Annotated in this window: 203 protein-coding genes, 2 tRNA genes, 3 pseudogenes and 1 riboswitch (2 of these 209 only partly in view); of the genes and pseudogenes, 119 read left to right on the forward strand and 89 right to left on the reverse strand. The window is 70.7% G+C overall.

What is annotated here, in order from left to right; translation table 11 throughout:
- The 3 genes in view from OG912_RS26965 to OG912_RS26975 are tightly spaced (at most 22 nt apart) and all read left to right on the forward strand, a layout consistent with a single transcriptional unit that may run on beyond the window.
- Positions 1–624, forward strand: partial view of a PDR/VanB family oxidoreductase gene (locus OG912_RS26965; protein WP_327711615.1) — the 3' portion only. The gene continues 339 nt to the left of window position 1, outside the view; the window shows 624 of its 963 coding nt (coding positions 340–963); its start codon lies beyond the left edge, outside the window; its stop codon occupies positions 622–624.
- Between the two features lie 22 nt (positions 625–646).
- Positions 647–877 (forward strand): recombinase-like helix-turn-helix domain-containing protein, encoded by a 231-nt coding sequence (locus OG912_RS26970; protein WP_327711616.1) that lies wholly within the window; start codon positions 647–649, stop codon positions 875–877.
- 7 nt (positions 878–884) lie between these two features.
- Complete coding sequence (locus OG912_RS26975; protein WP_327711617.1) at positions 885–1,955, forward strand: aromatic ring-hydroxylating dioxygenase subunit alpha; 1,071 nt, start codon at positions 885–887, stop codon at positions 1,953–1,955.
- Positions 1,956–2,400: 445 nt separating this feature from the next.
- Here OG912_RS26975 and OG912_RS26980 read toward each other — a convergent pair whose 3' ends face one another.
- Complete coding sequence (locus OG912_RS26980; protein ID WP_326735632.1) at positions 2,401–2,892, reverse strand: MarR family winged helix-turn-helix transcriptional regulator; 492 nt, start codon at positions 2,890–2,892, stop codon at positions 2,401–2,403.
- A 221-nt stretch (positions 2,893–3,113) separates the two neighbouring features.
- Here OG912_RS26980 and pepN point away from each other — a divergent pair, with 221 nt between their 5' ends.
- The 4 genes from pepN (at position 3,114) to OG912_RS27000 (ending at position 10,145) form a co-directional block, all read left to right on the forward strand.
- Positions 3,114–5,645: an aminopeptidase N gene (gene pepN, locus OG912_RS26985; RefSeq protein WP_327711618.1), complete on the forward strand. Its 2,532-nt coding sequence runs from the start codon at positions 3,114–3,116 to the stop codon at positions 5,643–5,645.
- 286 nt (positions 5,646–5,931) lie between these two features.
- Positions 5,932–7,335 (forward strand): pyridoxal phosphate-dependent decarboxylase family protein, encoded by a 1,404-nt coding sequence (locus OG912_RS26990; RefSeq protein ID WP_327711619.1) that lies wholly within the window; start codon positions 5,932–5,934, stop codon positions 7,333–7,335.
- Positions 7,332–8,750 (forward strand): lysine N(6)-hydroxylase/L-ornithine N(5)-oxygenase family protein, encoded by a 1,419-nt coding sequence (locus OG912_RS26995; RefSeq protein ID WP_327711620.1) that lies wholly within the window; start codon positions 7,332–7,334, stop codon positions 8,748–8,750. Before OG912_RS26990 ends, OG912_RS26995 begins: the two co-directional genes overlap by 4 nt.
- A gap of 297 nt (positions 8,751–9,047) precedes the next feature.
- Complete coding sequence (locus OG912_RS27000) at positions 9,048–10,145, forward strand: peptidoglycan-binding domain-containing protein (RefSeq protein ID WP_327711621.1); 1,098 nt, start codon at positions 9,048–9,050, stop codon at positions 10,143–10,145.
- Between the two features lie 87 nt (positions 10,146–10,232).
- Here the strand turns inward: OG912_RS27000 and OG912_RS27005 are convergent, their stop codons facing one another.
- On the reverse strand, positions 10,233–12,044 hold the full coding sequence (locus OG912_RS27005) for a bifunctional metallophosphatase/5'-nucleotidase (RefSeq protein ID WP_327713554.1): 1,812 nt from the start codon (positions 12,042–12,044) through the stop codon (positions 10,233–10,235).
- A 206-nt stretch (positions 12,045–12,250) separates the two neighbouring features.
- On the opposite strand from OG912_RS27005, the gene OG912_RS27010 reads away from it, so the two are divergent.
- Positions 12,251–12,949 carry an SIMPL domain-containing protein gene (locus tag OG912_RS27010; protein WP_327711622.1) on the forward strand — a complete coding sequence of 233 codons (699 nt, stop codon included), beginning with the start codon at positions 12,251–12,253 and terminating at the stop codon, positions 12,947–12,949.
- Positions 12,950–13,097: 148 nt separating this feature from the next.
- Positions 13,098–14,531, forward strand: coding sequence for a pyruvate kinase (pyk, locus tag OG912_RS27015; RefSeq protein ID WP_326735625.1), 1,434 nt, complete (start codon positions 13,098–13,100; stop codon positions 14,529–14,531).
- A 10-nt stretch (positions 14,532–14,541) separates the two neighbouring features.
- Here the strand turns inward: pyk and OG912_RS27020 are convergent, their stop codons facing one another.
- Positions 14,542–15,327 carry a helix-turn-helix domain-containing protein gene (locus OG912_RS27020; protein ID WP_327711623.1) on the reverse strand — a complete coding sequence of 262 codons (786 nt, stop codon included), beginning with the start codon at positions 15,325–15,327 and terminating at the stop codon, positions 14,542–14,544.
- 82 nt (positions 15,328–15,409) lie between these two features.
- Positions 15,410–15,496 (reverse strand) — tRNA-Leu (locus tag OG912_RS27025).
- Between the two features lie 94 nt (positions 15,497–15,590).
- Between OG912_RS27025 and OG912_RS27030 the strand changes: the two genes are divergently transcribed.
- Positions 15,591–16,241 (forward strand): ANTAR domain-containing response regulator, encoded by a 651-nt coding sequence (locus OG912_RS27030; RefSeq protein ID WP_326735623.1) that lies wholly within the window; start codon positions 15,591–15,593, stop codon positions 16,239–16,241.
- Between the two features lie 73 nt (positions 16,242–16,314).
- On the opposite strand, the gene OG912_RS27035 is transcribed toward OG912_RS27030, so the two are convergent.
- The 7 genes from OG912_RS27035 to OG912_RS27065 form a co-directional block, all read right to left on the reverse strand.
- Complete coding sequence (locus OG912_RS27035) at positions 16,315–17,031, reverse strand: ABC transporter ATP-binding protein (protein ID WP_326735622.1); 717 nt, start codon at positions 17,029–17,031, stop codon at positions 16,315–16,317.
- On the reverse strand, positions 17,028–17,930 hold the full coding sequence (locus tag OG912_RS27040; protein WP_327713555.1) for an ABC transporter ATP-binding protein: 903 nt from the start codon (positions 17,928–17,930) through the stop codon (positions 17,028–17,030). The genes OG912_RS27035 and OG912_RS27040 overlap by 4 nt, the downstream gene beginning before the upstream one ends.
- A 5-nt stretch (positions 17,931–17,935) precedes the next feature.
- Positions 17,936–19,723 (reverse strand): branched-chain amino acid ABC transporter permease, encoded by a 1,788-nt coding sequence (locus tag OG912_RS27045; protein ID WP_327711624.1) that lies wholly within the window; start codon positions 19,721–19,723, stop codon positions 17,936–17,938.
- Positions 19,724–19,728: 5 nt separating this feature from the next.
- A complete protein-coding gene (locus OG912_RS27050; protein ID WP_327711625.1) occupies positions 19,729–20,658 on the reverse strand; it encodes a branched-chain amino acid ABC transporter permease in 930 nt (309 codons plus the stop codon).
- 100 nt (positions 20,659–20,758) lie between these two features.
- Entirely contained in the window at positions 20,759–21,970 is a 1,212-nt protein-coding gene (locus OG912_RS27055; protein ID WP_327713556.1) for a branched-chain amino acid ABC transporter substrate-binding protein, read from the reverse strand.
- 645 nt (positions 21,971–22,615) lie between these two features.
- Positions 22,616–23,086, reverse strand: a complete 471-nt coding sequence (locus OG912_RS27060; RefSeq protein WP_327711626.1) for a PaaI family thioesterase — start codon at positions 23,084–23,086, stop codon at positions 22,616–22,618.
- Positions 23,087–23,199: 113 nt separating this feature from the next.
- On the reverse strand, positions 23,200–25,473 hold the full coding sequence (locus tag OG912_RS27065; protein ID WP_327711627.1) for an FdhF/YdeP family oxidoreductase: 2,274 nt from the start codon (positions 25,471–25,473) through the stop codon (positions 23,200–23,202).
- 166 nt (positions 25,474–25,639) lie between these two features.
- Between OG912_RS27065 and polA the strand changes: the two genes are divergently transcribed.
- The gene (gene polA, locus OG912_RS27070) at positions 25,640–28,351 is read left to right on the forward strand and encodes a DNA polymerase I (RefSeq protein WP_327711628.1); all 2,712 of its coding nucleotides are present in this window, start codon (positions 25,640–25,642) and stop codon (positions 28,349–28,351) included.
- Positions 28,352–28,380: 29 nt separating this feature from the next.
- On the opposite strand, the gene OG912_RS27075 is transcribed toward polA, so the two are convergent.
- Positions 28,381–29,250, reverse strand: coding sequence for a DUF4184 family protein (locus tag OG912_RS27075; RefSeq protein WP_327711629.1), 870 nt, complete (start codon positions 29,248–29,250; stop codon positions 28,381–28,383).
- A gap of 208 nt (positions 29,251–29,458) precedes the next feature.
- Between OG912_RS27075 and OG912_RS27080 the strand changes: the two genes are divergently transcribed.
- The 3 genes from OG912_RS27080 to OG912_RS27090 all read left to right on the forward strand — a co-directional run bounded on the left by OG912_RS27080 (position 29,459) and on the right by OG912_RS27090 (position 32,468).
- Positions 29,459–31,141: a lytic transglycosylase domain-containing protein gene (locus OG912_RS27080; RefSeq protein ID WP_327711630.1), complete on the forward strand. Its 1,683-nt coding sequence runs from the start codon at positions 29,459–29,461 to the stop codon at positions 31,139–31,141.
- 151 nt (positions 31,142–31,292) lie between these two features.
- Entirely contained in the window at positions 31,293–31,430 is a 138-nt protein-coding gene (locus tag OG912_RS27085) for an SPW_0924 family protein (protein ID WP_326735613.1), read from the forward strand.
- Positions 31,431–31,466: 36 nt separating this feature from the next.
- A complete protein-coding gene (locus tag OG912_RS27090; RefSeq protein WP_327711631.1) occupies positions 31,467–32,468 on the forward strand; it encodes a DUF3068 domain-containing protein in 1,002 nt (333 codons plus the stop codon).
- Here the strand turns inward: OG912_RS27090 and hrpB are convergent.
- Together hrpB and OG912_RS27100 are read right to left on the reverse strand one after the other, a co-directional pair.
- Complete coding sequence (gene hrpB / locus OG912_RS27095) at positions 32,455–34,956, reverse strand: ATP-dependent helicase HrpB (protein WP_326735611.1); 2,502 nt, start codon at positions 34,954–34,956, stop codon at positions 32,455–32,457. The genes OG912_RS27090 and hrpB overlap by 14 nt on opposite strands.
- Positions 34,957–35,043: 87 nt before the next feature.
- Positions 35,044–35,856: a class I SAM-dependent methyltransferase gene (locus OG912_RS27100; protein WP_327711632.1), complete on the reverse strand. Its 813-nt coding sequence runs from the start codon at positions 35,854–35,856 to the stop codon at positions 35,044–35,046.
- A gap of 398 nt (positions 35,857–36,254) precedes the next feature.
- Between OG912_RS27100 and rpsA the strand changes: the two genes are divergently transcribed.
- Positions 36,255–37,772: a 30S ribosomal protein S1 gene (gene rpsA, locus OG912_RS27105; RefSeq protein ID WP_326735609.1), complete on the forward strand. Its 1,518-nt coding sequence runs from the start codon at positions 36,255–36,257 to the stop codon at positions 37,770–37,772.
- Between the two features lie 98 nt (positions 37,773–37,870).
- Here the strand turns inward: rpsA and OG912_RS27110 are convergent, their stop codons facing one another.
- Entirely contained in the window at positions 37,871–38,833 is a 963-nt protein-coding gene (locus OG912_RS27110) for a right-handed parallel beta-helix repeat-containing protein (protein ID WP_327711633.1), read from the reverse strand.
- 336 nt (positions 38,834–39,169) lie between these two features.
- On the opposite strand from OG912_RS27110, the gene OG912_RS27115 reads away from it, so the two are divergent.
- The 4 genes from OG912_RS27115 (at position 39,170) to OG912_RS27130 (ending at position 42,816) form a co-directional block, all read left to right on the forward strand.
- A complete protein-coding gene (locus OG912_RS27115; RefSeq protein WP_326740559.1) occupies positions 39,170–40,693 on the forward strand; it encodes a flavin monoamine oxidase family protein in 1,524 nt (507 codons plus the stop codon).
- 82 nt (positions 40,694–40,775) lie between these two features.
- Entirely contained in the window at positions 40,776–41,714 is a 939-nt protein-coding gene (locus OG912_RS27120) for a PAC2 family protein (protein ID WP_326735607.1), read from the forward strand.
- A 63-nt stretch (positions 41,715–41,777) separates the two neighbouring features.
- A complete protein-coding gene (gene coaE, locus OG912_RS27125; RefSeq protein ID WP_327711634.1) occupies positions 41,778–42,380 on the forward strand; it encodes a dephospho-CoA kinase in 603 nt (200 codons plus the stop codon).
- Between the two features lie 67 nt (positions 42,381–42,447).
- Entirely contained in the window at positions 42,448–42,816 is a 369-nt protein-coding gene (locus OG912_RS27130) for a tetratricopeptide repeat protein (RefSeq protein ID WP_326735605.1), read from the forward strand.
- 75 nt (positions 42,817–42,891) lie between these two features.
- Here the strand turns inward: OG912_RS27130 and OG912_RS27135 are convergent, their stop codons facing one another.
- Entirely contained in the window at positions 42,892–43,194 is a 303-nt protein-coding gene (locus OG912_RS27135) for a DUF6343 family protein (protein WP_327711635.1), read from the reverse strand.
- Positions 43,195–43,249: 55 nt separating this feature from the next.
- On the opposite strand from OG912_RS27135, the gene OG912_RS27140 reads away from it, so the two are divergent.
- Positions 43,250–44,368 carry an ADP-ribosylglycohydrolase family protein gene (locus tag OG912_RS27140; RefSeq protein WP_327711636.1) on the forward strand — a complete coding sequence of 373 codons (1,119 nt, stop codon included), beginning with the start codon at positions 43,250–43,252 and terminating at the stop codon, positions 44,366–44,368.
- Between the two features lie 13 nt (positions 44,369–44,381).
- On the opposite strand, the gene OG912_RS27145 is transcribed toward OG912_RS27140, so the two are convergent.
- From OG912_RS27145 to OG912_RS27155, 3 genes are read right to left on the reverse strand one after another with little or no spacing between them, the layout of a single operon-like run.
- Entirely contained in the window at positions 44,382–45,458 is a 1,077-nt protein-coding gene (locus OG912_RS27145; RefSeq protein WP_327711637.1) for a tyrosine-protein phosphatase, read from the reverse strand.
- A 46-nt stretch (positions 45,459–45,504) separates the two neighbouring features.
- A complete protein-coding gene (locus tag OG912_RS27150) occupies positions 45,505–47,496 on the reverse strand; it encodes a hypothetical protein (RefSeq protein ID WP_327711638.1) in 1,992 nt (663 codons plus the stop codon).
- Between the two features lie 2 nt (positions 47,497–47,498).
- The gene (locus OG912_RS27155) at positions 47,499–48,326 is read right to left on the reverse strand and encodes an SGNH/GDSL hydrolase family protein (protein WP_442806605.1); all 828 of its coding nucleotides are present in this window, start codon (positions 48,324–48,326) and stop codon (positions 47,499–47,501) included.
- A gap of 227 nt (positions 48,327–48,553) precedes the next feature.
- On the opposite strand from OG912_RS27155, the gene OG912_RS27160 reads away from it, so the two are divergent.
- The 3 genes from OG912_RS27160 to OG912_RS27170 all read left to right on the forward strand — a co-directional run bounded on the left by OG912_RS27160 (position 48,554) and on the right by OG912_RS27170 (position 51,091).
- Positions 48,554–49,795, forward strand: a complete 1,242-nt coding sequence (locus OG912_RS27160) for a PucR family transcriptional regulator (RefSeq protein ID WP_327713557.1) — start codon at positions 48,554–48,556, stop codon at positions 49,793–49,795.
- A 40-nt stretch (positions 49,796–49,835) separates the two neighbouring features.
- Positions 49,836–50,531: a class I SAM-dependent methyltransferase gene (locus tag OG912_RS27165; protein WP_327711640.1), complete on the forward strand. Its 696-nt coding sequence runs from the start codon at positions 49,836–49,838 to the stop codon at positions 50,529–50,531.
- Positions 50,532–50,641: 110 nt separating this feature from the next.
- Positions 50,642–51,091, forward strand: a complete 450-nt coding sequence (locus OG912_RS27170) for a DoxX family protein (protein WP_327711641.1) — start codon at positions 50,642–50,644, stop codon at positions 51,089–51,091.
- A 99-nt stretch (positions 51,092–51,190) separates the two neighbouring features.
- Here OG912_RS27170 and OG912_RS27175 read toward each other — a convergent pair whose 3' ends face one another.
- Positions 51,191–51,538, reverse strand: coding sequence for a hypothetical protein (locus tag OG912_RS27175; RefSeq protein ID WP_327711642.1), 348 nt, complete (start codon positions 51,536–51,538; stop codon positions 51,191–51,193).
- Positions 51,539–51,792: 254 nt separating this feature from the next.
- Between OG912_RS27175 and OG912_RS27180 the strand changes: the two genes are divergently transcribed.
- The 3 genes from OG912_RS27180 (at position 51,793) to OG912_RS27190 (ending at position 57,393) form a co-directional block, all read left to right on the forward strand.
- Positions 51,793–52,872 carry a slipin family protein gene (locus OG912_RS27180; RefSeq protein WP_327711643.1) on the forward strand — a complete coding sequence of 360 codons (1,080 nt, stop codon included), beginning with the start codon at positions 51,793–51,795 and terminating at the stop codon, positions 52,870–52,872.
- Between the two features lie 259 nt (positions 52,873–53,131).
- Positions 53,132–56,095: a DEAD/DEAH box helicase gene (locus OG912_RS27185; RefSeq protein WP_327711644.1), complete on the forward strand. Its 2,964-nt coding sequence runs from the start codon at positions 53,132–53,134 to the stop codon at positions 56,093–56,095.
- Positions 56,092–57,393, forward strand: a complete 1,302-nt coding sequence (locus tag OG912_RS27190; protein WP_327711645.1) for an SWIM zinc finger family protein — start codon at positions 56,092–56,094, stop codon at positions 57,391–57,393. Before OG912_RS27185 ends, OG912_RS27190 begins: the two co-directional genes overlap by 4 nt.
- Before the next feature lie 13 nt (positions 57,394–57,406).
- On the opposite strand, the gene OG912_RS27195 is transcribed toward OG912_RS27190, so the two are convergent.
- A complete protein-coding gene (locus OG912_RS27195; RefSeq protein ID WP_327711646.1) occupies positions 57,407–57,715 on the reverse strand; it encodes a hypothetical protein in 309 nt (102 codons plus the stop codon).
- Positions 57,716–57,851: 136 nt separating this feature from the next.
- On the opposite strand from OG912_RS27195, the gene OG912_RS27200 reads away from it, so the two are divergent.
- Both OG912_RS27200 and OG912_RS27205 read left to right on the forward strand, forming a co-directional pair.
- On the forward strand, positions 57,852–58,583 hold the full coding sequence (locus OG912_RS27200) for a DUF7873 family protein (protein ID WP_326735591.1): 732 nt from the start codon (positions 57,852–57,854) through the stop codon (positions 58,581–58,583).
- A gap of 38 nt (positions 58,584–58,621) precedes the next feature.
- Positions 58,622–58,708, forward strand: a tRNA-OTHER gene (locus tag OG912_RS27205).
- A 316-nt stretch (positions 58,709–59,024) separates the two neighbouring features.
- Here OG912_RS27205 and OG912_RS27210 read toward each other — a convergent pair.
- Complete coding sequence (locus OG912_RS27210; RefSeq protein ID WP_443061106.1) at positions 59,025–59,645, reverse strand: peptidase; 621 nt, start codon at positions 59,643–59,645, stop codon at positions 59,025–59,027.
- Positions 59,646–59,672: 27 nt separating this feature from the next.
- Positions 59,673–60,884 carry a pyridoxal phosphate-dependent aminotransferase gene (locus OG912_RS27215; RefSeq protein ID WP_327711648.1) on the reverse strand — a complete coding sequence of 404 codons (1,212 nt, stop codon included), beginning with the start codon at positions 60,882–60,884 and terminating at the stop codon, positions 59,673–59,675.
- A gap of 88 nt (positions 60,885–60,972) precedes the next feature.
- Here OG912_RS27215 and OG912_RS27220 point away from each other — a divergent pair, with 88 nt between their 5' ends.
- Together OG912_RS27220 and OG912_RS27225 are read left to right on the forward strand one after the other, a co-directional pair.
- The gene (locus tag OG912_RS27220) at positions 60,973–61,650 is read left to right on the forward strand and encodes a winged helix-turn-helix transcriptional regulator (RefSeq protein WP_327711649.1); all 678 of its coding nucleotides are present in this window, start codon (positions 60,973–60,975) and stop codon (positions 61,648–61,650) included.
- Positions 61,651–61,739: 89 nt separating this feature from the next.
- The gene (locus OG912_RS27225; protein WP_327711650.1) at positions 61,740–62,237 is read left to right on the forward strand and encodes a cupin domain-containing protein; all 498 of its coding nucleotides are present in this window, start codon (positions 61,740–61,742) and stop codon (positions 62,235–62,237) included.
- A 57-nt stretch (positions 62,238–62,294) separates the two neighbouring features.
- Here the strand turns inward: OG912_RS27225 and OG912_RS27230 are convergent, their stop codons facing one another.
- Positions 62,295–62,660, reverse strand: coding sequence for a nuclear transport factor 2 family protein (locus tag OG912_RS27230; RefSeq protein ID WP_327711651.1), 366 nt, complete (start codon positions 62,658–62,660; stop codon positions 62,295–62,297).
- A gap of 67 nt (positions 62,661–62,727) precedes the next feature.
- On the opposite strand from OG912_RS27230, the gene OG912_RS27235 reads away from it, so the two are divergent.
- The gene (locus OG912_RS27235) at positions 62,728–63,375 is read left to right on the forward strand and encodes a uridine kinase (protein WP_327711652.1); all 648 of its coding nucleotides are present in this window, start codon (positions 62,728–62,730) and stop codon (positions 63,373–63,375) included.
- A gap of 15 nt (positions 63,376–63,390) precedes the next feature.
- Here the strand turns inward: OG912_RS27235 and OG912_RS27240 are convergent, their stop codons facing one another.
- Positions 63,391–64,299 carry a carbohydrate kinase family protein gene (locus OG912_RS27240; protein WP_327711653.1) on the reverse strand — a complete coding sequence of 303 codons (909 nt, stop codon included), beginning with the start codon at positions 64,297–64,299 and terminating at the stop codon, positions 63,391–63,393.
- Complete coding sequence (locus OG912_RS27245) at positions 64,296–65,237, reverse strand: pseudouridine-5'-phosphate glycosidase (RefSeq protein ID WP_327711654.1); 942 nt, start codon at positions 65,235–65,237, stop codon at positions 64,296–64,298. Before OG912_RS27245 ends, OG912_RS27240 begins: the two co-directional genes overlap by 4 nt.
- Before the next feature lie 177 nt (positions 65,238–65,414).
- Between OG912_RS27245 and OG912_RS27250 the strand changes: the two genes are divergently transcribed.
- The gene (locus OG912_RS27250; protein ID WP_327711655.1) at positions 65,415–65,777 is read left to right on the forward strand and encodes a cupin domain-containing protein; all 363 of its coding nucleotides are present in this window, start codon (positions 65,415–65,417) and stop codon (positions 65,775–65,777) included.
- Between the two features lie 34 nt (positions 65,778–65,811).
- Here the strand turns inward: OG912_RS27250 and OG912_RS27255 are convergent, their stop codons facing one another.
- From OG912_RS27255 to OG912_RS27265, 3 genes are all read right to left on the reverse strand, one after another.
- A complete protein-coding gene (locus OG912_RS27255) occupies positions 65,812–67,110 on the reverse strand; it encodes an MFS transporter (protein WP_327711656.1) in 1,299 nt (432 codons plus the stop codon).
- 116 nt (positions 67,111–67,226) lie between these two features.
- On the reverse strand, positions 67,227–67,769 hold the full coding sequence (locus OG912_RS27260) for a methylated-DNA--[protein]-cysteine S-methyltransferase (protein ID WP_326735580.1): 543 nt from the start codon (positions 67,767–67,769) through the stop codon (positions 67,227–67,229).
- A gap of 74 nt (positions 67,770–67,843) precedes the next feature.
- The gene (locus OG912_RS27265) at positions 67,844–68,797 is read right to left on the reverse strand and encodes a glycerophosphodiester phosphodiesterase (protein ID WP_327711657.1); all 954 of its coding nucleotides are present in this window, start codon (positions 68,795–68,797) and stop codon (positions 67,844–67,846) included.
- A gap of 175 nt (positions 68,798–68,972) precedes the next feature.
- Between OG912_RS27265 and OG912_RS27270 the strand changes: the two genes are divergently transcribed.
- The 7 genes and pseudogenes from OG912_RS27270 (at position 68,973) to OG912_RS27300 (ending at position 77,897) form a co-directional block, all read left to right on the forward strand.
- Positions 68,973–69,845, forward strand: a complete 873-nt coding sequence (locus OG912_RS27270; RefSeq protein WP_327711658.1) for an MHYT domain-containing protein — start codon at positions 68,973–68,975, stop codon at positions 69,843–69,845.
- A 62-nt stretch (positions 69,846–69,907) separates the two neighbouring features.
- Positions 69,908–72,031: an excinuclease ABC subunit UvrB gene (gene uvrB / locus OG912_RS27275; RefSeq protein WP_327711659.1), complete on the forward strand. Its 2,124-nt coding sequence runs from the start codon at positions 69,908–69,910 to the stop codon at positions 72,029–72,031.
- Between the two features lie 215 nt (positions 72,032–72,246).
- A pseudogene (locus OG912_RS27280) lies at positions 72,247–72,894 on the forward strand (serine/threonine-protein kinase); the annotation flags it as partial.
- A gap of 315 nt (positions 72,895–73,209) precedes the next feature.
- Entirely contained in the window at positions 73,210–73,773 is a 564-nt protein-coding gene (locus OG912_RS27285) for a TerD family protein (protein ID WP_327713558.1), read from the forward strand.
- Positions 73,774–73,948: 175 nt separating this feature from the next.
- Positions 73,949–74,527, forward strand: a complete 579-nt coding sequence (locus OG912_RS27290) for a TerD family protein (protein ID WP_326735576.1) — start codon at positions 73,949–73,951, stop codon at positions 74,525–74,527.
- A gap of 129 nt (positions 74,528–74,656) precedes the next feature.
- Positions 74,657–76,609 (forward strand): TerD family protein, encoded by a 1,953-nt coding sequence (locus OG912_RS27295; RefSeq protein ID WP_327711660.1) that lies wholly within the window; start codon positions 74,657–74,659, stop codon positions 76,607–76,609.
- 274 nt (positions 76,610–76,883) lie between these two features.
- Positions 76,884–77,897 (forward strand): TerC family protein, encoded by a 1,014-nt coding sequence (locus OG912_RS27300; RefSeq protein WP_327711661.1) that lies wholly within the window; start codon positions 76,884–76,886, stop codon positions 77,895–77,897.
- Positions 77,898–77,966: 69 nt separating this feature from the next.
- Here OG912_RS27300 and OG912_RS27305 read toward each other — a convergent pair whose 3' ends face one another.
- Together OG912_RS27305 and OG912_RS27310 are read right to left on the reverse strand one after the other, a co-directional pair.
- Positions 77,967–78,623: an MBL fold metallo-hydrolase gene (locus tag OG912_RS27305; protein ID WP_327711662.1), complete on the reverse strand. Its 657-nt coding sequence runs from the start codon at positions 78,621–78,623 to the stop codon at positions 77,967–77,969.
- Between the two features lie 10 nt (positions 78,624–78,633).
- Positions 78,634–79,323 (reverse strand): maleylpyruvate isomerase family mycothiol-dependent enzyme, encoded by a 690-nt coding sequence (locus tag OG912_RS27310; protein WP_327711663.1) that lies wholly within the window; start codon positions 79,321–79,323, stop codon positions 78,634–78,636.
- Positions 79,324–79,498: 175 nt separating this feature from the next.
- On the opposite strand from OG912_RS27310, the gene uvrA reads away from it, so the two are divergent.
- Together uvrA and OG912_RS27320 are read left to right on the forward strand one after the other, a co-directional pair.
- Positions 79,499–82,564: an excinuclease ABC subunit UvrA gene (uvrA, locus tag OG912_RS27315; protein WP_327711664.1), complete on the forward strand. Its 3,066-nt coding sequence runs from the start codon at positions 79,499–79,501 to the stop codon at positions 82,562–82,564.
- 243 nt (positions 82,565–82,807) lie between these two features.
- Entirely contained in the window at positions 82,808–83,236 is a 429-nt protein-coding gene (locus OG912_RS27320) for a Rieske (2Fe-2S) protein (protein ID WP_327711665.1), read from the forward strand.
- Between the two features lie 74 nt (positions 83,237–83,310).
- Here OG912_RS27320 and OG912_RS27325 read toward each other — a convergent pair whose 3' ends face one another.
- A complete protein-coding gene (locus OG912_RS27325; RefSeq protein WP_327711666.1) occupies positions 83,311–84,237 on the reverse strand; it encodes a hypothetical protein in 927 nt (308 codons plus the stop codon).
- 226 nt (positions 84,238–84,463) lie between these two features.
- Here OG912_RS27325 and OG912_RS27330 point away from each other — a divergent pair, with 226 nt between their 5' ends.
- The 14 genes from OG912_RS27330 (at position 84,464) to OG912_RS27395 (ending at position 99,257) form a co-directional block, all read left to right on the forward strand.
- On the forward strand, positions 84,464–85,081 hold the full coding sequence (locus tag OG912_RS27330) for a papain-like cysteine protease family protein (RefSeq protein WP_327711667.1): 618 nt from the start codon (positions 84,464–84,466) through the stop codon (positions 85,079–85,081).
- Positions 85,082–85,085: 4 nt separating this feature from the next.
- Positions 85,086–85,985, forward strand: a complete 900-nt coding sequence (locus tag OG912_RS27335; protein ID WP_327711668.1) for a hypothetical protein — start codon at positions 85,086–85,088, stop codon at positions 85,983–85,985.
- 125 nt (positions 85,986–86,110) lie between these two features.
- A complete protein-coding gene (gene uvrC, locus OG912_RS27340; RefSeq protein WP_327711669.1) occupies positions 86,111–88,273 on the forward strand; it encodes an excinuclease ABC subunit UvrC in 2,163 nt (720 codons plus the stop codon).
- Positions 88,270–89,235 carry an RNase adapter RapZ gene (gene rapZ, locus OG912_RS27345; RefSeq protein ID WP_327711670.1) on the forward strand — a complete coding sequence of 322 codons (966 nt, stop codon included), beginning with the start codon at positions 88,270–88,272 and terminating at the stop codon, positions 89,233–89,235. The genes uvrC and rapZ overlap by 4 nt, the downstream gene beginning before the upstream one ends.
- Complete coding sequence (locus OG912_RS27350) at positions 89,232–90,266, forward strand: gluconeogenesis factor YvcK family protein (protein WP_326735565.1); 1,035 nt, start codon at positions 89,232–89,234, stop codon at positions 90,264–90,266. The genes rapZ and OG912_RS27350 overlap by 4 nt, the downstream gene beginning before the upstream one ends.
- The gene (whiA, locus tag OG912_RS27355) at positions 90,257–91,246 is read left to right on the forward strand and encodes a DNA-binding protein WhiA (RefSeq protein WP_024494235.1); all 990 of its coding nucleotides are present in this window, start codon (positions 90,257–90,259) and stop codon (positions 91,244–91,246) included. The genes OG912_RS27350 and whiA overlap by 10 nt, the downstream gene beginning before the upstream one ends.
- Positions 91,247–91,505: 259 nt before the next feature.
- Positions 91,506–92,516: a type I glyceraldehyde-3-phosphate dehydrogenase gene (gene gap / locus OG912_RS27360; protein ID WP_326735564.1), complete on the forward strand. Its 1,011-nt coding sequence runs from the start codon at positions 91,506–91,508 to the stop codon at positions 92,514–92,516.
- Between the two features lie 108 nt (positions 92,517–92,624).
- Positions 92,625–93,836 (forward strand): phosphoglycerate kinase, encoded by a 1,212-nt coding sequence (locus OG912_RS27365; protein WP_327711671.1) that lies wholly within the window; start codon positions 92,625–92,627, stop codon positions 93,834–93,836.
- Positions 93,837–93,842: 6 nt separating this feature from the next.
- Positions 93,843–94,619, forward strand: coding sequence for a triose-phosphate isomerase (gene tpiA, locus OG912_RS27370; RefSeq protein ID WP_327711672.1), 777 nt, complete (start codon positions 93,843–93,845; stop codon positions 94,617–94,619).
- 109 nt (positions 94,620–94,728) lie between these two features.
- Positions 94,729–94,965 (forward strand): preprotein translocase subunit SecG, encoded by a 237-nt coding sequence (secG, locus tag OG912_RS27375; protein WP_143618920.1) that lies wholly within the window; start codon positions 94,729–94,731, stop codon positions 94,963–94,965.
- A gap of 108 nt (positions 94,966–95,073) precedes the next feature.
- Positions 95,074–95,409, forward strand: coding sequence for an RNA polymerase-binding protein RbpA (locus tag OG912_RS27380; RefSeq protein WP_078622699.1), 336 nt, complete (start codon positions 95,074–95,076; stop codon positions 95,407–95,409).
- Between the two features lie 173 nt (positions 95,410–95,582).
- Positions 95,583–97,235, forward strand: a complete 1,653-nt coding sequence (pgi, locus tag OG912_RS27385) for a glucose-6-phosphate isomerase (protein WP_327713559.1) — start codon at positions 95,583–95,585, stop codon at positions 97,233–97,235.
- Between the two features lie 4 nt (positions 97,236–97,239).
- Positions 97,240–97,743 (forward strand): PH domain-containing protein, encoded by a 504-nt coding sequence (locus tag OG912_RS27390; protein WP_327711673.1) that lies wholly within the window; start codon positions 97,240–97,242, stop codon positions 97,741–97,743.
- Positions 97,740–99,257, forward strand: a complete 1,518-nt coding sequence (locus tag OG912_RS27395) for a PH domain-containing protein (RefSeq protein ID WP_327711674.1) — start codon at positions 97,740–97,742, stop codon at positions 99,255–99,257. Before OG912_RS27390 ends, OG912_RS27395 begins: the two co-directional genes overlap by 4 nt.
- A 7-nt stretch (positions 99,258–99,264) precedes the next feature.
- Here OG912_RS27395 and OG912_RS27400 read toward each other — a convergent pair whose 3' ends face one another.
- The 6 genes from OG912_RS27400 to tkt form a co-directional block, all read right to left on the reverse strand.
- On the reverse strand, positions 99,265–99,621 hold the full coding sequence (locus OG912_RS27400) for a VOC family protein (protein WP_327711675.1): 357 nt from the start codon (positions 99,619–99,621) through the stop codon (positions 99,265–99,267).
- A gap of 79 nt (positions 99,622–99,700) precedes the next feature.
- Positions 99,701–100,486 (reverse strand): 6-phosphogluconolactonase, encoded by a 786-nt coding sequence (gene pgl / locus OG912_RS27405; RefSeq protein ID WP_326735557.1) that lies wholly within the window; start codon positions 100,484–100,486, stop codon positions 99,701–99,703.
- A complete protein-coding gene (gene opcA, locus OG912_RS27410) occupies positions 100,483–101,499 on the reverse strand; it encodes a glucose-6-phosphate dehydrogenase assembly protein OpcA (protein WP_327711676.1) in 1,017 nt (338 codons plus the stop codon). The genes pgl and opcA overlap by 4 nt, the downstream gene beginning before the upstream one ends.
- A complete protein-coding gene (gene zwf, locus OG912_RS27415) occupies positions 101,496–103,028 on the reverse strand; it encodes a glucose-6-phosphate dehydrogenase (RefSeq protein ID WP_327711677.1) in 1,533 nt (510 codons plus the stop codon). The genes opcA and zwf overlap by 4 nt, the downstream gene beginning before the upstream one ends.
- A gap of 5 nt (positions 103,029–103,033) precedes the next feature.
- Positions 103,034–104,152, reverse strand: a complete 1,119-nt coding sequence (gene tal / locus OG912_RS27420) for a transaldolase (RefSeq protein ID WP_327711678.1) — start codon at positions 104,150–104,152, stop codon at positions 103,034–103,036.
- 34 nt (positions 104,153–104,186) lie between these two features.
- The gene (tkt, locus tag OG912_RS27425; protein ID WP_327711679.1) at positions 104,187–106,274 is read right to left on the reverse strand and encodes a transketolase; all 2,088 of its coding nucleotides are present in this window, start codon (positions 106,272–106,274) and stop codon (positions 104,187–104,189) included.
- Between the two features lie 468 nt (positions 106,275–106,742).
- On the opposite strand from tkt, the gene OG912_RS27430 reads away from it, so the two are divergent.
- The 7 genes from OG912_RS27430 (at position 106,743) to OG912_RS27460 (ending at position 112,880) form a co-directional block, all read left to right on the forward strand.
- Positions 106,743–107,696, forward strand: a complete 954-nt coding sequence (locus OG912_RS27430) for a heme o synthase (RefSeq protein WP_326735552.1) — start codon at positions 106,743–106,745, stop codon at positions 107,694–107,696.
- A gap of 98 nt (positions 107,697–107,794) precedes the next feature.
- Complete coding sequence (locus OG912_RS27435) at positions 107,795–108,151, forward strand: hypothetical protein (protein ID WP_326663537.1); 357 nt, start codon at positions 107,795–107,797, stop codon at positions 108,149–108,151.
- Positions 108,152–108,389: 238 nt separating this feature from the next.
- Entirely contained in the window at positions 108,390–109,148 is a 759-nt protein-coding gene (locus tag OG912_RS27440; protein WP_327711681.1) for an SDR family NAD(P)-dependent oxidoreductase, read from the forward strand.
- Between the two features lie 62 nt (positions 109,149–109,210).
- A complete protein-coding gene (locus OG912_RS27445; RefSeq protein WP_327711682.1) occupies positions 109,211–109,954 on the forward strand; it encodes a FadR/GntR family transcriptional regulator in 744 nt (247 codons plus the stop codon).
- Positions 109,951–111,096, forward strand: a complete 1,146-nt coding sequence (gene dgoD / locus OG912_RS27450) for a galactonate dehydratase (protein ID WP_327711683.1) — start codon at positions 109,951–109,953, stop codon at positions 111,094–111,096. The genes OG912_RS27445 and dgoD overlap by 4 nt, the downstream gene beginning before the upstream one ends.
- A 94-nt stretch (positions 111,097–111,190) precedes the next feature.
- Positions 111,191–111,832 carry a bifunctional 4-hydroxy-2-oxoglutarate aldolase/2-dehydro-3-deoxy-phosphogluconate aldolase gene (locus OG912_RS27455; protein WP_327711684.1) on the forward strand — a complete coding sequence of 214 codons (642 nt, stop codon included), beginning with the start codon at positions 111,191–111,193 and terminating at the stop codon, positions 111,830–111,832.
- Positions 111,833–111,872: 40 nt separating this feature from the next.
- Positions 111,873–112,880 (forward strand): sugar kinase, encoded by a 1,008-nt coding sequence (locus OG912_RS27460; RefSeq protein ID WP_327711685.1) that lies wholly within the window; start codon positions 111,873–111,875, stop codon positions 112,878–112,880.
- 51 nt (positions 112,881–112,931) lie between these two features.
- Here the strand turns inward: OG912_RS27460 and OG912_RS27465 are convergent, their stop codons facing one another.
- The 3 genes from OG912_RS27465 to OG912_RS27475 all read right to left on the reverse strand — a co-directional run bounded on the left by OG912_RS27465 (position 112,932) and on the right by OG912_RS27475 (position 115,721).
- Positions 112,932–113,945, reverse strand: coding sequence for a COX15/CtaA family protein (locus OG912_RS27465; RefSeq protein WP_327711686.1), 1,014 nt, complete (start codon positions 113,943–113,945; stop codon positions 112,932–112,934).
- Between the two features lie 64 nt (positions 113,946–114,009).
- A complete protein-coding gene (locus OG912_RS27470) occupies positions 114,010–114,777 on the reverse strand; it encodes an ABC transporter permease (protein WP_326735545.1) in 768 nt (255 codons plus the stop codon).
- Positions 114,774–115,721, reverse strand: a complete 948-nt coding sequence (locus tag OG912_RS27475; RefSeq protein ID WP_327711687.1) for an ABC transporter ATP-binding protein — start codon at positions 115,719–115,721, stop codon at positions 114,774–114,776. Before OG912_RS27475 ends, OG912_RS27470 begins: the two co-directional genes overlap by 4 nt.
- A 136-nt stretch (positions 115,722–115,857) precedes the next feature.
- On the opposite strand from OG912_RS27475, the gene OG912_RS27480 reads away from it, so the two are divergent.
- The 8 genes from OG912_RS27480 to OG912_RS27515 all read left to right on the forward strand — a co-directional run bounded on the left by OG912_RS27480 (position 115,858) and on the right by OG912_RS27515 (position 122,432).
- Positions 115,858–116,604 carry a helix-turn-helix transcriptional regulator gene (locus tag OG912_RS27480; RefSeq protein WP_327711688.1) on the forward strand — a complete coding sequence of 249 codons (747 nt, stop codon included), beginning with the start codon at positions 115,858–115,860 and terminating at the stop codon, positions 116,602–116,604.
- On the forward strand, positions 116,601–118,022 hold the full coding sequence (gene sufB / locus OG912_RS27485; protein ID WP_136328638.1) for a Fe-S cluster assembly protein SufB: 1,422 nt from the start codon (positions 116,601–116,603) through the stop codon (positions 118,020–118,022). Before OG912_RS27480 ends, sufB begins: the two co-directional genes overlap by 4 nt.
- A 62-nt stretch (positions 118,023–118,084) precedes the next feature.
- On the forward strand, positions 118,085–119,266 hold the full coding sequence (sufD, locus tag OG912_RS27490; protein ID WP_326735541.1) for a Fe-S cluster assembly protein SufD: 1,182 nt from the start codon (positions 118,085–118,087) through the stop codon (positions 119,264–119,266).
- Entirely contained in the window at positions 119,266–119,583 is a 318-nt protein-coding gene (locus tag OG912_RS27495; RefSeq protein WP_326663576.1) for a bifunctional 3-phenylpropionate/cinnamic acid dioxygenase ferredoxin subunit, read from the forward strand. The genes sufD and OG912_RS27495 overlap by 1 nt, the downstream gene beginning before the upstream one ends.
- Positions 119,584–119,590: 7 nt before the next feature.
- On the forward strand, positions 119,591–120,355 hold the full coding sequence (gene sufC / locus OG912_RS27500) for a Fe-S cluster assembly ATPase SufC (RefSeq protein WP_326663577.1): 765 nt from the start codon (positions 119,591–119,593) through the stop codon (positions 120,353–120,355).
- Positions 120,352–121,620 (forward strand): cysteine desulfurase, encoded by a 1,269-nt coding sequence (locus OG912_RS27505; protein ID WP_326735539.1) that lies wholly within the window; start codon positions 120,352–120,354, stop codon positions 121,618–121,620. The genes sufC and OG912_RS27505 overlap by 4 nt, the downstream gene beginning before the upstream one ends.
- Before the next feature lie 21 nt (positions 121,621–121,641).
- A complete protein-coding gene (gene sufU / locus OG912_RS27510; RefSeq protein WP_024492621.1) occupies positions 121,642–122,097 on the forward strand; it encodes a Fe-S cluster assembly sulfur transfer protein SufU in 456 nt (151 codons plus the stop codon).
- Positions 122,094–122,432, forward strand: coding sequence for a metal-sulfur cluster assembly factor (locus tag OG912_RS27515; RefSeq protein ID WP_093539690.1), 339 nt, complete (start codon positions 122,094–122,096; stop codon positions 122,430–122,432). The genes sufU and OG912_RS27515 overlap by 4 nt, the downstream gene beginning before the upstream one ends.
- Positions 122,433–122,512: 80 nt before the next feature.
- On the opposite strand, the gene OG912_RS27520 is transcribed toward OG912_RS27515, so the two are convergent.
- From OG912_RS27520 to OG912_RS27530, 3 genes are all read right to left on the reverse strand, one after another.
- Complete coding sequence (locus tag OG912_RS27520) at positions 122,513–122,956, reverse strand: hypothetical protein (RefSeq protein WP_327711689.1); 444 nt, start codon at positions 122,954–122,956, stop codon at positions 122,513–122,515.
- 73 nt (positions 122,957–123,029) lie between these two features.
- Positions 123,030–124,829, reverse strand: coding sequence for an alpha/beta hydrolase (locus OG912_RS27525; RefSeq protein WP_327711690.1), 1,800 nt, complete (start codon positions 124,827–124,829; stop codon positions 123,030–123,032).
- A 9-nt stretch (positions 124,830–124,838) separates the two neighbouring features.
- Entirely contained in the window at positions 124,839–125,240 is a 402-nt protein-coding gene (locus OG912_RS27530) for a hypothetical protein (RefSeq protein WP_327711691.1), read from the reverse strand.
- A 401-nt stretch (positions 125,241–125,641) separates the two neighbouring features.
- Between OG912_RS27530 and OG912_RS27535 the strand changes: the two genes are divergently transcribed.
- The 4 genes and pseudogenes from OG912_RS27535 to OG912_RS27545 all read left to right on the forward strand — a co-directional run bounded on the left by OG912_RS27535 (position 125,642) and on the right by OG912_RS27545 (position 127,874).
- Positions 125,642–127,036 (forward strand): hypothetical protein, encoded by a 1,395-nt coding sequence (locus tag OG912_RS27535; protein WP_327711692.1) that lies wholly within the window; start codon positions 125,642–125,644, stop codon positions 127,034–127,036.
- A gap of 240 nt (positions 127,037–127,276) precedes the next feature.
- Positions 127,277–127,408, forward strand: a complete 132-nt coding sequence (locus OG912_RS27540; RefSeq protein ID WP_326735533.1) for a hypothetical protein — start codon at positions 127,277–127,279, stop codon at positions 127,406–127,408.
- Positions 127,409–127,503: 95 nt separating this feature from the next.
- Positions 127,504–127,692 (forward strand): annotated as a pseudogene (locus tag OG912_RS40110) (DUF6333 family protein); the annotation flags it as partial.
- A 20-nt stretch (positions 127,693–127,712) separates the two neighbouring features.
- A complete protein-coding gene (locus OG912_RS27545; protein ID WP_327711693.1) occupies positions 127,713–127,874 on the forward strand; it encodes a DUF6333 family protein in 162 nt (53 codons plus the stop codon).
- Positions 127,875–128,150: 276 nt separating this feature from the next.
- On the opposite strand, the gene OG912_RS27550 is transcribed toward OG912_RS27545, so the two are convergent.
- Positions 128,151–130,373, reverse strand: a complete 2,223-nt coding sequence (locus OG912_RS27550) for a serine/threonine-protein kinase (protein WP_327711694.1) — start codon at positions 130,371–130,373, stop codon at positions 128,151–128,153.
- A 190-nt stretch (positions 130,374–130,563) separates the two neighbouring features.
- Positions 130,564–131,718 carry a hypothetical protein gene (locus tag OG912_RS27555; protein WP_443061027.1) on the reverse strand — a complete coding sequence of 385 codons (1,155 nt, stop codon included), beginning with the start codon at positions 131,716–131,718 and terminating at the stop codon, positions 130,564–130,566.
- 81 nt (positions 131,719–131,799) lie between these two features.
- On the opposite strand from OG912_RS27555, the gene OG912_RS27560 reads away from it, so the two are divergent.
- The 5 genes from OG912_RS27560 to dapD all read left to right on the forward strand — a co-directional run bounded on the left by OG912_RS27560 (position 131,800) and on the right by dapD (position 135,332).
- Positions 131,800–132,120: a DMT family transporter gene (locus OG912_RS27560; protein WP_327711695.1), complete on the forward strand. Its 321-nt coding sequence runs from the start codon at positions 131,800–131,802 to the stop codon at positions 132,118–132,120.
- On the forward strand, positions 132,120–132,656 hold the full coding sequence (locus OG912_RS27565; protein ID WP_327711696.1) for a TetR/AcrR family transcriptional regulator: 537 nt from the start codon (positions 132,120–132,122) through the stop codon (positions 132,654–132,656). Before OG912_RS27560 ends, OG912_RS27565 begins: the two co-directional genes overlap by 1 nt.
- A 98-nt stretch (positions 132,657–132,754) precedes the next feature.
- A complete protein-coding gene (locus OG912_RS27570; protein ID WP_327711697.1) occupies positions 132,755–133,354 on the forward strand; it encodes an RNA polymerase sigma factor in 600 nt (199 codons plus the stop codon).
- Positions 133,341–134,213 (forward strand): CU044_5270 family protein, encoded by an 873-nt coding sequence (locus OG912_RS27575; protein ID WP_327711698.1) that lies wholly within the window; start codon positions 133,341–133,343, stop codon positions 134,211–134,213. The genes OG912_RS27570 and OG912_RS27575 overlap by 14 nt, the downstream gene beginning before the upstream one ends.
- A gap of 129 nt (positions 134,214–134,342) precedes the next feature.
- Entirely contained in the window at positions 134,343–135,332 is a 990-nt protein-coding gene (gene dapD, locus OG912_RS27580; RefSeq protein ID WP_326735528.1) for a 2,3,4,5-tetrahydropyridine-2,6-dicarboxylate N-succinyltransferase, read from the forward strand.
- Here the strand turns inward: dapD and dapA are convergent.
- The 4 genes from dapA to OG912_RS27600 all read right to left on the reverse strand — a co-directional run bounded on the left by dapA (position 135,329) and on the right by OG912_RS27600 (position 138,785).
- A complete protein-coding gene (gene dapA, locus OG912_RS27585; protein WP_327711699.1) occupies positions 135,329–136,225 on the reverse strand; it encodes a 4-hydroxy-tetrahydrodipicolinate synthase in 897 nt (298 codons plus the stop codon). The two genes, dapD and dapA, sit on opposite strands and share 4 nt — an antisense overlap.
- Positions 136,226–136,350: 125 nt before the next feature.
- Complete coding sequence (locus OG912_RS27590; protein ID WP_443061107.1) at positions 136,351–136,791, reverse strand: GNAT family N-acetyltransferase; 441 nt, start codon at positions 136,789–136,791, stop codon at positions 136,351–136,353.
- Positions 136,792–136,823: 32 nt separating this feature from the next.
- On the reverse strand, positions 136,824–137,606 hold the full coding sequence (locus OG912_RS27595; RefSeq protein ID WP_327711701.1) for a phosphodiesterase: 783 nt from the start codon (positions 137,604–137,606) through the stop codon (positions 136,824–136,826).
- A 57-nt stretch (positions 137,607–137,663) separates the two neighbouring features.
- Positions 137,664–138,785 carry a lipid II:glycine glycyltransferase FemX gene (locus OG912_RS27600; RefSeq protein ID WP_326735524.1) on the reverse strand — a complete coding sequence of 374 codons (1,122 nt, stop codon included), beginning with the start codon at positions 138,783–138,785 and terminating at the stop codon, positions 137,664–137,666.
- A 135-nt stretch (positions 138,786–138,920) separates the two neighbouring features.
- Here OG912_RS27600 and OG912_RS27605 point away from each other — a divergent pair, with 135 nt between their 5' ends.
- The 4 genes from OG912_RS27605 to OG912_RS27620 all read left to right on the forward strand — a co-directional run bounded on the left by OG912_RS27605 (position 138,921) and on the right by OG912_RS27620 (position 143,475).
- Positions 138,921–139,625, forward strand: a complete 705-nt coding sequence (locus OG912_RS27605; RefSeq protein ID WP_327711702.1) for an antibiotic biosynthesis monooxygenase — start codon at positions 138,921–138,923, stop codon at positions 139,623–139,625.
- A 209-nt stretch (positions 139,626–139,834) separates the two neighbouring features.
- Positions 139,835–141,307, forward strand: a complete 1,473-nt coding sequence (locus tag OG912_RS27610; RefSeq protein ID WP_327711703.1) for a hypothetical protein — start codon at positions 139,835–139,837, stop codon at positions 141,305–141,307.
- A 156-nt stretch (positions 141,308–141,463) separates the two neighbouring features.
- Positions 141,464–142,954 carry an alkaline phosphatase PhoX gene (locus OG912_RS27615; protein WP_327713561.1) on the forward strand — a complete coding sequence of 497 codons (1,491 nt, stop codon included), beginning with the start codon at positions 141,464–141,466 and terminating at the stop codon, positions 142,952–142,954.
- A 290-nt stretch (positions 142,955–143,244) separates the two neighbouring features.
- Positions 143,245–143,475: a hypothetical protein gene (locus OG912_RS27620; RefSeq protein WP_037711258.1), complete on the forward strand. Its 231-nt coding sequence runs from the start codon at positions 143,245–143,247 to the stop codon at positions 143,473–143,475.
- Between the two features lie 106 nt (positions 143,476–143,581).
- Here the strand turns inward: OG912_RS27620 and OG912_RS27625 are convergent, their stop codons facing one another.
- Both OG912_RS27625 and OG912_RS27630 read right to left on the reverse strand, forming a co-directional pair.
- On the reverse strand, positions 143,582–144,802 hold the full coding sequence (locus OG912_RS27625; RefSeq protein WP_327711704.1) for a TerD family protein: 1,221 nt from the start codon (positions 144,800–144,802) through the stop codon (positions 143,582–143,584).
- A gap of 96 nt (positions 144,803–144,898) precedes the next feature.
- Positions 144,899–145,708, reverse strand: coding sequence for an NAD-dependent epimerase/dehydratase family protein (locus tag OG912_RS27630; RefSeq protein WP_326735519.1), 810 nt, complete (start codon positions 145,706–145,708; stop codon positions 144,899–144,901).
- A gap of 676 nt (positions 145,709–146,384) precedes the next feature.
- Here OG912_RS27630 and OG912_RS27635 point away from each other — a divergent pair.
- Positions 146,385–147,344, forward strand: a complete 960-nt coding sequence (locus tag OG912_RS27635; protein WP_327711706.1) for a 5-dehydro-4-deoxyglucarate dehydratase — start codon at positions 146,385–146,387, stop codon at positions 147,342–147,344.
- Positions 147,341–148,519, forward strand: coding sequence for a hypothetical protein (locus tag OG912_RS27640; protein ID WP_327711707.1), 1,179 nt, complete (start codon positions 147,341–147,343; stop codon positions 148,517–148,519). The genes OG912_RS27635 and OG912_RS27640 overlap by 4 nt, the downstream gene beginning before the upstream one ends.
- On the opposite strand, the gene OG912_RS27645 is transcribed toward OG912_RS27640, so the two are convergent.
- Complete coding sequence (locus OG912_RS27645) at positions 148,502–149,719, reverse strand: MFS transporter (RefSeq protein WP_327713562.1); 1,218 nt, start codon at positions 149,717–149,719, stop codon at positions 148,502–148,504. The genes OG912_RS27640 and OG912_RS27645 overlap by 18 nt on opposite strands.
- Positions 149,720–149,985: 266 nt before the next feature.
- On the opposite strand from OG912_RS27645, the gene OG912_RS27650 reads away from it, so the two are divergent.
- The 12 genes from OG912_RS27650 (at position 149,986) to OG912_RS27705 (ending at position 163,925) form a co-directional block, all read left to right on the forward strand.
- Entirely contained in the window at positions 149,986–150,642 is a 657-nt protein-coding gene (locus OG912_RS27650; RefSeq protein ID WP_327711708.1) for a GntR family transcriptional regulator, read from the forward strand.
- A gap of 32 nt (positions 150,643–150,674) precedes the next feature.
- Positions 150,675–151,577, forward strand: a complete 903-nt coding sequence (locus tag OG912_RS27655) for a dihydrodipicolinate synthase family protein (protein WP_326740554.1) — start codon at positions 150,675–150,677, stop codon at positions 151,575–151,577.
- On the forward strand, positions 151,574–153,301 hold the full coding sequence (gene araD / locus OG912_RS27660) for an L-arabinonate dehydratase (protein WP_327711709.1): 1,728 nt from the start codon (positions 151,574–151,576) through the stop codon (positions 153,299–153,301). The genes OG912_RS27655 and araD overlap by 4 nt, the downstream gene beginning before the upstream one ends.
- Before the next feature lie 137 nt (positions 153,302–153,438).
- Positions 153,439–154,368 (forward strand): carbohydrate ABC transporter permease, encoded by a 930-nt coding sequence (locus tag OG912_RS27665; protein WP_326735514.1) that lies wholly within the window; start codon positions 153,439–153,441, stop codon positions 154,366–154,368.
- Entirely contained in the window at positions 154,365–155,285 is a 921-nt protein-coding gene (locus OG912_RS27670; protein WP_443061028.1) for a carbohydrate ABC transporter permease, read from the forward strand. Before OG912_RS27665 ends, OG912_RS27670 begins: the two co-directional genes overlap by 4 nt.
- 5 nt (positions 155,286–155,290) lie before the next feature.
- Positions 155,291–156,472, forward strand: coding sequence for a Gfo/Idh/MocA family protein (locus OG912_RS27675; RefSeq protein WP_327711710.1), 1,182 nt, complete (start codon positions 155,291–155,293; stop codon positions 156,470–156,472).
- Positions 156,469–157,296 carry a PmoA family protein gene (locus OG912_RS27680; protein WP_327711712.1) on the forward strand — a complete coding sequence of 276 codons (828 nt, stop codon included), beginning with the start codon at positions 156,469–156,471 and terminating at the stop codon, positions 157,294–157,296. Before OG912_RS27675 ends, OG912_RS27680 begins: the two co-directional genes overlap by 4 nt.
- Positions 157,293–158,852: a glycoside hydrolase family 43 protein gene (locus OG912_RS27685; protein WP_327711713.1), complete on the forward strand. Its 1,560-nt coding sequence runs from the start codon at positions 157,293–157,295 to the stop codon at positions 158,850–158,852. The genes OG912_RS27680 and OG912_RS27685 overlap by 4 nt, the downstream gene beginning before the upstream one ends.
- Positions 158,853–158,957: 105 nt before the next feature.
- Complete coding sequence (locus OG912_RS27690) at positions 158,958–160,292, forward strand: ABC transporter substrate-binding protein (protein ID WP_326735510.1); 1,335 nt, start codon at positions 158,958–158,960, stop codon at positions 160,290–160,292.
- Between the two features lie 178 nt (positions 160,293–160,470).
- A complete protein-coding gene (locus OG912_RS27695) occupies positions 160,471–161,298 on the forward strand; it encodes a rhamnogalacturonan acetylesterase (protein WP_327711714.1) in 828 nt (275 codons plus the stop codon).
- A 65-nt stretch (positions 161,299–161,363) separates the two neighbouring features.
- Positions 161,364–162,707 (forward strand): pectate lyase family protein, encoded by a 1,344-nt coding sequence (locus OG912_RS27700; RefSeq protein ID WP_327711715.1) that lies wholly within the window; start codon positions 161,364–161,366, stop codon positions 162,705–162,707.
- Positions 162,708–162,812: 105 nt separating this feature from the next.
- Entirely contained in the window at positions 162,813–163,925 is a 1,113-nt protein-coding gene (locus OG912_RS27705; RefSeq protein WP_327711716.1) for a pectinesterase family protein, read from the forward strand.
- A gap of 71 nt (positions 163,926–163,996) precedes the next feature.
- On the opposite strand, the gene OG912_RS27710 is transcribed toward OG912_RS27705, so the two are convergent.
- The 7 genes from OG912_RS27710 to OG912_RS27740 form a co-directional block, all read right to left on the reverse strand.
- Complete coding sequence (locus OG912_RS27710) at positions 163,997–164,845, reverse strand: pectate lyase (RefSeq protein WP_326740552.1); 849 nt, start codon at positions 164,843–164,845, stop codon at positions 163,997–163,999.
- A 121-nt stretch (positions 164,846–164,966) separates the two neighbouring features.
- Complete coding sequence (locus OG912_RS27715) at positions 164,967–165,689, reverse strand: hypothetical protein (RefSeq protein WP_327711718.1); 723 nt, start codon at positions 165,687–165,689, stop codon at positions 164,967–164,969.
- Positions 165,686–166,261, reverse strand: coding sequence for a SigE family RNA polymerase sigma factor (locus OG912_RS27720; protein ID WP_327711719.1), 576 nt, complete (start codon positions 166,259–166,261; stop codon positions 165,686–165,688). The genes OG912_RS27715 and OG912_RS27720 overlap by 4 nt, the downstream gene beginning before the upstream one ends.
- Positions 166,262–166,497: 236 nt before the next feature.
- A complete protein-coding gene (locus OG912_RS27725) occupies positions 166,498–167,949 on the reverse strand; it encodes a peptidoglycan D,D-transpeptidase FtsI family protein (RefSeq protein WP_327711721.1) in 1,452 nt (483 codons plus the stop codon).
- Positions 167,950–168,056: 107 nt separating this feature from the next.
- The gene (locus tag OG912_RS27730; RefSeq protein ID WP_327713563.1) at positions 168,057–169,322 is read right to left on the reverse strand and encodes a phosphatase PAP2 family protein; all 1,266 of its coding nucleotides are present in this window, start codon (positions 169,320–169,322) and stop codon (positions 168,057–168,059) included.
- Positions 169,323–169,725: 403 nt separating this feature from the next.
- The gene (locus tag OG912_RS27735; RefSeq protein ID WP_327711723.1) at positions 169,726–170,199 is read right to left on the reverse strand and encodes a GNAT family N-acetyltransferase; all 474 of its coding nucleotides are present in this window, start codon (positions 170,197–170,199) and stop codon (positions 169,726–169,728) included.
- 2 nt (positions 170,200–170,201) lie between these two features.
- On the reverse strand, positions 170,202–170,972 hold the full coding sequence (locus OG912_RS27740) for an IclR family transcriptional regulator (RefSeq protein ID WP_219569419.1): 771 nt from the start codon (positions 170,970–170,972) through the stop codon (positions 170,202–170,204).
- Positions 170,973–171,127: 155 nt separating this feature from the next.
- Between OG912_RS27740 and OG912_RS27745 the strand changes: the two genes are divergently transcribed.
- Together OG912_RS27745 and OG912_RS27750 are read left to right on the forward strand one after the other, a co-directional pair.
- Complete coding sequence (locus OG912_RS27745) at positions 171,128–172,648, forward strand: aldehyde dehydrogenase (NADP(+)) (protein ID WP_327711725.1); 1,521 nt, start codon at positions 171,128–171,130, stop codon at positions 172,646–172,648.
- Positions 172,645–173,256: a DUF1349 domain-containing protein gene (locus OG912_RS27750; RefSeq protein WP_327711726.1), complete on the forward strand. Its 612-nt coding sequence runs from the start codon at positions 172,645–172,647 to the stop codon at positions 173,254–173,256. The genes OG912_RS27745 and OG912_RS27750 overlap by 4 nt, the downstream gene beginning before the upstream one ends.
- 310 nt (positions 173,257–173,566) lie before the next feature.
- Here OG912_RS27750 and OG912_RS27755 read toward each other — a convergent pair whose 3' ends face one another.
- The gene (locus OG912_RS27755; protein WP_327711727.1) at positions 173,567–174,475 is read right to left on the reverse strand and encodes an aldo/keto reductase; all 909 of its coding nucleotides are present in this window, start codon (positions 174,473–174,475) and stop codon (positions 173,567–173,569) included.
- A gap of 313 nt (positions 174,476–174,788) precedes the next feature.
- Between OG912_RS27755 and OG912_RS27760 the strand changes: the two genes are divergently transcribed.
- Both OG912_RS27760 and OG912_RS27765 read left to right on the forward strand, forming a co-directional pair.
- Positions 174,789–175,250 carry an SDR family NAD(P)-dependent oxidoreductase gene (locus OG912_RS27760; protein WP_327713564.1) on the forward strand — a complete coding sequence of 154 codons (462 nt, stop codon included), beginning with the start codon at positions 174,789–174,791 and terminating at the stop codon, positions 175,248–175,250.
- Positions 175,138–175,575: an NUDIX hydrolase gene (locus tag OG912_RS27765; protein ID WP_327711728.1), complete on the forward strand. Its 438-nt coding sequence runs from the start codon at positions 175,138–175,140 to the stop codon at positions 175,573–175,575. Before OG912_RS27760 ends, OG912_RS27765 begins: the two co-directional genes overlap by 113 nt.
- 126 nt (positions 175,576–175,701) lie before the next feature.
- Here the strand turns inward: OG912_RS27765 and OG912_RS27770 are convergent, their stop codons facing one another.
- Complete coding sequence (locus OG912_RS27770) at positions 175,702–176,712, reverse strand: zinc-dependent alcohol dehydrogenase family protein (protein WP_443061108.1); 1,011 nt, start codon at positions 176,710–176,712, stop codon at positions 175,702–175,704.
- Between the two features lie 111 nt (positions 176,713–176,823).
- Between OG912_RS27770 and OG912_RS27775 the strand changes: the two genes are divergently transcribed.
- The 6 genes from OG912_RS27775 (at position 176,824) to OG912_RS27800 (ending at position 184,223) form a co-directional block, all read left to right on the forward strand.
- Positions 176,824–177,762, forward strand: coding sequence for an AraC family transcriptional regulator (locus tag OG912_RS27775; RefSeq protein WP_327711730.1), 939 nt, complete (start codon positions 176,824–176,826; stop codon positions 177,760–177,762).
- Positions 177,763–177,832: 70 nt separating this feature from the next.
- Entirely contained in the window at positions 177,833–178,717 is an 885-nt protein-coding gene (locus OG912_RS27780) for a CPBP family intramembrane glutamic endopeptidase (RefSeq protein WP_327711731.1), read from the forward strand.
- 170 nt (positions 178,718–178,887) lie between these two features.
- Positions 178,888–181,431, forward strand: coding sequence for a Tox-REase-5 domain-containing protein (locus OG912_RS27785; RefSeq protein WP_327711732.1), 2,544 nt, complete (start codon positions 178,888–178,890; stop codon positions 181,429–181,431).
- 68 nt (positions 181,432–181,499) lie between these two features.
- Positions 181,500–182,219, forward strand: a complete 720-nt coding sequence (locus OG912_RS27790; protein ID WP_327711733.1) for a hypothetical protein — start codon at positions 181,500–181,502, stop codon at positions 182,217–182,219.
- Positions 182,220–182,351: 132 nt separating this feature from the next.
- Positions 182,352–183,071, forward strand: a complete 720-nt coding sequence (locus OG912_RS27795; protein ID WP_327713565.1) for a DsbA family oxidoreductase — start codon at positions 182,352–182,354, stop codon at positions 183,069–183,071.
- 90 nt (positions 183,072–183,161) lie between these two features.
- Positions 183,162–184,223, forward strand: coding sequence for an aminotransferase class V-fold PLP-dependent enzyme (locus OG912_RS27800; RefSeq protein ID WP_327711734.1), 1,062 nt, complete (start codon positions 183,162–183,164; stop codon positions 184,221–184,223).
- 5 nt (positions 184,224–184,228) lie between these two features.
- Here OG912_RS27800 and OG912_RS27805 read toward each other — a convergent pair whose 3' ends face one another.
- Positions 184,229–184,714 carry a MarR family winged helix-turn-helix transcriptional regulator gene (locus tag OG912_RS27805; RefSeq protein WP_327711735.1) on the reverse strand — a complete coding sequence of 162 codons (486 nt, stop codon included), beginning with the start codon at positions 184,712–184,714 and terminating at the stop codon, positions 184,229–184,231.
- A gap of 167 nt (positions 184,715–184,881) precedes the next feature.
- Between OG912_RS27805 and OG912_RS27810 the strand changes: the two genes are divergently transcribed.
- Complete coding sequence (locus OG912_RS27810) at positions 184,882–185,952, forward strand: alkene reductase (RefSeq protein WP_327711737.1); 1,071 nt, start codon at positions 184,882–184,884, stop codon at positions 185,950–185,952.
- A gap of 46 nt (positions 185,953–185,998) precedes the next feature.
- On the opposite strand, the gene OG912_RS27815 is transcribed toward OG912_RS27810, so the two are convergent.
- From OG912_RS27815 to OG912_RS27830, 4 genes are read right to left on the reverse strand one after another with little or no spacing between them, the layout of a single operon-like run.
- A complete protein-coding gene (locus OG912_RS27815) occupies positions 185,999–187,033 on the reverse strand; it encodes a LacI family DNA-binding transcriptional regulator (RefSeq protein WP_326735489.1) in 1,035 nt (344 codons plus the stop codon).
- 41 nt (positions 187,034–187,074) lie between these two features.
- Positions 187,075–187,941, reverse strand: coding sequence for a carbohydrate ABC transporter permease (locus OG912_RS27820; protein ID WP_327711738.1), 867 nt, complete (start codon positions 187,939–187,941; stop codon positions 187,075–187,077).
- On the reverse strand, positions 187,938–188,864 hold the full coding sequence (locus OG912_RS27825) for a carbohydrate ABC transporter permease (RefSeq protein ID WP_326735487.1): 927 nt from the start codon (positions 188,862–188,864) through the stop codon (positions 187,938–187,940). Before OG912_RS27825 ends, OG912_RS27820 begins: the two co-directional genes overlap by 4 nt.
- Positions 188,861–190,183: an extracellular solute-binding protein gene (locus OG912_RS27830; protein ID WP_327711740.1), complete on the reverse strand. Its 1,323-nt coding sequence runs from the start codon at positions 190,181–190,183 to the stop codon at positions 188,861–188,863. The genes OG912_RS27825 and OG912_RS27830 overlap by 4 nt, the downstream gene beginning before the upstream one ends.
- 180 nt (positions 190,184–190,363) lie before the next feature.
- Here OG912_RS27830 and OG912_RS27835 point away from each other — a divergent pair, with 180 nt between their 5' ends.
- Together OG912_RS27835 and OG912_RS27840 are read left to right on the forward strand one after the other, a co-directional pair.
- On the forward strand, positions 190,364–192,409 hold the full coding sequence (locus OG912_RS27835; RefSeq protein WP_327711741.1) for a beta-galactosidase: 2,046 nt from the start codon (positions 190,364–190,366) through the stop codon (positions 192,407–192,409).
- Positions 192,410–192,468: 59 nt separating this feature from the next.
- Positions 192,469–194,028, forward strand: coding sequence for a glycoside hydrolase family 53 protein (locus tag OG912_RS27840; RefSeq protein WP_327711742.1), 1,560 nt, complete (start codon positions 192,469–192,471; stop codon positions 194,026–194,028).
- A 5-nt stretch (positions 194,029–194,033) separates the two neighbouring features.
- Here the strand turns inward: OG912_RS27840 and OG912_RS27845 are convergent, their stop codons facing one another.
- The 6 genes from OG912_RS27845 to OG912_RS27870 all read right to left on the reverse strand — a co-directional run bounded on the left by OG912_RS27845 (position 194,034) and on the right by OG912_RS27870 (position 199,858).
- The gene (locus OG912_RS27845; protein WP_326735483.1) at positions 194,034–195,059 is read right to left on the reverse strand and encodes a VOC family protein; all 1,026 of its coding nucleotides are present in this window, start codon (positions 195,057–195,059) and stop codon (positions 194,034–194,036) included.
- A 104-nt stretch (positions 195,060–195,163) separates the two neighbouring features.
- Positions 195,164–196,057, reverse strand: coding sequence for an ectoine hydroxylase (gene thpD, locus OG912_RS27850; RefSeq protein WP_326735482.1), 894 nt, complete (start codon positions 196,055–196,057; stop codon positions 195,164–195,166).
- A gap of 6 nt (positions 196,058–196,063) precedes the next feature.
- A complete protein-coding gene (locus OG912_RS27855) occupies positions 196,064–196,462 on the reverse strand; it encodes an ectoine synthase (protein ID WP_148015956.1) in 399 nt (132 codons plus the stop codon).
- A 91-nt stretch (positions 196,463–196,553) separates the two neighbouring features.
- On the reverse strand, positions 196,554–197,816 hold the full coding sequence (ectB, locus tag OG912_RS27860; RefSeq protein ID WP_327711743.1) for a diaminobutyrate--2-oxoglutarate transaminase: 1,263 nt from the start codon (positions 197,814–197,816) through the stop codon (positions 196,554–196,556).
- Positions 197,817–197,901: 85 nt separating this feature from the next.
- Positions 197,902–198,366 (reverse strand): diaminobutyrate acetyltransferase, encoded by a 465-nt coding sequence (ectA, locus tag OG912_RS27865; protein WP_443061109.1) that lies wholly within the window; start codon positions 198,364–198,366, stop codon positions 197,902–197,904.
- A gap of 385 nt (positions 198,367–198,751) precedes the next feature.
- On the reverse strand, positions 198,752–199,858 hold the full coding sequence (locus OG912_RS27870; protein WP_327711745.1) for a pyridoxal-phosphate-dependent aminotransferase family protein: 1,107 nt from the start codon (positions 199,856–199,858) through the stop codon (positions 198,752–198,754).
- Positions 199,859–200,028: 170 nt separating this feature from the next.
- Between OG912_RS27870 and OG912_RS27875 the strand changes: the two genes are divergently transcribed.
- Positions 200,029–201,129 (forward strand): amidohydrolase family protein, encoded by a 1,101-nt coding sequence (locus tag OG912_RS27875; protein WP_327711746.1) that lies wholly within the window; start codon positions 200,029–200,031, stop codon positions 201,127–201,129.
- Between the two features lie 332 nt (positions 201,130–201,461).
- Positions 201,462–202,547, forward strand: a complete 1,086-nt coding sequence (locus OG912_RS27880) for an SCO1860 family LAETG-anchored protein (RefSeq protein ID WP_327711747.1) — start codon at positions 201,462–201,464, stop codon at positions 202,545–202,547.
- Between the two features lie 133 nt (positions 202,548–202,680).
- On the opposite strand, the pseudogene cobC reads toward OG912_RS27880, so the two are convergent.
- The 5 genes and pseudogenes from cobC to cobM form a co-directional block, all read right to left on the reverse strand.
- Positions 202,681–203,790, reverse strand: a pseudogene (gene cobC, locus OG912_RS27885) (Rv2231c family pyridoxal phosphate-dependent protein CobC); the annotation flags it as partial.
- Entirely contained in the window at positions 203,759–204,670 is a 912-nt protein-coding gene (locus tag OG912_RS27890; RefSeq protein WP_327711749.1) for a sirohydrochlorin chelatase, read from the reverse strand. The pseudogene cobC and the gene OG912_RS27890, both read right to left, overlap by 32 nt.
- 50 nt (positions 204,671–204,720) lie before the next feature.
- Positions 204,721–206,439 carry a precorrin-3B C(17)-methyltransferase gene (cobJ, locus tag OG912_RS27895; protein WP_327711750.1) on the reverse strand — a complete coding sequence of 573 codons (1,719 nt, stop codon included), beginning with the start codon at positions 206,437–206,439 and terminating at the stop codon, positions 204,721–204,723.
- Positions 206,436–207,692: a precorrin-6y C5,15-methyltransferase (decarboxylating) subunit CbiE gene (gene cbiE, locus OG912_RS27900; protein ID WP_327711751.1), complete on the reverse strand. Its 1,257-nt coding sequence runs from the start codon at positions 207,690–207,692 to the stop codon at positions 206,436–206,438. The genes cobJ and cbiE overlap by 4 nt, the downstream gene beginning before the upstream one ends.
- Complete coding sequence (gene cobM, locus OG912_RS27905; protein ID WP_326735473.1) at positions 207,689–208,537, reverse strand: precorrin-4 C(11)-methyltransferase; 849 nt, start codon at positions 208,535–208,537, stop codon at positions 207,689–207,691. Before cobM ends, cbiE begins: the two co-directional genes overlap by 4 nt.
- Positions 208,538–208,637: 100 nt before the next feature.
- Between cobM and OG912_RS27910 the strand changes: the two genes are divergently transcribed.
- Positions 208,638–209,360 carry a ZIP family metal transporter gene (locus OG912_RS27910; protein ID WP_327711752.1) on the forward strand — a complete coding sequence of 241 codons (723 nt, stop codon included), beginning with the start codon at positions 208,638–208,640 and terminating at the stop codon, positions 209,358–209,360.
- A gap of 5 nt (positions 209,361–209,365) precedes the next feature.
- On the opposite strand, the gene cobI is transcribed toward OG912_RS27910, so the two are convergent.
- The 9 genes from cobI to OG912_RS27955 form a co-directional block, all read right to left on the reverse strand.
- Positions 209,366–210,094: a precorrin-2 C(20)-methyltransferase gene (cobI, locus tag OG912_RS27915; RefSeq protein WP_327711753.1), complete on the reverse strand. Its 729-nt coding sequence runs from the start codon at positions 210,092–210,094 to the stop codon at positions 209,366–209,368.
- The gene (locus OG912_RS27920; protein ID WP_327711754.1) at positions 210,091–211,551 is read right to left on the reverse strand and encodes a cobyrinate a,c-diamide synthase; all 1,461 of its coding nucleotides are present in this window, start codon (positions 211,549–211,551) and stop codon (positions 210,091–210,093) included. Before OG912_RS27920 ends, cobI begins: the two co-directional genes overlap by 4 nt.
- On the reverse strand, positions 211,545–212,144 hold the full coding sequence (cobO, locus tag OG912_RS27925; RefSeq protein WP_327711755.1) for a cob(I)yrinic acid a,c-diamide adenosyltransferase: 600 nt from the start codon (positions 212,142–212,144) through the stop codon (positions 211,545–211,547). Before cobO ends, OG912_RS27920 begins: the two co-directional genes overlap by 7 nt.
- Positions 212,144–214,162 (reverse strand): putative cobaltochelatase, encoded by a 2,019-nt coding sequence (locus OG912_RS27930; RefSeq protein WP_327711756.1) that lies wholly within the window; start codon positions 214,160–214,162, stop codon positions 212,144–212,146. The genes cobO and OG912_RS27930 overlap by 1 nt, the downstream gene beginning before the upstream one ends.
- A gap of 168 nt (positions 214,163–214,330) precedes the next feature.
- Complete coding sequence (gene cobN, locus OG912_RS27935; RefSeq protein WP_327713566.1) at positions 214,331–217,981, reverse strand: cobaltochelatase subunit CobN; 3,651 nt, start codon at positions 217,979–217,981, stop codon at positions 214,331–214,333.
- 20 nt (positions 217,982–218,001) lie between these two features.
- Positions 218,002–219,543 (reverse strand): cobyric acid synthase, encoded by a 1,542-nt coding sequence (locus tag OG912_RS27940; protein ID WP_327711757.1) that lies wholly within the window; start codon positions 219,541–219,543, stop codon positions 218,002–218,004.
- The gene (locus OG912_RS27945; protein WP_327711758.1) at positions 219,540–220,583 is read right to left on the reverse strand and encodes a cobalamin biosynthesis protein; all 1,044 of its coding nucleotides are present in this window, start codon (positions 220,581–220,583) and stop codon (positions 219,540–219,542) included. Before OG912_RS27945 ends, OG912_RS27940 begins: the two co-directional genes overlap by 4 nt.
- Before the next feature lie 134 nt (positions 220,584–220,717).
- A riboswitch (cobalamin riboswitch) is annotated at positions 220,718–220,850 on the reverse strand.
- Between the two features lie 152 nt (positions 220,851–221,002).
- On the reverse strand, positions 221,003–221,236 hold the full coding sequence (locus OG912_RS27950; protein ID WP_327711759.1) for a hypothetical protein: 234 nt from the start codon (positions 221,234–221,236) through the stop codon (positions 221,003–221,005).
- 44 nt (positions 221,237–221,280) lie between these two features.
- The gene (locus OG912_RS27955) at positions 221,281–222,567 is read right to left on the reverse strand and encodes an inorganic phosphate transporter (RefSeq protein ID WP_327711760.1); all 1,287 of its coding nucleotides are present in this window, start codon (positions 222,565–222,567) and stop codon (positions 221,281–221,283) included.
- Between the two features lie 236 nt (positions 222,568–222,803).
- Here OG912_RS27955 and OG912_RS27960 point away from each other — a divergent pair, with 236 nt between their 5' ends.
- From OG912_RS27960 to OG912_RS27970, 3 genes are all read left to right on the forward strand, one after another.
- Positions 222,804–223,466, forward strand: a complete 663-nt coding sequence (locus tag OG912_RS27960; RefSeq protein WP_327711761.1) for a class II aldolase/adducin family protein — start codon at positions 222,804–222,806, stop codon at positions 223,464–223,466.
- A gap of 140 nt (positions 223,467–223,606) precedes the next feature.
- Positions 223,607–224,734 (forward strand): alpha/beta hydrolase, encoded by a 1,128-nt coding sequence (locus OG912_RS27965; protein WP_327711762.1) that lies wholly within the window; start codon positions 223,607–223,609, stop codon positions 224,732–224,734.
- Between the two features lie 185 nt (positions 224,735–224,919).
- The gene (locus OG912_RS27970; RefSeq protein WP_327713567.1) at positions 224,920–226,230 is read left to right on the forward strand and encodes a hypothetical protein; all 1,311 of its coding nucleotides are present in this window, start codon (positions 224,920–224,922) and stop codon (positions 226,228–226,230) included.
- A 120-nt stretch (positions 226,231–226,350) separates the two neighbouring features.
- On the opposite strand, the gene OG912_RS27975 is transcribed toward OG912_RS27970, so the two are convergent.
- Complete coding sequence (locus OG912_RS27975) at positions 226,351–226,761, reverse strand: VOC family protein (protein ID WP_327711763.1); 411 nt, start codon at positions 226,759–226,761, stop codon at positions 226,351–226,353.
- A gap of 123 nt (positions 226,762–226,884) precedes the next feature.
- Positions 226,885–227,775 (reverse strand): KPN_02809 family neutral zinc metallopeptidase, encoded by an 891-nt coding sequence (ypfJ, locus tag OG912_RS27980; protein ID WP_327711764.1) that lies wholly within the window; start codon positions 227,773–227,775, stop codon positions 226,885–226,887.
- Between the two features lie 280 nt (positions 227,776–228,055).
- On the opposite strand from ypfJ, the gene OG912_RS27985 reads away from it, so the two are divergent.
- The 3 genes from OG912_RS27985 to OG912_RS27995 all read left to right on the forward strand — a co-directional run.
- Positions 228,056–229,654 (forward strand): ABC-F family ATP-binding cassette domain-containing protein, encoded by a 1,599-nt coding sequence (locus OG912_RS27985; RefSeq protein WP_326735459.1) that lies wholly within the window; start codon positions 228,056–228,058, stop codon positions 229,652–229,654.
- 401 nt (positions 229,655–230,055) lie between these two features.
- Positions 230,056–230,277, forward strand: a complete 222-nt coding sequence (locus tag OG912_RS27990; protein ID WP_007263382.1) for a helix-turn-helix domain-containing protein — start codon at positions 230,056–230,058, stop codon at positions 230,275–230,277.
- A gap of 159 nt (positions 230,278–230,436) precedes the next feature.
- On the forward strand, positions 230,437–230,686 hold the start of the coding sequence (locus OG912_RS27995) for an enoyl-CoA hydratase/isomerase family protein (RefSeq protein WP_327711765.1). It continues 542 nt past the right edge of the window; 250 of the gene's 792 nt are visible here — the first part of the coding sequence; its start codon is at positions 230,437–230,439; its stop codon lies beyond the right edge, outside the window.

Below are 230,686 nucleotides of genomic sequence, written 5' to 3' on the forward strand. Positions count from 1 at the left end.
GGCTACCTCTTCATCGCCGGCGGCATCGGCATCACCCCGATCCTCGCCATGGCCCGCGAAGCAGCCCGCACCGGAACCCCATGGCGGCTCGTCCACGGCGGCCGCACCCGCACCTCCATGGCCTTCGCCGCCGAACTCACCGCACTCGCCGCACTCCCCGGCGGATCAGTCGAATTCGTCCCCCAGGACGAACACGGCCACATCGGCCTCGACACCCTCCTCGGCGACCTCGCCCCCGGCACCCAGGTCTACTGCTGCGGCCCCGAACCCCTCCTCGCAGCCGTCGAGGAACGCCACCCCGACGCCCGCACCGAACGCTTCGCCGCACCCACCGCCGCACCCCGCGACGGCGAAGACAGCAGCTTCGACATCGTCTGCTCACGCACCGGACGCACCGTCGAAGTCGGACCCGCCACCACCGCACTCGACGCACTGGAGAACGCCGGCATCCCCGTCACCTCCTCCTGCCGCGACGGCATCTGCGGCACCTGCGAGACCAAGGTCCTCGAAGGCACCCCCGACCACCGCGACTTCCTCCTCACCGACACCGAACGCGAAACCGGCGCCTCGATGATGCTCTGCGTCTCCCGCGCCCGCACCCCCCGCCTCGTACTCGACCTCTGACACGCCCCCGAAGGGAGCCGACATGGCCGGCCCGACCACCCCGCAGTACCTCAACCCGAACCAGGCACGCACCGCCGAGCCCACCCCGTACGAGAAGAAGCTCGCCGCAGTGATCGAGGAGGTCTTCGGCAGCGGAGCCCACGACCTGCCCGGCCTCGTCGCCGGACTCAACGCCCGCGACCTGCCCGCCCCCGACGGCAGCCCGTGGACCGAGGACACCTTCCGCAACGAGATGCGACGCCTGGGAGCGTGAGACAACCATGACCACCGACACCACCACCCCCGTGCAGCCCGGCACCCCCACCCGCCCCTCCGAAGTCGCCCGCCCCGGCAACCGCACCGCCGAGCGGCTCTACGCCACCGGCATCCGCAACCAGTGGTACGCCGTCTGCCCCTCCGACTTCGTCCCCGCCGGCGGCATGAAACGCCTCACCCTCCTCGGCGAGGAATGGCTCCTCTTCCGCCGCGCCGACGGCACCCTCCACATGCTGGAGGACCGCTGCCCCCACCGCGGCGCCCGCCTCTCCCTCGGCAAACACCTCGGCGACCGCATCGCCTGCTGGTATCACGGCGTCCAGGTCGACGGCACCGGCACCGTCGCCGCCGTACCCGGCCTCCCCGGCTGCAACCTCGAAGGCAAACAACTCGTCGCCGCACCCCACGTCATCGAGACCGCCGGCGGCATCCTCGCCTACTTCGGCGACAACGAGCACCCCGAACCCACACCACTCGTCCTCCCCGAACACCTCACCGACCCCGGCACCTCGGCGTTCCTCTGCTACGCCGAGTGGAACGTCAACTGGCGCTACGCGGTGGAGAACCTCCTCGACCCCATGCACGGCTCGTTCCTCCACCGCGACTCGCACAGCATGGCCGAGGGACAGACCACCGCACGCTTCCGCATCCGCGAGACCGAACGCGGCTTCTTCTTCGAGAAGACCGACCAGAGCGGCATCAACTTCGACTGGGTCGAACTCTGCCGCACCGGCGTCGACTGGGTCGACCTCACCATCCCCTACCCCCCGACCGCCGGCCCCGGCGGACCCTTCGGCATCGTCGGCATGGCCACCCCCATCGACGAGAACCGCTGCGCCGTCTTCTTCTGGCGCTACCGCAAGGTCACGGACTGGCAGCGCGACACCTGGCGCTTCCTCTACAAGACGCTCCTGGAGGACCGCCACTGGGACGTCCTCGAACAGGACCGCATCATGCTGGAGGACCTGCGCACCGACGCCGACCAGGCGGAGAACCTCTACCAGCACGACCTCGGAGTGGTCCGCGTCCGCCGCATGTACCGCACGGAAGCAGAAGCGCAGGCGTCAACAGACTGACCGCAGCCCACCCGAGAAGTCCCTCAATCGCCCGGACACCGGCAGATCGGGCCGGAGGACGCCGGCAAACGCCAGGCCGGAGGACGCCGGCAAACGCCAGGCCGGAGGACGCCGGCAAACGCCAGGCCGGAGGACGCCGGCAAACGTCAGGCCGGAGGACGCCGGTACATCAGGCCGGAGACACCGGCCCATCAAACCGGAGAACACCGGCCCATCAAGCCGGACACCGGCAAATCAAGCCCGTCCGGCGATTGAGGACAAGCGGCGCCCCGGAGGCCGCCACCGCAGACTCAAGCCCGCCACCGGCACATCCAGCCCGTCCGGCGTTTGAGGACACCTGCGCGCCAGGGCTACGGGGCCCAAAATCAAGCCCGTCCGGCGATTGAGGACACACCCCGCACCGGGGTACCGGTGCCCCGCGGAGCAGCCCCCACCGAGCGAACCGCTACTCGCCCGACTCCGCCGCCAACACAGACCGCTCCAGCTTCTCCAGCAACCCGGCCAACTGCGCGCACTCCGCCGGCGACAACCCCGCCAGCATCCGCCGCTCGTTGTCCAGATGCTCCGAGAACAACGCGTCGATCACCGACAGACCCTCGTCCGTCAGCCGCGAATGCACCACCCGACGGTCCTGCGGATCCCGCTCCCGCCGGATCAGTCCGTCCTTCTCCAGGCGGTCGATCCGCAGCGTCACCCCCGCCGAACTGATCAGCCCCGAATCGGCCAGCTCACCAGCCGTACGCCGGAACGGCGCCCCCGCCCGGCGCAGCGCCGTCAGCACATCGAAACCGGCCATCGACAGCCCCTTGCGCTCCACCGGCCGCGAGATCGCCGCGCTGTACCGCAGGAACGCCCGGTGCAGCCGGCCGAACACCTCCAGCGGAGCCGTATCCAGCTCAGGCCGCTCCCGCCGCCAGTCCGCCACGATCGACGCCACCGCGTCCTGCCGCGGCGCGGACCCCGCGGACCCCGCAGCATCCCCGGAGCCTCCGGCAACGCCGGAACTCGCGGAAGCCTGGTTCTTCGCCATCCCGGGCACCCCTCCGTGCAGGTACAACGTCGTCAAGAATCTTAGCCCTCAAAGGACCGGGCCGGACCCTGTCAGCCCAGCGAGAACCCGCCTGCACACCGCCGACCGCATACGGCAGCATGGCTCCCATGTCCGTACTGATGCGCGATGAAGCGCAGGCCCGAGCCCAGTTCCTCGACGTACAGCGGTACACGGTCGAACTCGATCTGACCGCGGGGGAGGAGACCTTCGACTCCCGAACCGTCATCCAGTTCACCGCACTCGCCGACGGTGACACCTTCGTCGAAGTCAAGCCCGCCACCTTGCGCTCCATCAGCCTCGACGGGCACCCCCTGGACCCCGCGGACCTCACCGAGAACCGCTTCCCCCTCACCGGCCTCACCACCGGCCCCCACGAACTGCGCGTCGACGCCGCCATGCGCTACTCCCGCACCGGCGAAGGCATGCACCGCTTCACCGACCCCACCGACAACGAGACCTACGTCTACACCCAGCTCTTCATGGAAGACGTCCAGCGCGTCTTCGCCGCGTTCGACCAGCCCGACCTCAAGTCCGTCTTCGCCCTCACCGTCACCGCCCCCGAAGGCTGGACCGTCCTCGGCAACGGCACCTCCCAGCCCACCGGGGACGGCCACTGGACCCTCGCCACCACACCCCCCATCTCCACCTACCTCGTCGCCGTCGCCGCAGGCCCCTGGCACTCCGTGACCACCGAACACGCCGGACTGCCCTTCGGCATCCACTGCCGCCGCTCGCTGGCCCCCCACCTCGACGCCGACGCCGACGAGATCCTCGACATCACCCGCGCCTGCTTCGACCGGTTCCACGAGAAGTTCGACGAGCCCTACCCCTTCGACTCCTACGACCAGGCCTTCGTCCCCGAATTCAACGCGGGCGCCATGGAGAACCCCGGCCTCGTCACCTTCCGCGACGAATTCATCTACCGCTCCGCCGTCACCGACACCGAACGCCAGACCCGCGGCATGGTCATCGCCCACGAAATGGCCCACATGTGGTTCGGCGACCTCGTCACCCTCGCCTGGTGGGACGACATCTGGCTCAACGAGTCCTTCGCCGAGTACATGGGCTACCAGACCCTCGCCGAAGCCACCCGCTTCACCGACACCTGGGTCGACTTCGGCGTCGCCCGCAAGGGATGGGGATACGACGCCGACCAGCGCCCCTCCACCCACCCCGTCGCCCCCGACCCCGCCGCAGTCCCCGACACCGCGTCCGCAATGCTCAACTTCGACGGCATCTCCTACGCCAAGGGCGCATCCGCCCTCCGCCAACTCGTCGCCTGGCTCGGCGAGAAGGACTTCCTGGCCGGCATCAACACCCACTTCGCCCGCCACAAGTTCGGCAACGCCACCCTCGCCGACTTCATCGACAACCTCGCCTCCGCCACCGACCGCGACGTCCACGCCTGGGCCGACCAGTGGCTGCGCACCACCGGAGTCGACACCCTCACCCCCCACCTCGCCGAGGCCGACACCACCTGGTCCCTCACCGTCGACCACGCGGGCACCCGCCCCCACCGCATCACCGTCGGCACCTACGACCACGCCATCGACACCCAGTCGGGCCCCGACCGCCTCGTCCTGCGCGACCGCTTCGACATCAGCGTCCCCCACGGCGACAGCACACACGGCGACACCACCCAGGACGGCCCCACCACCCGCCCCGGCCGCCGCCCCGCCCTCGTCGTCCTCAACGACAACGACCTCACCTACGCCAAGATCCGCCTCGACCCCGATTCCTGGAACACCGTCCTCGGCGGCCTCTCCGGCATCCCCGACGCCCTCACCCGCGCCGTCGTCTGGAACGCCGCCCGCGACATGGTCCGAGACGGCGAACTCGCCCCCACCACCTACCTCGAAGCGGCCCGCGCCCACCTCCCGCACGAAACCGACCTGGCACTCCTCCAAGGCGTACTCGCCTTCGCCGACACCCAGATCGCCGCACGCTACGTCACCCCCCAGGACCGGCCCGCCGCCCTCGCCACCCTCACCGCCCTCAACCGCGACCTCATCCGCCGCACCGAGGACGGCACCCACCCCGGCCTCCGCCTCACCGCCGTACGCCACCTCATCGACGCCGCCACCCAGCCCGACACCATCCAGGGCTGGCTCACCGACGGCACCGTCCCCGGCGGCCCCGAACTCGACCCCGAACTGCGCTGGCGCATCCTCACCCGCCTCGCCGTCCTCGGCGCCACCGACGAAACGGCCATCGCCACCGAACTCGAAGCCGACCCCAGCGCCACCGGCCAGGAAGGCGCCGCCCGCTGCCGCGCCGCCCTGCCCACCCCCGAGGCCAAGGCCGCCGCCTGGCAGGCCATGTTCACCGACGACAGCCTCTCCAACTACCTGTTCACCGCCACCGCCCAAGGCTTCTGGCAGCCCGAACAGACCGACCTCCTCACCCCGTACGTCACCCGCTACTACCCCGACGCCACCGCACTCGCCGTCCGCCGCGGCCCCGCCATCGCCGAAGCCGCCGGACGCTACGCCTTCCCCGCGTACGCCATCGACGCCGACAGCCTCCACCGCGGCGAACAAGCCCTCACCGACCAGGCCCTCATCCCCGCCCTCCGCCGCAAACTCACCGACCAGATCGACGACCTGCGCCGCGCCCTCACGGTCCGCAACGCCCACTGACCCAGGCACCGCACCCAGCCGCCGCACCACCGCGAAACCGCACCACCGCGAGACCGCACCACCGCACCACCCGTGCCCGGCCCGCCCTCACCCCGAGGACAGGCCGGGCACACCCATATCCGGACACCCGCCGCGCGCACCTCTACCACCCGAACCCCTCACCAACGCCCCCAAGCGCCCACCCATCCCCCTTTCGAGTTCAGATCACCAGGCTCCCCGGCAGCGCCCACCGAAACCCGGACAAGCTGGAATGTCCACCCGTGCGCACCCGAAGGGCCACCCACCCATGCCCACCCCACCCCTCGCCGGATCCACCACCGGCCCCACCGCCCTGCGCCCCCTCATCGACACCGTCCTCACCGCACTCCAAGAAGGCGCCCGCCGCCGCGACGGCCCCCTCCCCGCCGGCGGACCCGACACCGTCACCACCCACATGCGCACCGCACTCGACCCCGTCATCCCCGAACACGGAACCGGCCCCCACCACGCCCTCGCCATCCTCATCGGCGCCCTCACCGAAGGCGCCGCCGACCCCGCCGACCCCCTCTGCGCAGCCCACCTCCACACCCCACCCCTCGCCCTCGCCGCCGCAGCCGACCTCGCCGCCTCAGCCCTCAACCCCTCCATGGACTCCTGGGACCAAGCCCCCGCCGCCTCCACCCTCGAAGCCGACACCACCGCAGCCCTCGCCGCCGAGATCTACCCCCACCACACCCACCCCGACGCCCTCATCACCACCGGCGGCACCGAAGCCAACCAACTCGCCCTCCTCCTCGCCCGAGAACGCCATGGCCCCACCCTCCAGACCATCACCGGCACCAACGCCCACCACAGCATCACCCGCGCCGCCTGGCTCCTCGGCCTCCCCGCACCCCTCACCGTCCCCGCCCCCCACGGCACCATCGACCCCACCGCACTCAACGAAACCCTCACCCGGCAACAAGGCCGCCCCCTCCTCGTCACCGCCACCGCAGGCACCACCGACACCGGCCAGATCGACCCCCTCACCGACATCGCCGACCTCTGCCACACCCACGGCGCCGAACTCCACATCGACGCCGCCTACGGCGGACCCCTCCTCCTCAGCCCCACCCACCGCCACAAAATCAACGGCCTCGACCGCGCCCACAGCGTCACCCTCGACCTCCACAAACTCGGCTGGCAACCCGCATCAGCCGGCATCCTCGCCGTCCCCGACCACCACCACCTCCACGCCCTCCACCACCACGCCCCCTACCTCAACGCCGACGACGACACCCAAGCCGGAATCCCCGACCTCCTCGGCCGCTCCCTGCGCACCACCCGCCGCCCCGACGCACTCAAAATCGCCGTCACCCTCCAAGCACTCGGCCGCACCGGACTCGCCGACCTCATCGACCGCACCTGCGCCGCCGCCCACCACCTCGCCGACCTCATCACCAAAACCCCCACCCTCGACCTCTACGACCAACCCACCATCACCACCGTCCTCTTCCGCCCCACAGGCGCCGACGACCACACCGTCGCCACCATCCGCCGCACCCTCCTCACCCGCGGCCACGCCGTACTCGGCCGCACCCGCACCCACGGCCACCTCTGGCTCAAAGCCACCCTCCTCAACCCCCACACCACCCCCGACGACCTGCACAAACTCATCAACCTCGTCACCCACCTCACCACCGAACTCACAGAAGGCAGCACCAACCGATGACAGCCCGGCCCGACCGGCCCACCCCCGAAACCGATCAGCCCCACGACCTCATCGGCATCGGCATCGGCCCCTTCAACCTCTCCCTCGCCGCCCTCACCCACGGCCTCCCCACCCCCCTCACCACCGCCTTCTACGAACAACGCCCCGCCTTCCACTGGCACCCCGGCCTCCTCATCGACGGCGCCAGCCTCCAAGTCCCCTTCCTCGCCGACCTCGTCACCCTCGCCGACCCCACCAGCCCCTGGACCCTCCTCAACTACCTACGCACACGCGACCGGCTCTTCCCCTTCTACTTCGCCGAGCGCTTCCACATCCAACGCGCCGAATACGACGCCTACTGCCGCTGGGTCAGCCAACAACTCCCCAACCTCCACTTCAGCCACCAAGTCGACGCCATCCGATGGAACCCCCAACACACCCACTTCGAAGTCGACTTCACCCAACTCGGCCCCGACGGCGAAGCCGAAGCCCTCGGCCGCGCCCACACCCGCCACATCGCCCTCGGCATCGGCACCGAACCCCACATCCCCGAACCCCTCAAACCCCTCACCGACGCCGGAACCGTCCCCGTCATCCACTCGGCCGACTACCTCCACCACCGCCAACAACTCCTCGACGCCGAACACATCACCGTCATCGGCTCAGGCCAATCCGGCGCCGAAATCTTCCTCGACCTCCTCCGCGCCCGCCCCGCAGGCCACGAAAAACTCCACTGGCTCGCCCGCACCCCCGCCTTCGCCCCCATGGAGTACTCCAAACTCGGCCTCGAACACTTCACCCCCGACTACACCCGCTACTTCCACGCACTCCCCGAACCCGTACGCGACCAACTCGTCCCCCACCAATGGCAACTCCACAAAGGCATCGACCACGACACCATCACCGCCATCCACGACGAGCTCTACCGCCGCACCCTCCACGGCGGCTGGCCCGACGCCACCCTCACCCCCGGCGTCCACGTACGCACCGCAGGCCGCGTCGCCACCACCCGCATCGAACTCCACCTCGAACACACCCAACAAGGCACCCGCTCCCGCCTCACCACCGACGCCGTCGTCCTCGCCACCGGCTACCGCGAACGCCCCCTCGACCACATCCTCGGCAACCTCGGCACCCACCTGCGCCGCGACACCTCCGGCCGCCCCCGCATCGACGCCCAATACCGCCTCGACCTCGACCCCGCCATCACCGGCAACATCTACGTACAGAACGCCGAACGCCACACCCACGGAGTCGGCGCCCCCGACCTCGGCCTCGCCGCCTGGCGCAGCGCCACCATCCTCAACAACCTCACCGGCACCACCCCCTACCCCCTCCCACAACGCACCGCCTTCACCACCTTCGGCCTCACCCCCCACCACCCGGACATCCCCGCACAACCCCCCACCCTCGTCCCCCTCGCCCGAGGCAACTGACCGGACGCACACAAAGAGGCGGCCGCCCACCTCCCACGAAGGGAAGTCAGCGGCCGCCTCACGCACATCCCGGCCAAGAACGACCGACTGTGACGAGATCCGCAGCCCACCCCCGACATTGTCGAGGTCACGTCACCAACTCATGCGGTTTTCACACAACGCTGGGCCGAAGCAGCCGAACCCGCCATCGTGGTGACCCGTCAGAAGTCACAGCCCGCACGCCAGGAACCGCAGCACCCACCACCCTGGGCGGCCCACACGGCCCGCGACCCACACCACGAAAAAATCGGGGGAACCATGTCACTTCGCAACCGGCTCACACGCCGCACGCAGATCGCTCTCGTCGGCATCGCCGCCACAGGCGTCGCGGCCGCAATCGCCGTCATACCCGCAATCGCCGACAGCGACCCCGCACAGCCGGCAACAGCCGCCGCTCAGAACGACACCGACTACGGGCCCGAACCCGAAGCCGACAGCAAGCTCGTCACCCAGGCCAACGCCATGACCACCATGGCCACGGCCACACTCTCACCCGACACCATGATCAACCGGGCCCGCACCTGGCTCACAGCCAACAATGGACGCGCGGTCCCCTACAGCATGGAACGCACCTGGAAGGACGGCTACCGTCAGGACTGCTCAGGCTACGTCTCCATGGCACTCGGCCTCGGAAAGCCCGGCCTGAACACCGTCGGCCTGGCGGACTCACGCAACGGTGTCACCAAGCGGCTCAGCAGCGTGAGCCAGCTCAAAAAGGGCGACCTGCTCATCGACTACAGCACCACCGACGGCGACTTCCGCCACGTGGTGATATTCGAGAAATGGGCCAACACCTCCCACAGCTCCTACTGGGCCTACGAACAGCGCGGCACGTACGGCACCACCCACCGACAGCTCAAGTACGGCATCGGCAGCGACCACTACGACCCCTTCCGCCCGGTCAAGCTCAGCGGCGGCGGCAGCGGCGGCGGACAACTCCCCGCCCCCAGCGCCTCCTGGCCCACCCTCAAGAGCGGCTCCAAGGGCGCCGACGTGAAGTCCGCCCAGCAACTCCTGACCGCGCGGGGCTACACCATCGCGGCCGACAGCAGCTACGGCCCGAAGACACGCGCCGCAGTAATCCGATTCCAGAAGTCCCGATCCCTCGCCGCCGACGGCGTCATCGGCCCGAACACCTGGTCCAAACTGATCACCACCGTGAAGTACGGCCAGTCCGGCCAGGCAGTGAAAGCAGCACAGACACAACTGAAGGTCTACGGCTACACCATCGCCGTCGACGGCAAGTTCGGCGCCAAGACCAAAGCGGCAGCCACGGCCTTCCAGAAGAACCACCATCTGGCAGTCGACGGCGTCATCGGCCCGAACACCTGGCGCGCCCTACTCGGCACCCGCTGACACCAGCGGCCCCCGCAACCGCCCGACGGCTCCTTCCCGCCGCACCCGCAGCAGGAAGGAGCCGTCGCCACACACGACGAAAGGAACCTAGAACACCGGCGAACCATCCCGCGTCAGACGCCAGTCCACCGAAGCGAACTCCGCACCATCCACCGACCCCTTCGCCTGAACCCACGAAATAATCGTGTTCCGGATCTCCTCCGAATTCGCCCACAACTGCTTCGCAGCCGGCACATGCGGGAAGTTACCCCCACCGCTCGCCCGGTAGTTGTTCACCGCCAGCACGAACTGCGCCGCAGGATCAATCGCCTTCCCCTCGAACGACAGATTCACAATCCGCGAACCATTCGGCTTCGCGATATCGATCTCATACGTCAGACCCGACACCGCGTCATAGTTGTAATCCGGAGTATTGCCCGCGTTCGTCAGCTTCGCCGTATCCACCGGAACACCCGCCGCCGTCTGCACGTAATACCGCGCCGAAAACTCCAGATAATCCCGGATCTGCGCACCCGTCACCAGCCGCGCCTCAAGCGTGTTCTCGAACGGATACAACCCCGCCGCATCCTTGATCGTCACATTCCCCGCAGGAATCTGCGCCGTACGCGAGAAACACGACGCCTGCGACAACACCGGCAACGCCGCATACTCGCCACCCGCCAGCGCCGCCTTCACCGTCTCCGCCTGCACGACATTGATCAGATCGATGATCGGCTCGTCCTTCCACGCCGCCTCAGCCGTCGTCATCGCCGCAGTCGACGTACCGATCACCTGGTTGACGTACGCCACCACCTTCTTGTGCTCGTCCGCCAGCATCCGCGTGATCTTCGGGTCCTCAGCCACCGTGTTCGAGTTCAACACCTGCGAACCGGCCTTCTCGACCACCCAGCGACCCTTCTCCCACACCAGATCGAAGTCGAACAACGTCAGCCGCTGACCCCACTTCAACGGCTCGGACAGCACAACCTTCTTCCCGGTCTCCTTGTTCTCCACGAAGTACTCGGGAATCTCCAGATGCGCATGACCCACCAGAATCGCATCGATCCCCGGCACCTGCTCCGCCACCAGACCCGCGGCATTCTCCACATACGGAATCTGATCACCGTACGACGACGTCCCACTGCTCCCCGAATGCGCCGACACGATCACCACATCCGCACCCATCGAGCGAAGCCGCGGCACATACTTCGCCGCCTGCTCCTCAAGACCCGGGAACACCATCTTCCCGCCCACGTTCGCCTTGTCCCAGATGGCGATCCCCGGGTTGGTCAGACCCAGAATCGCGACCTTCACATCCCGGCCGTGCGGCGTACGCAACTTCTTGATCACATACGGAGCGAACGCCGGCCGCAACGTCTTCGCGTCCAACGCGTTCGCACCCAGCAGCGGAAAATCACACTGCTCCTCGAACTTCCGCAGCACCGGAATGCCGTAGTTGAACTCGTGGTTCCCGAGCGCCGCAGCGTCATAACCGATCGCGTTCATCGCCTGCGCCATCGGATGCACCGGACCGTGCTTCGCCGTGATCGGATCGATCTTCGCGTAGTAGTACGACAACTGCGTGCCCTGGATCGTGTCACCCGCATCGATCATCAGGGTGTTGTGACGGCCCTTCTCCCGACGCACCTGGTCCACCAGCGTCGAGATCTTCGCCAGACCGACGTCGTTGTGATCCTTGTCGTCGAACTCCTTGTCCGTGAAGTAGTCCCAGTTGAACGCGTTCCCGTGCAGATCCGTCGTACCCATCACGGTGAACGAGTACCGCTTCGGCGGACGCCCATGACCGTGCCCGGACCCGTGACCCTGCGCCTCGGCAGGCACCGCCCCGGCACCCACCATGGCCACACCGGCACCGGCCGCGGCCGATGTCCCCAGGAACGTCCTTCGGTTCAGCGGCATCTCGTCTCCCACATCTCAGTTCTCTCCGTGCACAGTTCCGTCCGCACACAACGCGCGTAGACCCCACGCACGCGTACACAACGCGCGTAGATAATCACCCACGAACCACACCCGGCAACACCCCCAACAGGTTTCTATTCGATGACCACCCGCCGACGCCCCCCACGACCGCCGCCACTGTCACACCCGAGTGCCACCCTGAACCCATGACCGACACCACCCAGCCCTACGGCACCCCCGACCAACCCCGCCTCGCCGTCCGCGGCGAAGCACGCCTCCGCACCGACCCCGAAATCGCCCGCATCGGCATCACCGTCAGCGCCCGCGGCAAAGACCGCCGCACCGCACTCGAAGACCTCACCCGACGCAACACCACCGTCCTCGACCTCGCCCGCAGCTACGGACCCGCCGTCGAAAAACTCGAAACCGGCGCCCTCTCCATCACCCCCGAACTCCACCAACGCGGACGCGACGAGAAAATCCGCGCCTACCACGGCCGCGTCCACATCACCGCCACCCTCAACGACTTCACCGCACTCGGCGAATTCACCACCCGCGTCGCCGACCTCGACATGACCCGCATCGACGGACCCCGATGGGCCCTGCGCCCCGACTCACCCGCCCACGGCCAAGCCCGCCGCCAAGCCGTCCACGAAGCCGTCCAACGCGCCCGCGAATACGCCGACGCCGTCGGCGCCCAACTCGCCGCACTCGTCGAACTCGCCGACCTCGGAGCCGAGAACACCACCCCGGCCCCCTTCGCCCGCGGCGCCTACGGCGGCCCCCCACCCCCGACAGGAGGCGCCGCCCCCGGCGCAGCCCCCGCACTCGACCTCGAACCACAACAACAAACCGTCTACGCCCAGGTGAACGCCCGCTTCATCATGACCCCACCAAAACTCTGAAAACCCGAACACCGAAACCCCGAACCGAATGCTCATCCGAGCACCCCGCCGCACAATTCAACACTTGTCAAAAACCCTTCACCCAAAGGACGTTGACCAGTCATACGCAGCCAATTAACTACCCGTAAGTAAGGTTTAGGCTCACACCATGCGCCGAGCCAAAATCGTATGCACCCTAGGACCCGCAACCGACACATACGACCAGATCAAAGCCCTGGTCGACGCCGGAATGGACATCGCCCGCCTCAACCTCAGCCACGGCACCTACGCCGAACACGAAGACCGCTACCACCGAGTACGCAAAGCATCCGACGAAGCCGGACGCAGCGTCGGCATCCTCGCCGACCTTCAAGGCCCGAAGATCCGCCTCGGCCGCTTCCGCGAAGGCCCCGTACTCCTTGAACGCGGCGACGACTTCACCATCACCGTCGAACCCATGGAAGGCGACCGCCACACCTGCGGCACCACCTACACCGGCCTCAACGCCGACGTCACCGCCGGCGAACGCATCCTCATCGACGACGGCCGCGTCACCCTCGAAGTCACCGAAGTCGACGGCCCCCGCGTCCACACCACCGTCATCGAAGGCGGCATGGTCTCCGACCACAAAGGCCTCAACCTCCCAGGCGTCGCCGTCTCCGTCCCCGCACTCTCCGAAAAAGACATCGAAGACCTCCGCTGGGCCCTGCGCACCGGCGCCGACATCATCGCCCTGTCCTTCGTCCGCAGCGGACGCGACATCGAAGACGTCCACCGCATCATGGACGAAGAAGGCCGACGCCTCCCCGTCATCGCCAAGGTCGAAAAACCCCAGGCCGTCGAGAACATCGACGACATCGTCGCCGCCTTCGACGGCATCATGGTCGCCCGCGGCGACCTCGGCGTCGAAATGCCCCTGGAACAGGTCCCGATCGTCCAGAAGCGCGCCATCAAACTCGCCAAGCGCAACGCCAAGCCGGTCATCGTCGCCACCCAGATGCTCGACTCGATGATCGACAACTCCCGACCCACCCGCGCCGAAGCCTCCGACGTCGCCAACGCCGTCATCGACGGCACCGACGCCGTGATGCTCTCCGGCGAGACCAGCGTCGGCAAGTACCCCATCGAGACGGTCCGCACGATGTCCCGCATCGTCGAAGCGGCAGAGGAAGACATCCTCGCCAAGGGCCTCCCGCCCCTCACCGACCGCAACAAGCCCCGCACCCAGGGCGGCGCGGTCGCCCGCGCGGCAGCGGAGATGGGCGACTTCCTCGGCGCGAAGTTCCTGGTCGCCTTCACCCAGAGCGGCGACACGGTCAAGCGCCTCTCCCGCTACCGCTCACCCATCCCGCTCCTGGCCTTCACCCCTGACCCGGCCACCCGCTCCCAGCTGAACCTCACGTGGGGCGTGGAGACGTTCCTGGGTCCGCACGTGGACTCGACGGACGCGATGGTGGCGCAGGTGGACGAGGAACTGCTGAAGATCGGCCGCTGCCAGAAGGGCGACGTGGTCGTCATCACGGCAGGCTCCCCGCCGGGCGTCGCAGGCTCGACGAACCTGGTGCGCGTGCACCACATCGGCGAGGACGACAGCCCGAAGTAGGGCGGCTCGCTCAGTATTTCGGCCCGACGTGTGCATCCATGAGGGCTACGGATGCCCGTCGGGCGACGGAGATGTTGTACTCCTTGCCCGCGCGGGTGCAGTGCGTCCACTCGATGCCGAGCTTGTCGAGAGTGTCGGTGTAGAGCTGCCGGATGTCGTCCGAGACGTTGGTGAACCAGTACCGCGGATACTCGTACCGCTTCCGCACGCCGCCGACCATTCTGGTGGTCCAGTTCATGTTCCGGCATCCGTCGGAGTGGATGAGGCCGCGGATGAAGTCCCAGGGGTGGGCGTCGACGATCTCCTGCTGCCAGGGGGCGAGGGCGATGCGGCGTTCGTGTTTTCTGCCGGGGCCGTGCTGGGGGAAGAGGCACCACAGATGCTTCGAGTACATCTTCACCTCGTGGCACCCCTTGCGGCGCACCCGGCACACGGAGTTCTCGGGGAAGACGGTGCGCATCGCGCTCTCGCACTGGTCCATGAGGCCGGGCCATGAATCGGCGCAGGTGACGGACAGGCTGGGAGTCTTCATGGCTCTGTTCTGGATGATGTGTCCATCGCCGAGGTAGAGGCCGAGAAGGTACGCGTAGGCGGCTTGGTCCAGCTCGCCGTCACATCGAGGGCAGAGGGAGAGATGGCGGCCGGGACATTCGCCGCGCTTGGCGCGGTCCATGTGCTTCCAATAGCTGATCGTGCCTGCCGGTACGTTCAGCTTCCGTGCCACGTCCGCGTTCCGTGCCCCACCCCGGAGGAGGGTGAGAGCTTTCTGTCGCATTTCCGTTCCGTGGAAGTTCACGCAACCACGATGCGTGATTGGACTCGACTGCATGCAACGAAAAGCGGATGTTCACGAGAACGTGAACATCCGCTTACCGGAATGGTGCCGGGTATGGGATTCGAACCCACATGTCCTTTCGGACAGAGGTGTTTGAGACCTCCGCGTCAGCCAATTGCGCCAACCCGGCTTGGTAACCGGTCAGAAGTGTACCTGGTAACTGAAGCGCACAGCAGGTAGGTAGGCTGCTTCGCAGCAGTACCTGCCCTGAACCAAGGAGCCCCGTGACCACCCCCGAGTCGCCCCAGCCCGCCGCCGACGACGACAAGTCGCACGTCCCGCCGCTGACGACCCGCGTCGTCATCGCCGAGGACGAGGCGCTCATCCGCCTCGACCTCAAAGAGATGCTCGAAGAAGAGGGGTACTCGGTCGTCGGTGAGGCCGGAGACGGGCAGCAGGCGGTCGAGCTGGCCCGGGAGCACAAGCCGGACCTGGTCATCCTCGATGTGAAGATGCCGGTCCTCGACGGGATCTCCGCCGCCGAGAAGATCGCGGAGGAGTCCATCGCGCCGGTCCTGATGCTCACCGCGTTCTCGCAGCGCGACCTCGTGGAGCGGGCCCGGGATGCCGGGGCGATGGCGTACCTCGTGAAGCCGTTCAGCAAGAGCGACGTGGTGCCGGCCATCGAGATGGCGGTGTCGCGGTTCGCGGAGCTGAAAGCGCTGGAGGGCGAGGTCGCGGACCTGTCGCAGCGGCTGGAGACGCGGAAGCTCGTGGACCGTGCGAAGAGCATTCTGCAGACGGATTACGGGCTCTCCGAGCCGGCCGCGTTCCGGTGGATCCAGAAGACCTCGATGGACCGGCGGCTGTCGATGCAGCAGCTGGCGGAGGCGTTGATCGAGGACGCCGAGGAGAAGAAGCGCGCGGCGGAGTAGCCGTACTCGTACTCGTACGACGAGAAGGCCCGCGCCCCGGACATCCGGGGCGCGGGCCTTCGTCGTATGTGGGTCAGTCCTCGCCGAGGTACGCCTTGCGGACGGACTCGTCGTGGAGGAGGTCCGCTCCGGTGCCGGAGAGGACGATCTTGCCGATCTCCATGACGTGGCCCTGGTCCGCGAGGGAGAGGGCGGCCTGGGCGTTCTGCTCGACGAGCAGGATCGTGGTGCCCGAGGCCTTGAGTTCGACGATGGTCTCCATGATCTTCTGCATCATGATCGGGGAGAGGCCCATGGAGGGTTCGTCGAGCATGAGCAGTTTGGGCTGGGACATGAGGGCGCGTCCCATGGCGAGCATCTGCTGTTCGCCGCCCGAGAGGGTTCCGGCGGCCTGCTTCCGGCGTTCCCCGAGGATGGGGAAGAGGTCGTAGGCGCGCTGGATGTCCTTTTCGATGCCTGCCTTGTCGTTGCGGAGGTAGGCGCCGAGGAGGAGGTTCTCGGTGATCGTCAGCCGGGGGAAGATGTGGCGGCCCTCGGGGGAGTGGGCGAGGCCCAGGGCGACGATCTTGTGTGCGGGGATGTTGGTGAGTGGCTTGCCCTCGAAGAGGATGCGTCCGCCGATGGGCTTGAGCAGTCCGGAGAGGGTGCGCAGGGTGGTGGTTTTGCCGGCGCCGTTGGTGCCGATGAGGGTGACCACCTGGCCGGCGTCGACGGAGAAGGAGATGCCTTTGACGGCTTCGATCTTGCCGTAGGCGACGCGGAGGTCCTCGACCTCTAGCAGTGCGGTCATCGGGTGTCCTCCTCCTCGGTGGTGGTGTCCTTGGTGCCGGCGGGTGCTGAGGCTTCTGCTTCGGCGACTGCTTCGGCCGCTTCGACTTCGGCGACTTCTTCGGCGCCGGGGGCGCCTTCGAAGGGGGTGCCGAGGTAGGCGGCGATGACGCGTTCGTCGCTCTGGACGACTTCGGCGGTGCCTTCGACGAGTTTTTCGCCCTGTACGAGGCAGGCGACGCGGTCGCTGAGGTTGAAGATGAAGCGCATGTCGTGCTCGATGACGAGGACGGCGATGCCCTGGTCCCGGATGGCGAAGATGAGTTCTTCGGTGACGCGGGTTTCCTGGGGGTTCATGCCGGCGGTGGGCTCGTCCAGGAGGAGGAGGCCGGGGTCGCTGGCGAGGGCGCGGGCGATTTCCAGCTTGCGCTGGTCTCCGTAGGGGAGGTTGCGCGCGAGGTGGTCGGCCTTGTTCTGGAGGCCGATGAACTCCAGGAGTTCCATGGCGCGTTCGCGGCTGCTGTTCTCGGCTTTGGTGTAGCCGGGGAGGCGCAGGAGTGCGGACCAGAGGCCTTCTTTGGTTCTGGTGTGGCGTCCGACGAGGACGTTTTCCAGGACGGTCATGTTGGCGAAGAGCCTGATGTTCTGGAAGGTGCGGGCGATGCCTGCTTTGGTGACGAGGTGGGGCTTGGGCGGCAGGACGGTGCCCTTGTAGCTGACCTTGCCCTCGGTGGGGACGTAGAGGCCGGTGAGGCAGTTGAAGAAGGTGGTTTTGCCGGCGCCGTTGGGGCCGATGAGTCCGACGATTTCGCCTGCGTTGACGGTGAGGTCGACGTTGCGTACGGCGGTGAGTCCGCCGAAGCGCATGGTGACGCCGCTGGCGTCCAGGACGGTGGTCGCGGTTTTCGTGGTGGTGGTCATGGTGGTCACGCCCCCGCCTTGGCGATGCCGGCGTCGTTGTCTTCGGACTGCCGTGGTTCGGGTACGCCGATGGGTTCGTCGTTCTCGTGGAATTCGAGTTGTTTCCGGCGGTCGGCGACCAGGCCTTCGGGGCGGAAGCGCATCAGGAGGATGAGTGCGATGCCGAAGAGGAAGAGCTGGTAGTCCTGCATGAACTGCAGTTTGGCCGGGATGAGGTAGAGCAGTGCGGCGCCGACGAAGGGTCCGCTGAGGGTTCCCATGCCGCCGAGGATGACGGCGGCGAGGAGGAAGGCGGAGTTCGGGGGTACGGAGCCGGCGAACTGGTACTGCTCGGGTGTCACGGTGTAGTTGACGTGTGACTGTACGGTGCCGGCGAGGCCGGCGAGGGTGGCGCCGAGGGCGAAGGCGAGGAGCTTGAGCCGGAAGGCGTTGATGCCCATGGCGGTGGCTGCGGTTTCGTCTTCGCGGATGGCGACCCAGGCGCGGCCGATGCGGGAGTCTCCGGAGCGGCGGAAGACGAGGACGACGACGGCGGTGACGACGAGCATCAGCAGGTAGTAGTTGGCGGGCCTGCTGAGGGTGAAGGGGCCGATGTCGTGGCTGAGTCCGAAGTCGATCCCGAAGAGGTTGAGGTCGGGGATGCTCGGGATGCCTTGGGAGCCGTTGGTGAGGTCGGGTCCGCTGTTGCCGTTGAGGTTGTTGACGGTGACGCGGAAGATCTCTCCGAAGCCGAGGGTGACGATGGCGAGGTAGTCGCCTCGTAGCCGCAGGGTGGGGGCGCCGATGAGGACGCCGAAGATCAGTGAGACGGCGGCTCCGGTGAGGACGGCGGCCCAGAAGGGGAATTGGACGCCGATGGCGGAGAGGGGTGCGCCGGAGACGAGGGCGGCTGTGTAGGCGCCGACGCCGAGGAAGGCGACGTAGCCGAGGTCGAGGAGGCCGGCGAGGCCGACGACGACGTTGAGGCCGAGTGCGACGGTGGCGAAGATGAGGATGTTCGCGCCGATGAGGGCGTATTCCGCGGTGTCCTGGGTGAAGGGGAAGCAGAAGGCTGCGGCCAGGGCTGCGGTGAGGGTGACGTTGCGGTGCTTCGTGGTCAGCGCGGTGATGCGGGCGATGAGGCCGGCCCGGGTGAGTGCGGTGAAGGCGAAGGCCGCGGTGATGAGGAAGCCGATGAACTGTTCGGAGTCCTCGGTGGGGATGTCGACGCAGAAGGTGAAGATGTAGAGCGCGGCGCCGAAGGCTGCGGTGATGATGAGGATTTCGGCCCAGGCGGGGAGTGTTCTGGCGCGGCCGGGGGTGGGTGCGGCGAGGCTGTTGCGGAAGCGTTGCCAGGTGTTGGGCCGGGGCGCGTCGGTGGGGAGTGGTTCGTCGCTGGGGAGTCCGAGTGCGGCGAGGAGGGCGATGAGTGCGCCGATGCCGCTGACCCAGGCTCCGGGTTCGAGGTTGACCACGCCGCCGAGTTCGTACGTGATGGCGCCGATGGTGTAGCCGGTGACGCCGAGGGTGCCGAGGGCGAGGAGGCGTACGGGGCTGTTGGTGCCGCCGGGGGTGAGCCAGCGGAGGCCGGGGATGCCGTATCCGCAGAGGGTGAAGAGGAGGGTGAGGACGGCGCTGGTGAGGGTGAGGATCTGGAGGCCGCCGGGGTAGCCGGTGACGGTGAGGTCGCCGGGGAATTCGGAGGTCCAGGTCCAGGGGAGGAAGGTGCCGACGAGTGCGATGGCTGCGCCGGCGGCCGTGGTGATGCGGGCGGCCGGTGCGGGCAGCGGGATGAGTGCTTTCTGGGTGGTCATCCGTATCACGCCCGATCCGCGACGCGTTCGCCGAGCAGGCCTTGGGGCCGGAGCAGGAGGACGACGATGAGGAGGACGAAGGCCCATACGTCCTTCCAGGCGCCGCCGCCGAAGAGGTCCATGCCGGGGACGTCGCTCATGTAGCCGGTGGCGAGGGATTCGGCGACGCCGAGTACGACTCCGCCGAGCATGGCGCCGTAGATGTTGCCGATGCCGCCGAGTACGGCTGCGGTGAAGGCTTTGAGGCCCATGATGAAGCCCATTTTGAAGCCGATCTGGCCGTTCTTGAGCCCGTAGGCGACGGCGGCGACGGCTGCGAACGCGGCACCGATGGCGAAGGCCATGACGATGATGCGGTCGGTGTTGATGCCCATGAGCTTGGCGGTGTCGGGGTCCTGCGAGGTTGCCTGCATGCCGCGGCCGGAGCGGGTCTTGGAGACGAAGAGGCCGAGGGCGATCATGCAGATGGGTGCGGCGATGAGGACGAAGAGGTCACCGCGTTGGATGTGGGCGCCGAAGACGTCGAATGCTTCGCCCTTGAACTGGGGGAAGGGGCGGTCCTTCGTGGCGTCGGGGTACCACTTCCAGATGGCCTGCTGGAGTGCGAGGGAGAGTCCGATCGCGGTGATCAGCGGGGCGAGTCTGGGGGCGTTGCGCAGGGGGCGGTAGGCGAAGCGTTCGGCTGCGACGCTGATGGCGACGGAGCATATGACGCCGCCGATGATCATGATGGGGACGATTGCGAGGAGGTTGGAGCCGGCCGGCATCCAGAGGTACACGGTGAGAGCTCCGAAGCCTCCGATCATGAAGATCTCGCCGTGGGCGAAGTTGATGAGCTGGATGATTCCGTAGACCATCGTGTATCCGATCGCGATGAGTCCGTACATCGCGCCGAGGATGAGTCCATTGGCCAGCTGTTGCGGCAGTTCGTGCACCGCAGGGCCTCCGTGGAGTGGTTCGGATATGGCACCGCGCGGGAGTGCTCGTAGCGCTCCCGCGCGGTCTGGTGTCAGTCAGTGGATGACCGGGAGCGTGTTACGGCTTGTAGGCCTCGCTGAGCTTGGAGGCCCACTTGCCGCCTTCGACCTGGTAGGCGGTCATCGTGGTGTTGGTGGTGTCGCCGAATTCGTCGAAGGCGACGGGGCCGGTGACGCCCTGGAAGCTGACCTTGCTCATGGCCGTGAGGACCTTGGCGCGGGCGTCGTCGGGGAGCTTGCCGTCGTTGGCTGCGACGACGGCCTTGACGGCCTCGACGATCGACCAGGTGGCGTCGTAGGTGCTGCCGCCGTAGGCCTCGTAGGCGTCCTTGTATCCGGCCGTCTTGTAGTCCGCGATGAACTTCTTGGCGGAGTCGAGCTCTTCGACGGGCTTGCCGACGGAGGTGGCGATGTCGCCCTGGGCCTTCTTGTTGAGCTTGATGAAGTCGGCGCTGTAGAGGGCGTCGCCGCCCATGAGGGGGATCTTGACGCTGTCCTTGAGCTGCTGGCTCAGGGGTGCGCCGGCGGGGTATTCGCCGCCGTAGTAGACGGCTTTGGCGCCGGACTTCTTGACCTTGGTGACGACGGCGTTGAAGTCGCGGTCGTCGGGGTTGACGTGGTCGGAGCCGACGATCTTGCCGCCGAGGGTGGTGAAGGTGGCCTTGAAGGAGGCCGCGAGACCGGCGCCGTAGGGCTTCTGGTCGTCGATGAGGTAGATCTGCTTGATCTTCGCGTTGTTGTAGAGGTACTTCGCCGCGAAGGCGCCCTGGATCTGGTCCGTGGTGGCGGTGCGGAAGTAGGTCTTGAAGGGGCGCTTCTTGTCGCCGGTCTTCCAGTTCTCGCCCTGGGTCAGCTCGGTGCCGGTGTTGGCGGGGGAGATCTGGGTGAGGCCGGCGTCGCTGAGCGGCTTCTGCATCGACTGGGAGACGCCGGAGTTCAGGGGTCCGACAACGCCGAGGACGCTCTTGTTGTCGATGAACTTGGTGGCGTTCTGCTGGCCGACGGAGGGCTGGGCCTGGTCGTCGAGGGACTGGATCTCGAACGTGACGCCCGGGACCGTCTTCTCCTTGTTCGCCGTTTTGACGGCGAGGTCGGCGGCGTTCTTGATGCCGAGGCCGAGGGCGGAGAGGTCACCGGTGAGCGGGGCGTCGATGCCGATGACGACGGTCTGGGTGTCGCCGTTGCCACTGTCCTTCTTGTCGTCGTCGCGCGACCCGCAGGCGGTGAGTGTCAGTGCTCCTGTGGTGAGCACTGCGGTGAGGATGAGCAAAGAACGGTGTCGCACGAAAAGTCCTTTCCCTGGCGCGGCCTCCTCTGCTTGAGGTGCCGTGTTGTTCGCCGGGCCGTACTGGTTGGTACAGGGCCGTGCTGCAGACGCGCCCGGCGGCGCGGTGACTGGCGGTGACTCTATGGGCAGGGGCGGGGGTCGGGGATGGGGGTGGAGCAGGATGTGACTGTCTTGTTATGCCCTTGAGCAAGGCTTGAGGTGGCTGTGTGGACATGTACGGTTTTTTACCGGACGGTGAAGTGACCGCATGGTGAGAACGCGCAGCTCTGTTAAGGGGCTTGGGGTGATCTTGGTGCTGTCGCGTGGTGGGGGTGTGTGGAGGCGGGGGAGGGCGCGCCTGGGTGCCCGGTGCCTGCGGGGCCGGGTTCTTTGTGTGGGGTGGGGTGGGTGCACATTGCGCGTTTGTTACGCAGTGTTACATCCGGGGTGGTGTGGTCGACGCGGCGTGGTGGGCGTGCAGGCTGGGTGTGGCTGATGAGTGGGCCATGGAACGGGGTTGGTGGTCAAGGGGGTTGGCCGCCGGTGTTGTGCAAGTTCGGTGTGTGGGGCGGTGGTTGTGTCCGAATATGGGAATGCCCGGCCGGGTTGGGGTGCCGGCCGGGCGGGGTGGTGCGGGGTGGTGCGTGGTCAGGCGGTTTCGTTCTTGGGGAGGTCGCGGAGCAGGCAGGTGAGGCGGGCGGTGCAGACGCGCTTGTCCTGTTCGTCGGTGATGACGATCTCGTACGTGGCGGTGGTGCGGCCGCGGTGTACGGGGGTGGCGACGCCGGTGACGTGGCCGCTTCGTACCCCTCGGTGATGGGTGCAGTTCAGGTCGACTCCGACGGCGATCTTGCTTGCGCCGCCGTGGAGCATGGTGCCGACGGAGCCGAGGGTTTCGGCGAGGACGGCGGAGGCGCCGCCGTGCAGGAGTCCGTAGGGCTGGGTGTTGCCTTCGACGGGCATGGTGCCGACGACGCGGTCCGCGGAGGCTTCGGTGATCGTGACGCCCATGCGTTCGCCGAGGTGGCCTGCGGAGAAGAGGGCGGGCAGGTCGACGCCGAGGGCGGCGTACTCGTCGATGATCTCCTGGGGGAACGTGGGTGTGGTGTGCTCGCCCATGGGTCCGGCTCCGATCGTCTGCGGTGGTTCGCTGCTGTGTGCACGTTCTTGTGTGCGTGCACTGTTCTTATCAGACGGCTGAGCGGGCGCTTAGTGCCGCCTGCCCGGGGGTGTCAGCGCAGGTTCTCGAAGCGCACCACGACGGATTTGCTGGCGGGGGTGTTGCTGGTGTCGGCGGTGGAGCCGAGGGGGACCAGGACGTTGGTCTCGGGGTAGTAGGCGGCGGCGCAGCCGCGGGCGGTGGGGTAGTGGACGACGCGGAAGCCGGGGGCGCGTCGTTCGACTCCGTCCTTCCATTCGCTGACGAGGTCGGTGTAGGTGCCGTCGGCGAGGCCGAGGGCGGTGGCGTCGTCGGGGTTGACGAGGACGATGCGGCGGCCGCCCTTGATGCCGCGGTAGCGGTCGTCGAGGCCGTAGATGGTGGTGTTGTACTGGTCGTGGGAGCGCAGGGTCTGCAACAGGAGGCGGCCTTCGGGGAGTTCGGGGTATTCGATGGGGGCGGCGGTGAAGTTGGCCTTGCCGGTGGTGGTGGGGAAGCGGCGGGAGTCGCGGGGGCCGTGGGGGAGGGTGAATCCGGCGGGGTGGGCGATGCGTTGGTTGAAGTTCTCGAAGCCGGGGACGACGCGGGAGATGCGGTCGCGGATGGTGGCGTAGTCCTTCTCGAACTCTTCCCAGGGGGTGGTGGATTCGGGTCCGAGTACGGCGCGGGCGAGGCGGGCGACGATGGCGGGTTCGGAGAGCAGGTGGGGGCTTGCGGGGGTGAGGTTGCCGCGGGAGGCGTGGACCATGCTCATGGAGTCCTCGACGGTGACGAACTGTTTGCCGCCGGCCTGGGTGTCCTTGTCGGTGCGGCCGAGGGTGGGCAGGATCAGGGCGCGGGTGCCGGTGACGGTGTGGGAGCGGTTGAGTTTGGTGGAGACGTGGACGGTGAGGCGTGCGGTGCGCATCGCGGCCTCGGTGACGTCGGTGTCGGGGGAGGCGGCGACGAAGTTGCCGCCCATGGCGAAGAAGACTTTGGCGTCGCCGTCGCGCAGGGCCTGGATGGAGCGGACGACGTCGTAGCCGTGGTGGCGCGGTGAGGTGATGGAGAATTCCTTGTCGAGGGCGTCGAGGAATGCTGTCGACGGCCTTTCGAAGATGCCCATGGTGCGGTCGCCCTGGACGTTGGAGTGGCCGCGGACGGGGCAGACTCCGGCGCCGGTGCGGCCGATGTTTCCGCGCAGCAGGAGGAAGTTGACGACTTCGCGGATGGTCGGCACGGAGTGTTTGTGCTGGGTGAGGCCCATGGCCCAGCAGACGATGGTGCGCTTGGACGCGAGGACCAGGGTGAGGGCTTCCTCGATGGCGGAGCGCTCCAGGCCGGTGGCGGTGAGGGTCTGTTCCCAGTCGGCTTCGGCGGCTGCGGCGGCGAACTCTTCGTAGCCGTGGGTGTGTTCGGTGACGAAGGTTTCGTCGACGGCGCCTTCGGTCTCCAGGATCATCTTGTTGAGGAGCCGGAAGAGCGCCTGGTCGCCGCCGATGCGGATCTGGAGGAACAGGTCGTTGAGAGCGGCGCCCTTGACCATGCCGAGGGGGGTCTGCGGGTTCTTGAAGCGTTCGAGTCCGGCCTCGGGCAGCGGGTTCACCGAGATGATCTTCGCGCCGGCGGACTTGGCCTTCTCCAGGGCGGAGAGCATCCGGGGGTGGTTGGTGCCGGGGTTCTGTCCGGCGACGATGATCAGGTCGGCGTGGTGGAGGTCCTCCAGGGAGACGGAGCCCTTGCCGACGCCGATGGTCTCGGTGAGTGCCGAGCCGGAGGACTCGTGGCACATGTTGGAGCAGTCGGGCAGGTTGTTGGTGCCGAATTCGCGGGCGAACAGCTGGAGGAGGAACGCGGCCTCGTTGCTGGTGCGGCCGGAGGTGTAGAAGAGCGCTTCGTCGGGGGAGGCGAGGGCGCCGAGCTCCTCGGCCATGACGGCGAAGGCGCGTTCCCAGGTCACGGCCTCGTACCGGTCCGCGCCCGCGGGCAGATACATAGGTTGCGTGATGCGTCCTTGCTGGCCGAGCCAGTAGCCGCTGCGGGTGGCGAGGTCGGCGAGGGGGTGGGCGGCGAAGAAGTCCGGGGTGACGCGGCGCAGGGTGGCTTCCTCGGCTACGGCTTTGGCGCCGTTCTCGCAGAATTCGGCGGTGTGCCGCTTGTCGCCTTCGGGCCAGGCGCAGCCGGGGCAGTCGAAGCCGTCCTTCTGGTTGACCTTGAGGAGGGTCTGTGCGGTGCGGCGGATGCCCATCTGCTGCTGGGCGATGCGCAGGCTGTGGGCGACGGCGGGCAGCCCGGCGGCGGCGTGCTGGGCGGGTTCGACCTGGGGTGCGTCCTGGACCGGGTCTCCTGCGGGCGGCTTGCTGGCCATCGTGCTCCCCTTCGAGCCTGCTGCGGGCCTGGTGCGGTCCGCTGTGCGTGTTTCCTTCTTCTCGATCCTGGCACGCGGTGCGGGCGGGCTGCCCGGTGAGCGGTCGCGGGGCGGCAGGGGGCGGTCGACGGTCCGGATTGTCAGTGGTACGTGGCAGGATCGGGGTGTGGCTGAGACGGCATCGAAGAAGACGGCAGACAACCGACCGCGCCTGCTCCTGATGGACGGGCACTCCCTGGCGTACCGGGCGTTCTTTGCGCTGCCGGCGGAGAATTTCACGACGGGGGCGGGGCAGCCGACGAACGCGGTGTACGGCTTCGCGTCGATGCTCGCGAACACGTTGCGTGACGAGGCGCCGACGCATTTCGCGGTGGCGTTCGATGTGTCGCGCAAGACGTGGCGCTCGGAGGAGTTTCCCGAGTACAAGGCGAACCGTTCGAAGACGCCGGACGAGTTCAAGGGTCAGGTCGAGCTGATCGGTGAGCTGCTGGACGCGATGCACGCGGACCGTTTCGCGGTCGACGGGTTCGAGGCGGACGATGTCATCGCGACGTTGGCCACGCAGGCGGAGGCGGCCGGGTTCGAGGTGCTGATCGTCACCGGTGACCGTGACTCCTTCCAGCTGATCACGGACAACGTGACGGTGCTGTACCCGACCAAGGGTGTGTCGGAGCTGACGCGGTTCACGCCGGAGAAGGTCGAGGAGAAGTACGGGCTCACCCCGCAGCAGTATCCGGACTTCGCGGCGCTGCGCGGTGACCCGTCGGACAATCTTCCGGGTATTCCCGGGGTGGGTGAGAAGACGGCGGCGAAGTGGATCAATCAGTTCGGTTCGTTCGACGAGCTGGTTGCGCGGGCCGATGAGGTCAAGGGGAAGGCGGGGCAGAATTTCCGCGATCACCTGGACGCGGTGCGGCTGAACCGGCGGCTGACCGAGATGGTCCGCGATGTGGAGCTGCCGAAGGTCCCGTCCGATCTGGAGCGTGCTCCGTACGACCGTACGGCGGTCACCGGGGTGCTCGATGTGCTGGAGATCCGTAACCCGAGCCTGCGTGAGCGGCTGCTCGCGGTGGATCCGGGCAAGGCCGAGGACGAGGCGCCTGCGCCCGCTGCCGGCGTCGAGCTGGACGGTTCGGTGCTGGGTGCGGGTGAGCTCGCTCCGTGGCTGGCCGAGCACGGCGCGCAGCCGCTCGGTGTCGCCACGGTGGACACGTGGGCGCTGGGCAGTGGGACGGTCACCGAGATCGCGCTGGCCGCGGCCGGCGGGGCGGCGGCCTGGTTCGATCCGGCGTTGCTCGATGCGGCGGACGAGCAGGCGTTCGCGGCGTGGATCGCGGACGCGGACCGGCCGAAGGTCATGCACAACGCGAAGAGCGTGATGCGGGTCTTCCCGGAGCACGGCTGGCGGACCGAGGGCGTCTCGATGGACACCGCGCTCGCCGCTTACCTGGTCAAGCCGGGCCGTCGCTCGTTCGCGCTGGACGCGCTGGCCGTGGAGTACCTGGGCCGTGAGCTCGCTCCGGTGGCGTCGTCGGACGGGCAGCTGGCGTTCGGTGCGGACGACCAGGCCGAGGCCGATGCCCTGATGACGCAGGCCCGTGCGGTCCTCGACCTCGGTGATGCGTTCACGGCGCGGCTGAAGGAGGTCGGTGCGGCCGAGCTGCTGCATGACATGGAGCTGCCGACGTCGATTCTGCTGGCCCGTCTGGAGCGGCACGGTATCGCGGCGGACCGGGCCCATCTGGAGGGTATGGAGCAGCAGTTCGCGGGTGCTGTGCAGCAGGCGGTGAAGGAGGCGCACGCGGCGGTGGGCCGTGAGTTCAATCTCGGTTCGCCCAAGCAGCTCCAGGAGGTCCTCTTCGGTGAGCTGGGCCTGCCGAAGACGAAGAAGACGAAGACCGGATTCACGACGGACGCGGATGCGCTGGCGTGGCTGGCCGGGCAGACCGAGCACGAGCTGCCGGTCATCATGCTGCGCCACCGGGAGCAGGCGAAGCTGCGGGTGACGGTCGAGGGCCTGGTCAAGACGATCGCGGCGGACGGCCGTATCCACACCACGTTCAATCAGACGGTGGCGGCGACGGGCCGGTTGTCCTCCACCGATCCGAATCTGCAGAACATTCCCGTCCGCACCGACGAGGGCCGGGCGATCCGGCGGGGCTTCGTCGTCGGCGAGGGTTTCGAGACGCTGATGACGGCGGACTACAGCCAGATCGAGCTGCGGGTGATGGCTCATCTCTCCGAGGACGCGGGTCTGATCGAGGCGTTCACGTCCGGGGAGGACCTGCACACCACGGTTGCCTCTCAGGTGTTCGGCGTCGAGAAGTCGGCGGTCGACCCGGAGATGCGGCGCAAGATCAAGGCCATGAGTTACGGGCTGGCGTACGGGCTGTCCGCGTTCGGTCTGTCCCAGCAGCTGAACATCGAGGCGGGCGAGGCCCGGGGCCTGATGGATACGTACTTCGAGCGGTTCGGCGGAGTCCGTGACTATCTGCACCGGGTGGTGGAGGAGGCCAGGGCCACCGGTTACACGGAGACGGTCTTCGGCCGCCGCCGCTATCTGCCGGACCTCAACAGCGACAACCGCCAGCGCCGTGAGACGGCCGAGCGGATGGCGCTCAACGCACCGATCCAGGGCACGGCCGCGGACATCGTGAAGGTCGCCATGCTTCATGTCGACCGGGCGCTGACCGAGGCGAAGCTGAAGTCGCGGATGCTGCTTCAGGTGCATGACGAAATCGTGCTGGAGATCGCGACGGGCGAGCGGGAGCAGGTGGAGAAGATCCTGCGGCACGAGATGGCGACGGCGGTGCAGTTGCGGGCGCCGCTGGATGTTTCGGTCGGGGTCGGCGGGGACTGGGAGTCCGCCGCGCACTGACGCAGGTTTCTGCCCGGGGTGTGGTGCCCTCAGTCGCCGGTCCGGCTCGTGTCCCGGGCCGGGCCGGTGACGGGGAGCGCCGGTGTGCCGGTGCCGCGGCTCCGGAGCCGTGTCCACGCCCCGTACAGCACGAGTCCGACCGCCAGCCCGGCGCCCGCGCCGAAGCAGGCGGTCGGAATGATGTCGAGCGGTGTGTCGATGTGTCCGAAGTACGCGTACCAGCGCGCGCAGCGGTGCACGATTCCGAGCAGGACGCACAGTGCGATGGCTGCGGCGGTCCACCACCGTGCGCGCCGGTCCAGGACGGGTACGGACGCCGGTACGGGCGGGGTCGGGGTGCGGCGCAGTCCTGACACGGTGAACCAGGCGAGCACGGTGAGCGCCAGGGCCGAACTGCCGTACTGCACCAGCTGGAACACCGGGTATCCGGCCATGTTCCGCCCGAGCACGGGCACCAGCCGCACCCCCCACCGGTCGTGGTGGGTGAAGGCGTCCCAGACGACATGCGTGCCGGCCCCGATGGCGGCCGACACCACGAACCACGTACCGTCCCGCAGGCCCCGGGGTCCTTGTTCCGGTGGGCGCCGGGCGCCGCGGACCCATGTGTGCACGCGGCCCTGCCAGGGGGTGGGCAGCAGTGCCACGAGGGGTTCGCGCAGCAGCAGCCACAGTGCCACGGTCGCCGCGGTGATCAGGACGTCCACCGTGAACACCCCCCACCATGCGTGGGTGACCTGCCCGAATTCCATGGCGCCGGGGATCGCGGTGTCCGCGTAGTACGTGATGTCGGGGGCGAACGAGCCGGCGACGAGAGCCGAGGCGAGGAGCGGTCCGCGCCCTGTCCCGTTGTGGCGGATGCCGGGGAGGACGGCTGCGGCGTGGCTGAGCGTGAACGGCATGGGGGAAGTATGGGTGAGCCGCCGGCGCGGACTCCTCGCGTACTTCGCTCAGACTCTTCGGGGAGTGGACAAGCTGCTGAACGGAAGGTGAGAAACCGGTAAGAAGCGGTCCTGCCGCTGTGTTCGGGCGGCACAAGTTGCCGTAGGGTCGCCTGAGTCCAGGCGCAGGGGAGCGCGGACAGCCGTCGAGGGGGAGGGCCCACACGTTATGGCAGCGCAATTCGGTCGCCGACTGCGCAGAGGGGCGACCACGACTGCCGTGGCCGCCGCCGCTGTGGCAGCACTCACCGCTTCGCAGGGCCCCGGTTCGCCCCTGGTGGCGTCCGAGGGCGACCAGTCGAACCAGCCGACCGCCGGGTCGACACCCTCGGGTGACGGTGCCGCGTCGGGCAACTCGCCCTACTTCACGGACCTGCCGCCGCTGAACACGCCCAACAAGCCGGGTACCTCCGTCAATCTGCCCGTGACAGGCAGTGCGGAATCGGGCATTCCGGCCTCGGTCCTGGCGGCGTACAAGAAGGCCCAGCAGACCATCGCGGGTTCGGACGCCGCCTGCCGGCTGCCGTGGCAGCTCCTCGCCGCGATCGGCAAGGTCGAGTCGGGCCAGGCCCGCGGCGGCCGCGTCGACGCGCAGGGCACCACGTTCTCGCCGATCCTCGGCCCGGCCCTCAACGGCCAGGGCTTCGCCCTGATCAAGGACACCGACAACGGTGCCTACGACGGGGACTCGACGCACGACCGGGCCGTCGGCCCGATGCAGTTCATCCCGTCCACCTGGGCGACCTGGGGCACGGACGGCAACGCCGACGGCCGCAAGGACCCCAACAACATCTACGACGCGGCGCTCTCCGCAGGGCTCTATCTCTGCGCCGGCTCCCGGGATCTGGCGCTCGCCGCCGACCTGGACCGGGCGGTCCTGAGCTACAACCACTCGGACGAGTATCTGCGTACCGTCCGTACCTGGTTCGCGTACTACAACCGCGGCACCCATGAGGTGCCGGACGGCACGGGCATCCTGCCGGTCGACACCAGCACGGGAACGCACCGGGACATCGGCCCCGGCACCCCGCACACCACCCCGTCGCCCTCGCCGACCCCCACACCCACCCCGACACCCGCGCCGAAGCCTCCGGCGAAGCCGAGCCCCACGCCGACTGATCCGAGCTCACCGGCGACGCCCACCCCGACGCCCACCCCGTCCCCGGTCCTGGCCGCCGTGCAGAACGCGGGTACCGGCGAACTGACTGCCACGGCGGGCGACGCCTTCGCCGAGCGGATCAAGGTGCGGGCGAAGAGCAACCTCGGCACTCCGCTCGCCAAGGTCTCCGTGACCTTCACCGTCGTCGGTGACACGGACGCCGCTTTCGCCGGCGCGAAGAGCACCGTCACCCTTGTGACCGGGGCCGACGGCACGGTCACCGCTCCGGTGCTGACGGCGGGCGAGAAGACCGGCGAGTTCACCGTGCGCGCGACGGCCACCGGCAGCTCGCTGCCCGCCGTCAGCTACACGGCGACCGTCACCGCCCGGCAGGCCGACGCCATCGCCAGGACGGGCACCGAGGAGCTGACCGCCGTGGCGGGTCAGACGTTCGCGGACGTCACCGCCGAGGCCACGTACAAGGGCGCGGCCGCCGACCGGGTCTCCGTCACCGCCACCATGATCACCGATGGCGACGACCCGGTCGGGAACGACAAGGGCCCGTACTTCACGAACGACGACGGCGACCCGGTCCGCACCCTCGTGTTCACCACGGACGCCGACGGCAAGCTCACTCTGCCGAAGATCTACGCCGACGGCGCCGCGGGCACGTACAAGCTGCGCCTGACCACCGAGGGCGGCGCCACCGTCGTCATCGAGCTCACGGTCGAGGCCCCTCCCGCCGCCTCCTGACCCGCACACACCCGGGCCCACCGGGCCCCGAACAGCCCCTTCGCCGGCTCCCGGCCAAGGGGCTGTTCTACGTGTTCTCATCTCGCGCCCCGGTTGCTACGGTGCCCCAGCCCTGACGACCCATCAGTTCCGAGCTCCCGGGAGGCCGCGCATGCGTGCCCTAGTCGCCGCCGCCATCGGCCTGGCTGTCGCCCTCGCCCTCGTACTCACCATCAGTGCCATCGGCGCGCCACCCGGCGAGACCTCGCCCAAGCCCCTGCTGACCACCGTCCCGGGTCCGAAGAACTAGACGTCCGCACCACCGACTGCAGAGGGAGGACACCCCATGCGCCGCCGAGCCAGCCTCGTACTCCTGGCCTTCGCCGTCTTCTTTGCCGCGCTGTCACCGCTGCTGCGCTGGTACGCCTTCCCGCGGCTCGCGAAGATCCCGCCGAGCCAGTACCAGGAGACGGTGCTGGAGGCGAAGCCCGCGACCCTGCTCGACTACGGCACCCTGAAGGCCGAGACGGTCGACAAGGTCACCATCGTGCAGACCCTCAAGGGCAATGTGGAGGAGTCCGAGAAGATCGAGCGCAGCGCCGGCCGCGATGTCGTCGTCTGGGACGCGCTCTCCTACATCCAGGGTCCCGACGGCAAGATGGTCTCCAAGATCCCCGAGCGCTACATCTTCGACGCGCACAGCCAGGACCCGGTCCACGCCACGGGCGAATCGGTCGACGGCGACCCGGTGAGCCGCGAGGGCATCGAGTTCAAATGGCCCTTCCTCACCGAGAAGCGCGACTACCAGTACTTCGACGCCCAGTCCCGCACCAGCTCGCCCATCCACTTCGGGGGCACACGCAAGTTCCGCGGCATGGACGTCTACTACTTCGAGCAGACCGTCCCGTGGACCAAGGTCCCCATGCCGAAGACGATGCCCATCAAGGGGATCACGGCCGAGCAGATCGCCAAGACCGGTGTGACCCGCTGGTACACCACCAAGCGGATGTTCTGGATCGATCCCGTCACCGGGGCACCGGTCAACGGCGAGGAGGTCCACAAGGAGGAGCTGCGGAACGCGAAGGCGATGGGCATGTCCCAGGACACCGTCACGGTGTTCGCCGGGCATGTGAAGATGCGCGAGGACTACATCGTCTCGATCGTCGACCAGGTCAAGTCCCAGCGGGTCCTGATCCTGCTGCTGACCTCGTACCTGCCCTGGGGCTTCCTCGTCCTGGGCGCCGGCCTGCTGGCCCTGTCGCTGTGGCTGGAGGCGCGCTCGCGGCGGCCGGGCGAGGCGGAGCCGGTCAGGCAGCAGGAACCGGAACCCGCGCCTACTCCCGCCTGAGCCGCGCCTTGGTGAAGCGGGTCGCCTCCACCGTCGTCGGGTCCTCGGGCCACGGGTGCCTCGGATAGCGGCCGCGCAGCTCCGCCCGCACCGCCCTGTAGCCCTCCCGCCAGAACGACGCCAGATCCGCCGTCACCGCTGCCGGGCGCCCCGCGGGGGAGAGCAGGTGCACCAGGACCGGGACGCCGGCCACCCGCGGGGTCTCCTGGAGGCCGAACAGTTCCTGGAGCTTCACCGCGAGCACGGGCTGGGGCCCGCCGTACTCCACCCTGATCCGCGAACCGCTCGGCACCTCGATCCGCTCCGGAGCCAGCTCGTCCAGCCGGGCAGCCTCCCCGGTCGCCCAGGGCAGCAGCCTGCGCAGCGCCTGCCCCGCGTCGATCCCGCCCAGGTCCGAACGGCGCCTGGCCCGCGACAGCTCGGGCTCCAGCCACTGCTCGGTACGGTCCAGGAGCGCCTCGTCCGATACGTCGGGCCACGGCGCGCCCAGCTCGCGGTGCAGAAAGGCCAGCCGCTCCCGCAGCTGCCCCGTGTCGCGGTTCCAGCGCAGCAGCCCGAGGCCCTCCCGCCGCAGCCCCTCCACCAGGGCCTCACGCACCAGCGCGGGATCCGGCTGCTTCAGCGGGCGCGCCGCCAGCTCGACGGCGCCGAGGCGCTCCACCCGGCGGGCCACCACATCGCGGCCGTCCCAGCGGACCTCCTCGCCCGCGAACCGCAGATGGCCGGCCGCCAGTCGCGCCGTGTCCTCGTCGATGACGGCGGCGAGCCGGACCTGCGCCGATGCCGCGTGGGCCGGACGGTCCGCGACCGCGACCGCCAGCCATGGCGCGCTGCGCAGCCGTGAGCCGTCCCGCAGCTCCGCGCCCGTGCCGGAAGCCATCAGGAACGTGCCCTCGCCCCGGGCCCGCGCCACCCGCTCGGGAAACGCCAGGGCGGCGACCAGGCCGACGGCTCCATCGTCCGGACCCGACCCGCCGTGACCGGCGTTCTTCAGGGAGGAGGACAGCCGCCGCACCTCCTGGCGCCAGCGGGCCGCGTAGCCGTCCTTGCCCAGCCGTGCGGTACGCAACGCGGCGGCCAGGTCGTCGCCGTAGTCCCGCGGCGGTTCCTCGCTCAGCAGCGCGACCACCTCCGCGGCCCGGCGCCCGCCGACCTCGGCCGCGCCGTCCAGCAGCGCCCTGGCCAGCCGGGGATGCAGCCCCAGCCGTGACATCCTCACGCCCCGGTCGGTCACCCGCCCGTCGGCCTCCACCGCGCCGACCGCCGTCAGCACCTCGCGGGCCGCGGCCATCGCACCGGCCGGCGGCGGATCCAGCAGCGCGAGTCCCGCCGCGTCCGGATCGCCCCAGCAGGCCGCCTGGAGGGCGAACGCCGCCAGGTCGGCCACCTTGATCTCGGGGGAGGGGAACCGGGCGAGCCGCCCGTCCTCGGCCTGTTCCCAGCATCGGTAGACCGTTCCCGGAGCCTCGCGCCCGGCCCGGCCCGCCCGCTGGCGGCCCGCCGCCTGCGAGGCCCGTACCGTCGTCAGCGCGCTCAGCCCCCGTGCATGGTCGGTGCGCGGCTCCCGGGCCAGCCCCGAGTCGACGACGGTCCGCACCCCCGGAACGGTCAGCGAGGACTCCGCCACCGAGGTCGCCAGTACCACCCGCCGGCCCTCGGACGAACCGGCCAGCACCGCGTCCTGCACCGCCGCCGGGGCCCGCCCGTGCACCTGGAGCACCTCCGCGGCCACCCCGGACAGCTGCCCGGCCACCCGGCCGATCTCGCCGACGCCGGGAAGGAAGCACAGCACGTCGCCGTCCCGCTCGGCCAGCGCCCGCCGCACCACGGAGGCGACATGGCTCAGCAGCGCCGGATCGACCCGCATGCCGTGCGGCGGCCGCACCGGGCGGACGGGCGGGGCCCACACCACCTCCACCGGGTGCGAGACGCCCTGCGCCTCGATGACCGGGGCGTCGCCGAGCAGCCGGGCCCAGCCCTGCGCGTCCGTGGTCGCCGACGCGGCGACCAGGCGCAGGTCGGGGCGGATCGCCTCGCGTACGTCGAGGAGGAAGGCGGCCACGGTGTCCGCGTCCAGATGGCGCTCGTGGCACTCGTCGATGATCACCGCATCGATGCCGGCGAGCTCCTGGTCGCGCTGGAGCCGCTGGAGCAGCACCCCGGTGGTGACGACCTCCACCACGGTGTCCGGCCCCATCACCCGCTCCCCGCGCACGGTGAACCCGACCCGTTCGCCGGTCCGCTCGCCGAGCAGCCACGCCATGCGCCGGGCGGCCGCCCGCGCGGCGATCCGCCGCGGTTCGGCGACCACGACCCGGCGCACCGGGCCGTCCCCGGTCAGGCCGGCCAGGACGAGCGGGACGAGGGTCGTCTTGCCGGTGCCGGGCGGCGCGCACAGCACCGCGACCCCGCGGTCGTCGAGCGCCTGCCGCAGCGCGGGCACGGCGGTGCGGACGGGCAACTGGTCCAGTGCGTCGGTGCGGATCACGCCCCCAGTCTCGTACGGCGGGGCGCCGCCTCCCGCACCGGCGGGTGTCTCAGTCCCGTACGCGGGCCAGGACCGCTGCCCCGGTCCTCAGTCCCGTACGCAGACGAAGATCGCGGTCCCCGGGATCAGATTGCCCCGCAGCGGCGACCAGCCGCCCCACTCCTGGTTGTTCCACGCCGGCCACTCCGGCTCGACCAGGTCGGCCAGGCGGAAGCCGCCCGCCACCACGTCACGCACGCGGTCGCCGAGTGTGCGGTGGTGCTCCACATACACCGCCTCGCCCTGCTCGTCCTGCTCGACGTAAGGGGTGCGGTCGAAGTACGAGGCGGCGACGGACAGGCCCTCGGGCCCCGGTTCGTCCGGGAACGCCCAGCGGACCGGGTGCGTGACGGAGAAGACCCAGCGGCCGCCGGGGCGCAGCACCCGGTGGACCTCGCGGAACACCTGGACCGGGTCGGCGACGAACGGCACCGCGCCGTAGGCGGAGCAGGCCAGGTCGAAGGAGCCGTCCCGGAAGGGCAGCACCCCGGCGTCCGCCTCGACCAGGGGGATGCCCTCGCCGATCCGCAGCGCGTGCTGGAGCTGGCGGTGGGAGAGGTCCAGGGCGACCGGCCGGGCGCCCTGGGCGGCCAGCCAGCGCGAACACTGTGCGGCACCGGCGCCGATCTCCAGGACGTCCAGGCCCTTCAGCGACTCCGTGGGGCCGAGAAGGCCGGCGTCGGCCTCGTCGAGCCCCTCCGGGCCCCAGACGAACCGGTCGTCGCCGAGGAAGCCGCCGTGGTCGCTCTGGTACTCGTCCGCGTTCCGGTCCCACCAGCCGCGGCTGGCCCGGCTGCTCTCGGCCTCGCCGGCGGTGCGGCGTGTCGCTTCGGGTTCGGCCGCGTAGATCTCTTGGCTCATCGTGTCCGTCGTTGTAGTTTGCCTTCACCCCGTCGTACGCGGTACGTACCAGGGGGGATCTGTGAGTACGGAACCCCGTGTGTCCGGAACATCTCCGGGGCCGATGTGGCCTCGGTGAACCTGAGTTGTGCCGGGTATGGGTCGTTCCGCCCTTGGTGTGCGCCTTCGCGCATTGACCGTGCCCTGCTGCCCCCGTATGCTACAAGTTGCGCTGCGAGCCTGCGCGCCTCAGACCTAGCAGGCCGCGCTCGCATCTGTATGTATGTCCCCTCGGTTCACGAGGCGCCTCCCGGTTCGGGATCGGCGCTTCCCAGGCTGTCCGGCTTCTGCAGAGGCGATACGGGCTCACGGCGTAGCAGTAACTTCGACTCACTGTCCGTACCGGAGCCCTTTCCCACATGACGAGCAGCACCGAGACCACCGCCACCACTCCGCAGGTTGCGGTCAACGACATCGGCGACGCGGACGCGTTCCTCGCGGCGATCGACGAGACGATCAAGTACTTCAACGACGGCGACATCGTTGACGGTGTCATCGTCAAGGTTGACCGCGACGAGGTTCTCCTCGACATCGGTTACAAGACCGAAGGTGTCATCCCGAGCCGCGAGCTCTCGATCAAGCACGACGTCGACCCGAACGAGGTCGTCAAGGTCGGCGACGAGATCGAGGCCCTGGTTCTCCAGAAGGAGGACAAGGAAGGCCGCCTGATCCTCTCGAAGAAGCGCGCTCAGTACGAGCGTGCCTGGGGCACCATCGAGAAGATCAAGGAAGAAGACGGCATCGTCACCGGTACCGTCATCGAGGTCGTCAAGGGTGGTCTCATCCTCGACATCGGCCTCCGTGGCTTCCTCCCGGCGTCGCTCGTCGAGATGCGTCGCGTCCGCGACCTTCAGCCCTACGTGGGCAAGGAGCTCGAGGCCAAGATCATCGAGCTGGACAAGAACCGCAACAACGTGGTCCTGTCCCGCCGTGCCTGGCTCGAGCAGACCCAGTCCGAGGTCCGCCAGACGTTCCTCACGACCCTCCAGAAGGGTCAGGTCCGCTCCGGCGTCGTCTCCTCGATCGTCAACTTCGGTGCCTTCGTGGACCTGGGTGGCGTCGACGGTCTCGTGCACGTCTCCGAGCTGTCCTGGAAGCACATCGACCACCCCTCCGAGGTTGTCGAGGTCGGCCAGGAAGTCACCGTCGAGGTTCTCGACGTGGACATGGACCGCGAGCGCGTGTCCCTGTCGCTCAAGGCGACGCAGGAAGACCCGTGGCAGCAGTTCGCCCGTACGCACCAGATCGGGCAGGTTGTTCCCGGTAAGGTCACCAAGCTCGTTCCGTTCGGTGCGTTCGTGCGCGTCGACGAGGGCATCGAGGGCCTGGTCCACATCTCCGAGCTGGCCGAGCGCCACGTGGAGATCCCGGAGCAGGTCGTCCAGGTCAACGACGAGATCTTCGTCAAGGTCATCGACATCGACCTCGAGCGTCGTCGCATCAGCCTCTCGCTGAAGCAGGCCAACGAGTCCTTCGGTGGCGACCCGGCCTCGGTCGAGTTCGACCCGACGCTGTACGGCATGGCCGCGTCGTACGACGACCAGGGCAACTACATCTACCCCGAGGGCTTCGACCCCGAGACCAACGACTGGCTCGAGGGCTTCGAGGCTCAGCGCGAGGTCTGGGAGACCCAGTACGCCGAGGCGCAGACGCGCTTCGAGCAGCACCAGGCCCAGGTCATCAAGTCCCGCGAGGCCGACGAGGCCGCTGCTGCCGAGGGCGCTGCTGCCCCGGCCGGCAGCGCTCCGGCTGCCTCGGGCGGCAGCGGTGGCGGCGGCGGTTCGTACTCCTCGGAGTCCGCGGACAACTCCGGCGCCCTGGCGTCGGACGAGGCCCTGGCTGCCCTGCGCGAGAAGCTGGCGGGCGGCCAGAGCTGACGCTCTGACCCTCCGGCCGGTCATCGGCTGCAGTAGTGGATGAAAGTGAGGCCCGCTCCCTTCGGGGAGCGGGCCTCACTCGTTTCCGCGGCGGGCCGTTACGGGGTGACGGTGATGTTGGTCAGGCCGTTGCCGCCGGTCACCGTGTTGCTTGCATGGACGGTGGTGGGGCAGCTCGCACCGAAGTTGGTGACGTTCACCGCGATCCGCTTGTCGCCCGTCGAGCCGGACAGGTCCGAGGCGTTGTCCTTGAAGACGGTCCCGCAGCCCCAGCCGCTCTGCTGGGTGTGGGTCTCGTAGCCGTTGTTGGTCGTACGGGAGCCGTGGTTGCCCTCGACCAGGACGTCGTTGCCCTTCACGTCGACCCAGGAGTCGTCGTAGTTGGCGCCGGTCAGCCCGCTGCCGTCGAAGGTGTTCCCGACGATGCGCGCACCGGTGGTGCCCTCCTTGATGTCGACGTTCTCGCCGCCGACGTCCGGCCCGATCGTGTTGTCCAGGATCTGTACCCGGTCGCTCCGGTCGGAGAGATCGCCCGCCGTGCCGACGTAGACGCCCTCGCCCATGCCGCGGCCGTCGTGCCCGGTGTCGTAGATCCGGGAGTTCCGGATGACGCCGTCGCTGCTGGACTTACGGAAGTGGACGCCCTCCATGTCGAGGTCGTGCACGGTCACCGAGTCGATCACGACTCCGTCGGCGCCGTCGGCCATGATGCCCTTCTGGCCGCCCGTGACGGTGATGCCCTTCACCGTCCAGTACGAGGCGCCGTTGAGATGCAGCCCGTAGCCGCCGCCGGCCGTGAGGACCGCCCCCGCCGAGCCCGTCAGGGTGATGCGCGCGGAAGCCGTGCCGGGGACGAGGGCCTTGAAGTTGCCGGTGTACGTGCCGTCCGCGAGGTGGATCGTGTCGCCGGGGGCGGCCGCCGTGAGCGCGGACTTGAGCTGGGCGGCAGTGCTCACCTCGATGACCGTCGCGGCGCCGGCCGTGGTGGCGGAGGCGAAGGTGAGGGCGCCGGTGGTGACGGCGGTGGCCAGCAGGGCGGGGAACAGCGTGCGGGTGCGCATGGGGGTGCCTTCCCGTGAAGGGTTCAGGACGTTCTCGTACATGAATGTGGGGCGAGTGTCTGAACTTGCTGCCCAGTGACGGTAGGGACGCGATGCGGCCATGTCAAGGTCTGGACCATTGTTCGCCGGTGCCGTGAACGGCGTGAACACAGGGAAACGTGCGGGATACACGAGTAACTGACGGCCCGTAACACACCCTTGCCAGGATCCCGGCAACATCAAGATCCGAAGGGGAGCCGGGACATGACTCACGCTTCGCACCACTCGCCCGCGACACCGGGCGCGAGCCGCCGCACCTTTCTCCGCAACGTCGGGCTCTCCGGCGGGGCGGGCGCGATGTTCGCCACCATGGGAGCACTCGGCCTCGCCCCCACCGCCCAGGCCGCAAACCGCGAACCGGCCTTCCGTGCGCCCAGCAGCGGAGACTTCAACCTGAAGGGCAGGGCGGCAGCCAAGGTCGTCGTCGTGGGCGGCGGCATCGCCGGCCTCGCCACCGCCTACGAACTCGGCAAGGCGGGCTACGACTGTACGGTCCTGGAGGCCCGCAGCCGTACGGGCGGCCGCAACTTCACCGTACGCGGCGGGGATTCCACCACGGACATCCACGGCGTCAAGCAGACGGCACGGTTCTCCGACGGGCAGTACATGAACGCCGGACCTGGCCGGATTCCGCAGTGGATGGTCACCCTCGACTACTGCCGCGAACTCGGCGTTCCCATCGAGATGTTCACCAACGTGAACGCCAACGCCTATATCTACAACGAGAAATCGGGCATGAAGGCCCCGGTGCGCTACCGCACCGCCAAGGCCGATGTGTACGGCTACGTGGCCGAGCTCCTCTCCAAGGCCACCGACAAGGGCGCACTCGACCGGCAGATCACCGCCGACGACCAGGAGCGGCTGCTCGACTTCCTCAAGGACTTCGGCGACATCGGCGACACCCTCGACTACACCGGCAGCCCCCGGCGCGGATACCGCGTCGACCCGGCGGCCGCCGGGACCCCCGGCGAGGAGCTCGGGGCCGTCCCCTCCGCATCTGAGGTCTTCGCCAGCGGCGTCGGGCGCTACTTCGCCTTCGAGTTCGAGTACGACCAGGCGATGCTGATGTTCCAGCCGGTCGGCGGCATGGACCGGATACCCGCCGCGCTCACCCGGGCGATAGGCGAACGCAGGATCCGCACCGGCGCGGCCGTCACCGAGATCACCGACACCGCCCACGGCGTCACCGTCACCTACACCCGGGCCGGGCGCACCCACAGCATCGAGGCGGACTACTGCGTCGCAGCCCTGCCGCCCAATATCCTCGCCAAGACCGCCCACAACCTCGGCCCGGCCGTCCAGACCGCCCTGGAGGCCTGCAAGCCGTCCTCGGCCGGAAAGATCGGGCTGGAGTACCGCAGCCGCTGGTGGGAGAGCGACCACCAGATCTACGGCGGCATCACGGAGACGGACATGGACCTGTCCCACATCTGGTACCCGTCCTACGGCCACCAGGGCCGGCGCGGCACCATCATCGGGTACTACAACACCGGCTCCAACGCCGACGCGTACGCCGCACTCACCCCACGCGATCGGGAAGCGCGGGCCCTCGCGCAGGGCGTGAAGATCCATGGAGAGAAGTACCGTTCGGAACTCGCCACTTCGTTCTCCCACCACTGGCGTCAGACCCCGTACCTGGAAGCCTCCTGGCACTCCCTGTCCGGCGGCCCCGACGCCCCGGTCTTCGCGCCCCTCAACCGGGCCGCGGGGCGGGTCTACTTCGCCGGCGACTACCTGAGCTACGCCGACGCCTGGCAGCACGGAGCGTTCACCTCCGCCCGGAAGGCGGTCACGGCACTGCATACCCGGGTACTTGGGTAAACAGCATGTGAAGGGGCGCGGGCGGGAATGCCCGTGCCCCCCGGGACGTTCTTCTTCAGGAACACAAGGAGGAGCGGTAACCGTGCTTGATCCGCAGAGTTTGTACGAATGGGAGCCGAAGGGCCTGGCTGTCGTCGACATGGCGCTCGCCCAGGAGTCGGCCGGCCTGGTCATGCTCTACCACTTCGAGGGTTACATCGACGCGGGAGAGACCGGTGAGCAGATCGTCGACGGGCTGCTCGAATCGCTGCCGCACCAGGTCGTGGCCCGTTTCGACCACGACCGCCTCGTCGACTACCGCGCACGGCGCCCGCTGCTGACGTTCAAGCGTGACCGCTGGTCGGCGTACGAGACCCCGACACTGGACGTCCGGGTGGTCCAGGACGCCACCGGTGCGCCCTTCCTGCTGCTGTCCGGGCCCGAGCCCGACGTGGAGTGGGAGCGGTTCGCCGCCGCCGTCGAGCAGATCGTCGAGCGGCTCGGTGTCCGCCTCGCCGTCACCTTCCACGGCATCCCGATGGGTGTTCCGCACACCCGCCCGGTCGGCGTCACCCCGCACGGCAACCGCACCGACCTCATGCCGGGGCACCGCAGCCCGTTCGACGAGGCGCAGGTGCCCGGCTCCGCCGCAGCCCTCGTCGAGTACCGGCTGATGGAGGCCGGACACGACGTCCTCGGTGTCGCCGCCCATGTGCCGCACTACGTCGCCCGCTCCGCCTACCCCGACGCCGCACTCACCGCGCTGGAGTCGATCACTGCGGCGACCGGGCTGGTCCTGCCGACCGTCGCCCACTCGCTGCGCACCGAGGCGCATCGCACCCAGACGGAGATCGACCGCCAGATCGACCAGGGCGACGAGGAACTCGTCTCGCTGGTCGAGGGCCTTGAGCACCAGTACGACGCGATCGCCGGCTCCGAGACCCGCGGCAATCTGGTCGCCGAACCCGTTGACCTGCCGTCCGCGGACGAGATCGGCCTGGAATTCGAGAAGTTCCTGGCCGAGCGCGAGGGCGACGGCTGACCGGGCCGCTTTCGGCAGGGCCGGGCGGTGCCCCGCGGCAGGCGTGCCACTAGGCTGCCGCCCATGCTGAAAGTGGGCCTGACCGGTGGTATCGGCGCCGGCAAGAGCGAAGTGTCCCGGATGCTCGCCGGCTACGGAGCCGTCCTCATCGATGCCGACCGGATCGCCCGCGAGGTCGTCGAGCCCGGCACCGCCGGGCTCGCCGCCGTCGTCGAGGCGTTCGGCACCGGCATCCTCACCTCGGAGGGGACGCTGGACCGGCCGAAGCTCGGCTCCATCGTCTTCGCCGACAGCGAGCGCCTCGCCGCCCTCAACGCGATCGTCCACCCGCTGGTCGGCGCCCGTTCCGCCGAGCTGGAGCGCGCCGCAGGCCCCGATTCCGTCGTCGTCCACGATGTCCCCCTCCTCACGGAGAACGGCCTCGCCCCCCTCTACGACCTGGTCGTCGTGGTCGACGCGGCGCCGGAGACCCAGCTCGACCGGCTCGTCAAGCTGCGCGGGATGACGGAGCAGGAGGCGCGCGCCAGGATGGCCGCGCAGGCCACCCGGGAACAGCGGCGTGCGGTGGCCGACCTGATCATCGACAACGACGGACCGATCGAAGCCCTGGAACCGCAGGTCCGAGCGGTCTGGGCGGAGCTGACCCGGCGGGCCGCGGCCGGCTGATCCCGGGCCGGAACACCGGCTGCCGGGCAGGCGTTCACCTGACGGTGGACGAAGGAAGGATGCGACTGTGCCCGAGAGGAACCCCGAAACACACGTCATCGACTTCCGCGCGGCCGAGCAGCTGCTGGCCGCACGAGACCCCCGGGGTGCGGTGCAGCTCCTCGACTCGGTGATCGCCTCCCACCCGGAGAACACCGCCGCCCGGCTGCTGCGCGCCAGGGCCTTCTTCGCGGCGGCCCAACTGCGCCCTGCCGAGCTGGAGTTCGAGCTCGTGCTGGAGCGGGAGCCGGACAACGCGTTCGCGCACTTCGCGCTCGCCCGCACCTTCGAGCGCTCCGGCTCTCCGGAGCGGGCCACGCGCCACTTCCGGCTGGCGGCTGCGCTCGACCCGAACCCGGAGTACCTGAAGGCGGCCCGCTTCGACCCGGAGAGCTGAGCGGCTCCCGCGCTCAGTACCCGTACCGGCCTTGTCCCACGCGCTCAGTGCCCGTACCGTCCTCGTCCCCCGCGCTCAGTGCCCGTACCGTCCTCGTCCCCCGCGATCCGGTGCGTACGGCGGGACGGCGCGGCCCGGCTGGTAGTGCGGTCCCTGGTGCAGATGGTGGACGATCACGGTCAGATCGACCAGGACCAGCACGAGGAGCACCCCGCAGGCCGCCGCCCACCCCGGCCGGCCGGTCAGCGTGAAGGCCGTCAGGCCGAAGACGGCCCAGGCCAGGCCCCATAGACTCAGCCAGAGCCGCATCCGCAGCGGACTGCGGGCAGTCGTGGGTTCATTCCCGGTACGCATGGCGATCGCCTCTCCTACCAGCATGGACCCGCGACGGTGCGCGTGCGGCGATCCGACGGGAAAGAGTGGGGGCGGGGCCGTGAACGGCACAGCATGGAGGGACGTCGCAGTCCGCAGGGCCAGGGTCCGCGGGTGTCTGCTGGGCGGGGCGATCGGGGACGCCCTGGGCAACCCGGTGGAGTTCCTGTCCCTCGCCGGCATCCGCCGGGCGCACGGGGAGCAGGGCGTCCAGGGGCTCACCGCCGACGAGGACGGGGTCGTCGGACGCGTCACCGACGACACCCAGATGACGCTCTTCACGGCCGAGGGCCTGATCAGGGCGCACTCCCGGGCCATGTCCAGGGGGATCGGCGGCGCCGGGACGGCGGTCGTCAGGCACGCCTACCTGCGCTGGCTGGACACCCAGAACCATCCCGCGCCGCCGGCCCGAGGAGGGGACGACCTCGTCCGGACCGGATGGCTCAGGCAGCAGCCCTGGCTGTACGCACGCCGGGCCCCCGGAAACGCCTGCCTGACCGGTCTCGCGGCTCGGCACACCCCCGACCCGCGGGGCCCGGTCGGTGAGCCGGGCCCCGTCAACACCGATTCCAAGGGCTGCGGCACGGTCATGCGCTCCGCACCCTTCGGGCTGACCGGCGAGGACGCGGCCGAGAGCTTCGCGCTCGCCGCCCGGTGCGCGAAGATCACCCACGGCCATCCCACCGGCGCCTTTGCCGCAGGGGCGTTCGCGGCGATCGTCGCCCATCTGCTGGAGGGCGACTCCCTGCCGGGGTCCGTCCTGCGGGCCATGGACCTTCTCGCCCGCCACCCCGGGCACGAGGAGACGACCGCCGCCCTGCGCGGCGCCGTCGAGCTGGCCGCGCAGGGCGCGCCGAGCGCCGAGAAGGTGGAGTCGCTCGGCGCGGGCTGGGTGGCAGAGGAGGCCCTGGCCATCGCCGTGTACTGCGCCCTGGTCCTGCCGGAGGCCGGCCAGGTCGGCGAGTCGCTGCTCCTCTCGGTCAACCACTCGGGAGACAGCGACTCCACCGGCGCGGTCTGCGGCAATCTGCTCGGCGCCCGCCACGGCGACGCACACCTCCCGCCCGAGTGGCTGGTACTGACCGAGGGGCGGGCCGTGATCGCCGAGGTGGCCGACGATCTGTCCCTGGAGTTCGAGCACGCGGTCGAGTGGCCTGAGGGCCGCTACCCGGGGTGCTGACCGGGCGGGCGGGTCAGCCGGTCAGCAGCTTGGCCCGCAGCGTCTCCACGGTTGCCGCGTCGAGCTTCAGCCCCTCTCGTACGTACGTGTCGAAGTCGCCGTAGATGTGGTCCACCTCGGCGAACGCCGCGCGCAGCCAGCTCAGTTCGACGGCCTTCGGATCGCCGGTGTACTGGTTGCTGGCGAGGAAGTCCGCCTCGACGGTGGCCCGCGGGACGCCGAGCAGGGTGAGCAGGACGGCGGTACCCCAGCCGGTGCGGTCCTTGCCGGCGCTGCAGTGGAAGACCGTGGCGCCCGAGGTGTTCGTGGCGACCGCGGTGACCAGGTCACGGAACGCGTAGTCGGCGCCGACGAAGTTGACCATGAACGGGTAGCCGATGGACTGGCCGAGGTCGGACGAGCCGGAGAAGAGTCCGGCCGCGATGGCCTCGGCCAGCGTCATCAGGGCCGAGTCGTGGAAACGGATGCCGTGGCTGAGCGAGACGACGTCGGCGACCTTGTACGCGACGCCCGCGGGCAGCCGGTCCGGGTCGTCGTTGCGCTCCTGGACGTTGCGCAGGTCCACGTCCAGGGTGAGGCGCTGGGAGACCAGGCGTTGCTGCTCGGCGTCGGTGAGACTGCTCAGCTTGTTGGAGCGGTAGACCAGGCCGGAGCGGACCCAGCGCCCGTCCGTGGTGCGGTAGCCGCCGATGTCGCGGAAATTGCGGGCGGAGGCCAGTCCGAGGGAGCGGTCGGCGACGACGAGGGGGGTGCCGCCGTCCGGGACCAGCCGGAAGTACCAGCGGCCGGCCTCCGGGAGCGTCCCGGCGGGGACGGTCAGTGAGCCGGTGCCCGGGGCCGTGCCGAGCGCGATCCCGGTGGTGGCGTCGGGCGAGGTGACGGCGGTGACGGTCACCGATGCGGCAGGTGAGGCCCAGGAGAGGGTGTGGCTGCCGTCGGCCGCGCGCACGGCCCCGGCGGAGGTGAACGGGACCGCGGCCTGCGCGGTGGCCGTGGCGGCGGGGGGTGCGGCGAGTGCGGACGGGGCCAGTGCCGTACCGGCGAGGAGGGCGGCCGCGACGGCGGCTCCGGCTATGCGGTGCGTACGCATGATGCTCCTTGTCTGTTCCCCGTCTGTTCCCAGCGGGGAGGGGGCGTCAGGAGGTGGGGGTTGTCGTGCACGGAGTGGTGCCGCAGACATTGATGACACGGCCGGTGGTCAGGAAGGTGGCCTTCTGCTGACGTGCGGCGGGCGAGTTGCGGGGATCCTCGTGCGGGTCGTGGCCGTACTCGGGCCCGGCGGGCGGGGTGTTGGTGAGCGGAGGTGTGGGGGTGCCGCTGTCCCAGACGGTCATGGCGGAGCCCCGGTAGGGCAGTTGACCGGAGCCGATGCGGCCGATGCCCCAGTACGGGACGGTGTCCGGGCTCCGTCCGGTGGCGAGGGCGGGAGACAGCAGGCGGGCACCGATCGTGCGCGCCTCCACATCGGCCGCCGCGTTCGCGACCTGGTGGTCCCCGTAGGCGATGTGGAGCAGCACCTGGTGGTGGTCGGTGAGGTGGTTCGCGTACGCGTTCGTCTCGCCCCGGTCCCACACCATCTGGAGCAGCTGGAGGACGAGCTGCTGGCGCAGTTTGTCCGGGTAGGCCACGTCCAGGACCTGCTGGAACGGTGCGAAGTCGGCGCTGCGGTTGAGGAGCAGCCCGTAGTTCATGGCGGTGACGCCCAGGACCCCGCGCCGGATGTCGGGCGAGGCGGCGACCAGGGCGCCGCCGAGGATGCCGCCCTGGCTGTTTCCGTCGTACGCCAGGCCGTGCCGGGTGTCGACGAGGGGGCGGCCGTCGGCGGTGCGGAACGCGGCGTCGCTGCCCAGGCCCTGGGAGTGGATCAGGGCGCGGCCGAGGAACAGGGCGTTCAGCATGCCCTGCTCGCTGCGTTCGGGGACGGCCGGGAAGAGGTTCGGGTCGGCGAGTGCAGCCAGGACGACGGGGATGTCCTCCTTGGCCATGCCGGCCCAGTCCGTCGCGCAGAACGTGAAGTTGTGCTCGGCGGCCATGTCCTTGACGTTGCCCGCGCCGACCTCGGAGCGGGAGCCCAGCAGCCCGTGTCCGTAGAGGGAGGGGTGGGAGGGGGTGCGGAACGCGGAGCGGGGGATCTCGCAGCGGAACGTGGCGAGCTGGGTGTTGAGGGGGAGCCGGCGCGGTACGCCGTCGCGGTCGCGGTTCAGGACGGAGCCGGGCGGGCCGCCCGGCAGGCTGAGATAGCTGGGTACGGTGATCCGGCCGGTGACCTCGCGAGCGATCCGGTCGTCCTGGCCGGCGGTGAAGTCGGTGACGCCGGTGACGGCGAAGTGGGGCGAGCGGTTGCCGAGGCGGCGCAGCGCGTCGTCGCGGATGGTGAAGAGGTCGCCGGTCAGGCTGCGGGTCGAGGCGACGGTGAAGTCCCATGCCAGATTGAGCCCTTGAGTGCTGACCCCGGCCCTGCGCAGGGCCTTGAGGGCGGGGCGGAGCCGGTCCTGGCGGGCGCGCAGCGGGTCGTGGGCGGGGAGCCGCTTGCCGGCGACGGCGGCGAACGCGGCGCCCGCCGGGATGGTACGGCCCGCGGTGTTCCTGAGGTGGCGCAGGGCCACGGCGTAGTGGTGGCCGTCGTGGAAGTTGCGGGCGGGGTGGATGAGCAGCGCTTGGCGTGCGGGATCGGAGGCGTTGGCGTCGAGTTCGGCCCAGTACGGCCACCGTTCACCGGTGGTGGTGTCCAGGAGTACGACCGGGGCGTCCCGGTCGAGGGAGCGGCCGATGTCGGTGAGCGGGGCCGCCCCGGTCGCCGCCAGGTCCAGGCCCGGCACCTGGGCGATCAGGGCGGAGCCGGGGGAGAAGCCGTCGGCCCGGTTCCAGGCGGCCGGGTCGATGGGCAGACCGGTCACGGGGCGGGGCAGCACGGCGGAGCCGAGGTCCACCCGGCGGCCCGTGTCGGTGTCCGGGTCCGGCCGGGTGTACCAGTCGTTGGGGAACGGCAGCAGGCACTCGGCGGATGCCAGCGGATCGCAGCCCCGCTCCGTCGGGTGGTCCGCCGGAGCGGCGTGGGCGGGCGGGGCGAGGAGAGCGGCCGCTCCGAGCGCCGCCGCGAGCAGTCCGTTGAGGAGCCGCTGCCGCACGGTCAGCTCCCCTGGAGGTGGGCGCCGATGATGCGGGCGTAGGCCGCCTCACCCTGCTGGTTGGGGTGCAGCGGGGCGGCCGCCGCCGTCGGTACGTACCCTTCGAGCCACCTGTTCGACGGCGCCTGGCAGGAGTCGTGGCCCTTGCTGGGGGCGGCGACGTCGACGTACTCGGCGCCGTGGGCGGCGCTCTGTTCGGCGATCACCGTGTTCATCCGGTCGACGCTGCCCTGGAGGAAGTCGGCGTCCACCGGGAGTACGGGCTGGATCGGCCAGCAGCCGCCCGGCTTGATGTAGAGGCCGTAACCCGTGACGATCACGCGGGCCTGCGGCGAACGCTGGTGGATTCCGTCCAGGACGGCTGCCAGCCGGGGTGCGAACTCCGCGATGCGCTGTGCCACCTGGTCCACCCCGCCCTCGGTCAGCTTGTCCTTGCACGGGGTGGCGGTCGGGTCGAGCGTCATGCAGTCCTGCGCGATGCCGACCAGACCGGCGTCGTTCCCGCCGATCGTCAGGGTCACCAGGTCGGTGTCCGCGCGCAGGGCGTCGAACTGGGGCGGCGCCGAGCCCATCGGGATGTCGAGCAGGGAGAGCGACTGCTTCTCCGTCATGTGCTTGGACTTGGCCCCGCTGCAGGTGACGTCGCGCAGTGAGGCGCCGATGCTCGCGGCCAGCTCGTGTGCGTAGTTGTGCGTGGAACGGCCGCAGGCCACCGGGCCCGTGATGTCCGGGATGAGGGGGCCGGACGCCATCGAGTCACCGAGTGCGACGTACGACGTGGTGTCGTCGCCCGCTGCCGAGGCGCCGGAGGCGCCCGTTCCGACGGCCATCGCGGCCAGGGCGAGCGTGGCCACGGCCGTTCTGACGGTACGACAGAGTGTGCTGCTGGTCGATGAGTTCACGGCAACCTCCGGTGTGGGGAGAGGTGGGGGCATGGCGGGTGTCGCCGGTCATCATGCAGACTCGAACGCCGTCGTTTAACTGGTGGGTAACGCAGACTTCCGCGGGGGCTTTTGTGACGCATGACAAAGAGCGTGTCCCGGTGACGGGCGGACGCATGGACCGGAGTGCCGATGCGCAGCGGCCGCTGCGCATCGGCGGCCGCCCGGTGGCGGCCCAGTTGCGGGCCCGTGCCCCCGCTCTGACCTCCCGCGTCGTCGCCCGGCTGCTCAGAGATCTGCCGGTCTACGCGGAACTGCCGCACGAGGAGATCGCGGGCGACATCGCGGACATCGTGCAGCACAATCTGCGGCTCTTCGCCGATGTCGTCGAACACCGCAGACCCGCCACCGACACCGAACTGGCCCAGCAGCGTGACTCGGCGGCCCAGCGGGCCGAGGAGGGCGTGCCGCTGGACGCCATCCTCACCGCGTACCAGGTGGGCATCGGGATGTGCTGGGAGGAGACCGCGCAGGACGCCGGACCCGGAGACCTGCCGACCGTACTGGAGATCATGAACCGCATCATGGTGCTCCAGCAGCAGCTGACCTCCGCGGTGAGCGGGGCCTATCTGGAGGCCCGGCAGATCCTGGACAGCCAGGAACACGGCGGCCGGCACGCCCTGATGGCGGCCCTGCTGACGGGTGAGGACCTGGAGCGTTTCGCCCGGCGCACCGGACTGCGCCCGGCCGCCCGGTATCTGACGATGACGCTCGCACTCGGCCCGCACGACGACGAGGTGGCTCAGGTGCCGGGCCCCGGTACGGGAGTGGCGGCCCGCCGCAAGATCCGCCGGATCCGCACGGCCCTGGACCGGTTCGCCGGTACGCCCGCGCTGACCGCTCTCGACGAGACCGGCGGCACGGTCCTGTTGCCCGTCGCCGAGACGCCGCCGTGGAGCGGGCCGGGCGGTCTGTGCGACCTGGTCGCCGAAGCCACCCGGGCCGCGGGGGTCCCGGTCGTCGCGGCGGCGGAGACGACGGAACCGGGGGCGGTGCCGGCCGCCGTGGCCCGTAACGCCGAGATCGTCGCCCTTGTCGCCCGCACCGGACGGCCCGCCGGTCTGTACCGGCTGGCCGACGTCCTGCTGGAGTACCAGCTGAGCAGACCGAGCGAGGCCCTGAACGGGCTGGCGCGGCTGCTCCTTCCCCTGGAGGCGAAACCGGAGCTGCTGCACACGCTGGAGACGTACCTCGCGCACGGTCTGGACCGCAGGGCAGCGGCGGCCGCGCTGCACGTACACCCGAACACCGTCGACTACCGCATCCGCCGCATCGGCCGGCTGACCGGCCTTTCCCCGGCCCGTCCCACCGACCTCCAGCACCTCAGCGCGGCGCTGGTCGCGCGCCGTTCGGTGTGAGGGCGGGAACGGCGGACGCCGACCGTTCGTTCGGCGGGACATGAGCGAACGAGTAGTACGGGAAGGCTATTCGGGGACGGGGCCCGGTGCGATCACACCGGACGGCTGCGCGGTCGAGCTGTACACGCGACTGGCCGTCAGCGATGAACCGGACGTGATCGCCGCTGCCGTTCCTGCCGGGTCGAGCATTCTGGAACTGGGCAGCGGGGCAGGCCGGGTGACGCACCCCCTGGTCGGCCGCGGCTTCGACGTCACGGCGGTGGACGAGTCGGCGCAGATGCTGGAGCAGGTGCGTGGCGCGCGCACCGTGTGCAGCCCCATCGAGTCGCTGGACCTCGGTGACGAGACCTTCGACGTGGTCATGCTGGCCTCGTTCCTGGTGCACTCGGGGGACCACCGGGTGCGCGAGGGGCTGCTGCGGACCTGCCGCAGATACGTGCGCGACGGCGGAGTGGTCCTCATCCAGCGCGAGGGCGAGGACTACCACGTCGATCTGCCGCGCGAGCGCGTCCATCCGGCCGGGTACACGGTCCGGATCGTCTCCTCGGATCCGGTCGGCGACGGGGTGGACTCGGTGCTCTGCGAGTACGAGTTCCCGGATGCGCGCTGGACCCAGACCTTCCTCTCGCGGCCGCTGTCGAAGGAGCGGTTCGAGGGTTTTCTGGACGAGGCCGGGCTGCGGGTGGACCGATACCTCACCGAGGACGGGATCTGGGTGCGCGCCGTGCCCAAGTAGTTCCGCAGCGAGGGGAATCGGTGGCCGGCGGAGCGATGAGTTACGGGCCGAGGCGCGGTCTGACCTGGTGTGAGCGCGACACTGCGCACCGCTTCCCCGAGGAGACCACCATGTCCGAGATCACGACGGCCGCAGCCACATCCGCCGCTCCCGCATCCCCCTCTGCCGCCGCAGGCCGCCGTGGCCGGGGTGCCGTCGCGCTGAGCGTGGCGCGGTATGTCCTCGCCCTGTTCCTGGGCTTCAGCGGAATCGCCAAGCTGATCGCCCATGAGTCCGCCATCGAGTCGTTCGACCGGATGGGCTGGAGCCACGGCGCGATGTACGCCATCGGAGGGCTGGAGACGGCCGGGGCGATCGCGTTGCTGATCCCGGTCCTTGCCGGGGTGGCGGCCATCGCCTTCTGCGGGCTGCTGGCAGGGGCGTCGGTCGTCCAGCTGACGCTCCTCGACCCGCCGAACGCGGTGATGCCCGCGGCGCTCATCGCGGTGATGGTCCTGATCGCCCGGGACCGCCGGGGCGGAACGGCGGCACTGATCGCGAAGGTCCGCCGCAGTGCGTGAGGCCGACGCGTGAGACCGAAGCCGGTGCGGACATGCACCGGGTGCGCGACCCGTCGGGGCCGCGACCCGGTGCATGTCCGCACCGGCGTCCCGGGTGGATCAGTGAACGGTGGTGAAGCTGCGCCAGGGCCGTGAACTGGGCGCCCGCACGTCCGAGAGCGTGGTCGCGAGATACGTCGTTCCCGGGCCGGTGCAGTCCCGCGTGCGGTACAGGATGATGTCGATCAGGGTCTCGTTGACCACTTCCTTGGCTCCCGCGGGGGCGAGCCGGTGGCATCCCTTCACCGAGGGACTGTTCACCATGATCACGGCGTCCCGTTCGGTCGTGTAGATGACCGGACCGACGGCGGTCCGGCCGAGGCCCGAACAGCCTGCGACGGTGAGGGTCAGGAGCGCGGTCCCGGCGGCGATGCCGAGACGGCGGCGTCGGTGGTCGATCACGGGCATGGGCGGGTCCTCGTCTGTCTCGTCCGGCTCATCCGTACGCACTCCGTCACGCCACCCCGTACGCCACGGAGGGACGTGCTGACGCTGGTCACCCTGCCCGCTCACAGCGGGCACGGCATCCGGGAAGCGGCCGGGCGGGGGACGGGAGGGCGGGCCGAGGTTCGCTCGCTGTCCAAAGGGGGCATAACGTGGTAATAGCGCTGATTGCGGCGTGAGGTAGATGTTCCGGTTCTTCCGGATGGCAGGGGGCCGTCATGGTCCAGGAGCTCTTGATCGCAGCGGTTGCGGCGGTATCGGCAGGTGCCGTGTACACAGCAGCGGCCGCCCGGGTCGTCAAGCAGTACGAACGGGGCGTGGTGCTCAGGCTCGGCCGGCTCCGCAACGACGTGCGCAGGCCCGGATTCACCATGGTGCTGCCCGGAGTCGAGCGGTTGCGCAAGGTCAACATGCAGATCGTGACCATGCCTGTGCCGGCACAGGACGGGATCACCCGGGACAACGTCACGGTGCGCGTGGACGCGGTCATCTACTTCAAGGTGGTCGACGCGGCGAGCGCGGTCGTCGAGGTGGAGGACTACCGGTTCGCCGTCTCGCAGATGGCACAGACGTCGTTGCGTTCGATCATCGGCAAGAGCGATCTGGACGATCTGCTCTCCAACAGGGAGAAGCTCAACCAGGGTCTGGAGCTGATGATCGACAGCCCCGCGGTCGGGTGGGGTGTGCAGATCGACCGGGTCGAGATCAAGGACGTCTCGCTGCCGGAGACGATGAAACGCTCCATGGCCCGCCAGGCAGAGGCAGACCGTGAGCGCCGGGCCCGGGTCATCAACGCGGACGCGGAACTCCAGGCGTCCAAGAAACTGGCCGAGGCGGCATCGGAGATGTCCGCCCAGCCTGCCGCGTTGCAGCTGAGGCTGTTGCAGACCGTGGTGGCGGTGGCGGCGGAGAAGAACTCCACCCTGGTGCTGCCGTTCCCGGTGGAGCTGCTCCGCTTCCTGGAACGGGCCCAGCAGCCGACGCCGCAGCAGGCCGTCCAGCAACCGCAACCGCCGCAGACCGTCCCGCTGGCGCCACAGCAGGCCGGGCAGCCGCAGACCGTCCAGCCGGCGCCACAGCCCGTGGACGGTGCAGCACCGGACGAGCACCCCGGCGACCGTGCTGCGAACCCGCCGAGTGGTTCGGCGGAGCCCGCACCCCCGTCGGCCGGGCCGTCCGCGTCGCCCTCTGCCGCCCCGCCGGCGTCGCACCCCGGACGCCTGCGCCCCGCCACGCCGACGGCCTCGGCTTCCGGGAGGCCGCGCCCCACGGGATCGAAGCCGCTCGCCAGTCACTGACCCACCCACCCGTCAGGCACCGATCCGACCACTCGCCACCGCACCGACCCGGCCGCCTGCAAGGCGCTGTGCCGGTCACGCTCCGGCCGCTGCCCGCCCCGTACGAGTTGCGGGAACGGCGGCGGTCGGCCCGACTGTCAGACCCCCCGCCTAGACTCGCGAGTCAGAGGGTTCCCGTGCCGGCCACGTTTGACCAGGCACGGAGAGCCGAGGACACAAAGGCTCATGAGCGGGCCGTCGACGGGAAGGGGAGGGGCCGGTGGGTATCGCACCGCCACCGCAGGACGCTGCCGTCGGCCGCCTGCTGCGCTGTGCCGCGGTCTTCCTGCCCGCTGCGCTCCCGCGCGAGGGGCGTATCGCGTTCTGGGACCCGGAAGGGCACCCGCTGCCCGACCCGGGCGATCTCCGGGGACCCGGTGCCGCGGTCCCGGCGGGCACTGCCGGACCTGCCGGACCTGCCGAGGCGGACGGATCGGGCATCCGGACCTCCGAGATCACGGTCGTCCGGCGCCATGGCGAGCAGGGGGACGTCCGCCCGAGCACCGTGCCCGCTCTACTGCTTCCCGTGACCGACGCCGTGCCCCTGCTGGCCCGTGCCCGCAACCAGCGGTCCGCCCACCCCGCCACCCGCTGCTGGGGTGCCGCCACGCTGCACGCGCTGCACCTGGTGTCCCGCGGCCGGATGCTTCCCGGACTGACCGCCGACGACCACGACGCCTGGCGGGCCGGACCGCGTGACGCCGAGGACATCGCCCACCTGCGAGCCGTCGCCGCGGCCATGCCCGCCGAGGGATACGCGATCCCCTTCCCGGACCGTACACCCCTCCAGGTCCCCGACCCCGAGCCGCTCATCGGCTCCTTCCTCGACGCGGTGGCCGACACCCTGCCCCGGACCCCCGCGGCCGCCTTCGCCATGGGGGCACCGTTCGCGGCCCGGGAAGCCAGGCACCTGCCCGGCGCCCGGGAGTGGGCGGTGGAGGTCGCGGCCGGACTGGACGCGGGCGTACGGGTGTCGCTGCGCCTGGACCTGTCCGCGTACGAGCTCTTCGACACGACCGGCGCCGACGACAGTGCCGACGGCGGCGCGACCGACGGCAGGACACCGCCCGCCGCACGGCATGCCGGCGCCGCCGTCACCCAGGTCCACAGCCTCGCCGACCCCACCTACGTCGTGGACGCGGCCGCCCTGTGGAACGGCACGGCGGGCGAGCCCTTCGGCCCACGCGCCCGGATCGACGCCGTGCTCGCCCTGCGCCGCGCCGCCCGCGTCTGGGCCCCGCTGGAACGACTGCTGGACCAGCCCGTCCCCGACGTACTGGCCCTCACCGAGGACGAGTTGCAGGAACTGCTGGGCGCCGGCGGGGCACGGCTCTCGGCCGCCGGGGTGAGCGTGCACTGGCCGAGGGAGCTGGCCCGCTCCCTCACCGCCGCGGCGGTCGTGCGGCCCGCACCCGGCTCGGCCACCGACGGCACCTCCTTCTTCGACGCCGAACAGCTCTTCAGCTTCAACTGGCAGCTCTCGCTGGGGGACCAGAAGCTGACCGAGGCCGAGATGGACGTGCTCGCGGAGGCACACCGGCCCGTGGTGCGGCTGCGCGACCAGTGGGTCGTCGTCGACCCCGCCCTCGTACGCAAGGCACGCAAGCGGGAGCTGGGTCTGCTCGACCCCGTGGACGCACTCGCCGTCGCCCTGACCGGCAGCGCCGAGGTGGACGGCGAGCAGGTCGAGGCCGTTCCGGTCGGAGCACTGGCCGCGCTGCGCGCCCGCATCGTCGAGGACGACACCCTCATCGCACCGCCGCCCGGTCTCGACGCGACCCTGCGCGACTACCAGCTGCGCGGCCTGGCCTGGCTGGACCGGATGACGTCGCTGGGCCTCGGCGGCTGCCTCGCCGACGACATGGGCCTCGGCAAGACCATCACCCTCATCGCCCTCCATCTGCACCGCGCCCACCCCGCGCCCACCCTGGTCATCTGCCCCGCCTCCCTGCTGGGCAACTGGCACCGGGAGATCAACCGCTTCGCCCCAGGCGTCCCCGTCCGGCGGTTCCACGGCACCGACCGCACCCTTACCGACCCCGACAGCGGCTTCGTCCTCACCACATACGGCACGATGCGCTCCAGCGCAGCCGAACTGGCCGCCCACAGCTGGGGACTCGTCGTCGCCGACGAGGCACAACACGTGAAGAACCCGCACTCCTCCACCGCGAAGGCCCTGCGCACCATCCCGTCCCCGGCCCGGGTCGCCCTGACCGGCACCCCCGTCGAGAACAACCTCTCCGAGCTCTGGGCGCTGCTCGACTGGACCACTCCCGGACTCCTCGGCCCCCTCAAGGCGTTCCGGGCCCGCCACGCCCGCATCGTGGAGAACACCGGAACCGCTGCCGGTATCGCCAACGACGAAGCGGTGGAGCGGCTCTCCCGGCTGGTCCGGCCCTTCCTGCTGCGCCGCAAGAAGTCGGACCCCGGCATCGCCCCCGAGCTGCCGCCCAAGACGGAGACCGACCACCCCGTCTTCCTCACCCGCGAACAGGCCACGCTCTACGAGGCCACCGTGCGCGAGACCATGGCGTACATCGAGGCCTCGGAGGGCATCGCCCGGCGCGGCCTGATCATGAAACTGCTGGCCTCGCTCAAGCAGATCTGCAACCACCCCGCGCAGTATCTGAAGGAAGAACCGACCCGCCTCGCCGGCCGGTCCGGGAAGCTCGCCCTGCTCGACGAACTCCTCGACACGATCCTCGCCGAGGACGGTTCCGTACTCATCTTCACCCAGTACGTGACGATGGCCCGGCTGCTCTCCGCCCATCTCACCTCGCGCGCGATCCCCTCCCAGCTCCTGCACGGCGGCACGCCGGTGCCCGAGCGGGAACGGATGGTGGACCGCTTCCAGTCCGGCGAGGTGCCGGTCTTCCTGCTCTCCCTCAAGGCCGCCGGCACCGGGCTGAACCTCACCAGGGCCGCCCACGTCATCCACTACGACCGGTGGTGGAACCCGGCCGTCGAGGAGCAGGCCACCGACCGCGCCTACCGCATCGGGCAGACCCAGCCGGTCCAGGTGCACCGGCTGATCGCCGAGGGCACCGTCGAGGACCGGATCGGCGAGATGCTCCTGGCCAAGCGGGCGCTGGCCGACGCCGTGCTCGGCACCGGGGAGAGTGCGCTGACCGAGCTCAGCGACCGCGACCTGGCCGACCTCGTTTCCCTGCGGAGGCCGTCATGAGCCCCCGGCCCTCCTCCTCCGGCGCGCGGCCCGTCGCCCGGTCCCGGCCCGGCCCCGACGACTTGCGGCGGACCTTCGAGGCCGTGCCCGCACGCACCTCCGGCGACGGCGAACCGTTCGCGGACAGCTGGTGGGGCCGGGCCTGGGTGGCGGCCCTGGAGTCCCTGTCGATGGACGCGCCGAGGCTCGACCGCGGACGCGCGTACGCGGACAGCGGGAACGTCGCCGCGATCACCGTCACCCCCGGGCAGGTCGTCGCCTATGTGCACGGCAGCCGCCCCCGGCCCTACCGCGCCGAGCTCCGGCTGCGCACGCTCACCGACCCCGACTGGGACACCTTCCTCGACGCGGTCGCCGCCCGCCCCGGCCACCTCGCCGCGCTGCTCGCCAAGGAGGTGCCGCACTCCCTCGCCGACACGGCAGCCGCCGCCGGCATCACCCTGCTCCCCGCGGCGGACGATCTCGACCCCGGCTGTTCCTGCCCCGACCGCGGCTGGCCGTGCAAGCACGTGGCGGCGCTCTGCTATCAGATGGGCCGCCTCCTGGACGCCGACCCGTTCGTCCTCCTGCTGCTGCGCGGCCGGGGCGAGCGCGAGCTCCTGGAGGACCTGGGCCGCCGCAACGCCGCACACTCCGCACGGGAGCGGCCCGCGGCGCCCGCCGCCCCGTCCGTACCCGCGCGGGAGGCGCTCGCCGACCGCTTCCTGCCGCCGCTGCCCGCCCCGTTCCCGGTGGAGCCGCATCCGGGCCAGCCGCCCTCGTACCCGGAATTTTCCGGCGCCAGGGACCCGCTCGCCCTCGACCAGCTCGCCACCGACGCGGCGGCCCGCGCCCACGCACTGCTCACCACCGGCCTCGACCCGATCGCCGGCCTCACCGCCTGGCAGGACGCGGTCCGACTGGCAGCCGCCCGCCCCACGGCCGGACTCACCGCCACCACCCGCGCTCTCTACCGCGAACTGGCATCCGCCACCGGCCGCAACACCACCGACCTGGCCCGGGCCGTGGCCGCGTGGCGTCAGGGCGGAGCCGAGGGACTGGCCGTCCTGGAGACACCGTGGGACCCCCCGGCAGGCCCCTTCGACCGAGCCCGCCCGGCACTCGCGGCGGCGGGCTTCCCGCGCTTCCAGCCGTGGCGCAACCACCTCACCCACCCCGGCGGCACGCTCCAGCTCCGCTTCGGCCACGACGGCCGCTGGTACGGCTACGAGTCCGACCCCGGCGAGGACGAGTGGTGGCCCAGGGCCGCACCGGACTCCGACCCGGTAGGGGCGCTCCTGGAGCTCAGCGGCAGCTGACCCCGCCGGTGGATCAGCTGTTCAGGAAGACGAGCAGGCCTATCAGCAGCACGGCAACGACGGGCAGCATGATGAGCCGCGCCTTGCGGAACGACTCGTTGTCCTGCTGCGCCAGCCCCCGGCCGGCCCCGTGGGCCGACGACAGGTGCTCCCCGGCCATGTCGACGAGCCGTTGGGTCGTCAGGAGCGACGGAGACCAGTCGCAGTGCGTACAGACGAGGAAGTCGCGGTACGGGTCGTACCGGAAGTCCCGCTCGATGTTGACCGTGAAGACCTGTCCCTGCTCGGTCGTCGCGGTGAAGTGACGTACGGGCGTGCCCATCTGGCTTGCTCCCTGCTGGTCGGCATCCGGTGCCCCGGCACCCGGCCGCGGAACAGTACCCGAGGATGTGCCGGGCCCTTCCCGTGCGGCAAAAACCGCTGGTGCGGCCGGTGTTGCTGTTGCTAGTTTCCTGGACGTGGCGAAACTCAATCAGATCATCGCAGTGGAGAAGGGCGTCAAGTCCAAGGCTCACCAGGACCTGACGGCGGCGCATCACGGCCTCCAGAAGGCCGGTCTGCTGGCCGGGATCTCCCGGACGTACCAGCCGAAGGACGAGGAGGGCGAGCAACTGCCGCCCGAGTCGACCCTGGTGCAGGTCAAGGCCGAGGACGTGCTGCGGGAGACCGCGGCGACCCTCACCCGCCTCTTCGACGTGACCGCCACGAAGGACTGGGCGAACTGCGCGGCCCGAGCCGATGTCTCGGTCGACGGACGCGTCCTGGTGAGCGGCGTGCCGGTGTCGTATCTGCTCTTCCTGGAGAAGCAGCTCACGGACATCAACACCTTCGTCCGCAAGCTCCCGGTGCTCGACGCCTCCGAGGCGTGGGCCCAGGACCCGTCGACGGACTCCTGGAAGACCGAGCCGGTGCGGACCCTGCGGACGAAGAAGGTGCCCCGCAACCACGTGAAGGCGGAGGCCACCGAGAAGCACCCGGCGCAGGTCGAGGTGTACTACGAGGACATCCCGATCGGCTACTGGACGACCGTGAAGTTCTCCGGGGCGCTGCCCGCGCGGCGGATCAACGAGCTGCTCGACCGGGTGGAGAAGCTCCAGCAGGCCGTCAAGTTCGCCCGCGAGGAGGCCAACGGCGTGGACGTCACGGACCAGCGGGTGGGTGATGCGGTCTTCGGTTACCTCTTCGGATGAGGTGACCGACCATGGAATCCCCGGCGGCGGTCGACGCGGCCGGGGTGCGCGAGGAGCGCAAAGCTGAAACTGAAGTTTGTCGTGAAGACGCGGTTCAAGTGGAGGTTCGAGTCCTCCCCCCGGCACTTCCGTACCTCCCGTACGGTTGCGGGCCGGGGTGGCCCAAATGGCAGAGGCGGCCGCGATCAATCTCAGACTCTTGCTCCAGACTCAGCATGCGCCGCCTATCGCCGGATCAACCGGGCCCGTGCCCGTGCGCGTCGAGATGCCGGTTCGACTCCGGCCCGCGGAGCTTCGGTCTGCGGTCGTCTAAAGGCAGGACGCGGCGACATAAAACTGACACGGGACCTTTAAAAGTGCCGGCGTGCCGTACAGGCGGCAATCACAGGGCTCGGGGGCCGGCTACGCCCCCGGGCCCGCTCCCGTTCCGGGCCCCGCACGTCATCCCGTCGCGCGCAGTGACACCCCGCGCCCGGCGAAGAAGCGCTCGAAGTCGGCCAGCGGCAGCTCCGCGGCCCGGGTCGCGGCCGTCGTGCCGGACGGGTTGTGGAAGTGGACGCCCGTCCCGTCGGCCGTGCGGGACGTCAGGAGCACCAGATGGCCACCGCGTCCCGGTGCGGGCCGCTGCGGGTGGCGGATCGCGTAGTGCACCGACGCCATGACGGACCGGCCCTCGTCCAGGAGGTCCAGGATCTCCACCGGTGCGAGATGACGGTGGACCGCGGCTTCCAGGCCGTGCTTCTCGCGTACGTACGCGGCGAAGGGGGCGTAGACCAGTCCCCGGATCTCGCCGTCGCCGTCCTCGGTGTACGCGCCGTACTCCAGCGCACCGTCCCGCAGCGCGAACAGCGACGGGGCGTCGGCGCCGAGCGCCATGCGCAGGCAGGTCATACCGCACAGATGGCCTGCCCAGCGCGCGTACTCCGCGGGCGACTTCGCGCCCGAGTCCGGCCAGGCGGGGTCGGAGGCCGGGTCCAGTCCGCCCTCGACGATCGGCCCGACGAGCTCGGACGAGGCGAACTGGGTGTGCACGGGGACCTGGCAGGTGGGGCAGCTCACGATCGGTCTCCGTTCATCTCCGGCGGCCGGTCACTGCCGGTATCCGGCCAGGAAGCGGCCGATGCGGCTGATCGCCGCGTCAAGATCGTCAGCGTACGGGAGGGTCAGGATCCGGAAGTGGTCGGGCCGCGGCCAGTTGAAACCGGTGCCCTGCACGACCTGGATCTTCTCCCGCAGCAGCAGGTCCAGGACGAACCTCTCGTCATCGACGATCGGATGCACCTTCGGGTCGATGCGCGGGAAGGCGTACAGCGCTCCCTTCGGCTTCACGCAGGACACCCCGGGGATCTCGTTCAGCTTCTCCCAGGCGCGGTTGCGCTGCTCGTGCAGCCTGCCCCCGGGCACCACCAGCTCCCGGATCGACTGACGGCCGCCGAGCGCGGCCTGGATCGCGTACTGCGCCGGGGCGTTGGGGCACAGCCGCATGGAGGCGAGCATGGTCAGCCCCTCCAGATAGCTGCGCGCGTGCTGCTTCGGGCCCGAGACCACCATCCATCCGGAACGGAATCCGGCCACGCGGTACGTCTTCGAGAGCCCGCTGAAGGTGAGACAGACCAGGTCGGGGGCGAGGACCGCCACACTGTGGTGCTCGGCGTCGTCGTACAGGATCTGGTCGTAGATCTCGTCGGCGAACACCATCAGGCCGTGCCGGCGCGCCAGGTCGAGGATGCCTTCGAGGATCTCGCGCGGGTAGACGGCGCCGGTCGGATTGTTCGGGTTGATGATCACGACGGCGCGGGTGCGGTCGGTGATCTTCGAGGCCATGTCGGCGAGGTCGGGGTTCCAGTCCGAGGACTCGTCGCACGTGTAGTGCACGGCCTTTCCGCCGGCCAGCGTCGTCACCGCGGTCCACAGCGGGTAGTCGGGGGACGGGATGAGCACCTCGTCGCCGTCCTCCAACAGCCCCTGTACGGACATGGAGATCAGCTCGGAGACACCGTTGCCGAGGAAGATGTCGTCGACGCCGACCTCCGTCAGCCCCATCGCCTGGTAGCGCTGCGCGACGGCCCGGCGGGCGGACAGGATGCCGCGCGAGTCCGTGTAGCCGTGGGCCTGCGGGAGCATCCGGATCATGTCCTGGACGATCTCCTCCGGCGCCTCGAATCCGAACAGTGCCGGGTTGCCCGTGTTGAGGCGGAGCACGCTGTGGCCCGCCTCCTCCAGGGCGTTGGCCTGCTCGATGACCGGGCCCCGGATCTCGTAACAGACCTCGTTGAGCTTGCTGGACTGGCGGAATTCCATGCGGTGCTGCCTCCCCGACCCGATTGCGATACTTGGTTTTACCAAGCTTGGGCTTGGAAAGTCCAACAACATGTCTAGACTGCGTCGCATGCCACGTCAGCAACAGTCCGCAACCCGCCCGGTCCGCCGCCGGAGTTACGACCAGTTCTGTGCCAGTGCCCGGGCTCTGGACGCCGTCGGTGACCGGTGGAGCCTGCTGATCGTCCGTGAACTGCTGGCCGGTCCCCGCCGCTACACCGATCTCCATGCCGACCTGCCCGGTGTCAGCACGGATGTCCTGGCCTCCCGGCTCAAGGACATGGAGCAGGGCGGGCTGGTCACCCGCCGCAGACTGCCGCCGCCCGCCGCTGCCGCGGTGTACGAACTCACCGGGCGTGGACACGGGCTGCTGCCCGTCCTTGCCGCGCTCGCCGAGTGGGGGGCGCCCGCGCTCGTGGAGCGGCGTCCCATGGACGCGGTCCGGGCGCACTGGTTCGCGCTTCCGCTGCTGCGGGCGCTGGAGGGCTTCGGGGGGCCGGCCGCCGGCGGGGTGGTCGATGTGCACCTGGACGAGGGCGAGTTCCATGTGCGTACGGGAAAGCCGGCGCCGGGTGAACCGGTCTACGGGGACGGGCCCGCCGCTCGCGCCGACGCGCGCATCGCCCTCGACGCCGAGCTCTGTCTGGCACTGGGGCGGGGGGAGCTGACCTTCGCCGAGGCCGTCGGGGCCGGCCGGATCGAGGTGTCGGGCGAGGGTCCGCTTGCCCTGGAGCTGCGTGGCGCATGACGGTTGCGATGGCGTGATTCGATCGGTCAACTTCTGGGTAGTGTCGGGGCATTTGGGATGTCCGGGACACCTACAGAAGGGAGTTGCCCGTGAGAACAGCGAGACAACAGGAGCGACGGGGACAGCAGAGGCGTCCGGGCAAGGCGATCGTCATCGCGGGTTGCGTGGCCGCACTCGGCTTCGTACCGGCGGCGGCCGTCGCCACCCCCGGCAGCGGGGTGAGCGGCACCGTGGTCGCGGAAGGCACCTCGGTGGGCAAACTGAAGGTGAAGGCGCCGAAGGGGCGCACCGACGTCACCTTCCGGACGATCACCGTCGAGCCGGGCGGTTCCACCGGCTGGCACACCCACCGCGGACAGCTGATCGCCGTCGTCAAGTCCGGGACGCTGACCCGCACCCTGGACGACTGCACGGTGGAGGTGACCCCCGCGGGCACGTCCTTCATCGAGCCGTCCGGCACGAAGCACCGCCACGTCGGGCGCAACCTGGGGACTGAGCCCGTCGTCCTCTGGGTGACCTATCTGCTGCCCGAGGGCAGTCCCCTCTCCGACGACGCCGACGCTGCGGACTGCGGCAACAAGAAGTAGTGCGTGACACCCGCCCTCTGGCGCCCCGCCGGCAACCGTGCCGCCGGGCGCCGACCGTCAGCGGGCGAGTGTCTCCCCGTACGCGCCCAGACCTGCGCTCACCAGACCGTCGCGGAAGGTCAGCACCTCGTACACCCGGCCGCCGATCTGGTTGCGGTAGTCGATCACCAGTGTGTCGACGCTCGCCCGCACGTCCATGACCTCGAACGAGAGGTCGGGGATGAGTTCCAGCCCGCGCGCCCAGTAGGAGCGCAGTTCGGCCTTGCCGCGGACCGTGCCGGAGGCGTCGCCGGTGAACCGCGCGATCATGGGGGAGCTGAACGTCACGTCCTCGTGATAGTGCGCCAGGATGCGTTCCAGGTCGTGGGAGTTCCAGTCGTCCTGCCACTGCGCGGCGAAACTGCGGGCGAATTCAAGATCCATGGACAGGACGGTAACGGGCGGGACCGGGTTGCGCCGCAGAGTTTCGGCAAGGGGGCACGATGGGCACGTGCGATTCGAAGCGATCACCTGGGAACGGCTGGCGGACGAGCTGGCCGCGCACGCCGACGCGCTGAAACCCGCCGACGGCGGGCCCTGGCTCAGGATCGCCGTCGACGGCGCTCCGGCCGCCCGCACCGGGGAGCTGGCCGGGGCGGTCGCCGAAGGGCTGCGACTGCGCGGCCGGGCGGTACTGCCGGTGTCCACCGCGGGGTTCCTGCGGCCGGCCAGTCTGCGGTACGAGTACGGCAGGCGGGACCCCGACTCCTACTACGGCAGCTGGTTCGACACCGGCGCGCTGTGGCGTGAGGTGTTCGGTCCGCTGGAGCCGGGTGGCAGTGGGCGGGTGCTGCCCGATCTGTGGGATCCGGTCACGGACCGGGCGACGCGGAGCCCGTACCGGCAGCTCCCGGAGGGCGGGGTGCTGGTCCTGCACGGGCCGTTGCTGCTGGGGCACTGGTTCCCGTTCGATCTGAGCGTTCATCTGAGGCTGTCGGCGGGTGCGCTGCGGCGGCGTACACAGGAGGACGAGCAATGGACCCTGCCCGCCTTCGAGCGGTACGAGGACGAGGTGGCGCCCACCGGGAGCGCGGACGCGGTCGTCAGGGCCGACGATCCGCACCATCCCGCCTGGACCGGGCTGCGGCCGGAAGGGTGAGCCCCCGGAGTTCGGTTACTGCCCGTCCCCGGGCAGGGGCGGCCGCCCGCCCACGGTCATGACGGCCTCCGCCCCCGCGCGGCACCCCGCTGCCGCGGCAGCCCTGTCGTCGGCGCCCGCCAGCCGGGCCGCGAGGAAGCCCCCGGTGAACGCGTCTCCGGCCCCGGTGGAATCCACGGCCGCGGGCACGGGTTCGGCCGCGACGTGGGCGGTCACCGTTCCCGCGGTGGCCAGCAGAACACCGCCCTCGCCCAGCGTGACCGCGACCTGACGGACCAGAAGGCTCAACTTGGCGGCCGCGTCCGCCGGTTCGGGGAGCCCGGTGAGCAGCCCTGCCTCGTCCGCGTTGGGCAGCAGGAGATCCGCCCCCTCGGTCAGGGCCAGGAACCGGTCGACGCCCAGTTCGGCGAGGAACCCGGCCGAAGCGGGATCGATGCTCACCGGGATGCTCCGCCGCCCGGCCTCCCGCAGTGCGAGCAGGGCGGTCGCGCGGCTCGTCTCGGCGAAGAGCAGGTACCCGGACAGATGGAGGTGGGCGATGCCGTCGAGCATCGACGGCGACCAGTCGTCGGGGGAGAGCCGCAGCACCGCGCCACTGTCGGTGAGGAAGGTGCGCTCGGCGGACGGGTCGACCAAAGCGACGACGGTGGCCGTCGGTGCCCCGTCGTCCACGGCCAGCAGCTCCCGCACCCCCGCGCGCCGCAGCAGATCCCGGTGCCAGTCCGCGGAGTCGGCGCCCACGCGGGCCACCAGCCGCACGTCCCGGCAGCCCGAACGCGCAGCCCAGCAGGCCACGTTGGCCCCCGCGCCGCCGGCCCGTGTCCGGATCCTGGCCGTCGTGTCCGTGCCGTGGACCAGTGCCGAACCGTGCCGTGCCACCACGTCCGTGACCACGTCCCCGACGACGAGAAGGCCGCCGGTCACCGGGCGGCCCAGGCGGTGGCGATCCGGGTGGCGAGTGCCACGTTGCCGCGGACGGCCGCCAGGTTGGCCTCCAGCGAGGCGCCTTCGGTGCCCCGCATCAGATGGCCGAGCAGATACGGCGTGACGGCCTGTCCCACGATGCCGCGTTCCCGGCAGGCATCCAGCGCCTCGGCCAGCACCCGGTCGTGCAGCGCGGGATCCAGCTGTTCTTCCTGCGGTACGGGGTTGGCCACGATCAGCGCAGCCGCCGGGCCGCCGAGCGCGTCCTGCGCCCCCATCACCTCGGCCACCTCCTCGGGCGACCGCACGGTCCAGTCGACCGGCTCACCCGAACTGCTCAGATAGAAGCCGGGGAACCGGTCGGTGCCGTATCCCAGCACCCCGACCCCGAGCGTCTCCAGACGCTGCAGCGTGGCGGGGACGTCCAGGATCGACTTCACTCCCGCGCAGACCACGGTGATGCCCGTCCCCGCCAGCAGCCGCAGGTCCGCGGACTCGTCCTGCGTCTCGGTCCAGCCCCGGTGCACACCCCCGAGCCCGCCGGTCGCGAAGACGCGCAGGCCCGCCCGTGCGGCGAGGAACGCCGTCGCCGAGACCGTCGTCGCCCCGCTCGCACCCGTCGCCAGTGCGGGTGCGAGGTCCCGGTGCCCCAGCTTGCGCATCGCCGGGTCCTCGGCGACCCGTTCCAACTGGGCCTTGTCCAGGCCGACCCGGGCGCTGCCGTCCAGCACGGCGACCGTGGCGGGCACGGCACCGGTCGACCGGACGATCCCCTCCAGCTCCTCGGCGACCCGCAGATTGCGGGGGCGGGGCAGTCCGTGGGCGATGATCGTCGACTCCAGGGCGACGACGGGCCGGTGCGCGGCGAGGGCGTCCCGCACCTCCGCGGAGAGAACGGGTGCGTACGGGGTGGCGTCGTGCGGCGCAGTCAGTGACATGTCCACATCTCTGTCGCGGACGGGTCGCGGTCAAACGTGTGCCGTTCGCAGCGGCTGGAAGCTGCTCGCACCCGCATCGCGGGCCGGGCCGCGCTGCGACCGTGCGGCAGGCCCCGGACTCCGTTCGGTCAGTCCTGGTGGCGAGACGTCCTGAGGCGATGGCTAAGGTGACCGGCCATGACCACATTTGATCAAGCTCCTGCCTCGTTCGCCGTGCACATTCCCGACGCCGTGCTCGAACCGGAACCGCTCGAACCCCAGCAGATCGTCTCGGGCGACCCCGAGGTCACCGGCAAGGTGCTGTGGGAGTCGGCCGACGGCAAGCAGGTGCGCGGGATCTGGCAGATCACGCCGGGTGTGGTCACGGACACCGAGGCCAACGAACTGTTCGTGGTCGTCAGTGGGCGCGCGACCGTGGAGGTCGAGGGCGGCGCCACGCTGGAGATCGGCCCCGGCGACGCCTGTGTGCTGCGCGAGGGGGACCGTACGACGTGGACCGTGCACGAGACGCTGCGCAAGGCGTACCACATCAGCCTCTGAGCAGCCCGTGAGCCCGGGCCCTCGGGCTTCGGGCTCAGGCCGTGGCGCGGCGGGTGAGGGTCCGGCGCAGGGTCAGTGCCGCCATCGGCAGCAGCAGGCATGCGCCGGTCAGATTGAGCCAGCCGTAGCCGGCCTGGGAGACGATCACTCCGGCGACCGCCCCGCCGAGGCCCGCCGACGCGTTCATGGTGAGGTCCGACAGCCCTTGTACGGCGGCGCGTGCGGCCTGCGGCACGGAGTCGGTGAGCAGCGCCGAACCCGAGACCAGGCCCGCGGACCAGCCGAGCCCGAGCACGAACAGGCCGGCCGCGGTCCTGCCGTGCGCGTCGCCCGCGGTGCCTGCGAGCAGTGCGGCGAGGGCGATCAGCCCGGCGGCGAGCCCGATGACGGTGAGACGGCCGAAGCGGTCCGCCAGCCAGCCCATCACGGGCGAGAACGCGTACATCCCGGCGATGTGGCCGCTGATCACCAGTCCGATCAGCTGGAGGTCCGCGCCGTGATGACCGAGGTCGACGGGCGTCATCACCATGATCGAGACCATCGCGGTGTGCGAGACGGTCACGGTCACCAGGGCGAGGCGGGCCATGGGCGATGCCCGTACGGCCGCGACACCCGCCCGCAGCGAACGGCCCCCGGCCGACCGGCTCTCCTGCGGGGCCAGGGCGCGCGCGGTGAGGAGGGGGTCGGGCCGCAGCAGCGCCGCCACCACGAGAGCGGCGAGTGCGAAGATGCCGCCCGCCCAGACGAACGGGCCGGCCGTCTCCGAGACGGCGGTGCCGCGGAAGACCCGTCCCGCGGGGGCCGCGATGTTGGGCCCGAGCACCGAACCGATCGTGGTGGCCCAGATGACGTTCGAGATGGCCCGGCCGCGACGGTCGGGTTCGGCCAGGTCGGCGGCGGCGAATCTGGCCTGGAGGTTGGCCGAGGAACCCGCACCGAAACCGGCCATGCCGAGCAGGAGCAACGGGAAGTTCTCCACCACGGTCGCCAGCACCACGAGCCCCGCCCCGAGCGCGCCGACCAGATACGCGAGCACGAGCCCGGGGCGGCGGCCCCGTGAGGTCATGAGCGCGGCCAGCGGCAGCGACAGCAGCGCCGTGCCGGCCACCGACGCGGTGGGGGCGAGGCCCGACAGCGCCTCGGAGCCGCTGACGCGTGTCGCCAGCACGGGGGCCAGGGCGATGCCGATGGCGACGCCGAGGCCGCCGAGTATCTGGCTGGACATGAGCACGGCGGTCGTCCTGCGCCGGAGTCCGGGCAGATCGGCTGCGGTGACCTTCCCGGCGGGGCTCGGTCCGCCGGAGCTGTCAGGTGCATCGAGGGCGTTGGTCACCGACGCAGTGTGCCAGCCGGTACGTACGCCCGAACAGCACGCCCGGAACGGTGCGGCCGAAACGGCACGTCCGAACCGGGCGGCCGAAACAGCACGCCCGGTGCAGGCGGGGCGGGTCAGAACAACGGCTGGGGCAGCACGCCCTCCAGGGCCAGCAGCTGCCGCTTGGTCTCCAGCCCGCCGCCGAAGCCGCCGAGCCCGCCGTCGCTCTCCACCACACGGTGGCAGGGCACCACCACGGGCAGCGGGTTGGACCCCATGGCGGCACCGACTGCCTGGGCCGCCCCGGGCTGCCCCACCCGGTCGGCGAGGTCCCCGTACCCGGCGACCGAGCCGTACGGCACACCCGTCGCCAGCTCGCGGAGAACCTGGCGGTTGAAGCCGCTCGTCAGTGACCAGTCCAGGTCGAGCGAGAACTCCCGAAGCGTGCCCGCGAAGTACGCCGCGAGCTGGCGTATCGGCTCGGCGAGCCGCGCGGAGCCGGGCGCCCGGACGGGCTCCGTGCCGAGCCGGGCGGCCAGCCGGTCCAGCGTCCGGTCCCGTACCGCAGGCCCGGCGTGGAAGACCACCGTCACCAGGCCCGTGTCGGTCGCGGCCAGCATGAGCGGACCGATGTCACTGTCGACGACGGCCCACTCGACAACCCCGTTGCTGTTCATGCACACCACCGTACGGCCGGCCACTGACAACGGACGGCGGCGTCCGGGCAGCACCGAGCGGGCCCGGGCAGTCGTCAGCCGGCGGCCTCCCGCACCACATCGGGGGTGTCGGTGATGATGCCGTCCACGCCGTAGCCCGTCACCCGGAGCGCGTGCTCCGCGTCGTTGACCGTCCAGGTGTTGAGCTGAAGCCGCTTGTTGTGGGGGCCCTTCAGGGCGTGCACCGCTGTCACGTACTCGTTCGAGAGGGAGGTGTACGCCGGGTTGATCCGGTCGGTGAACTCCGCGTACGAGGGAAGGTCGGCGACGGCCGGGGTGCCGAGGAAGGCCGTGACGACGTCCGGGCGCTGCTCGTGCACCTTGCGCACGCTGTCGGCGCCGAAGCTCTGGATCACCAGACGGGTGCGGACGTGTGTGCGGTCGAGCCACCCCTCCTGACCCAGGACGCGCAGGGTCGCCTGCTCGATCCCGGGGTAGGTCTCGGGACTCTTGATCTCCAGGAGCAGGTTCTGCTGATTGCGTTCGATCCGGTGCAGATACTGCTGGAGCGTGGGCACCCGGGCGTCGGCGTACACCGGACCGAACCAGCTGCCCGCGTCCAGCCGGGCGATCTCGGCGGCCGTGAAGTCCTTGACCGCCCACGGCGCACGGTCGGGGAAGACCTGCTCGGCGTCCGTGGTGCGCTTCAGCCCGGTGTCGTGGATGACCACGAGTACGCCGTCCCGGGTGAGCTGGACGTCGTTCTCCACCCAGTCGAAGCCCAGGACGTCCGCCTTGTCCACGGCCGCCAGGGTGTTCTCGGGCGCGTACGCCGACGCGCCCCGGTGCGCGATGACGAGCGGGTCGCGCGACCGGTCCGGGGACACGGCACCCACGGTCCGGACGCCGGTGCCGGCGGCGGTGGTGTGGGCCACCGCCGCGGTGGCGTCCGTCCCCGGCGCGTCGGTGGTCGTACTCGACATCAGCAACGTGCCGGCGCCCAGCAGGGCGGCGGCAGCGACGGAGGCGGTTGCGGTGCCTGCGTACACAGGGGGCTCCTTGCGTCAGAGTTACGGACGGCCCAGGGCAGGGATCGGGGACCGGTCGCAGGGACCGGCTCACGGGCCGCTGCCCCTGTCGATAAAATGCTGTTCTTCTGTTTGTTTGCCGGGCCTTGCGCCTTAAAGTCAGCCGAACCCGGGCTTCTGCGAAGGGCGTACGAGCATGCAGGGCACAATCGACGGTTTCGGCTATGGGGCGGTCACCCCCGTGGCCGCCTTCCTCATGGCGTGTCTCGGCGCTGCCCTGGGTCTGCGATGCACCACCCGGTCGCTGCGCACCGAGCGTTCCTTCAAGGCCGGCTGGCTGGCTCTGGGCGCGACCTCCATAGGCTCCGGCATCTGGACGATGCACTTCATCGCGATGGTGGGTTTCACCGTCGAGGAGGTGCCGATCGGCTACGACAAGCCGATCACCTTCGCCAGCCTCGCCGTCGCGATCGTCATGGTCGGTATCGGGATCTTCCTGGTCGGGTACCGCGGCGCCACCCGCATGGCACTGGTGACGGGAGGAACGATCACCGGACTCGGCGTGGCCTCCATGCACTACCTCGGCATGGCCGGTATGCGACTTGATGGGCAGTTCGAGTACGACACGATCACCGTGTCACTCTCCGTCGTCATCGCCGTGGTGGCCTCGACCGCCGCGCTCTGGGCCGCCGTCTCCATCCACGGCTTCCTGCCCAGCCTCGGTGCCAGCGTGGTGATGGGTGTCGCGGTGAGCGGCATGCACTACACCGGCATGGCGGCCCTCAGGGTCCATCTCCACCCGGCCGCCCTCACCGGAACCTCCCCGGGCACGGGCGACAGCGCGACCGCGCTGCTCGTTCCCATGCTGATCGGCCCCGCCTGCTTCCTGGTGCTCGCCGCGGTCGTCGTCATGTTCGACCCCCTGGTGGTCATGGGTACCCCGGACTGGAACGACCCCGCAGTCATCCGTGGGGCCAGGACCCCCGGGATTCCGGCCCAGCGCCAGGTGCCCCGGTTCGGTACGCACGCCGACCCGGCATCGTTCCACTCGCAGCCCCAGGACTGGTGACCCGAGGCCGCCGCGGGCGCTGACCCGGCCCCGTTGTCAGTGGGGGGTCGTACGGTGGTTGCATGCGGCCCGTTTCGAAGATCGAACGTTCGGTGGCGCCTTTCGAGGTCGTCAGTCCCTACCAGCCCAGTGGCGACCAGCCGGCGGCCATCGCCGAGCTGGAGCGGCGCGTCCGGGCAGGTGAGAAGGACGTCGTGCTCCTCGGCGCGACCGGCACCGGTAAGTCGGCGACCACCGCCTGGATGATCGAGAAGCTGCAGCGCCCCACCCTGGTGATGGCGCCGAACAAGACCCTCGCCGCCCAGCTGGCCAACGAGTTCCGCGAGCTCCTGCCGAACAACGCCGTCGAGTACTTCGTCTCGTACTACGACTACTACCAGCCCGAGGCGTACGTCCCGCAGTCGGACACCTACATCGAGAAGGACTCCTCGATCAACGAGGAGGTCGAGCGGCTGCGCCACTCCGCCACGAATTCGCTGCTCACCCGGAGAGACGTCGTCGTGGTCGCCTCCGTGTCCTGCATCTACGGCCTCGGTACCCCGCAGGAGTACGTGGACCGGATGGTCCAGCTCAAGGTGGGCGACGAGATCGACCGCGACCAGCTGCTGCGCCGCTTCGTCGAGATCCAGTACAACCGCAACGACCTGGCGTTCACCCGTGGCAGCTTCCGGGTGCGCGGCGACACCATCGAGATCTTCCCGGTCTACGAGGAGCTCGCCGTCCGCATCGAGATGTTCGGTGACGAGATCGAGGCGCTCTCCACCCTCCACCCGCTCACCGGCGAGGTCATCAGCGAGGACCAGTCTCTGCACGTCTTCCCCGCGAGCCACTACGTGGCAGGCCCGGAGCGCATGGAGAAAGCCGTCAGCGGCATCGAGCAGGAGCTGGAGCAGCGTCTGGCCGAGCTGGACAAGCAGGGCAAGATGCTGGAGGCCCAGCGGCTGCGGATGCGCACCACGTACGACATCGAGATGCTGCGCCAGATCGGTACGTGCTCCGGTGTCGAGAACTACTCGATGCACTTCGACGGCCGTTCCCCCGGTACCGCGCCCAACACCCTTCTCGACTACTTCCCCGAGGACTTCCTCCTCGTCCTCGACGAGTCGCACGTCACCGTGCCGCAGATCGGCGCGATGTACGAGGGCGACGCCTCCCGGAAGCGGACCCTCGTCGACCACGGTTTCCGGCTGCCCTCCGCGCTGGACAACCGCCCGCTGAAGTGGGAGGAGTTCCTCGGCCGGATCAACCAGACGGTCTACCTCTCCGCCACCCCGGGCAAGTACGAACTCTCCCGGGGCGACGGCTTCGTGGAGCAGATCATCCGGCCCACCGGCCTCGTCGACCCGGAGATCGTCGTCAAGCCCACCGAGGGCCAGATCGACGACCTGGTGCACGAGATCCGCAAGCGCACCGAGAAGGACGAGCGGGTCCTGGTCACCACCCTCACCAAGAAGATGTCGGAGGACCTCACCGACTACTTCCTGGAGCTGGGCATCCAGGTCCGCTATCTGCACAGCGACGTCGACACCCTGCGCCGTATCGAGCTGCTGCGGGAGCTGCGCTCGGGCGAGTACGACGTCCTGGTCGGGATCAACCTGCTGCGCGAGGGCCTCGACCTGCCCGAGGTTTCGCTCGTGGCGATCCTCGACGCCGACAAACAGGGCTTCCTGCGCTCGGCCACCTCGCTGATCCAGACCGTCGGACGCGCGGCTCGTAACGTGTCGGGTCAGGTCCACATGTACGCGGACAAGATCACCCCGGCCATGGCGCAGGCCATCGACGAGACCAACCGCCGCCGCGAGAAGCAGATCGCGTACAACACCGAGCGCGGACTCGACCCGCAGCCGCTGCGCAAGAAGATCAACGACATCGTCGCGACGATCGCCCGCGAGGAGGTCGACACCGAGCAGCTGCTCGGCACCGGTTACCGCCAGGCGAAGGGTGCGAAGGCACCCGTGCCGACGCTGGGCATCAAGGCCGGTGCCGCCAAGGGGAAGGCCGGCGAGGGCAAGGCGGCGGTCACGGACCGCCCGGCCACCGAGCTTGCCGGGATCATCGAGGAGATGACCGACCGGATGCGCGCGGCCGCCGCGGACCTGCAGTTCGAGGTGGCCGCCCGACTGCGTGACGAGGTGGGGGAGCTGAAGAAGGAGTTGCGCCAGATGCGGGAGGCGGGTCTGGCCTGACGACCCCTGCCCGGTCGATGTGTGGCTGAGCCGGCACGGACGGACCGGCCTCGCCCCGGCCTCGTCCTCAGGGCTCCAGCGGCTCGGGCGGGTTCAGCAGCTCGGGTGGCGATGCCCTGCTGTGGGATGATCTGCCATGCGAGCGACGGCGCTTGGGGGCTTCGGTGGAGCGGATCGGAAAGTACCTCGTGGAGCGACGGCTCGGCGAGGGCGGGATGGGGACGGTCTACCTGGCGCGGTCGCGGGGTGGGCGAGCCGTGGCGGTGAAGGTGGTCAAACCCGAACTCGCACGGGACGCGGAGTTCCGTGAGCGGTTCCGGGCCGAGGTGGCCGCCGCACGTGTGGTGGGAGGTTTTCACACCGCGCCCGTGGTCGACGCCGATCCGGATGCGGAGGCGCCCTGGCTCGCCACCGCATACGTCGCAGGGCCGACGCTGTCCCAGCTGCTGGCGGCACGGGGGCCGAGGGGCGAGGAGTCGCTGCGCGCTCTGGGGGCTGCCCTCGCCGAGGCGTTGCAGGCCATCCACGCCTGCGGTCTCGTCCATCGCGACCTCAAGCCGGGCAACATCATCATGGCTGAGGACGGGCCCAGGGTTCTGGACTTCGGCATCGTGCGGGCGGTCGAGGGATCCCGCCTCACCGCGACCGGTGCGGTCTTCGGCACGCCCGGCTTCCTCGCGCCCGAGCAGGCGGTGGGTCTTCCCGTCGACGGGGCGGCGGATGTCTTCGCACTCGGTGCCGTTCTGATTGCCGCCGCGGGCGGCAGCGCCTTCGGTGAGGGCACACCCGTGGTGCTGATGTATCGATGTGTGCATGAGGAAGCCGACCTGTCGGCTCTCCCCACGTCCTTGTGGCCGGTGGTGGCCGCGTGCATGGCCAAACAGGCTGATGACCGTCCCACCCCGGAACAGCTTCTGGACCACTTCACCGGCATGACCGAAGAGGGCCCGAGCCGGACCGGTCATGCGCCCGCCCCCCACCCACCCACCCAGTACTGGCCACCGGACGCACCGGCCCGACAGGCGTACCCGCCCACCGCCACGGCGCCTGCGAGGCAGGTGCACCCGCCCGTCGTCGCGGCACCTCCCGAACCTGCGTACGCACCACCGGTTCATGCCGGGCAACCGCAGGGTCCGGTGCCGAGCAAGGGGGAGGGCGGACCCTACGCGACGGCCGAGTTGGCCAGGGGCCGGGCCATCGGCCTGCAGAGGGTGGGCGGTCAGGTACCGGCCGCGGTACGGATCGGGTTCGGCTGGCAGGCGGCTTCGCGCCGCGGTCTGTTCGGCTCGCGCACCAGGGAGATCGATCTGGACGCCTCTGCGGTCCTGTTCGCCGGTAGGCAGCCGGTCGACGTCGTCTTCTTCCGGCATCTCGCCAGCGATGACGGTTCGGTCAGGCACACCGGGGACCACCTCGGCGGTGCCGGCGCGGGCGGCGACGAGGAGTCGATCCTGGTCGACCTCCACCGGGTGCCGGTGCACATCGACCAGATCGTCTTCACGGTGAACTCCTTCACCGGCCGGACGTTCCAGGAGGTGCAGAGCGCCTTCTGCCGCATCGTGGACGAGACCGACGGCCAGGAGCTTGCCCGCTGCACGCTGAACGGCGGCGGGCAGTACACCGCCCAGATCATGGCGAAGGTGCACCGTTCGGGGAGCGGGTGGCAGATGACCGCCATCGGAACCCCGGCCGACGGCCGCACCTTCCAGGACCTCATGCCGGCGATCCTGCCGCACCTGTAGGCAGCGCCGGGCGCCCCGTCGACTCCGCGCCCGCGGCCAGGTCCGGGGCCTTGGGCCTGCGTGTTGCAGGACCGACACAAAAAGGTTCCGACCGGTCGCGCCACAGGCGTGACTGCGTAGGGTGCTGGAAGACCGCGCAAGGACGGTTGCGGGGACAGCGGAGAGGGGACAGCGCGTGACGGTCAATATGACCAAGGGTCAGGCCATCAGCCTGCAGAAGAGCGACGGGGGGGTCCTGACCGCGGTACGGATGGGGCTCGGCTGGCAGGCGGCTCCGCGCCGCGGTCTGTTCGGCTCGCGCACTCGGGAGATCGATCTGGACGCCTCGGCGGTCCTGTTCGCCGACAAGCAGGCGGTCGACGTCGTCTACTTCAACCAACTCGTCAGCAAAGACGGTTCGCTCAGGCACACCGGGGACAACCTGGTCGGCGGCGTCGGCGCGGGCGGCGACGACGAGGCGATCCTGGTCGACCTCCAGCGGGTGCCGGTCCACATCGACCAGATCGTCTTCACGGTGAACTCCTTCACCGGCCAGACGTTCCAGGAGGTGCAGAACGCCTTCTGCCGCATCGTGGACGAGACCAACGGCCAGGAGCTTGCCCGCTACACGCTGAACGGCGGCGGGCAGTACACCGCCCAGATCATGGCGAAGGTGCACCGTTCGGGGAGCGGGTGGCAGATGACCGCCATCGGCAACCCGGCCAACGGCCGCACCTTCCAGGACCTCCTCCCGGCGATCCTGCCGCACCTGTAGGCAGCGCCGGACCCACGGTCCGCAGCGGTACGCGCAGCTCCCGGCGGCATCGGCCGCCGGGAGCTGCACCGCATCGCACCACGCATAACACCGCATCGCGCAACAGCAACTCGTCGAGGGGACAGGGCAATGACGGCCGAGCTGGTCCGGGGGCAGAACCACGCCTTGCCCCAGACCCGTCTGGAGATCCGGGTTTCGGCCGGCGCACCCGTGGTGGCCGGTGCCACGCTCGGGGACGAGCGCGGCACGGTGCACGGCGTCGAGTGGATAGCCCACCCCGGATCGCCGCAGCTGCCGGGCCTCGAGGTGTCCAGGCAGGCAGCGGCCGAGCACCGGCTCGCCGTCGACCTCGGCGCCCTGCCCGAGGCGGTGCACCGCGTCACGGTGCTGCTGGCGCTGCCGCTGGAGGCGGGCGGCCCGACCCGGTTCGGCGCCGTGGCCTCGCCCTTCGTCGCGGTCACCGGACTCGACGGCACGGAGATCGCCACCTTCACCCTGACGGGCCTGGACACCGAGTCCGCGGTCGCAGCCCTGGAGCTCTACCGCAGACAGGGGGTCTGGAAGGTGCGCGCGGTCGGCCAGGGCTACGCGGGCGGTCTCGCCGCGCTGCTCGCCGACCAAGGCGTGGGCGGGGCGGCCGAACTGGCGCGCTCGATCCAGGAAGCGGTCGCCCGCGGTCTGGCCCGCTCGGTGGCCCCGCCCCCGCCCCGCACCCCCGAGGGCGACCGGGTCAGGCACGCCGGGGGTCCGGTGTCGTCCGGGGGCGGCGGCCGGCCCCACGCCGTCCCGCAGCCCGGCCTCCCGGACGAGCCCTCCCAGCCGGCCACCCCGGTTGTACCCGCCACCCCCTCCGCAGGGGGCCCCATCGACTACGCCCACCCGCGTCGCCAGGCCACGGCCCCTCCACCGCCCCCGCCCGAGGCACCACCGGCAGAGCCCGGCAGGCCCGCGACGCCCGTGGCCGGGGACGCGACCGGCTGGTCCATGGACGAGCGCCTCTACAACCAGATCTGGGGCATGTTCGAGGACCTGGCCCGGGCCACGGCCGCGTACCGCAGCGCCGTCGACTTCGCCGAGTCCCGGATGGACCAGGAGCTGGAGCGGGCCCTGTCCGATCCGCGCAGCCGGATCGGCGGTGCGGGCGACCGGGCCCGCGAGCAGGCCCGCGCCAAGCGCGACGAGCTGACCGGCCGGGCCCGCGAGGTACTGGACCGCGACCTCGCCCAGCTCGCCGCCGAGGCCGCCGTGGTGGAGCCCGCGCTCCCCGCCGCGTACGCGGGCTGGGACAACCCTGTCTGGCACGCCTACCGCGTTCCGATGGAGATCCCCATGGCTCTGCGGATCGGTGACCTCCACCTGCCGGAGAGCGCCGGGGTGAAGATTCCGCTGCTTGTCCGGCTGCCGCTGGAGCGCGGCATGTGGATCGACAGCGGGCGCACGGCGTCCGAGGCCGCCGCGATGACCGATTCGGCCCAGCTGCGCCGGCTGGCCATGGAGAGCGCCGTACTGCACGCGGCACGGATGCTCGCCGTCTATCCGCCGAACGAGTTCTCGGTCCACGTCATCGACCCGGCAGGTTCCGCCGCCGCGTCCCTGGCCCCGCTGGTCGGTGCCGGGGTGCTCGCGAGCCCGCCCGCGTCCGGGCCCGGGGGAGTGTCCTCGGTCCTCGCCCGGCTCACCCGACGCGTCGACCTGGTGCAGATGGCGCTCAGGGCGGGGGCCGCGGACTCGCTGCCGCCCGACCTGGACCCGGCCGAGCAGCTGCTGATCGTCAACGACTTCCCGCACGGCTTCGACGACCGTGCCGTCACCCAGCTGCGCTATCTCGCCGACGAGGGGCCCTCCGTCGGGGTGCACCTCCTGATGGTCGCGGACCGGGAGGACGCCTCGGCGTACGGTCCGGTGCTCGACCCGCTGTGGCGTTCCCTGCTCCGCGTCACCCCGGTCGCCGACGACCATCTGGCCGACCCCTGGGTCGGTCACGCATGGACGTACGAGCCGCTCAGGACCCCGCCCGGCAGCCGCGTCCTGGAACAGGTGCTGGACCGGGTGGCCGCCGCGCGCCGCACCGGGCACCGCTGACCCGGCCACTCTTCAGCACTCGGTTCGACTTCACTCAACGCCCGCTCCGACCTGGCACTTTGGGGATTCTTTACCCTTCTCTTTACCTTTCCTTGGTATTCCCTGTACTGTTCTTTGGGCGGAGGGGAGTACTCCCGTCGCGGCGTTCCCGTCAGTACGGACCGTGACCGGTCCCGGGGCGCCGGCCCAGGCACGCATCCCGTGCGCCCGGGTGGAAGAGACCTCCGGCAGCGACGACGCTGATCAGTAGCCGTAGCGAACTGCCGGAGGCGCAGTGGACGTTTCATGGACCCTCTGGGCGCTGACCATTCTTGGTCTGAGCGCCCTCATCGCCGTCGACTTCTTCATCGGGCGCAAGCCCCATGACGTGTCGACCAAGGAAGCCGGAATCTGGACGATCGTCTGGATCGCTCTGGCCGCACTCTTCGGACTCGGCCTGCTCGTGTTCGGTGAGAGCCAGGCCTCGGGTGAGTTCTTCGCCGGCTTCATCACCGAGAAATCACTGAGCGTCGACAATCTCTTCGTCTTCGTGCTGATCATGGCGAAGTTCTCGGTTCCCTCCCACCTCCAGCAGCGGGTGCTGCTCGTCGGCGTGCTGATCGCGCTGGTGCTGAGGGCGATCTTCATCGCCGCCGGTGCCGCGGTCATCGCCAACTTCTCGTGGGTCTTCTACATCTTCGGCGCGTTCCTGATCTACACCGCCTGGAAGCTGATCCAGGAGGCACGGGCCGACGAGGAGGAAGAGGAGTTCGAGGAGAACCGCCTCCTCAAGAACATCGAGCGTCGCTTCGGAGTCGCCGACCGCTACCACGGCACCAAGCTCTTCATCCGCAACAACGGCAAGCGCGTCCTGACGCCCCTGATGGTCGTCATGCTCGCCATCGGCACCACCGATGTGCTGTTCGCGCTGGACTCCATCCCCGCGATCTTCGGCCTGACCCAGGACCCGTACATCGTGTTCACCGCCAACGCCTTCGCGCTGATGGGGCTGCGACAGCTGTACTTCCTGATCGGCGGCCTGCTCAAGAAGCTGGTCCACCTCAGCTACGGGCTCTCGGTGATCCTCGGCTTCATCGGCATCAAGCTGGTGCTGCACGCCCTGCACGAGTCCGGGGTGAACGTCCCCGAGATCTCCATCCCGGTCTCGCTCGGCGTCATCTGCGGCGTGCTGGTGATCACCACGATCACCAGTCTGATCGCCAACAAGAAGACGGCCGATGCCGAGGCCGCGGCGCAGGCCGGGAAGACCGAGGACTCCGCGGAGAAGGGCGCCGACATCGACGCCTGACACGCCTGACAGCTGAGCGGAGGGCGGGGGGACGGGCGCGGATCGCGTGCCCGTCCCCCCGCCGCCTCGTCACCAGCCCCGGGCGCGCCACTCCGGCAGGTGCGGACGCTCGTCGCCCAGAGTGGTGTCGTGTCCATGGCCCGGGTAGACCCAGGTCTCGTCGGGCAGCGGATCGAAGAGCCTGGTCTCCACGTCGTGCAGCAGGCTCGCGAACGCCTCGGGGTCCTTGAACGTGTTGCCGAGCCCGCCCGGGAAGAGGCAGTCCCCGGTGAACAGGTGCGGAGCGCCGTGCGGGTCGTCGTAGACGAGCGCGATCGAGCCCGGGGTGTGGCCGGTCAGATGGCGGGCGGTCAGTGCGACCTGCCCGACCCGGATCGTGTCGCCGTCCTCGACGAGCACATCCGTCGGGACCGGGATCCCCTCGGCGTCGAACCGCCCGGCGTACGTACGCGCCCCGGTGGCCGCCACCACCTCGTCCAGCGCCTGCCAGTGGTCTCCGTGCCGGTGTGTGGTGACGACCGAGGCGATCGAGTCGTCACCGATCAGCTGCAGCAGGGTCCCGGCCTCGTTGGCCGCGTCGATCAGGAGCTGCTCGCCGGTGGCCCGGCAGCGCAGCAGATAGGCGTTGTTGTTCATCGGGCCGACGGCGACCTTGGAGATCATCAGATCCGTCAACTCGTGTACGTCCGCACGCCCGCCGACCTTGACCGTTCCGCTGTACGTCATGCCTCTCAGCCTATAGCGGGGGCAGCGCGGGAAGGGTTCCGCCCTCGACGGTCAGGGCGGACCCGTCGCGCCGCCCGCTGAGCCAGCCGAGCAGCTCGGACGCCGTACCGCGGACCGCGACGGACCCGCCCTCCGCGCCGCCGCCGGTCGTCCAGGTGCGACCCGTGTCGTCGGCCAAGCCCGTCGGGACGACCGCCGGGTGCCCGGCGAAGCGCTCGGCCAGGAAGTCGATCTCCCGGGCGGTGAACTCGTCCGGCAGGTCCTCCAGCTCGTAGCCGATCCCCAGGTCGACGTGGTGCAGCTCGACCTCGCCGCGGCGGCGGAAGGGGATCCGGGACGCGGAGTCCGTCACGCCGTTGCGCATCGCGACGGTGCGTGACCAGTCGGCCGGGGCCGCGGCGGCGTCCATGAAGCCGGCCGCGCTCGCGGCCAGGTCGGCGAGCTGCTCGGCCTGTGGCCGGGGCGCGTCGCGCTCGATGTCGCGGTCGCGGGTTTCGCTGTCTGCGTACATGGGCCGGCCCTGGAGAACATTTACGAGCGCGTCGGCGTTACGTGAGAGGTGCGCGACGACATGACCCCGGCTCCAGCCCGGGAGGCGCGACGGTTCGGCAAGTGCCGCGTCGTCCAGTTTCTCCGTGGCGCTGAGCAGTCGGTCGGTCGCTTCACGCAGTGCGGCCAGGTCGTGCACATGATCAGTCATGGGGTCGAGCCTAGCCCCGCCACTCATTCGGGTGAAGGAGTCATCAGCCGTCCGTAAATCGAATGTGCGTGCTATACGCTCGGAGCCGAAAGCTTCGTACATCGCTGTGGCACCCCCCATACCCTGGGGCAGGGGCTCAGTTCCCCCGCTTCTCTCTAGAAAGGTGCGGACCGGCGTGGCCGACCGTCTCATCGTCCGTGGCGCTCGCGAGCACAACCTCAAGAACGTCTCGCTCGACCTTCCCCGCGACTCCCTCATCGTCTTCACCGGGCTCTCCGGGTCGGGCAAGTCGTCGCTCGCGTTCGACACGATCTTCGCCGAGGGGCAGCGGCGCTACGTGGAGTCGCTCTCCTCGTACGCCCGGCAGTTCCTCGGCCAGATGGACAAGCCGGACGTCGACTTCATCGAGGGCCTGTCGCCCGCCGTCTCCATCGACCAGAAGTCGACCTCGCGCAACCCGCGCTCGACGGTCGGCACGATCACGGAGGTCTACGACTACCTCCGGCTGCTCTTCGCCAGGATCGGCAAGCCGCACTGCCCCGAGTGCCGGCGTCCCATTTCGCGCCAGTCGCCGCAGGCCATCGTGGACAAGGTCCTCGGCCTGCCCGAGGGCAGCCGCTTCCAGGTGCTCTCGCCGCTGGTGCGTGAGCGCAAGGGGGAGTTCGTCGACCTCTTCGCCGATCTGCAGACCAAGGGGTACAGCAGGGCCAGGGTCGACGGTGAGACCATCCAGCTCTCCGAGCCGCCCACGCTCAAGAAGCAGGAGAAGCACACCATCGAGGTGGTCATCGACCGCCTCACGGTGAAGGACAGCGCCAAGCGCCGGCTGACCGACTCGGTCGAGACCGCGCTCGGCCTCTCCGGCGGCATGGTCGTGCTCGACTTCGTCGACCTCCCCGAGGACGACCCCGAGCGCGAGCGGATGTACTCCGAGCACCTCTACTGCCCGTACGACGACCTTTCCTTCGAGGAGCTGGAGCCGCGCTCCTTCTCCTTCAACTCGCCCTTCGGTGCCTGCCCCGACTGCACGGGTATCGGTACGCGGATGGAGGTCGACCCGGAGCTGATCATCCCGGACGAGGAGAAGTCCCTCGACGAGGGCGCGATCCACCCCTGGTCGCACGGCCACACCAAGGAGTACTTCGGCCGCCAGATCAACGCACTGGCCGAAGCCCTCGGATTCCGTACGGACATCCCCTGGGCCGGTCTGCCGCAGCGCGCCAAGAAGGCCCTTCTCTTCGGCCACAAGATCCAGACCGAGGTCCGCTACCGCAACCGGTACGGCCGCGAGCGCGCCTACACCACGCCCTCCTTCGAAGGAGCGGTGCAGTTCGTCAAGCGGCGTCACTCCGAGGCCGAGAGCGACTCCAGCAGGGAGCGCTTCGAGGGCTACATGCGCGAGGTGCCCTGCCCGACCTGTGAGGGCACCCGGCTCAAGCCGATCGTCCTGGCGGTCACGGTGATGGAGAAGTCCATCGCCCAGGTCGCCGCGATGTCCATCAGCGAGTGCGCCGAGTTCCTCGGCCGGATGAAGCTGAACGCCCGCGACAAGAAGATCGCCGAGCGGGTGCTCAAGGAGGTCAACGAGCGGCTGAAGTTCCTGGTCGACGTCGGCCTCGACTACCTCTCGCTGAACCGCGCGGCGGGCACCCTGTCCGGCGGCGAGGCGCAGCGCATCCGGCTCGCCACCCAGATCGGCTCCGGTCTGGTCGGCGTGCTCTACGTGCTGGACGAGCCGTCCATCGGACTGCACCAGCGCGACAACCACCGGCTGATCGAGACCCTGGTCCGGCTCCGCGACATGGGCAACACGCTCATCGTCGTCGAGCACGACGAGGACACCATCAAGGTCGCCGACTGGGTCGTCGACATCGGCCCCGGTGCCGGTGAGCACGGCGGCAAGGTGGTCCACTCCGGATCGCTCAAGGAACTGCTGGCCAACGACAAGTCGATCACCGGCCAGTACCTGACCGGCAAGAAGTCGATCGCGATGCCCGAGATCCGGCGCCCCGTCGACCCCTCGCGGCTGCTCACGGTCCACGGAGCCCGGGAGAACAACCTCCAGGACATCGACGTCTCCTTCCCGCTCGGCGTGCTCACCGCCGTGACCGGCGTCTCCGGCTCCGGAAAGTCGACGCTGGTCAACGACATCCTCTACACCCACCTGGCCCGTGAGCTGAACGGCGCCAAGTCGGTGCCCGGCCGGCACACCCGGGTCGACGGCGACGACCTCGTCGACAAGGTGGTGCACGTCGACCAGTCGCCCATCGGCCGTACGCCCCGGTCCAACCCGGCGACGTACACCGGCGTCTTCGACCACGTCCGCCGGCTGTTCGCGGAGACGATGGAGGCCAAGGTCCGCGGCTATCTGCCGGGCCGGTTCTCCTTCAACGTGAAGGGCGGCCGCTGCGAGAACTGCTCCGGCGACGGCACCATCAAGATCGAGATGAACTTCCTTCCCGACGTGTACGTCCCGTGCGAGGTCTGCCACGGAGCGCGCTACAACCGGGAGACCCTGGAGGTCCACTACAAGGGCAAGTCCATCGCCGAGGTGCTGGACATGCCGATCGAGGAGGGCCTGGAGTTCTTCGAGGCCGTCCCGACCATCGCGCGCCACCTGCGCACGCTCAACGAGGTCGGTCTGGGATACGTCAGGCTCGGCCAGTCCGCACCGACGCTCTCCGGCGGTGAGGCCCAGCGGGTGAAGCTGGCCAGCGAGCTCCAGAAGCGTTCCACCGGACGCACGGTCTACGTCCTGGACGAGCCGACCACCGGTCTGCACTTCGAGGACATCTCCAAGCTGATCAAGGTGCTCTCCGGCCTGGTCGACAAGGGCAACTCGGTGATCGTCATCGAGCACAACCTCGATGTCATCAAGACCGCCGACTGGGTCATCGACATGGGACCCGAGGGTGGCAACGGCGGCGGCCTGGTCATCGCCGAGGGCACCCCGGAGTATGTGGCCGGCGTCCCCGCCAGCCACACCGGGAAGTTCCTCCAGGGCATCCTGGACGCGGACCGGGTGAGCGAGGCTGCCGTGCCCGCGGCGCGCAAGCCGGCGCGGAAGACGGCCGCGAAGAAGGCGGTCGCCGCGAAGTCCGCCCCCGCGCGGAAGACGGCGACGGCGAAGACCGCCACCGCCAGGACCGCCACCGCGAAGAGCACGACGGCCAAGGGTGCCGGGGCGGCTGCGGCGAAGAAGCCCGCGGCCAAGAAGGCGACCCGCGCCCGCAAGGCCTGACCGGACGCGTCGGCGGCCGGGGTCCGACAGCACGGACCGTGCCCGCCCCGAGGTGGCGGCCCCTCCCGAAGGGGCCGCCACCTCGTCGCGTTCCGCCCTGACCAGGCACGATCAGGTCCGCCCGGCCCGGACGCAGGAGCGTTCCTCTCCGCCGGTATCGTCGGTTACGTCACCGATGCCTCCGCTGCCTCAGGCACCCGGGCATCGCTGGCACCCCGCTTCCCTCTGACCCGTGGAGACCGCATGTCCGGCCAGCCCACCGCCCGCCGCACCGTGCTGAAGGGCGCCGCTCTCGCGGGCGTCGCCGGGCTGGGAGTGGCCGCCTGCTCGACCGAATCGAAGCTCGGACACGCCCAGACGCCTACCCCTACCGCGCCCGTCACGCTCGGCGCCCCCGACGAGATCCCGGTCGGCGAGTCCAAGCTCTACCGCGAGCAGCGCGTCATCGTCAGCTGCCCGGCCAAGGGGCAGTACAAGGCGTTCAGCGCCCAGTGCACCCACGCGGGCTGCCTGCTGGACAAGGTGGAGAGGAACGAGGGGCACTGCCCCTGCCACGGCAGCCTCTTCGACACCACGACCGGCAAGGCCATCCACGGTCCCGCGACCGTGCCGCTGCCCTCCGTCCCGGTCAAGGTCGAGGGCGGAAAACTGATCGCGGGCCCCGACGCCTGACCGGGCGCCCACCCCGGCTCCCGACGCCCACCCCGGCTCCCCGACGCCTGACCCGGTCCCTCAGCGGGCCCGCCTCACTCCCAGTCCCAGTCGATGCCGACCAGGCCGGGCCGTACCCCCTGTTCCACCAGATGTACGGTCCGGTGCCGGCCCGTGAGCGTGAGATCGGTCCGGCCCCCGCGCGGTGCCCCCGCGGAGACCTGTGCGAATCGCCGGCACCGTACAGGCAGCGCCTCCTCGTCGAACCGGACCTGCAGCACGTACTGCCCGCCGCCGAAGCTGAAGCCGCGGACGTACTCGCCGCACGGCCCTCCCGTACCGTCCTCGAAGCCGTAGCCGAAGAGGTACGTCTCGCCCGCCCGCAGCCGGGTGTCGAAGAGCAGCTCCGCGACCAGCACCCCTGTCTCGGCGTCCCAGCGGACCCGCCCCGTCCGGCAGTTCTCCCGGGCGCTCACCCCGACCCGCGCCGGATCGCAGCCCGGATCACCGCGGTACACGGCGAGATAGCGGTCGATGCCGTCGCGGTGGGCGCGCACGACGTGCTGCGAGGTCCGGGACTGCATCTGACGGCCGGGCCCGATCCGTACCCGCTCCTGGTGCCCCACCGTGTGCAGCCCGCCGTCCGCGGGTGACTCCATCGCCGCGAGCAGCCGCTCCACCGCGCCGGACGCCTCCATCAACGAGCGGTACGAGCGGGCGGCCGGACGGTCGGCGTCCGTGCGGGACTCCCCGGCCCCGAGCAGCCCGAGCAGGGAGTTCCCCGGCAGCTCCAGCACCTCCTCCAGCGCCTTCACGGCCCGAAGGGACTCGGGGCGCTGCGGACGCCGGGCGCCCTGCTGCCAGTAACTGAGGCTGGTCACCCCGACCTTGACCCCCCGGTGCGCCAGATGGTGCTGCACCCGCTGGAGCGGCAGTCCGCGCACCGAGAGTGCGGTGCGCAGTGCCAGATGGAACGGGCCGGTGTGCAGCACCTGCGCCAGTTCGGCCTCGGTGTGCTGCATGGGTCCTCCAGGTGAACGTTCACGACGGGCGACGGCCGGTCCGCGCCGACGGGTGTGGGGCCGCAGGTGGCCAGGGGGGAGCGTTCACACACCCGCCACCGGCGTTCACACCGCGATGTTCCCCCGCATTGAAGCGTGTTGACCCGCTCCCGACAACGGGTTGATGCTCCTCGGCAGCGTCCGGACGCGCTCCTCGGATCCCCACCCCCGCCCCGGGAGGAACCCCATGCGCAACCGAAGAATCCGGCCGGTACGGCTGTCGGTGACAGCCGTACTCGCCGCCGTACTGCTCGCCGCACCCACGGCGACCGCCACCGCCGCCGATCAGCACCACGCCGCCTCCGCGGCGTCGGGCACCCTCGCAGCCGCCCAGCGGCTGAACATCAGCATGCAGGCGCAGCAGAAGACGAACTGGTGCTGGGCCGCCGCCGGCAACACCATCGCCGGCTGGTTCGGCCGGAACTACACCCAGAACCAGTTCTGCAACGCCGCCTTCGGCCGGGCCCAGGGCTATGAGTGCCCCAACTCGCAGGCCTCGCTCGGCAACGTCCAGGACGGTCTGTACTGGGCCGGCGTCAACCCCGGCTCGTACGTCACCGGCTGGCTGCGCTACCCGACCGTGCAGGCCGAGATAGCCGCCGGACGGCCGGTGGAGACCCGCATCCAGTGGTCATCGGGCGGCGGCCACATGCACGTCCTGTACGGGTACGACGACGCGAACAGCTGGGTCTACTGGGGCGATCCCTGGCCCTCCAACGACCGCTACAACTGGGCCTCGCACGCCTGGTACGTGAACAACGGTGAGTTCTCCTGGACCCACTCGCTCTACCGGATCGGGGCGTGACGGCATGACCTCCACCAGTACCCCGGCCCGAACCGCCACCCGTGTCGCGCGCGGCGCCCGCCCCTTCGCCACCGCCCTCGCCGCGAGCGGTGTGCTGGCCGGCACCGCCCTGCTGACCGTCGCCCCGCAGGCGGCCGCCGCCACCGGGCCCTCGGCCACCCCGGCGGCCCTGGCGGCGGCGCACGAGGCGGCCACCGACGCCACGACCCTGGACACGCTGGCCCGGTTCTTCGCCCGTGAGGGGGCCGTCACCAGGGCGGCCGCCGCACCGCGGATCGAGGGCGGGGCCGTGCCCGTGCGCACCCTGTCCGCGGACTTCGTCGCCGGTGAACCCGGCGCGTCCGTCGCCGCACTGGAGTACCTGGCCAGTACGGCGGTCTCGTCGGACGGGCAGAAGGCATCCCTGTGGACGCTTCCCGAGCCGGGCAAGGACGGGAGCTGGCAGGTGGTGAACATCGCCACCGGCGACGACGAGACCCGGTACACGGCCGCCGGTGCCCGCAAACTGCCCGGCGGCACCGTCTTCCGGGAACCACAGATCGACGCCTGGTACGTCCAGAAGGGCGGCCGGGTGCTCCCGCTGGACACGGACGCCGTCCATGCCGTCGGCGCGGGCGGCACCACCCTGGCCGCCTACCGCACCCGGGTACGGGCCGCGTACGCGGACAAGCTCCCCGGCTCCGGCTATGCCCGCGCGGGCCGGGCAGGCGGCTACGGACCCTCCGGCGCGAAGCCCGCCACAGGAGGTCCCGGGCCCGCCATCGCGGCCGACGCCGCCTCGGGCACGACCGAGGGCACCGCACTGACCGCGACCTCCACGGCAGCGGCGGCGGGCGCCGTAGCCGTGCTCGCCCTCTGCGGCGTCACCGCCCTGCGCCACCGGGGCCGCCGCACGACCCGGTGACCGCGAAGGCCCTCCGGACCCGATGACCCCGTGCTCCGGGACACGTGACCCCACCCCGTGTCCCGGAGCGCGGCGCCACCCATGAGCACCCCGTGCTGTCACTGCCCGCAAGTAGGGTGGGAGACATGGCAGACCCCTCCAGCTACCGCCCCAAGCCGGGACAGATCCCCGACTCCCCGGGGGTCTACAAATTCCGCGACGAACACCGCCGGGTGATCTACGTCGGGAAGGCGAAGAGCCTGCGCCAGCGCCTGGCCAACTACTTCCAGGACCTGTCCGGCCTCCATCCGCGCACGCGCACGATGGTGACCACCGCCGCGTCCGTGGAGTGGACCGTCGTCTCCACGGAGGTCGAGGCGCTCCAGCTCGAATACTCCTGGATCAAGGAGTTCGACCCCCGGTTCAACGTCAAGTACCGCGACGACAAGAGCTATCCGTACCTCGCGGTCACACTCAACGAGGAGTTCCCGCGCGTCCAGGTCATGCGCGGCGCCAAGAAGAAGGGCGTGCGCTACTTCGGTCCGTACGGGCACGCCTGGGCGATCCGCGAGACCGTCGACCTGATGCTCCGGGTCTTCCCGGTGCGTACCTGCTCCGCAGGCGTCTTCAAGAACGCCGCCAGGACCGGCCGCCCCTGCCTCCTCGGCTACATCGGCAAGTGCTCGGCCCCCTGCGTCGGCCGGGTCACCCCCGAGGAGCACCGCGAACTGGCGGACGACTTCTGCGACTTCATGGCCGGCCGCACCGGCACGTACATCCGCCGCCTGGAGAAGGACATGATGGCGGCGGCCGAGGAGATGGAGTACGAGCGCGCGGCACGCCTGCGTGACGACGTGGAGGCGCTCAAGCGCGCCATGGAGAAGAGCGCCGTCGTGCTCGCCGACGCCACCGACGCCGACCTGATCGCCGTCGCGGAGGACGAGCTGGAGGCCGCCGTCCAGATCTTCCACGTCCGGGGCGGCCGGGTGCGTGGCCAGCGCGGCTGGGTCACCGACAAGGTGGAGAACGTCGACACCTCCGGCCTCGTCGAGCACGCCCTCCAGCAGCTGTACGGCGAGGAGACCGGCGACTCCGTCCCCAAGGAGGTCCTCGTCCCGGCCCTTCCCGAGGACCCCGAGGCGGTCTCCCAGTGGCTGGCCGACCGCCGGGGCTCCCAGGTCAGCCTGCGGATCCCGCAGCGCGGCGACAAGAAGGACCTGATGACCACGGTCCAGCGCAACGCCCAGCAGGCCCTGGGGCTGCACAAGACCAAGCGTGCATCCGACCTGACCACCCGCTCCCGGGCCCTGGAGGAGATCGCCGAGGCCCTCGGCCTCGACACGGCCCCGCTGCGCATCGAGTGCTTCGACATCTCCCACCTCCAGGGCGACGACGTGGTGGCGTCGATGGTGGTCTTCGAGGACGGCCTGGCCCGCAAGGGCGAATACCGCCGCTTCCAGATCAAGGGCTTCGAGGGACAGGACGACGTCCGCTCGATGCACGAGGTGATCAGCCGGCGCTTCCGGCGCTACCTCCAGGAGAAGGAGCGAACGGGGGAGTGGGAGGAGGGCCCAGCCGCCACGGGAGCAGTCCCGGCTGAAGGCACCGCCCCGGCCGGCGGCACCGGCACCGTCGCGGCTGACGGCACCGTCCCCGCCGGCGGCACCGTCGCGGCTGACGGCACCGCCATCGTCCCGGCCGAAGCCGTGGCCGGTGCGCCACCCGCCGTGCCCGCCCAACCCGCCGAACCTGCCGAACCCGCTGAGCCCCGTGAGGACGACGGCCGCCCCAAGCGGTTCGCCTACCCGCCGCAGCTCCTCGTGGTCGACGGCGGGCAGCCTCAGGTCGCCGCCGCCAAGCGGGCCCTGGACGAGCTGGGGATCGACGACATCGCGGTCTGCGGCCTCGCCAAGCGCCTCGAAGAGGTCTGGCTGCCCGATGACGACGACCCGGTCGTCCTGCCCCGCTCCAGCGAGGGCCTCTACCTCCTCCAGCGCGTCCGTGACGAGGCGCACCGCTTCGCCATCACCTACCAGCGCGCCAAACGGGCCAAGCGCATCCGCTCCAGCCCCCTGGACGCGGTAGCCGGACTCGGAGAGACCCGGAAACAGGCGCTGATCAAGCATTTCGGCTCCGTCAAGAAGCTGAGGCAGGCGACAATCGACGAGATCTGCGCGGTTCCGGGGATAGGCCGCAGGACGGCGGAATCAGTGGCTGTGGCCCTCGCCGCGGCCGCCCCGGCCACGCCCGCCGTGAACACGGCCACAGGAGAGATCATTGAAGAGGACGACGGGGGCAGCACGACATGACCGAGAACGAGCTTGAACACGGGCACGACCGCACAGACCGAGCAGACGGAGCAGCAGACGTGAGTACGGGCACCTCGATCGAGACGGGCGACGGCACGGTGGCCATTCCCGAGCTGGTGATCATCTCCGGAATGTCGGGCGCCGGCCGCAGTACGGCGGCCAAGTGTCTGGAGGACCTCGGCTGGTTCGTCGTCGACAACCTGCCGCCCGCGCTGATCCCCACCATGGTGGAGCTCGGCGCCCGCTCGCAGGGCAACGTGGCACGGATCGCCGTCGTCGTCGACGTCCGGGGCCGCCGCTTCTTCGACAACCTGCGGGAGTCCCTCGCCGATCTGGAGGCCAAGGGCGTCACCCGGCGGATCGTCTTCCTGGAGTCGTCCGACGACGCGCTGGTCCGCCGCTTCGAGTCGGTCCGCCGGCCGCACCCCCTCCAGGGCGACGGCCGCATCGTCGACGGGATCGCCGCCGAGCGCGATCTGCTGCGCGAGCTGCGCGGCGACGCCGACCTGGTCATCGACACCTCCAGCCTCAACGTGCACGAGCTGCGCGCCAAGATGGACGCCCAGTTCGCGGGCGACGAGGAGCCGGAGCTCCGCGCCACCGTGATGTCCTTCGGCTACAAGTACGGCCTGCCCGTCGACGCCGACCTGGTGGTGGACTGCCGCTTCCTGCCCAACCCGCACTGGGTCCCCGAGCTGCGCCCCTTCACCGGGCTCAACGAGGAGGTGTCCGCGTACGTCTTCGACCAGCCGGGCGCCAAGGAGTTCCTCAACCAGTACACGGAGCTGCTCCAGCTCATCGCCGCGGGGTACCGCCGTGAGGGCAAGCGCTACGTGACCATCGCCGTCGGCTGCACCGGCGGCAAGCACCGCTCCGTCGCCATGTCGGAGAAGCTGGCGGCCAGGCTCGCCACCGAGGGGATCGAGACCGTGCTCGTACATCGGGACATGGGGCGCGAGTGACCAGTCGCAACCTCCGGCTGCGCCGGCTGAGCAGGGCCACCTCCGCGCTGTCCGGCCGCAAGCGCGGCGCGCAGCCCAAGGTCGTCGCGCTCGGCGGCGGTATGGGGCTGTCCGCCTCGCTCACCGCGCTGCGGCGGATCACCGGCGACCTGACCGCCGTGGTCACCGTCGCCGACGACGGGGGCTCCAGCGGCCGGCTGCGCGAGGAGCTGGGCGTCCTGCCGCCCGGAGACCTGCGCAAGGCACTGGCCGCGCTGTGCGGCGACGACGAATGGGGCCAGACCTGGGCCCAGGTCATCCAGCACCGTTTCCAGTCCAAGGGCGACCTGCACGAGCACGCGGTCGGCAATCTGCTGATCGTCGCCCTGTGGGAGCAGCTCGGCGACCACGTGCAGGCCCTGGACCTGGTCGGCAAGCTCCTCGGCGCGCACGGCCGGGTGCTGCCGATGTCCGCCGTGCCGCTGGAGCTCCAGGCACTCGTGAAGGGCCATGACCCGGAGCATCCGGACCAGGTGGACACGGTGCGCGGCCAGGCGACCGTGGCGCTCACCCCGGGCGAGGTCCAGTCCGTGCACGTCGTCCCGCACGACCCGCCGGCCGTCCCCGAAGCGGTCGCCGCGGTCCTCGACGCGGACTGGGTGGTGCTCGGCCCCGGCTCCTGGTTCTCGTCGGTCATTCCGCATCTACTGGTCCCCGATCTGCTGGACGCGCTGATCGAAACGAAGGCCCGGAAGGTCCTCTCGCTGAACCTCGCACCGCAACCCGGTGAAACAGATGGCTTCTCTCCGCAGCGTCATTTGGAGGTTTTGGGACGACACGCCCCTAAACTCGCCCTGGACGTGGTGTTGGCCGACGAGGCCGCCGTGCCCGACCGCGAGTCCCTCGCCGATGCCGCAAAACGGCTCGGCGCCGCGGTCGAGCTGGCGCCCGTGGCCTCACCCGACGGCGTTCCGATCCATGATCCGGAGCTGTTGGCTGCCGCGTACGACCGTATTTTTCGGATGCATGGAAGGATCGGCCCATGGCGATGACGCCAGCGGTGAAGGACGAAATCTCTCGGCTTCCCGTAACCCGGACCTGCTGCAGGAAGGCAGAAGTCTCGGCGATTCTTCGGTTCGCGGGTGGGCTGCACCTGGTGAGCGGCCGGATTGTGATCGAGGCGGAGCTGGACACCGCGATGGCGGCGCGCCGGCTGAAGCGGGACATTCTCGAGATCTTCGGGCACAGCTCGGAGCTGATTGTGATGGCACCCGGCGGGCTGCGGCGCGGCTCGCGCTATGTCGTGCGGGTGGTGGCGGGCGGCGACCAGCTGGCCCGGCAGACGGGCCTGGTGGACGGCCGCGGCCGTCCCATCCGCGGTCTTCCCCCGCAGGTGGTCTCGGGGGCCACCTGCGATGCGGAGGCCGCCTGGCGCGGGGCCTTCCTCGCCCACGGCTCGCTCACCGAGCCGGGCCGCTCCTCCTCGCTGGAGGTGACCTGCCCGGGCCCGGAGGCCGCGCTCGCGCTGGTCGGCGCCGCCCGCAGGCTCTCCATCGCGGCGAAGGCCCGCGAGGTGCGCGGCGTGGACCGCGTCGTCGTCCGCGACGGCGACGCGATCGGCGCGCTGCTCACCCGGCTCGGCGCCCATGAGTCGGTGCTGGCCTGGGAGGAGCGGCGGATGCGCCGCGAGGTCCGCGCCACCGCCAACCGGCTCGCCAACTTCGACGACGCGAACCTGCGCCGGTCCGCCCGTGCCGCGGTGGCGGCGGGCGCCCGGGTGGGGCGCGCGCTGGAGATCCTCGGCGAGGAGGTCCCCGAGCACCTCGCGGCGGCCGGACGGCTGCGCATGGAGCACAAGCAGGCCTCCCTGGAGGAGCTGGGCGCCCTCGCCGACCCGCCGCTGACCAAGGACGCCGTCGCCGGCCGGATCCGCCGCCTCCTGGCGATGGCCGACAAGCGGGCCCAGGACCTGGGGATCCCGAGCACGGAATCCACCCTCAGCGAAGAGCTGGCCGACGGCCTCGTCGGCTGATGCGCACCCCCTGCCGACGACCTGCGGCGGGAACACCCCGCGCACCCGCGGGCGTTGACGCTGCGTAATCGTCGCAGCGAGTGGGACCGGACAACCGGAGGCCCGTACTCCTACTGGGGAGTACGGGCCTCCGCCGTTCCTACGGCCCTGCTCGATGTCACCCCGAGGGCTTCGGAGAGGTAGGGTCGGAGGCGGTCGGGGACATCCCATACAACTCGCCGGCGTCGAAAACCGGCGTACCTAACGAGGAGATCGGTTCGTGACGATCCGCGTAGGCATCAACGGCTTTGGCCGCATCGGTCGTAACTACTTCCGCGCGCTGCTGGAGCAGGGTGCGGACATCGAGATCGTGGCTGTCAACGACCTGGGTGACACTGCGACCACGGCCCACCTGCTGAAGTACGACACCATTCTGGGTCGTCTCAAGGCAGAGGTGAGCCACACCGCCGACACCATCACCGTCGACGGTCACACCATCAAGGTGCTCTCGGAGCGCAACCCGGCGGACATCCCCTGGGGTGAGCTGGGCGTCGACATCGTCATCGAGTCGACCGGCATCTTCACCAAGAAGGCCGACGCCGCCAAGCACATCGCGGGCGGCGCGAAGAAGGTCCTCATCTCGGCTCCGGCCAAGGACGAGGACATCACCATCGTGATGGGCGTCAACCAGGACAAGTACGACGCGGCCAACCACCACGTCATCTCCAACGCCTCCTGCACCACCAACTGTGTGGCGCCGATGGCCAAGGTTCTCGACGAGAACTTCGGCATCGTCAAGGGCCTGATGACGACGGTCCACGCGTACACGAACGACCAGCGGATCCTGGACTTCCCGCACTCCGACCTGCGTCGCGCCCGCGCCGCCGCGGAGAACATCATCCCGACCACGACGGGTGCCGCCAAGGCCACCGCCCTGGTCCTGCCGCAGCTCAAGGGCAAGCTCGACGGCATCGCGATGCGTGTCCCGGTCCCGACCGGTTCCGCCACCGACCTCGTCGTGACCCTGCAGCGCGAGGTCACCAAGGACGAGGTCAACGCCGCGTTCAAGAAGGCGTCCGATGACGGCGACCTCAAGGGCTTCCTGACGTACACCGAGGACCCGATCGTTTCCTCGGACATCGTGAGCGACCCGTCTTCCTGCACCTTCGACTCCTCCCTGACCATGGTCCAGGAGGGCACGACGGTGAAGATCCTCGGCTGGTACGACAACGAGTGGGGTTACTCCAACCGCCTCGTCGACCTGACCGTCTTCGTCGGCGGCCAGCTCTGATCCTCGGATCGGCAGGCACCTCGATGTGAGCACGGGGCTCGAACAGCGCAACGTAGCGCCGTTCGAGCCCCGCTGCATGCTCCCTCGTCCTCCAAGGAGTCCAGACAGATGAAGACGATCGACGAACTTCTCGCCGAAGGGGTCACCGGCAAGCGCGTATTCGTCCGCGCCGACCTCAACGTGCCGCTCAGCGGGACCACCATCACCGACGACGGCCGCATCCGCGCCGTCGAGCCGACCGTGCGCAAGCTGGCCGAGGCCGGCGCCCGGGTCGTCGTCGCCTCGCACCTGGGCCGCCCGAAGGGTGCCCCGGACCCGGCGTTCTCGCTGGCGCCCGCGGCCACCCGCCTCGGTGAGCTGCTCGGGACCGACGTGGCCTTCGCGACCGACACGGTCGGCGAGTCCGCCCGCGCCACCGTCGCCGCGCTCACCGACGGCCAGGTCGCCGTCATCGAGAACCTCCGCTTCAACGCCGGCGAGACGTCGAAGGACGACGCCGAGCGCGGCGCCTTCGCCGACCAGCTGGCCGAGCTCGCCGATGTGTACGTGGGTGACGGCTTCGGAGCCGTCCACCGCAAGCACGCCTCGGTCTTCGACCTCCCGGCCCGGCTGCCGCACGCCGCGGGCGACCTGATCGCCACCGAGGTCGGCGTCCTGAAGAAGCTCACCGACGACGTGCAGCGCCCCTACGCGGTCGTGCTCGGCGGCGCCAAGGTCTCGGACAAGCTCGGCGTCATCGACCACCTGCTGGAGCGCGCCGACCGCATCCTCATCGGCGGCGGCATGGCGTACACCTTCCTCAAGGCCCAGGGCCACGAGGTCGGCAGTTCGCTGCTGCAGGAGGACCAGATCCCGGTGGTGCTGGAGTACCTCAAGCGCGCCGAGGAGAAGGGCGTGGAGTTCGTGCTCCCCGTCGACGTCGTCGTCGCCCCGGCGTTCCCGGACCTCAAGACCAAGGCCCCGGCCAACCCCACCACCGTCGCCGCCGACGCCATGCCGGCCGGCCAGATGGGGCTGGACAACGGTCCGGAGACCAACAAGCTCTACGCATCGAAGCTCGCCGACGCGGCCACCGTCTTCTGGAACGGCCCGATGGGCGTCTTCGAGCACCCCGATTTCGCCGAGGGCACCCGGGCCGTCGCCCAGGCCCTCGTCGACTCCTCGGGCTTCAGCGTGGTCGGCGGTGGCGACTCCGCCGCCGCGGTCCGCATCCTGGGCTTCGACGAGAACGCGTTCGGACACATCTCGACCGGTGGCGGCGCCAGCCTCGAATACCTCGAGGGCAAGACGCTTCCCGGCCTCGCCGCTCTGGAGGACTGACCTTTCATGACCACTCGCACCCCGCTGATGGCGGGCAACTGGAAGATGAACCTCAACCACCTCGAGGCCATCGCCCACGTCCAGAAGCTCGCCTTCGCCCTGGCCGACAAGGACTACGACGCCGTAGAGGTCGCCGTCCTGCCGCCCTTCACCGACCTGCGTTCCGTGCAGACGCTGGTCGACGGCGACAAGCTGAAGATCAAGTACGGCGCCCAGGACATCTCGGCGCACGACTCCGGCGCGTACACCGGTGAGATCTCCGGCCCGATGCTCGCCAAGCTGAAGTGCGCCTTCGTCGCCGTCGGCCACAGCGAGCGCCGCCAGTACCACGCGGAGACCGACGAGGTCTGCAACGCCAAGGTGAAGGCCGCGTTCAAGTACGGCCTGACCCCGATCCTCTGCGTCGGCGAGGGCCTGGACATCCGCAAGGCCGGTGACCAGGTCGCGTACACCCTCGCGCAGCTCGACGGCGGGCTGAAGGACATCCCGGCCGAGCAGGCCGAGACCATCGTGATCGCCTACGAGCCCGTCTGGGCCATCGGCACCGGCGAGGTCGCCACCCCCGAGGACGCGCAGGAGGTCTGCGGTGCGATCCGTGGCCGCCTCGCCGAGCTGTACTCGCAGGAGCTGGCCGACGCGGTCCGTATCCAGTACGGCGGCTCGGTGAAGTCCGGCAACGTGGCCGCGATCATGGCGCAGCCCGATGTGGACGGCGCGCTGATCGGCGGCGCCGCACTGGACGCCGACGAGTTCGTCAAGATCGTCCGCTTCCGCGACCAGTGAGTATGCGCTAGCGCGGATCCGTCGTACCCTTGCGGGGGCCAGGAGGGCAGCCTCCCGGCCCCCGTTGTTCGCACATGCAGTCAGGAATTCCGGAAAGTAGGGACCAGCCGTGATTTTGGGGTTCGAGATCGCCCTGATCGTCTTCAGCCTGCTGCTGATGCTGCTGGTGCTGATGCACAAGGGGAAGGGCGGCGGCCTTTCCGACATGTTCGGTGGCGGAATGCAGTCCTCCGTCGGCGGTTCCTCGGTTGCCGAGCGCAACCTCGACCGGATCACCGTCGTGGTCGGTCTGGCCTGGTTCGCGTGCATCGTGGTGCTTGGTCTGCTCATCAAGCTGGACAACTGACCCGTCGTACGCGATTCCGGTGAGGGTGTAACTCCAACCACTGGACGCGCGTTGGGCCTTACGTAGACTGGGGCATCTTCGAGCACCATCACGCAGGGAGTTACGACCGTGGCAAGTGGCAACGCGATCCGGGGAAGCCGGGTCGGAGCGGGGCCGATGGGGGAGGCCGAGCGCGGCGAGTCCGCGCCACGGGCCCGCATCTCCTTCTGGTGCTCCAACGGGCACGAGACGCAGCCGAGCTTCGCCCATGACGCGCAGGTACCGGAGACCTGGGACTGCCCGCGCTGCGGATTCCCGGCCGGCCAGGACCGGGACAGCCCGCCCGATCCGCCGCGCACCGAGCCGTACAAGACGCATCTGGCGTACGTGCGGGAGCGGCGCAGTGACGCGGACGGCGAGGCCATCCTTGCCGAAGCCCTTGCCAAACTCCGCGGCGAGATCTGACCTCTCGCGTGGCTCCGTAGAAGTTGTTCACCGGCCGGACACCCCCAGGGTGCCCGGCCGGAACGCTTCTGCCGTGCCGCAGCCCGCCGTTGTCCCGTCCGCCGCCCTGATCAATTAGGTTGGAGGGGCAGCGGGGAACTGCGGTTACGAGAAGAAGTGGGCTGATGTCCGGGATGAACGCACAAAGCCGAGCCAGGCTCAACCAGACGCCGGAATGGACCGCGCTGGGAAAGCACCGCGAGCAGCTCGGGACGACCCATCTGCGAGGGCTCTTCGCGGACGATCCGAAGCGCGGTACCGAATACACCCTGCGCGTCGGCGACCTGTACGTCGACTACTCCAAGCAGCTGGTCACCGAAGAGACGCTCCGGCTGCTCCGTGAGCTCGCCGCGGCCACCGGGGTCGCCGAGCTGCGGGACGCGATGTTCCGCGGCGACAAGATCAACACCACCGAGGACCGCGCCGTCCTCCACACCGCGCTCCGCGCCCCGCGCGACGCCGTGATCGAGGTCGACGGCGAGAACGTGGTGCCCGCCGTGCACGCGGTGCTCGACAAGATGGCAGCCTTCTCCGACCGCGTCAGGTCGGGCGAGTGGACCGGTCACACCGGCCGGCCGATCAAGAACATCGTCAACATCGGCATCGGCGGCTCCGACCTCGGCCCCGCCATGGCGTACGAGGCGCTGCGCTCCTTCACGGACCGCTCGCTGACCGTCCGCTTCGTCTCCAACGTCGACGGCGCCGACCTGCACGAGGCCGTGCGCGACCTCGACCCGGCCGAGACGCTGTTCGTCATCGCGTCCAAGACCTTCACCACGATCGAGACGATCACCAACGCCACCTCGGCCCGCGACTGGCTGCTGACCGGTCTGAGGGCCGGTCAGGACGCGGTGGCCAAGCACTTCGTGGCCCTGTCGACGAACGCCGAGAAGGTCTCCGACTTCGGCATCGACACCGCCAACATGTTCGAGTTCTGGGACTGGGTCGGCGGCCGCTACTCGTACGACTCCGCCATCGGCCTCTCGCTGATGATCGCCATCGGGCCGGACCGGTTCCGCGAGATGCTCGACGGCTTCCACCTCGTCGACGAGCACTTCCGCACCGCCCCGGCCGAGGAGAACGCCCCGCTGCTGCTGGGCCTGCTGGGCGTCTGGTACGGCGCGTTCTTCGACGCCCAGTCGCATGCCGTGCTGCCCTACAGCCACTATCTGTCCAAGTTCACGGCGTACTTGCAGCAGCTCGACATGGAGTCCAACGGCAAGTCCGTGGACCGCGACGGCAATCCGGTCGACTGGCAGACGGGCCCGGTCGTCTGGGGCACCCCCGGCACCAACGGCCAGCACGCCTACTACCAGTTGATCCACCAGGGCACCAAGGTCATCCCGGCCGACTTCATCGGCTTCGCCGAGCCGGTCGAGGACCTGCTGCCCGGACTGGTCGCCCAGCACGACCTGCTGATGGCCAACTTCTTCGCCCAGACCCAGGCGCTGGCCTTCGGCAAGACGCCCGACGAGGTGCGCGCCGAGGGAGTCCCCGAGGAGCTGGTGCCGCACAAGACGTTCCGCGGCAACCACCCGACGACGACGATCCTCGCCGACCGGCTGACCCCGTCCGTGCTCGGCCAGCTGATCGCGCTGTACGAGCACAAGGTCTTCGTCCAGGGCGCCGTCTGGAACATCGACTCCTTCGACCAGTGGGGTGTCGAGCTCGGCAAGGTCCTCGCCAAGAAGATCGAGCCGGTGCTGACCGAGGGCAAGGGCGCCGAACAGCTCGACAGTTCGACCGCCGCGCTCGTTGCCGCATACCGCGAGCTGCGGGGGCGCTGAGTCCGTGGCCACGGGGGAGGGGGACGTACGGCTGCGGGCCCCGGCCCACACGCCGGACCCGCGGGCCGTCGGCTGGTGGCGGGCGCAGTGGCTGCTGCTGACCGCCGTGCCGGTGGTGGTACTGGCCGTGCTGGGCGCGCTCATCGCGTCCGCCCGGTTCTGGCTGCTGCTGCCCGCCGCGGTCCTTGCGGTCCTCGGCATCGGCTGCGCCGTCCTCGTCCCCCTCTGGTGGTTCCGCACCCACCGCTGGGAGGTCACCGACGAGGCGGTGTACGTGCGGACGGGGGTGCTGTGGCAGGAGTGGCGGATCGCGCCGATGTCCCGGATCCAGACCGTGGACACCGTGCGCGGCCCGCTCGAACAGCTCTTCCGGCTCGCCACGGTCACCGTCACCACCGCCTCGGCCAAGGGCGCGGTCCGGATCGAGGGCCTCGACCACGAACTGGCGGCCGAGCTCGCCGAGCGGCTGACCCGGATCACCCAGGACACCCCCGGTGACGCCACGTGAGCACCGCCGCCCCGGCCGGGGACTGGCGCCGCCTCGACCGGCGTACGGTTCTGGCCACCGCACTCGTCACGGCGGGCGTGGCGGCCGGAGCAGCCGTGCCGGTCACGCTCGGGCTCTCCGGACGGTTCGGGTTCGCCGCCGCCGTCGCCTGGGTACTGGCGGGCGCGGCCCTGCTGATCGCGGGCAGCGCCGGCGCCGACTACGTACGCTGGCGCCGCACCCGCTACCGCGTCGGTACCGACCGGGTCGAGCTCCACACCGGCCTCCTGCTCGTCAGGAAACGCTCCCTGGCCAGGGAACGCATCCGCAGCGTCGATCTCACCGCGCACCTCCTCCAGCGCTTCCTCGGCCTCGTCACCGTCCGGATCGGCACCGGTGAGCACCACGGCGACGACTCGACCCTGGAACTCGACCCGGTCCTGCGCGCCGAGGGCGAACGGCTGCGCCGCGCGCTCCTGGAACGCGGGCTCACCGAAGCGTCCGGCAGCCACCGCGAGGGCGAACTCGTCGCGCTCGACCCGCGCTGGATCCGCTACGCACCGGTCTCGTTCGTGGCACCCGCACTCGGCGGCGCCGCGGCCGGGGCCGTGCTGCAGGTCAGCGACTGGTTCGGGGCACAGGGGCAGGTGATCGAGTGGGCGAGCGACCGGTTCCGGGACTTCTCCCTGCCCTCCGCGGTCGCGCTCCTCGCCGTCGCCGCGACGCTCGCCGGCGCCGCCGGCGCACTGGGGCTCTGGGTCGAGATGTGGTGGAACTACCGCCTCGAACGCGAACCGGGCGGCACCCTGCGCATCCGGCGCGGGCTGCTCACCTCCCGCTCCGTCTCCATCGAGGAGCGGCGGCTGCGCGGGGTCGACCTCGTCGAGCCGCTCGGTGTCCGGCTGCTGGGCGCCGCCCGGGTCGACGCCATCACCACCGGACTGGCCAAGGACGACGAGGAGCAGCGCGGCGACCACAACACCCTGCTGCCCGCCGCGCCCCGGCCGGTCGCCGACGAGGCCGCCGCCGCGGTGCTGCGCGAGGTGGTGTCGCCGACCGCTGCCGCACTGACCGCACATCCGCCCGCCGCGCGCGGCCGACGCCTGCGCCGGGCGTACGGGGCGGTCCTGGTGCCCGTTCTGGTCCAGGCCCTGCTCGGTGCCCTGCTGACGCCCGTGCTGCTCTGGACCGCCCTGGGCTGCGCGGCTCTCGGGCTGCCCGTCGGAGTGCTGCTGGCGCGCGACGCGTACCGCGGTCTCGGACACGCCCTCAGCGGCGGCTACCTGGTCGCCCGCTCGGGCACCCTGCGCCGCTCCACCGCCGCGCTGGAGCGGGCCGGGGTGATCGGCTGGACGGTCCGGCAGTCGTACTTCCAGCGACGGGCCGGGGTACTGAACATCACCGCGACGACGGCCGCCGGAGCGGGCGCCTACACGGTGTACGACGCGGACGCGTCCGAGGGGCTCGCCTTCGCCTCCGAGGCCGTCCCGGGGCTGCTGGAGCCCTTCCTGGAGCGGGTTCCGGCGGGGGAGTGAGCCCCGGTCAGCCGTGTGTCGTGTCGATGACGCAGAAGCGGTTGCCCTCGGTGTCCGCGAGGACCACGAAGTCCGGGTCCTCGGGATACAGCTCCCAGTCGACCTCCACCGCCCCGAGCCCGATCAGCCGCGCCACCTCGGCGTCCTGCTCCTCGGTGTACAGGTCCAGGTGGACCCGGGGGACCTCCTGCACCGGGACGTCGCTCCGGCCCAGCGAGACCCCCGGCCCCGGCCCCTCGGCGGGGACCAGCACCACCCACTTCTCGGTGAGCGGCTCGCGCTCGACGTAACCGAGCGCCGCCTTCCAGAAGGCCGCCGCACGCCGGACGTCCGACGCGCCCATCACCACGCTTCCGATCTGCATGGGCCGAGCCTTTCACGACGCAGGCCCGGTCCGCTCCGAAGAGCGAACCGGGCCTGTGGTCACTGCCACTGACGTCGGGTCAGGCGGACGCCGGCGGATACAGGGCGCGCGGCAGCCGCGAGGCCGCCGCGGCGTCCAGCAGCCACAGCGTGCGGCTGCGACCGTACGCACCCGCCGCCGGGGCCTGGATCTCCCCCGCCCCCGACAGGGCGATGGCCGCGGCCTCCGCCTTGTCCTCGCCCGCCGCGAGCAGCCACACCTCGCGCGCCGCCCGGATCGCGGGCAGCGTGAGCGAGACACGGACGGGCGGCGGCTTGGGCGCCCCGTGCACACCGACGACGGTGCGCTCGGTCTCCCGTACCGCCGGCAGCTCCGGGAAGAGCGAGGCGACATGGGTGTCGGGTCCGACGCCCAGCATCAGCACGTCGAACACCGGAACCGGTCCGTGGTCCTCCGGACCGGCCGCTGCGGCCAGTTCGGCGGCGTACGCGGCGGCTGCCGCATCGACGTCCTGGCCGTACGGCCCGTCCGACGCGGGCATCGCGTGCACCCGGGACGGGTCCAGCGGTACCGAGTCCAGCAGGGCCTTGCGGGCCTGCGTGACATTGCGCTCGGGATCGCCGTCCGGCAGGAACCGCTCGTCGCCCCACCACAGGTCGAGCCGCGACCAGTCGACCGCGTCCCGGGCGGGCGCCTCGGCGAGCGCGGCCAGCAGGCCGTTGCCGTTGCGACCGCCGGTGAGCACCACCGAGGCGTAACCGCGTGCGGCCTGGGCGTCCACGATCTTCGTGATCAGCCGGGCCGCCGCGGCCTGCGCCATCAGCTCCTTGTCGCGGTGCACGACGAGCTGCGGGACGACGCTCACTTCGACGCCGCCTTCTTCGCCGGCGCGGCCGTCTTCTTGGCAGCGGGCGCGGCCGGCGACGCGGACGCGGCGGCCTTGGGCTTCGCCGCCTCCCCGAGCCGCTCCACGCCGAACTTCACCGCGGACTCGTAGGTGTTGTCCGGGTCGAGCCGGCGCAGTTCCTCGGCGAGCAGCTCCGCGGTCTCCCGGCGCTTGAGCGCCACCGCACGGTCCGGCTGTCCCACCATGGAGAGCGTGGCCAGCGAACCGTCGGCCCGGTCCAGCACGATCGTGCCGGACTTGGTCTCCATCCGGACGGCCGTCAGACCGGGGCCGCCGGACATGGTGCGCTCGACCGGGACCTGCAGCCGGTCCGCGAGCCACATGGCCAGCAGCTCGCAGCTCGGGTTCTCGGACTCGCCCTCGACCGTAGCCGAGACGACGTCCACGGCCTGCTGGTCGAGCGCGGCCGCCAGCATCGAGCGCCAGGGCGTGATCCGGGTCCAGGACAGATCCGTGTCCCCGGGGGTGTACGACTTGGCGCGCACCGCCAGTTCGTCGCTCGGGTGCTCCGCCGAGTACGCGTCCGTGATCCGGCGCTGGGCGAGTGCGCCCAGCGGGTCCTTCGCCGGATCGGCGGGCGCGGCCTCGGGCCACCAGACCACGACCGGGGCGTCCGGCAGCAGCAGCGGCAGGACGACCGACTGGGCGTGGTTGGCCAGTTCGCCGTGGAGCCGGAGCACCACGGTCTCACCGGTGCCCGCGTCGGAGCCGACCCGGACCTCGGCGTCCAGCCGGGCGTCGCGCCGGCTGCGCGGCGAGCGGCTGACCCGCTTGATCACCGCGATGATCCGCGAGGGGTGCTCGCGCGAGGCGTCGCCGGCCGACTTGAGAGCGTCGTAGGCGTTCTCCTCGTCGGTGACGATGACCAGCGTGAGCACCATGCCGATCGCCGGGGTGCCGATGGCACGACGGGCCGACACCAACGCCTGGTTGATCTTGCTGGAAGTGGTTTCCGTGAGATCGATCTTCATGGCCGGCGCCAGCTCCGTCCGTCTCGTGCGAGCATCTCGTCCGCCTCGGCCGGGCCCCAGGTGCCCGCCGGGTACTGCGCGGGCTTGCCGTGCTTGTCCCAGTACTCCTCGATCGGGTCGAGGATGTTCCAGGAGAGTTCGACCTCCTGGTGGCGGGGGAAGAGGTTGGCGTCGCCGAGCAGCACATCGAGGATGAGCCGCTCGTAGGCCTCCGGGCTGGACTCGGTGAAGGACTCGCCGTAGGCGAAGTCCATCGTCACGTCCCGGACCTCCATCGAGGTGCCGGGCACCTTGGAGCCGAACCGCACGGTCACGCCCTCGTCCGGCTGGACCCGGATGACCAGGGCGTTGCCGCCCAGCTCCTCCGTCGCCCCGGACTCGAACGGGAGGTACGGGGCGCGCTTGAAGACGACCGCGATCTCCGTGACCCGGCGGCCGAGCCGCTTTCCGGTACGGAGGTAGAACGGCACGTCCGCCCAGCGGCGGTTGTTGATCGTCAGCTTGATCGCGGCGAAGGTGTCGGTCTTCGACTTGGGGTCGATGCCGTCCTCCTCCAGATAGCCGAGGACTTCCTCGCCGCCCTGCCACGCGTGCGCGTACTGGCCGCGCACGGTGTGCTTGCCGAGGTCGTCCGGCAGCTCGACGGCCGTGAGCACCTTGAGCTTCTCGGCGACCAGGGCCTTCGGGTGGAAGGAGCCGGGCTCCTCCATCGCGGTCAGCGCCAGGAGCTGGAGCAGGTGGTTCTGGATGACGTCACGGGCGGCGCCGATGCCGTCGTAGTAGCCGGCCCGGCCGCCGATGCCGATGTCCTCGGCCATCGTGATCTGGACGTGGTCGACGTAGCTCCGGTTCCAGATCGGCTCGAACATCGTGTTGGCGAACCGCAGCGCCAGGATGTTCTGGACCGTCTCCTTGCCCAGGTAGTGGTCGATCCGGAAGACCTCGTTGGGCGGGAAGACGTCGTGCACGAGCTGGTTGAGCTCCTGCGCGCTCTTCAGGTCGTGGCCGAAGGGCTTCTCGATGACGGCACGCCGCCAGGAACCCTCCTTCTGGTCCGCGAGCCCGTGCTTCTTGAGCTGCTGGACGACCTTGGGGAAGAACTTCGGCGGCACGGAGAGGTAGAAGGCGAAGTTGCCGCCCGTCCCCTGTGCCTGGTCGAGCTCCTGGATGGTCGCCTTCAGCGTCTCGAAGGCGTCGTCGTCGTCGAAGTTGCCCTGGACGAAGCGCATCCCCTGGATGAGCTGCTGCCAGACCTCTTCGCGGAACTCCGTACGGGCGTGCTGCTTGACGGCGTCGTGGACCTCCTGTGCGAAGTCCTCGTCCTGCCACTCGCGGCGCGCGAAACCGATGAGCGAGAAGCCCGGCGGCAGCAGGCCGCGATTGGCCAGGTCGTAGACGGCGGGCATCAGCTTCTTACGGGACAAATCGCCCGTGACGCCAAAGATGACCAGGCCCGACGGCCCCGCGATGCGCGGGAGCCGTCGGTCCTGGGCGTCACGGAGCGGGTTGGCTCCGGGAACACCAGACAAAGTGGTCAGCCCTCCGAAGGGGCGAGGCGCTTGAGCTCTGCCTCGGTCGAGTTGAGCAGGTCGATCCAGGCGGCCTCGAACTTCTCGACGCCCTCGTCCTCCAGGAGCTGGACGACGTCGTCGTACGAGACACCCAGCTTCTCGACGGCGTCGAGCTCGGCACGGGCCTGCTCGTAGGTGCCGGCGATGGTGTTGCCCGTGATCTGTCCGTGGTCCGCGGTGGCGTCCAGGGTGGCCTCGGGCATGGTGTTCACCGTGCCGGGGGCGACCAGGTCGTCCACGTACAGCGTGTCCTTGTACGCGGGGTCCTTCACACCGGTGGAGGCCCACAGCGGACGCTGCTTGTTGGCGTGCGCCTTGTCGAGCGCGGCCCAGCGGTCCGAGGAGAAGACCTCCTCGAACGCCTGGTAGGCGAGCCGGGCGTTGGCGAGAGCCGCCTTGCCCTTGAGCGCCTTGGCCTCGTCGGTGCCGACCGCGTCGAGCCGCTTGTCGATCTCGGTGTCCACGCGGGACACGAAGAACGAGGCCACCGAGTGGATCTTGGAGAGGTCCAGGCCCGCGGCCTTCGCCTTCTCCAGGCCCGCCAGGTAGGCGTCCATGACCTCGCGGTAGCGCTCCAGCGAGAAGATCAGCGTGACGTTGACGCTGATGCCCTTGCCGATGACCTCGGTGATCGCCGGCAGGCCGGCCTTCGTCGCCGGGATCTTGATGAGCGTGTTCGGCCGGTCCACCAGCCAGGCCAGCTGCTTGGCCTCGGCGATCGTGGGGGCCGTGTGGTGGGCCAGACGGGGGTCGACCTCGATGGAGACCCGGCCGTCCTGGCCGTCGGTGGCGTCGAAGACGGGACGCAGGATGTCGGCGGCGTCACGGACGTCCGCCGTGGTGATCATGCGGATGGCCTCGTCCACGGTGACCTTGCGGGTGGCGAGGTCGGTGAGCTGCTGCTCGTAACCGTCGCCGTGCGAGATCGCCTTCTGGAAGATCGAGGGGTTGGTGGTGACACCCACGACGTGGCTCTGGTCGATCAGCTCGGCGAGGTTGCCCGAGGTGATCCGCTTGCGCGAAAGGTCATCGAGCCAGATCGCCACGCCCTCGTCGGAGAGGCGCTTGAGTGCGTCTGTCATGAGAATTGCATCTCCTACTAGTCGTATAACGGCGTCAGCGCGTGACGGCGGCGAGAGATTCCCGGGCGGCGGCCGCGACGGCCTCGCCGGTGAAGCCGAACTCGCGGAAGAGGACCTTGGCGTCGGCCGAGGCACCGAAGTGCTCCAGCGAGACGATCCGGCCGGCGTCCCCGACGTACCGGTACCAGGTCAGGCCGATGCCCGCCTCGACGGCGACCCGGGCCTTCACCGACGGCGGCAGGACGCTGTCCTTGTACGCCTGGTCCTGCTCCTCGAACCACTCGACACACGGCATCGACACGACGCGGGTCGGGATGCCGGCGGCCTGGAGCTCCTCGCGCGCCTCGACGGCGAGGTGCACCTCGGAGCCGGTGCCGATGAGGACGACCTGGGCGTCGCCGCCCTCCGCGTCGAACAGCACGTAGCCGCCCTTGACCGCGTTCTCGTTCGCCTCGTACGTCGGCACGCCCTGGCGGGTCAGCGCCAGCCCGTGCGGAGCGCCCTTGCCGAACACCTTGGTGTAGCGGCGCAGGATCTCGCGCCAGGCGAGGGAGGTCTCGTTGGCGTCGGCCGGGCGGACGATGTTCAGGCCCGGGATGGCGCGCAGCGCGGCCAGGTGCTCCACCGGCTGGTGGGTCGGGCCGTCCTCGCCGAGACCGATCGAGTCGTGCGTCCACACGTACGTCACCGGCAGGTGCATCAGCGCGGACAGGCGCACGGCGTTGCGCATGTAGTCGGAGAACACCAGGAAGGTGCCGCCGTAGATGCGGGTGTTGCCGTGCAGCGCGATGCCGTTCATGGCCGCGGCCATGGCGTGCTCGCGGATGCCGAAGTGGATCGTGCGGCCGTACGGGTCCGCACCCGGCAGCGGGTTGCCGGCCGGGAGGAACGACGACGTCTTGTCGATCGTGGTGTTGTTCGAGCCCGCGAGGTCGGCGGAGCCGCCCCACAGCTCGGGGACGATCTCACCGAGTGCCTGGAGCACCTTGCCGGAGGCCGCGCGGGTGGCGACGCCCTTGCCGGGCTCGAAGACCGGGAGCTTGTCCTCCCAGCCCTCGGGCAGCTCGCCCGCGGAGATCCGGTCGAACTCGGCGGCGCGCTCCGGGTTGGCGGTGCGCCACGCGGCGAAGGTCTTCTCCCACTCGGCCTTGGCCTCGCGGCCGCGGTCCAGCGCCTCACGGGTGTGCGCGATGACCTCGTCGGCGACCTCGAAGGTCTTCTCCGGGTCGAAGCCCAGCACGCGCTTGGTCGCGGCGACCTCGTCGTCGCCGAGGGCGGAGCCGTGCGAGGCCTCGGTGTTCTGGGCGCTCGGCGCGGGCCAGGCGATGATCGAGCGGGCCGCGATGAACGACGGGCGCTCGGTCTCGGCCTTGGCGGCCAGCAGCGCCTTGTACAGACCCGCCGGGTCCAGGTCGCCGCTGGGCAGCTGCTCGACGCGCTGGACGTGCCAGCCGTACGCCTCGTAGCGCTTCAGGGTGTCCTCGGAGACCGCGGTCTCCGTGTCGCCCTCGATGGAGATGTGGTTGTCGTCCCACAGCAGGACCAGGTTGCCCAGCTTCTGGTGCCCGGCCAGCGAGGACGCCTCCGCGGAGATGCCCTCCTGGAGGCAGCCGTCGCCGGCGATGGCCCACACCATGTGGTCGAAGGGGGAGGTGCCGGGGGCCGCCTCCGGGTCGAACAGGCCGCGCTCGTAGCGGGCCGCCATGGCCATGCCCACGGCGTTGGCGACACCCTGGCCCAGCGGGCCGGTCGTCGTCTCCACGCCGGTGGTGTGGCCGTACTCCGGGTGCCCCGGGGTCTTGGAGCCCCAGGTGCGGAAGGCCTTCAGGTCATCGAGCTCCAGGCCGTACCCGGCCAGGTAGAGCTGGATGTAGAGGGTCAGGCTGGTGTGGCCCGCCGAGAGCACGAACCGGTCGCGGCCGGTCCACTCCGCGTCGGCGGGGTCGTGCCGCATCACCTTCTGGAAGATGGTGTACGCGGCGGGAGCCAGGCTCATGGCCGTACCCGGGTGGCCGTTTCCGACCTTCTGTACGGCGTCCGCGGCGAGGACGCGGACGGTGTCCACGGCCCGCTGGTCCAATTCGGTCCACTGGAGGTCTGTGGTGGTCGGCTTGGTGCTCACCCTGAGTCAGGGCTCCTCTCCACTGTCGTAAACCGGTGACTGTGACCGCACCGGGCGTTGTCGAGCCTACCCCCGTCAGCACCCGCGATTTCCGGCTCCTTCCAGGGTGCGGGCGGCCCGTCGAATCCGCCTCCCGTATGAGCGCAAGGGCTCACCGATGGGCTCACTCCGATGAGCGCGCGGGCTCACTCCTGAGGCCTCCGATGAGCATTCGGGGCCACCTCTGAGACCCTCCGACGAGTGCGTTGGAGCACACCTGTGCGAGCGGTGGGCGCGGTCGTGCGGGCCGGTGCTCCACAGACATGCGCGCGGGCGTTCGCGCGTGTGCGACGGCAATGCCCGGCGCCACATCAACACGACCCCACCCCCGCGAAGGGCGGCCTGTCCCCAACGTCTACAGTGGTCTGGTTCGCGCAAGTCTTTACCGGGCCTTCACGCCCGGAGCTTGCTGGGATTTCTCTGTCAGGGGTGTGCGTGACGGCCGTCGAGTCCCGACCCGCAGGGGTCGCCTTGACTCCGAGCCCGGGGGGCCATCGCCCGTTCGGGGCCCGTGTCAAGGCATTCGTGGCGCTGACCAAGCCTCGGATCATCGAGCTGTTGCTGATCACCACTGTTCCGGTGATGTTCCTGGCCGCTCAGGGTGTACCCGACTTGTGGCTCGTACTCACGACCACGATCGGCGGATATCTGTCCGCCGGCGGTGCCAATGCACTGAACATGTACATCGACCGCGATATCGACGCGTTGATGGACCGTACGTCGCAGCGCCCGCTGGTCACCGGCATGGTGAGCCCGCGCGAGTGCCTGGCCTTCGGTATCGCCCTCGCGGTGGTCTCGACGGTCTGGTTCGGCCTGCTGGTGAACTGGCTGTCGGCGGCGCTGTCGCTCGGTGCCCTGCTCTTCTACGTCGTCGTCTACACGATGATCCTGAAGCGCCGCACCTCGCAGAACATCGTCTGGGGCGGCATCGCGGGCTGTATGCCGGTGCTCATCGGCTGGTCGGCAGTGACGAACTCGATGTCCTGGGCCGCGGTGATCCTCTTCGCCGTCATCTTCTTCTGGACGCCGCCGCACTACTGGCCGCTCTCCATGAAGGTGAAGGACGACTACGCGCGGGTCGGCGTGCCCATGCTTCCGGTCATTGCCTCCAACCGGGTGGTGGCCCGCCAGATCGTCCTCTACAGCTGGGTGATGGTGGCCGTCTCGCTGCTGCTGACCCCGCTGGGCTACACCGGCTGGTTCTACACGGTGGTGGCGGTGCTGACGGGTGGCTTCTGGCTCTGGGAGGCGCACGGCCTGCTGAACCGGGCCAAGTCCGGCGTGACCGGCGGGAAGCTCAAGGAGATGCGACTGTTCCACTGGTCGATCACCTATGTGTCGCTGCTGTTCGTCGCCGTGGCGGTGGACCCCTTCCTGCGGTAGCACCTCCTCCGTATGACCTGCCGACGGGCGGGGAGCGTGGCACAGGCCACGCTCCCCGCCCGTCGCACGTTGATCTACCCATCGGTAGCATCTTGTGCATGGCAGAGACGGCTGAGACCCAGCAGGTGGACAGCAAGCAGGCGGCGCGCGCGGAGCGCAGGGCGGCCAGGCTGGCCAAGCAGATCGGTGCCTTCGCGAAGGCGCACGGCGGCGCCGAGGGGCAGCTCGCCTACATCGGGCAGATGGGCACCCGCATCGTCCTCGTCGGCGAGGACGGCGGCTGGGGCGACCTCGTCGCCCCCTCGTACGCGGTCGCCGAGAGCGCCGCGCAGAAGTCCGGGATCACGATGCACGAGTCCTTCGACGGCGAGTTCGCGGCGAAGGTCCACACGGGTCCGTACGAGTGGACCCGCATGGCCGGCATCCAGATCGGCGGCCCGGCCAACAAGGCCTGAGGGCTGCCGCGCGGGCGCGGCACACAACATGACGACGGCGGAGGCCGGCCGGGGCACCTGCCCCGGCCGGCCTCCGCCGTCATGTCAGGCGCGGGAGTGTTACTTAATTAGTAATTAACCTTGACCGCGTCCTACTCGCACCGTCACGCTGTGTCCGGGCTCCTCCGGCATGGCGAGCCCCGCTGCTGGGCCACGATGGCCGACAGCACACAGATGTCCTGAGGAGTCGATCCGCCGCATGAACGCGCACCCCCGTTTCGCCGACAAGGTGGCGGTCGTCACCGGAGCCGCCTCGGGCATCGGTGCGGCCACCGCCGAACGGCTTGCCGCGGAGGGCGCCGCGGTGATCCTCGCGGACATCGCGGAGGACCTCGGCGAGAGCGTCGCCACAGCCATCCGCGCCGGGGGCGGCCGCGCCCTCTTCGTCCGCACCGATGTCTCCGACGAGGCCGACTGGCGGCGGGCCGTGGCCGCCGCGCACACCTTCGGCCCCGTCGGCGTCCTGGTGAGCAACGCCTATACGGTCGACGTCATCCCCGCCCACGAGATGACCGTCGCCTCCTGGGAGCGGCAGCTCGCGGTGAACCTCACCGGCACCTTCCTCGGCTTCCGCGCGGTCCTGCCCGACCTGCGCGAACAGTGCGGAGCCGTGGTGCTGACCTCCTCGGTCCACGCCCACAAGGGCATCCCGGGGCACCCCGCCTACGCGGCGTCCAAGGGCGCGCTGCTCTCCCTGTGCGGCCAGCTCGCGGTGGAGTACGGACCCGAGGTGCGGGTCAACGCCGTGCTGCCCGGCCCCATCCTCACCGCGGCCTGGGACCGGGTGACAGAGGAGGACCGGCGCAGGAGCGTCGCCGAGACCGCCGCGGGCCGGTTCGGCACCCCCGGTGAGGCGGCCGCCGCCATCGCCTTCCTCGCCGCCGACGAAGCGTCCTACATCACCGGATCGAGCCTGCTCGTGGACGGCGGCTGGTCCGTCGTCAAGGCCTCGGCCTGACCACCGCCGTACCCCCCCCGGGGAGTCCCCGTAGCCCCCGTAGAGCAGAAAGGCACACGGACATGACGCCATACGCGCGCCGCGGAGTGCACGGCCAGACCGTGGAGACTCTTGCGCGCCGGGTCCTGAGCGGCGAGATCCCCGAAGGGGCGACCCTCGACCTCGTGGCGCTCCAGGGCGAGCTGGACGTCAGTCTGACCGCCCTGCGGGAGTCCCTGAAGGTTCTCGCGGCCAAGGGGATCGTCGACGCGCGCCAGAAGCGCGGCACCTTCGTCAGGGCCCGCTCCGACTGGAACCTGCTCGACGGGGACGTACTGCGCTGGCAGTTCGCCGGCGGCACCGAATCCGGCGCCGACCTGGCACTGCTGCGCAACCTCGGCGAGGTCCGCGGCATCATCGAGCCGGCTGCCGTCCGGCTCGCCGCCGAACGCCGCACCGAGGCGGACCTGGTCACCCTCGAAGCCGCGATCACGGCGATGGGCGACCAGGAGGGCGGTGCGGCCCACGCGGTCGAGGCCGACCTCGCCTTCCACCGTGCCCTCCTCGCGGCCACCCACAACGAACTGCTGGAACGCATGGAGATGGTCATCGAGTCCGGCCTCGCCCAACGCGACGAGATCGTGCACAGCTCCCAGCAGGGCGAAGACCCGGTACCCAGCCACCGTGCCGTCCTGGACGCCGTCCGCGACCGGGACCCGGCCGCCGCCGAACACGCCATGCGGGCCCTGCTCGACCAAGCCGTACGCGACCTCGACCGGGTGCACGGCACCGCGGCGGCCACCGACGAGGGGACCGCGGACCGGTGAAGATCACCCGTATCGAGACCTTCCTCGTACCGCCACGCTGGCTGTTCTGCCGGATCGAGACCGACGAGGGTGTCGTCGGCTGGGGCGAACCCGTGGTGGAGGGCCGGGCCGAAGTGGTCCGCGCCGCCGTGGACGTCCTCGCCGAATACCTGATCGGCCGGGATCCGCTGCGCATCCAGGACCACTGGCAGGTGCTCAGCAAGGGCGGCTTCTACCGGGGCGGCCCGATACTCTCCAGTGCCGTCGCCGGCATCGACCAGGCCCTGTGGGACATCGCCGGGAAGACGTACGGCGCTCCGGTGCACGCCCTGCTCGGCGGCCCCGTGCGCGACCGGGTACGGGTCTACGCCTGGGTGGGCGGCGACGAACCCGCCCGGCTCGCCGAGGAGGTCACCGCCCAGGTCGAGGCCGGCTTCACCGCCGTCAAGATGAACGCGGCGGGCCGCACCTCCGCGCTGCCCACCCCCGCCGAGACCGCCGCCGTCGTCGAACGGGTAGCCGCCGCCCGCGAGGTGCTCGGTCCCGGCCGCGACGTCGCCGTCGACATGCACGGCCGGTTCGGACCCGCCGGGGCCCGCCGCGTGCTGCACGCCATCGAGCCGCTGCACCCCCTGTTCGTCGAGGAACCGCTCCTGCCCGAGCAGGGGCATCTGCTGCCCGCACTCGTGGGCGCCACCTCCGTCCCCATCGCCACCGGCGAACGGCTCTACGGACGCGCCGACTTCCTGCCCGCACTGACCGCCGGGATCGCGGTCGCCCAGCCCGACCCCTCGCACGCCGGAGGTATCTCCGAGGTGCTCCGCATCGCTTCGCTCGCCGAGACCTTCGGGGCGCAGCTCGCCCCGCACTGCCCGCTCGGCCCCATCGCTCTCGCGGCCGGTCTCCAGATCGCCTTCGCCACCCCGAACTTCCTCATCCAGGAGCAGAGCCGGGGCATCCACTACAACAAGGACGCCGACCTGCTCAGCTACGTCGTGGACACCGAACCGTTCCGCTTCGACGCCGGCCACGCCCGGCGCACCGCCCTGCCGGGGCTCGGCGTCACCGTCGACGAGGCCGCCGTACGCGCCACCGACCGTGCCGGACACGCCTGGCGCAACCCGGTGTGGCGCCACGACGACGGCGCCTTCACCGAGTGGTGAGCGTCCCGCCGGCCACACCCGTACAGCGGAACCGGCCATAGTCGTACAGCAGAACCACCATGCCCGTACAGCAGAGAAGGAAGGAAACCCGCACGTGGAACTGCTGACCGCGCTGCGCGTCCACCGGATCGTCGCCATCGTGCGCGGCGCCGACGCGGACGCCGCACTCAGGACCGTACTCACCCTGGCCGAGGAGGGACTCCCGCTCATCGAGGTCTCCCTCAGCGGCAGGGACGCGCTCGACGTCATCCGCCGGGCCCGTGCCGCGCTCGGCCCGGCCGCACCGCTCGGAGCGGGCACCGTCCTGACAGCCGAGGACGCGGCCGCGGTACGCGACGCGGGAGCCGACTTCGTCGTCACCCCGGCCGTCTGCGAGGGCGTCACCGAGGCGAAGCGCCTCGGGCTGCCGGTGCTGGCAGGAGTGATGACCCCGAGCGACATCGTCGCCGCGCAGCGGCTCGGCGCCGACGCCTACAAGCTCTTCCCCGCAGCACAGGCCGGCGGCCCCGGCTATCTCGGGGCGCTGCGCGGGCCGTTCCCGGACGCGCCGTTCGTCCCCGTCGGGGGAGTGGACGCCGCAGCGGCCCGTGACTATCTCGCCCGGGGCGCGACCGCGGTCGGCGTCGGGTCCCCGCTGATCGGCGACGCCGCCGACGGGGGCAGCGTCGAAGCCCTCCGCGAGCGCACCCGCGCCTTCCTCGAAGCCGTACACCTTCCCGCGGGCACCGGGCGATGACCGCGCGTCTGCCTGCCGCACACCGGCAGGGGAGTTCCGGATGACCGCGACCGTGCGTGCACAGGGTGCCCGCGGGGCACGGTGGCCCGTCCGGCCCCCGGTGACCTGCATCGGCGAGACCATGGCCGCCCTCGTGCCGGAACCGGCCGCCCCGCTGGAGGGCGCCGATCGGCTCGGCGTACGGATCGCCGGCGCCGAATCCAATGTGGCGATGTACCTCGCCGACCACGGGGTGCCCGCCCGCTGGGTCTCCGCGCTCGGCGACGACCCGTTCGGCCGCCGGATCCGCACCGAGGTGGCCGCGTCCGGCGTCGATGTCAGCGGGGTGCGCACCGACCCGCACCGTCCGACCGGACTCCTGGTCAAGGACCCCGGCACCGGCGGCACGCGGGTCCACTACTACCGCCGCGGCTCCGCCGCCTCGGCCCTGACACCGGAACTGCTGGACGACGAAGCCGTGCGCACGGCAGGGCTCATCCACCTCAGCGGCATCACACCGGCGCTCTCCGAGGGCTGCCACGACCTGGTGGCCGCTCTGCTGGAGCCTCCTGCCGCGGAACGGCCCCGCCCGGTCAGCTTCGACGTCAACCACCGGCCCGCCCTGTGGCCGGACGGCACGGCGGCCGGTGTGCTGCTCGCCCTCGCCCGGCAGGCGGACATCACGTTCGTCGGTCTGGACGAGGCACAGGCCCTGTGGGGCGAGGAGTTGGCCGACGCGGCGGCCGTACGGGCGCTGCTTCCCCAGCCGCGGATCCTCGTCGTCAAGGACGGCGGGCGGGCTGCCACCGCCTTCGACGGCAACCGGGTCCACACCGTGCCCGCGCCCGGGGTGGAGGTCGTCGAACCGGTCGGCGCCGGTGACGCGTTCGCCGCCGGGTTCCTCGCCGGGCTGCTCCGTGGCGAGGACACCGTACGGGCGCTGCGGCTGGGGCATCTCACCGCGGGCGCCGCGCTGCGGGTCACCGGTGACCACGGACCGCTGCCGGACCGCGCCCGGCTCGCGGAGCTGCTGGACGCGGTACCCGGGGCATGGGGCCGGGGCGGGTGACAAGGAGGACGGGCAGGCCCGGGCCGGTCACTGCGGAATCACGGGGCGGGCTCAGCCCGCCGTGGCAGGCTCCGGCTGCTCGGCCGCCGGGCCGGGAACCGCGGCGACGCCCACCGGCCGCTCGCGCTGCGACAGCAGGACGCGGACCACACCGATCCACACCAGGCACGAGCCGAACATGTGCAGCCCGACCAGGATCTCGGGGGTGTCGTTGAAATACTGCACGTACCCGATCACGCCCTGCGCCATCAGGATCACGAACAGGTCCCGGGCACGGTGCAGCGGACCCACGGGCGCGTCGACGGCCTTCAGGACGAACCAGAGCGCGACGGTCAGCGCCACCACGACCCACGCCAGGTCGGCGTGGAGCTGGGCGATCATCTTCCAGTCGATCGGGATGCGGTGGACGTCGCTGGAGTCACCGGCGTGCCGCCCGGCCCCCGTGACCACCGTGCCGACCGCGATCAGCAGCCCCGCGGCGATCGCCAGCAGCCAGGTGAGCTGCGAGACGGCCTTGCCCACCAGCGGACGCGGCGCCTCGTCGCCCTCCCCGACCCGCTGCCACGTCACCAGGGCGATCGTCAGCAGCGCGGTGGAGAGCAGGAAGTGGGCCGCGACGGTGTACGGGTTGAGGCCGACGAGCACCACGATGCCGCCGAGCACCGCGTTGCCCATGACCACCCAGAACTGCGCCCAGCCGAGCCGGGTGAGGCTGCGGCGCCAGGGCTTGGCGGACCGGGCGGCGATGATCGCCCAGCCGACCGCCGCGCACAGGACGTAGGTGAGCATGCGGTTGCCGAACTCGATGGCGCCGTGGAAGCCCATCTCACCGGTCGCCGTCAGGCTGTCGTCGGTGCACTTGGGCCAGGTCGGGCAGCCGAGGCCGGAACCGGTCAGCCGTACGGCACCGCCGGTGACGACGATGACGACGGCCATGACGACGGCCGACATCGCCGCACGGCGGACGGTCCGGGGGGACGGCGTCCAGCGCTCGGCGATGTAGAGGAGCGGGTTCCGCACGGCTTGAGCGACTTCGGCTCGGGTCAGCTTGGGCACGCGCACCATCGTAGGCGGCCGCTTGTGCAAGCTTTCACGAGGGGGACGAATCGTGCCCCATGAGTGTCCGGGCTCACTCCCAGCGGAAGAACTTCGCCGCCGCGCCGAGCCCCAGCACCGTCCACACCGCCAGGATCCCCAGGTCGCCCCACGGCATCGCTGCGCCGTGCTGAAGCACGTCCCTGAGGCCGTCCGAGAGAGCGGCGATCGGCAGCAGCCCCAGCACGGACTGCACCGCGTCCGGGAACTTGTCCAGCGGCACGATGACCCCGCCGCCGACCAGCAGCAGCAGGAAGACCAGATTGGCGGCGGCCAGCGTCGCCTCCGCCTTCAGCGTCCCGGCCATCAGCAGACCGAGCCCGGAGAACGCCGCGGTGCCGAGGACCAGGAGCAGCAGTACGGCGAACGGGTTGCCGTGCGGCGACCAGCCCAGCGCGAAGGCGATCACGGTCAGCAGCACGACCTGGAGCACCTCGGTGACCAGCACCGCGAGGGTCTTCGCGGTCATCAGCCCCCAGCGGGGCAGCGGCGAGGCGGCGAGTCGCTTGAGCACGCCGTAGCGCCGCTCGAATCCGGTGGCGATGGCCTGGCCGGTGAAGGCCGTGGACATCACGGCGAGGGCGAGGATGCCGGGGGTCAGGAAGTCGACCGACTCGCCCGAGCCGGTGTCCACGATGTCGACCGCGCTGAACAGCACCAGCAGCAGCGTCGGGATGATCACCGTCAGCAGCAGCTGCTCGCCGTTGCGCAGCAGCATCCGGGTCTCCAGCGCGGTCTGCGCGGCGATCATGCGCGGCAGCGGGGCGGCGCCCGGCCGGGGGGCGTACGTACCGGCGCTCATGCGCGCAGCTCCTTGCCGGTCAGTTCGAGGAAGACGTCTTCCAGGGTGTGGCGCTCGACGGAGATGCCGGAGGGCATCACACCGTTCTGCGCGCACCAGGAGGTGACGGTGGCCAGCAGCTGCGGGTCGACATCGCCGGTGATGCGGTACGCGCCGGTGGCGAGCTCGGCCGCCTCCGTGCCGTCGGGCAGTGCCTTCAGCAGGGAGTCGAGGTCGAGCCCGGGGCGGCCGGTGAAGCGCAGGGTGTTCTCGGCGCCGCCGCGGCACAGGGACTCGGGGCTGCCCTGGGCGAGGAGCCGGCCGGCGTCGATGATGGCGACGTCGTCGGCGAGCTCCTCGGCCTCGTCCATGAAGTGGGTGGTGAGGACGACGCAGACGCCGTCGGCGCGCAGTTCCCGTACGAGGTCCCAGGTGGAACGGCGGGCCTGCGGGTCGAGGCCCGCGGTCGGCTCGTCCAGGAAGACCAGTTCCGGGCGGCCCACGACGGCCATCGCCAGGGCGAGCCGCTGCTGCTGGCCGCCGGAGAGCCGGCGGTAGGTGGTGCGGCCGCAGCTGCCCAGGCCCAGACGTTCGATGAGGGCGTCCACGTCCAGGGGGTGGGCGTGCAGTTTCGCCATGTGGCGGAGCATCTCGTCGGCGCGTGCGCCGGAGTAGACGCCGCCGGACTGGAGCATCACGCCGATGCGGGGGCGCAGACGCGCCGCGTCGGCGACCGGATCGAGGCCGAGGACCCGGACCGTCCCGTCATCCGGACGGCGGTATCCCTCGCAGGTCTCGATCGTGGTGGTCTTGCCCGCGCCGTTGGGGCCGAGGATCGCGGTGACCGCAGCGGCCCGGACATCCAGGTCGAGGCCGTCCACCGCGGCTTTGCTGCCGTACCGCTTCACCAGGCCACGGACCTGGACAGCCGGGCCGGAGGGGGGTGGGGCGGGCTCGCTCTTCATGGGCGGTAAGTCTAGGCAGCCGTCCGCCGGGGCCCGGTCCGGGGGCTTGATTAGGTAACCCTAAGTGATGGATTCCACCCTTGATCGTTTCGGACCGTGGTTGTCAGGGCCGGATGAATTACGCAACAATGGCGTTGTGAAATACGTTGGCGAGGCTCCGCAGGAGGAACTCGCGACCGGAGAGCGCTCGACGCGCAACCGGGTCGCGCGCTCCATCCTGGACCACGGCCCGTCCACCGTCGCCGACCTGGCGAAGCGCCTGGGCCTCACACAGGCCGCCGTCCGCCGCCATCTCGACGCCCTCGTCTCCGACGTCGTCGTCGAGGCCCGTGAGCAGCGGGTGTACGGGGCACGGACCCGCGGCCGTCCGGCCAAGGTGTTCGCCCTGACCGACTGCGGCCGGGACGCCTTCGACCAGTCGTACGACAAGCTCGCCGCGGACGCCCTGCGCTGGATCGCCGAGACCTCGGGCGACGAAGCGGTCATGGTCTTCGCCCGGGCCAGGATCGCCGACCAGTCGGCGGCCTACCGCGCGGCCGTCGAGGCCGCGGCCCCCGAATCCCGTACGGAGGCGCTGGCCAAGGCCTTGTCCGCCGACGGGTACGCTGCTACGGCGCGCAGCGCGCCGGGCCCGCAGCAGGGTGAGCAGCTGTGTCAGCACCACTGCCCGGTCGCACATGTCGCCGAGCAGTACCCGCAGCTGTGCGAGGCGGAGACGGAGATCTTCTCCAGCCTCCTGGGGACCCATGTGCAGCGTCTGGCCACCATCGCCCACGGCGACGGGGTGTGTACGACGTACATTCCGCGCAGCGGCCACCCCACCACCACCCCACAGACCACCGATTCAGCATCTGCAAGCACGGCCGGGAGGAACCCCGCATGACGCTCCCTACGGAGACTGCCCACCCTGAGCTCGATGGCCTGGGCACGTACGAATTCGGCTGGGCCGACTCCGACGCGGCAGGCGCAGCGGCCAAGCGCGGCCTCTCCGAGGCTGTCGTCCGCGACATCTCGGAGAAGAAGAACGAACCCGAGTGGATGCTGAAGCTGAGGCTCAAGGGCCTCAAGCTCTTCGGCAAGAAGCCCATGCCGAACTGGGGCTCGGACCTGTCGGGCATCGACTTCGACAACATCAAGTACTTCGTGCGTTCCACGGAGAAGCAGGCGGAGTCCTGGGAGGACCTGCCCGAGGACATCAAGAACACCTACGACAAGCTCGGCATCCCGGAGGCGGAGAAGCAGCGCCTCGTCGCCGGTGTCGCCGCGCAGTACGAGTCCGAGGTCGTCTACCACCAGATCAACGAGGAGCTGGAGGCGCAGGGTGTCATCTTCATGGACACCGACACCGCGCTGAAGGAGCACCCGGAGCTCTTCAAGGAGTACTTCGGCACGGTCATCCCGGTCGGTGACAACAAGTTCGCCTCGCTGAACTCGGCCGTGTGGTCCGGTGGCTCGTTCATCTACGTGCCGAAGGGCGTGCACGTGGAGATCCCGCTCCAGGCCTACTTCCGTATCAACACGGAGAACATGGGCCAGTTCGAGCGGACGCTGATCATCGTCGACGAGGACGCCTACGTCCACTACGTCGAGGGCTGCACGGCGCCGATCTACTCCTCGGACTCCCTGCACTCCGCGGTCGTCGAGATCATCGTGAAGAAGGGCGGCCGCTGCCGCTACACGACGATCCAGAACTGGTCGAACAACGTCTACAACCTGGTGACCAAGCGCGCCGTCGCCTACGAGGGCGCGACCATGGAGTGGGTCGACGGCAACATCGGCTCCAAGGTCACCATGAAGTACCCGGCCGTCTACCTGATGGGCGAGCACGCCAAGGGCGAGACCCTGTCCATCGCCTTCGCGGGCGAGGGCCAGCACCAGGACGCCGGCGCCAAGATGGTCCACATGGCTCCGAACACCTCCTCCAACATCGTCTCCAAGTCGGTGGCACGAGGCGGCGGCCGCACCTCCTACCGCGGTCTCATCGAGATCGGCGAGGGCGCGCCCGGCTCTAAGTCCAATGTGCTCTGTGACGCGCTGCTGGTCGACACCATCTCGCGTTCCGACACCTACCCGTACGTCGACGTCCGCGAGGACGACGTGTCGATGGGTCACGAGGCGACCGTCTCCAAGGTCTCCGAGGACCAGCTCTTCTACCTGATGAGCCGCGGCATGACCGAGTTCGAGGCGATGGCGATGATCGTGCGCGGCTTCGTCGAGCCGATCGCGAAGGAGCTCCCGATGGAGTACGCCCTCGAGCTCAACCGGCTGATCGAGCTCCAGATGGAGGGTTCGGTCGGCTAGTACGCCGACGACCGGATCCCCCTGACATCTGTCCGACTGAGAAAGCGAGCACTACGACAGCCATGGCTGAGGCTCAGAACATTCCGGCCGGTTCGACGACCGCCGGCTCCATCGCGGTGGCCGCCGAGTCGACCGTCGCCACGCGCATGAGCGCCCCCCCGTCCTTCGACGTCGCGGACTTCCCGGTCCCGCACGGTCGCGAGGAGGAGTGGCGGTTCACGCCGCTGGAGCGGCTGCGCGGACTGCACGACGGCACGGCCGTTGCCACCGGCAGCGGTGTGAAGGTCGCCATCGAGGCTCCTGCGGGTGTCACGGTCGAGACCGTCGGCCGCGACGACGCCCGCCTGGGCAAGGCCGGCACGCCGGTGGACCGGGTCGCCGCGCAGGCGTACTCGTCCTTCGAGCAGGCCTCCGTCGTCACCGTCGCCAAGGAAGCCGTGCTCACCGAGCCGATCCGGATCGCCGTGCACGGTGAGGGCGGCGTCGCCTACGGCCACCAGGTCATCGAGCTGGGCGCCTTCGCCGAGGCCGTCGTCGTCATCGACCACACCGGTGACACCGTGCTCGCCGCCAACGTCGACTACGTCCTGGGCGACGGTGCGAAGCTGACCGTCGTCTCCGTCCAGGACTGGGACGAGCAGGCCGTCCACGTCGGCCAGCACAACGCGCTGGTCGGCCGCGACGCCTCCTTCAAGTCCATCGTCGTCACCTTCGGCGGCGACCTCGTCCGTCTTCACCCGCGGATCGCCTATGCGGGCCCCGGCGGCGAGGCGGAGCTCTTCGGTCTGTACTTCACCGACAAGGGCCAGCACCAGGAGCACCGCCTCCTGGTCGACCACAACGCCCCGCACTGCAAGTCCAACGTGGCCTACAAGGGCGCGCTGCAGGGCGACGGCGCCCACGCCGTGTGGATCGGTGACGTCCTCATCCAGGCGAGCGCCGAGGGAACCGACACCTACGAGATGAACCGCAACCTCGTCCTCACGGACGGTGCGCGGGTCGACTCGGTGCCGAACCTGGAGATCGAGACCGGCGAGATCGTCGGCGCCGGCCACGCCTCCGCGACCGGCCGCTTCGACGACGAGCAGCTCTTCTACCTCCAGTCGCGCGGCATTCCGGCCGAGGAGGCCCGCCGCCTCGTCGTGCGCGGCTTCTTCGCCGAGCTGGTCCAGCAGATCGGCCTGCCGGACGTCGAAGCCCGTCTCCTCGACAAGATCGAGACCGAGCTGAAGGCGTCGGTCTGATGACCTTCGTCAAAGCGTGCGCGCTGAGCGAGCTGGAGGACGACACCCCCAAGCGGGTGGAGCTCGACGGCACGCCGGTGTCCGTCGTCCGCACCGAGGGCGAGGTGTTCGCGATCAACGACATCTGCTCGCACGCGAACGTCTCACTGTCCGAGGGTGAGGTCGAGGACTGCATGATCGAGTGCTGGCTGCACGGATCGAGCTTCGACCTCCGCACCGGCAAGCCGTCCGGCCTTCCCGCGACGCGCCCCGTCCCCGTATACCCCGTCAAGATCCAAGGGGACGATGTGCTCGTCTCCGTCACCCAGGAGTCCTGAGTCACCCATGGCAACGCTTGAAATCCGCGACCTGCACGTCACCGTCGAGGCCGACAACGCCACGAAGGAGATCCTCAAGGGCGTCGACCTGACCGTGAAGCAGGGCGAGACCCACGCCATCATGGGCCCCAACGGGTCCGGCAAGTCCACCCTCGCGTACTCGCTGGCGGGCCACCCCAAGTACACGATCACCAGCGGCACGGTGACCCTGGACGGCGAGAACGTCCTGGACATGACCGTCGACGAGCGCGCCCGCGCCGGCCTGTTCCTCGCCATGCAGTACCCGGTCGAGATCCCCGGTGTCTCGGTCTCCAACTTCCTGCGTACCTCCGCCACCGCCGTCCGCGGCGAGGCACCCAAGCTGCGTACCTGGGTGAAGGAGGTCAAGGAGACGATGGCCGGTCTCCAGATGGACCCGGCGTTCGCCGAGCGCAACGTCAACGAGGGCTTCTCCGGCGGTGAGAAGAAGCGCCACGAGATCCTTCAGCTGGAGCTCCTCAAGCCGAAGATCGCGATCCTCGACGAGACCGACTCCGGCCTGGACGTCGACGCGCTGAAGACCGTCTCCGAAGGAGTCAACCGGGTCCGCGAGTCCGGCGAGGTCGGCACCCTGCTGATCACGCACTACACGCGGATCCTCCGCTACATCAAGCCCGACTTCGTGCACGTCTTCGCCAACGGCCGGATCGCCGAGTCCGGCGGCGCCGAGCTCGCGGACAAGCTGGAGGACGAGGGCTACGAGGCCTACACGAAGGGTGGCGCTTCCGCGTGACTGATGCCCGACAGGGGCTCTCCGGCCTCCTCGACACCGAGGCGATCCGCAAGGACTTCCCGATCCTGGACCGCACGGTCCACGACGGCAAGAAGATCGTGTACCTGGACAGCGCGGCGACCTCGCAGAAGCCGCGCCAGGTGCTCGATGCCCTCAACGAGTACTACGAGCGGCACAACGCCAATGTGCACCGCGGCGTGTACACGATCGCGGAGGAGGCCACGGCGCTGTACGAGGGCGCCCGTGACAAGGTCGCCGCGTTCATCAACGCGCCCAGCCGCAACGAGGTGATCTTCACCAAGAACGCCTCGGAGTCGCTCAACCTCGTGGCCAACATGCTCGGCTGGGCCGACGAGCCCTATCGGGTCGACCACGAGACCGAGATCGTCACCACGGAGATGGAGCACCACTCCAACATCGTGCCGTGGCAGCTGCTCTCGCAGCGCACCGGCGCGAAGCTGAAGTGGTTCGGCATCACCGACGACGGCCGGCTCGACCTGTCCAACATCAACGAGATCATCACCGAGAAGACGAAGATCGTCTCCTTCACGCTGGTCTCGAACATCATGGGCACGATCAACCCGGTCGAGCAGATCGTCCGGCGCGCCCAGGAAGTCGGCGCACTGGTCTGCATCGACGCCTCGCAGGCGGCCCCGCACATGGTGCTCGACGTGCAGGCGCTGCAGGCCGACTTCGTGGCCTTCACCGGCCACAAGATGGTCGGTCCGACCGGCATCGGCGTGCTCTGGGGACGGCAGGAGCTCCTGGAGGACCTGCCGCCGTTCCTCGGTGGCGGCGAGATGATCGAGACCGTGTCGATGCACTCGTCGACGTACGCTCCGGCGCCGCACAAGTTCGAGGCCGGTACGCCTCCGATCGCGCAGGCCGTGGGCCTCGGCGCGGCCGTGGACTACCTCTCGGCGATCGGCATGGAGAACATCCACCGCCATGAGCAGGCCATCACCGAGTACGCGGTGAAGCGCCTGCTGGAGGTCCCGGATCTCAGGATCATCGGTCCGGCCACCGCGGAGGACCGCGGCGCCACGATCTCCTTCACGCTCGGCGACATCCACCCGCACGACGTGGGTCAGGTGCTCGACGAGGAGGGCATCGCGGTCCGGGTCGGACACCACTGCGCACGGCCGGTCTGCCTGCGGTACGGAATTCCTGCGACGACGCGAGCGTCGTTCTATCTGTACTCCACGCCCGCCGAGGTCGACGCCCTGGTGGACGGTCTGAACCACGTCCGGAACTTTTTCGGTTAGACAGCGGCTGAGGGTTGACTGGTGAAGCTTGATTCCATGTACCAGGAAGTGATCCTGGACCACTACAAGCACCCCCACGGGCGCGGCCTGCGGGACGGCGACGCAGAGGTGCACCACGTCAATCCGACGTGCGGTGACGAGATCACGTTGCGGGTGCGCTACGACGGCGAGACGATCGCCGATGTGAGTTACGAGGGCCAGGGCTGCTCCATCAGCCAGGCCAGTGCCTCCGTGCTGAACGAACTGCTGGTCGGCAAGGAACTGGGCGAGGCGCAGAAGATCCAGGCCGCGTTCCTGGAGCTGATGCAGTCCAAGGGACAGCTGGAGCCGGACGATGCGATGGAGGAGGTGCTGGAGGACGCGGTCGCGTTCGCCGGTGTCTCCAAGTACCCGGCCCGGGTCAAGTGCGCGCTGCTGAGCTGGATGGCGTGGAAGGACGCGACGGCGAAGGCGCTGTCCGAAGGGAAGACGGCATGAGCGACAACGAAACTCTCACCACGAAGCCGGCCTCCGAGGAGGAGGTCCGCGAGGCGCTGTACGACGTCGTCGACCCCGAGCTGGGCATCGACGTCGTCAACCTGGGCCTGATCTACGGCATCCACATCGACGACGCCAACATCGCGACCCTCGATATGACCCTGACGTCCGCGGCCTGCCCGCTGACCGATGTCATCGAGGACCAGGCGAAGTCCGCCACCGACGGCATCGTCAACGAGCTCCGGATCAACTGGGTCTGGATGCCGCCGTGGGGCCCGGACAAGATCACCGACGACGGCCGCGAGCAGCTGCGCGCGCTGGGCTTCAACGTCTGAGTGCTTCCGTACGCGTGTGATCGGCCCCCGGTGCGAGCCTGCCGGGGGCCGATCGGCGTTTTGGTCACGCTGCCGGCGGGCTATCCCTTCGAAGCCGTCGGGGTGACCGGCGACCGGTAACAGCGCGATTGGACGGTGACCTCCAGCATGGGCGGGGACTTTTCGGCCTTGACCTCTTTGTGCAGTCTTACGTCGACCATGACTTCACGCCCCTTGGACTCCGCGACGATCTGCGGACTGTTGCCGATAGTGCCGTCCTTGCCGTCCTTCGTGATCGTCCAGCCGTCCTTCGGGAGTTCGACCCGCAGGCGGTTCATGCCTTTTTGCAGCTCGGCGAAGGGTGCCTTGTAGAGGCTCCAGGGGTGAATTGCGTAGTAGGGCTCTTCCTGGTAATAGTCGTCCGAGCAGGGCGTCGTCATCGCCCCCGGCTCCGTGGTCGTCCCCTTGATGTCGATCAGCTCGAGAATCCTGCTGGATGCCCTCTCGACGTCCGCTTTCACGGTGTCCTTGTCCCGTGTCTCCACCGCCTCCTCCTTTCCTGAACACGCCACCGTCAGCGCGCATACCGCGATACTGAATACCAGTGCAGAAAATCGCCTATTCAAGTTTCACCTTGCTGTATGCGCCAGCGATCACGGCTGCCTGATTGAGTAGGCTGAGAGAGCCCTCGTCGTAGAATCCGGTGTGTCCGCCGGAGTCGCTTGCCATGACCTTCCCGCCGAAGGATTCGTCGGTGGGAATGACCCCGTTCTCACCGAGTCCCATCGCTCGGCCCCCCTGCCGGACCAGCTGGTCGTCCCAGGAGTCGGCGCCCATGGCCCATACATGGTCACCTCTGACGCCCAGGTCCGCAGCATGATCGGCCTGGACACCGGGACTGCCCGCGAAGACGTAGTCGTCGGTGGTCTTGGCGTCGTCCCAGCTTCCCGACTGCGCCGAGACGCCGACGACCGTGCTTCCGTAGCTGTGCCCGACGACAGTCGTGTGTGAGCGAGTGCCGTCGTCGGCCTGCTGCGCGACCCTGTTCCCCTCCAGGAAGTCGTGGAGCCGCGGTCCCCCCTCTTCCGCGTACTCCCCGCGCGTTGCCTGGGGAACGACGTTGTCCGGCGCGTTGTAGTCGAGCCACATGATGGTGGAGACGTTCTGGCCGGGGGCAAGGCGCTGACTTGCGTTCCAGAGTCCTTCGGCACGACCGAGGTCCCCACGGACGGATTCCAGTCCCGCTTTCGTACCGGGGACCCAGACGCCTACGTGATCAGCTGTGTCCGGATTCCCGTTGGCGAGAATGACCTTTCCGTTCCCGAGGCCGGTGGGATCGAAGCCGAGCAGGTACGCCTCGGGAAGCCCGCGCTGCCCCGTACGGTCGAAGCGGTCCTGGATGGCCTGCGATCCCTTCAGCACGCCCTCGATCCTGGCCTTCTTGTCCGCGTATTTGTCGTGCCACTGCTGCCACTGCGGGGTGATGACGACAGCGGGGTAGTTGCCGTTGGTATTGGGGGCGTACTTGGCCGGCTCCTTCGGAATGGCATTCAGATCCAGCTGGTATCTCGCCGTCGTCTCGGCCAGAACCATTCTGTTCGCGTCGTCGCGAACGTCGGACGGGAGCCCGTTCATCGACCCGATGGCGTTCGGATGGACGGCCAGATAGTCGGCCCGCTGCTCCGGGGTGAGGTTCTTCCACCACTCCGCGCTCTCCTCGGGGGTGGCTTCCTTCGGCGGGGGTTTGATGCTGTCCAGGTAGGGGTCGGCGGCCTTGAGTACCCCGCCCCGGTCGGACCTCACGTCCACCCGGTCCCGGTTCGAGACCACGAGGTCGTCGTCGGCTCGGAGAGCGCGGAGCTTCGGTGCCCACTTCGCGTCCGCGTCGGTGGCTTCCTGTAAGGCGTCCGCTATCCGGTCGGCATAGGCGATGGCCGCGCCGTAGTAGGGGTTCGGGTGGATGCTCGCCGCTTGGCGGTCCAGGGCGTCGGACGTCGGACTGCCCCCGGTGCTACCGGTCACGGTGCCGCCCGCAGCGTCCTTCTCCTCGCCCGGCTTCCTGCCTGCCGGGAAGCCGACCGAACCGTCTGCGTGCACGGTGCAGTGGTCCGCCTGCGCGTCCTCGATCGCCGCTTCCAGCTTCCTTTTGGCCACAGCCATTTCGAACGCGAAACCGTTCAGCGCGGTGGTCACCAGCCCGCACTCGGTCTGTATGTACTGGAAGTTCTTCGACAGTGCGGCCAGCTCCCGAAGGGCGGCATCCGCAGTCGCGCCTGCAAGCTGGTTACGTATCCCCGCGGCGATCCGGTTGTCGACGGTGTCCTTGGCCGCATTGGCCATCTGATCCGTCGCCCGGTACGCGTCCGCGGCATTCTCGAACTCCGACGGCTTGAGCGCTTTCAGCGTCGCAAGATCCATGCGCCCGGATCACTTCCCGTTCGGCCGGCCGCCGACGGCCTGGGTGTCCGTGTACCTGCCCTTGAGTGCGTCCAGCTCGGTCTTCAGGGACTCATCCGTCTTCGACAGGTCATGTTCTGAAGATGCGAGAAGCGCTCCCAGGGACGTGCATCGCTTGCGCACATTGCCTAAGTACTGGTTCCAGGAGGTGTACAGCTCCTGCTGTGCTGCCGCGCTCCGGCAGCCGGCTGTGTCGTCCAGCCCCGCCTGCCCGTCCTCAAGTTTCGTCAGCGCGGAACCGATCGGCACAGCAAGGCCCTTGGTGCCGTTGCCCGCCTGGGCCCATGCCCTCTTGCTCGACTTCAGGTCCGCCGACGTGTTGGCCCCGGGTGTACCGCCCCCGGAATCGGCCTGATAATGGTTCAACTGCATGTGCGTTGACGATGTTGCCGCTCCGGCCCTGAGCTGCTCCCACTCGTCCCGAGTCGTCACTGCGTCCTCCCCGCGTCCCCGTGTCCCCTTGTCTCTTGGGCCCGTCCCGAACCGGGATGCCCAACAGGCGCCAGCATTCCCGGATGGACGAGCGCAATCAAACGCGTGTGCTGGTTTACGCCAGCCGGGCCGGTGCCCCGGACGTCGTCCATGGCGTGATCCTTGAGGATTTTCCCGAAGTGTGGGGCCCTGTCCGCCCTGTCCGTACCGCGCCGGCCGAGGACGTCTCCGAACCCCTCTGCCGTTCGCCGTTGTTCGTCCGCCGTACCCCCGCCGTCCGCCCGCCGGTGGCGCGAGAATCGGAACCTACTCCTCGACACCACGCCGACGAGAGGCACACCGTGCTGGATCAGCTTGTCCTCCCTCACCGCCGGACCGTCGCCGCCGCAGGAGGTGCGCTGGTACTGGCCGCCCTGGGCCTCGGCGCACCCGCGCAGGCCGCGAGCTACGGAACGCCGACGATCACCCTGTCGGCGGGCTATCTCTCCGGCGCCGTCGGCGCGACTGCCGACCCCGTGGTGACGGTCACCGTCGGGCAGAGCGGAGCCGATGTGTCGGCGCTCGGCGTGGCGGCGTCCGCCAGCTCCAAGTCGTCCGTCGCCGCGACCGGCGATGTGACGGTGACCGGTACGGGCGCCACCCGGCAGCTCCGGGTCGCCGCCCGCGCCCGCGGCTACACCGATCTCACCATCAAGGTCACCGGACTCGGCGGCAAGACCACCACCAAGTCGCTGCACTTCGCGGCCTCCGCCGCTGTGCAGAACGCGGCCGACACCCGCTACCTCACCGGCTCCTCCGATGCCTCGGCCGCCGTCGACGCCGGGGACGGCTATGTGCTGGTCGCCGACGACGAGTCCAACACTCTGCGCCTCTACGATGGTTCCGCCTCCGGCGCGCCCGTACGGACGTGGGACGTGGCCTCCAAGCTCGGCGTCTCCAAGGAGATCGACATCGAGGGCGCGGCCCGGGTAGGGAACACCGTCTACTGGACGGGCTCGCTGGGCAACAACAAGGACGGCGAGTACAAGGCGGACCGCAACACCGTCTTCACGACCACGGTGAGCGGCTCCGGCGCCGCGACCCAGCTGACCGTCGGCGGCTCGTACAAGAAGCTCCGGGACGACCTCGTCGCCTGGGACGAGACGAACGGCAACCGCTACGGCTTTGCCGCGGGGACCGCAGACGGCGAAGCGCCCAAGCAGATCGACGGGTTCAACATCGAGGGCCTGGAGTTCGCACCCGGCTCGACGACCACCGCCTACCTCGGCTTCCGGGCCCCGCTCGTCCCGCCGAAGGAGGGTGGCAAGGCCCTGATCGTGCCCGTCACCAACTTCGACAAGGTGGCCGGTTCCGGAGCGAAGGCGGTCATCGGCACCCCGATCGAGCTGGACCTCGGCGGCCTCAGCATCCGTGACATCCGCAAGAACTCCGCCGACCAGTACCTGATCGTGGCCGGTTCCTGGGCGGCGGACGACAACTCCGACCCGTACGCCCTCTACTCCTGGGACGGAATCGCGGGCCACGCACCGGTCAAGCGCCTGGACCTGCCGACCACCGACCCGGGCGGCTGGGAGGCCGTCGTCGCCGTCCCCGACCTGAACACGACCGGCGCACGCGCCCGGCTGATCACGGACGCGGGCTCGGCCGATCTGTACGGGGACGGTACGGAGGCCAAGGACCTCGACCACGACGAGTGGAAGAAGTCGCGCGCCGCCTGGTTCACCGTCAACGGCTGACCGGGAGCCGGACCCCACGGGTTCGCCCGCAGGCGTCCGGGCCGACGGGTTCGGCATCGTCCGCCCCGTCCGCAGTAGGATGCGCTCCACGAACCGGCCGTACGGGGGAGGGGTGGGAGACCCAAGGTGTTGTGGGGAAAGAAGAAGGAAGAGGGCGGCTTGCCGAGGCTCCCGCGGAGCGTGGATCCGCGGCGAGCCCGTGCCCTCCCGGTTCCGGCCGAGGCACAGGACGACGCGCGCATGTTCATGCTGGGTGGTGACACCATCCGGGCGGTCAAGGTGATTGTGGACGCGACGGGCTACGACCTGCGCCAGGCCAGGGACATCGTGTACGCGCTGGTCTACGACATCGAGGTGCCGAAGGGGAACTGAGCCACGTCGTTCTGCCTGCCTGCCGGTCCGCCCGTCGGGCGGCCGATTCGGCGGTCGCCAAGGGGGCGGCGGGAGGGCCCGTTACGGTGACGAGCATGTCTGACACCGCCTTCTGGACCCTGCCACCCGGCCGCGAAACCCGGGGCAGTGGCAGCCGTTACGAACTCACCGTTCTCCAGAGGCCGTTCACAGGCTCGGTCGGCGAGCTCCCGCCCAACGACGTCGAGTGTGCGGTGGAGTGCGTCCGCTCCCTGGGGGCGATCGACGACGTGATCGAAGACTCGGCCCCCGTTAGCGGAGCGACATGGTCACGGTCGCCGAGAGGGCCGATCTGGACATCGTCCAGGTGGGGGTGTGGGGAAACGGCATGTCGGTCTCCGATCCGGCGTTCGCGGACGACGGCAACGACATGCCCCCCCACCCCCACTCCCACGAAGCCCGGTCCCGCGCCGAGCGGACCGGGTGACGGCGCGTCGGCCCCGGCCCCGGCCCCGTCCGGTCCTGGCGGGAACACCCCGCCGCCGGCGAACAGGCCGGACCCGGACGGCGGCCTCGCCGACACCGGATCCGGCACCCCGACCGGGATGATCTCCGGCATCGCCGCAGCGGTCGTCGCCGCAGGCGTCAGGGCGCCACCGGCTGACCGACCGGCGGTCGTGCGCACGCCTGACACGGACACGATGAGCCTCCCCCTCGAAAGGAGGGGGAGGCTCATCCCGGTCCGGAAGCATGCGCCGCGGGGTCAGCCCGACTTCGGCGGCTTCTGCGTGTCGAAGGCGAAGAGCGTGTTCCTGTCCGCGGCCACGATCAACGCACGCCCCACGACGGTCACACGCGGGCTCGCGCCCTCCTCGCCCGTCAGCCCCTCCGCCTGCGGGTCCGTCGCCCACAGGGAGGTGCCGTCCTGCGGCGACAGCGCGACGACCCGGCCGGTGGCCGAGCTGAAGTACACCGCGCCGGCTCCCGCCGCAGGACCGGACGCGCCCTCCACGGACGTCTGCCGCGACCACTTCTCCCGGCCGGTCGCGGGGTCGATCGCCGTGATGCGACCGGTCTGCCCGCTCACGTAGACGGTGCCGTCCGCCATACCCGGCGTCCCCGCGTACGTCTTGGCCAGCGGGAAGTGCGTGACCTTCCGCGAGGCGGGATCGACCCGCGTCACCGCGTCGTAGCCGGCCAGCGCCGGTCCCTCCATGTGCTCCCGGAGGAGTACGAGTCTGCCGTCGTCGTCGACGCCCGCCGGTACGGCAGGGCCGTCGACGGTGATGGGCCTGCCCAGTGCCCCCGAAGCGCGGTCGACCGTGGACAGGGTGGGGTGGCGTACCTCCGAGCCGTCCACCTCCGCATTCGTCGCGCACATCGCCAAGAGCTGCGCCCCCACCGGGACGGCGGCGCACTGCGTGCCCGCGGGGAACGGCGTCGTCCAGGTGACCTCACCGCTGTGCGCGTCCCGGGCCTCGAAGCGGGAGTTGGAGGCGTCGACCGTCACGACGGAGGAGCCGACCACGACGGCGTCCTGAGTGCGGCCCGTGACGGCGGTCGACTGGGCGCCGGACGGTACGGACCACAGCTCCCGGCCGTTGCCCGCGTCGAGCGCCACCACTTCGCTGGGAGGGCCCTGCGGGGCGTCCTGGTCGGCGAAGCGGTAACCGAGCACCGTGTCGTCGGTGGCGCCCACCAGGTGCATGCCCTGGACCGGGACGCCGGGGCTCTTCGCCGTCCACACCCGCGAGCCGTCCAGCGCACTGATCCGGGTCGCGACGACACCGCCGCCCCCGCAGAACAGGGCATTGCCGCGCGCGACGCACCTCAGCTCGTCGGGGATGTCCGCGCGACCACCCGCCACAGTCGTGTGCCACGGCACGAAGCCGTCCGGAAGGGCGGCACCCGGCGCCGCGACGCTGTTGCCTTCGGCGTCACTGTTCCCGCCGAGGCCGCCGGGCTCCAGCGCGGCCACCCCGCCGCCGATCGCTGCCACGGCGACCGCGGCCGCGAGCACGGGACGCCAACGGCGGCGCAGACGGCGGCCGATGGAGGTGTCGGTGTTCCCCGGGCCCGGGGTGCCGGTGGCCGGGCCGGCAGGCGTCACGAGGTGATGCTGGGTGCTCATGTCGCGGGTGCGGCTCGTGCCTGCCCCGTCCGAGGCGGTCCCGCCGAGGTCGGTGGGCAGGTCCCGCAGCAGCACGAGGAGTTCGTCCGCCGTGGGGCGGCCCTCGGGTTCCTTGGCCAGGCACGCCTCGACCACCGCGCGCAGAGCCCCCGGAACGGCATCGAGCGACGGCTCCTCGTGCACCACCTGATATGCCGTCATATACGGGCTGTCCGCGTCGAAAGGACCGCGGCCCGTCGCTGTGTACACCAGCAGCGTCCCCAGCGAGAAGACATCGGACCGTGGCCCCACACCACGCGGCGCCTGGAGTTGTTCCGGCGACATGAAGGGCGGCGTCCCGATGACCCGCCCCGTCATGGTCAGCGTCTGCTGGTCCGTGGCACGCGAGATGCCGAAGTCGATGACGCGCGGGCCCTCGGGGGAGAGCACGACGTTCGAGGGCTTCAGATCGCGGTGGACGACCCCCACGCGGTGGATGTCGCGCAGCGCCTCCGCCAGCCCGATGGCGAGCCTTCGCAGCTCCGCCCCGTTCAACGGGCCTTCCGCGGTGATGTGCTGGGCGAGCGTGTGCCCCTCGATATAGGTCGTCGCCATCCACGGCTGCTCGGCCTCGGGGGCGGCGTCGACCACGGCGGCGGTGAACGCACCGCTCACCCGCCTTGCCGCTGCCACCTCCTGCCGGAAGCGGATGCGGAACTCCTCGTCCCCCGCGAACTGTTGGTGGATCAGTTTGATCGCGACAGGTCTTCCCGAGCTCGTACGGGCCAGAAAGACCGTGCCCATGCCACCCGAGCCGAGCCGAGCCTCCAGCGGATAACCGCCGATCTCGGCTGGATCACCTGCGCGCAGCGACACTCTTTCCGACCTCCCGTCCCCCGTGCATCTCTGCCGCCACGGGCCCGCGTACCTGTCCTGCACACAAACTAGCCGCAGGGCGGTGCGGCAGACCAAAGCGGGTGACGAACAGAGCTCCCCTTCCGCCCAGGTGCTCGTCGACCGGGGGCGTCCGCCGGGGGCTCCCGGCCGCCACCCGGCGGACGCCGCGTCAGGCCGAGTACTGCGGCGGCACCGCGGCGGCCTCGGCGAGGACCGGGCCCAGGTTCTCGGTGCGGATCCGGCGGTCGACGTACAACAGCCCGGCCACCAGCGGCGGGAAGGTGGCCACGACCAGCTGGCTGATCAGCTGGCCGACGAGCATCGACACCACATAGCCGCTCATCGCGACGACGACCGAGGCCGGATTCGGGTCGTCGCCCAGATTCACCGAACCGACGAACCCGGAGAACATACCGAGGAACGAGAACGGTATCTGGATCAGATAGCTCGCGACTGCCGCCATGGCGCCGGCCAGCAGGGTGATCCCGAAGATCCGCCACCAGTCCCCGCGCACCAGCAGGGACGAGCGGCGCATCGCGGAGATCGGGCCCTGGTTCTCGAAGACGACGGCCGAGGGGGCCAGGCTGAACTTCACCCAGAGCCATATCGCCAGCGGGGCCGTCGCCAGGGCGCCCAGGACGCCGATCAGGATCGTGACGACCGGCCCGCTGCCGCCGTCCATGCTGACCATGCCGATCACGAAGGCCAGGAAGCCGGCCCAGGCGAGCAGCAGCGGGATCATCGCGATCAGCCAGGTCAGCAGGACCGTCCCGATCACGGCCGGCATCCGCGACCAGGCCCGTCGCCAGACGGCGGAGAAGGTGGCCGGGCGGCCCAGGACCGCCTCCTGGAGGACCGCCGGCACGGCCGTGTACATCATGGCCGTGGAGACCGCGACGGCGATCAGGCCCACCACCGCGACCGAACCGAAGGCGATGACCAGCGGCACCCAGTCCTCCGTGCGGGGGCTCTCCTCGGAGCCGAGCGAGAGTATTCGGTCCATATGGTCCGCGACGGCCGAGTACGCGATTGCCGCAGCCGCCATGACCACGGCCAGCGCCCCGCCGTACGCGGCGGCGCCGACGCCGAACAGCTGCTTGCCGTAACGGCCCACGGTGGCGAACGCGCCGCCCAGGACGTCCCCGAGCCGCAGCGGGCCCAGGGGTATCACCCCGGGCTTCGGCGGCATCCAGCCGCCGCCCCAGCCTCCCGGGCCGGGAGGCACCCCGGGTCCTCCGTACGGCGTGCCCCCGTAGGCACCGCCGCCCCACCCCGCGTCCTGCGCCACTGCTGCTCCGTCGGTCAGTCGATCATGAACTGGCATGTACTGGACGGACCACGGTAGCGCCCCAGGTGTTCTCCCGAACCCGGGTCTCGCGCAGCAGCGATGCGTACACTCGTACACATGGGATATGGACTGCTGGCAGCGGCCATCGCGGCGGAGGTGGCCGGGACGACCGCCATGAAGTACAGCGAGGGATTCACCCGGCTGTGGCCCTCACTCGTCACCGTCGCCGGATACCTGCTCGCCTTCTCGCTGCTCGCCCAGACCCTCAAGACGATGTCGATGGGGACGGCGTACGCGATCTGGGCCGGGATCGGAACCGCCGCCGTCGCCGTCATCGGCATGCTGTTCATGGGGGAGTCCGGCAGCCCGGTCAAGGCGGCGGGTATCGCCCTGGTCATCGCCGGTGTGGTGGTCCTCAATCTGGGCGGAGCGCACTGATGGCGCGACGGTACGACCCCGAGCGGCGCGAGCGGATCATCGACGCGGCGATCCGGGTGGTCGGCGCGCAGGGGATCGCCGGACTCAGCCACCGCTCCGTCGCCGCCGAGGCCGATGTGCCGCTCGGCTCGACGACGTACCACTTCGCCTCGCTCGACGAACTGCTGATCGCCGCACTGCGCCGGTCGAACGAGAACTTCGCCACGCTCATGCGCGAGAGCCGGTCCCTCGCCGATCCGAACACCGATCTCGCGACCGAACTGGCCCGGCTGATCGGGGAGTTCTTCGGCTCCGGCCGCGGCCGGGCGGAGCTGGAGTACGAGCTCTACCTCGCCGCCCTGCGCCGGCCCGCGCTGCGCCCGGTCGCCGCCGAGTGGACCGACGACACCGCCGCACTCCTGGCGCCGCGCACCGGCCCGGCCACGGCACGGGCGCTGGTCGCGCTGATGGACGGGATCTGTCTGCAGGTCCTCCTCACCGGCGGGGTCTATGACGAGGCGTACGCACGGGAGATGCTGGCCCGGATCAGCAGCTGACCCCATCCCCGCGGCTCCGCCCGTGAACCCGGAAGGCCGCTCCGGGCAACAGCAGATGACACGCCTCGTGCGGAACTGCTGAAGAAGACGGAGACACCGTGACCGGACCACCGAGAGACGACGACGCGGCCGTGGTCACCGAGTCGCTGGAACGGCCCGAGACCTTCGCGCTGCTCTACGACCGGTACGCCGCGGACATCCACCGCTACGCCGCCCGCCGGCTCGGCGAGGGAGCCGCCGACGACATCACCGCCGACACCTTTCTCGTCGCCTTCCGCTCCCGCGCCCGCTTCGACACCGGCCGGGAGAGCGCACGGCCCTGGCTGTACGGCATCGCGGCCAACCTCATCGGCAGACACCGCCGCACCGAGGTCAGGGCGCTGCGCGCGCTGGCCCGCACCGGAACCGACCCGGTGGCCGAGTCCTGGACCGAACGCGCCGACCACCGGGTCAGCGCCCAGGCGGCCCACAGCCAACTCGCCGGCGCGCTCGCCGCGCTGTCCGCCGGTGACCGGAACGTACTGCTGCTGATCGCCTGGGCCGATCTCAGCTACCAGGAGGTGGCCGACGCGCTCTCCGTGCCCGTCGGCACGGTCCGCTCCCGGCTCAACCGGGCCCGTCGCAAAGTGCGCCGGGCCATGGGCTCCGATCCCACAGTCGTTACCGAAACCCTGGAGGTGGCTCATGGACACGGATGAGATCTCGCTGGTACGTGAACTGCGCGCCGAGGCCCCCGTCCCCGACCGGGCGGCCCTGGCGGAGGGACGGCAGCGGCTGACCGAGGCCGCGGGGCGCAGCCGCCGGCTGCGTGCCGACTGGCGGCTGGCCGCGGTGGCGACCGCGGCGGCGGTCGTCATGGGAGCCCTCATCGGCACCCAGTTCATCGGCGGTGAAGAGGGTGCGCAGCAGGGGGCGGCGCCCTCCACCGTGTTCCAGCTGGGCAGCGCCGCGCAGGTGCTGCGGGACGCGGCCGGTGAGGTCGCGGACGATCCGGTACCGGCGCCGAGGGCGGGGCAGTGGGTCTACACCAAGGACCTGGAGATCCGGGCGCAGGAGGACGGCCCCGGGGAGGAGGCCGGCGGCCCCCGCGAGACCGAGCACTGGTACCGGTACGCGGACCCGGAGTTCGAGAACTGGCGCTCGGGCGACGACCACTCGGCCCGTGAGCGGTTCCAGCTGCTGGCGGCGCTGCCGTCCGACCCGGCCCAGGTGAAGGAGCGGGCCCGCGCCTTCTACCCGGGCGACGGCGAGTCCGTCGCCCGGCACGACTTCGGGGCGCTGTCGATGCTGGCGATGTCCTACCCCGCCGACCCGAAGGGGCTTGCCGAGGTCTACCGGGCGATGGCCACCGTGCCCGGCCTCAAGGCGGTGCAGACCCAGGACGCGCTGAACCGGCCGGTCATCGGAATCCGCTACCCGGGGGAGCGTGACCTGTTCCTGCTGGACGCGCAGACCATGAGGTTCGCCGGCTGGGGCTCGCTCGACTCGCCGACCGCGGACGGTGTCAGCGCGGTGCTGAAGACCGCCCTGGTCGATGGGGAGGGGAAGCGCTCCTGACCGGCGGCACGTCTCGCCCGCCGATCGCCGTACGGGGGACACGGGGGTGTCCCCGTACGGCGGGCGGCGCGACGCCCGGACGCTGAGACCGGTTGGCCCGGGCCGCCCCCGGCCGGTTAGGTTCTGGTCATGACCGACACGACTTCCACCCGTACCACCGGCGCCGTCGCCGCCGGCCTCGCCACCATCGCCGGCGACGGTTCCGTTCTCGACACCTGGTTCCCCGCACCCGAGCTCACCGCCGAGCCGGGACCGGCCGGAACCGAGCGGCTCACCCCCGACCGTGCCGTCAACCTGCTCGGCGAGGGCGCCGCCAAGGCCATCGGTGTGGACGCCCGCCGCGGGGTCGAGGTCGTCGCCGTCCGCACGGTCATCGCCTCGCTCGACGACAAGCCGCTCGACGCGCACGACGCGTACCTGCGCCTGCACCTGCTCTCGCACCGCCTCGTGCGGCCGCACGGACAGAACCTGGACGGCCTCTTCGGCCTGCTCACCAACGTGGCCTGGACCTCGCTGGGTCCGGTCGCCGTGGACGACCTGGAGCGGGTGCGGCTGAACGCCCGCGCCGAGGGCCTGCACCTCCAGGTCACCTCGGTCGACAAGTTCCCGCGCATGACGGACTACGTCGCGCCGAAGGGTGTCCGCATCGCCGACGCCGACCGGGTGCGGCTCGGCGCGCACCTCGCGGCCGGCACCACCGTCATGCACGAGGGCTTCGTCAACTTCAACGCCGGCACCCTCGGCACCTCCATGGTCGAGGGCCGGATCTCCGCCGGTGTCGTCGTCGGGGACGGCTCCGACATCGGCGGCGGCGCCTCCACCATGGGCACGCTCTCCGGCGGCGGCAAGGAGCGCATCGTGATCGGCGAGCGCTGCCTGGTCGGTGCGGAGGCCGGTGTCGGGATCGCGCTGGGCGACGAGTGCGTCGTCGAGGCCGGTCTGTACGTCACCGCCGGTACCCGCGTCACCCTGCCGGACGGCCAGGTCGTCAAGGCCCGTGAGCTCTCCGGCGCCTCGAACATCCTCTTCCGCCGCAACTCGGTGAGCGGCGCCGTCGAGGCCCGCCCGAACAACGCGGTCTGGGGCGGCCTCAACGACGTCCTGCACAGCAACGACTAAGCAGCAGCGGCGAGGAGTTCCTCGTACGCCCTCCGCAGCCCGTCGGACGCCTCGCGCCCGGCGGGCTGCAACGGTTCGCGGACCGGGCCCGCGTCCAGCAGGGCCTTCACGGTCACCGTGCCCGGCAGCCCGGACGCCATCATCAGCTCCGTGAGCGGGGCCAGGATCCCGTTCAGCCGGGCCGCCCCGGCCGTGTCCCCGGCGTCGAAGGCGTCCAGCACGGCGCGCAGCGGACGGGGCGCCACATTGGCGACCGTGCTGACGTATCCCGCGCCGCCCACCGCGTACAGCGGCAGATTCAGCTCCTCGGAGCCGGAGTAGTACGCGAGCGCGGTGGCGGCGATCACCTTCGTCGCCCCCAGCAGGTCGTACGAACAGTCCTTCACCGCCACGATGCGCGGGTGCTCCGCCAGCCGCAGCATCGTCTCCGGCTCGATGCGGGTGCCGGTGCGGCCGGGGATGTCGTACAGCATGACCGGGAGCCCGGCCGAATCGGCGACCCGCCGGAAGTGCGCCTCGACGGCGGCCTGCGGGGGCCTGCTGTAGTACGGGGTGACGACCAGCAGGCCGTCGGCGCCCGCCTGTTCCGCCTGTCTGCCCAGCTCCACGGTATGCCGGGTGTCGGCCGTCCCGACGCCCGCGACCAGCGACACGTCCGGGCCGACCGCCTGCCGCACCGCGCGTACCAGGGCCGCCTTCTCCGCGTCGGAGGTGGTCGGCGACTCACCGGTGGTGCCGCTGAGCACCAGACCGTCGCAGCCGCCGGCGACCAGCGTCGCGGCGTGCGCGGCGGCGGCGTCCGGATCGAGGCCGCCGTCGGCGGTGAACGGCGTGACCATGGCGCAGAGGGCGCGGCCGAAGGGGCGGGGGCGGGAGGGTGCGGGCGGCGTCATGCCCGAAGTGTCGGCCCGGCAGACCGTGAAGGTCCACTTAGTTCTTCTTCGGGTGAAGGTGAAGCAGTACTCAACTGTGGGAGGGTCGGCGAGCCCCCGGGCCCCGGGCGGCCGCCGCAGACCGGTCAGAGAGCGAGCTTGAAGCCCTCGTGGCTCGCGGCGAAGCCCAGCGAGGTGTAGAAGCGGTGCGCATCCGCCCGGCGCTTGCCGCTCGTCAGCTGCACCAGCGCACACCCCCGCCGCCTCGCCCGCTCGACGGTCCGCTCCATCAGCTCCCGCCCGAGCCCGCCGCCGCGCAGGTCGGGCCTGATCCGCACGGCCTCGATCAGCGCCCGCTCGGCACCGTGCCTGCCGAGCCCGGGGATGTACGTCGCCTGGAGGCACCCCACCACCGTGTCGCCGTCCACCAGTACCAGGATCTCGTTGCGCGGATCTCCCGCGATATCGGCGAACGCCTTCTCGTAGGCCGCGTCGACGACGACCGAGGCGGGGTCGACGACCTTCTCCTCGTCGGCGAGGAGAGCGAGCACGGCGGGCAGGTCCTGGCGGGTGGCGGTACGCAGCATCACGCCCGGATTCTGGCACGGGCCGGCGCGCGTCAGTACCCGGCCAGGGCTCCGGCCGCATGGCTGACCGGCACGGTATGGGTGACCCAGGCATCGCCCGCGAGCAGATGCAACAGGAACGACGTCGGCTCCGGCAGATAGCCGGGCACCGTGTCCCGCAGCGCCAGGCCGCTCTGCCGAAAGGTGCTGGGCGCCACGGCCAGCACGCTGCCCGCGAAGGCGGCGGTGACCGGACGGTGGAGATGGCCGGCCAGGACCCGGACGACGTTCGGGTGGGCCGCGACCACCTCGGCCAGCGCATCGCCGTCCGCCAGCCGCATCCCGTCCAGGAAGGGGATCCCGACCGGCACCGGCGGATGATGCAGACACACGAGGGCCGGAACTCCGGGCCTGCGGGAGAGTACGCCGTCCAGCCACTCCAGCTGCTCCGCCCCCAGCAGCCCTCCGGGGGAGCCGGACACCGCCGAGTCCAGGACGGCCACCGTGAGCGCCGGGTGGTCCACGGCGTAGTACGCCTCCTTGCCCCCGCCCATGAACGCCGTGCCGCCGAACGCGTCCAGCAGCGCCGCCGGATCGTCATGATTCCCGGTCACCAGGTGCAGGGGCAGCGGAAACCGCCCGATCACCTCACGCAGCAGGGCGTACTCCGCGGGCGTGCCCCGGTCGGCGAGATCGCCGGTGATCACCACACAGTCGGGCAGCGGGTCGAGCGCGAGCACCCGGCGCAGCGCCCGGTCGAGACCGGCAGCCGGTTCGGCGGCCAACGCGCCGGTGGTGAGATGCGGATCGCTGAGATGCGCCACGGAGACGGTCATCCCGACAGCCTGCCCCGCAACCGGGGGCCCGCAACGCCCGTCCCGGGCGCGCCGTGCTCAGCGCCGGGCCATGTACAGCCCGAACGCCTTGTGCAGCAGCTTGCCGACCGGGTAGTCCCACTCGCCGATGTACTCGGCGGCCCGCCCCCCGGTGCCCGCCTTGAACCGCAGCAGGCCCAGCAGGTGGTTGCCCTCGTCGAGGGTGTCGGTGATGCCGCGCAGGTCGTAGACGGCGGCGCCCCGCTCGTGCGCGTCGCTCATCATCCGCCACTGGATCGCGTTGTTGGGCTGTACCTCGCGCCGGCGGCTCGTGGACGCACCGTACGAGTACCAGACGTGGGTGCCGACGGTCAGCATCGTCGCCGCGGAGAGCACCTCCCCGTCGTGGTGGGCGAGATAGAGCCGCATCCGGTCCGGGTCCTCGGCCCGCAGCGCGGTCCACATCCGCTCGAAGTACGCGAGCGGCCGGGGGATGAAGCGATCCCGCTCGGCGGTCTCGCGGTACAGCTCGTAGAAGACCGGAAGGTCGTCGAGGCCGCCCTCGACGACCTTCACGCCCGCCTTCTCCGCCTTCTTGATGTTGCGCCGCCACTGCTGGTTCAGCCCGCCGCGGATCTCCTCCAGCGACCGTCCGGCGAACGGCACCTGGAACACGTACCGGGGCTGCCCGGCGCTGAAGCCGTCCGCGTCGCCGTCCGCGCCCTGCTGCCAGCCCAGCCGGCGCAGCTGCTCCACGACCTCGGCGGCCCGGGGCTCGGTCACATCCGCCTCGACGTCGCGCAGCCGCCCCGCGGCCGGGTCCGCGATGGCGTCCTTGACCGTCGGAGCCTCCCAGCGGCGGGCGACCACGGGCGGGCCCATCCGTACCGTGAACGCGCCCCGGGCCTTGGCATGGGCCACCAGCGGATCCAGCCAGGGGCGCAGCTCGCCCTCGTGCCACGGGATGACCGGGCCCTCCGGCAGATAGGCCAGATACCGCTTCAGCCGGGGGACCGGGCGGTACAGCACCAGCCCGGCACCGACGATCCGCCCGTCGTCACCGAACCAGCCGATGCTCTCCGCGCGCCAGTCGGGCTTCACCTCGCCCCACGAGGGGACCTGCATATGACTGGCGGCGTCCCGGCCTGCGACGAAAGCCAGATGCTGTTCGCGCGTGATCTCCTCGACCCGCAGCGTCATGCGGTACTCCGTTCGTTGTCCGATTCGTCAGCGTAGTGAGAGGGACGCGGGCCGCGGTTGACCTCAAGCGTGGTTGACGTATCAGGGTGGCTGTCACGGACGCACCGCAAGGGTGCGCCGGTGAGGGGAGCAGCCATGACAGTGGAGTTCGTGTCCCGGCCCGATGTCACCCGAGCGGATGCGGGGCTCGTCAAGGTCAGCACCTGGGACGCAGGCACGCCGGAGCGCCGGCGTCGGGCCGTCGAGGCCATCCGCTCCGCATGGGGGGCCAGACGCTGGCCGCACCCGGGACTGCTCTCGTACAGCGTGTACACGGGAGAGGACGCCGGGACGCTCCTCCACTACTCGCAGTGGACCGATGAGGAGAGCTACCAGGACTTCGTCCGGGACGGCCGGGACGAGCGCAACGCCGAGATCGACGCGGCCGTGCCCGGCATCGACCGCCTCGGGCCGCACACCTACGAGCTCTACCGCTCCACGTCGCCCGGCGGCCGGGAGCCCGGCTGCGTCGTGGTGGTCGACGTCGAGTTCGGCGGGGCAGACAAGGCCCGCCAACGCGACTGGGTGGACGGCGTGTTCGAGGCGCTGGGGACGGACCCGGCCCCCGCAACCGGCGGCCTCGCCGGTCACTTCCACGTCAGCACCGACGGGACCCGGGTCCTCAACTACGCGGAGTGGGTGAGCGCACAGGCCCACATCGAGGCACTGGCCGCGCCCGGGGACGGCATCGGGTCGCGGACGCCGCAGTGGGAACGGGTGCAGAGTTACCCGGGCGTCACCGGCGGTGGCGTGCGCCGCTACACCCCCGCACTCAGCCTGCGGCCGGGCGCGGGCGGGTGACGGGGCTTCTGGGGCGGCAATCCCTCGTGTACGGAGATCAGTTGTCCGGTCCTCACGGTGACCCGCCTCCATCGGTTCCGCCTTCTGTTCCGAGCTCCGGGCGGCACCGGGTGAAATGCGTCTAGGCTTGGGACGCCTGACCCCGTACGCGCCCGGAGCCGTGGCCCCGGCAACGTGTACGCCCGCACGTTTTCGAGGAGAACCCCCTGATGTCCGCAGAGCGCCCCACCCTGCCGCCGGTACGGCTGCACACCGAGGCGGAGCTGGCACGGGACGCGCTTGCCGCGCCGCTGCTCGCCCGCGCCGTCCGGCTCGCCCGCTGGTCAGGGCCGGACACGCGGGTCGGCGCCGGTGGCGAGCTCGTCGACGCGCAGCTGCCCGCGGCGGCCGAGCACCTGGGCCTTGTCGCGGACGAGGACGGTGCGGCGGAGGCCAGCGAGGCCTGGCGGCTCGCGGTCGACACCGGCCTGGTCGAGTTCGAGGACCCGGAGACGGACGCGGACGCGGCTCCCGACGAGGACGACGCGGAGGGAACCGTCACCGCGGGCGAGAACCTGGCACTGCTGACCGGCGGTTCACCGCAGGACGTGCTGGCGATCTGGCTCGACGGCCTGGAGGCCGCCCACGCCGACGCCACCGCCCCGGTCTTCGACGACTTCGCCGACCTCGTCCGTGAGGACGGGTCGGTCGACTTCGACGCGCTGGACTGGGACCCGGAGACCGAGGCCGAATTCCTCGACGGGGTGCTCGGTAACCTCTATCTGCTCACGGTCGGCGAGGGCGCGGGCGACGAGCCCGTACCACTGCCGGCGCTCGCCGCCTCGATGATCGTCCCCGACGACATGGGCGAGCCCACCGACGACATCCTTGAACAGGTGTCCGACGCGATGATGCGTCTCGACGACCAGTTCCGGGTCCTCGAACCCATCGGCATCGTCGAATACCACCCGGTGGACGAGGCGTTGCTGGCCGAGGAGGGCGAGGAGGCCGTGCCGCCCGCCGACGACGACGACGTCACCCGGTACGGCATGGTGAAGCTGACCCCTCTCGGCCTCTACGGCATCCGGGCCCGGATGCTGGACGCCGGTGTGGACGCCCCGGCCATCGGCGATCTGGCGGACAAGGGCGCCGACGTGCTGCTCGGCGGCATCGCGTACTACCCCGAGGCGGCGGCCCGCAGCGAGATCGAGCTGTGGCTCGCGCGCCACGGCGCCGACGGGGCGGCCGGCGAACTCCTGGACGCCGCACGCGGCGAGGACCCGCAGGCACCGCTGCGCCGGCTGCACTGCCAGCAGGCGCTCGCCCTGGTCGGCGCGGAGGCCGAACCCGCGGTGCGCTCGGTGCTGGGCGACCCCGAGCTGGGCGGACTCGCCCGGGTCTGGCTCGCCGAGCGGGGCGCCGCCGATGTGCCGGCGCCCTCGGAGGCGATGATCTTCTGGCTCGCCATCGACACGATCGCGGCGCAGCTGGAGGCGGACGGAGACCTGGACGAGCTCCAGGGCCTGGTCGAGGGGCTGTCCGGCCAGCACAGCGGCTTCTTCGACGAGGCGTGGCGGGTGGACCACCCGGCGACGGCGGACGTCCTGGAGGCGATGGGGCGGCTGCACAGCGACAAGAAGCAGGCGAAGGCCGCCCGCAAGGCCGCCTTCAAGGCCCGCTCCCGGAGTGGCTCGGGCGCCTGACGGGGCGGCGGGCCGGCCGGCGGGTCCGGCCCACCGCCACCGAGGATGTTCACGGAAGGGATTCCCTCGAAGTCGTCCTCAGTTCAACTGATGTTGGCACAGGGGCGGGACGGTGAGCGCACCAACAACCCGCCCCAGCTGCACCAGGAGTACGTGATGGCCTTCACGCGCAGGGAATTCACCAGACAGTCCGCCCTCACCGGTGCCGGCATCGCCCTCACCGGAACCGTCGCCGCGCTGGCCACCGCACCCGGCGCCCTCGCCGCCGGGGACTCCAAGCACGGCCACGACGACCACGGCCACGGTCACGACCACGACGGACACGGACACGGGCACGGGCACAGCCACGAGCCCGGCTACGGGCCGCTGCTCCCCGACCCGAAGGGCATACTCGCGCTGCCCGCCGGCTTCTCGTACAAGGTCATCACCCACAGTGGCGTCACCAAGCTGGAGACCGGCGAGTACACCCCCTCCAACCACGACGGCACGGCCGCCTTCGAGGGCGCGCGCGGCGTGACCCTGCTGGTGAACAACCACGAGCTGAGCGGCACCCGCGCCGGCTGGGAGCACCCCGTTCCGCTCACCGACGGCCTGGTCTACGACGCGGTCGCGGCCGGCGGCTGCACCGTCGTGGAGACCCGCCGCGACGGCCGCACCGCCGAGTGGGTCGGCATCGCCGGCACCTCCACCAACTGCGCCGGCGGCTCCACCCCGTGGGGCACCTGGCTGACCTGCGAGGAAACCGAGGACAAGGCCGGCAAGAACGGCCTGCTCAAGGACCACGGATACGTCTTCGAGGTCGACCCGTCCGACCGGCGCGCCAACCGCGACCCGCGCCCGGTCAAGGCGTTCGGGCGCTACGCCCACGAGGCCGTCGTCATCGATCCCAAGCAGGGCCACGCCTACCTCACCGAGGACGCGTCCGGCCCCAACGGACTGCTCTACCGCTGGGTCCCGCCGCGCGGCTTCAAGCACGGCCGCGGCAAGCTCCGCACGCTCGCCGACGACGCCGGCGTCCTGCAGGCCACGAAGTGCTTCGACAAGAGCGGCAAGTTCGTCGACGACCTCTCGCGTGCCACGAAGATCGGCACCGTGTACGGCGTGGACTGGGTCGACGTGCCCGACCGCGACGCCAAGACCGTCTCCGTGCGCAAGCAGTTCGGTGACAAGGACGTCACCCGCGCCCGCAAGCTCGAAGGCATGTGGTGGGGCGACGGTGGCGCCTACATCGTCTCCTCGTTCGCCCGCGACGAGAGCCCCGTCCAGCACGACGGCCAGGTCTGGTTCTACGACCCGAAGCGCCGCACGCTGACGCTGAAGGTGCTCCTCGGCGTCAACGCCGATCCCGCCAAGGACGGCGCCTTCGACGGTCCGGACAACATCACCGTCTCGCCCTACGGCGGCCTGGTCATCTCCGAGGACGGCGAGGGCATCCAGCACCTCTTCGGGGCCACCGAGAGCGGCCGCACCTACCCCATCGCGCGCAACGAGCTGAACGCCGGCACGGAGGCCGAGCCGGAGTACAGCGAGTTCACCGGTGTGACCTTCTCGCCCGACGGCAAGACGCTCTTCGCCAACATCCAGACGCCCGGCATCATGCTGGCCATCACCGGCCCGTGGAAGCGCCAGCCGCGCCGGGAGCAGTAGCCCCCGGCAGTGATCCGGCCCGGTCCGACGCGGTGGCGACCCCCGCTCCGGACCGGGCCGGTCCGGCGTCCACAGGCGCCGGGAACCCGGCGGGCCACGCCCCGCGGGAAAGCGATAACCGCCACACCGCCGACGGCTCCGAGGGGTGCGCGACACCCACGAGGCCCATGCCGGAAGCGGGAACGGGCGGCGCGCGGTCCCGGAACCGCTGATTACGAATCCGGCATCAGTGCGGCCCCAGGAGCGGTCGGGCATGGCGTCGGGCGTTTTCAGGGCGCATACTCAAGGTAATGAAACAGTCAGCCGGATCCCGGCGTCACCTGCCATCCAGTCCCTTCAACCGCCCGGCCCAGGCGGCCCCACCGGTCGAATTGTTCGATGTGGGCGACAGGGTGTCGCATGACCAGTTCGGACTCGGCCGAGTCCTTGCTGTCGAGGGCGACAACGACGCAGTGCTCATCGACTTCTCGGGGCGACAGGGGAGGATCCTGAGCCCGTACTCCAAGCTGACCAAGCTCTGAGAGAAGCGACGAGCACGCGCCGCGTACGCCGAATTTCTCTCGCCGACCGCCTTCAGGGGCACCCGCAGCCAGCCGGGTGCCCCTGAAGACGTTTCCGTCCCGGCCCCTACAGGGACTGGGCGGCGGGCTTGACCATGCCGCGGACGGTGCGTGACTTCACGAAGTCACCCATCGCGGTCATTTCCCATTCGCCGGAGAACTGCTTGATCAGCTTCGCCATCATCACGCCGGTCTGCGGCTCGGCGCCGGTCAGATCGAAGCGGACCAGCTCCTCGCCCGTGGCCGCGTCGATCAGCCGGCAGTAGGCCTTGGCCACCTCGGTGAACTTCTGGCCGGTGAACGAGTTCACCGTGAACACCAGGCCGGTCGCCTCCGGGGGGATCCGGCCCAGGTCGACGACGATCACCTCGTCGTCGCCGGCGCCCTCACCCGTGAGGTTGTCGCCCGAGTGCTTGATGGCGCCGTTCAGGATGGAGAGCTTGCCGAAGTAGCAGCTTTCCAGGTGGTTGCGGTTGGGGCCGTAGGCGATCACCGAGGCATCGAGGTCGATGTCCTTGCCGCGGAACGCCGGCTCCCAGCCGAGGCCCATCTTGACCTGGGAGAGCAGCGGGCGGCCGCCCTTGACCAGCGACACCGTCTGGTTCTTCTGCAGATTGACGCGGCCCTTGTCGAGGTTGATCTTGCCGGAGGCCGGGGGAGCGGGGGGCGCCGGAGGCGCCGGGGGTGCGACGGGCGGTGCGGCCGCCACCGGGGGAGCGGCGATCCGCGGGTCCACCGGCGGGGCGACGGGGGCCGGGGGTGCGACCGGGGCGGGGGCGGCGGCGGGCTCCTCGACGGACACACCGAAGTCGGTGGCGATGCCCGCCAGCCCGTTGGCATAGCCCTGGCCGACCGCGCGGGCCTTCCATGCGCCGCCCCGCCGGTAGATCTCGATGACCACGAGCGCGGTCTCGGAGCCCAGCTGCGGCGGGGTGAACGTGGCGAGCGCGCTGCCGTCGTCCGCGTTGCGCACGGTGGCGGTGGGCTCGACGCCCTGGAAGGTCTGACCCGCTCCGTCCGGGCTCGCCGTGACGACGATCTTCTCGATGCCGGGCGGCACCGCGGCGGTGTCCACCACGATCGCGTCGGGGGCGTTGCCACCGCCGGAGCGGTAGGTCACACCCGGGCCCGCGGGCTGGTTGTAGAAGATGAAGTCGTCGTCGGAGCGCACCTTGCCGTCGGCGGTGAGCAGCAGGCCCGACACGTCGAGCCGCACGGGTGCGGCGACGTCCACCGTCACGCGGGCGGCGGAGAGGGGGATGTTCGAGCCGGGTGTCATAGCGGTCATGCACGGGGTAACGAATGACCCGGCTTTGCCGTTCCCTTACCTTCGGGCGGCTTCGCCCGTACGGCGGCAGTACCGCCCGTGTGCGGGCGGCTCCGCTCAGTACGGCCAGATCGGAGGGTTGGTGCAGAAGTGGCCGCCGAGGTGGGCGTGGTCCGGGTTGTCCGGGTCGAGCTCGCCCTGCTCGGCGATGAGCTTCGCCGCGTACTCCTCCGAGTCGTCCTGCGGTTCGTAGCCGAGGGACCGGGCCGTCGTCAGGTCCCACCACAGGCGGGTGTTGTCCGAGGAGCCGTTGATGACCGTGTGCCCCACGTTCTCGGCGCTGATCGCGGCGTCGAAGAGCCGGGCGCCGTCGGCGGGGCTCATCCACACGGACAGCATCCGTACGGACGTCGGCTCGGGGAAGCAGGAGCCGATGCGCACCGAGACGGTCTCCAGACCGTGCCGGTCCCAGTACAGCTGGGCGAGGTCTTCACCGAAGGACTTCGACAGGCCGTAGAAGGTGTCCGGGCGGCGCGGGGTGTCGATGGGGATCAGCGGGTCGCCGGGGAGCGGCCGGGGGGTGAAGCCGACGGCGTGGTTGGAGGACGCGAAGACGATCCGGCGTACGCCCTCCGCGAGGGCGGCCTCGTACAGGTTGTAGGTGCCCTCGATGTTCGCCTTGAGGATCTTGTCGAAGGAGGCTTCCAGGGAGATGCCCGCAAGGTGGATGATCGCGTCGACGCCCCGCACGGCTTCGCGCAGTGCCTCCTTGTCGCCGAGGTCGGCGGTGATCGCGTCCGGCTCGCCCTCGATGGGGAACATGTCGAACAGGCGGAGCTCGTAACCGTGGGCGGGCAGCAGTCCGCGCATCAGGGTGCCGAGACCGCCGGCGGCGCCGGTGAGCAGGACGGTGCGGGGAGCGGACATCACGGATCTCCTCGGTACGGGGGGCGGCTGCGCTCGCCTGGTCCATGGACGGCATTCACATGCGTGGACAAGTTATGGAGCGGTGTGGGGTTGCGTCAAGGGTTGCCCGTTTCCGGGTCGGGGGGGGGTTCCGTCCTCAATCGCCGGACGGGCTTGGGTGCGGGTCCCCCGCGGGGCGCCTCTGCCCGGTGGGTGGGGGTGGGGGCCCTCCGGGGAGACTCCTCAAAAATGGCGTGTGCACCCGACGGCGAACAGGTACCCGGGTCGTACGCCATTTTCTGCGGGGACTCCCCTGCACGCCCCCACCCGGCCGCCCCTGCGTCTGAACACCGGCTCTGATGACTGCCGCAGGCGCAGGGCGGCCGGGTTCGGGGCCGTGCAGGGGAGTCCCCGCAGGACGACGAACAGATACCCGGGTCGTTCGCGTACCCGCGGAACGTTCGTCGTCCGAGGAGACGCCCCGGAGGGGCCCCGGACCCCCACCCACCGGGCAACGGCGAACCCCCGCGGGGGACCCGCACCCAAGCCCGTCCGGCGATTGAGGACGGAACCCCGCACCCCGGACCGGGGCATCGCGCCTTGACCCGTGCCGAGCCGCTGCCTTAGCGTAAGAGCCGTTCATGAATATGGACGTCAATCAGAATTGTGCACGCCTGAAACCGCTCAGGGAGCGCCCGTGACCTCAGCCCCACTTGCCGCCCGACTCACCGCTGTCGCCGGGCCGCTCTTCTTCCCCGTCACCGCCTACGGGCCGGACGGCTCCGTCGACCTCGATGTATTCCGCGCGCACGTGCGCAAGGGCGTGGACGCCGGTGCGGCGGCCGTGTTCGCCTGCTGCGGTACGGGGGAGTTCCACGCCCTGACACCCGAGGAGTTCCGCCTCGTCGTCGCCGCGGCCGTCGAGGAGACCGCCGGTGAGGTGCCCGTCGTGGCCGGCGCCGGATACGGCACCGCCCTGGCGGTCCAGTTCGCGAAGCTCGCCGAGGAGGCCGGCGCGGACGGCCTCCTCGCCATGCCGCCGTATCTGGTCGTCGCCGACCAGGAAGGGCTGCTGGCCCACTACACGGCGCTCGCCGCAGCTACCCGCCTGGAGACGATCGTCTACCAGCGCGACAACGCCGTCTTCACCCCCGAGACCGTGGTCGCGCTGGCGCAGACGCCGGGCATCATCGGCCTCAAGGACGGCTACGGCGACCTCGACCTGATGCAGCGCATCGTCAGCGCCGTCCGTACCGGACTGCCCGGCCAGGACTTCCTGTACTTCAACGGGCTGCCCACAGCCGAGCTCACCGGCCTCGCCTACCGGGGCATCGGCGTCACGCTGTACTCGTCTGCCGTGTTCGCCTTCGCGCCCGATATCGCGCTGGCCTTCTACCGCGCCCTGGAATCGGGTGACGATGATCTTGTCAACGCGCTGCTCGACACCTTCTACCGCCCGCTCGTCGAACTGCGCGCCAAGGGCCGCGGCTACGCCGTCTCGCTGGTCAAGGCGGCCGTCCGTCTCCAGGGCCTGGACGTCGGGGAGGTGCGCACCCCGCTCACCGAGCCGCCGGCCGTGCACATCAAGGAGCTGACGGAGATCATCGGAGCCGGCCGCGCATTGCTGGAGCGCGGCGGCGCGGGGGAGCGCGGGTGAAGACCTCCGCCTTCCTCTACCCGTGGGACATCGTCGGGGATCCGGACGCGGCCGCCCGCGTCGCGGACCTCGGCGTCCAGCAGGTGACGCTTGCCGCCGCCTATCACTCCACGCGGGCGCTGACCCCGCGCCATCCCGCCCGGCGCATCGTCACGGCCGAGCACGCCGCGGTGCTCTACCCGCCGGACGCCGGGCGGTGGGCGGGGCGCGAGCTGCGCCCGTACGGGCAGTCCTGGGTGGAGTCGGACGACGCCTACGCGGAGGCCGCCGAGGCGCTGGCCGGTGCCGGGCTCGATGTGCACAGCTGGGTCGTGCTCGCGCACAACTCCCGGCTGGGCGCCGAGCATCCGGACACCTCCGTGGTCAACTCCTACGGGGACCGCTACCCGTGGGCCCCCTGCATCGCGCAGCCCGCGGTCCGCGCGTATCTGGTGGACCTGGCCGCGGAGGCGGCGGTACGGGGCGGGGCGGGCGGCACCGAACTGGAGTCGTGCGGCTGGTACGGCTTCGCGCACCTGCACGCCCACGACAAGATCGCGGGCGTCGGCCTGGGCGACGCGGCGCAGTACCTGATGTCGCTGTGCTTCTGCCCCGACTGCCGGGCCGGATACGGCGGGCAGGGGCTGGACGCCGAGGAGCTGAGCCTCGCCGTGCGGGGCGCGCTGGAGCCGGTGTGGTCCGGTTCAGGCGCCCCGGAAGCGGGCTGGGACGGCGTCGGGAAGCTGCTCGGCGCGGATCTCGCCGCCACCACGCTCCGGTGGCGCACCGAGGTGGCGCGGGGGCTCCAGGAGTCGGTGGTCGCCGCGGTGCGGGCGGCGGCCTCGCCCGATTTCCAGGTGCTGCTGCACGCCGACCCGGCGCCGTACCGCTCCGGAGCCAATGTGGGCGTCGACCCGGCGCACATCCTGTCCGTGGCGGACGGTGTGGTGCTGCCCTGCACCGGCGGCGACGCGGCGCGCGAGGCCGTGCTCGGCCCGTTCGCCGGCCGCGGAGGTGTGGTCGCGGCCAACCTCACCGTGGTGCGGGGGATGGGCGGCAGTCCGGGCACGCTGGAGCGGGACGCCGCCCATGCGGCCTCGCTCGGCGCGAACCAACTGCGCCTGTACCACGCGGGGCTGGCGTCGGGGCCGGACCTCGAAGCAGTCGCGGAGGCGCTCTCACGCCTCGGCCGCTGACACCCGCGGGCCGGCGGGTGCCTTCCCCCGCCGGCCCGCGACCAGCCATGCCGCCGTCAGCAGCCCCGTCGCAGCCACGAGCGGCAGCAGCACCCGTACGTCCATCAGCGCGACCAGCCCCGCGCCGAGCGCCAGCGCCACCGCGTTGGGCGCCATCATCAGCGTGCCCGCGGCCGCCGCCGTCCGGCCCAGGACCGCGTCCGGGGTCTCCCGCTGCACCGCCGTCATCGCGGCGATCAGCACACACGGCAGGCCCGCCCCGATCAGGCCGCACGCCACCAGCGCCACCGCGTCGTACGGCAGCGCCCGCGCGCCGACCGCCAGGGCGAACACCGCGATGCCCGCCGCCGTGAACACCCGCTCCGGCAGCCGCCGCAGCAGCGGTCCGGCCAGCAGCCCGATCGCGACGGACCCGACGCCCTGCGCCACGGAGAGCACACCCGCGTACGCGGGGGAGCGGCCGAGGACCCCGTCCACGACGGCGTACAGCGTCGCCCCGTTGAGCCCGGCGCACAGCATCGTGACCGATCCGGCGAGCACCAGCGGCCGCAGCACCGGCGACCCCCACACCTGCCGCATCCCGGAGTGCCGTCCGCGGCCGCCGACCGCCGCCGGGGCAGGCCTCCGTACCCGCAGCAGCGCGTACAGCCCCGCCGCCAGAGCGAAGGAGGCCGCGTCCAGCAGGGCCACCGCGCCGCCGCCGAAGCGGGCGTAGAGCGCCGCGCCGGTCAGCGGGGCCACCAGCTTCATGCCCTCGTTCGCCATCATCCTCAAGCCGTTGAAATCGCCCAGCAGGCGGGCGTCCACGGCCTGGGCGACCACGGCCGACTCCGCCGCGTCCATCAGGACGTGAGCGGTCCCGTACACCAGGAGCACCGCGAACAGGATCCAGATCCGCCCCGCCGAATCCACCGTGATCAGTGTGGTCAGCAGCAGGGCCATGGCCACGTTCGACCAGACCAGCAGCGGCTTCCTGGGCAACCGGTCGGCCACCGCTCCGAGGGGCGGTCCGAAGAGCACCGGAAGCCAGACGGCGAAGAGGGCGAGCGCCGCCAGACTGTCCGAGCCCGTCAGCGACTTGACCCAGATCCCGGCGGCCAGTGACATCGCGGAGCTGCCGAAACCGGACACCACGACCGCCGCGAGGAACAGCCCGGCCGTCCGGTCCCGCAGTACCCGCCCTGCCGCCGACTCCGGCATCGCACCCACCGAACCTCTCCGACCTGCACCTTTGTTGGGCAATCAGGCTGGCCGGTAAGGCTGTTGCCGGGCATCGGGAGGATGCCGTAGACCGCCGGGCGGGGCGGCCCGTCCGACGGGATCGGTGTAGGGCACACGTCGTAGTCCGGTGAAGTTCTTCTGTCAGAAGCGTTGACGAAACATTCGTGGCGCCTCTAGCTTCATCGCGTCGTACTTCGTACGTCATATATGAGACGCGATACGCGAGATGCGAGAGCCCTTCACTCATGACCTTTGCGCCCACCCCGATTCCGTCCCGCACCCAGTACGTGCTGGAGGCGATCAAGCACGCGATCCTCACGGCGCAGCTGAGACCAGGGCAGGCGCTCGTCGAGACCGAACTCGCCGCACAGTTCGGGGTGTCCAAGACCCCCGTCCGTGAGGCGCTGAAGACTCTCGCCGGTACCGGCCTGGTCGTCATGAGCCAGTACAAGGGCGCCACCGTGCGGCTGGTCGACGCGTCCATGGCCCGGGAGGTCTACGACGTGCGGCTGCTGCTCGAACCGGAGGCGCTGCGGCGCTCCATCACCCGCAAGGCCTCGCTCGACGAGGCCCAGGAGGCCCTGGAGCGCGCCGACTCGGCGGGCGACAAGGCCGACAGGTCGCTCGCCAACCGGGACTTCCACCGGGCGCTCTACCTCCCCTGCGGCAACCCGCTGCTGGCCCGGATGCTCGACGAGGTCCGCGACCAGGCCGCGCTCGTGTCGACGGTCGCCTGGTCGACGATCCCGTCGTGGGAGCGGGAGGCGGCCGAGCACCGGGAGATCCTGCGGCTCGCGCTCGCCGACGACGCCGACGCGGCGGCCGGGGCTCTGCACGACCACATCGCGTCGTTCGTGCGCCGCGCGTTCCCCGACGACGAAGACGGGGGTGACGCGGCGTGAACCAGCAGCACACCGACGAAAGGCCTGTCCGCATGGACCTCACACCGCTGAAGGCGGCCCTCGCAGATGTCGTGGCGATCCCGGTCACCCCGTTCGCCGAGGACGGGACCATCGACACGTCGGCGCACCGCGCCCTGCTGCGCAGGCTGCTCGACGGCGGCGTACGCATCCTCACCCCGAACGGCAACACCGGGGAGTTCTACGCGCTCACTCCCGAGGAGCGGCGCACCGTCACCGAGCTGACCATCGACGAGGCCGGCGGCCGCGCCACCATCCTGGTCGGTGTCGGGCACGACGTGCCGACCGCCGTCGCCGCCGCCGAGCACGCCCGCGATGCCGGCGCCGAGATGGTGATGGTGCACCAGCCCGTCCACCCGTACGTCTCGCAGGACGGCTGGATCGACTACCACCGGGCCATCGCCGAGGCCGTCCCCGGACTCGGTGTCGTCCCCTACATCCGCAACCCGCACCTCGACGGGGAGTGCCTGGCGGTCCTCGCCGACAGCTGCCCCAACGTCATCGGCGTCAAGTACGCAGTCCCGGATGCCGCACGCTTCGCCGCGTTCGCCCGGGACGCGGGCCTGGACCGCTTCGTCTGGGTCGCGGGCCTCGCCGAGCTGTACGCCCCCGCCTACTTCTCCGCGGGCGCCACCGGATTCACCTCCGGCCTCGTCAACGTCGCCCCCGGTGTCTCGATCGCGATGCTGGAGGCGCTGCGGGCCGGCGACCACCCGGCCGCCATGAAGGTCTGGGAGCAGATCCGCCGCTTCGAGGAACTGCGCGCCGACCGGCAGTCCGCCAACAACGTGACCGTCGTCAAGGAGGCCCTGGCCTCGCTCGGCCTGTGCAGCCGTGATGTGCGCCCGCCCAGCCGGGTGCTGCCCGAGTCGCAGCGCGCCGAGGTCGCCGACCAGGTCGCGGGGTGGTCCATATGACCGGCCGCATCGCCCCCGAGGAGCTGCGCAGCCACCAGTGGTACGGCACCGACGGGCTGCGTTCCTTCAGCCACCGTGCCCGCACCCGCCAGCTCGGCTACCTTCCCGAGGAGCACCTCGGTAAGCCGGTGATCGCGATCCTCAACACCTGGTCCGACATCAATCCGTGCCACGTCCATCTGCGCGACCGCGCGCAGGCGGTCAAGCGCGGGGTCTGGCAGGCCGGCGGCTTCCCGCTGGAGTTCCCGGTCTCCACCCTCTCGGAGACGTTCCAGAAGCCGACCCCGATGCTCTACCGCAACATGCTGGCGATGGAGACGGAGGAGTTGCTGCGCTCCTACCCCGTCGACGGTGCGGTGCTGCTGGGCGGCTGCGACAAGTCGACCCCCGCGCTGCTGATGGGCGCGGCCTCCGTCGACCTGCCGGCCGTCTTCGTACCGGCCGGGCCGATGCTGCCGGGGCACTGGCGCAACGAAGTGCTCGGCTCCGGTACCGACATGTGGAAGTACTGGGACGACAAGCGGGCCGGACTCATCGGCGACTGCGAGATGGACGAGCTGGAGAACGGGCTCGCCCGCTCGCCCGGCCACTGCATGACGATGGGTACCGCCTCGACCCTCACCGCCGCCGCCGAGGCGCTCGGCGTCACCGTCCCGGGCGCCTCCTCCATCCCGGCCGTCGACTCCGGTCACGACCGGATGGCCGCGCAGTCGGGCCTCCGGATCGTCGAACTGGTGTGGCAGCAGCGGAAGCTGTCGTCGATCCTCACCGCGGATGCGTACGAGGACGCCGTCGCCACCGTCCTCGCGCTCGGCGGCTCCACCAACGCCGTCATCCATCTGATCGCGATGGCGGGCCGCTCCGGCATCAAGCTCACCCTCGACGACTTCGACCGCATCGCCCGCACCGTGCCCGTGCTGGCCAACCTGCGGCCCGGCGGGAAATACCTCATGGAGGACTTCCACTTCGCCGGCGGACTGCCCGGGTTCCTGGCCCGGCTGACCGACGTACTGCATCTGGACCGTCCCACGGTCGCGCACGACACCCTGCGCGAACAGCTCGACGGCGCACTCGTGCACAACAGCGACGTCATCCGGGAACGCGACAACCCGCTGGCCGACGAGGGCGGTGTGGCGGTGCTGCGCGGCAACCTCTGCCCGGACGGGGCGGTCATCAAGCACATCGCCGCCGAGCCGCATCTGCTGCGTCACACCGGTCCCGCGGTCGTCTTCGACGACTACAAGGAGATGCAGCGCACCATCAACGACCCGGCCCTGGCCCTCACACCGGACCATGTGCTGGTGCTCCGCAATGCCGGACCCAAGGGCGGTCCGGGGATGCCCGAGTACGGCATGCTGCCGATCCCCGACTATCTGCTGAAGCAGGGTGTACGGGACATGGTGCGGATCTCCGACGCCCGGATGAGCGGCACGAGTTACGGGGCCTGCGTGCTGCACATCGCGCCCGAGTCCTATGTCGGCGGACCTCTCGCGCTGGTCCGCACCGGTGACTCCATCACCCTGGACGTCGAAGCGCGCCTGCTCCATCTCGACGTGCCGGAAGAGGAGTTGACGCGGCGCAGGGCCGCGTGGACGCCGCCGGCCACCCGGTACGAGCGCGGCTACGGAGCGCTCTACCACGACCAGATCACCCAGGCCGACACCGGCTGCGACTTCGCCTTCCTGGCCCGGCCGGGAGAAGTCCCCGACCCCTACGCCGGCTGAACGGCCCAGCAGAATTCGGGCGCCCCGACTCGTTCGGCATATCGAACGTCATGCGGCAAGCGCTTGCGCACTACACGCATCGCCGTACCTTCCAGCACCACCGTGCACCCGTACCTGAGAGAGAACGGAGACGTGTCATGGCCCAAGCCGCCGCTGTGGCCACACCGCCCAAGGTGCCCAGGCGCCGCTCCGCGAGCCCCCGCCGACTGCCGTATCTGCTGATCGCCCCCGCGGGGCTGCTGATGCTGGGCTTCATCGCCTACCCGGTGATCAGCGTCTTCTACTACAGCCTGCAGAACTACAACGTCACCAAGCCGTGGCGGAACGGCTTCGCGGGCTTCGACAACTTCACCCGGATCTTCACCGACGACGACCAGTTCTGGACGACGCTGGGCTTCAGCGCCCAGTGGGTGGTCGTCCAGGTCGCGCTCCAGCTCACCCTCGGGCTCGCGCTCGCCCTGATCGTCAACCAGAGCTTCATCGGCCGCGGCATCTCCCGCGCCATGGTCTTCTCGCCGTGGGCCGTCTCCGGGGTGCTGACCAGCACCATCTGGATCCTGCTCTACAACTCCTCGACCGGGTTCAGCCGCTACCTCGCGGACGCCGGGATCGGCGACTACGGGACCTCCGTGCTCTCCGACACCGGAACCGTCTTCTGGGCCGCGACCGTCGCCGAACTCTGGCGCGGAGTCCCCTTCTTCGCCATCCTCATCCTCGCCGACCTGCAGTCCGTCTCCAAGGAGCTGTACGAGGCGGCGTCCGTCGACGGCGCCGGGCGGATGCGCCAGTTCTTCCACATCACCCTGCCCCACCTGCGGGACGCGATCATCCTGTCCACGCTGCTGCGCGGCGTCTGGGAGTTCAACAACGTCGACCTGCTCTACACCCTCACCGGTGGCGGACCGGCCGGCGAGACCACCACCCTGCCGCTCTACGTCGCCAACACCGGCATCGAGGGCCACGACTTCGGGTACGCCTCCGCGCTCACCACCGTCGCCTTCGTGATCCTCCTCTTCTGCTCGATCGTCTATCTGCGCCTGAGCAAGTTCGGAGGCGACCACAAGTGACTGCCGCACTGGCCGAGAAGAACGGCACCGACTCCGCGCGACTGCCCGAACAGGGCACTCGCCCGCCCGCCGACCACCGGCGCGGCAAGCCCGGCCGCGAACGCGCCTTCGATGACGTACCGCGCTGGCAGATCTACGTCCCGCTCGGCATCTACCTCGTCTTCACCCTCATCCCGTTCTACTGGATGTTCCTGTTCGCCGTGCGCCCCTCGGGCTCCACCTCGCTGGTGCCCTGGCCGATGACGGGGGAGCACTTCTCCAAGGTCTGGAACGAGCGCAGCTTCGCCCTCTTCTTCCAGAACAGCATGATCGTCGGGGTCTGCACCCTGGTCAGTACGACACTCGTCGCGCTGGCCGGCGGCTACGCGCTCGCCCGGTTCAACTTCAAGATCAAGAACGCCTTCATGCTGGCGCTGCTCTGCTCGCAGTTCATTCCGGGCGCGCTGATGCTCGTACCGCTCTTCGAGATCTTCAAGAACCTCCAGCTGATCAACTCCCTGGGGAGCGTGGTCATCGCCGAGACGGTCTTCCAGCTGCCGCTCTCCATCATCCTGATCAGCGGGTTCATCAAGAACGTGCCCGTCACGCTGGAGGAGGCCGCCTGGGTGGACGGCTGCTCGCGCTTCCGGGCCTTCTGCGCGGTGGTGCTGCCGCTGCTGCGGCCGGGACTCATCGCGGTCGGCTCCTTCGCCTTCGTGCACAGCTGGAACCACTTCCTGTTCGCCCTGATGTTCCTCAGCGAGCAGGACAAGCAGACGATCCCGGTCGGCCTGAACACCCTCATCGGCGCGGACAGCGTCGACCTGGGCGCGCTCGCCGCGGGCGGTGTGATCGCCGCGGTCCCCGTGGTGATCGTCTTCGCCTTCATCCAGAAGTGGCTGATCACCGGCTTCAGCGCCGGCGCCGTGAAGGGCTGACGCACATGCCGTCGATTCCCGCCACCACACCCGTCCCCATCGTCCTCGCGGGCGCCCGCGGCCACGGGCGCTGGCACCTCGCCAACATCCGCCGCCTCCAGCACCAGGGCCTCGTCCGGCTCGCCGGAATCTGTGAACTCAAGCCGCTCGACGACGGCGAACTCAACGCCTTCGCCGGTGAACTCCCCGAGCAGTCGGCCGACTTCGGTGCGCTCCTGGACTCCACCGGGGCCCGCGCCGCCGTCATCTGCACCCCGATCCAGACCCACACCGAACTGGCGCTCACGGCCGCCGACCGCGGTGTCCACCTCCTGCTGGAGAAGCCGCCCGCCGCGACCCGCGCCGACTTCGACCGGATCCTGGCCGGGGTGCAGCGGGCCGGCATCGCCTGCCAGGTGGGCTTCCAGTCCTTCGGTTCGCACGCCGTGCCCGCCATCCGCGAGCTCGTGCGCAGCGGCGCCATCGGCACCGTCCAGGGCTACGGTGCCGCAGGCGCCTGGGTCAGGGACGAGGCCTACTACCAGCGGGCGCCCTGGGCCGGGCGGCGCCGGATCGGCGATACCGACGTCGTCGACGGGGTCCTGACCAACCCGCTCGCCCACGCCGTCGCCACCGCGCTCGAACTCGCCGGCAGCGGCACGGCCCAGGACGTCGCCGGAGTCGAGACCGAGCTCTTCCGCGCCCACGACATCGAGGCCGACGACACCTCCTGCGTACGCATCACCACCACGGCCGGGATCCCGGTCACCGCCGCCGTCACCCTCTGCGCCGAACAGGCCGGGGAGCCCTATGTGATCGTCCACGGCGACCGCGGCCGGATCACCTTCTGGTACAAGCAGGACCGGGTCCTCGTCCAGCGCGCCGGACACGGCCCCGAGGAGGCGGTGCACGGCAGGACCGACCTCCTGGAGAACCTCGTCGACCACCTGGTGCGGGATGCCGCCCTGCTCGTACCGCCGCACCGCACCGGGGCGTTCATGGAGGTCGTCGAGGCCGTACGGACCGCCCCCGAACCGCTCGCGCTGCCGGCCGGGGCCTGGTACACCGCACCCGCGACCGCGTCCACCGGCCCCCGCCGGGTGGTGCGCGGGATCGACGGAGTGGTCGCCGCGGGCGCCGACACCCTCACCCTCTTCTCCGAACTCGGCGTCCCCTGGGCGCTTCCCACCGAGGTGAGTTCATCGTGACCACCACCGCACTGCTGAGCTGCGCCGGCCGTCCGGTCGGCCGCTACACCTACCTCCCCGCCGCCGACGGCCGCCCCTACCTCCACCCGGTCACCACCCTCGCCGGCACCCCCGTCACCGAGGAGCGCCCGGCCGACCACGTGCACCACCTGGGCACCTCCGTCGCCGTCCCGGACGTCGCCGGGCACAACTTCTGGGGCGGGCGCACCTTCGTCCGCGACCAGGGCCCCACCGTGCTCGACAACCACGGGGTCCAGCGCCACCTCGGCTGGAAGCTCCGCGACCCGGACGGGTTCGTCGAGGAGCTCAGCTGGGAGGCCGGCGACACCGAACTGCTGCGGGAGCACCGCACGGTCGCCACCGCGGAACTCTCCGAGAGCGCCTGGGCGCTGGACTTCTCCTTCTCGCTCACCAACAGGGGCACCTCGGACCTGTCGATCGGCAGCCCCGCCACCAACGGGCGGCCGGGCGCCGGATACGGCGGCTTCTTCTGGCGCGCACCCAAGGAGGCTTCGGCGCCCGCGGTGTTCAGCGGGTCCGCGGACGGCGAGGAGGCGGTGCACGGGAAGGCCGCCGACTGGGTGGCGATGAGCGGCGACGGCTGGACCCTGGTGTTCGCCGGGGCGACCGAGGAGACCCGCCGGGACCCGTGGTTCGTGCGGACCACCGAGTACCCCGGCGTCGGCTCCTCCCTCGCCGCCGACCGCCGGCTCCCGATCCCCGCCGGCGCGACGGTCGTGCGCCGGGTCGTCACCGTCATCGCGGACGGCCGGCTCGACCGGGCCGGGGCCGCCGCCTACGTCCGCCGGGCGGTGACCGCGTGAGCGCGGCCGGCGAGCGCCCCTGGACGGCCGACCTCGGCGACGGCACCTACCGCAACCCGGTGCTGAACGCCGACTGGTCCGACCCCGACGTGGTGCGGGTCGGCGACGACTTCTACCTCACCGCCTCCAGCTTCGGCCGGGTCCCCGGACTGCCGCTGCTGCACTCCCGCGACCTCGTCAACTGGACCCTCATCGGCCACGCCCTGGACCGGCTGGAGCCGGCCGCCGACTTCGCCGTGCCCCGGCACGACTGCGGGGTGTGGGCGCCGTCGCTGCGGCACCACGCCGGACGGTTCTGGATCTTCTGGGGCGACCCCGACCACGGCATCCAGCAGATCAACGCCGAGGACATCCGCGGCCCGTGGAGCGCGCCCCATCTGGTCAAGGCGGGCAAGGGACTGATCGACGCCTGCCCGCTGTGGGACGAGGAGACCGGCGAGGCCTACCTGGTGCACGCCTGGGCCAAGTCACGCTCCGGGATCAAGAACCGGCTCACCGGCCATCGGATGAGCCCCGACGGACGGGAGCTGCTCGACGAGGGCAAGACCCTGATCGACGCCGACACGATCCCCGGCTGGTTCACCCTGGAGGGCCCCAAGCTCTACCGGCGGGGCGGCGAGTTCTGGATCCTCGCCCCGGCCGGCGGGGTCACGACCGGCTGGCAGGGCGCCTTCCGTTCACGGGAGTTCTTCGGGCCGTACGAGGAACGCGTCGTCCTCGCCCAGGGCCGTACCGACGTCAACGGGCCGCACCAGGGCGGCTGGGTCACGACCGCGGCCGGCGAGGACTGGTTCCTGCACTTCCAGGAGCGCGGGGCGTACGGGCGGGTGGTCCACCTCCAGCCCATGCGCTGGGACGCGGAGGACGAAGGCTGGCCGGTCATCGGCGACGGGGGAGAGCCCGTCTCCGTGCACACCAAACCGGCCGCGCCCGAACAGTCCGCCGCGGCCCCGGCCAGTGGCGACAGCTTCCCGGGCGGCCGGTACGGCAGGCAGTGGCAGTGGACCGCCGACCCGCGCCCCGGCTGGACCGTCGAGCACGGCGGGGACGGGCTGCGGCTCAGCTGCGTACGGACCGCGTACGCACACGACCTGCGGGCCCTGCCCAACGTGCTGGTCCAGCGGCTGCCCGCCGAGACGTTCACCGCCGAGGCCGAGCTCGCCCTCGGCAGCGAGGTGGCGGGGGCCAAGGCCGGTCTCGCGGTGCTCGGGGACGCGTTCAGCTGGATCGGCCTGGAGCGGCCGGCGGACGGCGCGGGCGGGGTACGCCTCGTGCACCGGTACGCCGAGACGGTCGCCGAGCACGAGCGCGACGCCGAGCACAGCAGGCCGGCGCCCGAGGGACGGGCCCGGCTGCGCATCGAGGTCACCCCCGGGGCCCGCTGCCGCTTCTACGCCGACACCGGGGACGGGACCGGATTCCGGCCCTCGGGCCAGGTCTTCGCCGCGACGCCGTGGCGCTGGGTCGGGGCTCTGCTCGGCCTGTTCGCCACCGCACCGCCCGGGACGGGGCCGGCCGGGACGGCCTGCTTCACCGGATTCCGCACCACCCCCTGACCCGTACCGGCCGGGCCGTCGAAGGGCGACCGCCGGCCGGCACCGGACCACCGAACCCCCCACTCATGCGCACGGACCGAGAGAACCGAGAGAGAAGAGCCGATCATGAACATCTCGAAGACGCAGCGGGGGCGTGCCACGGCCGCTGTCTCCCTTGCCGCGGTACTCGCACTGACCGCGACCGCCTGCGGTGACGACGGCAGCGACACCGGCACCGAGGGCAGCGGCAAGGGCGAGATCACCTTCTGGGACAACAACGGTGGTCCGCGCACCGCCATCTGGACCGAGATCATCAAGGACTTCGAGAAGAAGTACCCGGACATCAAGGTCAAGTACGTCCCGATCCCGATCGCCGACGTGCAGTCCAAGTACGACACGGCCATCGCGGGCGGCGGACTGCCGGACGTCGGCGGCGTCGGCACCGCCTACCTCGCCAACATGGTCTCGCAGGAGGCCCTTGAGCCGCTCAACAGCCGGATCAAGGACTCCACCCTCAACGGCAAGCTCGTCGAGGGCATGGTCGCGAGCGTCAAGGACGCGGGCGGCCGGGGCGACGACATGTACTCCGTCCCGACCTCCGCCAACAACGGCGCACTCTGGTACCGCACCGACCTGTTCAAGGCCGCGAACCTCGAAGCGCCCACCACCTGGGCCAACTTCTACACGGCGGCCGAGAAGCTCACCGCCTCCAAGGACAACAAGTTCGGCTACACCATCCGCGGTGGCGCCGGTTCCATCGCCCAGGCGATCGACGCGTCGTACGGTCAGTCCGGCATCACGGAGTTCTGGAGCGGCGACAAGACGACGCTCAACGACCCGAAGAACGTCGCCGCGCTGGAGAAGTACGTGGCGCTGTACAAGAAGACGACGCCCGCCGCCGACGTCAACAACGACTTCACCAAGATGGTCGCCCAGTTCGACACCGGCACCATCGGCATGCTGAGCCACAACCTCGGCTCCTACCAGGACCACCTGAAGGCGCTGGGCAAGGAGAAGTTCGCCGGCATACCGAACCCGATCGGCGACAGCGGCACCCGGGTGCAGGTCTCCAACCCGGTCGACGGGCTCGGCCTGTTCCGGTCGAGCAAGAACAAGACGGCCGCCTGGAAGTTCATCGAGTTCGCCGCCTCCCACGAGTCGAACAGCAAGTGGAACGAGTCCGCGGGCGCCATCCCGGCCAACACCGAGGCCGCCAAGGACCCGTGGATCAGCGCCACCGAGCCGACCGAGCTCGCCGCGAAGGCCCTCACCGACGGCTCCACCAAGATCGTGCAGCTGCCGTACTACCTGCCGGACTGGAACAACATCAGCAAGGCGGACAACGAGCCGGAGTTCCAGAAGCTGCTGCTCGGCAAGGTCACGGCCAAGGCCTTCCTGGACAAGATCGCGGACGAGCTGAACAAGGCCCAGAAGGAGTGGAAGGAGATCGGCAACGGCTGATCCGGCTCCTGGGGCCTCTCACCAGGCCGACACCCCGGTGACGGGGGACCGGCGGCGGTCCGGGTCGCGTCCCGCCGCCGGTCCCCTCTCCTCCTGCACTTCTCCTCCTGCACTCCGTACCGCCGTACGCACGTCCCCGTACGCACCGCTACGCATCCATGAGAGAGGCAGTTTCACCGTGTCACTCACCCGCAGGCAGACCGCGGCCGCCATCGCCGCGCTGCCCCTGGTGCTCGCCACCGGCACCGCAGCGGCGGCGCACAGCCCGGGCGGACGCCCCCGCCCCCGTACCGTGCACATCGCCGGCGATTCGACGGCCGCGCAGAAGTACGCCGACGCGGCGCCCGAGACCGGCTGGGGCATGGCCCTGCCGTTCTTCCTGGGCCGCACCCTGACGGTCGCCAACCATGCGATGAACGGCCGCAGTTCGAAGAGTTTCATCGACGAGGGCCGGCTCGCAGCCCTGCTGGAGGAGGTACGCGAGGGCGACCTCCTGCTGATCCAGTTCGGGCACAACGACGAGAAGACCGAGGACCCGGCCCGCGGCACCGACCCGTACACCACCTACCAGGACTACCTGCGCCAGTACGTGCACGGCGCACGGTCCCGCCGGGCGCGGCCGGTCCTGCTCACCCCGGTGGAGCGCCGCCGCTTCGCCGCGGACGGCACGGCGAAGCCCAGTCACGGCGAGTACCCGGCCGCGATGCGCGCGCTGGCCGCCGAGGAGCGCGTCCCCCTGCTCGACCTCCAGGCGCTCACGCTCGCGCGCTGGCAGGAGCTCGGCCCCGACGGCACGCTGGAGTACTTCAACTGGCTGGAGCCGGGCCAGTCGCCCAACTACCCGGACGGGCAACAGGACAACACGCACTTCCGGCCCCGTGGCGCCGTCGAGGCCGCGCGGCTCGTCGCCCGGTCCCTCGTGGCCGGGAAGGTACTCGCCCCGCGCGACGTACGGCGCACCGATTCCGCGATCCCGCTCGAATGGATCACCTGGCCGCAGGCCTGACCCGGCCGCCCCGCCTCTCCTTCTCCTCATTTCACAGCTCCCTCCTCACCACCGAAGGATCCGCCATGCCCGCACGCATCTGTCATGCCCGCGCCATTGCCTTGGTGATGGGCTGCGCCTCCCTGGCGCTCGCCGTGTCCGTCCCCGCCCAGGCCACCGGGCACCCGGGCGGCTCCGGCCACTCCAAGGGCATCGACCGTGCCGTCCTCGCCAAGGGCGACGGCTGGGCCGCCGCCGAGGGCTCCACCACCGGCGGCGCCGCCGCCACCCCCGACCACATCTACACCGTGAGCAACCGCGCCGAACTCATCGCCGCCTTCGAGGACGCGGGCGACGCACCGAAGATCATCAGGATCGACGGCACCGTCCACGGGAACTCCGACGCCGAGGGCACCCCGATCGGCTGCGAGGCGTACCAGACCGACGGCTACACCCTGGACAAGTACCTCGCCGCCTACGACCCGGCCACCTGGGGCCGCGAGGAGGTTCCGTCCGGGCCCCTGGAGGACGCCCGGCTCGCCTCCGCCAAGCTGCAGAAGGCCGCGGTGAACGTCTACGTCCCGTCCAACACCACGATCATCGGGGTCGGCAAGGACGCGACGGTCATCGGCGCCAGCATCCAGATCCAGAACGTCTCCAACGTCATCGTCCGCAACATCAGCTTCGAGGACACCTACGACTGCTTCCCCCAGTGGGACCCCACCGACGGTGAGACCGGGCACTGGAACTCCGAGTACGACAACCTCGTCGTCTACGGCTCCGACCACGTCTGGGTCGACCACAACACCTTCAGTGACGGCGACCGCCCCGACGCCGACCAGCCGCTCTACTTCAACGAGCGGTACCAGCAGCACGACGGCCTCTTCGACATCGTCAAGGGCGCCGACCTCGTCACCGCCTCGTGGAACGTCCTCAAGGACCACGACAAGACGATGCTCATCGGCAACAGCGACGGCGCCGGGGCGACCGACCGCGGCAAGCTGCGCGTCACCCTGCACCACAATCTCTTCAAGGACGTGAACGAGCGCGCCCCCCGGGTCCGCTTCGGACAGGTCGACTCCTACAACAACCACTTCGTCGCAACCAAGGGCAGCGTCTACGGCTACACGTACGGCATCGGCGCCGAGTCCCAGCTCGTCGCTGAGCACAACGCGTTCAGCCTCGGCGCCGGATTCGACCAGGCGAAGATCCTCAAGAAGTGGTCCGAGTCCTCGCTCACCGCCGCGGACAACTACGTCAACGGCCGCCGGACGGACCTCGTCGCCGTCCACAACGCGGGCGTCCCCGCGGAGCAGCTCACCACCGGTGCCGGCTGGACGCCGACCCTGCGCACCAGGGTCGACCACCCGGTTCTCGTGCCGCTGCTCGTCGGCCTCAAGGCCGGCGCCGGGCGGATTCCCGGCGCCTGACCGCCGGCTGTCCCGTGTCCGGCGGTCTCCCCGCCGGTGCCACTCCCGGCACCGGCGGGGAGACCGTACGTCCCGTCGAGCCCTCCGCGTAAGGAAGTACCGCCCATGCCCAGCAGACGCAGTGCCCTGACCCTGCTCGCGGGCGGCAGCGCCGCCCTCGTCCTCGGCGCCGCCCCCGCCGCGCACGCCCACGGCCGGCCCGGCGCACACCGCCCCTTCGGACGCTACGGCTCACCGTCCCGCCGCCTCGACGCCGCGACGCTGTACGTCGACGCCCACGGCAGGGGCGACCACACCCGCGTCCAGGCCGCCGTGGACGCCGCGACCGGCACCGGCCGCACCCTGGTCATCGCCCCGGGCACCTACCGCGAGACGGTCGACATCCCGGCCGACCGGACCGGCCTCACCCTCATCGGCGCGAGCGGTGACCCGCACGACACCGTCATCGTGTACGCCAACGCCAACGGCACCCCCCGGCCGGACGGTTCGGGGACGTACGGCACCAGCGGATCCGCCACCGTCACCGCCCGGCCCGCCGGCCTCACCGCCCACGGCCTGACCTTCGCCAACGACTGGCTGCGCGCCGACCACCCCGAATACACCGGCACCCAGGCCGTCGCCATCAAGGTGCAGGGAGACCGTTCGGCGTTCTACGGATGCCGCTTCCTGGGTCACCAGGACACCCTGTACGCCGACTCCCTCGCCCTCACCGACTTCGCCCGCCAGTACTACCGCGACTGCTACGTCGAAGGTGACGTCGACTTCGTCTTCGGCCGCGCCACCGCCGTACTCGACCGGTGTCACTTCCGCACCCTGACCCGCACCGACCTGGCGGCCGCGCCGTACGGCTTCGTCTTCGCACCCAGTACCGCCGGAGCCAACCCGCACGGTTACCTGGTGCAGCGCTCCCGCATCACCAGCGCCGCGCCGGACGGGTACTTCAAACTGGCCCGCCCGTGGGTGCCCTCGTCCGACCTCACCGCACACCCGATGCTGACCGTGCGCGACAGCCGCCTCGACGCGGGGACCGACACGGACGAGCCGTACGGGACCATGTCCGCGGGCTTCCCCTGGCAGGAGCAGCGGTTCGCCGAGTACCGCAACACGGGCCCCGGCGCGCGCGTCACCGTACCCGCCAACCGCCCCCTGCTGACCGCGTCCGAGGCGCGCCTGCACACCCCGGCCGCCTGGTTCGGGGACTGGCGCCCGTACGAGTAGAACGCGCCACCGCATGACGGGAGCCCCGCCGGACCGGTCCGGCGGGGCTCCCGTCACCGTCGCTGTGCCGCTCAGTCGTAGCTGATGTCCGAGCTGCTGTACTTGCAGTACGTGCCGTCAGGACCGCTGCCGGTCTCCGTCGGCTCGTCACCGTCGTCGTTGCCCGTGTAGCGGACGCACGGCTTGATCTTCTTGCTGCTGTCGCCGTGGATCCGGACGGACTTCAGCGTCGCGGTGTCCCCGTAGTTGGTGTTGATCCCGACCAGGGCCTTGCCCGGCGCCGTCACGTCGACGTCGCTGACCGCGATCGTGCGCTTGTACTGCTTGGAGCAGTTGCCGCAGGACCGGACGAGCTTGCCGAAGTCCGACACCTGGAAGCCGCTGATCGTCAGCGTGCCCGCGCCGTTGAACTGGAAGACCTTGTCGTCGGCCTTCCTGGCGCCACCGCCGGTCACCTTGTACGTGGCGCCCGACGAGGTGCCCTTGAAGGACGCCGCGTCCTCGCCGACGTCCTCCCACCACACGTTCTGGATCGTGCAGCTGCCCTTGCAGTGAATGCCGTCGGCGGCCGGCGAGCCGACGACGACGTTCTTCAGGACCGCCCCGTCGGCGAGTTCGAAGATCGGGTCCTGGCCCTCGTCCTGACCGCCGTCGCCCAGGTCCCCGCTCCCGTAGAAGCGCTTCAGTCCGCCGTCGTACGTCCCCGAGACCTCGATGGTCGCCGAGACGGCCTGCGAACCCGAGGGCGTAGGCCAGGCGGCGGCCGCGGCGGCCGTGGGGGCCGCGTCGGCCGACTGGACCAGCAGGCCGGTGGTGAGCGCGGCGCCGGTGAGCGCCAGTGCGGTGGTCGAAGCGGCGAACATGCGGCGGCGGCCGGTGCGCCGTGCATGGCTGCCTTGCAGTGCGGCTCGTTTCTTCATGTCGGTGTCCCGTTCCTCGATGGTGGGGGGAGCGTTGCGCTTCTTGGTCGCCACCGCGGGGGACAAGGGTTGCCGGGTTCCGCCGTCTTCTTTCCGTCTGGTCGTCGGGCCGGTGGACCGGTCAGTGGTCGGGGCCGAAGTAGTCGCCCACCGAGGCCCGTTCACCGGAGGCGCGGACCGCGTGCGCGGTCAGGTAGTCGCCCGACGCGTCCCGGTCGCCCTCGGCGTGGTTGTACTGCCCCGCGAACGTGTGGGTGCCGGCGGGGACGGTCCGGCCCGCCTTCAGCGCCCACCGGTAGACGAGATAGCCGCCGTCCTCCGTCGCCGACACGGTGAAGTCCTTCTCGGGCAACGAGCGCCAGGAACCGGTGGTGTTCACCCCGCCGGTGAGCGCGATCCGCAGTTCCACGGTGAGCGCGGACAGCGGCTCGGCCGTCCGCAGCGTCACATTGCTCTGCGCCCAGTACGCGTTGGAGTGCGGGTCGACGGCACCGTCCGTCCACAGCGGCCCGTCCTGCGTCCGCAACGGGCCGAGGGCCGCGGGCGGTGTCACGGACGGGGTGGGGACGGGTGTCCCGGGGGCCGCCACCCGCTCCCCGTGCGGTGCGTTGTCCCCGCCGGCGGAAGTCACGGCGACCGCGCCGAACGCCAGAACGCCGCAGACCGCGGCCGTCGCCCCCGCGACTCGCAGCCACGGCGCCGCCGCACGCGGCGGGCGCGCCGGCCGGGCGGGCGGGCGGCCCTCGGCCATGCCGCGCTTGACCCGGGCCAGCATCCGCTCCCGGTCGGGGCGGTGCGCCTCGGCGGCCTCCCGCAGCCGCACGGACAGCTCCTCGTCCTTCACCGGTCTCCTCCGCTGGGCTGCGCCGCGACGGCCGCCTGTACGTGTGCGGCGGCGGACGTCTCCGGACCCAGCAGCCGCTGCAGTTCCGCGACGGCACGCGAGGTCTGGCTCTTCACCGTACCCACCGAGATCCCGAGCACCAGCGAGGTGTCCCGCTCCGAGAGGTCGAAGGCGTGCCGCAGCACCACACAGGCACGCTTGCGGAACGGCAGTCTGCGCAGCGCCCCCTGGACGTCGACGACCGCCGACACATCCGGATCGTCGACCGCGTCCCCGCTGCCGCGCGGCGCCCAGAACAGCGCGATCCGGCGCCGCTCGCGCACCGCGCTGCGGATCCGGGTCCTCGCCATGTTGGCGACGACGCCGCGCGCGTACGCCACCGGATGGTCGGCGTTCCTGACCCGGTCCCAGCGGTGCCAGAGCGCCAGCAGGGCGTCGGCCGTCAGATCGTCGGCGGCATCGGCCTCACCGGTCAGCAGATGGGCCAGCCGGGCGAGTTCGGCGTAATGGGCCTCGAAGAACTCATGGAACTCGGCGGCAGCGGCATCGGCATGGTCGATGGATGTGCCCACAGCTACCTCATCTCTGCGCTCGCGTTCCGGTGCCTGCGTCGGCCGGACTGTGTACGTTCCCAGCCGCCGCCCACGGCGGGCGGCGGGGCGAGAGCGTACCAGCGCACCCCGGAAGCGCTTCGACGCGGGTGTGTCACCAAGTAAGGCGTAACAGAGCGAAAACCTGAAGGGTCCGGAACACAAAGAACGTCCCGGCGCCCCTGGAGAGGAGCGCCGGGACGTTGGGCCGCTCCCGCCTAACGCTGGAGTGCGGCCTTCATCATCTTCTGGGCGATCGGGGCCGCGAGGCCGTTGCCGCTGACCTCGGACGCCGCCGACCCCGAGTCCTCCACGATCACGGCGACCGCGACCTCCTGGCCGCTGGAGTCGTCCTTCGCGTACGAGGTGAACCAGGCGTACGGGGTGTTGCTGTTGCCCACGCCGTTCTCCGCGGTGCCCGTCTTGCCGCCCACCTCGGCGCCGTCGATCCGGGCGTTGGTGCCGGTGCCCTCCTCCACGACGGTCACCATCGCGCTGCGCAGCTGCTCGGCCGTGGACGAGGAGACGATGCGCTTCATGTCACCGTCCGCGTAGTCCTGGAGCGTGCCGCCCTCGGAGTCCGTCACCTTGGAGACCATGTGCGGGGCGGCGAGTTCGCCGTCGTTGGCGAGGGTCGCGGAGACCATGGCGATCTGCAGCGGCGTCGCGGTGACCTCGAACTGGCCGATGCCCGTCAGCGCCGTCTGTGCCTTGTCCATCCCGGACGGGTAGATGCTCTTCGAGGCCCGGACCGGCACATCGAGCTTCTCGGTGTTGAAACCGAACTTCTCCGCCATCGCCCGAACCTTGTCCTGGCCGAGATCGGCGGCGACCTTGCCGAAGACGTTGTTGCAGGAGTACTGGAGCGCCACGCGCAGCGTCGCGTTCTCGCAGGGGGCGGAGGCGCTCTCGTTCTTCAGGGGGGTGCTGGTCCCGGGCAGCGTGTACGGGACGGGGCTCTTCGTCGGCTCGTCGACCGAGCTGTACAGCCCGTTCTCCAGTGCGGCCGATGCCACCACCAGCTTGAACGTCGAACCCGGCGCCAGCGGCTGCCGCATGGCGCGGTTGACCAGCGGCTTGTCCGGGTCGGCGAGCAGCTTCTGCCAGGTGTCGCCGTCCGTCGTCCCACTGATGTCGGAGGGGTCGTAGGACGGGGAGGAGACCATCCCCAGGATCTGCCCGCTCTTCGGGTCGATCGCGACGGCCGCGCCCTTGTCGTCCCCGAGCGCCTCGTACGCCGCCTTCTGGACGTCCGGGTCGATCGTCGTCAGCACATTGCCGGGCGGGCTCTGCTTGCCGGTCAGCGAGTCCAGCGGATTCTTCAGCCGGGTGTCGGTGCCGTCCAGCACCCCGCTGTAGATCCCTTCGAGCTGGGTGGAGCCATAGGCCTGCGAGCTGTAGCCGGTGACGGCCGCGTAGAGGTCGCCCTCCTTGTAGGTGCGTTTGTACTCGAGATCGCTGCCCTCCGTCTTCTTCGATCCGGTGACCGGGGAGCCGGCCACGATGATGTCGCCGAGCGGCTGCGCGTACTGCGCGATGACGTTCCGCCGGTTGTGTTCGTTGTCTGCGAGCGCCTGGGCCTGGTACGCCTGCACCCAGGTCGCACGCCCCAGCAGGGCGAGGACCAGCAGCAGGGAGAAGACAGAGGCGCGCCTGATCGTCTTGTTCATCCCGCTGGAGGGACGAGCGGGAAGCCGCACTCCGTTCCCGGTTGTGCCGCTTCTCACCCATTCCTCATCAAAGCTGCCGTGCCCCGGGCCGGCCGGGAGGGAGCGGCTCAGACCAGTTCGGGCTGAAGCTCCGGCTGCCGCACCGCCGGTGCGGGCTTCGGGTCCCATTGCCGGGTGGTCCGCACGTACGCGTAGATCACCGAGGCTGTGGCCAGTACGAGCAGCGGGCCGAAGAGCCACGGATAGGTGGCCATCGGCGTCGACAGATAGCGGGAGGCCACCAGGATCGCGGTGAAGACCGTCGCACCGTAAGCGACCAGCTGGGTTCCGGAACGGTCCCAGCCGCGTTCGAGCGAGCGCAGGGCCGTCTCGATCGTGAGGGTGAAGATCACGCCGGTGATGATGTCGATGCCGTAGTGGTAGCCGAAGCCCAGCGTCGCGGCGAGGGTGGCGACCAGCCAGAACGCGCCCGCGAACTGCAGGAGCCTGGGGCCCCTGCGGGAGTGGATGAAGATCGTGGTGGCCCATGCCGTGTGCAGGCTGGGCATGCAGTTGCGCGGGGTGAAGTCGTCGAACGGCATGTGCTGCGGGCCACTGCTCGGCGGCATCGTGTCGGGCCACAGGTTGGCCACGGCCCAGTGCCCGCCGTCGGCGCCGTAGGCGAAGACCGGTCCCACGACCGGGAAGACCATGTAGATGGCCGGCCCGAGGAGGCCGATGGTCAGGAAGGTGCGCACCAGGTGGTGGGACGGGAAGCGGCGTTCGACCGCCACCTTGCGCAGCTGGTACACCGCGACGACGACCGCGGCCACCGCGAGCTGGGTGTAGACGGAGTTGAGGAAGACCTCACCGAACGAACCGGTGGACCTGACCAGCCGGCCCACCAGCCACGAGGGGTTGCCCAGCGCGTGGTCGGCGGTCGCCACGTACTGGTCGAGCACCAGCGGGCGGGTCTTCGAGGTGATGAGCAACCAGGTGTCGCCGGTCTTGCGGCCGGTCACCAGCAGCAGGCCGAGCCCCACACCCTTCAGCAGCAGAAGGCGTTCCTGGCCGGTGCGGCGGGTGATGGCGATGACCGCGCACCCCAGGATCACCCACAGCGCGCCGTTACCGAAGGGGTGGCCGTGGGTCACCGGCGCGTCGGCCACCCAGCGCACCAGCAGGAAGACGAGGTCGATACCGATCGCGGTCCCGATGGCGATGAACCGCTGCCGCCAGGTGAGGACCACCATCATCAGGCCCATGCTGCCGTACAGCAGGAATCCCGAGGCGGGGGCGACGATCACCTCTCGCGCCTGGCTGGCGATCGGCCCCGGCAGGCCGTAGTGGCGCGCGGCGATCTCCAGAGCGACGAGGAACCCGAGGCCCACCACCGCTACCGCGGCATAGAGCGCCGTTCGTGGGCGGCGCCAAGTGCCGGGCGTATTTCCGTTGGTTATTCGCGAAAACACCCGCGATGCTATAGGTATCAAGAGTTTGGCCGATTTGTTAGATATGGGCGGAGTCGGTCATGTTGTCGGCACTTGTCGCGCCGGGAGCACGGTTCGCCGGTGTCGGTGGACGATGAGGTAAATCGCCATGAATTCGAGCATGTTATCGGAGTGGTGTTCGAAGCCTCGATGGTCATGGCGGATCGCACGGCAGGCGGGCCTGTGCCTGTCGCGCGGGACGGGTGGTGGCTCGCGCCCGGACGGTGTCACCCGGGCAGGTCCAGCCCGGCAGGTCCCACCCGGCCGGTCGTCCTACCCGGCAGGTCATCTCATCCGGCCGGTCGTCTCACCCGGGCAGGGTGAACAGCAGCTCGTCCGTGTCCTCGCCGCGCGCGTGTGCGTAGCCGTGATCCTTGCCCGTCACGACGAACCCGCACTTCTCCAGCACCCGCCGCGAGCCCGTGTTGTCGGCCGCGGCGCGCGCGTGCAACGGGCGTTCGGCCACGATGTCGAGCAGCGCTTCCAGGGCGGCGGTGGCCAGGCCGCAGCCCCAGCGTGCCCGGTCGATCCAGTACGTGACCTCTCGCTCGCCCGCCGCCCCGTACACCCCGGCGCTGCCGGCCACCGCACCGTCCGCGAGCACCGTGCGCATCACGACGGACGGGTCCGCGAGGATGCGCGTCCAGTGCGCGTCGAACGCCTGCCGGTCGGTCGGGTCCTCACTGGTGAAGGCAGCCGCGTGGACCGACTCCGGGTCGGACATCCAGACGAAGAACAACGGCAGATCGGCGTCCCGTACCGGGCGCAGTGAGACCTCCACGGTCAGAGCCTCCGGGTGGCGAGGGTCAGCCGGTCCCGCGCGTCGAACAGTGCGTCCTTGACCATCTGCTCGTGTGCCGGAGTGAGCCGGGCGACCGGCACCGAGCAGCTGATGGCGTCCCGGGCCGGAGTGCGGTACGGCACCGCGACGCCGAAGCAGCGCAGCCCCAGCGTGTTCTCCTCGCGGTCCACCGCGTAGCCCTGCTCGCGGATCAGGTGCAGCTCCTCGATGAGCTTCTCCCGGTCGGTCAGGGTGTGTTCGGTCAGCGCGGGCAGCGTCTCGGGCAGCATCTTGCGCACCTGCTCGTCGCTGTGGGTGGCCAGCAGCGCCTTGCCGAGCGAGGTCGAGTGTGCGGGCAGCCTGCGGCCGACGCGGGTGAAGGGGCGCAGATAGTGCTGGGACTGGCGGGTGGCGAGGTACACCACGTTCGTCCCGTCGAGACGGGCGAGGTGAATGGTCTCCGTGGTGTCGTCGGAGAGCCGGTCCAGGGTGGGGCGGGCGGCCGCGACCACCTCGTCGCCGTCGATGTAGGAGGTGCCGACCAGCAGCGCCCGTACGCCGATCCCGTACCGCGTCCCCGTCGCGTCCGTCTCCACCCAGCCCAGCTCGACCAGGGTGCGCAGCAGCATGTAGAGGCTGGACTTGGGATACCCGACCGCCTCCTGCACCGCGGCGAGCGAGTGCATGCCCGGCCGTCCGGCGAAGTACTCCAGCAGTTCCACCGTCCGTACCGCGGACTTGACCTGTGCCCCACCAGACTCGGCAACCGACATCGCCCTACGCCCCTTCCAGCCCACTTACGAAACCCTGCGACTTCTTGCCAACACCGAACGCCCGGAAATAGAGTCGCTTCATATTCACGATCAGGAACTCTGTTCAGAATACCGAACAACTTCTGATGTGTGGCAGTGGAGCGGAAGGAAACACGGTGGCAGCAGCACCAGTCTGGAGCGTCGACCCCCGCACCGGGAACCCGCGTGAGCAGGTTGCGGTGGAGGCTACAGCGGAGGAGGTCGACCGTGCGGTCCGGGCCGCTCACGCCGTACGCACCTCCCTCGCCGACCGTGCCGTGCGCGCCGCGTTCCTGCGCACCGCGGCCGATCTGCTCGCCGAGGCCGGTGAGCACGTCATCGAGGCCGCCGACGCCGAGACGGCACTCGGCCCGGCCCGGCTGACCGGCGAACTCGCCCGCACCGCGGCGCAGTTGCGTGCCTTCGCGGAGGTCGTCGACGAGGGTGCCTACCTCGACATCCACATCGACCACGAGGACGCCACCCGCACCCCGCCGTGGCCCGACCTGCGCCGCTACAAGATCCCGCTCGGCGTCGTCGCCGTCTACGCGGCCAGCAACTTCCCGCTCGCCTTCTCCGTCCCCGGCGGCGACACCGCCAGCGCCCTCGCGGCCGGCTGCCCGGTCGTGGTCAAGGCACACCCCGACCACCCCGCGACCTCCGAACTGTGCGCCTCCATCCTGCGCCGGGCCGCGGCGCAGCACGGGCTGCCCGAGGACGTCGTCACCGTCGTGCACGGCTTCGAGGCGGGCGTCGAACTGGTCAGGCACCCGCTCGTAAGCGCCGCCGGCTTCACCGGCTCCGTCCGCGGCGGACGCGCACTCTTCGACGCGGCGGCCGCGCGGCCGGTCCCCATCCCCTTCCACGGCGAGCTCGGCTCCCTCAACCCCGTCGTCATCACCGAGGCGGCCGCCGCCGAGCGCGGCGAGCAGATCGGTGCGGGGCTCGCCGGCTCGATGACCATGGGCGCGGGCCAGTTCTGCACCAAGCCCGGTTTCGTCCTGGCCCCCGCGGGCGAGAGCGGCGACCGGCTGCTGAAGTCCCTCACCGAAGCGGTCAGCGACACCGAGGCCGGCGTCCTGCTCGACCACCGCATGCGCGACGCCTTCCTCGCCGGAGTGAGTGAGCGGACCGCACTCCCGGACGTGGAGGCCCCGGTCACCCCCGGCGCGGGCGGCGAACACACCGTCGCGGCCGGCTTCCTGACCGTACCGGCGCAGCTCCTCGCCACCGAGGGCGCGCACGACGCGCTCCTGGAGGAGTGCTTCGGCCCCGTCACCGTCGTCGCCCGCTACACCTCCGAGGACGAGATCACCGCGGTCCTCTCCCGGCTGCCCGGCAACCTCACCGCCACCCTCCAGATCGCCACCGAGGAAGCCGACGGCAGCGCCGCCGCACTCCTGACCGCGCTCACCCCGCTCGCCGGACGCGTCCTGGTCAACGGCTGGCCGACCGGCGTCGCCGTCGCCCCCGCCCAGCACCACGGCGGCCCCTACCCGGCCACCACCTCCACCTTCACCTCGGTCGGTGCCACCGCGATCGAGCGCTGGCTGCGCCCGGTCAGCTATCAGACGGTCCCCGAGGCGCTGCTCCCGCCGGAGCTGCGCGAGGACAACCCGCTGGGCCTGCCCCGCCGCGTGAACGGACACTCCGCATGACCCTGCACCTTCCCGAACTCCCCTTCGGCCTGGAGCCGTTCGGCCCCACCGCGGGCTGGAACTACGAGGACGGCGTCCTCACCGGCCGCGCCGGCGCCCAGCAGGACCGCTTCGTCCCGCCGGGCGGCCCCGCCCTCGACACCGAGAGCGACGCGCCCCGGCTGCTGGGCGCCGCCCCGGACGGCGACTTCCAGCTCATCGCCCGGGTGAAGGCCGGCTTCGCCGCCGCCTTCGACGCGGGGGTCCTCTACCTTCACGTCGGCGACCGGGAGTGGGCCAAGATCTGCCTGGAACTCTCCCCGGACCGCCCCACCATCTGTACGGTCGTCACCCGCGGCCACTCCGACGACGTCAACTCCTTCGTCGTGGACGGCGACACCTACTGGCTGCGCCTCAGCCGCACCGGCAACGCCTACGCCTGCCACGCCTCGCCCGACGGCGAGAAGTGGACCTTCGTCCGCGTCTTCGCCCTGGGCGATCCGGAACGGGCCGCCACCGCGTCCATCGGCTTCCTGGCCCAGTCGCCCACGGGCGACGGCTGCGAGGTCTCCTTCGACCGGATCGAGTTCCGGCCGAAGGGGATCGCCGACCTGCGCGACGGCAGCTGAGCGGGCGCACACCCACCTGCTCTGGTGCTTCGAGCGAATTCGGCATGGTTACCAGGTGATTGCCCGCGACCGTGTGCTTGGCGTAGGGGTCGGCAAAGGGTTTGCGAGCATGCTGGGGTGGCACGTTCGGAACTGGTCCGAAGACCTGCCCGCGATCAAGCAGGCCTTGGAGACGGAAGCGGGCAAGATCCATGACGGCGACTCGGCTCGGGCGCTTGCTGAGCTGGGAGACGCAAGGGTCCGCCAGTAGGGGGCTGGCGGACCCTCCAAAGTGCGCGCCGGTGGCCCATGGACGAATGGCGATGGCTTGCTATTCGCCGACCGGCCACAGCGAGGTGAGGCGCGCCATCTCCTCTTCCGAGAGCCGTAGCGCGCCTGCCGCCACGTTCTGTGCGAGGTGGTCCAGATCACCTGTCCCGGGGATCGCGAGCACGTGCGGCCCCTGCTGCAAGGTCCAGGCCAGCCGGACCTGCGCGATGGACACACCGTGCGCGCGGGCGACGGCGCACACAGCCTCGCTGTCACCGGTAGCCGGGCCCGCCTCCCGCCCGGGACCGGCGATCGCGAAGAACGGGACGAAGGCGAGGCCGAGTTCACCGCAGCGCCGTAGGAGTGCCCGGTCCTCGCTCAACGCGCCGACCCCGTAGGGGTTCTGCACGCAGACGACCGGGGCGATGGCCCGGGCCTCGGCCAGTTGGTCAGACGTGACGTTGGAGATGCCGAGGTGGCGGACCAGCCCCGCTTCGCGCAGCTCGGCCAACACACCGAAGTGCTCGCCGATCGAGCCGGTTCGACGGCTCGGCGGCACGCGTAGGTTCACCACGTCCAGGTGATCGCGGCCGAGTTGGCGGAGGTTTTCCTCGACCTGGCCGCGCAACTGCGCCGGCGCTGCCCACCACCACGCGCCCGAGGGATCGCGGCCCGGCCAGACCTTGGTGGTGATGACCAGATCCTCCGGGTACGGCGCCAGCGCCCGGTTGATCAGCTCGTTGGCGGAGCGCGTCGCCGAGAAGTAGAACGCGGCGGTGTCGATGTGATTCACACCGAGCTCGACCGCCCGCCGGAGCACGCCGATCGACCGCTCGCGGTCACGTGGCACACCGCTGTCGAATGGCGCGGTACCCGTCAGGCGCATCGCGCCGAACCCGACGCGGTTGACGGTCAGGTCACCGAGTTGCCAAGTTCCCGCGGCTGCCGCGGTGTTTGTCCGTGGGCTCATGACTGGGATCTCCTCTTGCGGTTGGGAACGGAAAAACCGATGGGTGGTCGCGGCACGTTCAGGCCGCTCGGCGGGGCGAGCACCTCGAAGTGGGCCCACCAGTGCCGGGGCAGGCGGGCCCCGGGCATGAAAAAAGCCTCCCCGGCGGATCGGAATCCGCACCGAGAAGGCTCGCGTGATGGCCAGCATTCTAGCAGGTCAGGGCAGAGCGGCTAGGGCTTTCGCCAGCAGGTCATCGGATGCGGGGCTTCGGGGGCGGGCGTCCCAGCGGTATGGGGACCAGGCGCGTCGGATGGGGCAACGGACGGTGATGATGGCACTGGCCAGGGCGCTTGAGACTCACCTCCGGGCCCGGCCGCTGCAGGGCCGGACCGCCCTTGTCACAGGCGGCGCCACAGGCATCGGTGCCGGGATCGGCCGAGCCCTTTCCACGTCAGGAGCCACGGTGGCCGTCAACCACCCCGGTCAGGGGCGGGAGGCGCGGGCGTTCCTTGCCACCTTGGAGCGCGGCGGAAGTCCTGGTGTGGCCATCGACGCCGACCTGACCGACCGTGACGCAGTCCAGAGGGCCCTCCGCATCGTTCATCACTGGGTAATCAGTCCACGTCGACGGCGGCTGGCTGCTGCACTGAGACCGTCAACAAGCAAGGAGAAGGAGCCGAATGATCGAACGAGTCCGAGCCGTTCTCGTCACAGAGGACGACACGATGCTGGTCATCCGCCGGACCAAGCCCGGAGTCCCCGTGTACTGGGTGCTTCCCGGCGGAGGAGTTGAAGCCGACGACGAGTCCCGGGAGGCTGCCCTCCACCGGGAGATCCACGAGGAGATCGCAGGAAAGGCCGACATCATCCGACTCCTGCACACGATGGAGTCCGACGAGGAGCGTCAGCTCTTCTACCTCACGCGTATTGCCACCTGGTCCTTCGACGACCGCACCGGACCCGAGTTCAGTGCCGAAGGCCGGGGCGAATACGCACTGGAGGAGGTCCCGCTGAGCGCGGAAGGGCTCGACCGCATCGACCTCAAGCCCGAAGAGATCGCTCATGTTCTCCGAGGCGCCCTCGGCGACGGCTCTCTCTCAGGTGCTGCTAAAGCCTGAGCGACGCAACGTGAGCATGCCACCGGGACCTGCGCCAGAGGCGCGGGCCCAGGCAAGATCCAGTACCTCCCGGACGCAGGGGTGAGCACGGCCCCGTCGCCTGACCGTGCGCACCCCCCTCCGCCGTCAGTGCCGAACCTTCACCACGATCTTCCCGGTGTGGGCGTTGGACTCCATGAGCCGGTGCGCGTCCGCCATCCGCTCCAGGCCGTCGAACGTCGCCCCCACCACGGGAGTCAGCGCACCGCTGCGGAGACCGGAGCCGATGAAGTGGGCCGCACGGCGGCGGCGGGCCGGTTCGGCCGACAGGTCCAGGTTGTTGTAACCGATCACGGCCAAGGGCCAGTTCGACGGCAGCACAGCCGGCTGCCCGTCCAGCCACCCGTACACGATCAGCGTCCCGTCGTGCGCCGCCGCCTCGCCCAGCGTGGCCAGCCCCGGTCCGCCGATCGCGTCGAAGATCACCTCAGCGCCCTTGCCGCCGGTGATACGGCCGACCTCCTTCACCACGTCCTCGTCGTCCGTCGTGATGACATGAGCGGCTCCCAGGCCGAGCAGTCGCTGCTTCTTGGCGGCGGTACGGGTGGTGGCGATCGTGATCGCCCCGATCCGGTCGGCCACCTGGAGCGCCGCGGTGCCGACCCCGCTGGACGCGCCGGTGATCACCACATGGTCACCGGGCCGCAGTCCGCCCTTCTCCAACAGGGCGCCGTAGGCGGTGGAGTACGTCAGCCAGGCGGCGGCCGCGTTCACCGCATCGACGCCCGTGGGCCGGTGGAGTACCTGCCCCGCCGGGACCACCACGCGCTCGGCGTAGAGGCCGTGGCCGCTCAGCTCCTTCTCGGGGGTGGCCATCACCGGGTCGCCGGGCGTGAATTCACTCACCCCCGCACCGACGGCCTCGACGACTCCGGCCGCCTCATAGCCGTTGCGGGAGGCCGGCAGCGTCGGCCGGTAGAAGTACGTGCCCGCGCGGAAGAGCGCCTCGGCCCGGTTGAGGCCCAGCGCCTCGACCCGGATGAGTACCTCGCCGGGGCCGGGTGCGGGCAGGGGTACCTCCTCGACGGTGAGGACGTCCGGATCGCCGGTGGTGTGGAAGAGAACGGCCTTGGTGGTGAGGGGCGTTGCTGTGCTCATGTCGGTCATGGTCATCACCGTACGAATCCGTTCCGAGACGATCCATATCTCAGAAGCGCCCCTTCATGTCCGATCGTCTCCTGCTGCCGGACCCGTGGATACGCTGGCGTCATGGATGTCCTCAGCGACGTGATCACGGCCATGCGGGGCGGCCGCCCGCATTCCTCCCGCCGCAGCAAGTACGCCCCCTGGGGCATGCGGTTCCCCGCATCCGAGGGGGCCGGATTCCATGTGGTGCTCCAGGGTTCGGCCTGGCTGATCCCGCCCGGCGAGGCTCCTGCGGTGCGGCTGGGCGTCGGTGACGTGGTGTTCCTGGCCCACGGTCGCGGGCACGCGCTGGCCGACACGCCCAGCACGCCCGTCGACGATGTCGTCCCGGGCCCCGACGGCACCTGGCCGACACCGGCCGACGAGCCGCCTCCCGACGCTGCGGGTCCGGTCACGCAACTCCTGTGCGGTGCCTACAAGCTGAACCGGGCGCGCGCACACCCATTGCTCTCGCACCTGCCCGACGTCGTCCACCTCCCGGCCGGGGCCGGCGCGCACCCTGCGCTGCGCTCGGCGATCGACCTGCTCGGCGGCGAACTCCGGACCCCGCTGCCCGGATCCGACGCCGTGGTGCCCGCGCTGCTCGACACCCTGCTGCTGTACATCCTGCGCACCTGGTGGCTCGAGGAGCGGGCGGCGTCCCGTCCGGACGGGACGCCGGTGGGCTGGTCGGCGGCGCTGGCCGACCCGGCGGTCTCGGCGGCCCTGACCGCCGTCCACGACGACCCGGCCAGGCCCTGGACGGTCGAGGAGCTCGGCTCCCTGGGCGGTCTTTCCCGCGCCGCCTTCGCCCGGCGGTTCACCGCCCTGGTCGGTGAGCCGCCGCTGGCCTATCTGACCTGGTGGCGGATGACGACGGCGGGCCGGCTGCTGAGGGCCGACGACGCGCCCCTGCGCTCGGTCGCCCAACGTGCCGGCTATACGTCGGAGTTCGCGTTCGCCAAGGCGTTCAAGCGGGAGTACGGAATGGCCCCCGGGCAGTACCGCCGACAGGCGGGCTGACCGGCTCCGGGGGGATTTATTTGTCGGAATTTAGTATGAGAAACTTCGTTTTGCAGGAGGGCGGCGACGCGTGGCCGTGCCGGCTGAGCCGGGAATCGCGACCGCCCCGACGAAGGGCGACGCCGTGCACGAACAAGTGGGAGCCGTACCCGCCGGTCAGGTCGGCCGCAAGTTGTCATGGCCGTGGTTCCTGGCCGTGGTGGTCGTCTATCTGGGCGTCATCCAGGGCCTGGGAGCGCTGGTCGGCGTGGACACCGGTGACTCCGACAGTGCGTTCCCCACCACCGAGTCCATCGTGCGCAACGCCCTGATCCCGATCGGGGCGTCGATCGTGTTCGTCGCCGCAGTGGTCACCTGGCTCGGCTGGTGGGGCGAGGTTCTGCGCTACCGAGCCCCCGTGCGGCGCTGGGTGCGGTGGGTGCCGCTCTCGATGCTCGCCGTCGCGCTGATCGGAATGAACTACGGGCACCTCGCCGACCAGAGCCTGTCCCTGGTGGCATCCCTGCTGGTGCTCGGTGTCTTCGTCGGCTTCGGCGAGGAACTGATGTTCCGCGGTATCGGCGTCCATGTGTTCCGCAGGGCCGGCTTCACCGAGGGGAAGGTGGCCCTGTACTCCTCGCTCGTCTTCGGCCTCGCGCACGTCAGCAACGCCTTCGGCGAGGGAGCGCAGGCCCTCGTGCAGGCCCTCATCGTCTCGACCTCGGGCTATTTCTTCTATCTGTGCCTGCGCGTCGGCGGGGTCATCCTCCTGCCGATGCTGGTGCACGGCCTCTGGGACACCGGCCTGTTCTCCAACCTGGTGGGGGACACTCCCCAAGCGTCCGTGCGCACGGCCCTCTTCGTAGTCCTTCAGGTCGCGCTGATCATCGTGCTGATCGTCAAGCGCCGCACGGTCGAACCCGCCACCCCGATGAGGGCCGCCGCCGAACCCGCCCCGCTGCCTCCGGCGAGCTGACCCGCGGGCGTTCCCGCCGCCGCCCACCCGGCGCACCCGTGCGAGTGAGCGCAGGCCCAGCGGCACTGGGGCCCGAGTTGGGTCCTGGGGCCCATGACGGGGGAGTCCGGGCTCCGTAGCCTGAGGTGTCGTCATTCTGCCTGCGGGCAGTGCGGGTTGGGGGGCCAAGCATGTCTGCGACAGGTGGCATATCCGCGTACGGCGGCGTGGGGCCCGCGCCCGGGGCGGGGCGGCGCCCGCTGCCGCGCGCCATGGGCGCGGCCCGGCTGCTGCTGCATGTGCTCTTCGGTGCGACGCTGCTGGGCGGCGCCGGCCTGTTCGGCTCCGCCCTCGCCGCCGACGCGCTGAACGGTGTCGTGGTCGGCCTGCTGTTGTACGGGGCCGTGCCCGGTGTCGTGGGCTGGCTGCTCTCGCGGCGGGTGTGGACCGGCGGGCGGGGCGTGTGGGGCGGACTCGTCGCCGTACAGGTGTGGTTGATCATCGGTGGCGCGTCCAATGCCGCGGACGGATCGATGCGCGGCTTCACGCAGGTGTTCCTGCCGGTGCTGATCCTGGTGTTCCTGACCCGGCCGGAGAGTCGTGAGTGGTTCCGGCTCGCGGAGCGGGAACGGGAGGACAAGCCGGATTTCTCGCTCCCTCACATGATCACGTGGCGCCGTGACCGGGGGCAGTCGACCCTGGAGTACGTCGGGCTGGTCATGCTTGTCGCGGCCGTCGTCGTGGCGTTGCTGCTGAGCGGTGTGGGCGGGCCGATGGCGGACCGTTTCCAGGCCGCGGTCTGCTCGGTCACGGGCACGTCCTGCCCGGCGACGGGCACCGGCAGCGGCACGGTGAACGCGGGTGACAGCGCGGGCGGCGCGGACGCGGGCGGCGCCGACGAGGGCGCCACGGTGGTCGGCGGCGCGGACGGGGGCGGTGCCTCCGCGGGTACGGGAGGAGCCTCCGCCGGTGCGGGAGATGCCTCCGGGTCCGCCGGTGCGGGCGGTGCCACCGAGGGCGGTGCCGGAGGTTCCACCGGTGGACCGGCCGGGGCGGACGCCTCCGGAGGATCGGGCTCCACCGACGGCTCCGACACCGCAGGAAGCTCCGGCGGCTCCGACGACACCGGCGGCTCCGACACCACAGGCGGTACGGGCACCACGGGCGAAACCGGCGGCCCCGACACCACCGGCGGCCCCGACGGATCCGGCACCGACAGGCCCGGCACGGAGACCTACCCCGAGACCGCCGCCGAACCCGAGGCCGCCTACGACGACATCCCCGCATCGGGCGAGGACGAATCGGGGGACTCCGGGGACTCCGACGACGGGGAGGACAAGGAGGACTGCAGCGGCTGGGGCTTCTTCGGCTGTGCCTGGGACCGTGGCACCCAGGTCGTCGAGGGCGTCTTCGTCGACGGCATCTGGGGCGACGTGACCGGGGTCATCGACCTCTTCAAGCCCTCGACCTGGTCAGGCATCGTCGACTACGGCAAGCAGCTCGGCAGCCAGTGGACGGACGACTCCAAGGACGCCACGAGCAAGTGGGACAAGGGCGACTACCTGGGCGCGTTCGGCGACTGGGGCAAGGCCTCGCTCAACACCGTGGTCAAGGTCGGCGACGACATGTTCGTCGGCGACGACGTGCGCGAGCGCTGGAACAACGGGGAGAAGACCCGAGCCGTCACCGACGTCGTGTGGAACGTCGGCTCCCTCTTCATCCCCGGGTACGACGTGGCGAAGGTCGTCGGCAAGACCAGCAGGCTCGGCCACATCGGCAAGATCGCCTCCGACGTGGCGGAGGCCGCAGAGGACGCGGGGGCGGCCTCCCGCAGGGCCCGCAAGGCGGCCGAGGCCGGCGACGTCGACGGCGCCCGAAAGGCGGCGAAGGAGGCCGACGACGCCGCCGACAAGGCCGAGGATTCGGCTCGCAGGACCGGCTGCTCCATCGCCTCCGGACCCCTCGGGCCAAGAACCGGCTACGGAGGCACGGGTGTCGCCGGATCCGGAACCGGAGTGCTGGCCGCCGGCCCTGCGGACCATGTGATCCTCGCCGACGACGGCTGCGACAAGGCGGCCGAGGCCAAGGCGAAGGAGGCCCGCGACCAGGAGCGCGCCGCCTGGACGGACAAGAAGCGTGCCGAGGAGGCCGACCGGGCGGCCAAGGCGCTGGCGAAGAAGAAGCCGTGGCCGGACGCCCAGCGCAACGACACCTCCGACCCGCGGAACTACAACTCGCCGGACTGGGCCAAGGACCTGAAGGACCCGGAGCTCGGATCGGCCGACGCGGGCGACGGGTACTGGGGGAGCCGCGACCGCAACCCCAAGCCCAACTGGAAGAACGAGTCGTGGCTCCGCTACCAGGAACAGATCACCGGCACCAACCGCGGCAAGGAGTACATCGTCGCCAACCCCAAGGAGGGCAAGCCTCCGGTGGAGTACGACGGTTGGGACTCCGGCCGGCAGACGTTCCTGGAGGCGAAGAACGGCTACAAGAGCTACCTGTCGAAGGGTGACAGCGGAACGCTCACGCCGTCGGGCCGGGAGAAGTTCGTCAAGGAGGCGACGGAGCAGGTCAACGCCTCCGGAGGACGTCCGGTCGAATGGCACTTCTCCGACCCGGACGTCGCCAAGGCGGCCCGGAAGGCGTTCCGGGACGAGGGCCTTCCGATCAAGGTCGTCTACAGCAAGCAGAACCCGGAGTTGAGCACGAGGAAGCCCGGGGCCTTCGACTAGCCTGGGGCGCGCGCCGATCCGCGGTCGCGGTCGGGATCTACGACGGCTCACAACGGTGGAGGCAGGACATGCGACGTGTGGTGCGGGGCTTCTGGGGACCCCGGAAGGAGTCGCCCCTGGAGCTCGCGGGACGCTGGAAGACGATGCTCGACGCGCTTCCCGCGCTGCTTCCGGAAGCCGGTTCCGCCCCGGCAGGGCAGCCGTGGACATGGACGCAGCACCACGCGTCCGGCCGTCCCACGGAACTCCGCCCCGACGTGGCCGAACTGGCCGCAGCGCTGCAGGCGGACCACGACTCCCCGCAGACCTCGGACGGGGCCGGACTGAGCCTGGCGAGCGCGGGCGAGCCGGGCTGGGAGGTCGCCGTCACCGGGCGCGGCGGCGGCGAGTCGGAGTACGTGACCCAGGCCGTCGTGCTGACGGTCGCCTCGCCGGACGACGCCGAGGTCCCCGAAGCCGCCCTCCTCGCACTGATCGCGGACACCTGGCAGCCGGACATCGGCGATGTGACCGACGACGACCTGCTCGACGCCCTGGAGGACGACGCCGGCTACGACTACACGCAGTCCCAGCTCTGTGTCGGCCGGCTCGGCTACCTCTCCCCGGGTCGCGCGGCGCCGGCTCCCGAGGGGGTGGGCGTGGCCCGCAAGGAGCTGCGCGGCGAGGGCCTGCTGCTCGACATCGCACCGCCCGGGGACACCGGGGCCGTGGTGGAGGCCTATGTGCGCCTGCGCGACGCCGGCGCGCTGGAACCTCTGCCCCGTCCGATGAACCGCACCCTCTTCTAGTACTTCTCCTTCTCCGTGAAGGGTGACGCGGCCCCGGGAATGGCCGGCACCCCGATGTGCGTTTCCCCATGAGCGGAGGGTCCCTCCGTGCTGCGCGAGCAGCCGCACGAGAGCCTGGAGAGTAGAAGAGTCATGCGCGTCGAGATCTGGAGCGACATCGCCTGCCCGTGGTGCTACATCGGCAAGGCCCGGTTCGAGAAGGGCCTGGCAGGCTTCGCCCACCGCGACGAGGTCGAGGTGGTCCACCGCTCCTTCGAGCTCGACCCCGGGCGCGCCAAGGGCGACACGGCGCAGGTCATCGACATGCTGGCGCAGAAGTACGGGCGCACCCGCGAGGAAGCCCAGTCGATGGAGGCGAACGTCGCGGCCAACGCGCAGGCCGAAGGCCTCGGCTACCGCACCGAGGGCCGTGACCACGGCAGCACCTTCGACATCCACCGGCTGCTGCATCTGGCGAAGGCCCGCGGCCGTCAGGACGAGCTGCTGAGCCTGGCCTACCGGGCGAACTTCGCCGAGGAGCGTTCCGTCTACGACGACGAGGTGCTGGTCGAGCTGGCCGTCGAGGCCGGTCTCGACGCCGCCGAGGCCCGCGCGGTGCTCGCCGACCCGCAGGCGTACGCGGCCGAGGTGCGGGCCGATGAGCAGGAGGCGTCCGAACTGGGGGCCAACGCCGTGCCGTTCTTCGTGCTCGACCGGCGTTACGGGATCTCCGGCGGCCAGCCCGCCGAGGTCTTCGCGCAGGCGCTGGAGCAGGCGTGGAAGGACCGTCCGCTGACCGCGATCGGCGGGGACGCGGCAGCCTGCGACGCCGAGGGGGCCTGCGAAGTTCCGCAGGCCGGTGGCACCGTCTGAGGCTGCGACCTGCACACATAAGCATTGCTTGGGCACACCCCTTAACTCCTGGTGATTGACTATGGGTTAAGGGGGATCCAGGCTGGGCCCATGACGATCTCTTCGCTCAGCCGTGCGGTGGCCGCCGAGTTCGCGCCGGAGACGGCCTACCTCAACACCTCCAGCTGCGGGCTGCTGCCCCGCCGCACCGTCGACGCGGTGAGGGCCCTTGCCGATGAGAACACCACGGGCCGCAGGGCCGGTGCGGGCGATTTCGAGGCGGTGGACCGGGCCAGGGACGGTTTCGCGCGTCTCGCCGGAGTCGACGCCGGCCGGGTCGCCGTCGGCAGTTCGGTCACCGTCCATGTCGGGCTGATCGCCTGCTCTCTGCCGGCCGGTGCCGAAGTGCTGGCGCCCGAGGGGGAGTTCAGCTCGGTCGTCACCCCGTTCGCGGTGCGTGGCGACCTGCGGATGCGGTACGTCCCGCTGGCGGAGCTGGCCGACGCGGTGGGCCCCGAGACCGCGCTCGTCGCCTTCTCCTCCGTGCAGTCCGCCGACGGCCGGCTCGCCGATCTGGACGCGGTGCGGGCCGCGGCGGCCGCCCACGGGGCCCGTACGCTGCTGGACGCCACCCAGTCCGCGGGCTGGCTGCCGCTCGATGCCGGGGCGTACGACTACACGGTCGCGGGCGGCTACAAGTTCCTGCTCTGCCCGCGGGGTGCGTCGTTCCTCACCGTCACCGAGGAGGCACAGGAGTCGCTGCCGCCGGTCTTCGCCGGCTGGGTCGCGGCCGAGGACCCCTGGGGCAGCACCTACGGGCCGGTCGCGAAGCTCGCCCCCGATGCCCGTCGCTATGACGAGCCGCCCGCCTTCCTCTCGTACCACGGCGCCGAGCACTCCCTCGCGCTGCTCGACGAGATCGGCATCGACGTCCTCCATGACCACGCCACCGGGCTGGCGGCCCGCTTCAGGACCGGTCTCGCCGGGCTGGGTCACGAGGCCGTGCCGGCCCCGACTGCCGTCGTCGGGGTGCCGGGACTCGGTGACCGGGCGCCGGCGCTGGAACGGGCCGGGGTGATGGTCTCCAACCGGGCCGGCACTCTGCGGGCGGCCTTCCACCTCTACAACACCGAGGCCGATGTGGACCGCGCGCTGGACGTACTCGGGGGCTGAGGCCGTCAGCGGTTGTCCGGGCAGTCCGCCGTCTCCTGGCAGAGGTTCTGCTCGACCCGGGCCAGCAGCCGGGCCAGCTCCTTGCGTTCCCCCGCGTCCAGACCGGCGAGGGTGTGCTCCTCCAGGCTCGTCCAGGCCCGTTTCACATCGGAGTGCAGTGCGGAGCTGTTGTCGGTGGCCTCGACCAGGACGGCCCTGCGGTCGGCCGGGTCGGGGCTGCGGCGGACGTGCCCGGACTGCTCCAGCCGCTGGAGCATCTTGGTGACCGTGGACGGGTCCAGGTCGACCGCCTTGATCACCTCGGACTGGCGGACCGCCCCCGCGTCCCAGAGGTACATCATCAGGAACTCCTGGCCGGGGTAGAGGTCCGCGCACTTGAGCAGCTTGCCCGCCGCGATCCGGTGGAGCCGCGCGACCCGTGACACGGCATGGCTGACCGGGCCGCCGCGGGCGGCGCTGGGCAGCTCGGTACAGGCGGGATCGGAGTTCATCGGGGGCTCCTCGGATGGTGCGGGTGGCCCTGCGGCTGCCGGGCGCGGCTCTCTGCCGACTTTACCTTGGTCGGCCAACTAATGCGCTACAGTGGCAGGCATCGCGGATACTTGGCCGACCACATAGTTTTGGTTGGTCGACCACATACTTTCCTCGGAGGCTTTCCGTGACCACCGCATTCGACCCGCTCGACCTGGCCGGCTCGCAGCTCGCCAACCGCATCGCCCTGGCGCCGATGACCCGCAGCCGGGCGGGCGAGGGCGGCGCGCCGACGGAGCTGACCGCCGAGTACTACGCCCAGCGCGCCTCGGCCGGGCTCGTCATCACCGAGGGAGTCCAGCCCTCGGCCGTCGGTCAGGGATACCCCAGCACCCCCGGTCTGCACAGCCAGGAGCAGGTCACCGGCTGGCGCAGGGTCACGGACGCCGTGCACGCCAAGGGCGGCACGATCTTCGCGCAGCTCATGCACACCGGCCGGATAGGCCACCCGGTCCTGCTGCCCGACGGGCTCACCCCGGTCGGCGCCTCCCCGGTCGCTGCAGCGGGGCAGGTCTTCACCCAGGAGGGTCCGAAGGACTTCGTCACCCCGCGCGAGCTGACCGGCGCCGAGGTACGGGCGACGATCGCCGACTTCGTGACCGCCGCGCGCAACGCGGTGGACGCCGGGTTCGACGGCGTGGAACTGCACGGCGCCAACGGCTATCTGATCCACCAGTTCCTGGCGCCCAACTCCAACCTGCGCACCGACGAATGGGGCGGTTCCGTGGAGGGCCGCATCCGGTTCGCCGTCGAGACCGTGCGCGCCGTCGCCGCCGAGATCGGAGCCGCGCGCACCGGAATCCGGATCTCGCCGGGAAACCCGTTCAACGACATCGACGAGCCCGCGCCCGCGGCCACCTACAGCGCACTGGTGCAGGCCATCGAACCGGTCGGGCTCGCCTATCTGCACATCCTCGAGGGCAAGGCCGACGACCGGGAGCTGACCGCCACGCTGAGCAAGGAGTTCAACGGCACGGTCGTCCTCAACCCGGCGAGCGACGGCTCCACCGGACCCGAGGCCCTCGCCCTGGTCGAGCAGGGCGTGGCCGACGTCATCTCCTACGGCGCGCTGTTCCTCGCCAACCCGGACCTGCCGGAGCGGCTGCGCGCGGGCGGCCCCTTCAACACCGCGGACCGGGACACCTTTTACGGGGGCGACCACCGCGGCTACACGGACTACCCGGTTCTGGGGGCCTGACGACCCCGGCCGGCCGCGGTGCCCGAGGGCGCCGCGGCCGTCGTGGTCACGCCGAGTCGCGGCGGACGAGCTCGGTGGGCAGTATCACCGCGGCCGGGTCCTCCCCGCCGATCTGCGCCAGCAGCACCCGTACCATCTCGGCGCTGATCCGGTCCCACGGCTGACGGATCGTCGTCAGCGCCGGCCGGGAGGCGAGCGCCGCGGGGGAGTCGTCGAAGCCGCCCACCGCGACATCGTGCGGCACGCTGCGCCCCGCCTTCTCCAGCGCGGCGAGCACGCCCTGCGCCATCAGGTCCGAGGCGACGAACACCGCGTCCAGGTCGGGGGCCCGCTCCAGCAGCAGCGCGGCGGCCGCCTCGCCGCCCGCCCGGCTGTAGTCGCCCGGCACGATCAGCGCGTCGTCGGCGGGCAGTCCGCAGTCGGCCAGCATCTCGCGGTAGCCCGCGAGCCGCTCCACGCCGCCCGGGGTGTCCAGGGGGCCGCTGACCGTACCGATCCGGCGGCGCCCCGACTCGTACAGGAAACGCACCATGTCCCGGGCGCCGTCCCGGTCGTCGGCCGCCACATAGCTGACCTTCGACTTCTGCCCGAGCGGCTTCCCGCAGGCGACGAGGGGGACGCCCGCCTCGTGCAGCTGGGCGGCGACCGGGTCGCCCGAGTGGCTGGAGACCAGCAGAACGCCGTCCACATGGCCGGCGATGTACCGCATGTTCCGGCGGCGCTCCGCCTCCGTACCCGCGATCATCAGCAGCAGCGGGATGTCGTGCGCGGCGAGCGCGCTCGTGCAGCCGCGCAGCAGCACATTGAAGTTCGGGTCCTCGAAGAACCGCTCCTGGGGCTCGGTGAGCAGGAACGCCACCGAGTCGGAGCGGCCCGTGATCAGTGACCTGGCGTGCCGGTTCACCGTGTAACCCGTCTTGCGGATGGCGGAGTTGACCGCATCGAGCGCGGCCGGGCTGACGTTGTGACCGCCGTTCAGCACCCGGGAGACCGTGCCGCGGGAGACCCCGGCCTCGCGCGCCACGTCATGGATCGTCGGCGGCCGGCGGCGTCCCGTACCGGTCTGTTCTGTGCGGCTCATGGTGCATGATCTTTCATCAAGTGGCTTCCTGGCGGGGCCCGTCAGGACTTTACGGCCCCGGAGAGCAGGTCGAGGCTCCAGAAACGCTGGATGACCAGGAACAGGGCGATCAGCGGGACGATCGCCAGCAGCGCCCCCGTGATCACCAGCGTATAGAGCGCCGGGGTGGTGGAGCCCTGCTGGAGCAGGGTGAACAGCCCGAGGGTGACCGGGAACTTCTCGTCGTCGCCGAGCATGATGTACGGCAGCAGGAAGTTGTTCCAGATCGCGACGAACTGGAAGAGGAAGACGGTCACCAGGCCCGGCAGCATCATCGGCAGCGCGATGGTGCGGAAGATCCGCCACTCGCCGCCCCCGTCCATCCGCCCGGCCTCGATCACGTCGCCGGGCACGGCGGCCGCCGCGTAGATCCGGGCCAGGTACACCCCGTACGGGGAGAGGATCACGGGCAGCATCACCGACAGGTAGGAGTCGGTCAGGTCCGCCTTGGCCATCAGCAGGTACTGCGGCACCGCCAGGATCACCGGCGGCATCAGCACCCCGGCCAGCAGGATGTTGAAGATGCTCTCCCTGCCGCGGAAGCGGTACACGGCCAGCGCGTACCCCGAGACCGCGGAGACCGCCGTGGACAGCAGTGCGCCCACGCCGGCGTAGAGGGCGGAGTTGGCCATCCACTTCCAGTACACGCCGTCCCGGTACGCCGAGAGGTCGGCGACGTTGTCCGCGAAACCGGAGCCGGGCAGGAAGGTGAACGTGGAGAACAGCTCGCTGCCGGACTTGGTCGAGGCGACGAGGATCCAGGCGACGGGCAGCAGACAGTAGAGGGCACCGAGCAGCAGTGCGGCGGTGGGCACGAGGGCGAACCGGCGGGGGCCTGCGGGCCGGGGCCCAAGGTGAGGCGTGGTCACTGGGAGTCTCCCTGCTTCGTACGGGAGTTGGCCGCCTTGAGGAAGCCGAAGGACAGGGCCAGGGTGACGGCGGCGATGATGACCGCCTGGGCGGCCGCCGTGTAGATGTCGTTGTTGACGAAGGCGTCCTGGTAGACCTTCATCAGCGGACTCCAGGTGGTGGAGAGGGAGTTGGTGAGCGGCTTCAGCGTCGTCGGCTCGTTGAACACCTGGAGGGTCGCGATGATCGAGAAGAAGAAGGTGAGCACCAGGGAAGGCGCCACCATCGGGATCTTGATCCGGAGCGCGATCTGCCACTGCGAGCAGCCGTCGAGGCGGGCCGCCTCGAAGATCTCGACGGGGATCGCCCGCAGCGAGGTGTAGATCACGATCATGTTGAAGCCGGTGCCGCCCCAGACCGCGATGTTGGCGAGCGCGAGGTAGAGCGGTCCGCCGTCGAGCAGATCGGGCTGCGGCAGCCCCGCCTTGTCCAGCAGGAAGTAGAACGGGCTGACGTCGGGCAGATAGAGGAAGCCCCACATCAGGGCGGCGACGACGCCCGGGATCGCGTACGGGAGGAAGATCGCCAGCCGGGTGAAGCCGCGCAGCCGGAGCCGGTCGGTGTCCAGGAGCAGCGCGAAGAACAGGGCCAGGCCGAGCATCACCGGGACGACGATCGCGCCGTAACCGAGGATGCGCAGCGCGCCGTGCAGCAACTCGGAGTCCGAGAGCGCGTCGGTGTAGTTGGCGAACCCGGCCCAGATCTCCTGGCGGGCGCCCTTGCCGAGGCCCAGGCCGCTGACCTCGGTCCGGCGGAAGCTGAGGTAGAGCGCGTAGCCGATGGGCAGGGCGAAGAAGAGCAGGAACAGCACGATGGCGGGGATGAGGAAGGCGTACGGGGCGCTCTTGACCCCGTACGGCTTCCGGCGGCGTGCGCGTGTCACTCGGAGACTCCGAAGCCCTGCTTCTTCAGGTCGGCGACGGTGGCGTCCTGCATCGCGGTGAGGGCGGGTGCGAAGTCCGACCTGTTCTTGGCGGCCTCGGCGAAGTTGTCCTTGAACGCGGTGTAGGCGACGTTCACGTTCGGGCCCCAGGCGGCCGGGGCGGTGCCCTTGGCGATCTTGGCCGCCTCGGTGTAGAAGTCCGGCTGGTTGGCGAAGTAGGCCGGCGGCTTCGCGAGGGCGCCACCGGTCTGGGCGGCCGTGGCGGCGGGGTAGATGCCGCTCTCCTTCACCAGTGCGGCGAGGGCCGTGGGGTCGGTGTTCAGCCACTTCGCGAAGGTGGCGGCGGCTTCCTTGTGCTTCGAGTCGTTGGTGACCGCGGTCGAGGAGCCGCCCCAGCTGCCGGTGACGTTCTCGCCGGCGGTCCACTGGGGGAGCGGGGCCATGGCCCACTTGCCCGCGGTGTCGGGTGCCGCGGTGGTCAGCGTGCCCGGTGCCCAGACCGCGCTGACCCAGGCGATCTGCTTGCCGGTGTTGAGCGCCTTGTTCCAGGCCGGGGTGTACATCGGCTGGTTGTCGATGGCGCCCTCCTTGACCAGTCCGCCCCAGAAGCTCGCGACCTTCTGCGTGGCCGGGTCGTCGATCGCCACCTTCCACTTGTCGCCGGAGGTGGTCCACCACTGGGCGCCGGCCTGCTGGGCGAGGCCGGAGAAGAGGCCGGAGTCGTTGGAGGAGAAGGTGGTGAGGTCCTTGTCCGGGGCCTTCTTCTTCAGGGCCCGGGCGGTCTCGGCGAACTCGTCCCAGGTGGTGGGCACGGACAGTCCGTACTGCTTGAACAGGTCCTGGCGGTAGTAGAACATCAGCGGGCCGGAGTCCTGCGGCAGGGCGTACAGGGCGTCCGAGCCCAGCGTCGCCTGCTGCCAGATGCCGTCGGCGAACCTGCCCTTGGCGTCGCCCGCCTCCTTGGATATGTCGGCGAGCACATCGTTGGAGACCAGGGTGGGCAGGGCCTGGTACTCGGCCTGCACCAGGTCGGGGGCCTTCTTCGCCTTCGCCGCGGTGATGATCTTGGTGACCAGGTCGTCGCCCGAGGCCTGCTTCTTCACCGTGACCGTGATCCCGGCCTTCTTGCCCTCGCCCTTGTTCCAGATGTCCGCGACCTTGTCCAGGCCGGGGGCCCAGGCCCAGTAGGTGAGCGATGCGGGGCCGGAGGCGGCCGGGCCGTCGCCACTGCCGTCGTCGTCCGACGGGCCGCAGCCCGTGAGCAGGGCGGTGGCGGCGAGCGAGGCGGCCGCGGACACCGCGACGATGCGGTACTTCATGGATTTCTCCCCTGACGAGAAGCGAGGGTGCAGCGCCGACATGCGCTGTGAGCGTTCACAGTAGAGAAACGAAACCGACACTTGTCAATGGTTGTTGCTGTGCGGTTATGTTGGGTCTGCGCCACCGAGAGTGTGTGTGCACGTTCCCAGAAGTTGTACCAAAGAGCTCAGGAGACGCCCATGCCGCACACCCCTCGCGCCACTTCCCCGAAGGGTCTGCACCAGCTGGCCTTCGGCGGCGACTACAACCCCGAGCAGTGGCCCGAGGAGGTCTGGCACGAGGATGTGCGCCTCATGCGGGAGGCCGGTGTCACCATGGTCAGCGTCGGGATCTTCTCCTGGGCACTGCTGGAGCCCGAGCCCGGTACGTACGACTTCGGCTGGCTCGACCGGCTCCTGGACCTGCTGCACGTCAACGGCATCCGCGCCGACCTCGGCACCCCCACCGTCGCCCCGCCCGCCTGGTTCTACCGCAAGCACCCCGAGGCCCTGCCGCTCAGCAGGGACGGCGTCCGCTACGCCTTCGGCTCACGCGGCGCGATCTGCCACAGCAACGCCCACTACCGCGCCGCCGCGGCGAACATCACCGAACAGCTCGCCCGCCGGTACGCCAACCACCCCGCCCTCGCCCTGTGGCACGTCCACAACGAGTACGGCGTCCCGGTCAGCGCCTGCTACTGCGACAGCTGCGCCGCCCACTTCCGCCGCTGGCTCACCGGCCGCCACGGAAGCGTCGAGGAGGTCAACAAGGCCTGGGGCACCGCCTTCTGGGGTCAGCGCTACCGCAGCCTCGACGAGATCGACCCGCCCCGCACCACCCCCACCGTCGGCAACCCGGCCCAGCAGCTCGACTACGCCCGCTTCGCCGACGCCACCATGCGCGAGAACTTCTGCGCGGAACGCGACATCCTGCACCGGCTCGCACCCGGCATCCCCGTCACCACCAACTTCATGACCGCGCTCAGCCAGTGCGACTCGGTGGACTACTGGGCCTGGGGGCGCGAGGTCGACCTCGTCACCAACGACCACTACCTGATCACCGACGGCCGCCGCACCCACGTCAACCTCGCCATGGCCGCCGACCTGACCCGCTCGGTCGCGGGCGGCGCACCCTGGCTGCTCCTGGAGCACTCCGCGGGCGGCGTCAACTGGCAGCCCCGCAACCCCGCCAAGCGACCCGGCGAGATGGCCCGCAACAGCCTCGCCCATGTCGCCCGCGGCTCCGAGGGGGCGATGTTCTTCCAGTGGCGGCAGTCCCTGCGCGGCGCGGAGAAGTTCCACTCGGCGATGCTCCCGCACGCCGGAACGGACTCCCGGATCTGGCGCGAGGTCTCCAGGCTCGGCGCCGACCTCGGCCTGCTGAACGAGATCCGCACCACCCGGACCGTCCCCGATGCAGCCATGGTCTGGGACTGGCAGTCCTGGTGGGCCCAGTCCCTGGAGTGGCGCCCGAGCCAGGACCACGACGCCCGCGAGCGCGCCGACGCCTTCTACGCCTCGCTCTTCGACCGCCACCTCACCGTCGACTTCGCCCACCCCGACGCCGACCTGTCCGGCTACCCCCTGGTCGTCGTCCCGGCCCTCTACCTCGCCACCGAGGAGTCCGGCCGCAACCTGCGGCGTTACGTGGAGGGCGGCGGCACCCTCGTCGTCTCGTACTTCTCCGGCATCGTCGACGCCGACGACGCCGTGCACCCCGGGCCGTACCCGGGCGCGCTCAGGGACGTACTGGGGCTGACGGTCGAGGAGTTCTCCCCGCTCGCCGAGGGGGGCACGGTCCGGCTGATCACCCCCGAGGGCGCACCCGAAGGGCCCGAGCTGACCGGTGACCTCTGGTCCGACGTGGTGATCCCGCGCGGCGCCGAGACCATGTGGTCCTACGCCGACGGCATCCCGGCAGGACGGCCCGCCGTCACCCGGCACCGCCTCGGCGAGGGCACCGCCTGGTACGTCTCCACCCGGCTGACCGGCGCCGGCCTGGACGCCGTGCTGGACCGGGCCTGCGAGGACGCCCGTATCGCGCCCCGCACCGGCCTCCCGTACGACGTCGAGGTCGTCACCCGCACCGGCGACGCCGGCACGTACCTCTTCGTCATCAACCACACCGGGGGCGACACCAAGGTGCCGCTCGACGCCCCCGGCACCGAACTCCTCACCGGAGAACCGGCCACGGGCCACCTCGCCGTCCCGGCAGGTGCCGTCCGTGTGGTCCGCCTCGACGGCTGAGGGCGCACGACCGCTCCTCCTCCACGCAATTCCCGCGCACGGTCGAAGGGACATCGACGATGTACGGAACGACGCACGGCAAGAAGAGAGCGGCGGTGCTGGCGGCCTCGCTGTCCGGCCTGCTGCTGGCCGCACTCCCCGCCCACGCGGCCACGGCCGCCACCGCCCCCGCCAACACCGGTTTCGAATCGGGCAGCACCGGCTGGTCGACCTACTCGGCCGCCGGGCAGAACGCCGCCTCCTTCACCGAGGCGGGCGGTCACAGCGGCAGCACCCGGCTCAGCCACTGGTCCGCCTCCGCCTACAAGGTGGAGACGTACCAGCACCTCACCGGCCTCACCGACGGCACGTACACCCTCAGCGCCTGGGTCCGCTCCGGCGGCGGCCAGAACTCCGCCTACATCGCCCTGCGCAACTGCGGCAGCGCCGAACAGCGCACCGACCTGCCGCCCACCGCGAACGGCGGCTGGATCCGGCTCGTCACCTCGGTGAAGGTCACCGGCGGCTCCTGCACCATCAGCCTGAACTCGGACGCCCACGCGGGGGAGTGGGCCAACTTCGACGACATCGCCTTCGCCCCGGGCGCCACCGGACTCACCGTGAAGGGCGGCGACCTCTCCACCCTTCCGAAGAACGAGGCGCACGGCGCCGTCTACCGCAGTGCCGGCGGCACCACCGGGGACGCGATGGGGCTCCTGAAGTCATCCGGCATGAACTACGTCCGCCTCAAGGTGTGGGTGAACCCGGCCGACGGGTACAACGACAAGGCCCATGTCCTGGCCATGGCCAAGCGCGCCAAGGCCCTCGGCATGAAGGTGCTCGTCGACTTCCACTACTCCGACAGCTGGGCCGACCCCGGCAAGCAGAACAAGCCCGCCGCCTGGTCAGGACACGGCTACGAGCAGCTGCGGACGGACGTCTACCACCACACGTACGACGTACTGGGCGCCCTCAAGGCGCAGGGCACCACGGCCGACATGGTCCAGATAGGCAACGAGACCAACGCCGGAATGCTCTGGCCCGAGGGATCCACCGACAACTGGTCCCAGCTCGCCGGACTGCTCACCTCCGGTGCGAACGCCGCGAAGGCCGTCTCCTCCGGTACGAAGGTGGCCCTGCACCTCGCGAAGGGCGGCGACAACGCGGGCACCCGCTGGTGGTTCGACAACGCCGTCGCGTACGGCGTGCCCTTCGACGTCATCGCCCTCTCGTACTACGGGTACTGGCACGGACCGCTCGACGACCTCCAGACCAACCTCGACGACGCCGCCTCCCGGTACGGAAAGCCGGTGATGATCGCAGAGACGGCCTACGCGCACACCCTCGCGGACGCCGACGGCCTGGAGAACAACATCGCCACCGCGGACCAGCTCGTCAGCGGCTACCCCGCGACCCCGGCCGGCCAGGCGGCCAACCTCCGCGACGTGATGAACGTCGTCGAGGCCGTCCCAGGCGGCCGGGGACTGGGCGCCGTGTACTGGGAGCCGGCCTGGACCGCCGTCAGCGGCAGCGGCTGGGACCCGGCCGACCCGGCGTCCGGCAACGCCTGGGAGAACCAGGCGCTGTTCGGCTACGACACCGAGCTGTTGCCGGCGGCGAGCTGGTTCTCCCACCGGTAGTCCGGTTACGGCTGCGGGGTCTCCTCCAGCGGGGCCCCGTGCCACTTCCACGACGTCACGCGCTCGCGGCCCGGCAGATCGGCGCGGCCGGTGGACCAGAGCAGTACGGTCCACCGGTCCTCGTCGGCCGGGGCGTCGGGGAAGAGCCGGGCCAGGACCCGGTCGCACAGGTCGGCGGGCGGCGTCCAGGTGACGCCGAGGCCCTGGGCGATGTCGTGGGTGTGCGCGAGGGTCTCCACGATGCCCATCGCGGCGAACCCCTCCGGGTCCGAGACACCGTAGGAGTGGTAGGAGCGGACATCGGGGGAGGCCGTCCGGACCATCGCGGACAGCAGGGCGCCGCTCGCCTCCAGGGTCTGGAGCAGCCCGGCCGTTCCCGCCTCCGGGTCCGCGAAGATCGCGTTCCAGGGGCCGCCCTCACGCTCCGGAGCCCAGCGATAGGGAACCTCGGTCTCCAACGAGGGCCTGCGCGGGCCGAGCTGGACGGCGTACGCGAAGAGGTCGTCGCTCAGGTGCTCCACGGTCTCCCAGCAGTCCCAGGTGAGCGTGCCCGCGGGAATGCGCCAGTCCTCGGCCGGCGAGCCCGCGAGCGTGTCCACCGCCAGGCTCACCGCCGATGTCACGTCGTCCGCGGTGACCGGCAGCCGCTTCCCGGTCAGCCGCGCCCGCTCACGCGCACTGCACTCCACACAGAACTCGTTGCCCTCCGGATCGGCCAGCGTCGCCCAGCCCCGCCCGTTCGGCCTGCGGTGGTCGGCGACGAGCGTGGCACCGAGGTCGAGCAGCCGCTCGACCTCCTCGTCCCGGGTGCGGTCCTCCGGCTGGATGTCGAGGTGGATGCGGTTCTTGACGCTCTTCGGTTCGGGCACGGTGATGAACAGCAGGGCGGCACCGGGGGTTTCGACAAGCGCCTCGGGATCACCGGGGAAATCGTCGTCGGCGAGGGAGGCGCCCAGTACCTCGGCCCAGAACGTGCCGAGCTTGTAGGCGTCGGCGCAGTCGACGGTGACGTGGTGTACGTGTGAAGTCATGGGCCCCACTTTCACCTGCGGCTGTCACCGGGTCCAGCGGGTTACGACGGTGGCGGGGGTGGGACGGCATCCCGTCCCACCCCCCCCACGACCGTCGTACGCCCCTACTTCACCGGCGTGAAGTCCCGCGCCCCGATGAACTCCGGGCGGCGGATCGGCGCCGCGAACGGCTCCTGGGCGGTGTTCTCCACGCTGTTGAACACGATGAAGACGTTGCTGCGCGCGTACGGGGTGATGTTGTCGCCCGACCCGTGCATCGCGTTGCAGTCGAACCAGGTCGCCGAACCGGCCTTGCCCGTGAAGAGCCTGATGCCGTGCCGGTCGGCCATCTTCGTCAGCGCCTCGTCGGACGGGGTGCCCGCGTCCTGCATCTGCAGCGACTTCTTGTAGTTGTCCTTCGGCGTCTCGCCCGCACAGCCCAGGAACGACTTGTGTGAACCGGGCATGATCATCAGCCCGCCGTTGGTGTCGTAGTTCTCGGTCAGCGCGATCGACACGGACACGGCCCGCATGTTCGGCAGACCGTCCTCGGCGTGCCAGGTCTCGAAGTCCGAGTGCCAGTAGAAGCCCGAGGCGCCGAAGCCGGGCTTGACGTTGATCCGCGACTGGTGGACGTACACATCCGAGCCGAGGATCTGACGGGCCCGGCCCACCACGCGCTCGTCGCTGACGAGCCGGGCGAAGACCTCGCTGAGCCGGTGGACCTCGAAGACCGACCGTACTGAGTCCGACTTCGGTTCGATGATCGAGCGCTCGTCGGCCCGTACCGCGGGATCGGCGATCAGCCGCTCCAGCTCGGCGTGGTAGCCGGCCACCTCGTCCGGGGTGATCAGCTGGCCGACGGTGAGGAATCCGTCGCGTTCGAAGCCCTGGAGCTCCTTGGCGGCGACCGGACCCGGTGCGCCCGGCGCGGACCAGATGACCGGGTCCTGGCGGGGAGTGGTCATCTCGGCGGCGCCGCGCGACGGGTACAGGTCGGCGCGTACATCAGTGGTCATGGTGGTTCAGCCCTCCTCGGTCAGCAGCGGGTAGACACCGTTCTCGTCGTGCTCCTCCCGTCCGGTGACGGGCGGGTTGAAGACACAGACACAGCGGAAGTCCGTCTTGGGCCGCATGGTGTGGTGCTCATGGCCGTTGAGCAGGTACATCGTGCCGGGAGTGATCCAGTGCTTCTCGCCGGTCTCGTCATTGGTGAGCTCGGCCTCGCCCTCGACGCACAGGACCGCCTCGATGTGGTTGGCGTACCACATCGACGTCTCGGTACCGGCGTACATCGTGGTCTCGTGGAGCGAGAAGCCCACCTTCTCCTTGGCGAGCAGGATGCGCTTGCTCTCCCAGGTTCCGGAGGCGGCCTTCACATGCCGGTCGGTGTTCTCGATGTCACTGAACGATCGGACGATCACGGTGGGTCAGTGCCTTTCTCTCTACGGTGTCTCTCATCGGGCCCGCCCGGGGCGGCCCCGGGTCAGAGGCGGTCGGGTGACCGACCGCCTCTCAGGCGGTCTCTCGGACGCAGCGGGCCAGCGTGCGCAGGCCCTCGTCCAGCTCCTCGGGGGTGATGGTCAGCGGCGGCAGCAGTTTCACGACCTCGCTCTGCGGGCCGGAGGTCTCCAGCAGCAGCCCCAGCTCGAACGCGCGGGCGCACACGGCCGACGCACGCGCCGGGTCGTTGAACTCCAGGCCCCACACCAGTCCGCGGCCGCGGAACTGGGCACTGTCGTGCTCGCCGCAGATCGCCAGCAGCGCCGACTCGACCTGCTCGCCGCGGGCCAGCGTCTGCTTCTCCATCTGGCCGTCGGCCCAGTAGGCGTCGAGGGCGGCGGCGGCGGTGACGAACGCCGGGTTGTTGCCGCGGAACGTGCCGTTGTGCTCGCCCGGCTCCCAGATGTCCAGCTCGGGCTTGAACAGGCAGAGCGACATGGGCATTCCGTAGCCGCTGATGGACTTCGACAGCGTCACGATGTCCGGCGTGATGCCGGCCTCCTCGAAGGAGAAGAAGCCGCCGGTACGGCCGCAGCCCATCTGGATGTCGTCGACGATCAGCAGCATGTCCTGGCGGTGGCACAACTCCTGGAGCGCGCGCAGCCACTCGGCGCGGGCGACGTTGATGCCGCCCTCGCCCTGGACGGTCTCCACGATCACGGCGGCGGGCTTGTTGAGCCCGGAGCCCTGGTCCTCCAGGAGCCGCTCGAACCAGAGGAAGTCGGGGACCTGGCCGTCGAAGTAGTTGTCGAACGGCATCGGCGTGCCGTGCACCAGCGGGATGCCGGCCCCGGCCCGCTTGAAGGCGTTGCCGGTGACGGCGAGAGAGCCGAGCGACATGCCGTGGAAGGCGTTGGTGAACGAGACGACCGACTCGCGGCCCTTGACCTTGCGGGCCAGCTTCAGCGCCGACTCGACGGCGTTGGTGCCCGTCGGACCGGGGAACATCACCTTGTACGGCAGGTCGCGGGGCCGCAGGATGACGTTCTGGAAGGTCTCCAGGAAGGCGCGTTTGGCGGTGGTCGCCATGTCGAGGCCGTGGGTGATGCCGTCGCGCTCGATGTAGTCGATCAGCGCGCGTTTCAGCACCGGGTTGTTGTGGCCGTAGTTCAGCGAACCGGCGCCGGCGAAGAAGTCGAGGTACGAGTGGCCGTCCTCGTCGGTCAGCCGGGCGCCCTGCGCGCGGTCGAAGACGGCGGGCCAGCCGCGGCAGTAGCTGCGTACCTCGGACTCGAGGGTCTCGAAGACACTGAGGGCGGGCGGGGTGATGGTCACAGCGGGTCTCCTGCGTGAGGGGGGTTGTGACGGGCGGCGGTGAAGGTGACTGCGACGGGCGGCACCCGCCGGAAGGCGTGCTCGCTCAGGCGTGGAACGGGCCGATGCTGTAGAGCACTTCCGGCAGATGGGTGCCCTCGGGGAACAGGCCGCCGTCGAAGAGCACCTCGCGTTCCAGTGCCACGTCATGGCGCCGTGCGTAGGAGGTGAACAGGCGGTCCGATGCCTTGTTGTCCGGGGTGATGGTCGTCTCGACCGAGGCGAGGCCCTGCTCAGCGGCCACGCGGGCGGTCAGGGCGTCCAGCAGCTTCGCTGCCAGGCCGGTGCCCCGGTGGCCGTGGTCGACGGCCACCTGCCAGACGACGAGCGTCTCCGGGCGGTCCGGCCTGATGTACCCCGTCACGAAGGCGACCGGGGCGCCGGTCTCGTCGCGGGCGACCACGGAGGTCGCCGCGAAGTCCCGGCACCACAGCAGGTAGCTGTACGAGGAGTTGAGGTCCAGGACCTCGGAGTCGCGGGCAATGCGCCAGATCGCGGCTCCGTCCTCCACTCGTGGGGTGTCGATGGTGATGAATTCGCTTCGGGCACGTGCAAACTCTGCTGGTGCGGCGGTCATGCGAATTGAATTTACCCAGCAAATTTCGAAATTGCATCGACGCAAGGGGTTGGGTGGCGCGGCTTCTTGTGTTATCACGCGAGTGTGCGCCCCTGCGCGAATCGGCTCCGTTTTCTTACGATTTGGCACGGATATATCCGGCATAACACCCCCGGTGTGGAGTCGGTCACAAGGTCGTAACTCTCGTGCGACGCAACCGAATTGTGGAGATCGGCCGTCCGGGAAACCGGGGTGTTTAGCCTGTGGGAAAGCGGGCAGAAGAATGCGGGGAGCTGCTCTGAATAAGGCAGCTCCCCGCATTTATGGATTACGTCGGAATTTATGCGCCGGTCCAGGTTTCCGAAACGGCCTTCCGGGCAGCTTCCAGATCGACCTGCCGGCCCGTATCGGCCAGCGCCGCCCCCAGAGCCGCGAGCGAGGAGAGCACCGCGCCCCGCGTCGCATCCACCCCGTAGTGATTGACCCGGATCATCTCCTTGGACAGCGCCCCGCCCCCCGCGATGAGCGGCAGCGACGGGTCGGCCGCGAGCGCCTGCGCGACGAGCTCCGCGGCGTCCACGCCCTCGGGCGTGCGCAGCGTGGTCGCCACCGGAGCCGCGTCCCCCGCCTCGTGCACATACGGCGTCAGGCCGCCGCCGAGTGCCACCGCGCCGGCCCGGGTGGCAGTGGCCGCAGCCGCGTGACGGGCCATCAGCGCGTCCAGACCCTCCGCCTCGATCCGCTCCACGCAGGCCTCCAGTGCCAGCATCTCCAGCTGGGCCGGGGCGTGCAGGAGGGCCTTGCGGCCGCCGTCGATCCAGCGCTCCTTCCAGTCCAGCAGGGAGAGGTAGGAACGGCGCGGGGCCTGCGGGTTGGCGGCGATCCGCTCCCAGGCGCGTGCACTCACCGACACCGCCGAGACCCCGGCCGGGCCGCCCATCGCCTTCTGCGCGCCGATCACGCACAGGTCCACACCCCACGCGTCCGGCAGCAGCGGCTCGGCACCCACCGACGCGACGGCATCCAGCATGAACAGCGCCCCGTGCGCCCGGACGACCTCACCGATCTCCGCGACCGGGTTGGTGTTGCCGGTGGCGGCCTCCGCGTGCACCAGGGACACGAAGTCGATCTCCGGGTGCGCGGCCAGTGCCTCGGCGACCTGGGCGGCGGTCACGGCCGTGTGGAACGGCACCGCGAGATCGATGACCTCGGCTCCGCAGTCGCGCAGCCAGTTGCCGAACGTCTGCCCGTACGGCCCCGTGACGATGTTCAGCGCCGTCGAACCGGGCCGGGCGCCGCCCCTGATGCAGCCTTCGAGGGGGAGGAGCGCCTCGCCCTGCATGATGACGACGTCCTGCTCGGTGGCGAGGAGACCGGCCACCCGCCGCTCGATCGCCGCGAAATGCGCGGCGGTGAGCGGGGTCAGGTCGAGGAAGGGGTGCGTCACGGTGGTGCTCTCTTCGGGATCGGATCGGTGTGCGGCCCGGCCTGCGAGCCAGGCCTGCACCGAGGGTACCGAGCCCTCCACGGACGGCCCGGACCCGTCCGCCGGATCGGGTCGGACGGGGCGCGGCGCCGGGTCCGGTGCCCCGTGCGGTGCCTCGTACAGTGCTGTTCATGAGCGATCACGAGGCGCCGCGGGTGCTGCAGGTGAAGGGGCGGGTGCTCGTCGGCCCCGACGACGTCAGGGACGAGCTCTGGGCGGTCGACGGACGGGTCACGTACGAGCGGCCCGCCGGCGCGGACGACGCGGTCGTCGTCACCGGCTGGGCCCTGCCGGGGCTGGTCGACGCCCACTGCCACGTCGGGCTCGACCATCACGGAGCCGTCGACGCCGCCACCACCGAGAAGCAGGCCATCGACGACCGGGAGGCCGGCGCGCTGCTCCTGAGGGACGCGGGCTCGCCGGCCGACACCCGCTGGATCGACGACCGCGAGGACCTGCCGAAGATCATCAGGGCCGGCCGCCACATCGCCAGGACCCGGCGGTACACCAGGAACTACGCGTACGAGATCGAGCCGGACGAGCTGGTGGCGTACGTCGGACAGGAAGCGCGCCGCGGGGACGGCTGGGTGAAGCTCGTCGGTGACTGGATCGACCGCGAGGTGGGCGACCTGACCGCCTGCTGGCCGCGCGCGGAGGTCGGGGCGGCGATCGCCGAGGCGCACCGGCTGGGTGCCCGGGTCACCGCCCACTGCTTTGCCGAGGACTCGCTGCGCGATCTCGTCGAGGCCGGGATCGACTGCATCGAGCACGCGACGGGGCTGACCGAGGAGACCATTCCGCTCTTCGCCGAGCGCGGGGTGGCGATCGTCCCCACCCTGGTCAACATCGCCACCTTCCCCTCGCTCGCGCAGGGCGGCGACGCCAAGTACCCCCGCTGGTCCGCCCATATGCGCCGGCTGCACGAGCGCCGGTACGACACCGTGCGCGCCGCCTACGACGCGGGGGTGCCGGTGTTCGTCGGCACGGACGCCGGCGGGGTGCTCGCCCACGGCCTGGTGGCCGACGAGGTCGCGGAGCTGGTCAAGGCGGGCATCCCGGCCCTGGAGGCGCTGTCCGCGACGACGTGGGGAGCCAGGGCGTGGCTCGGCAGGCCGGGGCTGGAGGAGGGCGCGCCGGCCGACCTGGTGGTGTACGACGAGGACCCGCGGGCGGACGTGCGCGTGCTGGCGGCTCCGCGCCGGGTCGTCCTGAACGGGCGCGTGATCGGCTGAGCCGGGGTTTCGGGCCCGTGATGCGCTGTGTTGACCGGTAGTGACCGGGAAGGGTCCCACTCGTTGAATCACTTCCGCGCACTACGGTGCCGAGGGTGGTCCGAGCCGCCCGCGCTCGGTAAAACGGGTGAAACGGGTGAACTTGAGGAACGCACGTGCCGGAATAATCGAATACAGACGCGGAAACCCCCCTTTGGGGTGAACTCACGTCAGGTGTCTGTCAGTTCACCCTCTGTGCGTAAAGATTCACGGAGTCGAGGCCACCGGTGCCCGCGATGTCCCTCATTGGACGGCGCCGGTGGCTCCATGTCTCTTGTGGGGGTTCCACCATCTTGAACAGCAACACCTTCCGCCTCGCCGCCCTGGCGGTCGCCGCCGCTCCCGTCGCCCTGCTGGTCGCCGTCCCGGCGCAGGCCACCACCGCGACCACCACCACGACCACCGGCGACGGGAAGGCGAGCGCGGTCGTGCTCCGGACCGCACTCGACGTCTCGCTCCTCAACAAGACGGTCGACGTGCCGCTGGAGGCCACACTCAACGAGGTGCACGCCCCGCGGAGCGCCGAGAAGACCGCGCTCAGCGTGAAGCTCGACGGAGTGGAGGGCGGGCAGCCGGTCAGCGTGCTGCGGGCCGATGTGGCCACGGCGAAGGCCACCGTCCGCAAGCACCGCGCCGAGGGCTACAGCAATGTGGTGAAGGCGCGGTTGCACCTGCCCGGTCTCCCGGGGCTCCCGCTGATCGAGGCCGAGCAGGTCACCTCCAAGGCCGTCTGCGAGGTCGGCCACAAGCCGGTGGCCGAGTCGAACGTCCTGGGCCATGTGAAGGTCCTCGGCAAGCGGATCACCCTCACCGCCGGAGGCAGCACGCGGGTCGCGGTGAAGGGCGTCGGCGAGGTGACGCTCGACCTGTCGAAGACGAGCACCACTTCGCGCACCGCGGCCGCGGTGGCGCTCCAGCTGAAGGTTTCGGTCAACCCGCTCGAACTGAACGTCGCCGATGTGAAGGGTGAGGTCACACTCGCCGAGGCCACCTGCGAGACGCCGAAGGCTGCTGCCGGCACGGGCGGTGGAGAGAACGGCGGCGGAGAGAACGGCGGCGGTGACAACGGCGGTTCGACGGACGGCGGTTCCAGCGACGGCGGTTCGACCGACGGCGGTTCGACCGACGGTGGCGCGACCGACGGCGGATCCGGCACCGCGGGCTCCACGGCAGGCTCCACGGCAGGTTCCACAGCCGGCGACACCGGCGGCGACGTGAAGCCCCAGACCGGCACCGGTGACGCGCCCCGGACGGCCGGCGCCGACCTCGCCGAGACGGGCAGCAGCTCCACCACTCCGTACGTCGCCGGTGGCGCAGCCCTTCTGCTCGCAGTCGGAGCCGGCGCGATGGTCGTCGCCCGGCGGCGCGCGCAGGACTGACACCCGGCGGAGCGCGTCAGGGCCCGAGGGGACGACCGGGGGGTCGTAGGGGAATGAAGGGGGCGGCGGGGAGCGGTGTTCCGTATACGGAGCACCGCTCCCCGCCCGACGCGGGTCCGGCCGGACGGGCCCGTTACCGGCTGACCGCGGACAGCGCCTGGATCGCCTGGTCGAACGCCTGCAGGAAGCGGTTGGTCGTCGTACGGTCCCGCACCGCCAGCCGCAGCCACTCGTCGCCGAGCCCCGGAAACGTATCGCCACGCCGGGCCGCGAAGCCCAGCATCCGCAGCCGCTCACGTATCTCGGCGGCCCGCTCCAGCCGGACCAGTACGAACGGTCCCTGCGCCGGCTCCACCACCCGTATCTCGGTGAACTCCCGCAGACCCGCCACCAGATGACAGCGGTCCACCACGATCCGGTCGGCCGCCGCAGCCGCCTCGGCCAGCGCCCGCGGCTCCACACACGCCTCGGCCGCCGCCAGCGCCGGGGACGACACCGGCCAGAGCGGCTGCGCCTCCTCCAGCGTACGAATGGTCTCCGGCGCGGCCGCCACGTAACCGATGCGCAGCCCGGCCAGCCCCCACGTCTTGGTGAGGCTGCGCAGCACCACGAGCCCGGGGATGTCCGTACGCCCGCACAGCGCCTCGCGTTCGCCAGGCACCGCGTCCATGAACGCCTCGTCGACCACCAGCGTCCGCCCGGGACGCGCCAGTTGCTCCAGCACGGCCGCCGGATGCAGCACGGACGTCGGGTTGGTCGGATTGCCGACCACCACCAGATCCGCGTCCGCCGGCACGGCCGCCGGATCCAGCCGGAATCCCTCATCGGCCCGCAGCAGCACCCGTCCCACCTCGTGCCCGGCCGCGCGCAGCGCCGCCTCGGGCTCGGTGAACTGCGGATGCACCACGACCGGCCGCCGGGCCGGCAGCGCCCGCGCGATCAGCACGAACGCCTCCGCCGCACCGGCCGTCAACAGAAGCCGTTCCGGGGGGAGTCCGTGCCGTGCGGCGACCGCCGCGCGTGCCTGACGCCCGTCCGGATACGCGGCGAGTTCGCCCAGGGACGCGGCGATCCGCTCCTTCAGCCAGGCCGGTGGGGTCCCGGCCCGTACGTTGACGGCGAGATCGGTCAGATCCCGGTCCCGTCCCCGTACCTCCGCGTCACCGTGGTGCCGCAGATCGTGCGCGCCCGCGCCTGTCGCGTCGGGGCGTTCAGTGGGAGTGTGCATGACCGCCATGGTGGGGGTGGTGGTGATGGCCGTCGTCGTCAGGGTGGAAGTGCGGCTGCTGCGGCAGTCCCACCTTGTCCTCGAAGCCCGGCAGCGCGATCCGGTACACGCAGGAGTCGCAGTTCATCCGCAGATCGCCCTTGACGGCCTCCCGGTAGCGCTCCATGACCAGATCGAGCAGTTCTTCCGCGGCACCGATCACCTCGGCCGGCCGGACGTCCAGCTCCGGATGGGCGGCGGCCCACTCCTCGGTCTGGTGACGCACGCGGTCCGGCAGGATGCCCGTGAAGAGGAAGTACGGCAGAACGACTATGCGCCCCGCACCCAGCTTCACGCAACGGTCGAGACCGGACGGCACATCAGGAGCGGCCAGCGACACGAAGGCCGTCTCCACACCCGCGTAGCCCCGGCCCTCCCAGAACAGCCGCGCCGCCTTGTACACCTCGGCGTTGGCGTCCGGGTCGGTGGATCCGCGCCCCACCAGCAGGATCGTCACCTCGGACCGGTCGGTGTCGCCCAGCACCTCGTCGACCCGCCGCTCCAGCACCTTCAGCAGCGCCGGGTGCGGGCCCAGCGGACGCCCGTAGGTGTACGAGATGCCCGGGTGGCGCTCCTTCTCACGGGTCAGCGCCGCCGGGATGTCTCCCTTGGCGTGCCCGGCCGAGACCAGCATCAGCGGGACGGCGGCGAAACGCTTGACGCCCTGCTCGACGAGTTCGGTCACGGCGTCGCCCAGCGGTGGCGGTGACAGTTCGATGAAACCGCCCGCGACGGGCAACTGCGGGTTACGCGCGCCGAGTTCGGCCACGAAGTCACGGAAGGCGGCGGCCCCGCCCTCGTCCCGGGTGCCGTGGCCGGCGATGAGCAGTGCGGGACGGTCGTTCGGGGTGTTCACGGATGCTCCTCGGTGTTCATGGGGGGTGGGGTGCGGGGCTGCGGGCCGGTTCACGGGGCCGCCTCCGCCGCGGGCGCGGCCGACTGCCAGCGGTAGCCGCGCGGGGTGACCATGCGGCCCGCGATCTCGCGGGTGGCCGTGTTGCCGACGGTGACGACGGTCATCATGTCGACCGATGCCGGGTCCAGCGCGGCCAGCGACGTCACCCGGCTGGACTCGTCGGGCCGCGAGGCGTTGCGCACGACCCCGACCGGCGTGGCCGGCTCCCGGTGCTCGGCCAGGATCGACAGCGCCTTCGGCAGCTGCCAGTCGCGGCCCCGGCTGCGCGGGTTGTAGAACGTCACGATGATGTCGGCCTCGGCAGCGGCCCGCACCCGGCGCTCGATGACCTCCCACGGCGTGTGCAGGTCGGAGAGGCTGATCGAGACGTGGTCGTGGCCCAGCGGGGCGCCCAGGATCGCGGCCGCCGCCAGCGCGGCCGTCACACCCGGCACACCGACCACATCGATGTCGGCGCCCGCCTCGGCCAGCGCCGGCGAGGCCATCGCGTACACGCCCGCGTCACCGCTGCCGATCAGCGCCACCGCATGCCCCTTGCGCGCCTCGGCGACCGCCGTACGGGCCCGCTCCTCCTCTGCACCGAGCCCCGACTCCAGAATCGTGGTGCCGGGCCGCAGCAGGTCCCTGATCTGGTCGACGTACTGGTCGAGCCCGACCAGCACCGAAGCCCGCCGCAGCTCCTCACGGGCGCGCGGCGTCAACAGGTCACGCGCCCCGGGCCCGAGCCCCACGACGGCCAGGCGCCCACGCGGAGCCCGGCGCACCACCGCGCAGGTGGCCATCGCCGCCCGCCCCTCGGGCTGCGACTTCCGCTTCGGCACGAGGAGTTCACCGCCCCCGGCCAGCGCCGCGGCCTCCGCCACCGAGGGCGTGCCGACGGCGGCGAGCGGTGCGTCGGACGGATGCGGGACCTCGATCCGGGCCAGCTCATCGGCCGGGTACGTCCGCAACGGCACGCCGAGCCGCGCGGCGGCGGCCACGATCCCTGGCTCCTGCGCCTTCGCGTCCACGGTCACCAGCTCCGCGACGCTCAGCGGTGAGAGGCCGGCCCCCGCCAGAGCGTCCCGGATCAGCCCGAGCACCTCGTCCTCGGGCGCGTCCTTGGACGCGCCGACCCCGGCGACGAGCGAGGCGGGCCGCAACACGGCCTCCCGCGCCGTCAGTTGCACGATCCGGTCGGTGATGTGCAGCACCGCGGCTCCGGCGGCGTCGGGGTGCACGTTCGGCGGCAGCGCAGGCAACGGCCACACCGCGTCCGCCCGCAACGCCACCGGCGCACCGTCGAGCATCGCCCGCGACACCCCCGCGACATCCCCCTCCACGGGGAGCCCCAGCATGTCCAGACCGGGAACACCCACCGCGTCCGTCGCCGTCGTCACCACCGGCGTCGCGCCCAGCACCTCACCGACTGCCACCGCAAGGGCGTTCGCCCCGCCACCGTGCCCGCCGAGCAGCGCCACCGCGTGGCGTCCCGCCTCGTCGACACAGACGACACCCGGGTCGGCCGCCTTGTCCGCGAGCAGCGGCGCGACCAGCCGCACCACGGCCCCCGTCGCCAGGAAGCACACCAACTGCTCGCACTCGGCGAACGCCCGCCGCACGGCCTCGCGCACCGGACCGTCGTAGACCACGGCTCGGCCGGGCCAGGCCGCGGCCAGCCGGTCACGGGCGACGGCGCCCGCCGCCGTCGCGGAGATCAGGCCGATCACTGGGTTGCTCCTTCACTTGCACCGGCCGCGGAGCGGACGCCCCACAGCAGAAAGACCGGATTGGCCGCGGCGAGCCGGGTCACGTCACCGGGCAGCGGCGCCAGCCGCGAGGACTGCAACAGCACGCCCTCGGGTACGAAACCGGCGCCGGCCAGGGCCGACCGCACCTGCGGCACCCGGTCCAGGGCCGCCACCGCGACCACCACGGCACGCCGCGCCCGCCGGGCGCACGCCGCCACGATCGCGGGCAGCTCACTCCCGCCGCCCCCGATGAACACCGCGTCGGGGTCCGCGAGATCGGAGAGCACTATCGGGGCGGACCCGTGCACCGCCCGTACGTACACCCCGTGCGCGGCGGCGTTCGCCCGGATCCGCTCGACCCCGTCCGCCGTCTTCTCGACGGCCACGGCGGCCGCGCCGAGCCGGGCGCACTCCACCGCCACCGATCCCGAACCGGCACCGATGTCCCACACCAGATCACCCGTGCGCGGCCCGAGCCGGGCCAGCGCCAGCGCCCGCACCTCGAACTTGGTGATCATCGAGTCGCGGTGCTCGAACTCCGCCTCGTCCAGTGCCCATCCGGCCGGACCCGAGGCCGGGCCGGCCACCGTCCGGACCGGCGACAGCGCCCTCGACTCGTCCAGGCACAGCACCACACTCACCGGATCCGGCCACGGACGGGCCGCCGCCTCCCGAGGCGTCAGCCGCTCGATACGCTCGTGCTCCGGGTCGCCGAGCGCCGTCGCGACGACCAGGGTCCGCTCCTCGCTCCGGTACAGCAGCCCCGCCGCCAGCTCCGCGGGCCCGGCACCGGGTCCCGTCAGCACCGCGACCTTGGGGTGGGCGAAGCACACGTTCACCGCGGTCCGCGGATCACGCCCGTGCGCGCTGACGACGACCGCGTCGTCCCACGGAATCCCCAGCCGGGCGAACGCCACCGCGATCGACGGCGCACCCGGCCGGACATCGAGAGCCGCGGGCCCGAACCGCTCCGCCAGTGCCCGCACGATCCCGAAGAACCCCGGATCACCGGAGGCCAGCACCACCACCCGGGCCCCGTCCTCGGCCAGGTGGATCCCGATCCGGTCGAGAGCCGGAGCCAGCGGCCCCAGCACCACCCGCGAGGCGCCCGCCGGCAGTACGGCCCCGTCCAGATGACGCCGGGCGCCGACCACCAGCGTGGCCCCGGCCAGCTCCCGGACCGCGTCCGGGGCGAGCGGCGCCCCCGTCCCCGTACCGAAGACCCGGATCACGAGCCGGACCGCTGGGCGCGCAACTCGGCCCGCGCCGCCTTGTCGGCCTTGCGGTACCCGTGGAAGTGACCCGGGTGGTACAGATGCGAACGCGTCCCCGACGCCGACAGGGCAGGGCCGACCAGGAAGAGCGTGTGCTTCCAGAGCTTGTGCTCCTTGACCGTCGCCTCCAGCGTCTCGATCGTGCAGCGCAGGATCAGCTCCTCCGGCCACGTCGCCTGGTACGCGATCACCACCGGCGTCGAGGTCGGGTACCCGCCCTCCAACAGCTCCTGCGTCAGCTGACCGGACCGGGCCGCCGACAGGAACAGCGCCATCGTCGTGCCGTGCCGGGCGAACTCCCGCACCTCCTCACCGGGAGGCATCGGCGTCTTGCCGCCGCCCAGCCGGGTCAGGATCACCGACTGCGCCACCTCCGGGATCGTCAGCTCGCGCTGCACGAGGGCCGCGACCGCCGAGAACGACGACACCCCGGGCACGATCTCCACCGCGACACCCAGCTCGCCGCACCGGTCGACCTGCTCCTGCGTGCCGCCCCACAGCGCCGGATCACCGGAGTGGATACGCGCCACCTTCAGCCCCTCGTCCGCCGCCCGCCGGTACACGGCGACGACCTCTTCGAGGGACATCTGCGCCGAGTCCAGGATCTCCGCGCCCTCCCGGGCGTGATCGAGGACCTCCGCCTGCACCAGGCTGGCCGCCCAGATGACGATGTCGGCATCCGCGATGGCCCGCGCAGCCCGGAAGGTCAGCAGATCGGCGGCGCCGGGACCGGCACCGACGAACGTCACGGTGCCACGGGTGGGCGCGGCGACTGCGGCGGCTGCGTCGACTGCTTCGGACATGGGACGGGTCCTTTCGGAAACATGAAAAAGAAAAGAAGGGGACACGGCTGCGGGCATCCTGCGGATGCGCGCACCGGGGTCAATCGGCTAGCAAGAGCCCATGGCGGTGTTCGTCGCGCTCGGCGCGTTCCTGATGACCCTGGTCGGCGGCTGGGTTGCCCAGCGCGTCACCGACCGCCGCCACCTGGTGCTCGGTTTCGCCGGCGGACTGATGCTCGGAGTCGTCGGCCTCGACCTGCTGCCGGAGGCCATCGAAGCCGCGGGCGGCCTCATCTTCGGCGTACCGGCGGCCCTGCTGCTGTTCGTGGGCGGCTTCCTCTTTGCGCACCTGGTCGAGCGACTGCTCGCCGTACGCCAGGCGGCACACGGAGCGAGCGAGGAGCGCGTGCCCCAGGTCGGACTGACAGCGGCGGCCGCCATGGTCCTCCACAGCCTGATGGACGGCGTGGCGCTCGGTGCGGCCTTTCAGGTGGGCGGCGGCATGGGAGCGGCCGTCGCCCTCGCCGTCATCACCCACGACTTCGCCGACGGCTTCAACACGTACACGATCACCAGCCTGTACGGGAACGCCCGCCGCAAGGCCCTGACGATGCTGTACGCGGACGCGGCGGCGCCCGTCATCGGCGCGGCGACGACGCTCGTGTTCACCCTTCCGGAGGAACTCCTCGGCTGCTATCTCGGCTTCTTCGGCGGCGCGCTGCTCTACCTCGCCGCCGCCGAGATCCTGCCCGAGGCGCACCACGACCACCCCGCCCGCTCCACCCTGCTGTGCACGGTCACCGGAGTGGGCTTCATCTGGCTGGTGGTGGGCCTTGCGCAGTGACCGCCTCACAACTTGCCGCCCCGCCCGCCGTCACGCGGCGCGGGCGCGATCAGCGTGGAGAGATACGGCAACGGCCCCTCGGCCAGCTCCGACGCGGGCCGGATCGACTCCTCCGGCAGCCCGAGCGCCGAACCCCACACCGCGTCCTCGGTCCGCCCCGTCTCGCGCAACGCCGTGGCGACCTCCTCGGCCAGCCGCCCGAACTTGTACGCGACGACCGTCCCGGGTCCCTTCAGGGCCTCCTTCAGTACGGCCGCCCCGGCGGTCACCGGCACCAGCGTCAACGGCTCCGTACCCTCGGTCAGCACCGCGCCACTGCGCGCGGCCAGATCCTGCATCGCCGTGATCCCCGGCACCGTCACCACGGACGTGCCCGGCAACAGCTCACCGATCGTGTGCGCGAGATACGTGAACGTGGAGTACACGTTCGGATCGCCGATGGTCGCGAAGGCCACCGAACCATGCGTACGCAACAGCTCCGCGACCCGCGCACCCGCCGCGTCCCACGCCGCCTCCCGGCGCGCCCGGTCCGTCCGCTCGTTGAGCGCGAACACGACCCGCACGACCTTCTCGGCCCCCACGTAGTGCAGCACCGTCGCCTCGGCACGTCCCCGCTCACCGGTGTCCATCACGGGCACCACGACGACGGCGGCATCACGCAGCGCGTTGACGCCCTTGACGGTCACCAGCTCCGGATCACCGGGTCCGACTCCGACCCCGACCAGCGTGTTCATCCCTTGCACCTCTCCACGAATCGGCGGGCCGTACCGGGCGCCGAGGCCCAGTGCGTATGCAGATAACTCGCGTGCACGCCCTGCTGCACGAACCCCTCGACGCGCCGCTCCGGCTGGTGCATGCCCCAGGCCGGCGCCTCCCCGGCCCCGGGCTCCAGCACGGTGCGGTGGAACTCGTGCCCGCGCATCCGCGTCCCCGTAGCCGCCAGCACGCTGTCGGAGAGCGCCACGGCGTCCCGGTACCCGAGCGTCAGCCGCTCCGACATCCGCGCCTCGGCGTCCAGCACCCCGCACATCGGCAGTCCGTCCAGCGACCGCGCCAGATACAGCAGCCCCGCACACTCGGCAGCCACCGGAGCCCCCGAGAGCGCCAGCTCCGCAACGGCCTTCCGCAACGGCTCGTTGGCCGACAGCTCGGGCGCGTACACCTCGGGAAACCCGCCCCCGACGACGAGCCCTCGCGTCCCTTCGGGCAATGCCTCGTCCCGCAACGGATCGAACGGCACGACGGTGGCCCCGGCGGCGGCGAGCAGCTCGCTGTGCTCGGCGTAGGAGAAGGTGAAGGCGGGACCGGAGGCGACGGAGACAACGGGAGCCCCGCAATTCAGCCCCTGGGGGTCCCCCCGGACGAAGTCTGGGGGAGTTTGAGGAGCGGGGGTCCGGGGGCGGAGCCCCCGGTTACGGGAAGGGGCGGGGAGGGGAACAGGCTCGCCGCAGGCGCCCACCGCCTCCGCCGCGCTCCACACCGCCCCCGGCACGGGAGGCGCAGACTGCGCCAACGCCATCAAGGCGTCCAGGTCACATCCACCCCGCACCCGATCCGCCATCGCCGCGACAGCGCCCACCGCATCGCCCCGCCGCTCGGCCACCGGCACCAGCCCCAGATGCCGCGACGGCACAGCCACCTGCGGGGCCCGCCGCAACACCCCCAGCACGGGCACCCCGGACTCGTCCAGGGCCTCCCGCAGCAACGCCTCGTGCCGGTCGGACCCCACCTTGTTCAGGATCACGCCCCCGATCCGCACCTGCGTGTCCCACGAGGCGAAACCGTGCACCAGAGCCGCCACCGACCGCGACTGCGACGACGCATCCACGACCAGCACCACCGGCGCCCGCAGCAGCTTCGCGACCTGCGCGGTCGAAGCGAGCTCACCCTGCCCGGATGCCCCGTCGTACAGCCCCATCACACCCTCGACGACCGCCAGGTCACACCCCTGCGCACCATGCGCGAACAGCGGAGCGACCAGCTCCGGCCCGCACATGTACGCATCGAGATTGCGCCCCGGCCGCCCCGTGGCAAGGGTGTGATAGCCGGGATCGATGTAGTCGGGCCCCACCTTGTGCCCGGACACGGCGAGCCCCCGCCCGGCGAAGGCGGCCATCAGGCCCGTCGCGACGGTGGTCTTGCCGCTGCCGGACGACGGCGCGGCGATGACCAGGCGCGGAACGTTCACCACTCGATGCCCCTCTGGCCCTTCTGCCCGGCGTCCATCGGGTGCTTGACCTTCGACATGTCGGTCACCAGATCAGCGGCCTCCACCAGTGCGGCAGGGGCGTTGCGCCCGGTGATCACCACGTGCTGGTTGCCGGACCGCCGGCGCAGCACCTCGACGACCTCATCGGTGTCGACCCACCCCCAGTGCATCGGATAGGCGAACTCGTCGAGGACATACAGCCGGTACGTCTCGGCCGCCAGATCACGCTTGACCTGCTCCCAGCCCTCGCGGGCCGCCGCCTCGTTGTCCAGCTGCTGATCGCGCTGGACCCAGGACCAGCCCTCGCCCATCTTGTGCCAGGCGACGGACCCGCCCTCGCCGCTCGCGCCGAGGACCTTCAGCGCGTTCTCCTCGCCGACCTTCCACTTCGCCGACTTCACGAACTGGAAGACCCCGATGGGCCACCCCTGATTCCAGGCGCGCAGCGCGAGCCCGAAGGCCGCCGTCGACTTGCCCTTGCCGATGCCGGTGTGCACCACCAGCAGCGGACGGTTGCGGCGCTGCCGGGTGGTGAGCCCGTCGTCCGGCACGGTGACCGGCTGTCCCTGCGGCATTACGCGGCCCTCCTGCTGTAGCCCTGAACGTCCTTGACCAGACCCGCGATCGAGTCGGCCCGCAGCTCGTCGAGCGTGACGGCGGTGCCGCCCAGCTCACCCGCGAGGCTCACGGCGAGCCCGAGCCGTACGGGCCCCGACTCGCAGTCCACGACGACGGAGGCGATGCCCTCGGCCTCATGCAGCCGCGCCGCCCGCGAGGCCAACGCCACCGGCTCCGGCCCCCCGGTCGCCCGCCCGTCGGTCACCACGACCAGCAACGGCCGCCGCGAAGGATCGCGCAGCCGCTCCACCCGCAGCACGTCATGCGCCTTCAACAGCCCGGCGGCCACCGGGGTGCGACCCCCGGTCGGCAGCATCTCCAGCCGCGCGGCGGCGGCGTCCACGGACGACGTCGGCGGCAGCACCACCTCGGCGTCCTTGCCCCGGAAGGTGATCAGCCCGACCTTGTCCCGCCGCTGGTAGGCATCCATCAGCAGGGACAGCACCGCACCCTTCACGGCGGTCATCCGCTGCCGGGCGGCCATCGACCCGGACGCGTCCACGACGAACAGCACGAGGTTCCCCTCGCGCCCTTCCCGCACCGCCTGCCGCAGATCGTCCCGCCGCACCACCAGACCCCGGCCCGACCGGCCCCGCGCCCGCTGATGCGGGGCCGCGGCCTGCACGGTCGCGGCCAGATGGAGCTTGGTCAGCGCACCCTGCGGACGCCGCGCACCGGTCGTCCGCCCGTGCTCGGTACGCGCCCGGGACCGCCGCCCCGCCGCGCCCTCGCCGAGACCGGGCACGCTCAGCATCTTCGTACGGAACGGCTCACCGGCCCGTACGGGCTGCTGCTCGCCGCTTCCGCCGGCCTGCCCCTGTTCCTTCTCGCCGCCCTGCTCGGGGACGGACTGCGCGGGCGTGTCGTCGGCCCCGCCCTCGCCCTGCGGCGGCGTGTCGGGCCCGTCGCCCTCCGGCGGCCGGCCACCGCCACCCGGGCCGTCCGGGTCCGGATCGTCGTCCTCGGAGCTGTTCTGCTCCAGCGTGTCGTCGAGCTTGTCCTCGTCGAGCCCCGGCGCGTCGAACGGATTGCGCCGGCGCCGGTGGGGGAGTGCGAGCAGGGCGGCCTGCCGTACGTCCTCGGCGAGTACGTCCGTACGCCCCGCCCAGGCTGCCAGCGCCGTGGCGGTCCGGGCCATCACGATGTCGGCCCGCATCCCGTCGACCTCGAAGGCGGCACAGGTGGCCGCGATCTGCCGCAATGCACCGTCGCCGAGCCGGACTTGAGGGAGAAGCGCCCGCGCGGCCACGATCCTGGCCCGCAACGCGCCTTCCTCGTCGGCCCACTTGGCGGCGAAGCTCGCGGGATCGTCGTCGTACGCGAGCCGGCGCCGTACGACCTCGACCCGCAGATCGGTCTCGCGGGAGGCGGCGACCTCGACGGTCAGCCCGAAGCGGTCGAGGAGTTGGGGCCTGAGCTCCCCCTCCTCCGGGTTCATGGTCCCGACCAGCAGGAAGCGCGCGGCATGCCGTACGGAGACGCCTTCGCGCTCCACGTACGAGGCGCCCATGGCCGAAGCGTCGAGCAGGACGTCGACCAGGTGATCATGCAACAGGTTGACTTCGTCGACATACAGAATGCCCCGGTTCGCGGCAGCCAGAAGCCCCGGCTCGAAGGCTTTGACGCCTTCGGTGAGCGCTCGCTCGATGTCGAGCGATCCGACCAGTCGGTCTTCGGATGCGCCGACAGGCAGCTCGACGATGCTTGCTGGGCGCGACGCTTTTGATGTGGCCTCGTGCGGCCCATCAGGGCATGTGGGGTCAGGCAAATCGGGGGCGCACGAGAACCGGCAGCCGACAACGACGTCGACCTCGGGCAAGAGGGTTGCAAGCGCACGGACGGTCGTGGACTTCGCTGTTCCCTTTTCGCCACGCACGAGCACTCCGCCCACGGCAGGGCTGATGGCATTGAGTAGCAGAGCGAGCCGGAGACTGTCCTGCCCGACAATCGCGGTGAACGGATATGGCCTACTCATGCGGCATCACTCCTTCGAGTGCCTGCGATTGATTCCGAAGAGGCGCGGTTTCTCTCGCCCGTAGAGTCGAGCCCTGCTCCCCACCGATGAGGGGATGTTCCGCTCCTGCACGACCACCTGGTCGAGCTGCTGCGCTGCTCCCCGCTGCTGCGGGGATCGTCGGGACGCTCACCCGTCCCCCTCCAGATCACCCTCAAGTTCGAGGTAGGTCGCCCGGAGTCGGTCCAGGGTTTCCTGGTCCGGCTCCGCCCACAGCCCTCGCTCGGCCGCCTCCAGCAACCGTTCCGAAATACCGCGCAGTGCCCAGGGGTTGGACTTCCGCATGAACGCCTGGTTCTCGGGTGAGAACACGTACTCCGCCGACAGTCGCTCGTACATCCAGTCGTCGACCACCCCCGCCGTCGCGTCGTACCCGAACAGGTAGTCCACGGTCGCCGCCATCTCGAAGGCGCCCTTGTATCCATGCCTCCTCATGGCGCTCATCCACCTGGGGTTCACTACCCGCGCCCGGAAGACACGGTGTGTCTCTTCGCTCAAGGTCCTGGTTTTTACCTGATCCGGCGTCGCGGAATCCCCCACGTACGCCTCAGGTGACTCACCGCTCAGGTGCCGCACCATGGCGACCATGCCACCGTGGTACTGGAAGTAGTCATCCGCGTCGTGGATGTCATGTTCCCTCGTATCGACATTTTTCGCCGCCACCGCGATCCGCCGGAACGCCGTCTCCATGTCCCCGCGCGCCGCCCGCCCCTCAAGGCCGCGCCCGTACGCGTAACCGCCCCAGACGGCGTACACCTCGGCCAGGTCCGCATCGCTGCGCCAGTTCCGCGCGTCGATCAGCGGCAGCAGCCCCGCCCCGTACGCCCCCGGCTTCGAGCCGAAGATGCGTGCCGTGGCCCGTCGGCGGTCACCGTGGACCGCCGTGTCCTCGTCGGCGTGCGCCCGTACGTAGTTGGCGTCGGCCGGCTCGTCCAGCTCCGCCACCGCGCGCACCGCGTCGTCGATCAACCCCACCACGTGCGGGAACGCGTCCCGGAAGAAGCCCGAGATGCGGACCGTCACATCGATGCGCGGCCGGCCCAGCTCGCTCACCGGCACCACCTCGAAGCCGGTCACCCGGCGCGAGGCGTCGTCCCACACCGGGCGGCAGCCGAGCAGCGCCAGGATCTCCGCGATGTCGTCGCCCTGGGTGCGCATGGCGGAGGTGCCCCACACGGTGAGGCCGACCGACTTCGGGTAGTCGCCCGTGTCGGCGAGGTACCGGGCGATCAGCGAGTCCGCGAGGGACTGGCCGACCTCCCACGACAGCCGGGACGGAATCGCCTTCGGGTCCACGGAGTAGAAGTTGCGGCCCGTCGGCAGGACGTTCACGAGTCCGCGCGTCGGCGAACCCGAGGGTCCCGCAGGGACGAAACCGCCGTTCAGCGCCAGCAGGATGTGGTCGATCTCGTCCGTCGTCCGGGCCAGCCGGGGCACGACCTCCTCGCAGGCGAAGCCCAGGACGGCGACGGCGTCCGGGAGTTCGAAGCCCAGCACCTTCCGCGCCAGGCCGGCCACCGCCGAGAGCTCCCAGCCGTGCGCCTCCATGCCCTCCGCGAGCCGGCGGCACAGCTGCTCCAGCAGATCGATCGCGTCCGCGCCCGTCCGCGCCGGGCCGTCCACCAGTGCGCTCAGCTCGGCCGGCACCTTCACGGCCGCGCCCGGCTCGCCCAGCAGCTCCTTCTCGCTGAGCCCGAAGTGCTCGGCGATGGCCGCCCGCAGACCGGGCAGCGCGTTTGCCGTGCCGCCCCAGACCTGCGAGGCACGCAGTACCGCGAGGACCAGGTTGACCCGGGCCTCGTCGACCGGGCCGCCGCCCAGGATGTGCAGACCGTCGCGGATCTGGACGTCCTTGATCTCGCAGAGGTAGCCGTCGATGTGCATGACGAACGAGTCGAAGGCGTCGTCGCCCGGCTGCTCGTCGACATGCAGGTCGTGGTGGAGCTCCGCGGCCTTGACCAGCGTCCAGATCTGCGCCCGCACGGCGGGTGCCTTCGTCGGGTCCAGGTCGCTGACCAGTGCGTACTCGTCGAGCAACTGCTCCAGCTTCGCCAGGTCGCCGTAGGTGTCGGCGCGGGCCATCGGCGGGACGAGGTGGTCCACCACCGTGGCGTGGCCGCGGCGCTTGGCCTGGGTGCCCTCGCCCGGGTCGTTGACGATGAACGGGTAGATCAGCGGCAGTTCGCCGAGCACCGCGTCGGGGCCGCAGCCGGCGGACAGGCCGAGGCCCTTGCCGGGCAGCCACTCCATCGTGCCGTGCTTGCCCATGTGGACGACGGCGTCCGCGCCGAAGGTGTTCTCCAGCCAGCGGTAGGTGGCCAGGTAGTGGTGCGAGGGCGGCATGTCCGGGTCGTGATAGATCGCGATCGGGTTCTCGCCGAACCCGCGCGGCGGCTGGATCAGCACCACCACGTTCCCGAACTGGAGTGAGGCGAGGACGATGTCGTCGCCGTCCAGGTACAACTGGCCCGGCGGCTCGCCCCAGTGCTCCAGCATGGAGTCCCGCATCGCCGGGTCCAGCTTCGCGAACCACTCCCGGTAGTCCGCCAGCGGCACCCGCGCGGGAGCTGCCGCGAGCTGTTCCTCGGTCAGCCACTCCACGTCATGGCCACCGGCGTTGATGAGGCGGTGGATCAGCTCGTCGCCGTTGTCCGGGTGGCCCTCGACGCCGTAACCGGCGTCGCGCAGGGCGTCCAGGACACGGACGGCGGAGGCGGGCGTGTCCAGGCCGACCGCGTTGCCGACGCGGGAGTGCTTGGTGGGGTAGGCGGTGAAGACCAGGGCGAGCTTCTTCTCGGCGTTGGTCTTGTGCTTGAGGACGGCATGGCGCACGGCGATCCCGGCGACGCGGGCCGCGCGCTCGGGGTCGGCGCGGTACACCGGAACCCCGTCCGGGCCCTGCTCCTTGAAGGAGAACGGCACGGTGACGAGGCGGCCGTCGAACTCGGGGATGGCGACCTGCATCGCCGCGTCCATGGGGGAGAGCGCGGCGTCCGACGCGTCCCATGCCGCCCGCGAGGACGTCAGGCACAGCCCCTGAAGGACCGGCACGTTCAGATCGGCGAGCGCGCCGATGTCCCAGGCCTCGTCGTCACCCCCGGCGGAGGCGTCCGACGCGCGGGTGCCGCCGGCCGCGAGCACCGTGGCGACCAGGGCGTCGGCCCGGCCGAGGAGCTCGTAAAGACCGGCGTCCGCGCCGCGCAGCGAACCGCAGTACACCGGAAGGGCGTTGGCGCCGCGCGCCTCGACGGCGTCGCACAGCACGTCGACGAACGAGGTGTTGCCGGAGAGGTGGTGCGCCCGGTAGAAGAGCACGCCGACGGTCGGGCGGCCCTCGGTGAACGTACGGCTGCCGTGCAGACCCCACTCCGGCATCTTCTGCGGTTCGGCGAAACCGTGCCCCGTCAGCAGGACGGTGTCGGAGAGGAAGCGGGCCAGTTCGACGAGGTTCCCCGGGCCGCCCTCCACCAGGTAGCGCAGCGCCTCGGCGACGACCCCGGCCGGTACGGACGACTCGGCCATCAGCTCCGCGTCCGGCACGGCCTCGCCGCCGAGCAGCACGGTCGGGATGCCCGACGCCTTGAGCGCGGCGAGCCCGTCCTCCCAGGCACGCTTGCCGCCCAGCAGGCGGACCACGGCGACGGAGGAGCCCTCGATCAGCGCGGGGAGTTCCTCGTGGACGTCGATACGGGTCGGGTTGCCGATCCGGAAGGGTGCGCCCGAGGCGCGGGCGGCGAGGAGGTCGGTGTCGGCGGTCGACAACAACAGCACGGTGCTCAGCGGGGCGGTCAGTGGGGCGTTCATGCGCGTGCTCCAGGTGCTCCGGGTGCGATGAAGGGAAGTCCTGCCGGTGCGCCCGACTCGATCAGTCGCCACAGCGCATCGGTGTCCGCGTGTTCTTCGATGAGGTCGCCGAGGCGGTCGAGCTGTTCCTCGCGCAGCTCGGCGAAGCAGGTGTCGGGGGCGGGGACGAAACGCCGGCCGGCGGCCCGTGCGACCTCCGTCAGGAAGCGGCGGCGGAAGGCGTCGCTCTCCAGCGAGCCGTGCCAGTGGGTGCCCCACACCGAGCCGGCCCGGCAGCCGTCGAGGCGCCCGCCCTGCCCGTCGGTGAGGAACGGCTCGCCGCCTCGCACGTCCGCGACGCCGTGGTGGATCTCGTATCCCTCGACGGGGGCGCCGAGGGCCTCGCCGACCGGCCGGGCGAGAGTCTTCTCGCGGTCGAACCGGATGCGTACGGGAAGGAGTCCGAGCGCGTCGACCTGCCCGGCGTGCGACTCGACGTCGTCCTCGATCTCCTCGCCGAGGATCTGGTAGCCGCCGCAGATGCCGAGCACCGGACGGCCCTCGGCGGCCCGCCGCAGCAGTGCGTCGGCGAGCCCGCGTTCGTGCAGCCAGGCGAGCGCCTTCACGGTGCCGCGGGTACCGGGCACGATGACGAGATCGGCGTCGTGCAGTTCCTCGGCGCGGTCCACGAACCGCACCACGACGCCCGGTTCGGCGGCGAGTGCGTCCACGTCGGTGAAGTTGGACATCAGCGGCACGGCGCACACGGCGACGCGCAGGATGTCCTCGCCGTGCGGCGGGGCGACGACCGACTCCCGTACGGTGCCGCGCAGCGAGACCCGCAGCCCGTCCTCCTCGTCGATGCCGAGGCCGTGGGCGAACGGCAGTACCCCGTAGGTCGGCCGTCCCGTCAGATCGCGCAGCATATCCAGGCCGGGTTCCAGCAGCGAGACGTCGCCACGGAACTTGTTGACCAGGTAGCCGGCGATCAGCGCCTGGTCCTCCGCCGAGAGCAGCGCCGTCGTACCGAAGAACGAGGCGAAGACCCCTCCGCGGTCGATGTCGCCGACGACCACCACCGGGAAGCGCGCCGCCCGTGCGATGCCCATGTTCACGATGTCCGTGCGCCGCAGATTGATCTCGGCCGGACTGCCCGCCCCCTCGCAGATCACTGCGTCATACGTGCCCCGAAGCTGCTCCAGGCAGTCCACCACGGTGGACAGAAGCGATTCCTGCCGGCCGCCGTGGTAGCCGCGGGCGCTCATCTCGCCGACCGGACGCCCCATCAGGACGACCTGGCTGGAGCGGTCGCTGCCGGGCTTGAGCAGCACCGGGTTCATCAGTGCGGTCGGCTCCACCCGGGCGGCCTGGGCCTGCATGGCCTGCGCGCGGCCGATCTCGGCGCCCTCGCGGGTGACGAAGGAGTTGAGCGACATGTTCTGCGCCTTGAACGGCGCCACCTTCACGCCCCGGCGCACCAGCCAGCGGCAGATGCCGGCGGTGACGACGCTCTTGCCCGCGTCCGATGTGGTCCCGGCGACCAGCAGTCCGCCGCTCATGTCGGTCTCCGTCCTGAGAGTCGAGGTGCTGCGGTACGTGGCGCTGCTGTACGGGTTCCTGCGGTACGGGTCCCCGTGGTGCGGGCCCCCGCGATCCTTCGTGCCGCGAGCCCCGCGCCCAGGCGGGCGGCCACGCTCACGCCGAGGGCCAGCGCGCTCACCCGGCGCGACAGCCGTACGGCCCGTTCGATGTCCTCGGTCTCCACCGCACGGCCCGTCTCCCCGTTGAGCACGGGGCGGTGCTCGACCCGGCCGCCGTAGGCGAGCGTCCCGCCGAGCCGTACGCCGAGCGCGCCCGCGAACGAGGCCTCCACCGGGCCCGCGTTGGGACTCGGGTGCTTGGCCGCGTCCGCCCGCCAGGCCCGGACCGCTCCTCGCGGGTCCCCTCCTGCCGCCACGGCGAGCAGGGCCGTCAGCCGGGCGCCCGGCCAGCCCGCGACGTCGTCGAGGCGGGCCGAGGCCCAGCCGTAACGCCGGTAGCGGGGCGACTTGTGGCCGACCATCGCGTCGAGCGTGTTGGCGGCGCGGAAGCCGGCGAGTCCGGGGACTCCGCCCAGCGCGCCCCACACCAGGGCGCCGACGACGGCGTCCGAGGTGTTCTCGGCGACGGACTCCACGACGGCGCGGGCGATCTGCGGCCCGTCCAGGGACTGCGGGTCGCGGCCGCACAGATGCGGCAGCCGTTCACGGGCCAGTTCGATGTCCCCGGCGGCGAGCGCGCCACCGATGGCCCTGGCCTCGCGCCCCAGCGAGGTACCGCCGATGACGGACCAGGTGGTGGCGGCGGTCAGGGCGACGGAAGCGGCGGGGTGGCGGCGCAGGGCGCGGGAGGCCAGTGCGGCACCCCCGGCGGCGCCTCCGGCGCAGACCAGGGTGTGCAGGGCGCCCCACCCGCGGTGGTCGCGCCACAGACGGCGTTCGACGCCTGCCGCGGCCCGCCCGAAGGCGGCGACCGGGTGGCCCCTGCGGGGGTCACCGAGCAGCAGATCGCCGATCAGACCGGCTGTGGCGCCGTACGCGAAGATGCGATCGGCACGCACGGTTCAGCCGGCCGTTGCGCCTCGAAGGACCTTGGGGCCTGTTCTGAGTTGCACAGGAGCGAACGCACGGCAGCCGGGCATGGCGATATGTCCTCACTCAGGGTCCGCGCCCTGGTTCGACGTGACGGCGACGAGAGTCTCCTGGCTTCCGGATCCGCAGTTCCCCCGGGCCTTCCAGTCCGCTTGCGTGGACCGTGACTTCCAGTGGTGGGGGACTGCTCCCCGGTGACAGTGGCGGGACCGCGCCGGATTCGCACCGGCTTCCTCTGCTGTCGCCGTAATGGCTCCGGCAGTCCACCACGCTCTGCGAACGCCCGTCAACTTGCCGTTGACCTGCGGCGGTGCAGTGTGCGCAGACGCACATCGGGCCGGGCGCACACGAGGTGCGTCCGGCCCGATACGGGTGGGAGTGGTGGGGCTCAGGCGACGATCAGGTAGATGCCGTAGGCCACGGCCGCCGCGCACAGTCCGAAGCAGACGTACGCACCGGCGCGGGCCAGCACGAGCGATCCGCCCGACGATCCGCCCTGTGCCGCCGGTTCGGGCTGCTTGGAGAGGCCGACGATGCCGAGGGTGAAGAGGCCCACCAGCGCGACGGTGGCGACGAGGGAGACACCGAAGACGGTGCCGAGGGCTGCCCAGTCGATGTTCATGGAGATCTGTCCTTACCGGAGGCTCTGAGACCGTAGGGGGTCGCTCAGACCGTGGCGGGTCGGGCCGGGTCGGAGACCGGCCCGGCGGGGGCCGGGATGGTGGCCATGAGGAGGTCGTGGGACTGGGCGGCCGCGGTGGGCGGCGGGCTGACGGCCGCGATGGCGGTGGTGACGACGCCCGCGGGCTCGCCGTCCCCGGCCGCCGCGCTCTCGTCCTGGCCGCCGGGTGCGACGTCGTCGTGGCCGACGGGCTTGCGCCGCGACAGCATCCAGATCGCACCGGATCCCGCGATGAGCAGCGCCGCGACGACCACGACACCCCAGGTGCCCTGCTTGGTGAGGAACTCCGCGCCCGCACCGACGAGACCGGCGGCGGGCAGGGTCAGACCCCAGGCGATGAACATCCGCGTGGCGGTGGACCAGCGGACCACACCGCCCTTGCGGCCGAGGCCCGCGCCCATGACGGCGCCGGAGCAGGACTGGGTGGTGGAGAGGGAGAAACCGAGGTGCGAGGAGGCCAGGATGACCGTGGCCGCACTGGTCTGGGCCGCGAAGCCCTGCGGCGGCTTCAGCTCGGTCAGGCCGCTGCCCATGGTGCGGATGATGCGCCAGCCGCCCAGGTAGGTGCCGAGTGCGATGGCGAGGCCGGCACACACGATGACCCAGACCGGCGGGTTGGAGCCGGGGGCGAGGACGCCACCGGTGACCAGGGCGAGCGTGATGATGCCCATGGTCTTCTGCGCGTCGTTGGTGCCGTGCGCCAGCGATACGAGCCCGGCCGAGGCGATCTGGCCGGCGCGGTAACCCTTCGCGGTGGCCTTCTCCTGGGCGCCGCCCGTGACCTTCCCGCCGATGCGGTACGTCAGCTTGGTGGCCAGCAGCGCGGCCAGACCGGCGACGACCGGTGCGGCGACAGCGGGGAGCAGGACCTTGGTGACGACGGTGCCGCCGTCGACCGACGACCAGCCGGCGGACATCACCGCGGCGCCGATCAGGCCGCCGAACAGTGCGTGGGAGGAGCTGGACGGCAGACCGACCAGCCAGGTCAGGAGATTCCACAGGATGGCGCCGACGAGCGCCGCGAAGATGACCTCGGTTCTGAGCCCGTCTTCGTTGATGATCCCGCCGGAGATCGTCTTGGCGACCTCCACCGACAGGAACGCGCCTACGAGGTTGAGAACGGCGGACATGGCCACCGCGGTCTTGGGTTTGAGTGCGCCGGTCGAGATGGTGGTGGCCATCGCGTTGGCGGTGTCGTGGAAACCGTTCGTGAAATCGAACACTAGAGCTGTCACGATCACAATCGCGAGCAGCAGCGTGATGTGTTCCATTTACCCAGGCAATCGTTCGACGTCAGTGGCACGTGGACCGTAGGCAACCTGAGTGAACGGAAGATGAACTGAGCAGGGCGTTGTGGTGACCCCAACCGGAGTGCTGCCGCCCTTTTCGTCCGCCGTGCGACGGCTGGATTCCGGCACAGGCCGGTGTGGGCCCGGAATCCGGAGTTCGGCCGGGCCTTCGGGGGAGGGGCGGCAGCGGGCCGCTCATCCGTTGAAAGGATCTTCGTATGAGCAACGAGTGGCGGGATTCGATCGAACGGACCTGGGATGCGGTCGTCGCCGCCGCCCGCAGGACGGCCTCCGATGGGCTGGTCGTGGGGACCTCGGGCAACGTCTCGGCGCGGGTCGGCGCGACCGTGCTGGTCACCCCGACCGGAGTGCCGTACGACCGGCTCCGTCCCCAGGACCTGGTGGGCGTCGATCTGGAGGGCAACCAGGTCCTGGGCGAGCTGGCCCCCACCAGCGAACTACCGCTCCATCTCGCGGTGTACCGGAACACCGGCGCGGCCGCCGTCGTGCACACCCACGCGGTGCACGCCACGGCCGTCTCCACCCTGGTCACCGAGGTGCCGTCGGTCCACTACGCCGCCGCGATGCTGGGCGGCCCCGTCCGGGTCGCCGCCTACGCCCGCTACGGAACGGATGAACTGGCCGAAAACATGCTCACGGCCCTGCGCGACCGCACCGGCTGCCTGCTGGGCAACCACGGCACGGTCACCTACGGCGCCACGCTCGACGAGGCGTACGACCGCACCGCCCAGCTCGAATGGCTGTGCCGCCTCTGGCTCGCGGCGAGCTCCGTACCCGGCCGCACCCCGGCCCTGCTCACGCCGGAGCAGCTGAGCGAGGTCGGGGAAGCGCTGAAGGGGTACGGACAGCAGCCCGGCTGAATCACGTACGACCTCCGGCCTCCGGTCCCCGGCCTCGGCCTCGGCCCCGGCCCGGGGCCAGGCCGGGGTGGGCGTTGCCCCGCCCACCGGACGGCCCCCGTCCACTGGCAGTGCGCGGCGACGCCCCGGACACTGAAGCCGTGCGCCCCGCTACAGCAACGGCAGCAGCCGTCACCAGCATCCTCGGCGTCGGCGCGGCAGCGGTCGCGGCCGGCCGGTACGCCGGCGGCGTCGCCCTCAAGACGCCGTCCGGACGCCCCCTCCCCGCCGACCGCAGACTGACCGTGCATGCGACGGCGGCCGGTCAGGTCACCCTGACCCGGTCCTTCACGTCGCTGCGCCCCGGAACCTACGGACTGGTGGGCGACGACGTCCACGCCGTCGTGGGGCCGGTGATCGACGAGGCCCACCAGGCCCCCGACACCGTCGTACGCCGACTGGAACGCGTGAACCGCGGCACCCTGCGCCCCGGCGCCAAGGTCCGCATCACGCCGGAGGTCCACACCGGTGACCCCGCCACCGCCCTCGGCCTCGACTTCCGCGAGGTGGAGATCCCCGGCGAACTCGGCGGCCTGCCCGCCTGGTTCGTGCCGGGTCCCCGCGACACCTGGGTGATCACCGTGCACGGCCTCGGCACGACCCGGGAACACCCGCTGAACGTGACGGGCTTCCTGCACGGGCAGCAGCTGCCCGTGCTCGACCTCGCCTACCGCGGCGACGCAGGGGCCCCACGCTCCCCGGACGGACTGGCCCACCTCGGCGAGTCCGAATGGCGCGACCTGGACGCGGCCATCCGCTTCGCCGTGCGCTACGGCGCCGAGAACGTCGTCCTCCACGGCTGGTCCACCGGCGCCTCGATGGCCCTGCACGCCTGCGCCAACTCCGCGCTGAGGGACCGGATCTGCGGTCTCGTCCTCGACTCGCCGGTGCTGGACTGGGCCACCACCCTGCGGGCCCTGGCCGCCGCCCGCGGCGTCCCGTCCGCGCTGCTGCCCCTCGCCGTCCGCGCCGCCCAGGGGCAGACCGGACTGCGCGGCGCCCGGCTCCTGGACACCTCGCTCCCCGCGACCCTGCACGTCCCGACGCTGATCTTCCACGGACCCGACGACACCCTGGCTCCCTGGCAGCCGTCCCGGGAGCTCGCCGCGCGCCGGCCCGACCTGGTCGCCCTGCACGCCGTACCCCAGGCTCCGCATGCGGCGATGTGGAATGCCGGTCCGGCCCGCTACGAAGAGACGCTGCGACGCTTCCTCACGCCCCTGATGTGAGCTGATGTACCGCTTCGGCCGGTTGGTCCCGGCCGGTGCGGCGGTGCCCCGACACCGGTGATCCGGGTTCCGTTTGGGCTTTCGGGCTGTCAGAGGCAAGACTGCTCCCCGTGACGTCCCGTACCCCGCGCGACTCCAGGCTGCGACTTGTCCGCCCGCGACCCCTCGCCACCGCTCGCAAGGCCGTGACCACCCGGCGCACCAGGCCGGCGCCCCGCCCGCCCGAGGGCACCCCGCCCCGGGCGGAACTGGCCCGCCAGGCCAGGACCGCTCTCGCCGACGCCGTGCGGATCGCCCGCTGGGCGGCCGACGGTGCGAGCTCCGGCACGCCTCCACTGGCCGCCCAGACCCTCGAACGGGCCGCGGCTGCACTGGAGTTGTCCCCGGCCCAGGTGCGCTCCGGCTGGGACCGGGCCAGGCTCGCCGGACTTGTGGAGCTGCACGGCGACACCGCTCGGCCCGGCTGGCGGCTGCGTGCCTGGGACCGCGACGACTCCGCCGTGCTGCGCGGCTGGGTGGCGCTGTTCGACGCCTGGTCGCTCGTCCACCCCGCACCGCAGGGCGTCGAGTCCACCGCGGTCGCCGAGGCAGTCGAGGCCGTGCCCCAGGTGCTCTCCCTCCTTCAGCTCTCGGCGGGCCCGGTCACCGTGCCCGCCCTCCTGGACCTGCTCGGCCAGCGCGTGGCGGAACTGCACGAGGAGCGCTGCGAGGTGCCGTACGGGCCCCAGCCGCTGCCCGCACCCGCCGCGCCGCCGCCCACCGCCCACCCGGCCGCGCTGGTCGCCCTCCTGCTGGACTGGGCCCTGGAGGGGCTGGCCGCCGTTGGCGCGCTCACCCTCGGCACCGGCACCGCCACCCTGACGCCGCTCGGCAACTGGGCGGTCTGGGTCAAGCTGGAACAGATCTGCGTCGCCGCCCAGAGCCCCGCCGGGAACATCGAGCAGTCCGCCGCCGACATGCTGCTCGGCTGCGCCCGCCTCACTCCCGGACCGGCCCGCGCCGAGTACCGCGCCTGGCTGGCAGCCCGCCCCGTCGGCAGCGCCGTCGCCGAACTCCTCGGCGTGGCCCGCGGTGAGGACGCGCTGCTGCGCGGGCTCGCCTTCGAGGCACTCCGTGTCGTCGGCGCACCGGCCGAACCCGAGGTGCGCTCCGTCGTCACCGACCCGTCGCTGCGCCCCTATGCGCTGCTCTGGCTCGCGGAGTACGACGGGACCGACCCCGAGGACGCCCAGGAGGTCCTCAGTCGTGAGGAGGCCACCTGGCTCTGGGTCGACACCGCGGCGGCCGTCGCCGACCACGGTGAGACGGGACTGCTGGTCCGCCACCTCGACTCGGCCGTGCAGGGCACCGTCCCGGCGCTGCTCGACGAGGTACGGGCCGTCGGCCACCCGCGCACCGTCCAGGTCCTGGTCGCCCTGGCCGCCGCGCACCCCGACCCCGCGCTCGCCAAAGCGGTCCGCAAGGCGGCGTTCCAGGTGCACACCGGCGGAGCCTGAACCGGGGGCTCCGCCCCCGAACCCCTGCTCCTCAATCGCCGGAAGGGCTTGATTTCTCCCCGCCGCCGCCCCTCCGCGGCGGCGGGGCACTTTCGGCCCCGCCGCAGGCGCCGCGCCCCCTCAGCCCGTCCCCGGGGCGTACGTCCCGAAGCTCCACACGTTGCCCTCTGCGTCCCGTGCCATGTAGTCCCGCGAGCCGTAGTCCTGGTCGGTGGGCGGCATCAGGATCTCCACCCCGTGCTCCACGGCCCGCGCGTGGTGGGCGTCGACCTCGTCGACCACCACGTAGACACCGGCCGGCCCCGCTCCCCGCATCGCCTCGGCGAAGACGCCCTCGCGGCCCCTGGAGCCCAGCATCACTCTGCCGTTCCCGCAGGACAGCTCCGCGTGCATCACCGTGCCGTCCTCGCTCTCGTACACCGCTTCCTCGGTGAAGCCGAGGCCCTCCGTGAGCGTCTTGATCGCGGCCTTCGCGTCGTCGTAAAGAATCGTCGGATAGACCGTCGGAGAAGCCGCCGTCGCGTCTGCCATCGTGCTCATTCCCTTCGCGCGCCGAACCGGGCCCGTGGCAGCCCGTCTGTGATCTGCGTCTCAGTCTTCCACCGGGCACTGACAATGCCCTGCGCGGCGCCGGTCCGGCGCCGTTCGCACAGGTCAGCGGAAGGTGTCGCAGGCGGCCATGTCGCCGCTGCGGAACCCGGTGGTGAACCACTGCCGGCGCTGCGCGGCCGAGCCGTGCGTCCAGGACTCGGGGGTGACGCGGCCCTGGAACCTCTCCTGGATCCGGTCGTCCCCGACCGACGCGGCCGCGTCGAGACCGTCCCGGATGTCCGCCCTGGTGAGCTCGGTGATCAGTGGCCGGCCGGTCGACTCGTCGGGCGTGGTCGTCGCGTGGTTCGCCCAGACCCCGGCGTAACAGTCCGCCTGGAGCTCCACCTTCACCGCGTTGCTGTTCTCGCCGGTGCGTCCGTCCTGCGAGCGGGCCAGTGTCCCCATCTGGTTCTGCACATGGTGTCCGTACTCGTGCGCGACGACGTAGGCCTCGGCGAACGGCCCGCCGCTCGACCCGAACTTGGTCCGCAGCTCGTCGAAGAAGCCCAGGTCCAGATAGACCTGCCGGTCACCGGGGCAGTAGAACGGCCCCACGGCCGAGGTCGCCGATCCACAGGCCGTGTTGACCCGGTCGGTGAACAGGACCGTGCGGGCGCCCCCGTACGTTGCGTCGCGCCGCTGGAACTCCTGGCCCCAGTAGTCCTGCACGCTGTTGACCACCGCGACCGTCCGGCAGTCGTCCTTGGTGTTGGCGTCCCGGCCGGTCCGGCAGTTCTGCTCGACCTGAGCGGCCGACGAGGCGGTCGCGGTCGTGCCCGAGTCGCCGGAGGAGAGTCCGAGCTGATCGGGGCCGACCCCGAAGAGCAGCCCCAGGATCAGTGCGATGACCCCGGCGATTCCGCCGCCCACGGTGGCCCTGCCGCCCGGGATGCGACTGCCGCGCGTGTCCCGGACCTCGGACGTGTCCAGATCGGCGTCGTCGTCGAACTGCATGGCACCACCCTCTGCTCCGCTCGCGACTGCCGCACAGTCATGCGCCGAGTATCAGATAATTCACACCGCAATGCCCGTTTTTGCTCACGTGGTGGAGCGGGCCGGGCGCGCTGGGCGAGCTTTCGGCAACCGGGGTGGGAGCAGGCGGAGAAGTGGTTGGACACCGCCAGTAGACTGGTTCTCATGGCAATTCTCCTTGTGCGTGTGCGTGAGTAACGGCGTCGAGTCGTGAATCGCTAGTCGTTCCTCCGCCGTCCATACCGCTCTGGAGTTTTCCCCCGTGATCACCGCTTCCGGCATCGAGCTGCGCGCCGGCGCCCGCATGCTCATCGAATCCGCCTCCTTCCGCATCGCCAAGGGCGACCGCATCGGCCTCGTCGGCCGCAACGGGGCGGGCAAGACCACCCTCACCAAGTGCCTCGCGGGCGAGGGCACCCCCGCCGCCGGCGCCATCACCCGCTCCGGCGAGGTCGGCTATCTCCCGCAGGACCCGCGCACCGGCGACCTCGACGTGCTCGCCCGCGACCGCATCCTGTCCGCCCGCGGCCTCGACGAGATCCTGCGCAAGATGCGGGAGAACGAGGAGCGGATGGCGAACGGCAAGGGCGCCACCCGCGAGAAGGCGATGAAGAAGTACGAGCGCCTGGAGACGGAGTTCCTCACCAAGGGCGGATACGCGGCCGAGGCCGAGGCGGCCACCATCGCCGCGGCCCTGAGCCTTCCCGACCGGGTGCTGGGCCAGCCGCTCCACACGCTCTCCGGCGGTCAGCGACGCCGTGTCGAGCTGGCCCGGATCCTCTTCTCGGACGCCGACACCCTGCTCCTCGACGAGCCGACGAACCACCTCGACGCGGACTCGATCGTCTGGCTGCGCGACTACCTCAAGAGCTACCGCGGTGGCTTCGTCGTGATCTCCCACGATGAGGAGCTGGTCGAGACCGTCGTCAACAAGGTCTTCTACCTCGACGCCAACCGCTCGCAGATCGACGTCTACAACATGGGCTGGAAGCTCTACAAGCAGCAGCGCGAGGCCGACGAGCGGCGCCGCAAGCGCGAGCGGCAGAACGCCGAGAAGAAGGCCGCGACCCTCAACGCCCAGGCCGACAAGATGCGCGCCAAGGCCACCAAGACCGTGGCCGCGCAGAACATGGCCAAGCGCGCCGACCGGCTGCTCTCCGGTCTGGAGGCCGTCCGGGTCTCCGACAAGGTCGCCAAGCTGCGCTTCCCCGACCCCTCGCCCTGCGGCAAGACCCCGCTGATGGCCGAGGGCCTCTCCAAGTCCTACGGGTCGCTGGAGATCTTCACCGACGTCGACCTCGCGATCGACAAGGGCTCCCGGGTCGTCATCCTCGGCCTCAACGGTGCGGGCAAGACCACGCTGCTCCGTCTCCTCGGCGGCGCGGAGAAGCCCGACACCGGCGACATCATCGAGGGCCACGGGCTCAAGCTCGGCTACTACGCCCAGGAGCACGAGACCCTCGACCCGAACCGCTCCGTCCTGGAGAACATGCGTTCCGCCGCGCCGGACCTCGACCTCGTCGCGGTCCGCAAGACGCTCGGTTCGTTCCTCTTCTCCGGCGACGACGTGGACAAGCCCGCCGGGGTGCTCTCCGGTGGCGAGAAGACGCGGCTCGCCCTGGCGACGCTGGTGGTCTCCTCCGCCAACGTGCTCCTGCTCGACGAGCCCACCAACAACCTCGACCCGGCCAGCCGCGAGGAGATTCTCGGCGCGCTGCGCACGTACAAGGGTGCGGTCGTCCTCGTCACGCACGACGAGGGTGCCGTCGAGGCGCTCCAGCCCGAGCGGATCATCCTGCTGCCCGACGGCGTCGAGGACCTGTGGGGTGCGGACTACCGGGACCTGGTCTCGCTGGCCTGACCCGGCCGGCCGCGCGCCGGGGCCCGCCCCGGGCCGCCGGCCCGCGCGCGGCGGTCGCACACCGGCCGCCGCGGCCCGCTGATCCACTCGCACTGGATCATTCGGCCTACGCGTGATCCATCATCTGCGTGAGGGCGTCTCGTACCTCGGCGCGGCACCCGGCGGATACCTGCCGGGTGCACGCATGCGGGGCCCCGATCCCGGTGCGGCCCTGACCTGGTCGTTCCTCCGGCGTGGTTCGTCCGCTGACTCGGCAGCCCTGCGGAATGTCTGATTCCGCTCGTGTCGGTGCCTTCCCGGGGCGTCGATCCGCTTGCACGGACCTTGCCGAATGGGTGGCCAGGACGGCCCCGAGGGGTGATCATGAGAGTTCAGAGCGCACTTCCCACGAGGAGGCACGGGTGGCCGAGACTCTGAAGAAGGGCAGCCGGGTAACCGGCGCCGCGCGCGACAAGCTCGCGGCAGACCTGAAGAAGAAGTACGACTCCGGTGCGAGCATCCGGGCGTTGGCCGAGGAAACGGGCCGCTCCTATGGATTCGTCCACCGGATGCTCAGCGAGTCCGGAGTGACGCTGCGGGGACGCGGCGGAGCGACACGAGGCAAGAAGGCCGCGGCGGCCTGACAGCCGCCCGCGGATCGGGACAGCTCGCAGGATCAAGGACCTGTCCCGGGGCTCACCGGTTTCGGTGGTGGCCACCCGGTCGATCGTGCGGTCGATCGGGTGGTTACTGTTCAGTCACTTAGCTTCATGTGCTGACTGCACCCGATCCGGAGGCGCTCCATGACCTCGCTCGACACTGTGCTCGACAAGGACGGCGTACGACTCACCGTCGACGACGCGGTTGCCACGGTGACCCTCACCAATCCGGCCAAGCGCAACGCTCAGTCCCCCGCTCTGTGGCGGGCGTTGACAGAGGCCGGACGGGCTCTGCCCGGCAGTGTGCGGGTCGTCGTGCTGCGTGGCGAAGGTGTGTCCTTCTCCGCCGGTCTCGACCGCCAGGCGTTCACCCCTGAGGGGTTCGACGGTGAGC

This window comes from Streptomyces sp. NBC_00464 (assembly GCF_036013915.1).
Taxonomy (GTDB): Bacteria; Actinomycetota; Actinomycetes; order Streptomycetales; family Streptomycetaceae; genus Streptomyces.

Bases quoted from the DNA above. Each gene is read 5' to 3' on its own strand.
- OG912_RS27800 (WP_327711734.1), top strand. From the start codon at position 183,162: ATGACGATCTCTTCGCTCAGCCGTGCGGTGGCCGCCGAGTTCGCGCCG.
- OG912_RS27220 (WP_327711649.1), top strand. From the start codon at position 60,973: ATGCCACGTCAGCAACAGTCCGCAACCCGCCCGGTCCGCCGCCGGAGT.
- OG912_RS27100 (WP_327711632.1), bottom strand. From the start codon at position 35,856: ATGAGCCAAGAGATCTACGCGGCCGAACCCGAAGCGACACGCCGCACC.
- thpD (WP_326735482.1), bottom strand. From the start codon at position 196,057: ATGACCACTGATGTACGCGCCGACCTGTACCCGTCGCGCGGCGCCGCC.
- OG912_RS27700 (WP_327711715.1), top strand. From the start codon at position 161,364: ATGCCCGCACGCATCTGTCATGCCCGCGCCATTGCCTTGGTGATGGGC.
- OG912_RS27615 (WP_327713561.1), top strand. From the start codon at position 141,464: ATGGCCTTCACGCGCAGGGAATTCACCAGACAGTCCGCCCTCACCGGT.
- OG912_RS27335 (WP_327711668.1), top strand. From the start codon at position 85,086: ATGACCTCCACCAGTACCCCGGCCCGAACCGCCACCCGTGTCGCGCGC.
- OG912_RS26970 (WP_327711616.1), top strand. From the start codon at position 647: ATGGCCGGCCCGACCACCCCGCAGTACCTCAACCCGAACCAGGCACGC.
- OG912_RS27190 (WP_327711645.1), top strand. From the start codon at position 56,092: ATGAGCCCCCGGCCCTCCTCCTCCGGCGCGCGGCCCGTCGCCCGGTCC.
- OG912_RS27750 (WP_327711726.1), top strand. From the start codon at position 172,645: ATGACCCTGCACCTTCCCGAACTCCCCTTCGGCCTGGAGCCGTTCGGC.
- dapD (WP_326735528.1), top strand. From the start codon at position 134,343: ATGACCGACACGACTTCCACCCGTACCACCGGCGCCGTCGCCGCCGGC.
- dapA (WP_327711699.1), bottom strand. From the start codon at position 136,225: ATGACGCCGCCCGCACCCTCCCGCCCCCGCCCCTTCGGCCGCGCCCTC.
- OG912_RS27320 (WP_327711665.1), top strand. From the start codon at position 82,808: ATGTCCGGCCAGCCCACCGCCCGCCGCACCGTGCTGAAGGGCGCCGCT.
- OG912_RS27440 (WP_327711681.1), top strand. From the start codon at position 108,390: ATGAACGCGCACCCCCGTTTCGCCGACAAGGTGGCGGTCGTCACCGGA.
- cobI (WP_327711753.1), bottom strand. From the start codon at position 210,094: ATGAACACGCTGGTCGGGGTCGGAGTCGGACCCGGTGATCCGGAGCTG.
- OG912_RS27775 (WP_327711730.1), top strand. From the start codon at position 176,824: ATGGATGTCCTCAGCGACGTGATCACGGCCATGCGGGGCGGCCGCCCG.
- OG912_RS27790 (WP_327711733.1), top strand. From the start codon at position 181,500: ATGCGACGTGTGGTGCGGGGCTTCTGGGGACCCCGGAAGGAGTCGCCC.
- sufB (WP_136328638.1), top strand. From the start codon at position 116,601: ATGACGCTCCCTACGGAGACTGCCCACCCTGAGCTCGATGGCCTGGGC.
- OG912_RS27365 (WP_327711671.1), top strand. From the start codon at position 92,625: ATGAAGACGATCGACGAACTTCTCGCCGAAGGGGTCACCGGCAAGCGC.
- OG912_RS27475 (WP_327711687.1), bottom strand. From the start codon at position 115,721: ATGAAGAGCGAGCCCGCCCCACCCCCCTCCGGCCCGGCTGTCCAGGTC.
- OG912_RS27690 (WP_326735510.1), top strand. From the start codon at position 158,958: ATGAACATCTCGAAGACGCAGCGGGGGCGTGCCACGGCCGCTGTCTCC.
- OG912_RS27955 (WP_327711760.1), bottom strand. From the start codon at position 222,567: ATGGAACACATCACGCTGCTGCTCGCGATTGTGATCGTGACAGCTCTA.
- OG912_RS26975 (WP_327711617.1), top strand. From the start codon at position 885: ATGACCACCGACACCACCACCCCCGTGCAGCCCGGCACCCCCACCCGC.
- OG912_RS27760 (WP_327713564.1), top strand. From the start codon at position 174,789: ATGGCACTGGCCAGGGCGCTTGAGACTCACCTCCGGGCCCGGCCGCTG.
- OG912_RS27330 (WP_327711667.1), top strand. From the start codon at position 84,464: ATGCGCAACCGAAGAATCCGGCCGGTACGGCTGTCGGTGACAGCCGTA.
- OG912_RS27435 (WP_326663537.1), top strand. From the start codon at position 107,795: ATGGCAGAGACGGCTGAGACCCAGCAGGTGGACAGCAAGCAGGCGGCG.
- sufC (WP_326663577.1), top strand. From the start codon at position 119,591: ATGGCAACGCTTGAAATCCGCGACCTGCACGTCACCGTCGAGGCCGAC.
- OG912_RS27230 (WP_327711651.1), bottom strand. From the start codon at position 62,660: ATGGATCTTGAATTCGCCCGCAGTTTCGCCGCGCAGTGGCAGGACGAC.
- OG912_RS27180 (WP_327711643.1), top strand. From the start codon at position 51,793: ATGGTCCAGGAGCTCTTGATCGCAGCGGTTGCGGCGGTATCGGCAGGT.
- OG912_RS27295 (WP_327711660.1), top strand. From the start codon at position 74,657: ATGACGGCCGAGCTGGTCCGGGGGCAGAACCACGCCTTGCCCCAGACC.
- OG912_RS27565 (WP_327711696.1), top strand. From the start codon at position 132,120: ATGGCGCGACGGTACGACCCCGAGCGGCGCGAGCGGATCATCGACGCG.
- OG912_RS27175 (WP_327711642.1), bottom strand. From the start codon at position 51,538: ATGCCCGTGATCGACCACCGACGCCGCCGTCTCGGCATCGCCGCCGGG.
- OG912_RS27940 (WP_327711757.1), bottom strand. From the start codon at position 219,543: ATGAGCGGCGGACTGCTGGTCGCCGGGACCACATCGGACGCGGGCAAG.
- OG912_RS27725 (WP_327711721.1), bottom strand. From the start codon at position 167,949: ATGAACAAGACGATCAGGCGCGCCTCTGTCTTCTCCCTGCTGCTGGTC.
- OG912_RS27270 (WP_327711658.1), top strand. From the start codon at position 68,973: ATGCAGGGCACAATCGACGGTTTCGGCTATGGGGCGGTCACCCCCGTG.
- OG912_RS27075 (WP_327711629.1), bottom strand. From the start codon at position 29,250: ATGCCGTTCACGCTCAGCCACGCCGCAGCCGTCCTCCCCGGCATCCGC.
- OG912_RS27785 (WP_327711732.1), top strand. From the start codon at position 178,888: ATGTCTGCGACAGGTGGCATATCCGCGTACGGCGGCGTGGGGCCCGCG.
- OG912_RS27260 (WP_326735580.1), bottom strand. From the start codon at position 67,769: ATGAACAGCAACGGGGTTGTCGAGTGGGCCGTCGTCGACAGTGACATC.
- coaE (WP_327711634.1), top strand. From the start codon at position 41,778: ATGCTGAAAGTGGGCCTGACCGGTGGTATCGGCGCCGGCAAGAGCGAA.
- OG912_RS27310 (WP_327711663.1), bottom strand. From the start codon at position 79,323: ATGACTGATCATGTGCACGACCTGGCCGCACTGCGTGAAGCGACCGAC.
- OG912_RS27665 (WP_326735514.1), top strand. From the start codon at position 153,439: ATGGCCCAAGCCGCCGCTGTGGCCACACCGCCCAAGGTGCCCAGGCGC.
- OG912_RS27400 (WP_327711675.1), bottom strand. From the start codon at position 99,621: ATGCAGATCGGAAGCGTGGTGATGGGCGCGTCGGACGTCCGGCGTGCG.
- OG912_RS27305 (WP_327711662.1), bottom strand. From the start codon at position 78,623: ATGACGTACAGCGGAACGGTCAAGGTCGGCGGGCGTGCGGACGTACAC.
- OG912_RS27645 (WP_327713562.1), bottom strand. From the start codon at position 149,719: ATGCCGGAGTCGGCGGCAGGGCGGGTACTGCGGGACCGGACGGCCGGG.
- OG912_RS27540 (WP_326735533.1), top strand. From the start codon at position 127,277: ATGTTCATGCTGGGTGGTGACACCATCCGGGCGGTCAAGGTGATTGTG.
- OG912_RS27840 (WP_327711742.1), top strand. From the start codon at position 192,469: ATGTACGGAACGACGCACGGCAAGAAGAGAGCGGCGGTGCTGGCGGCC.
- OG912_RS27875 (WP_327711746.1), top strand. From the start codon at position 200,029: ATGAGCGATCACGAGGCGCCGCGGGTGCTGCAGGTGAAGGGGCGGGTG.
- OG912_RS27325 (WP_327711666.1), bottom strand. From the start codon at position 84,237: ATGCAGCACACCGAGGCCGAACTGGCGCAGGTGCTGCACACCGGCCCG.
- OG912_RS26995 (WP_327711620.1), top strand. From the start codon at position 7,332: ATGACAGCCCGGCCCGACCGGCCCACCCCCGAAACCGATCAGCCCCAC.
- OG912_RS27035 (WP_326735622.1), bottom strand. From the start codon at position 17,031: ATGACCGCACTGCTAGAGGTCGAGGACCTCCGCGTCGCCTACGGCAAG.
- OG912_RS27470 (WP_326735545.1), bottom strand. From the start codon at position 114,777: ATGAGCGCCGGTACGTACGCCCCCCGGCCGGGCGCCGCCCCGCTGCCG.
- OG912_RS27555 (WP_443061027.1), bottom strand. From the start codon at position 131,718: ATGCCAGTTCATGATCGACTGACCGACGGAGCAGCAGTGGCGCAGGAC.
- OG912_RS27595 (WP_327711701.1), bottom strand. From the start codon at position 137,606: ATGACCGTCTCCGTGGCGCATCTCAGCGATCCGCATCTCACCACCGGC.
- OG912_RS27950 (WP_327711759.1), bottom strand. From the start codon at position 221,236: ATGAACATCGACTGGGCAGCCCTCGGCACCGTCTTCGGTGTCTCCCTC.
- OG912_RS27115 (WP_326740559.1), top strand. From the start codon at position 39,170: ATGTTCGCCACCATGGGAGCACTCGGCCTCGCCCCCACCGCCCAGGCC.
- OG912_RS27805 (WP_327711735.1), bottom strand. From the start codon at position 184,714: ATGAACTCCGATCCCGCCTGTACCGAGCTGCCCAGCGCCGCCCGCGGC.
- pgi (WP_327713559.1), top strand. From the start codon at position 95,583: ATGAACGCACAAAGCCGAGCCAGGCTCAACCAGACGCCGGAATGGACC.
- OG912_RS27145 (WP_327711637.1), bottom strand. From the start codon at position 45,458: ATGCGTACGCACCGCATAGCCGGAGCCGCCGTCGCGGCCGCCCTCCTC.
- OG912_RS27155 (WP_442806605.1), bottom strand. From the start codon at position 48,326: ATGGCCGTCGGAACGGGCGCCTCCGGCGCCTCGGCAGCGGGCGACGAC.
- OG912_RS27135 (WP_327711635.1), bottom strand. From the start codon at position 43,194: ATGCTGGTAGGAGAGGCGATCGCCATGCGTACCGGGAATGAACCCACG.
- OG912_RS27845 (WP_326735483.1), bottom strand. From the start codon at position 195,059: ATGACTTCACACGTACACCACGTCACCGTCGACTGCGCCGACGCCTAC.
- OG912_RS27495 (WP_326663576.1), top strand. From the start codon at position 119,266: ATGACCTTCGTCAAAGCGTGCGCGCTGAGCGAGCTGGAGGACGACACC.
- OG912_RS27975 (WP_327711763.1), bottom strand. From the start codon at position 226,761: ATGGCAGACGCGACGGCGGCTTCTCCGACGGTCTATCCGACGATTCTT.
- tpiA (WP_327711672.1), top strand. From the start codon at position 93,843: ATGACCACTCGCACCCCGCTGATGGCGGGCAACTGGAAGATGAACCTC.
- OG912_RS27830 (WP_327711740.1), bottom strand. From the start codon at position 190,183: ATGAAGTACCGCATCGTCGCGGTGTCCGCGGCCGCCTCGCTCGCCGCC.
- OG912_RS27770 (WP_443061108.1), bottom strand. From the start codon at position 176,712: ATGAGCACAGCAACGCCCCTCACCACCAAGGCCGTTCTCTTCCACACC.
- OG912_RS27000 (WP_327711621.1), top strand. From the start codon at position 9,048: ATGTCACTTCGCAACCGGCTCACACGCCGCACGCAGATCGCTCTCGTC.
- OG912_RS27910 (WP_327711752.1), top strand. From the start codon at position 208,638: ATGGCGGTGTTCGTCGCGCTCGGCGCGTTCCTGATGACCCTGGTCGGC.
- OG912_RS27465 (WP_327711686.1), bottom strand. From the start codon at position 113,945: ATGGTGCGCGTGCCCAAGCTGACCCGAGCCGAAGTCGCTCAAGCCGTG.
- tal (WP_327711678.1), bottom strand. From the start codon at position 104,152: ATGACAGACGCACTCAAGCGCCTCTCCGACGAGGGCGTGGCGATCTGG.
- OG912_RS27250 (WP_327711655.1), top strand. From the start codon at position 65,415: ATGACCACATTTGATCAAGCTCCTGCCTCGTTCGCCGTGCACATTCCC.
- OG912_RS27085 (WP_326735613.1), top strand. From the start codon at position 31,293: ATGCGTGCCCTAGTCGCCGCCGCCATCGGCCTGGCTGTCGCCCTCGCC.
- OG912_RS27170 (WP_327711641.1), top strand. From the start codon at position 50,642: ATGTCCGAGATCACGACGGCCGCAGCCACATCCGCCGCTCCCGCATCC.
- OG912_RS27815 (WP_326735489.1), bottom strand. From the start codon at position 187,033: ATGAGCCGCACAGAACAGACCGGTACGGGACGCCGCCGGCCGCCGACG.
- OG912_RS27620 (WP_037711258.1), top strand. From the start codon at position 143,245: ATGAAACAGTCAGCCGGATCCCGGCGTCACCTGCCATCCAGTCCCTTC.
- ypfJ (WP_327711764.1), bottom strand. From the start codon at position 227,775: ATGCAGTTCGACGACGACGCCGATCTGGACACGTCCGAGGTCCGGGAC.
- OG912_RS27755 (WP_327711727.1), bottom strand. From the start codon at position 174,475: ATGAGCCCACGGACAAACACCGCGGCAGCCGCGGGAACTTGGCAACTC.
- OG912_RS27740 (WP_219569419.1), bottom strand. From the start codon at position 170,972: ATGTCGGTTGCCGAGTCTGGTGGGGCACAGGTCAAGTCCGCGGTACGG.
- OG912_RS27630 (WP_326735519.1), bottom strand. From the start codon at position 145,708: ATGTCCGCTCCCCGCACCGTCCTGCTCACCGGCGCCGCCGGCGGTCTC.
- whiA (WP_024494235.1), top strand. From the start codon at position 90,257: ATGGCGATGACGCCAGCGGTGAAGGACGAAATCTCTCGGCTTCCCGTA.
- OG912_RS27600 (WP_326735524.1), bottom strand. From the start codon at position 138,785: ATGACGCTGCGGGTCGAGGAGATCACGCGCGAACAGCATCTGGCTTTC.
- rpsA (WP_326735609.1), top strand. From the start codon at position 36,255: ATGACGAGCAGCACCGAGACCACCGCCACCACTCCGCAGGTTGCGGTC.
- OG912_RS27705 (WP_327711716.1), top strand. From the start codon at position 162,813: ATGCCCAGCAGACGCAGTGCCCTGACCCTGCTCGCGGGCGGCAGCGCC.
- OG912_RS27605 (WP_327711702.1), top strand. From the start codon at position 138,921: ATGACAGTGGAGTTCGTGTCCCGGCCCGATGTCACCCGAGCGGATGCG.
- OG912_RS27650 (WP_327711708.1), top strand. From the start codon at position 149,986: ATGACCTTTGCGCCCACCCCGATTCCGTCCCGCACCCAGTACGTGCTG.
- OG912_RS27525 (WP_327711690.1), bottom strand. From the start codon at position 124,829: ATGGATCTTGCGACGCTGAAAGCGCTCAAGCCGTCGGAGTTCGAGAAT.
- OG912_RS27195 (WP_327711646.1), bottom strand. From the start codon at position 57,715: ATGGGCACGCCCGTACGTCACTTCACCGCGACGACCGAGCAGGGACAG.
- sufD (WP_326735541.1), top strand. From the start codon at position 118,085: ATGGCTGAGGCTCAGAACATTCCGGCCGGTTCGACGACCGCCGGCTCC.
- OG912_RS27010 (WP_327711622.1), top strand. From the start codon at position 12,251: ATGACCGACACCACCCAGCCCTACGGCACCCCCGACCAACCCCGCCTC.
- OG912_RS27590 (WP_443061107.1), bottom strand. From the start codon at position 136,791: ATGCTGCGTACCGCCACCCGCCAGGACCTGCCCGCCGTGCTCGCTCTC.
- OG912_RS27245 (WP_327711654.1), bottom strand. From the start codon at position 65,237: ATGTCACTGACTGCGCCGCACGACGCCACCCCGTACGCACCCGTTCTC.
- OG912_RS27040 (WP_327713555.1), bottom strand. From the start codon at position 17,930: ATGACCACCACCACGAAAACCGCGACCACCGTCCTGGACGCCAGCGGC.
- OG912_RS27765 (WP_327711728.1), top strand. From the start codon at position 175,138: ATGATCGAACGAGTCCGAGCCGTTCTCGTCACAGAGGACGACACGATG.
- OG912_RS27460 (WP_327711685.1), top strand. From the start codon at position 111,873: ATGACCGCGACCGTGCGTGCACAGGGTGCCCGCGGGGCACGGTGGCCC.
- uvrC (WP_327711669.1), top strand. From the start codon at position 86,111: ATGGCAGACCCCTCCAGCTACCGCCCCAAGCCGGGACAGATCCCCGAC.
- OG912_RS27090 (WP_327711631.1), top strand. From the start codon at position 31,467: ATGCGCCGCCGAGCCAGCCTCGTACTCCTGGCCTTCGCCGTCTTCTTT.
- pepN (WP_327711618.1), top strand. From the start codon at position 3,114: ATGTCCGTACTGATGCGCGATGAAGCGCAGGCCCGAGCCCAGTTCCTC.
- cobO (WP_327711755.1), bottom strand. From the start codon at position 212,144: ATGCCGCAGGGACAGCCGGTCACCGTGCCGGACGACGGGCTCACCACC.
- OG912_RS27655 (WP_326740554.1), top strand. From the start codon at position 150,675: ATGGACCTCACACCGCTGAAGGCGGCCCTCGCAGATGTCGTGGCGATC.
- pyk (WP_326735625.1), top strand. From the start codon at position 13,098: ATGCGCCGAGCCAAAATCGTATGCACCCTAGGACCCGCAACCGACACA.
- OG912_RS27045 (WP_327711624.1), bottom strand. From the start codon at position 19,723: ATGACCACCCAGAAAGCACTCATCCCGCTGCCCGCACCGGCCGCCCGC.
- OG912_RS27160 (WP_327713557.1), top strand. From the start codon at position 48,554: ATGGACCGGAGTGCCGATGCGCAGCGGCCGCTGCGCATCGGCGGCCGC.
- OG912_RS27560 (WP_327711695.1), top strand. From the start codon at position 131,800: ATGGGATATGGACTGCTGGCAGCGGCCATCGCGGCGGAGGTGGCCGGG.
- OG912_RS27795 (WP_327713565.1), top strand. From the start codon at position 182,352: ATGCGCGTCGAGATCTGGAGCGACATCGCCTGCCCGTGGTGCTACATC.
- cobM (WP_326735473.1), bottom strand. From the start codon at position 208,537: ATGTCCGAAGCAGTCGACGCAGCCGCCGCAGTCGCCGCGCCCACCCGT.
- OG912_RS27215 (WP_327711648.1), bottom strand. From the start codon at position 60,884: ATGGAATTCCGCCAGTCCAGCAAGCTCAACGAGGTCTGTTACGAGATC.
- araD (WP_327711709.1), top strand. From the start codon at position 151,574: ATGACCGGCCGCATCGCCCCCGAGGAGCTGCGCAGCCACCAGTGGTAC.
- OG912_RS27625 (WP_327711704.1), bottom strand. From the start codon at position 144,802: ATGACCGCTATGACACCCGGCTCGAACATCCCCCTCTCCGCCGCCCGC.
- opcA (WP_327711676.1), bottom strand. From the start codon at position 101,499: ATGAAGATCGATCTCACGGAAACCACTTCCAGCAAGATCAACCAGGCG.
- OG912_RS27930 (WP_327711756.1), bottom strand. From the start codon at position 214,162: ATGAGTAGGCCATATCCGTTCACCGCGATTGTCGGGCAGGACAGTCTC.
- OG912_RS27110 (WP_327711633.1), bottom strand. From the start codon at position 38,833: ATGCGCACCCGCACGCTGTTCCCCGCCCTGCTGGCCACCGCCGTCACC.
- OG912_RS27575 (WP_327711698.1), top strand. From the start codon at position 133,341: ATGGACACGGATGAGATCTCGCTGGTACGTGAACTGCGCGCCGAGGCC.
- OG912_RS27545 (WP_327711693.1), top strand. From the start codon at position 127,713: ATGGTCACGGTCGCCGAGAGGGCCGATCTGGACATCGTCCAGGTGGGG.
- uvrB (WP_327711659.1), top strand. From the start codon at position 69,908: ATGCGGCCCGTTTCGAAGATCGAACGTTCGGTGGCGCCTTTCGAGGTC.
- OG912_RS27835 (WP_327711741.1), top strand. From the start codon at position 190,364: ATGCCGCACACCCCTCGCGCCACTTCCCCGAAGGGTCTGCACCAGCTG.
- OG912_RS27165 (WP_327711640.1), top strand. From the start codon at position 49,836: ATGAGCGAACGAGTAGTACGGGAAGGCTATTCGGGGACGGGGCCCGGT.
- OG912_RS26990 (WP_327711619.1), top strand. From the start codon at position 5,932: ATGCCCACCCCACCCCTCGCCGGATCCACCACCGGCCCCACCGCCCTG.
- OG912_RS27445 (WP_327711682.1), top strand. From the start codon at position 109,211: ATGACGCCATACGCGCGCCGCGGAGTGCACGGCCAGACCGTGGAGACT.
- OG912_RS27065 (WP_327711627.1), bottom strand. From the start codon at position 25,473: ATGGCCAGCAAGCCGCCCGCAGGAGACCCGGTCCAGGACGCACCCCAG.
- OG912_RS27060 (WP_327711626.1), bottom strand. From the start codon at position 23,086: ATGGGCGAGCACACCACACCCACGTTCCCCCAGGAGATCATCGACGAG.
- OG912_RS27710 (WP_326740552.1), bottom strand. From the start codon at position 164,845: ATGAAGAAACGAGCCGCACTGCAAGGCAGCCATGCACGGCGCACCGGC.
- OG912_RS27960 (WP_327711761.1), top strand. From the start codon at position 222,804: ATGAGCAACGAGTGGCGGGATTCGATCGAACGGACCTGGGATGCGGTC.
- OG912_RS27530 (WP_327711691.1), bottom strand. From the start codon at position 125,240: ATGCAGTTGAACCATTATCAGGCCGATTCCGGGGGCGGTACACCCGGG.
- OG912_RS27515 (WP_093539690.1), top strand. From the start codon at position 122,094: ATGAGCGACAACGAAACTCTCACCACGAAGCCGGCCTCCGAGGAGGAG.
- OG912_RS27610 (WP_327711703.1), top strand. From the start codon at position 139,835: ATGTCCGCAGAGCGCCCCACCCTGCCGCCGGTACGGCTGCACACCGAG.
- OG912_RS27675 (WP_327711710.1), top strand. From the start codon at position 155,291: ATGCCGTCGATTCCCGCCACCACACCCGTCCCCATCGTCCTCGCGGGC.
- OG912_RS27005 (WP_327713554.1), bottom strand. From the start codon at position 12,044: ATGCCGCTGAACCGAAGGACGTTCCTGGGGACATCGGCCGCGGCCGGT.
- OG912_RS27080 (WP_327711630.1), top strand. From the start codon at position 29,459: ATGGCAGCGCAATTCGGTCGCCGACTGCGCAGAGGGGCGACCACGACT.
- rapZ (WP_327711670.1), top strand. From the start codon at position 88,270: ATGACCGAGAACGAGCTTGAACACGGGCACGACCGCACAGACCGAGCA.